Here is a 230,686-nt window from a genome sequence, read left to right as displayed (position 1 = left end):
TCGACTCCGGCGTCGACGGCGCGCACCCCGCGCTGCGCTCGGCGGCGCTGCGCCACGTCGCGCTGTGCAGCCGCGGAGCGGTGCACGAGGTCGCGCCGTGCGCGCCAGGAGACGTCAGCGGGCACGGGACGGCGTGCGCGGGCATCGTCCACCGCATGGCGCCCGGCGCCGAGATCACGAGCGTCCGCGCGCTCGGCGAGGACGGACGATGCTCCCGCGACGGGCTCATCGCGGCGCTGCGCTTCTGCGTGCGCGAGCGCTTCTCCGTGGTCAACCTGAGCCTCGGCATCGACATCCCAAAGAGCGCGCCGCTCCGCCCCGGCGACTACCGGTCCCTCGTCGAGCTCTACGAGGTCGCCGACGCGGCCTACACGGCAGAGGTCGTGCTCGTGGCCGCCGGCCCGAACGCGGCGGCGTTCCGCACCTACCCGGGGCGCTTCAAGTCGCTGATCGGCGTCGGTCGAGGGCCCTTCCAGGACCCGGAGGCGCTGCAGAGCGAGCTCACGCACGACCACGAGATCCTCGCGCCCGGCAACGAGGTGCTCGCGCCCGCGCCCGGCGGCGGCGAGCGGCGCTGGACCGGGACCTCGTTCGCGGCGCCCCACGTGACCGCGCACGTCGCACGGATCCGCGCCGCCCGGCCGGAGCTCTCGATCGAGGCGGTGAAGGCGGCGCTGCACGAGCTCGCGCGCGGGGCGGGAAGCGGGGCGGGGAGGAGCGCGGAGGAGGGCGCGACGGAGGTCGGCGCTGGCGCCGCGGCGGCGGAAGGCGGCGCCGCGCCCGGGCGCGCGGCCGCGGAGGCGCCGGAGGATGGCCGTGCGCCCGCTTGACCCGCTCGACGGCGTGTCGCCCCTCTCGCGGCTCCTCCAGAGCGCGTCGGGCGCCGAGGTTCGCGCCGAGCTCGATCGCATCGAGGCGCTCCTCGGGGAGGCCGGCGCTCCTGCGGCGGCGGAGGCCGGCGCTCCTGCGGCGGCGGAGGCCGGCGCTCCTGCGGCGGCGCCGGCCGCTCCGCCGCTTCCAGGAGGCCCGCTCCTCGCCGCGGCGCTCGGCTTCGGGCGGGGCGCGCTCGCGCTGCGCGAGGGCGCGCTGGACGCCGCGGTCCGGCTCCTCGACGGCGCCGCCGCGGCGTTCGATGCGCAAGGGGCGGCCGAGGCCCGGGACCTCGCCCGGTGCGAGGCGGTGCTCGCGCGCCTGCGCCGCGACGCGCGGTCGGCTTGCGCCTCCGCCGTCGCGGAGCTCAATGCCATCGCGGGTGCAGGCGATGGCGGTCGCCGCGCGGCGGTCGTGGCCGCCCATTACCGCGCCACGGCGGAGCGGATCGCCGGCGACGCGGCGGCCGCGCAGCGCACGCTGCTGTCGGCGCTGCGCGGATCGGAGCCGTTCCTCGACGAGCGGGCGCAGATCCTGAACTCGCTGGGGACGCTTTATGTGACCCTCGGCGCCCACGGGGCGGCCGAGGCGTTGCTGGAGCACGCGGCCGAGCTCCACCGCCGCCGGGGAGACGCCGTGGGCGAGGCGATCGCGTACGGTCAGCTCGGCGCGGCGGCGCTCGGCCTCGGCGCCCTCGAGCGCGCTCGCGCGGCGCTCCAGCGGCAAGAGTGGCTGTGCGCGCGCCTCGGCGATGCGTTCGGCCGCGCCCGCGCGCTCACGTTCCTCTCGGAGCTGGCGCTCGAGCTCGGACGCGCCGACGACGCTCTCGCGCTCGCGACCTCGGCCCGCGACGTCGCGGCGGGCGCCACGCCGCCGCTGCGGACCTGGATTGCCTATGCGGCGCGGGCGATGGGGCGCGCGCGGCGGGATCTTGGCGATCCCGGCGCCGCGGTGGCGCTCGAGGAGGCGGGGGCGCTGTTCCGGGAGCTCGGTCATCCGCTCGGGGAGGCGCTCGCCGCCTGGGACCGCGCCTCGGCCGAGGCGCTCGCGCCCGTGAGGTCCACAACCCCGGTCGCGCCGGTGCAGCCCGCAACCCCGGTCGACTGGTTCTCCGCCGCCTGGGCGCTCGGCTCGCTGGGGCTGCCGTCCCGCGTGGCGCAGCTCCTCCGCGAGCGGATGGAGATTGAGGAGGCCGCGCCCGCACCGCGGATGGCGAACGGCGGGCCGGCGTCGGATGGCGGGATCCGTGAGCGAGCTCTCGCCGCGGCGGCGCAGACTTCGCCGCACGTGGCCGTGCAGCGCGAAGTCGAGCTCGTCTACGACCGGCCGGATGACCTCACCGTGGTTGCCGCGCGCAGGACCGCGGCGCACCGCAACCTGGGTCGCCTCGCAGCGCTGACCCTCGCCCCGCCAGGTCTCGTCGTCGCCGCAATCGCAGCCTCGGGCCTTGGCGTCCGCGGCCTCGTGCTCCCGTCCGAGCGCGCGGCAGCCGCCTGCATCGCCCATCTGCCCGGGCTCGCTGTCTGGCTCTGGCCGTCCGCCATCGCGCCCGCCGCCATCGGCAGCGATCTCGCCGACCTGCGCACGGCGCTCGGCGAGCCGCTGCGCGCCGCGCTCGCGCTCGCGCCGGCCGGACGCGTGGTCTGCCCGCCCTTCGCGGGCGACGTCGGCGCCGAGCTCGAAGCCGTCGAGGTCGGCGCCCTGCTGGCATTGACAGAGTCGCTCGCACAGGGCGAGCTGCGTCTGGATGCACAGCTGGGCTGGAACGGGGAGGTCGGCGCGAGCGTTGAGGCCTTGGGGTTCGTCCTCACGCGCTGAGAGCGTCGGCAGCCACGCTCGCGCCGTGGAACGTGCGCATCCACCACGTCCCTATCGGGAAGACGACACTGCGTATACCGGCACGCCAGCGTTCGAGCGCCGCTCGGTATGACGCGCGAAATGCCCGTACGGCGTCACTGGCGCTTCTCCACGCATCACCCTGATTGCGGCCCACCGCGAACGTCGGATTGCGCTCGCGTAGTGCTTCCGTGCTCGTGGCCCGCTCGTAAGGGGAGACCTTGCTGGCTCGCTCGGCGCCCAGAGCGTGGAGTCCCTGCTGCTGCGCCTTGGCATGTGCCTGCGCTTCCTGTCGCTCGAGCTCGGCGGCGACATCGCGGCGAAATCCTTCCGCGCTGTCCTGCTCTATGGTTGGGGGCAGCGCGAGCGGGAGCGTGGTTTCCTCGGGCCACTGTGGGTTCTCCGGATCGAGGTATACCGAGGGCCGAACCGCGTGCAGGACGCCGCGGCCGAGCTCGCGCACGTCCACCTTGGCGCCCGGCCATTGGTGCGCATGCCGGACGAGGCCGGCGGCCACGGGGTTTGCGAGGACGTACGCGATCTTCTCTACCAATGCTGCGCGGGTCAGCAGCCGTACCGCGCTTGTGGGCTCGTGGTCCCACACCGGCCCTTCCCATGCGCGTATCACCTTCGTCCCGAGCGCGGCGATCCGATGGAAGAACTGCAGGAAGCGCGGCAGAACGCCATTGACGTCGGTCACGATGAGGTGAAGATGCGTTGACATCGCGCAGAGTGCATGGACCTCGATGCCGTAGCGGCGGCTCGAGACGGCGAGGGCGTAGACCAAGAGCTGGGTGATGGCTGCGTCTGGGCGGAGCAGGTGATGCCGGCGCAGGATGCGGCGGGTGATCAGGTAGGTGGCGCCGGGGATGATCGCGCGGGGCTGGCTCATGGCCGTCGCACATTAACAAATGCTGTGCCAGCGTTCTGGTGCCGGATTTTAAGAGATCGGCGTGCGTCGGGGGGTGGCGGCCGCCAGGTTCTCCGCCACTTGGGCCACCCCAACCTGGGTCGGTTTAGTTCGTCCCCAACCTGGGTCGGTTTAGTTCATCCCCAACGTGGGTCGGTTCATCCCCAACCTGGATCGGCTCAGTTCATTCCCAACGTGGGTCGGTTCATTCCACTTGGGTCGGGTCATTCCGGTTATCCCCCTCACCTTACTGCGATGCCCTGCGCGCCGCTCCCAGGCACCAACTCACCTGCCTCGCCTCGCGGGAGCAGGCTTCCGTCGCGGCTCACCTGGAATGCCGCGATCGTCCCGGTCCCGGCATTAAGGGTATACAGAAATCGCCCGTCGCGCGTCATCGTGAGGTCGATCGGCGCCGTTCCGGCGGGGAACGACGCCGACACGCCGCTGTCGAGCAGCGTCAGCGTGCCGCGCGCGTCGACCTGAAGCCCGGAGACCGTGTCGCTGCCCGTGTTGGCCGTGAAGACATACCGGCTCCCAGGCGCGCTGGCGATCCAGCAGGTCGCCCGTTGGAAGGTGTCGACCGTGTCGCTGATGACGGCGAGGCTGCCATCCGCGCGGATGCCGTACGAGGACACCGCGCTCGTGTCGCCGGTCGCCGGCACGCCGTCGCCGCCGACCTCCGCCACGATGAGGTGTCCGCGCCGGTCGAAGGCGAAATCGAACGGGACGAGACCTCTGGAGATCGTCGTGACCGGAGCGTCGCTGGGCAAGCCGCGGCCGCTCATAGGGAACACGTGGATCTGGTTCGACCCCTTGCCCGCCACCACCAGCACCTCCCCGTCGGGAGAGAACCCGATCTGACCCGGCGTCGCACCGAGCGACGGCGGAATCGTGCCGCCGAGCCCGAGATCGCGGATCGACCCCTTCATCGGGACAAGCTCGCCGCACGGCTCCACCTCGAAGCCGGCGATGTTGCCGTCGCCACCCACGTTGAGGACATAGAGCAGGTCGCCGTGCGACGCGACGCTGACCGGAAAGTCGCCGCCCGAGTCAACCACGTCGAGCAGCGTCAGGCCGTGCGGCCCCACCCGGAACATCGACACCTCGTTGCTGCCCGCGTTCACGGCGAACAGCAGCTTTCCGTCCTCGCTGAGGACGAGCGACCCCTGCGAGCCGAGCGGGTTGATCGGCCGGTTCGGCGCGCCGAGCCCCCCGGTCGCGTACGTGCCTGCGTACGCGAGCGAGCCGTCCGCGGCCCGGTCATACGCCACCACGGCATTGCCATCTCCGGCGTTGGTCATCACGAAGACTTGGCCGTGCCGGTGGACGCCGGCGCCGTGCGCCATGGCGTCGTCGGGCGCGCTCGCGGTGAAGATCCCCAAGCTCAGGGCCGTGATGCTCATCGTGCTGCGAAACATGAGAAAGCTCCTGGGAATGGCGCCGTGAACCCAGCGGCGCGGGCTTGTCGGTGGGTCGATCGTCGAGGCGCATCTCCGTCCTGACGACAGCGCAGGACGCGCCCCGAGCGCCCGGGGCGCGCGTCGCTGCGTGCTCCGTCGGGCGGGGTCATCCGCTGCTACGCGGACGCCCCTCCGCGGTTTCGCGGCTACCTCGACCGGCCCGCTCCGGCGCGCCTCTGCCCCTCACCCGGGCGACGCTCCGCCTGCGCGCGCGCCGCCCGCTGCGGCGTGGCCGACACGCGCTCGTGGCCCCGCCTCTTGCGGCGGCGGACGGACGACCGCTCCACCGTGGTTGAGGTCAGCGCTGTGGTTGGCCGCTCCACCGTGGTTGAGGTCAGCGCCGTGGTTGATCGCTCCACCGTGGTTGAGGTCAGCGCGGCCGCCCGGAGGTCAGCGCGGACGCCCGGAGGTCAGCGCGGCCGCCCGGAGGTCAGCGCGGCCGCCCGGAGGTCAGCGCGGCCGCCCGCCGTCGCTGCCGGAAGGCTGGATGCGCCGGACGGCCATCATGAGCAGGTAGCGGTCCGGAGCGCCGGGCAGGTACCGCTCCAGGTGGAGCTCCCCGGGTCGGAAGTCGAGCCCGTGCAGCAAGCGGAACACGCGGTGCGCGGCCTCCTCGTCCCGCGCGGTGCACTCCAGGGTCGCGAACACGGTCGGCGGTACGTCCTGGCGCCGCGCCCCCGGCGGCAGCCGCCGGCCAGGTCGGATCCGGAACCCGACCTCGCCATGAAGCTCACCGTCCTTGAGGTCGAGCGTGCGGACGTACCCGCTGGTCAGGACCGGAACGCGCCGGCGCGCCAGCTCCCGCTTGCGCGCCGCCACGTCCGCGCGAAAGGGCAGCGGGCCCTCCGGCGCTGTCGCCGGGAACCAGACCAGCACCGAGCGCTCCTTCCAGTGCTCGAGGTGCATCGGCAGCTGCGACGACGTCACCCCCCGCAGGTACTGATCCGCGATCTCGAGCGACAGCAGGCGGGCCGTCATCTCCTGCTGCCACGTCGCGAGCATCGTCTCCCGCGCCCGGCCGCTCAGGCGGAGGAACTCGCGGATCGCCGCGATGGGGATCCCCGCCGCCCGCAGGCTGCTGATGCAGCGGGCTTCCTCCACCTGCCCGGGCGCATAGGCGCGGTAGCCGTTCGCGCGCCGGCCGGCCGGCAGCAGGAGGCCCTTGCGCTCATAGAAGCGAAGCGCGCTCGGCGACAGGCCGCTGCGATCCGCGAACTGGGAAATCGTGAGCATGCGGCGGATTTCTCCTTGAGCTTCAACCTGGTTCAAGGTGCAGGGTTCGAGCGTCGCTTCCAAGGACTTCCAAGGAGAAGAGCCCATGAACGTTTCCGTCGTGACCCGGGACGAGCTCCGGCTGGCCGGCATCAAGGTGGTGGGCCGCCGCAGTGAGCTCAGCCACCGGGTGCCCCTTGCGTGGCTGGAGCTCGTCGACCGCCTCGACGCCGTCCCCCACCTGGTGGACCGGAGCGTGCTTTACGGCGCCTTCCCGGAGAGCGACCACCGGAAGGCGAGCCACGACGGCGTCTACACCTACTGGGTATGCGTCGAGGTGAGCGCCGGCGGGGCGCTCCCGGAGGGCGTGCTGCCGCTGGTGCTCCCGGCGCAGACCTACGCGGTCGCCCGGGTCGAGGGGACCGCGGAGGCCATCGAGGCGGCCTACCTGGGGTTGTCGCGCTGGATCGAGGCCCAGGGCAAGCGCGTCGACGCGCAGGCCTGGTGCCTCGAGCGGTACGACGAGCGGCGGCAGAAGGTGACGCCGCCCTACGAGCGGTTCGACTACGACGTATGGAAGCCGCTGCACGGATGACGCGCCGAAACCCACGCGTCACGCCGGTTGCGCGTCACGCGTTGCTCGATCGCGCAAGCGCCGGCATACCACGAGGCGCGCGTTCCTGTAGACCTTGGAGACGCGCGGCGTGGACGACCCGCGAGCGCGACGCGGCGATCGCGTGCGCTCGACGGCGCCCTCGCTCGGATCCAGGGCGAACGACGCTTCGGCGGGGCGTGGGCACCTGGCATCCCGGATGCTTGGACGTCCAGGAGACGATCTCGAACGACCCTCCATCCTCGAACGGGGCTCTCGCCATGTCCGCTCTGAACCCGCAGCGCACTGGAACCCTCGACGCACGCCGGCCCGCTCGCGCCTCCGAGCACGACGGAGCGGACTGCCTCCGGGACGAGTTCCTCACGCTCGCATCGCATGAGCTAAAGACGCCGCTGACCTCGCTCGCGCTGCAGGTGCAGCGGATGAAGCGCATGAGCGAGCGGCAGGCAGAGGACGCGTCGACGTGGGTCGCCTCGCTCGAGGTCGTCGGCCGCCAGGTCAACCGGCTCGCCCGGCTCTGCGACGACATGCTCCAGGCGATCTCGCTCCGAGCAGGCCAGCTCGCGCCCGAGCGCCAGAGCGTCGATCTCGTGGCGCTCGTCCGGGAGGTGGTCGCCGGGCTCCCGGTCGAGCTCCGCGCCTCGTCCGCCGCCATCTCGGTCGACGCGCCCGAGGGCGTCGTCGGCCTCTGGGACCGCGAGCAGATCGGGCGACTCGTGTTCCACCTGGTCAAGAACGCCATCACGTTCGGCGAAGACCGGCCGGTCTCCGTCGAGGTCAAGGCCTCTCCCGGCGGGGCGCAGCTCCTCGTCCGCGACCGTGGCACGGGCATCGCGGAGGAGGACCAGGAGCGCATCTTCGCGTGCTTCGAGCGCGCGGGCGACGTCGAGCACTTCGGTGGCCTCGGGCTCGGGCTCTACATCGCGCGCGAGATCGTGCACGCCCACGGCGGTCGCATCGGCGTCGAGAGCGCCGTGGGCCGAGGCTCGACGTTCGTCGTCGACCTCCCCCTCTAACCCCGCCCGAAGGCCAGCCGAGCGTCGCGCGCGCGAGCCGCGAGCGCCCGCCGCGCGGAACGCGCAGCGACGGGAGGCCCTGGGCGGCCGGCCCGACCGGCAGGCCGCCCAGGTCCCGCGCTACGGATCGCCGGGCGGCGCGTACCCGAGCCGCTTGATCCCGAGCGCCTTCAGCTTGTAGACGAGCGTGCGCAGCGGCATGCCGAGCGCGCGCGCCGCCTCCGTCTGGTTCCCGCCCGCCTTGCGCAGCGCCTGGACGATCAACTCGGCCTCGCAGCGCTGGAGCCGCGCCTTCAGGAAATCGGCGCCCGGCGGCGCGGACGTGAGCTCCTCGCCGTCGCACGGCAGGTCGCGGTCCACCGCCGGCGCGGCCGGGGGCGCCGCCCGCGCGCGCTCGGGCAGATCCTCCTCCGCGATCCACTCGCCCTCGGCGATGACCACCGCCCGCTCGATCGCGTTCCGCAGCTCCCGCGCGTTCCCCGGCCACGCGTATGCCCGGAGGCGCGCGACCGACCCGGCGTCGAAGCCGCGAATGGAGCGGCCGTTCGCCTGGTTCGCCTGATCGAGGAAGCGGCGCGCGAGCGGCTCGATGTCCTCCGGTCGCGCCCGGAGCGGGGGGATCGTCACCGTCATCGCGTTCAGGCGGTACAGGAGATCGCTGCGGAACGCGGCGGACGCGCACATGGCCTCGATGTCGCGGTGGGTCGCCGCGATCACGCGCGCGTCGACGTCGATCGGCTTGTTCGAGCCGACACGGGTCACCTGCCGGGTCTCCAGGACGCGCAGGAGCGCGGCCTGCGCCGAGGCCGGCAGCTCGCCGATCTCGTCGAGGAAGACCGTCCCCCCGTCCGCCGCCTCGAACACCCCCCGCTGCTGCTGCCACGCGCCCGTGAACGCGCCGCGCTCGTGGCCGAAGAGCGCGCTCTCGACGAGGTGCTGCGGGATCGCCCCGCAGTTGACGCACACCATCGGCTTCCCGCTCCGCGGGCCGCGGTCGTGGATCGCGCGCGCCACCACCTCCTTGCCCGTCCCCGTCTCCCCCAGCAAAAGCACCGGGATCGACGATCGCGAGACCCGCGTGACGATCTCGAAGACGCGCCGCATCGCGGGGCTCACGACGACGGGATCGGTGTTCGGGGCGCCCGCGTGGCTCTTCCACGCCCCGCCCGGCGCCGACCGCACGGGCTGATCCTCCGTCGCGCTGCGCACCGCGTTCCAGCATCGATAGAGCAGGTCCTCCGCCACGGTCCCCGCGTCGGGGAACATCGCGAAGCCCGAGAGCACGACCGGCGCCCCGTCCGCGCCCGGCGCGGCGAGCGCGCGCGCCACATCGAGCGCCGCGTCGGCCCCGGCCTCGGGGAGCAGCGCCGCCACCACGTCGGAGCTGTACAGGGCGATCCGGTCCACGGGGCGCAGCAGCGCCCGCACGCGCGGGAACAGGTGGCTCACGTGACCGCCCTGCTGGCGCGCGGGCCGGGCCATGACGATGGCGAAGCTCCGCCCGAAGAACCGCGCGCGCCTCACCTCCTCCTCGAGGGCGACGCGGAGCTGCTCGTGGCTCATCAGGCCCGGCAGCTCGCCCTCGGCCGCCGTGATCGAGCGGACGGCGACGACCACCTTGCCGAGGATCACCTCGTCACCCGGCTTCGCCTCGCCGCGCGCGACGCGCGCCCCGCCGAGCCAGGTGCCGTTGGTCGAGCGCAGATCCTCGATGAGGACGCTGTCGCCGGACACGGTGAAGCGGGCGTGCTCGCGCGAGAGGCTGACGTCGCGGATCTGGACCTGCGACGGCGGCGCGCGGCCGATGACGACCGACGCGCTCGGCCGCAGCACCACGCGCTCGGCGCCGTCGCGGTGATACACGAGCAGGGCCACGCGCCGGTCATCCTGCCTGACACGCTGGATCGCATCGATGAAGCTGCTCGACAGCGGCGTCGTTTCCATGCCGCTGTCCTCGCGAATCACTGACACTCTGTTAACCCCCCTCTCACACAAGATCTCGCCCCGGGGTCCGGCGCCGCGCCGCGCGCGTCCGCTATGCGCACCGGGCGGAGCCCGCCCGCCCGCGGGCAGGCGCTCGCTGACGCTGAATTGCGCACCGCCACGGGCGTCTCCCGCGCGCCGCGGCGCACCAGATGGTTCACCGGGATCGGGTGTTCATGTCGCTCGAGTCGCTCAAGTCGCGCTCAAGTCACACATCTTGCAATTCAAGCACCACCTGCGCGTCGAGCTCGCCGGTGACAACGACACCGTGTTCCTGAGCGGCGGAGCGCGAGCGCTCCATGCTCCGCGGCCGCCACGCTTCGGGCCGGTGCGGCTCCACGACGCGCCGGTCCGCCTCGGGTGGCTCGACCGGGCGAACCGGGAAGGGGACCTGAGCCCGGTGCCCCTCTGCGTCCAGGCCGCGCTCGGCCGAGGAGACCTCCCATGCGCGACGGCTATCGCATCCTCGACGCGGATCGTCATGTGACCGAGCCGCTCGATCTGTGGCAGACCCACCTCGAGCCGGAGCTCCGCGATCACGCGCCATACCTCGCGTACGTCGGCGAGGGCGAGCCCCTGGCCGACCGGGTAGCGTATCCCGGACCGGAGGGCCTGCTCGCGCTCCCTCCGCAGCCGATGGTGGACGGGCGGCCGATCCATCGCCCGATGAGCGCGCGGACGTGGCGCGCGGTCGCCTCGGCCAGCCGCCGGCGCGCAGGGCAGCTCGCGCGGCTCGGCCGCCTGGAGCTGCCCCAGACGCACATCGAGGACATGGACCGCGAGGGCATCGACGTGGCCTTCCTGTACCCGACCCTCGCGCTGATGCTCCTCGGCATGTCCCCGCTGGAGCCGGCGCTCGCGGGCGCCTTCGCGAGGGCGTACAATACCTGGCTGCGCGGCTTCTGCGATCACGAGCCCCGGCGCCTCCGGGGCGTCGCGCTGATGAGCCCCCACGATCCCGCGCAGATGGTGCCCGAGCTCGCGCGGGCGGCGGCGCTCGGGTTCCGCGCCGTCGTGCTCCGGCCGAACCCCGTCGCGGGCCGGACGCTGGGCGACCCCGCCTACGAGGCGTTCTGGGCCGAGTGCGAGCGGCGCTCCATCGCGGTCGCCGTCCACGAGGGCGCGCACGCCTGCCTGCCGGCGGCCGGCGCCGATCGCTTCCACAGCCGCTTCGCCCTGCACGCGTGCTCGCACCCGATGGAGCAGATGATGGCGCTGCTCGCGCTGATCGAGGGCGGCGTGCTCGAGCGCCACCCCCGCCTGCGGGTGGCCTTCCTCGAGGCCGGCTGCGGGTGGCTGCCCTACTGGCTCTATCGCCTCGACGAGATCGAGTTCCGCGGCCTGGCCGAGGAGGTCGCGCCGCACGTCCGCCGCGAGCCGTCCGCATATTTCCGCCGCCAGTGCTTCGTCGAGATCGAGCCGGACGAGCCGCTCCTGGAGCAGGCGATCCCGTGGCTCGGGGAGGGCAGCGCGATCTTCGGGACGGACTTCCCCCATATCGACCACGACGCGGGCATGGCGGAGCGCGCGCTCGCGCTCCGCGGCAGGCTCCCCGGCGATGCGCTCCGCAAGCTCCTGTGGGACAACGCCGCCCGCTTCTACGGGCTCGAGGGATGACTCAACAGATGAGGACCGAGAGCTGCGCGTCGCTCGCGAGCTCGGCCAGCGCGACGGGGCGATCGACCAGCTCCGGCGCCGGCGGGACATGGAGCGTGATGACGCCCGCCGACAGATCCCAGCCCTTGCGCTGCTCGCAAAAGCGCCACCCGGCGCCGCTCGGCGCGCCCGGCTCCCGCGCCTCGCGGACGGTGAGCTCGATCCCCGGCGGCAGCGCGTAGCCGCAACAGGCCATCAAGAACTCCCGCGGATCCCGCTTCAGCCAAGCGAGCTGCGCCGGATCTTCCCAGCTGAGCGCGACGGCGCGCAGCCACGCCGACTCCAGCTCCTGGAGCACGTCCTCCGCCGCGCCTCGCTCGCCTCCGGCACGCGCCTCGGCGGGTGCGCCGTCGAGCTGCGCGGGAGTGCTCTCGGTCTTCGACGTCCCAGGCGGGTATTGGGAGGGCTGACGGGAAAACATGGCTATCTCCATGGCGGACGCTTCTGGCACGCATGGCACATGGAGCCGCCGCCCCGCGCCGTCGAGCCCCCTGCGCGGGATTCGAGGGCGCTCGAGAGGGCGCGGCGGCAGCTCAACCGTCGAGCTCCTGGTGCAGCGCTCGCGCCTCCGCGAACTCGGGCAGATCGGCGCACTCGGCGGGCCAGTTGCCGCTCTCCCGGAGCAGGGCGCGCGCCTCGTCGCGCCGGCCCTGCCGCGCGAGGAGCCGACAGAGCGAGAGCGTCGAGCGCAGCTCGATCGTCCGCGCGCCCTGCTCGCGCGCGATCGCGATCGATTGCCGCAGGCAGCGCTCGCTCTCCTGCTCCGCGCCTCCGCCCAAAGCGCGGAGCGACAGCGCCTTCAGGCGGTAAAGCTCCGGGACGTAGTAGACGTCGCCCAGCTCCGCGGCGAGCAGCAAGCAGCCCGCGAGCCGCTCGATCGCGGCCTCGTGCTGCCCGCGCTCGGCCTCGAGCTCCGCCACGAGGGAGAGCCAGTAGGGCAATCCCATCTTCTGGCCGGTGTGCCGGATCGCGTCGACGTCCTGCCTCAGCTTCTCGAGGTCGCGCTGCGCCCAGGAGTGCAGCGCCCAGCAGAGCTCCTTGAACCAGAGGTGATGGCTCCTCGTCAGCTGCATGAGGGCGTCGGTCAGCGCGGCGACCTTCTCCCGCTGGCGGCCGTAGTGATGGACGCCGGCCAGGTGGAGCAGCGCCATCCCGAGGGTGTTCGGGTGGTCGAGCTCGCGCGCCCACGCCACCGCCGCCTCCCCTTGCGCGAACGCCTGCGCCGGGCAGCCCATCAGGTAGAGCAGCAGCGCGAGCGTGTACTGGCCGCAGGCCTTCGGATCGAAGCCGTACAGGGAGACGTGCTCCCGATCCGCGGGATCGTAGAGCTCGACGCCGCGCGCGAGGTGCGGGCGAGCCTCCGCGAGCTTTCCTTCGAAGAACAAGCAGTTCCCCAGCACCACCATGGACGCGGCCCGCTGGCGGGTGTCCTGCGATCGCGTCGCCATCCCGAGGATCCGCTCCGTCAGCGCGCGCGCCTCGCCGCGATGGCTCCGGAAGTTGTGGTACCAGAACATCGCCCACAGCGTCGGCGCGGTCATGGGGCTGTCCCCGAACGCGTCGATCAGCTCCTCGCAGCGCTTCACCGCCGCCTCGAGCTCCCGGGGCATGTACCCGAGGCGGTCGAGGAGCGCCATGATCAGCAGGCTGTTCAGCCGCAGCTCGGCGAGCGCGCGCTCCCGGTCGTCGGCGATGGCCGGGAGCCAGCCGAGCGCCTGCGTCACGTGGCCGATGGCCTCGGTGTCGTCGGCGTTCGCCGGCCGCTTCAGCGCGCGCTCCGCCGCGATCTCCGCGTAGGCGATCGCTTGCTGCTTCTGCTCGGCGGCGGCGTGGTGGTGCGCGAGCAGATCGGGCCGCGCCGCGACGAGCTCGGGGAAGCGCTCCTCCATCGCCCGGGCCACGCAGGCGTGCAGCCTCCGCCGGCTCCGCTTCGAGAGCGACTCGTAGGCCGCGTCCCGGATGAGCACGTGCTTGAACAGGTACGTCGGGTTGTTCAGCCGGCGCTTCCTGTGGATGAGGTCCGCGGCCATCAGCCGATCGAGATCCTCCTGCACGAGCTCGCCGTCGAGCGTGGTCACGGCGCTCAGCACCTCCAGGCTGAACTCCCGCCCGAGCACCGCGGCGACGCGGGCGGTCTCCTTCGCCCTGCCGAGCCGGTCGAGGCGCGCCATCAAGAGGGCTCGCAGCGTCGAGGGGATCGCCAGCTTCGAGATCGGCTCGGAGAGCGTGTAGTGGTCCCCCTCGTCGACGAGGGCCCCGGACTCGAGCACCATCCGCGTCAGCTCCTCGACGAAGAGGGGGACGCCGTCGGTCCGGTCGACCACCTGCTCCAGCAGCGGCTCGGGCAGCGAGCGGCCGCCGGCGAGCCGCGCGACCATGTGCTCGACGTGCTCTCGATCGAGGCGGCCGAGCTGGATCTGGAGCATGCCCGACGTCGTCCAGGGCGGCGAGAACTCCGGCCGCGCGGTGAGCAGCATCATGAGCCGCGCCGAGGGCACATCGACGATCAGCATGCCGAGCCACTCCAGGCTCGTCGGATCGGCCCAATGCAGGTCCTCGACCATGAACAGGACGGGCCGCTCCTCGGCCATGTCGAAGAGCATGGTCACGAGCGCGTTGAGCGTCCTCTCCTTCTGCCGCGGCGGCGGGTCCTGAGGCGCGGCGTAGCGCGCGTCGAGGGGGATCGACAGGAGCGCCGCGAACAGCGGCACCGTCTCCGCCAGGTCGAAGCCGCGGCGGGACAGGAGCGCCTCGAGCCGGGCGAGCCGGCGCCCCGGCGCCTCGTCCCGGCCCGGGTCGATCAGCCGCTCGAGCAGCTCGATGAGGGGGTGGAGCGCGCTGTTGCGCCGGTCGGGGGTGCAGCGGCACTCCAGGCAGCTGTGGCCGTCGCCGTGGAGCCGCCGCGCGAGCTCCCACGTGAGGCGGGATTTGCCGATCCCGGGCCCGCCGGTGACGAGGATGCTCTGCCCGATGCCCTGCCGGACCTGGCTCCAGCGCTGGAGCAGGAGCTCGAGCTCCTGGCTCCGGCCGATCAGCGGCTCCGTGTCGCGGCCCGTGGTGTCCTGGTCCTGCGTCGGGCGAGGGATCTCCTGCCCCATGCGGTAGATGGCGATCGGCCGGTCGGCGCCCGAGAGGTCGCGCGACGCCATCGGCTCGAACGTGAACCGGCTCCGGAGCAGCCTGAAGGCGTCGCCGCTCACCGCGATCGTGCCCGCGGCCGCGAGCGCGCTCAGCCGGGCCGCGATCCTCGGCGTCGTCCCGAGGTGCTGCGTGTAGCGCTGCGGCTGGCCGGCGACCACGAGGCCGGTGTGGAGCCCGATCCGGACCTCGAGCGCGAGGCCCCGCGTCGCCGTGAGGCGCGCGCTGCGCGCGCGGACGTCCTCCGCGATCTCCAGCGCCGCGCGCGCGGCGCGTCGGGCGTCGTCCTCCTGCGCGGACGGATAGCCGAAATACAGCAGGATCTGATCGCCCAGCGCGCCGGCGAAGCGCCCGCGGTGGCGACGGGCGATCTCGTCGCAGACGTCCTGTTGCTCGCCGAGCAGATCGTCGATCTCCTCGACGTCGGTGTCCTTCAGGCCCGGGCCCGAGGTCGTGAAGGCGCAGCAGACCACGGTGAGGGGCCGCCGCTCGGCGTCGAGGCACCCGGCGCCGCCGGCGCGCTCCCCGTCCAGGGGAGAGGGCGTGTCCTCCAGCCGGGGCGTCGCCGGCGAGGGCAGCGTGTCGGCCGCCGCGCGGCCGCTGGGCGTCGACCGGCCGTCGCGCGGGGGCCGGTCGAGCGGCGTCGTCGCGCTGTCGCCGTAGCCCCACCGGGCCTCGTCCGGCGCGCCGGGGTCCGGCTCCGGCGCCGCCTCCAGCCCTCGCGCGCGCGCCACGAAATCCTCGCGGCTCAGCCCCTCCACGTCGCAGACCTCGAGCTCGCGCAGCAGGCCGGAGGCGGTGGCGACGCGCTCGGCCACGTTCTTCAGGGTCGCGCGCCTGAGCAGGGTGCCGAGCGGGTGCCCGAGGAGCGCCGCGGGGATCGGGATCGGCTCGGAGCTGGCCTGTCGGAACAGCACCTCTTGCATCGATCTGCCGGCGATCGCTGGCCGCCCGGTGAGGCACTCCAGGAAGACGAGCCCCCAGGCGTACAGGTCCGATCGCACGCTCACCGGCTGTCCGAGGAGCTGCTCCGGCGCCGCGTAGGCGGGCGTGCAGAGGATCTCGTTGCTCGGGGTGAGCTTCGCGTCGATGCCCTCCATGGCGCCGGCGATGAGCGCGCCGATGCCGAAGTCGAGCACCAGCGCGTTGCGCCGCGCGCCGGTGGAGACGATCATGATGTTGCTGGGCTTGAGGTCGCGGTGGACGACGCTCTGCCCGTGGGCGCAGCCGAGCGCGTCGAGGACCTGGAGCATCAGGTGCCGCGCCTCGGGCGGCTCGAGGGAGGTCTCCTCGGCCAGCACCTCTGCCAGGTTCTTGCCGGGCACGAACTCGAAGATGGTGTAGAGCGTGCCCTCGTCCGTCTGGCCGGCGTCGATGAGCCGGACGATGTTGGGGTGATGGAGCTGCGCGCAGAACCGCGTCTCCTGGTGGAAGCGGGCGCTGCGCCGGGCGACGTCGGCGGGCTTGCCGCCCCGGGCCGGTCGCATCACCTTGATGGCCACCATCTGCCCGGTGGCGAGCTGGCGCCCTTTGTAGACGTCGGCGAACCCGCTCTCCCGCAGCGCGGAGACGATCTCGTAGCGCTCCTGGAACACGGCGCCCGGGGCGAAGGCGGTCGGGGTCATCGCCGCTCCCTCCGCCGGGCGGCGCCGCGAGCCCGGCCGAGCGGGCGCGCCCCGGGAGGCGCGGAGCGCGGCGCCGAGCGGCTCGCCTGGTCGATGAGGCGCTGGCGCACGGCGGCCGTCGACCCCGTCGTTGCGGCTGTCCCACGGCCGACCTCGCTGTTCACGGTAGCTCATATAAGGTGTGGACCCGTGGACGTCCGTCGATGGCCGTCCGGTTCCGGCGCGCCTCCTGAACAAACTCTGCATCTCGCCCGCGCCCGTCCGGCGCTTCGGCGCGGAGATCGCGAGCGGCGGCAGGCGGAGAGGCGGACCGGAGCGCGCGCGCAGCGCCGCTCGCCCGGCGGCGGTGGAGCTCGTCCGGCGCTGTCCGAGGTCGCTAGAATGTTCTGCTGGAGCTATCGACTCCACCGCTTCGATCAGCAGCGAATTGACCCCTGACGCCGCCGGTGAGAGGGCGATGGCGCCGGCTCCGCCGGCGACCCGTCGCGAGGTGCGCCGCGAGCGCCCCGCGGCCGGTGAGCGACGGCGCGAGGTTCCTTGAAGGAGTGCGAGACATGCTGAGGCAACTGGCGACGAACATCGTTTTGCTCGCGTTCGCGGCGGCTCTTCCGATCGCGTGCTCGGGATCGGGCGACGGCCCTGGGGCCGCCGGCGGCAGCGCCGTCGCGAGCGGGAGCGGCGACGCGGCGGCGTCCGTCGGGCAGACCTCGGCCAGCAGCGGCGCGGGCGGGGACGGCGGCGCGGGAGGCGGCGCGGACGGGGGCGGCGGCGCGGGCACGGGCACGGGCGGCGCGGGCACGGGCACGGGCGGCGCGGGCACGGGCGGCGCGGGCACGGGCGGCGCGGGCACGGGCGGCGCGGGCGGGGGCGAGGGCGGCGCTGGGGCCGGCTGCGTGGGGATGGGCGGGATCACCTACACGCTCGCGATGGCCCCCGCGCCGACCGCAGAGCAGCAGTCCGCGTATGCCATGATCACGAGCGCCATGGATGAGGCGCTGTCGCACTACAACTGTTACACGAGCATCGAGAAGCGCCTGTCGGTGTCCTACGTGCCCTCGGTCGCGACGGCCGACGGCAACGTCAACGGATCCATCCGGTTCGGCGCGCTCAGCTCCATGAACTACATCACCGCCATGCACGAGATCTCCCACACCCTGGGGGTCGGCAGCTTCGAGTTCGGGGCGATGGTGAGGGACGGCGTCTTCACGGGCGAGGCGGCGACGAGCCAGCTCAGGGCGATCACGGGGAACGAGAGCGACGCCGTGCACGCGGACAACCAGCATTTCTGGCCGTACGGTCTCAATTACACGAGCGAGGTCGAGACGACGGACGATCTCGTGAACCATTGCAAGATGGTGATCGCCATCCGCGAGGACATCGGCTACTGAGGCCCCCCGCGCCGCGGTCCGCGCGGCGCGGGGGCGCCTCGGCGCGCTGCGGCGCGCCGGCGCCGATTCACCGGAGGTACGCGGCCAGCCCGAGCCCCTGATCGCGGATGGCGTCGGCGACCACCCTGGCGATCCGCTCCGCGCCGGAGCGCGAGAAGTGCGTGTGATCATCGCAGAAGAACTCGCCGACGGGCCCTCCGGTCGTCGCGCTCACGTCTCCCCCGGGGACCGGGCAGAAGCCGAGCTCGTTGTAGAGCGCGACGCTGTGCTCGTGGAGATCGATCACCGGCGCGCCGTGCTCTTTGCCCGCCTCGTGGGTCGCGGTCACGTACTCCCCGCGCGTCCCCCGGGCCGTGCTGCCGCTGCAGGCGATCGCGCTCACGGGCGTCACGAACACGGGCTGCGCGCCCCGCTCCTGCGCGGCGCGAGCCATCATCCCGTAGCTGCTCTTGAAGGCGTCGAGCCCCACGTGCCGATCGCACGTGCGCGATCCGTCGTTGATGCCGAACTGGATGAATAGATAGTCGCCCGCCTTCATGCCGCCGAGCATCTGAACCCACCTGTCCTGCAGCACGGGCTCGCCGCTCGCGTCGCGCTCGAGCGCGCACTCTCCCGTGCTGTCCATGGTGCTCTGCACGTGGTAGAGCCACGTGCGCACGCTGCGGCCGCCGACCGCGCTGTTCACCACGGTGACCCGCTCGTCGAAGAGCGCCGCGATCTGGCCGCCCCAGCCCGCCGGGCAAGGGGTTTGCCCGTTGGCGACCGTGGAGTCGCCCGCGATCCAGATCGTGACGTCCTGCAGCGGCTCCATCCCGCCGGACCCGGCGCCGCCGCCTCCGGGGGCGCCGCCCGAGCCCCCCGCGCCGTCGGGCGCGCCGCCGCCGGTGCCGGCGCCGCCAGCAGCGCCCGACGACGCCGCCGTGCTCCCGGCGCCCGCGCTCGCGCTGCTCGCTCCCGGCGGCGGGCCGCCGCCCGCTCCCCCCGTCCCCGCGCCGGTGTCGCCGCCGGAGCCCTCCGCATCCGTGCAACAGGCCAGGGCGAGCAGCGCGACCCCCGACGCGCGGGCCACCCGCCGACGGGCGGCATATCGTAAGTCCAAGTGCATGAACATGCCTTCCTCCTGCATCCCTGTGTCCGGGACGCCCTCCAATCAATCACGGATGGGCGCTTTTTCCTCGGACCTGCCCACCGAGGCGCGCTCCGGGGGCGTCGTTGCCGCATTTTTGAAGCAATATCGGAATCGAGCCCGTGCGAGCGCCGGCGCTCCGCGGCCGCCCCTCGCAACGGACGAACGGTTGCGCTGCGGGGAGAGACGAGGTGAAGAGACGTGAACAGACATCGCGAGCACAAGGGTTCGTTCCCGACGCACGGCGGTGTACGGACGTAAACGGACGTAAACGGACGTGAACGGATGAAGTCGTTGGCGCTCCGAACGGAAATCCACTCTTCGCCACGAGCCGTAGACGGCAGTATTATGCCGTTGACTGACGCGGAATTTGTCACGTAGCTTTACGAAGAGGTGACGCTGGCCGAAGGGGGGGCGTCGCACGGGACAGCAGGAATCACCCAAGCGCGCTCTCGTACGCCAGCGACGCAGCGGTACGAGGCTCCGCCGCGCGATAGCCAGAGGAGACGGTAGTTGTGCCCATGTCTCTACGAGCTCATCGCACACTCTCGCAAGGGCAAGACGAGAGCGACGTCTATCTCGTCTCACGACGAAGGTATCGAGTGCTCGTCGTCGACGACGACGAGCGGGCGCTGCGCAGCATCGCCGCGGTCCTGTCGGCGGACGTGGACGTCGTGACCTGCTCGTCGGCAGAGCACGCGCTGAAGCTGCTCGAGGCGAGGCGGTTCCACCTCGTCTGCTCCGACTTCTTGATGCCTGGAATGAAGGGAGACGAGCTGCTCCGGCGGGTGTCGGACATGTCCGTGTACACGAGCTGTCTCCTCGTCACCGGGGCCGACGAGTACATCCGCTCCATGAGCGGCAGCCACAACTATGTCATCCTGAAGCCGTTCGACCCGGACCGCCTCATCGGGATCGTGCTGCAGCTCTCGCGCCTCGCCGAGATGAAGCGGTCGGTCCACTCGATGACCGACTCCCTCGGATCGTCGGGCCTGACGGGGGCGGCCGCCGGGGGCGAGATGGTCTCCTGCGAGGCTCCCGACGCCGGCTCGCCGCCGGACTCCGCGCCCGCGCCCCCCACCTCGAGGCTCGGCGCCCGCGCGGCGGCCGGGTCCACGGCGCGCGGGCCGGAGCTCACGAGGGCCGACCCCGCGGCGCCCGGCGCCCCGGGGCGCTCTTGCCGATGAGGTCGCGCGCGGCGGCGCGGGCGAAGGGACGAGGAGCCGTATGATCAGCTGGGATCCCCTGGGCGCAGCAGAGCAGGCCGCGGTCGCGGACGAGATCCTGTCCGTGCTGCGCCACGACCTGCGCAACCGCTTCGCCATCGTCCGCAACGCGTCGTTCTACATCAAACGAAAGGTCGCGGGAGACGCGGCCTACTCGGCGGATCCGAGGATCGCGGAGTTCTTCGGGATCATCGACGAGGAGGTGATCGCGGCGAGCGCGCGGCTCGACGAGTCGGTCGACGCCGCGCGGCTCTTCACCCGCCGGAGCGCGCGCGTGAGCGCGGCCGATTGCGTGCGGCGCGCGGCGGCGTGCGCGCGCATCGGCGCGTCCGGGGCCCGCGTCGAGCTCTCGGCCGAGGACGGCGACGTCGAGGCGGACCCGATCGAGCTCGCGGTCGCGGTGAGGTGCCTGATCGAGAACGCCGTGGAGTCGACGCCAGAGGACGGCGTGGTCACGGTGCAGGGCGCCGCGAGCGGCGCGCGGTACCTGATCCAGGTCACGGACGCCGGGGGCTCCACCGGCGAGGTGGACGGCGAGGCGCTCCTGCGCCCGTTCTACACGACGAAGCCGGGTCACTTCGGCCTGGGGTTGAACATCGCGAGGCGGGTCGCCCGGCGCTACCGCGGCGCGCTCGCCCTCGAGCCGCGGTCGCGCGGCACGTCGGCGGTCATCGACCTGCCGCTCGCCGCCCCGCCGGACGCCGGCGGCGCCGGCCCGGAGCCGGCGCCGTGAGCGCGGTTCGACCGCCCCGAGGGCGCCCGAGGCGCCCGCCGGCAGCACGGAACCCGGCGGCGGCGACCGGGGCGCGGCGCGCGCGCCCCGGCAGCGCGCTGGGCCTGCTCCTGGCTGCGTCGACGGCGGCCGCGCCGCCGGAGCTGGAGCGGGCCGAGGCCGCGGGGGAGCCGGCGCGGCCCCCGGTCGAGGAGCTGTTCCTCGGCGAGGCGCCGTTCCCGCAGGAGGCGCTCGAGCTGCAGGTCACGAGCGCGCCGGCGTGGGAGCGCGACGGGCGCCGGGTCCGCTTCGGCGTCCCGCTGCTGCTGGAGCTCGGCATCACCGATCGCCTCCAGGTCGGGGCCGAGCTCCCCCTCGAGCTCGTGCGCCACGACCGGGGGGCGACGGCCGGGCTCGGCGCCGTCCGCGCGGAGGCGATGGTCAACCTCGTCGACGGCGGGGCGCTCGGGCTCGCGCTGTCGGCGGGGCTCGAGGCCGCGCTCCCCGCCGGCGCGCGCGAGCTCGGCCCGACGGGCTACGCGCTGGAGCCGTTCGTGAGCCTCGACAAGGCGATCGGCGGCGTCCACGTGGCCCTCTCCGCCTCGGCGGAGGTCCGGCTGCCGGCCGCGCGGCGCGACGCCGCGGAGCTCAGCCCCGGCGTCGCGCTGGCCGTGATCCTGCCGGTCGGCCCCGTGGCGCCGACCGTGGAGCTCGCCGCCGAGCTCGACGAGGCCGCGTCGCTCGCCCTCGCGTCCGGCGTGCTCTGGCACCCGGCGCCCGGCCTGGAGCTCGGCGCCGCGCTCGAGCTCGGGCTCGCCGGGGAGACGCCCGACGTCGGGCTCCTGCTCCTCGTCACGCGGGAGATCGAGCTCGCCGGCGGCGGCGATGAACCCCTGGAGCACGGAAGCAGGAGCCGCTCCCCATGAGCATTCGAGCCAGACTGGCCTCCATCTTCGGCGTCGCGCTGGCAGCGGTCCTCGTCGCCGGGGGAGCGTTCTACTTCACCATCGCGGAGATGCTGATCTTCCAGCGGCGGGCCGAGGCGTCCTACGAGGATCTGACGCTGCACGTCACCCTCGCGAGCGACGCCAGCCGCTATATGAACGAGGCGGCGAAGGCCGCGCTCCGCGGCGGCGTCACCGCGGAGCTCGCGGACGCGGCCGAGGCCGCGGCGCGCGACCTGGCCGCCATCGAGGCGCTCAAGCGGCGGATGATCGCCGACGAGGAGATCAGCGAGAGCGACGAGGAGTCGACGGAGGAGCTCGGCCACGTCCGCTTCATGCGAGAGAGCCTCGATCACATCGTCGCGAGCACGGCGGGGATCGCCCGCGTCGCGGGCGACCGCGCGGGCGAGCGGCACGCGATGTTCGTGCGGCTCTCCGACGACGAGTACAAGGAGCGGTTCCTCCCGCACATCAACGCGGCGGTCCACGACGCGGAGCGGGACATCGCCAGGATCCTCGCCGACGAGCAACGCCTCCGCGCGCGGGTGGCGGCGATCGGGGCGGCGGCGATCGGCGGAGCGCTGGTCATCCTGGTCGCGCTGCTCGGGAGGCTCCTCCGCGCGATGGATCGCGGCTTCCACGCGCTGATCGAAGGCTCCCGGCGGATCGCGCACGGCGATCTCGAGCTGCGCCTCCCCGAGCTCGATGAGCACGAGTTCGGGCGCCTGAGCGCCGCGTTCAACCACATGGCGCAGAGCCTCCAGGCCGCCCAGGAGGTCAGGCTGCGCATGGAGAAGCTCGCGGCGGTCGGGCAGCTCGCGGCGAGCGTCGGGCACGACCTCCGGAACCCGCTCGGCGCCGTCCGCAACGCGAGCCATTACCTCGGTAAGCGCCTCTCCGCGACGGAGCTCGGCAGAGAGCCCCGCATCGCGCAGTTCCTCTCGATCATCGACAAGGAGCTCGCGGCGTGCAGCCGGATCATCGGCAACCTGCTCGACTTCGCGCGCGAGCGGCGGCCGCTGCTCTCGGCGTGCGCGCTCGGCCCCCTCGTCGACGACGCCATCTCGGTCGTGGAGGTCCCGCCGCACGTGCGCGTCGAGAACGACGTACCCGCCGCGTTCCCCGTCGTGGAGCTCGACCGGGACCAGTTCCGTCAGGTGCTCGTGAACCTGATCCAGAACGCGGCCGAGGCGATCCCGGCCGGGCGCGAGGGGCGCGTGCGGGTCGCCGCGGCGTGGGGGAGCGACGGGCTGACGCTCTCGGTCGCGGACAACGGGACGGGCATCCCCGCGGACATGCTCGCGCACATCTTCGAGCCGCTCTTCAGCACCAAGCTGAAGGGGACCGGCCTCGGCCTGGCGATCAGCGCCGGGATCGCCCGCCGGCACGGCGGCACGCTCGAGGCGACGAGCGAGCCCGGCGGCGGCGCGACTTTCGTCGTCCGGGTGCCGGCGCGCGAGGCCGCGACGGCCGCGGAGCCCGTCGCTGCGCCCTCCGGGGCGCAGGGCACATGACAGGGGGGGGTCGAGCCATGCAGGGGTCCATGCAGCAGGTCAAACGCGTGCTCGTGGTCGACGACGAGGAGGGGATGCGCATGACGCTCGCCGCCAACCTCGAGCTCGAGGGGTACGAGGTGGTGGAGGCGAGGGACGGCGCCCACGCGCTCGAGCTCGCGGAGCAGCAGGCGTTCACGCTCGTGCTCAGCGACGTCCGCATGCCCGGGCTCAACGGCGTCGAGACGTTCCGGGAGCTCAAGCGGATCCAGCCGGAGCTCACCGTCGTGCTGATGACCGCGTTCGCGCTCGAGCAGCTCATCGAGGAGGCGATCGCCGAGGGCGTCTACACCGTCATCTACAAGCCGTTCTCGATGGATCACCTGGCGCGCGTCGTCGCTCGCGCGGTCGACGCGCCGGACGTCCTCGTGGTGGACGACATCCCGAAGGTCGCCGACTCGATCGTCGCGGTGCTCCGGGCGGCGGGGCTGTCGGCCCACGCCGTCCACGACGGGCGGACCGCGGTCCAGCACGTCCTCGAGCGGCGCGTCGACGTCTGCGTGCTCGATCTCGTCATGCCCGATCAGGACGGCGTCGCGACGTGCGCGCAGATGCGGGGGCTGAAGAAGCGCGTCACGGTGATCGCCATGACCGGCCACTCGGTCCCGGAGATGATCGGCGCGATCATGAGCCAGGGCGGGTACACGTGCCTGCGCAAGCCGTTCGACGCGCGCGAGCTCATCCACACCATCGCCCGCGCCCGGGGCGACGCGGCGCCCGGGTGAGCCGCCGCGGCGCCGGCTGCCGGCCGGCGAGCGGCTCGCCGAGGTGCCGCCGTCGGCTCGGCTCGGCCCGGTCCCGCCCTGCGCTCACGCGACGCCCTTGCCGCGGCGGTCGCTCCACCCGAGCGACCGCTCCGGGCGCCTCGGCCCGGTCTCGCGGCTCCGCGCGAGGTGCTCGGCGAGGACCTCGGGGTCCTGCTCGCCGGCCTCGACCAGCCACTCGCCGGCGAGCTTGTGGCCGAGCTCCCGGTCGCGGTCGGTGAGCATCGCGTACGCCGCCTCCCGCAGGAGCGCGCCGCGGAAGGCGAGCTCCTCCTCGCCCGGGAACCGCGAGCTCGGCCGGCGCTCGAGGATCTCGCGATCGAGCAGCTCGGCCCACGCCGCGCGCTCGCTCGGCCCCTGCGCCGGCGCGCCGAGCAGCGCGCGCACGCCCCCCGCCCAGCAGACCTCCCCGAAGACGCTCGCCGCCCGCAGGAGCCGCCGCGCCTCGGGCCCGAGCGCGGCGATGCGCGCCTCCACGAGCCCCAGCGCCGCCTCCGGCGGCGCGCGGCGCCCCTCCGCCGCGGCCCGGATGAGCTCCTCGAGGCAGAACGCGTTGCCCGCGGCCCGCTGCGCGAGCGCGGAGGCCTCCTCGGGCGCGAGCGACGCGCCGAGCGCGCTCCGCACCAGCTGCTCGGCCGCCCGGGCGGGCAGCTCGCGCAGCCGGAGCTCCGAGAGCCCCCGCTCGGCCCAGAGCTGCGGGAAGAGCGCGTGGACCTCGGGCCGGGCGAAGGCGAGCACCGCGTAGGGCCGATCGCCGAGCTCCCGCAGCGCCCGGTCGAAGATCCCCACCGAGGGCGCGTCGCCCCCGTGGAGATCCTCGAGCACCACGAGCATGGGGCGCGCGCCCGTCACCGCCCGCGCGTAGTCGACGTACGCGCGCTGGATCTCCTCGGCCATCCGCGCCGGGTCGCGCCGCGCGGCCTCCAGCGCCGCCGGCGCCTCGTCCGGCGGGGCGAGGCCGAGCAGCTCGCCCAGGAACGCGGCGGCCCATCGCCCTTCCTCGCCCGCGAGCAGCGACCCGAGCGCCTGCGCGAGCCTGGCCCGCTGCGCGTCCGGCGCCTCGCCGGGGGCGATCCCGAGCGCGCTCCGCAGCGCGCCGGCGAGCAGCGCGAGCGCGGCGCCCCCGCCGAGGGCGTCGCCGCGGGCGACGCTCAGCGCCACGCCGGGGTGACGCTGGAGCAGCGCGTCGACGGCCTCGCGGCGCAGGCGCGATTTGCCCATGCCCGCCGCCGCGGTCACCAGCGCCGCCGCGGCGCGCCGCTCGGTGAAGCTGTCGCCGACGAGCTCGAGCAGCTGCTGCAGCTCCCGCTCGCGCCCGACGTAGGGGCTCGGCCCGCCGAGGAGCTGGCGCGCTCCCTCGCCGATCTCGCGCTCGGCCACGAGCCGCGCGAGCCCGCCCTCGGCCACGACCTCGAAGCGCGCGTCGAGCAGGGCCCGCGTCGCCGCGTCGACGAGGACGCCCTCGCGCCGGCCGTCCGCGCGGGCGGGCGCGGCGGCCGCGTCCAGCAGCGCGGCCGCCTGGTCCAGCGCCTCGCCGAACGGCGATCCCCTCATGGGCTCGCCCCGCGCCGTCACCAGCGCGACCGCCGCGCCGGGGAGCAGCGCGCGGACCTGCAGCGCGCAGCGCGCCGCGAGCGCCGCCTGGTCGGCCGCGCTGCCCGCGCTCGCCGCGACGGCCGCCACGATCCCGTCGCCGAGCTCGACCACCTGAGCGCCGAGCGTCAGGGCCGCGCGGCGCACCGCGGCGAGCGTGCCCGGCGGCGGCGCGTGCGCGTCCAGGGACTCGGTCGTCGCGGAGAACGAGGGCTGCGCGGACCGGACCGCGACCACCGAGGCGAGCCGCCTCTCCCGCATGGAGATCGCCGCGGGCGGGGGCAGGGCCGAGGGGGCGCTGCTCCCTTCCAGGGCGCCGAGCGCGTCGACGCAGCGCACCACGGCCGCGCCGTCCTCGGGTCGCTCCGACGGATCCTTGGCCAGCATCCTCGTGAGGAGCGCGTCGAGGGTCTCGGGCACCTCGGGCCGCAGCTCCCGCGCCCGCGGCGAGTCCTCGAGGAGCAGCTTCCACACGACCGACAGGTGCTGCCCGCGGAACGCCCGCTGCCCGGTGAGGCACTCGAACAGCACGCAGCCGAGCGCGAAGACGTCGGCGCGCCCGTCGAGCGCCTCCCGGTCGCCCCGCGCCTGCTCCGGGGCCATGTAGCCCAGCGTGCCCACCACCGCCGACGTCCCGGTCAGGCGCGACGTGGCGTCCGAGAGCAGCGCGATGCCGAAGTCGAGCAGCTTGACCCGATCGAGCGCGCCGTCGACCAGGAAGAGGTTGCTCGGCTTGATGTCGCGGTGCACGATCCCGCGGGCGTGCGCCGCGCCGAGCGCGTCCGCCACCCTCCGGGTGAGGGCGACGCTCTCGTCGACGCGCAGCTCCAGCCGCGACAGCCGATCCGCGAGGCTCTCGCCGGAGAGCCACTCCATCGCGAGGTACGGCTCCCCCGTCGGCGCCACGCCGTGCGTGACGTACCGCACGATGTGCGGGTGCGAGAGCCGGGACAGCGCCGCGGCCTCGCGGAGGAAGCGCGCCTCGGCGCGCGCGTCGAGCCGGCGCAGCAGCTTGACCGCGACGACCTCGCCGCTCGCGCGATCGAGGGCCCGGTAGACCGTGCCCATCCCTCCGGAGCCGGCGACCTCCGCCAGCTCGAAGCGGTCGTCGAGCAGCCTGCCGGGCAGCATGAGCGGGCAGGATGCACCCTCACCCGAGGGCCTGGCAAGGCGGAGCGGCGGCGCAATCGTGTCGTCGAGCCGGCGCCGCGCGCGCGGATGACTTCGTTATGTGTCCTTATCAAGGGTATCGCGGGCCGAGGGGCAGCAGGATCTCGCCAGAGCGCGCTGCTCGCCAGAGCGCGCTGGCGGCGCCTGCGCCGGCCCCGCGGAGGCACCGCGGGGCCGGCAGCGGCTGCTCCGGAGGCCGGCCGCGCAGGACGCCGGCGACATCATCGTTCCGGACAGCGGCCACGCGATCCACGTGAGCGCGGGCGACGTGAGCGCGGGCGACGTGACCACGGGAGCGCGCCTGTTCTACGAACGGACGTTCTCGCGGCCTCCGACCGAGAGATCTCACGCCGAGGCGCGGACGCACGTCGAGAGCGCATGGCGTCGGCATCGAGAGGCTCGTACCGGAAAGCCGTGCTTTCCCTTGCATGATGTCTGTTCCCGAATAGACTTTCTTGCCTGATCAACATCAGACCTCTGTCATTGGCGATCGACGTAGACGACGTAAACGACGCCAATCGCAGGATTTGCCGCCGCCGAGCGGACGGGGCGCCCTCGACGCGCGCTCGCCGTCGCGACCGGTGCGCGCGCGGGACGTCCGCGCTCGGCGTCGAGTGCTCTGTTGATCCTGGGGAGGGGGACCCTATGCGGTATCAGACACGAATCCTGTGCAGGAGGGCGGAGCTCGCCGAGCTCGCGGCCGTGTGGGAGCGCTGCCGTCGCGCGCGGGCGCGAGGGCAGCTGCATCATCGGCTGGAGCACATCGCCATCGAGGCAGAGGAGATGGCCCGGACGGGCTCGTCGCGGTGGGCGGGAGAGGGCATGATGGTCGCGGCCCTGTTCGACCCCGATGAGGGGACGCTGGTCGGCGCGGCGCCGTTCCTGCTCCAGGAGTGGACCTGGCGCTGCCGCCTTGGTTACCTGTCCGTGGGCGCGTTCCCGGTCCGGCGGGCGGTGCTCTGCGGGACCGACTGGCTCGGGCCGGACGACCCGGTCGAGCAGGCGGCGCTCCTCCAGGCGATCCTCTCCGCGGAGGTGCCTTACCAGATGATCTTCATCGAGGGATTGCCGGTCGCGTCCGATCTCCTGCGGCTCCTCCGGAGCTCCCCGCAGGTGCGCCGGGAGTTCTGGGTCGACACGCTGGCCGGGGTGACGCCGCGCCGGCTCGTCGATCTGCCGGGGAGCTTCGAGGCGTACCTCGCGAAGTTCAGCGGCCGCACGCGCCGGACGCTGAGGTACAAGGTGAAGCGCCTCCGGGGCGCCATGACCCACGGTTTGAGGCTCCAGCGCGTCACGCGGAAAGAAGAGCTGCCGCGCTTCCTCGAGCAGGCGGGGATCGTCGCGGCGCGGAGCTGGCAGGGCAGGTGCCTCGGGCAATCGGTGGACGAGCAGGCCACGCGGCGCAAGCTGGAGGCGCTCGCGGAGCGCGGCTGGCTGCGCGGTTATCTCCTCTCGGACGGCGACGCTCCCGTCGCCTTCGTGGTCGGGCTGCTGGACGAGGGCACCTATCATTACGAGCGCGTGGGCTACGATCCCGCGTGGGCGCCGTATCAGCCCGGCACCGTCCTGCTCCTCATGATCCTCGAGGACCTGTGCGCCGACGGCGTCCCGAGGACGCTCGATTTCGGCTATGGAGACAGCGAGTACAAGCGGCTGTTCTCCACGCGCTCCTACGACGAGCTGGGCGTCCGGCTGGTCCGCAAGTCGGCCTCCATGGTCGTCCCGTACGTCACGCACGCGGCCTGCTGGACCGGCGCTGCGCTGCTCAGGAAGGGACTCGATCGCTTCGCGCTGCGGGAGCAGGTGCGGCGGTTCCTTCGGGGAGAGCCGGCCCCGGCGGCGCAGGTCGAGGCGGAGGGCGCGGCGTGGGACGAGGCGGAGGCCGCGCACCCCGGCGGGGCCGCGCGCCCCGGCAGGACCGCGCGCCCGGGCGAGGCCGCCCGCGGCGGCGAGGCCGCGAGCTCCGCGCACGCCGCGGCCCCGTAGCGCGCCGGACGCCGCGGCGCCTCCCCAGGGCCTCTATCGCCCCGCCGTCACCCCGCGAGCCATGGCCAGCCGTCGAGTTTGACGCAATGCGTCGTCGGCGCTCTCGGCTCCTGGGGTACCGCCATGAGCGAAATCGCGGCGCCGATTGAACGTTCCGCGGGCGTCCGGGAACGGAGGTTCGTTCGGCGACGCAACGGCGGCCCCGCGGGGGGCGCCGGGGCGCGCCCACAAGGAGTCACCGATGACGCCCGTCTCCTCTGCCCCTCTGGCGCGGAGCTCTGCGCCGCGATCCGCCTTTCGCCGGCTCGTGAAGCCGCTCCTCGGTCTCATGGTCTTCGCGGCGCTCTTCCTCGCGCTCGCGTGGGCGCTGGACGACAGGCCTCGTACGGCGGCGGGGCCCCTCGCGGCGGTGGCCGCGAGCCCGCTCGGCCAGCTCTCCCGGTCCGCCGCCGATCGCGCGCTCCTCGTCGGCCGCGTCGAGGAGCGCCTCCCGGCCGGCTCGTACACCTATTTCGCCGTGCGCGCCGGCGAGGCCCTCACGTGGGCTGTCACGGTCGGCGACGCCCCGCCGCCCGGCACCCCGGTGCAGGTGCGGAGCATGGGACGCAGGACGAACTTCCATTCAAGCCGCCTCGCGCGGACGTTCCCCGAGCTCGTCTTCGGGGTCGTCTCGCGCGCCGACTGAGCCCCCGGGCAGCGCCCGAATCAGAAAGGACCCCGACCATGACCACGACGAAACGTACGTTGAACGAGACCCTCGATCGCTCCTCGCGCGCGCTGGCCGCCGCGGTCCTCGCGGCGCTCCTCTCGGGGTGTGGCTCCGACACCGGCGCGACGCCCTCCGACGCGCCCTCCGACGCGCCCCCCGCCGGGTGCACGGGCGGCGTGCTCGAGGCCGACCTGGAGGCCGACCCGCTGAGCGGGCCTGGCGTCGAGCCCGCGACCGGGGCGCTCCTGCCTCCCCCGGAGGGCTCGTCGTACACGGTCAGCGCGACATACGGGATGCCGAGGCCGGGAGAGGCCGTGATGGAGAAATACGTGCAGTACTTCGGCGCGATCCAGGCGCAGCTCGCGTCTCAGCCCGGCCTCGTGGCGATCCAGCTGGCGCAGTCGCCGTCCTGCGGCTCCGGGCGCACGCTGGCCGTCTGGTCGTCGACCGAGGCGATGTACGAGTTCGTCATGAGCCCCGCCCACCTGGCGGCGATGGACGCCGTGAACGAGCTGCTCCTGCCGAACTATGCGGTCACCCACTGGGAAGCCGCCGGGCCCGACGATGTGACGATGGCGGAGGGGGCCCTCCACATCCAGGCGACCGACGCCAGGACGCGATGAGCTGACGCCGCGTCGGTCGTGCCCGCTACGGTCCAGGGTCAGCGGGCGGGCGCGCTCGCCGCGCGCTGCGCGCCGAGGCGGCTCATCGCGAAGGCGAGCCCGCTCTGGAGCGTGCCCTGCGTGGTGATCCGGCTGAAGTCGATGTCGAGGCTCACCAGCGTCCTGGCGATGTCCGGGCCGACGCCCACCATGACGCTCCGACAGCCGAGCAGCTCCGCCGCCTGCACGGCGCGAATCAGGTGGCGCGCCACGGCGGTGTCGATCACCGGCACGCCGGTGATGTCGAGGATCACGAACTCCGCGCCTCGCTGCCCGATGGCGACCAGCATGCTCTCCAGCGCCTGGGCCGCGCGCCGGTCGTTGATCTCCCCGACCAGCGGCATCACCAGGATCCCCTGCCAGATCTGGATGACCGGCATCGCCATGCGATCGAGCAGCGTCGCCTGCGCGTCGATGATCGCGCGCTGCTCCCGGTTCTCCGCCGCCATCCGCTCGGCCTCCATGTGCCGCCGCTTCAGATCGGTGATGTCCGTGATGAGCCCGCAGAGGCCGACCACCTCGCCCTGCGCGTTCTTCATGGGGAACTTGCGGGTCCAGATCGTGCGCGTCACCCCGTCCGCGCCCGTGGCGTGCTCCTCGTTCTCGCTCGGCTCACCGGAGCTGAAGACGAGATCGTCGTAGCTCCAGAAGAGATCGGCCTGCTCCTTCGGCCAGTAATCCGGATCGCTCCGGCCGATCAGGTCCTCGTAGCGCTGCCCGATCAGCCGGCAGAAGCCCGGGTTGCACGCGATCCAGCGGTGTTGCCGATCCTTGACGAAGATGGGATCCGGGATGGTGTCGATGACGAGCTGGAGGAGCTCGAATGTCTTCCAGTCCGAGACGTCGAGGCAGGGGAGCGTGAACGCCATGCAGAAACGCCGATCTCCCCCCGGCCAGCCTCTCGTTATCGGCCATCGGGGATGGCTCCGCAAGGACAGAAGCCGCCAGGATCATGCGCCGAATGGCGAAGACGTGTTGGAGCACGCCATGACGGCGTGGACGTACTTCGTCTTTCTAGCCCACGCTACACATTTACGAGAAGGCTCGACGCGGCGCGAGCGCGGCAGGCGCGCGCGGCTCGAGCTCCCGCGCTCGCGTCGAGCGCGCGCAGGAGCCACGCCACGCCGCGCTCGCGTCGGAGGGGCCGAGCCGCGCCGCGCGCTCGCTCGCCGCCGCCGCCGCATCGAGCGCTCGCTCGCGAGCCGCGGCCCCGGGGCGGAGATCGCCCCGGCGCTGGCCGAGCTCGGCATCAGCGCGGCGCTCCACGGCGCCCTCTCGCGGGGGCGCTCGCGGGCAGCAAGCCGAAGGGCCGGGCGACGACCGCGCCCGCCTGCGAGCTCGTGTCGCGAGAACACAGAAATTTCTTCTCGCGGTGTCCTTGGCGATCTCTCTATCGCACCGTCGCAGAGCGCCTCCCGGAGAGCTCCTCGCGCGCTGTCGTCGGCGCTGTGGCGGACCTCGCACGTTTCGGATAGAAGCGTGATCAAACCTCGGAGGTCAGGGAATTCACCGGCGCCTCGCAGCAAGCCTTCGTGAACCACGGGCTCGCTGCAATTTTCGCCTTCATCGCTGCCGATCCAGTCGCTGTACGCTTCAGCCGATAGGGCGATGTTGGGCCATGCAGGTGTCGCTGACCATCGAGAGCTTCGAGTCCAACCCATCAGAACGCTGGGGCCCCGGGAGCCCCGTCCTGCATGAGAATCGTTGACATTCGCGCCACCACCGTCACCGTCCCCCTCGAGGCGCCCCTGCGCCACGCCAACGGCTGCCACTGGGGCCGCTTCGTGCGCACGCTCGTCGAGGTCGAGGCGGATAACGGGCTGATCGGCCTCGGCGAGATGGGCGGCGGCGGCGAGTCGGCCGAGGCCGTGTTCCGCGCCATGAAGGGTTACCTCGCGGGCCACGATCCGGCCCGCCTCGAGGAGATGCGGTTCAAGATCGCGAACCCGACGGCCTCCCTCTACAACAACCGCACCCAGATCCTCGCCGCGCTGGAGTTCGCCTGCCTGGACCTGCTCGGACAGGCCTACGGCGTTCCGGTCTACGACCTGCTCGGCGGCAAGCTGCAGGACGAGGTGCCCTTTGCGTCCTACCTCTTCTTCCGCTACCCGAACGCGGACGGCTCGGGCGAGGTCCGCACCCCGAAGCAGCTGGTCGAGGAGGCGAGGGCGCTGAAGAAGAAGCACGGGTTCACCTCGCACAAGCTCAAGGGCGGCGTGTTCCACCCGGATTACGAGCTCGAGTGCTACCGCGCGGTGGCCGACGCCTTCCCGGACGACCGCGTCCGCTTCGATCCGAACGCCGTTTGGTCGACGGAGCAGGGCATCCGCTTCGGTCAGGCGATCGAGGACCTGAACAACGACTACCTGGAAGATCCCGTCTTCGGCCTGCACGCGATGCGGCGCACCCGAGAGAAGGTGCGGATGCCGCTCGCGACGAACACCGTCGTCGTGAACTTCGAGCAGCTCGCCGCCAACGTGCTGGACACGGCGGTGGACGTCATCCTGCTCGACACGACGTTCTGGGGCGGCATCCGGCCGTGCGTGAAGGCGGCGGGCATCTGCGAGACCTTCGGCCTCGGCGTCGCCGTCCACTCCTCGGGCGAGCTCGGCGTGCAGCTCGCGACGATGCTCCACCTCGGCGCCGTCATCCCGAACCTCTCGTTCGCCGCCGACGCGCATTACCACCACCTGAAAGACGACGTGATCCGCGGAGGCCCGCTCCCCTACCAGAACGGCCGCATCCGCGTGCCCGACGGCCCCGGCCTTGGCGTCCGCCTCGATCGCGAGAAGGTCGCCCGCTACGCCGAGGAATACCGCCGCCTGGGCCCCTATCCCTACGACAAAGATCCCCTGCGCCCGGCCTGGTGCGCGACCGTGCCGAACGAGCGCTGGGCCGATCCAAAGGACGACCGGATCCCCGAGGTGCCGAGATGACCCTCGCCGAGCGCGTTGCCAAGGCGATCGACGCCGCGCCCATCATCGATCTCCACACCCACCTCTTCGCCCCCCAGTTCCAGGCGCTGAACCTCTGGGGCGTCGACGAGCTCCTGACGTATCACTATCTCGTCGCCGAGACCCTGCGCGCCGAGCCGAAGGTCACGCCCGAGGCGTTCTACGCGCGCGACAAGGAGGCGCAGGCCGACCTCGTGTGGGAGGCGCTCTTCGTCCGCCGATCGCCGCTGTCCGAGGCGACCGCGGGGGTCGCCACCGTGCTCGACGCGTTCGGCCTCGACCCCGCCGCGCCAGACCTGCGCGACGCGCGCGCCTTCTTCGCCGGCCGCAAGGCCGAGGATCACCTGGAGGACGTGCTGCGCCTCGCGGGGGTGAGCGCGCTCGCGATGACGAACGACCCGACCGACCCCGCGGAGCGCGCGATCTGGGAGGCGGGCGTCGAGCCCGATCCGCGGTTCTACACGGCGCTGCGCATCGACCGCCTCGTCTCCGCGAACGACCTCGCGGCCGAGCTCGACCGCTGGATCGCCCGCATGCGGCCGCGCTACCTCGCGATCTCCGTCAACGAGGTCGCGGCCCCGCCCCGGGCCGTGCTGGACGCGTGCCGCGCCCACGGCCTGCCGTTCGCGATGATGGTCGGCGTGCGGCGCGCGGTGAACCCCCGCCTCGGCGTGGCCGGCGACGGCGTGAGCACCGTCGACCTCACCCCGCTAGAGCGGCTCGCCGGCGACAACCCCGACGTCCGCTTTCTCGTCACGACGCTCGCGCGCGAGAACACGCACAGCCTCTGCGTCGTGGCGCGCAAGTTCGCCAACGTCCTCCCGTTCGGGTGCTGGTGGTTCATGAACAACCCGAGCCTCATCGAGGAGACGACCTCGATGCGCCTGGAGATGCTGGGGCCGACCTTCGTGCCGCAGCACTCCGACGCGCGCGTCCTGGATCAGCTGATCTACAAGTGGCGCCACTCGCGGCGGTCGATCGCCAATGCGCTTTCGCGACGCTATGGGGCGATGCCCGTCCCGCCGACCGACGCGCAGATCGAGCGCGACGCGCGCGCGCTCCTGGGCGGCATCGCCGGGGAATGGCTGGGAGCATGACCAAACTCTTCGACATCGCGGGCCGCAGGGCCGTCGTGGTCGGCGGCACCTCCGGCATCGGCCGGGCGATCGCCCTCGGCCTCGCCGAGGCGGGGGTCCACACCGTCGCCTCGGGCACCCGGGCCGATCGGGCCCGCGCGGTCTATGGCGAGATCTGCGAGCGGGGCGTCCGCTCGCTCGAGGCGACGTGCGACGTGAGCGACCGGGCGTCCCTCGACGCCCTGCGCGACGGCGTGGTCCAGGCGCTCGGCGGCGTCGACATCCTCGTCAACTGCGCCGGCAGGACGTTCCGCACGCCCACGGCCGAGGTCGGAGACGCCGAGTGGAACGGCCTGCTCGACACGAACGTCACAGGCATGCTCCGCGCCTGCCAGTCGTTTTATCACCCGCTGCGCGAGAGCGGCCGGGGCCGCATCGTCAACATCGCCTCGCTGTCGAGCTTCGTCGCCTTCCACGAGGTGGCGGCCTACGGCGCGTCGAAGGCGGCCGTGATGGCGCTCACCCGCAGCCTCGGCGCCGAGTGGGCGAAGCACGGCATCCGCACGAACGCCCTCGTGCCCGGCGTCTTCGTGACCGACCTCAACCGCGCGCTCCTCGACGGCACCCCGCGCGGGCGGGAGCTGCTCGCCCGCACGCCGCTCGGCCGCTTCGGCGAGACCCAGGAGCTGATCGGCGCGGCCCTCTTCCTCTGCTCTGACGCGGTGAGCTTCATCACCGGCACGAGCATCGCAGTCGACGGTGGCTTCTTGGCTTCGGGGGTGAACCAGTGACCGCTGCTTCTCCTGTGGTCCCGGCGAGCGGCGGCGTGATGACGCGCACCCGCTGGACCATCTGCGCGCTCCTCTTCTTCGCGACGACGATCAACTACCTCGATCGGCAGCTCTTCTCGCTGCTGGTCCCGTTCTTCGAGAACGAGCTGCGCCTCGGGCCGACGGACCTCGCGCTCATCAACGTGAGCTTCCTGCTCGCGTACGGCTTCGGCATGGTGTTCGTCGGGCGCTGGATCGACCGCGTCGGCACCGGCAAGGGGCTCAGCGCGACGTTCCTGGTCTGGAACATCGCCTCTGCGGCCCACGCCTTCGTCGGCAGCTTCGGCGGCTTCGCCGCGATCCGCTTCCTGCTCGGGGTCGGCGAGGCGGGCAACTTCCCGTCCGCCGTCCGCACCGTCGCGGAGTGGTTCCCCAAGAGGGAGAGGGCGCTCGCGACCGGCCTGTTCAACTGCGGCTCGAACGTGGGCGCCATCCTCGCCCCGCTCCTCGCGGTGCGCATCGCGGAGGCGTACGGCTGGCGCGCCTGCTTCCTCGTCCTCGGCGGGATCGGCGTCGTGTGGATCTTCTTCTGGATGCGCCTCTACCGGCGGCCGGAGGAGCACCCGAAGGTGTCGCCCGAGGAGCTCGCGCACATCCGCTCCGACGCGAAGGAGTCGACCGAGTCGCTCGGCGTCAGCGAGGTGTTCGGGATGCGGCCCGTCTACGCGGTCGCGATGGCGAAGTTCTTCACCGACGCGCCGTGGTGGTTCTACCTCACCTGGCTGCCGAAGTTCCTCGTCAGCGAGTTCAAGCTCACGCCGACGTTCATGGGCTACGCGATCCCGGTCGTGTTCATCGTGGCCGACGTCGGCGCGGTCGGCGGCGGCTGGCTCTCCTCGAAGCTCATCGCGAGCGGCCGCTCGGTCGGCGCGGCGCGGAAGCTCGCGATGCTCGCCTGCGCGCTCGCCGCGGTGCCCGTCATGGCGGTCGGGCAGCTCGTCGACGTCCCGAGCGTCGCCGGCATCCCGTCGGTGTACGTCGCGGTCGCGCTCATCTCGCTCGCCGCGGCGGCGCACCAGGGCTGGAGCAGCAACCTCTACACGCTGGTCTCGGACACCCTGCCTCGCCCGGCGATGGCGACGGTGGTCGGCATCAAGACCGCCTTTGGCGTCGTCGGCGGGGCGATCTTCCAGATCTTCGTGGGCCGGTCGCTCACGCTCACCGGCTCGTATGCGCTGCCGTTCCTGCTCGCGGGGAGCCTGTACCTCGTCGGGCTGCTCGTGCTGCACCTCCTCCTGCCGCGGGTCGAGCCGGTCACGCCCAAGCGGCGCGTGCCGCAGGCGGCGATCGTCGCCGGCGGCCTGGCGATGCTCGCCAGCATCGCGGGCCTGCAGCTCGCCCTCAACCGTCCTCCGTACGCCTCCGTCGACGACTACCGCGCGACGCGGGCCGGCCAGCTCGGCGCGACGGGCGCGCCGGTCGAAGGCCCCGCGGCGCACGTGGGCTGGATGGACGCGCGCTGGTACCTCTGGCCGACGGCCCAGGGGACCAAGGCCGAGCTCGTCAAGCTCGACCGCGACGGGCGGCCCATCGTCGAGTCGAAGGGCGCCGGCGCCAAGGGCTACATCGGCCCGTCCGCCACCGAGGTGCAGTCGACGCGCGCGCCGGGAGGCAGCCCGTGATCACCGCCCTCGGCCAGCCTCATCGCCTCTCCTCGGCCCCTGGGGCCCACCTCCTCGATTCGGGGCTTCCGTCACGCGGCCAGCCCTCCTATCGGTAAACCATGTCCATCACGCTCCGCGATCCTGCTGATTGCCGCTGGGACCTCGTCTCCCTCGGCGAAGTCATGCTGCGCCTCGATCCCGGCGACGGTCGGATCTCGACCGCCCGCGGCTTCCACGCCTGGGAGGGCGGCGGCGAGTACAACGTCGCGCGCGGCCTCCGCCGCTGCTTCCGGCTCAGGTCGGCGATCGTGACCGCCCTCGCGGACAACCCCGTCGGGCGGCTCATCGAGGACCTCATGCTGCAGGGCGGCGTGGACCTCTCGCACCTGCGCTGGGTGCCCCACGACGGCGTCGGGCGGACCGTGCGCAACGGCCTGAACTTCACCGAGCGGGGCTTCGGCATCCGGGGGGCGGTCGGCGTCTCGGACCGCGGCCACACCGCCGCGTCGCAGCTGAAGGCCGGCGACATCGACTGGGACGCGATCTTCGGCCGGGAGGGCGCGCGGTGGTTCCACACCGGCGGCATCTTCGCCGCGCTCTCCGAGACCACGCCGGGCGTGGCCAAGGAGGCGATGGAGTCGGCCCGGCGGCACGGGGTCGTCGTCTCTTACGATCTGAACTACCGCCCTTCGCTCTGGAAGTCGATCGGCGGCCAGGCCCGCGCGCGGGAGGTCAACCGCGCGCTCGCGCCGTACGTCGACGTGATGCTGGGCAACGAGGAGGACTTCACGGCGGCCCTCGGCTTCGAGGTCGAGGACCTCGACGAGGGGCACAAGAACCTCCACGTCGGCGCGTTCGAGGCGATGATCCAGCGCGTCATCGAGGCGTTCCCGAACATCCAGGCGGTCGCGACGACGCTGCGCGTGGCGACGTCGGCGACGCGCAACGACTGGAGCGCGGTGCTGTACCAGGGCGGCCGGCTCTACCAGGCGCCGGAGCGCAAGGATCTGGAGATCTACGACCGCGTGGGCGGCGGCGACTCGTTCGCCTCGGGCCTGATCTACGGCTTCCTCGAGGGCAAGGGGCCGCAGTGGGCGGTCGACTGCGGCGCGGCGCACGGGGCGCTCGCGATGACGACGCCCGGCGACACCACGATGGCGACCCTCGACGAGGTACTCAAGGCGATGAAGATGGGCACGGCCCGGGTGGATCGATGAACAAGCAAGACGTGCTGGGGTGGATCGGTCGCACGCGCGTCGTGCCTGTCGTGCGCGCGGGCTCGGCCGACGAGGCGCTCCAGGCGGTCGACGCCCTCCTCGAGGGAGGGATCGACGTCCTCGAGATCACGATGACCGTGCCCGGCGCGGTCGAGGTCGTGCGCGAGGTCGCGGCGCGCCACGGCGATCGGGCCCTGGTCGGCGCGGGCACCGTGCTCGACGCCCGCACCGCCGAGGCGTGCGTCGAGGCGGGGGCGCGCTTCGTCGTCAGCCCCGCGCTCGACGAGGCGACGGTGAAGGCGTGCCTCGCGATGAACGTCGTGAGCGCGCCCGGCGCGCTCACGCCGACCGAGGTCGTGGCGGCGCACCGGGCGGGCGGGGACGTCGTGAAGGTGTTCCCCTGCGACGCCCTGGGCGGGGCGTCGTATCTCAAGTCGCTCAAGGCGCCTCTGCCGCACATCCCGCTCATGCCCACCGGCGGCGCGACGCTGCAGAACCTGGGCGCGTTCCTCGCCGCGGGCGCGGTGGCCGTCGGCGTCGGCAGCAATCTCGTGGACCTCAAGCTCCTGCGCGAGGGGCGGCGCGAGGAGCTCGTCGCCCGCGCCCGCGCGTTCCGCGAAGCAGCCCGCCAGGCCTGAAGGGGCACAGGAAAACGTAAGCGCCGTTCGCCGCGTCGAGCTCTCCCGCGCTGCCGGGCAGAGATCGACGCGACGCCGGGCCGTGATCCGTCCGGTGTAGTTCAGAAAAAAAGTGCAATGAAATCAATGGCTTGCGGCGCCAGCGAGGATTCCCGGCGCCGTCGATAACCAGGGGCTTCGGACATGAACCAATCGAAGGTTGCGAACCTATTCGGTGCGTCGATTTTCTTCGTGGCGGCGGCCGCGCACGGCCAGGCGCCGCCGCGGGGCGCGGCGCCTCCTCCGGCTGCGCCTGCTCCGGCGGCTGCGCCCGCGGCGGCTGCGCCCGCTCCGGCGGCTGCGGCTGCTCCGGCGGCCGCGCCGGCGGCGACGCAAGCCCCCCAGGCGCCCGACGCCGGCATGACGCAGCTGCCGACCGGCACGCAGGCGCCGGCCACGCCGCCGCCGATGGCGGGCACCGGGCCTGCGGCCGCGGCCCCGCCGCCGGCCCCGCCGGCGGAGTCGGCCAAGCCGCCCGTGCCGGCCGCCGTTCCCGTGACCTCCAAGTTCAAGGCCACGGTTTACGGGATGGCGGAGTTCGACATCATGCACGACTCCACCCAGAGCTTCGGCGAGTCGGTGGGGGCCACGGTGATCCAGCGCGAGGACACCTATGCGGGCACGCACGGCCGCACGCATTTCACGACGCGGAACTCCAGGCTCGGCGTCAAGGTGAGCGCGCCCGAGTACGAGGGGATCAAGGCCACTGCCGTCCTGGAGCTCGACTTCTTCGGCAACCAGCCGCCCACCGTCTCGGAAGCATCGCTGGTGAGCAACGGCACCTTCCGCCTGCGGCAGGCGAATATCAAGGTGGAATCGGACTACGTCGACGTGGTGATTGGCCAGACCTATCACCTGTTCGGCTGGCAGCCGTTCTTCTTCCCGGCCACCACGTCGTTCTTCCCGGTGATGAACCAGGTCTTCGGCAGGATGCCGCAGCTGCGCGTCGGCCACACCTTCAAGTCGGACCCCGTGAACTTCGAGCTCGCGGCGGCCGCCGTGAAGCCGCCGCAGCGCGACTCCGAGATCCCGGACATCCAGGCGGGGCTCCGCTTCGGCGTCAACGGCTGGAAGGGGATTCACACGCTCGGCGCCGGAGGGATGTTGATCGACCCGCTGACCATCGGCGTCTCTGGGGCGCTCCGTCACTTCAAGGTGGCCGAGCACACCGCCGCTCCGATCTACTCGAGGTCGGCCACCGGCTACGGGATCTCGGTCGACGCGCTGATCCCGATCATCCCGGCCAGCGCGCTGGATGACCCCGGCAATGCGCTGACGTTGACCGGTTCGTTCTTCTCCGGCACGGGCATCGCGGACATGGTGGGCGTCGCGAACAACGTGCCGAACCCGCCGCTCCCGGACGGCGCGGCCTACACGCCGAACATCGACAACGGCCTCGCGGTGTACGACGCGAACGGGAACCTGAAGACCATCGGCTGGCGAGGGATGATGGTCGGGCTCCAGTACTATCTGCCCCCCTCGGGGCGCGTCTCCATCTCCGCCAACTACACCCAGGGCTGGTCGGACCGGATCACGGCGGAGAACGGCTACAGCGCCCTCCGCACGGCGTTCAGCGAGTCGCGCTACATCGACGGCAACCTGTTCGTCGACATCACGCCGGCCGTCCGGGCGGGCCTCTCGTTTCAGCGCTCGGAGCAGACCTTCGCCGACGACGTGACCGCGACCAACGAGCGCTTCAAGCTGTCGCTCTACAGCTTCTTCTGAGCGGCGCGCGGGCGCGTCTGGGGCGGCGCGAACGGTCTCCGTGCGCGGGCTTCATCGACGGCAGCTACGCTTACCACGGCAGCTTCCGCCCGCTCGGGCAGATGTCGCGCGACATCACGCTGTTCAAGGACGACGATACGACGGGCTCGCCGCGCGGCACAGCGGCAAGTGCCTCGACGTGGTCAGCGGCTCGACCGCCGACGGCGCGGCCGTGAAGCAGTACGCCTGCAACGGCGGCAGCAACCAGCAATGGGAGAGCAGGTGACGCAGCGCCGCGCGCCACGCAGCCGAGGCAGCGCGCCCCGCGCCCGCGCGGGGCACGGCCCTTCGCCGGCGGGCGCCATCCGCCCGCTCCGCCCATGGAGAAATCTCCTGTGGGAGGACAGGTCCCCTGCCGCGTCGGAGCGCTGCTCAGGGGTCTTCGAGCTGCGTTCCCCGCTCGATTCCTGAGTATGCTGGCCGCCGGGATGGCGGGCTCGCTCGCCGGCCACGCTGGCTGCGAGGGGCGCCGGCGGAGGCCGGAGGGGCGCCCGTCTCTGCAGGCGAAGGAGCGATGATGATGACGCCGAATCAAGCCGCCAAGGGATGTCCGGTGCTCCACCTCAAGCCGGACGCGCCGGGGTTCGACGCGGACCCGTACCCCGCATACACGGAGCTGCGCGAGGCCGCGCCGGTGTATTTCTGGCCGGACGCGAAGTCCTATGTGGTCAGCCGCTTCGACGACGTGGCGGCCGTGCTGCGCGATCCGCGCCTCGCGACAGATCCGGTGGCGGCCGGGCTGCCCGCGCCGGATGCGGCGCTGCCGGAGGCGATCCGCGGGCCGTTCCAGCGGTCGCTGTTCCGCCTCGCCCCCAGGGACCACGCGCGCGTCCGCCGGGCCGTGAGCCCCGCCTTCACCCCGCGCGCGTGCGACCGCCTGCGGCCGACGATCCAGCGCATCGTCGACGAGGCGCTCGCGCCCTTCGAGGGCAAGGGCGAGATCGAGATCGCGGAGTTCGCCGACCTCATCCCCCTGCGCGTCATCTCCGCGATGCTCGACATCCCGGGCGAGCACGAGAAGACCTTCCGGGACTTCGGCGAGGCGCTCATCAAGACCGTCGATCCGCGCCTCACCCCCGAGGCGTACGCGGCGGTCGTCGCCCCGGTGCCCGCGGGCATGGCGCTGCTCCGCGAGCTCATCGCCGAGCGGCGCAGCCGCCTCGGCGACGATCTGCTGAGCACGCTCCTCCGCGCCGAGGCCGAGGGGGACCGGCTGAGCGAGGACGAGATGCTCGGGCTCGTCGCCGCCATCATCGCCGCCGGCTCGGAGACCACGGTGCACTTCATCTGCTTCGGCGTCATGTCGCTGCTCTGCGTGCCCGAGCGCGCGGCCGCCGTGCGGGCCGAGCCCGCGCTCCTGCGCAGCGCGATGGAGGAGCTCCTGCGCTTCGACAATTTCGGCAAGGGAGGGATCGTGCGGTACTGCACGGAGGACGTCGAGATCGGCGGGGTGAGCATGGCCAGGGGGTCGACCATCGTCGCGATCCTGCCGGCGGCGCTGCGCGATCCTCGCGCCATCCCCGACGCGGATCGCTACGACCCGCGGCGGCAGCACGACGAGGTCCTGAGCTTCGGCCTCGGGCCGCACTACTGCCTGGGCGCGTCGCTCGCGCGGCTCGAGGGGGAGATCGCCGTCGGGACGTTGCTCCGCCGCACCGCGGACATGCGGGTCATCGGCGCGCCGACGTACGCGGGGCACCCGACCCTCCGCAAGCTCTCGTCGCTGCGCGTGGCGGTGACGCCCGCGGCGCCGTCCGAGGTGGCCCGATGAGCCGGATCGTCGTGGACCGGGAGCTCTGCGAGGCCAACCAGGCCTGCATGCGGGCCGCCCCGGAGGCCTTCCGCGTGGACGAGGAGGATCGGCTCCACATCCTCCTGACCGAGGTGGACCCGGCGCTGCGCCCGAAGATCGAGCGCGCGGTGCGGGCGTGCCCGAGGCGAGCGCTCGCGATCGTGGATTAGGGGGCAGATTTTCTGAAGGAGGCTCCCCTCCGGCGGCATTCAGCCTGGCAGCGTGACTCCTGGGCTCCTCCCGGAACATGGCTGACGAAGCGGAGCGGCCCTGCGCGGGCCGTTCCGTCGCGTTCGTCGCTGCTCACGCTGTCGTTTCGGACAACCCTTCTCCGATCGGAGGCTGCTTCCATGTTCATGTCACCCTCGACGGTCTCCTCGTCACGACGGACCGGAGCGTTGAAGCGGGTCCTGCAAGGGCTGACGCTGAGCTTGCTCTGCGCCGCCGGCAGCGCGCATGCCCAGAGCCACCCGTTCGGTAGCCACCATCAGGCCTACCATCCATCGACGCTGCGCGTGTCGGCCGGCCAGGCCGCGGCCGACAGCGCGACATCGAATTTCTACTGGCAGTGGAAGAGTCGCTATGTCGAGCCCGGCTGTCAGCCGGGCGAATACCGCGTCCGGGCCAGCACGGGCGACGGCGCTCACGTCGTGTCCGAGGGCCAGGGGTACGGCATGCTGATCGCCGCGATGATGGCCGGGCAAGACGTCCAGGCGCGGACGATCTTCGACGGCCTGCACCGCTACAACCGCCGTCACCCCAGCCAGAACAACCCCGACCTGATGGCGTGGGCGCAGGACTCCAGCTGCAGCGACATCCTCGACCACGACTCGGCCACGGACGGCGATCTCGACATCGCCTACGCGCTGCTGCTCGCGGACGAGCAATGGGGCTCCAGCGGCGCGATCGACTACGCGTCCGAGGCCACCCGCGTGCTCAACGCGATCGCGGCGAGCAACGTCAACCCGACCACGCGGCTCGTCAACCTCGGCGACTGGATCAAGTGGCCGGAGGACACGAAGTATTACTATGCCACGCGCAGCTCCGACTGGATGCTCGGCCATTTCCGCAGCTTCATCGGCCGCGCCGGCGCCGACTGGTCGCAGGTGCTGAGCGCGCACCAGACGCTGATCGAGACGATGCAGAATCGGTATGCCAGCTCGACCGGCCTGTTGCCCGACTTCATCATCAACACCCACGCGACGCCTCGCCCCGCCGACGCCAACTTCCTCGAGGCGCCGCACGACGGCAGCTACTCCTGGAACGCGGCCCGCGTGCCGTGGCGCCTCGGCATCGACGCCGCCATCAGCGGCGACACCCGCTCGCGCGACGCGGCCAGCAGGATCAGCCGCTGGATCCGCGGCAAGACCGGGGGGAATCCGAGCAACATCCGCGCCGGCTACACCCTCGCCGGCCGCGCGATCGAGCCCTACAACGATATGGTGTTCATGGCCCCGTTCGCGGTCGCGGCCACCACCGACTCCGGCGGTCAGGCGTGGCTGGACCGCCTGTGGAACGAGATCGTCTCCACCGCGCCCACCGAGGACTATTACGGCGACACGCTCAAGCTGCTGTCGATGCTGTGCGTCTCACGCAACTGGCTGACGCCGTGATCGAACGGAGCGCCGCGCCGGACAGGCCTGCGTCGGCGGCTGCGCCTCTTCTTTTTTCTAGCGCGGACCGATGAGTTTCGCGCGGCGGCCGGGTCTCATCTCCGGACGGCTTTGCCGCCCGCCCTGTTCCGGAGGCCATCATGTCCGCTGTCTCGTCCGTCGCTTCGCCAGTCCCCGCCGAGCTCTCCTCCCGCATCGCCGCGCGCGGGATCGACGTCCTCCTCCTCGCCGCCATGGACGTCGGTCTCGGCCAGCTGATCGGCTTCGGCTTCGACTGGTTGCTCCTCGGTTCCGCGCTCGTCCTCGCGTACTTCACCCTGCTCGACGCCGCGGCGGGCACGACGCCCGGCAAGCTCGCGCTGGGCCTGCGGGTCGTCGGCCCGGACGGCGGCCGGCCGTCGCTGAAGCAGGCGCTGCTCCGCGAGGCATTCACGATCGTCGGTTCGATCCCGCTCCTCGGGCCGCTGCTCGCGCTCGCCGCCTGGACGTGGATCGCCCTGACGATCCGCTCGAGCCCGCTCCGCCAGGGCAAGCACGACCTGCTCGCGGGCGGTACGCGGGTGGTGCGCGTCGGGGGAGGGGACCGTGGAGCTCGTCGAGACCGGTGAGGGCCATCCAGGACAGCGGCGCGCGGAGGAGTCGCTCGCGCTCGCCGTCGCCCTCCGCGAGCGCGGCTACCGCGGTCACATCGCCGTCGGCGGCCGCTTCGCGACCTCCGCGAGCCCGCGCCGCCGCCCGGGCGGCTAGCGTATTGTGGCGTATGCTGCCGTCATGAGCTGGAAAGAGAGCTGTCGCACCCGCCTCCGCGAGCACCTCGACGCGCGCGGCGATCTCGCCCCGCCGTGGGCGCGCTTCCCCGATTACGAGCGCCACACCCTCGGCTGGCGCATGGGCGCCGGGGAAGACTGGATGGGGATGTGGAGCGTCTTCCTCGAGCAGCTCGCCCCGGATCCCGAGACCCGCATCGCTTACCTGCGGCGCCACCCGCCCGCTCCAGTCAGCTGGGCAGATGTCGTTCACGAGGTCCTGTTCCCCGCGGAGCGGAGCGACGACGACAGCGACGAAGACGACAGCGACGAAGGCGACAGCGACGAGGACGATCCGACCGCGGCGGCCCAGCGCCGCTCGGCGCTCCTGGAGCAGGGCCTCATCGCGTCCGACGTCGCCTTCGCCACCTGGCTTGGCCAGCAGACAGGGGTGAGCTGGCCGTGGGCGCGTTGCCCGGCTCCCGAGGACGCGGCCCGCTACAACACCCGTGAGCTCTGGTTCTGGTCGCGGCAGGTCGCCGAGCTGCGGAGAGGCAGCGAATGGACGCCTCCCGGCGTGCCGGAGTCCTGGCGAGCGTGCGCACAGGCGCTCGAGACCGGGGACGTCGGCACGATCGAGCCCCGCCGCGGGCTCCTGTCGCTCGCCCGCCTGCTCTGCGCCGGGCAGGTGCAGGCGCCCTGGCAGCTCGGCCTGTCGCTCGCCGACTTCGCCGACTCCTTCGACGACGACATGGGCTATGTCGACGCGTTCCGCCTGTGGGGGATGTCGGCCTTCGACGATGCCCTCCAGCTCCGCCGCTACCTCGAGGCCACGCGCATGCCGCCGGGCTGGCGGGACTGGGTCGCGGAGCAATTCCCCGTCGCGTGAGCCGCCGGCGGCGCGCGCTGCCCGCGCGGCAGCGCGGATGAGCCGACCAAATCGACATCCGCGCCCTCGGCACGCATGCCACCCTGCGCGAGGCCCTCAAGTCCTGCATGAGGAGCCTCGCCTCGGGGACGCGCGCGGCGCGTTGACCGGCGAGGCAGCGCAGGATGCGACCGGAGCGTGGCAATCCGACCTGGGTCGCGGCAATGCGGTGAAGGTCCGGCGCCCGCGCTCGAGCATCCCGCGACGCGTCCTTGACGTGCGCCGTCCCCGTGTTAGTTAGGCAAACTAATCGATGTGCTGTGCCTGCTCAGGGGTCTCCGGCGCTCGCCGACCCCGCGGAGCAGGGGAGCACGGCGCGCAGCGGATCTGCAGCCGGTCTCTGGGCCGGCCGGTCGGAAGAGCGGCAGATCACGCCGGAGGACCCGGGCCTCGACGCGCGTCGAGGCCCGCTATCGCTCGTCAGGGCGGCGAGGCGTTGGACGTGCCGGTGAGCTTCGCCTTCGCCAGGTTGTTCGCCTCGAGCTTTGTCTCCGCGTCCTTGACCGCGGCCGTGCCCGTGCCCGCGATCGTTATCGAGTCCTCCGCGAGCGCGTAGATCGTGAACTCGTAGGTGTCGGTGTTGGCGCTCCCGCCGCCGAAATTCGGGCAAGGCCCGAGGTAGTTGCTGTTCTGCTTGGCGCCGATCGACGCCGCGTCCTTGAACTCCTCGGGCAGCGAGGTGACGTTGGCCGGGATGTTGTAGATCACCCAGTGATAGCCGTTCATGTTGGGCGGCGTCTTGTGCGCCAGGGTGACGTCGATGAAGGTGATGGCGTAGCTCTTCGTGCCCGGAGGCCCAGCGGTCCAGTTGAGCTCCGGCAGGAGGCTGCCGTTGAAGCCGGCCGCCGCGCAGGTGTACTTGTCGGCGAACTCGTCGCCTTCCTCGTGGTTGGGGCTCGTGATCGCGAATTCAGCGGAGGACGCGCCGCCGCCGCCGTCGTTCGCGCCGCCCGCGTCGCCGCCGCCGCCGCCGTCGCCCGCGCCGCCCGCGCCGCCGGTGCCCGTCGTCGCCGCCGTGGTCGTGGAGCTCGCCGAGGTCGTGCTGCTGGTGCTGCCGGGGCCGCTCGTGGTCCCGGTGCTCGTCGCGGAGCCCCCGCCGTCGCCCGACGGCCCGGTGTCATCGTCGGAGCAGTTCAGTGTTGCGAGCGGTACGCTTGTGAGGATGAGAATTCCAAGGCTACGAATGAGCCTATCCGTGATGGTTCGCATGGGCGGGATGATGTCACGTTCAGGTTTCGCTCGCGATGGCAGTCGCTTCGCTCTGTGAAAAAAAGAATCTCAATTCAGTGGGACATTTCCCGGGACTTCGTCCGGTGTCGACACGCTTTATCTCTACAGCTCCGCCGCACACGTCCGGTGTCGACACGCTTTATCTCTACAGCTCCGGCGCACACGCTTTGTGTCGACACGCTTCATCTCTACAGCTCCGCCGCACGCGTCCGGCGTCGGAGGAGATTTGCAGGGATGGCCGCCGTCGCCGAGCGCGGTCCCTTCCTCGCAGTCTCAGAGGGCGACGAACCGGTCGCGGCAGATCAGCGGCCGGTACAGCGGCGCGATCAGGCTGGCCCCGGCCGCGCGCCGCAGCGCCGCGGGCGTCATGCCGGCGTACCGGCGCACGGCGCGGCACAGGTGGCTCTGATCGGCGAACCCGGCGTCGGCGCTCAGCGCGGCCCAGGACAGGCCCTCGTCGAAATGCTCCAGCGCGCGCTGGAAGCGCCGGATGCCCTTCATCTCGCGCAGCGTCACCCCGTGGTGGCGCTGCAGCAGCCGCTCCGACTGGCGCAGCGAGACGCCGAGCGCGCGGGCGAGGCCAGCCGCGTCCCGATCGACGAGCCCCGCGTCGCGCAGCGCGGGGGCCGGCGCTGCCGCGCGCGGCGGCAGCGCGGCCGCCCAGCGCCGCACCGAGAGCAGGCGGCCGTGCGGCGTGCCCTCGCGCCGCACGGCCGAGAGCAGCCCCGCCACCCGGGCCGCGCCGATCGCGTCGCGCAGATCGATGCGGCGGTCGACGAGGCGCCCGGCGTCGAGGCCGAACCACGCCGGGATCACCCACGCCTCGAGCAGGACGATCACGGCGTGCAGCTCGGCCGGCAGCCGGTAGCCGAACGGCCGCGTCGCGACCCCGGACAGCCAGACCGCGCCGCCCGCCCGGTCGTCGCGCTCGCTCTGGATCTCGCCGACCAGGCCGATGCTCAGGACCGCGTGCAGCGACGGCAGCGCGCGCGGCGCCGGCGGCCCCCACGACGCGACGCTCCCCGCCACGTCGACGAGCCCGGTGATCCCGGGCTGGCCGGCGCCGGGCGCGGCGTGCGCGAGGAGCGGCGACGCGCGGCGTTCGCGGGCGGCGGTGGCGAGCCTCGATGTCGACATCGTTCAATACGCGCCGGCCGCCGGTGATCACCTTGCGCCGGCGCCGCGGACGTCGGCGCCGATCGTGAGGAGCGAAGCGCATGAAGGCAATCGGAATCCATCGCCACGGCGACGCCTCGCAGCTCGTGCCGCTGGAGCTGCCCGACCCGGCGCCGGGGCCGCATCAGGTGCGGGTGCGGGTGATCGCGTCGTCGATCAACCCGGCGGACGTGCGGGCGCGCTCGCCGTCGCCCGGGCCGCGCCGCATCGAGCGGCAGCTCCCGCTGGTGCTCGGCTACGACGTCTCCGGCGTGGTCGACGCGGTCGGCCCCGGCGTCGAGGGGTTCGCGGTCGGCGACGAGGTGTTCGGCTCGCCCAGCCTGTTCGGGCAGGGCGCGAACGCCGAGCTGGCCGTGATCGACAGCCGCACCATCGCCCGCAAGCCGCCGGCCCTGTCGCACGAGGAGGCCGCGTGCCTGTCGCTCGCCGGCGTCACGGCCTGGGAATGCCTCGCCCGCGCGCAGCCCGCGGCCGGCGCCACGGTGCTGATCACCGCGGGCGCCGGCGGGGTGGGGCACCTGATGCTCCAGCTCGCCCGGCACCTCGGGCTGCGCGCCGTGGCGACCGCCAGCCGGCCCGCGTCGACGGCGCTGTGCCGCGAGCTCGGCGCCGCGGTCGTGCTCGATCACGCCACGCAGGACGTCGGGCAGGCCTGCCGGGACCTGACCGGCGGGGCGGGCGTCGCGGCGGCGTTCGACAACGCCGGCGGCAGCGCGCTGGATCAGGCGCTCGACGCGGTGGCCCCGATGGGCACCGTGGTGAGCATCGTGCCGACGCCGGCGCCGGTCGCGGATCGGCTCTTCATGAAGGCGGCGTCGCTCGTCTATCACGTGATGGGGGCCGCCTCGCTGTGGCGGCTCGACCCGCACGCGCAGGGCCGCGCGCTGGCCGCGGTCGCGGCGCTGGCGGCGCAAGGCCACGTCCGGCCCGTCGTCAGCGCGACCTACCCGGTGCGCGACCTCGCGCAGGCCCACCGCGCCATCGAGTCGGCGCGCACCGTCGGAAAGATCGCGATCCGCGTGGAAGACGGCTTCTGAGCCGCGGGGCCCTTGCCTTTGCCCCGCTACGCCGGCTCAGTTCGGAGGCGGGATGAAGACGCCCGGACAGGGCTCGTCGCCGAAGACCCTGACGCCGAGCCGATACATCGTGATCTTCGGGTTGGGCGCCCAGTTCCAGCTGGCTCCGGCGTACGAGTAGTCGTTCGCCTCATTGAAATCCTGCCAGCTGGACGCGTGGAACGCGACGCGGAACTGCTCTGTGGTGCCCGAGGGCGCCAGCGTGATCTCCGGGATCACCACATCGACGTAGTGGGTCGCGTTCGCGCACCCGCCGCCGGGCACCTCATGGAAGGTCATCGCCGGCGTGGTCGAGCAGCCCCAGCACTCCGCCGCGAGCGTGCCAGGCGGCTCCTTGGTGAAATAATACCGCACCGTCGTATTCCAGAGGAAGAGGCTGTCGGTCCCGGTATTGCGCACCTGGATCCCCGGCGTCACCCAGTTCGGCTGCGGCGTGTGCTCGTCGTACAGCACCTCCAGCCGGCAGTCCGCCGGGCAGGACGAGGTGCTCTCGCCGGTGCTGCAGACGCCGTCGCCGCAGGAGCAATCGGCCGCGCACGAGGACGGGCTCTCGAGCGGGCCGCACGCGCCGTCGCCGCAGGAGCACACGTCGGACACCGTCATTTCGCACATGGCCTGGACCGCCAGGTGGGCGTAGGTCACGTCCTCGCCGCGGCATCCGTCGTCTGCGCACTGCTTCGGGCGCACGCAGCCGGCGCCGTTCGGGTCGGGCTCGAAATCCGCCGCGCCGCGCACCAGGATGCCCACGAGCTCGTGCGTGGCGAGATCGAACACGCCCGAGCCCGAGTTGCCCACGAACGTGTCCAGGTTCGCGACGAAGAACTCGGGGTCGCTCGCATCGCGGATGTTGGCGCCGTCGGCCAGCTTGAGCGGCAGTCCGCGGGGGAAGCCGTGCACGATGAGGTCGGTCTCCTCGTCCAGCGGCGCGCTCGACGCGCGCACGTCCGCGGGCTGCCGCCCCACCACCGGCCGGTCCAGGCGCACGACCGTGTAGTCCGCTCCGCTCGGGTCCCGGTACCACGTGATGAAGTCCACGCAGCGGTAGAGGTCGTCGCTGGTGATCTGGTTGAGCTGGCCGGTGGACGGGTTGATGGCGTAATCGAAGACGAAGCGGCTGTCGGCGCAGTTGTTGATGCAATGCCCGGCCGTCAGCACCAGGTCGTCGTCGATCAGCGTGCCGCTGCAGTCGGCGAGCGCCGGCTGGGTGGCGAAGCGCTCGTCGGGGCACACGTCGTCGCGCCCGATCCAGTCGGGCCCGGCGATCTGGATGTCGTTCGGGTCCGAGGCGTCGACCGCCGAGGTGGGGACCAGGGCCACGGTGAAATCCAGCACGCGCTGCGCCCACACGGGATCCGAGTACGTGAACGGCTCCTCCCGGTCGTCGTCGCCGTAGATGACCTCGGAGCGGATCTCCCCTGTGGCCTCGTCATCGACCGGCGTCCCGCAAGCCACGCCGGTCCCGGCGAACACGAGACCCGTGCAAGCGATCAATCGAAATATCTTCATGGCAAACTCCCGAGTTTCAATGCAAGGACATCGAATGCGCTGCGAGGCGCCCTCCGCGGCCGTGCCGCGAGGGCGCTCCTCGGCAGCGCGCGTCGACCCGAGGCGCAAGGAAGCGAGTCGAGCCGCCGCGCGAGCCCGCGAGGAGGGCGGCGCGGCGCGGGGATCAACTAGCGATCTCGAACGGCTGCATCAACGCTCGATCCGGCCCCGAGCACGAATCTGACATCTTACGGATACTGACGCGCTCAAGCTTCGTAAGACACGAGAGCTGGTCAGCGTCGGACTCTAGTTTCCCCGGCGGCGCGGTCCCAATGGATATGCGGCATGGGCCTCATGCACACCGTGCATCGGGTTTGCCCTCACGCCGGCGTGGCCAACGTCGTCCCCGCGGAGATCCCCGGACTCGCTACGTACGGTTCCGGGCGTCGAGGAGCCGCGCCGCCTGCGACAGGAGGTAGCTCTGCTCCGGGAGGTTCGTCGTGCGGCCGGCCGCCCTCCGGTAGTGCGCTATCGCCGCCTCGTGATCCCCGGCCCGCTCCAGGAGGTGCGCGCGGGCGGCGTCGAGGCGGTGATGGCCCGCGAGGCGCGGGTCGGCGTCGAGCGATCCCAGCAGCTCGAGCCCCGCCTCGGGGCCGCGCACCATGGCCGTCGCGATCGCGCGGCTGAGCGCCGCCATGGGGTTGTCGGACATCCCGAGGAGCAGGTCGTACAGCGCCAGGATCTGCGGCCAGTCCGTGTCCTCGGCGCGCGCCGCCTCGTCGTGCACCGCCGCGATAGCGGCCTGCACCTGGTAAACGCCGATCGAGCCCCGGGACAGCGCCGCGGTCACGAGCGCGACGCCCTCGGCGATGGCGCCCTGATCCCACAGGCTCCGATCCTGGTCGGCGAGCGGGATCAGCTGGCCCTCGGGCCCGGTCCGCGCCGCGCGCCGCGCGTCGGTCAGGAGCATCAGCGCGAGCAGGCCCGCGACCTCGCCGTCGTCCGGCAGGAGCGCGTGCACGGCGCGCGTCAGGCGGATCGCCTCGCTCGACAGATCGTCGCGGTGCAGCGCGGGGCCGGAGCTCGTCGTGTAGCCCTCGTTGAAGATCAGGTAGAGCACGTGCAGCACGGCGCCGAGCCGCGCCGAGCGCTCCTCCGACGTGGCCTCCGACGTGGCCTCCGACGTGCGCGGCGCGGGCATCTGGAACGGCACGCCGGACGCCTTGATCGTCTGCTTGGCGCGGCTGATCCGCTGCGCCATGGTCGCCTCGGGGACCAGGAACGCCCTGGCGATCTCGCCCGTCGTCAGGCCGCCGACGGCGCGCAGGGTCAGCGCGATCGCGGAGGACGGCGACAGCGCGGGGTGGCAGCACATGAAGAGCAGGGTGAGCGTGTCGTCCTGCTCCACCGCCTCGTCGCTGTCGGCGGCGAGGACGATCTGCTGCTCCGGCGGCACGAGGCTGACCACGAACGCCTCGCGGCGCCGGCGGGCGGCCTCGCTGCGGACGTGATCGGTGATGCGCCGCGACGCCACCTGGATCAGCCAGGCGCGCGGCTCGTCGGGCACGCCGTCCCGCGGCCACTGGGTGGCCGCCGCGACGAGCGCCTCCTGGACCGCGTCCTCGGCGGCGCCGAAGTCGCGGAATCGACGGAGGACGGCGCCGAGCACCTGCGGCGCGAGGTCGCGCAGCAGGCGCTCGGCCCCGGTGTCCCGCGGCCGTGAGGTCAAGGCAGCTCTTGGGGGGGCGGCGCGCTCATCACCTCTCGCACCTCGATCGCCAGGTTGAGCGGCGCGCCGCCGGGGCCGGGCGCGGCGGACGCCTGGGCGGCGAGCTCGTAGGCGCGCTCGGGGCTGTCGACGTCCACGATCCAGTACCCGGCGAGGAACTCCTTGGTCTCCGGGAACACACCGTCGGTGATGGGCTTGCCGTCCTTGCCGGCGCGCACGAGCCTGGCCTGCTCCGGCCCCGCCAGGCCCTCGGCCGCCACGAGCTCCCCCGACGCGCTGAGCTGCTGGTGGAAGCGCTTCATGAAGGCGATGTGCGCCTGGAAGTCCTTCTGAGGCCAGCTGGCGACCTGGTAGGGACCGCCGTGCGGGGTGTGCATCATCATGATGTATTTCATGGCCGACTCCTTCTCATCGCGGGCGCCCCGGGGATCGGGGCGCGTTCATGGGGAGGTCGGAGCCGAGGGCGGGGTCTCGACATCCCGGGCGACGATAGCGAAGAATTTTTTGGACCGACACGGGGTCTAAAGTGGGTAAGTGTAGGTGTCGTGCGTGGCGGCGGGCTTCGTCGGCGGCGCTCGCCGCGCCATCAAGAGCATCATCGCTCCCTCGCTGGCCGATCACGTCCTCCGCGAGGCGGTGCGGTTCTCCGACGAGGTGAGGCGCGCCGGGTGAGGCCCCGCGGCCCTCCACCCGCCGGCTGCCCTCGACGAGCGAGCATGGACAGCCCGCTCAGACGCGAAGAAGGGCGACAGCGCGCCGCCTCGCCCGGCCGGGTGGACATCCGATGAGGCCCGCACAAGATGTCGCGCGGGCATAAGGCGGTGCGCGACTCCGATCGTTCATCGTCTGCAGCGGATTCAACGCGGAGGGGGGGACCATGGGGTCGACGAGAAGAATTCAGGCAATCCTCGCATTCGGCGTGCTGGCGGCCTTCGCTGGCGCGACGCGCGCGGCCAGCGCAGAGGAAGCGGCGTCGGGCGGAGCCGCTGGGGATGGTCAGCCTCGGGCTGCTGAGGAGACGGACTCCGAGACCATCGACAGCTCCAGGCAGTCCTTCCCGTGGTCGTGGTATTGCAGGCAGAGGTGCCAGCGTGCGCTTAGTTTCTGCGTGGCGTACCGGCTTGCTCCGCCGTACGCGTGCTATCAGCGTTACTGGAGGTGCTTGGCGAGCTGTCGTCCCTGGCCGGGGCCGTTCTCCGGCAGATAGCCTCGCTGCGGGGGAGCAGGGCCGGCGCGCTCGGCCTGCCCGGCGTGCGGCGTCTGTACAGCGACGACCGGCCGAGGTTACCCTGCGCAGGCCCGGCGGTCGTCGATCGCTGGGCGCGGCGTCGAGGCCGCATGCGAGGTAGCCATGGAACTGACGTTGATCGACGAGGGCGGTGTGAAGTTCGTGGAAGGCGTGCCGGACCAGGCCTTCATGTCGAGCGACCGCGACGTCAATTGCCTGCTAGAGGCCTGTTTCTCGGACGGCGTGCGGTGCGCCCTCCTCTACGCGGCGAACCTGCCGGCCGCCTTCTTCGACCTGAGCTCGCGGGAGGCCGGCGAGATCCTGCAGAAGCTGAGGAATTACTGGGTCCGGCTCGCGGTCGTGTGTCCCCCGGGGGGGCCGGGCTTCAGCAGCCGTTTCGGTGAGATGCTGGCCGAGGAGCGCCGCGGCGCGTATTTCGGTGTGTTCGAGACGCGCGACGCCGCCGTCGAATGGATCCGCCGGACGTCGGATGCAGAGCAGGCCTGACGCGCGGCGATGATCCGGGCGGGCGTCGCGCGCGCGCCAGCCCGCAACCTGGCTCAGCGCTGCTGCAGCTGCGCGACAAGGTCCTCGAGGCGATCGTAGCTGAGGGCCGCGCCGTGCTCCATGCCGGACGCGATGACCGCGTCGCGCACTTCCTTCGACGGATAGCGCGTCGTGGTCGTGACGCGCGTCTTGCCGCCCTCGTCGGTGAGCACCGATGTCACCAGCGAGACGGTGTCCGGATACATCTCGAAGATCTCGGTGTACACGAGCCGGCTCGGCGGCGTGATCTCCTTGTACTCGCCGTGGAAGGCGGCCTCGCCGTGGGGGTGGCGGTTCACGAAGCGCCACGCGCCGCCCGGGCGAAGGTCGATCTCACAGACGGGCACCGAGTAGCCCGTGCCCAGGCAGCCCCACCACCGCTTCACGTGCTCGGGCTTCGTCATCGCCTCGAACACGAGGTGCCTCGGCGCATTGAACAGGCGTGTCATGAGGATCTCCTGTTCCGACGGCGTCGTGACCTGGAAGCTGTCCTTGTTTGCTGCGCTGGTTGCGACCATGGCTCTTCTCCTCCTGCGCTGTCCGTCCCTGAACGTGGTGCTCCGCAGATGGGCCGGCACCTATATTAAACCGAAAGGTTAATTAACCTTTCGGTTAATTACATCGCCGTTCCCTGCTTGTCAAGGCGGGACGCCAGGAGCGGCGCGCCCGGGGCCGAGGGGCCGATGGGGGCGCGGGTGGCCGCTGCCTCCCTGGATGCGCGGGCGGCTGCTGCCTACCTCAGCGGCGCGGGCGGCCGCCGCCTACCGCGATGCGCGCGGGGAGGGCGCGCCGCGCTCCTCCTCCTCCTCCGCGGTTGCGCTCTCCCCCGCCTCCAGGAGCGCCCGGGCCGCGCGCTCCGCCTCCGGCGCCGTCAGGCCTTGCGCCGCGCCGGCCCGCGCCACCGCCCGCCGGAACCTCGCCCGGGCGTTCGTGTGCTCCACGCTGATGAGCACGAGGCTCAGGATCGCCAGCCCGGCGCTGGCGCCCGGGCTCGGTACCGACCACGCCAGGCACCCGATCGCCACCGTCAGCAGCACGCTGCACAGCACCATCGACTCGCCCAGCGCGCGCGACCCGTCCGCCATGGCCTGCGCCAGCGCCCGCGCCGCCGCCGGCTGGACCTCCTCGCCGCCCTCGCGGCCGTCCTCCAGGGCCGCGCCCGCGTCCGGCTCGCTCGACATCGACCCGCTCCCCGCCGGCGGCAACGCAGCCGCCCCGGCGACCAGACCCCCCGCGCCGGGGCGGCCCTCCGCTCCCGCGTTCATCCTCGTGCTCGGGCCCCACGTCGACATGCTCCACTCCCTGCTCCGACGCGCGGAGCGCCTCTGACCTTCGTCCGTGGCTCGGTCCACCGCTCCAGGCCGGGCGCGCGGCGCCGAGCCGCCCGCGCGCCCCGCCGCCCCGCGCTCACGACGCGCCTGCCGGCGCCTCCGGCCGGAGCAGCGGCGGCGCCGGCTGCTGCCGTCGCGCCGCGAACACGCTCGCCCTGGCCGCGGGCTCGTCCAGCGACTCCAGCGCCTCGGCCACGGTCGAGAACACCCGGCCGCCGGTGAACGCCTGGAGGAGCCCCGCCTCCTGCAGCCGCTCCGCCACGCGATCCGAGGCCCGCGACAGGAGCGCCCGCGTCCCCTGCTCGCGCAGCCGCCCGAGCAACGCCCGGAACGCCTCGATGCCCGTGCAGTCGATGAGCGGCACCCCCGCGAGATCGAACACGAGGTGCCGCGGCAGCGGCCCCCCTTCGGCCAGCGACCTGATCTCCGTGTGCGACGCGAAGAAGATCGGCCCCTCCACCCGCACCACCGCGACGGGCGGCGTCGGCCCGAGCGACCGGCGCGCCGGCAGCTCGAGCAGCCGCGGCATCTCCGCCGGCTCGTCGGCCGCCGTCACCAGCGACACGTCCACCCGCCGCTGCATGTGGGCGAAGTGCACCAGCGACAGCACCAGGCCCATCAGCACCCCGCCGACGAAATCGGTCACGACGATCGACGCGGCCGTCGCCACGAACACGAACGCCTCGAACCGCGAGACACGCCACATGAGCCGCACCTGCTGCCAGTTGATCAGCCGGTAGCCGACCACGAGCAGGATGCCGGCGAGCCCCGAGAGCGGCAGCCGCTCCACGAACGGCCGCGCCAGGTACAGGAGCCCGAGCAGCGTCACCGACTGCGTGAGCGCCGCGAGCCGCGTCGTCGCCCCGCACTGGAGCGCCGCCGACGACCGCACGATCGCGCCCGCGACCGGCATCCCGCCGATCATCGAGCTCGCCATGTTGGCCACCCCCTGCGCCATCAGCTCCTGCTCGCTCGAGTGGCGCTTCGCGTTGCTCTGCGCGTCGATCGCCACCGCCGACAGCAGCGAGTCGATCGACGCGAGCAGCGCCAGCGCGATCGCCTCGGGCAGGATCGCGATGAGCTCGAGGCGGTCGAACGCCGGCAGCGAGGGCGCGGGGAACGACGCCGAGATCGGCCCGACCGACGCCGTGCCGATGCCGAGCGCGCTCACGGCGAGGACCGCCGCCCCGAGGCCGATGAGCCCGCCAGGGAGCCGCCGGTGCAGCTTCGGCAAGAGCACCGTCGCCGCGACGACCAGCGCGCCGAGGCCGACGGCGAACGGATCGACGTGCGCGAGCCAGCCCGTCCCCGGCAGCGAGGACGCGAGCCGCATCTCCGCCGGCAGGCCCAAGAGCCGCGGGAGCTGCGAGTTGAAGACCAGGAGCCCCACCGCGGCCATGAAGCCGCCGATCACCGAGACGGGGATCATGTGGATGAGCCGACCCACCCGCGCGACGCCCATGAGCACCTGGAGGACGCCGCACAGGAACGTCGCGCATAAGAGCCCGTGCGGCCCGTGCCGCTGCAAGATCTCGAAGGTCAGCGGCACCAGCGCCACCTCGGGCCCCGTGACCTGCAGCCGAGATCCGCCGAAGAGCGCCGCGATCACGCCGGTCACCGCGCCCGTGATGAGCCCGGCGCTCGCGGGTAATCCGCACGCCAGCGCGAGCGCGAGGTTCAGCGGCAGCGCCACGAAGGCCACGGTCAGCCCGCTCAGCAGGTTGTCCGCGAGGCTCCTGGGAGCGACCATTTCCTTCCAGGAGGTCACCGTGTCTGCCCACATCGAACGCCAGAAGTTCGGCTGGGCCGTCGTTGTCAGAGTAGACGAGGGGGTCATGGCGCGCCGCAATTCACGCGATGTGCCAGGCCCGCGCCTCGCTCGGATCCCGCGTCCCCGCGCGCTGCCGCCGTCCGGCGTCTGGATCCGCCGACACCCGCTTGGGGGGCCCGACCGACGGTGTCGGCGGTCTCCCACAGGGAAGCGCCTGACGTCTCGCGTGTTCGAAAAATTGTGGAATGTCGGCGGCTCGTGCGTTCGATGACGCGCGAGATCATAGTCGGGGTCTCGCATGCGCCTCCTGACCCGACTCGTGCTGTCTCACACCGCTCCGGTGCTCGTGATGCTGGTCGCCCTCGGCATGGTCCTCGGGTCGCTCGCCAAGATCACCTCGTCGCTGCAGAACCTCTTGAGCGACGAGACCGAGGAGCTCCGGCGCGAGGCGGCGCTCCACCACGCCGCCTGGGCGATGGGGCTCGCGATGCGGCGCGGCCAGGAGGCGTGCTCGCGCGGCGCGCCGTGGGACGAGGTCGCCCCGATCCTCCGCACGCGCATCGCCGCGCTGAAGGCGGAGATCGGCGACCCCGCCTTGCTCCCGTCGGACCCGATGCTCCCGTCGATCGACGGCCACCTCCAGCTCGCGCAGCGCGCCCTCGACGGGGGCACGTGCGGCCACCTCACCGACCCCGACGTCCAGCACGAGCGCGTGCGCCTCGACGAGCAGCTCACGGACGCGTGGGTCCTGCGCATCGGCGAGCTCCAGGCCCGCGTCCGCTCCAAGGAGGAGGACGCCCGCGGCGCCAGCGCCTCGGCGCTCTCGAACGGCCTCGCCATCGCCATCGCCGCCTGCGTCGTCGCCGCGCTCCTCGCGCACCGGATCGCGCGCACCGTCACCGAGCCGCTCGCGGCCATCGCCACGCAGGCGCAGCGCCTCGGCAAGGGCCAGTTCGACGCGGCCGCCGAGGTGCGCGGCCCCGCCGAGGTGCGCGACCTCGCCCTGGAGATCGAGACGATGCGCAGGCGCCTCGCCGAGATCGAGACGCTCAAGCAGGGCTTCCTCGCCTCCGTCTCCCACGAGCTGCGCACCCCGCTCACGAAGATCCGCGAGGCGATCTCCCTGCTCGAGGACGGCGTCGGCGGGGGCGCGCTGAGCGAGCGTCAGACCCGCATCCTCCACATCGCCCGCGTCGCCTGCGAGCGCGAGATCCGCATGGTGACCACCCTGCTCGACCTCTCCCGCCTCAGCGCCGGCTCCCCCATCCGCCTCCAGGACGGCTCCTCCATCGACGATCTGATCCGCAGCGCCGTGCGCGACGAGGAGGCGGAGGCGCGCGAGCGCGGCGTCACCATCGAGGTCGAGACGCCGGGCGACGTCCCCCCGTGCAGCCTCGACGTGGCCCTGGTCGAGCGCGCCGTCGCGAACCTGGTGCGCAACGCCGCCTCCGTCTCCAGGCCCGGCCAGCAGGTGCTCGTGCGGCGCGAGCTGGTCGAGGACACGAGGGGCGGCCGGTCCGGCCGGCGGGTGATGATCAGCGTCACCGATCAGGGCCCCGGCGTCCCCGGGGAGATCCGGCAGTCGCTCTTCGAGGAGTTCAAGACGCAGCCGGTCGCGAACTCCCCGAAGCGCGTCGGCATCGGCCTCGGCCTGGCCCTCTCCCGCAAGATCGCCCGCGCCCACGGCGGCGATCTGGAGCTCGACGATCACGCCGCGAGCGCCGCCGCCGGCGCGGCCCAGGGCGACCGCGCCGCGGGGGCCACCTTCCGCCTCTGGCTGCCGCTCTCGACCGAGCGATCTTCCGAGCAAGCCGCCGCTGCGCTACACCCCCTTCCCGCGGTTCCATGAGCCCTGCCCGAAAGCCCCACGTGGTCATCGTCGACGACGAGCCGCACCTCTGCGAGCTGCTCGCCTTCCGCCTCGAGCACCACGGCTACCGGGTCACCACGGAGCTGACCGGCGCCGGGGGCATCGCCGCCCTCTCCCGCGAGCCCGTCGACGCGATGATCGTCGATCTCCGCCTCGACGACTGCGACGGGCTCGACGTGCTCAGCGAGGTGCAGAAGCGCTCCCCCGACGTGCCCGTGGTCATCCTCACGGCCCACGGCACCATCGAGATCGCCGTCGAGGCGATGAGGCGGGGCGCGTACGGCTTCCTCACGAAGCCGTTCCACGACCTCGATCTGCTCCAGAAGCTCGCGCACGCGGTCGAGAGCAGCTCGCTCCGCCGCGAGGTCGCCGGCCTGCGCCGCATCATCGGCGCCCAGAGCGACGAGCTGCGCCTGCTCGGGACGAGCGACCGCATCGCCGCCGTCCGCGAGATCATCTCCCGCGTCGCCCCCACCGACGCCACCGTCCTCCTGCTCGGCGAGTCCGGCACCGGCAAGGAGCTCGCGGCGCGCTCGCTCCACGGCCTCTCGCAGCGCCGCGGCAAGCCGTTCGTCGCGGTCAACTGCAGCGCCCTGCCGGCCGAGCTCCTGGAGAGCGAGCTGTTCGGCTACGTGCGCGGCGCGTTCACCGGCGCCACGCGCGACAAGGAGGGCCTCTTCGCCTCCGCCAACGGGGGCACCCTCCTGCTCGACGAGATCGGCGACGCCCCTCCCGCGGTCCAGGTGAAGCTCCTCCGCGTGCTGCAGGAGCGCCGCATCACCCGCGTCGGCTCGCTGAACGAGGAAGAGGTCGACGTCCGCGTCGTCGCCGCGACCAACCGCGATCTCCTCACCGAGGTCCGCGACGGCCGCTTCCGCGAGGATCTCTTCTATCGCCTGCACGTCGTCCCCATCGTCATGCCCCCGCTCCGCGAGCGGGTGGAGGACATCCCCCTGCTCTGCGAGGTGTTCCTCTCCCGCGCTGCCGCCCGCCACGGCCTCTCCGAGCCAAAGCTCTCCCCCGAGGCCCTGCGCGTGCTCCTCGCGCACCCCTGGCCCGGCAACGTCCGCGAGCTCGCCAACGTCATGGAAGGCGCCGTCCTGCTCTGCCGCGGCGAGCGCCTGCAGCCGCAGGACCTCAGCACGCTGCTCGTCCCCCCCGCCCGCAAGCTGGACGGCTGGTCGAGCGGCGCGGAGCCCGAGGACGCCGAGCCGCCGGGCATCCCGGACGCCGCGGGCGAGGTCCTGTCGGTGGCCTTCGGCGATCCCGGCTCGGCGCTCCCGTCGCTCAAGGAGGCGCGCGACACGTTCGAGCGCGCCTACCTCGTCGAGGTGCTCCGCCGCGCCAACGGCAACGTCAGCGCGGCCGCGAAGCTCTCCGGCAGGAACCGGACGGACTTCTACGACCTCCTCCGCAAGCACGGTCTCTCCTCCGCCAGCTTCAAGGAGTGACGCCGCGCGCGGGCGCGGCGCGCGGCGCCCGGCAGCGCCGCTATCGGGGCGTGTCGTCGCCGGCGGGGTGATCGATGAGGTAACGCCAGGTCCCGTCGAGCTGCTTTCGCACGGCTTCTTTGACGTCCATACGTGACCTCCAGCGCGACAGAGCCTCTGACGAACTCATCCGTTGAAGCGCGCTCGAGCCGCGCAGCGCGGGGCGCCGGAGGCCGCCGGGCCATGGGGGTGTGGTACAAAGCGAACGGTCGCCATGACGGGACAGCGCGCGAGCCACCTCGATCGCGGACGGGAGCGGAGGCCGGCATGAGCCGGGGTGAGGCGGCGAGCGCCGGAGACGGGCTGAACCCGGCCGGCGCCGCGCTCTCGGGCGGCGGGGAGATGGGGGCGCTCATCCGCTCGATCGACTGGTCGCGGACGGCGCTCGGCCCCGTCGAGGCGTGGCCCCAGTCGCTGCGCACCGCGCTCTCCATCCTGCTCTCGTCCGAGCACCCCATGTTCCTCTGGTGGGGCCGCGAGCTGATCCAGTTCTACAACGACGGCTATCGCCCCATCCTCGGCTCCAAGAAGCACCCGGCCGCCATGGGCCAAGCGGGGCGCGCGTGCTGGATGGAGATCTGGGACGTCATCGAGCCGATGATCGAGAAGGTCTTCGCAGGAGGGGCCACGTACCTCTGGGACGGCCTGCTCATCCTCGATCGGAATGGCTTCCTCGAAGAGTGCTATTTCAACTACGGCTACAGCCCCATCCGGGACGAGAGAGGCGCTGTCGCAGGCGTCTTCGTGGCGTGCTCCGAGAGCACCGGGCACATCCTCGGGCAGCGCCGGCTGAAGCTCCTCGCGACGCTCGGGGCGAGGGTGGCCGACGCCAAGAACGTCGAGGATGCCTGTCGCGTCATGATGGGCACCGTGGCGGAGGCCGGGCGCGACCTGCCGTTCGCGCTGCTCTATCTCGCCGACGAGGGCGGCGCGCAGGCCCGCCTCGCGGCGACCGCCGGGCTCGACCCGGGCCACGCCGCCGCGCCGGCGGCGGCGAGCCTCGACGCCGCGGCCTCCGGCGCGGTGTGGCCGCTGCATCGCGCGCTGCGTGAGGAAGCGGAGGTGGATCTCGCCGAGCTGCCCGCGGGCGTCGGCCCCCTCCCGGGAGGGCCGTGGCCGGACGCGGCGCGCCGGGCGGTGGTGCTGCCGCTCCCCCGCGCCGGCGCCGGCGGGCGGCCGGCCGGGTTCCTCGTCGCCGGCGTCAGCCCCCGGCTCGTGCTGGACGACGACTACCGCGCCTTCCTGCGGCTCGTGGCCGGCCACTGCGCGACGGCGATCCAGAGCGCCCGGGCCAGCGAGGGGGAGCAGCGCCGGCTGCAGGCGCTCGCCGAGCTCGACCGCGCGAAGACGGCCTTCTTCGGCAACGTCAGCCACGAGTTCCGGACGCCGCTGACGCTGATCCTCGGGCCGGTGGAGGACGGCCTCGCGGACGCCGAGCAGCCTTTGCCTCCCCGGCAGCGCGAGCGCCTCGCGATCGTGCACCGCAACAGCCTCCGGCTCCTCCGGCTCGTCAACACGCTGCTCGACTTCTCGCGCATCGAGGCGGGCCGCATCCAGGCGAGCTACCAGCCGACCGATCTCGGCTCCTTCACCGCGGACCTGGCGAGCTCGTTCCGCTCGCTCCTGGAGCGGGCCGGCCTCTCCCTCACGGTGGACTGCCCGCCGCTCGCCGAGCCGGCCTACGTCGACCGGGAGCTCTGGGAGAAGATCGTGCTCAACCTCGTCTCGAACGCCTTCAAGTTCACCTTCACGGGGGGCGTCCGGGTCTCGCTGGAGGCGGCCGGCGGGCGGGCCGTCCTGTCGGTCGCGGACACCGGCACCGGCATCCCGGAGGCCGAGCTGCCGCACGTGTTCGAGCGGTTCCACCGCGTCGAGGGGGCCAGGGGCCGCAGCTACGAGGGCAGCGGCATCGGCCTCGCCCTGGTGCAGGAGCTGGCGAAGCTCCACGGCGGCGCCGTGGCCGTGGAGAGCCGCCTGGGCGAGGGCAGCCGCTTCACGGTGTCCATCCCGCTCGGCAAGGCGCACCTGCCCGAGGACCGCGTCGCGCCGGCCTCGGCGCCGGTCGCGGGGGGGCGGGACGCCGCGCCCTTCCTCGACGAGGCCGCGCAGTGGCTCCGCGGCGAGCAGGCGCCGGCGTCCCGGCCGGCGGGCGAGGGGCCGGCCGGGCGGCTGCCGGGGCGCATCCTCGTCGCCGACGACAACGCGGACATGCGCGAGTACGCGCTGCGGCTGCTCGTGGCGGAGGGGTGGACGGTGGAGGCCGTGGCCGACGGTCGAGCCGCCCTGGAGCGCGCCCGCGCCCACCCGCCGGATCTCGTGCTCACCGACGTGATGATGCCGCGGCTCGACGGCTTCGGCCTGCTCAGGGCGCTGCGCGCCGACGATCGCACCCGCGGCGTCGCCGTGGTGATGCTCTCCGCGCGCGCGGGCGAGGAGGCGCGCGTCGACAGCCTCGAGGCCGGCGCCGACGACTTCCTCGTGAAGCCGTTCTCCGCGAAGGAGCTCCTCGCGCGGGTCCGCATCCACGTGGAGCTCGCGCGCCGCCGGCGCGAGGCCGAGGGGCAGCGCCAGTACCTGAACGACCTCTTCATGCAGGCCCCGGGGCCCATCGCCATCCTCCGCGGGCCGGAGCACGTCTTCGAGGTGGTCAACCCGCTCTACCAGCAGCTCGTCGGCGGTCGAGCGCTCGTGGGCGAGCCCATCCGGGCCGCCCTGCCCGAGCTCGAGGGACAGGGCATCTGGGAGCTCCTCGACGCGGTGGTCCGCACCGGCGAGCCCATCGTCGGCAAGGAGCTCCCGGTGCGGCTCGACCGCCGGGGCGACGGCACGACGGAGGAGGTGTTCTTCAACTTCGTCTACCAGCCGATGCGCGATCGCGACGGGGCGATCGAGGGCGTCTTCGTGTTCGCGTTCGACGTGACCGACCAGGTGCGCGCCCGGAGGCGCGTGGAGGCGCTCGTCGAGGCGCTGAAGCTCGCCGATCAGCGCAAGGACGAGTTCCTCGCGATGCTCGCGCACGAGCTCCGGAACCCGATGGCCTCGATCAGCCTGTCGCTGACGCTGCTCGACGACGCGGACGGCGACGGGCCCGCGTCGGCGCGCTACCGGGAGATCGCGCGGCGGCAGATGGGCCACCTCGTGCGGCTGGTGGACGATCTGCTCGACGTGTCGCGCATCACGCGGGGCACGGTGGAGCTGCGCCTCGAGGACGTCGATCTCGCGGCGGTGGTGCAGAGCGCCGCCGCCGCGGTGAGGCCGGCCGTCGAGGCCCGGCGCCATGACGTGTCGCTGTCGGTGGGGCCCGGGGACTTCGGCATGCGGGCCGACGCGACGCGGCTGGAGCAGGTGGTGACGAACCTCCTGACCAACGCCGCGAAGTACACCCCGCCGGGGGGCTCGATCTCGGTGCGCCTCACGCGCGAGGCGGCGGTCGGCGCGCCCGAGGCCGTGCTGCGGGTGCGCGACACGGGCCGCGGCATCCCGGCGGCGATGCTCGAGAAGGTGTTCGATCTGTTCACGCAGGTCGACCAGACCATCGACCGGAGCACGGGCGGGCTGGGGCTCGGGCTCACGCTGGTGCGGCGGCTCCTGGAGCTGCACGGCGGCAGCGTGGCCGCGGCGAGCGCCGGGCCGGGCCAGGGCAGCGAGTTCACGGTGCGCCTGCCGCTCGGCCCGCGGGCGGCGCCGCAGCCTGCCTCGAGCGCCGGGCCGCCCGTGCCGCGCGAGGGGCCGCCGCTCGCGCCGCGCGACGAGCCGCCGCCGCCTCCGGCGCAGCGCGCCGAGGCGCCCGAGGCGGCGGCCGGCCGGCGCCGGGTGCTCGTCGTGGAGGACGCGGAGGACGTGCGCCGGGTGATGCGGGCGTACATCGAGGCGCTGGGGCACGAGGTGACGGTGGCGGTGGACGGGCTGGAGGGTGTGAAGAAGCTTCTGGACCTGCGCCCCGAGGTGGCCTTCGTGGACATCGGCTTGCCCGGCATCGACGGTTACGAGGTCGCGCGCCGGGCGCGGGCCGCGCCGGGCGGCGACGCGCTCTACCTGGTGGCGCTCTCGGGCTATGGCGGGCCCGACGATCAGGCCAGGTCCAGGCGGGCCGGCTTCGACCTGCACCTGACCAAGCCCGTGGTCGGCGCCACGCTGCAGGACGTGCTCACCGCGCTGCGCACGTAGCCGCGCGGCGCGCGTGACGCGAGCGGAGCCCCCGGGCCGAGCCGCCATCGCCTGGAGGCTTGACGGTCCGGGCCCCAGATTGTATAACTAAATGGTTTTTATACCAAGGAGTTATGCAATGACCCCATCCGAGCGCCTCGACGCAACGTTCGCTGCGCTCGCCGATCCGACACGGCGAGCGATCCTCGCGCGCCTCGCGTCCGGCGAGGCGTCGGTGACCGAGCTGGCGAAGCCGTTCGCGATGAGCCAGCCCGCGATCTCCAAGCACCTCAAGGTGCTGGAGCGCGCGGGTCTGATCTCGCGCGGCCGCGATGCGCAGCGCAGGCCTTGCCGGATCGAGGCCAAGCCGCTCGAGGACGCCAGCGGCTGGCTCGACAACTACAAGCGCTTCTGGGAGGGCAGCTACGAGCGCCTCGACGACCTGCTGGAGGAGCTGAAGGAACGGGAGGGCAAGGGGGAGCGCCCGAAGCGCTAGGGCAGAGGGGGGACGAGCCCGCGTCGCGCTCAGGCGCGCGCCGGGCCCTCCTGGCCGCGGCACCTCGCGCGCGCGCGCTCGAGCGCCGGCCGTGCGGCGATTCGCTCCTGGTAGGCGGCGAGCTCGTCGGGCAGCGCCTTGCCGAGCGCGCCGCGAACGATCCCGATCGCGGTGCTCACCGAGATGTCGGCGAGCGTGAGGCGCTCCCCGGCGAGGAACGGCCTGTCGCCGAGCAGGTCGGCCGCGAAGCGCAGGGCCCGCTCGACGTTCGCCTCGTGCGCGACGACCGACCAGTTGCGCTTGTCCGCCTCCGGCGCGCCGAAATGCGCCGTCAGCAGGGCGTTGACGCCCGCCCCGATCGCAGCCTCGCCGAACACGGTCATCTGCAGCACGCGCGCGAGCGCCGGATCGTCCTTGTCGGGCAAGAGGGGCGTGGGCCCGTATTTCTGCGCCAGGTAAAGCATCATCGCGACGGACTCGTGGATCGCCACGCCGCCCTCGTCCTCGAGGAACGGCACGTTGCCGAGCGGGTGCAGCGCGCGATAGGCCTCGCTCGGCGGGTACGAGACCGTCTCGACCTCGTAGGGCAAACCCATCTCCTCGCACTGCCACATCACCCGCAGACCGCGGGCCCCGCGCGCGAAGTTGTAGACCTTGATCATCGGCGGCCTCCTGGATCGCGACTCAGGGATTCGAGGGGCGGGCTGGCCGTGGTTCGGCCCGGGGCATGGAGGCGGGGAGGCGGGGAGAACGGACGATGATCTCCCCACCTCCCCGCCCTCATGGGGCTCTTCCAGGCGGCGCGCCCGCGCCCCGCCGGCTACGGCTGGATCGCCTTGGGATCCATCCACATGACCTCCCAGTGGTGGCCATCCGGATCGTAGAAGCTCCATCCGTACATGAAGCCGTGATCCTGCGGATCCATCGCGTGCGACCCGCCCGCCGCGACCGCCTTCTTCACCATGTCGTCGACCTCGGCCCGGCTGCTGCACGAGAGCGCGAAGAGCCCTTCGGTGTGCGTGCTCGTGCTGCAGATCTCCTTCTTCATGAACGTCTTGAAGAACGACTCCACGAGGAGCATGACATAGGCCTCCTCGCTGACGACCATGCAGGCGGCCTTCTCGTCCGTGAACTGCGGGTTGAACTCGAACCCGAGCTTGCTGAAGAACTCCATCGATCGCTTCAGGTCGCGGACGGACAGGTTGACGAAGAGCTTGCGGGGGTTCTTTGTGGTCATGGCTCGCTTCTCCTTTTACCGTGATGGACTCTCGTGAAACGTGAAGCTCATCGGCCCTGCGACGACGGGCTCGCGGTCAGCGCGCGCACGCGGCGGTCGCGCAGCCAGAGCCCCGCCCAGAGGAACGCGGCGACGTAGATGGGGAAGAGCGTGTGGCTGAAGAGCGGGTTCTCGACCCGCACGTGGATCGCGATCGCGCCGCCCAGGTAGCCGGTCCACAGGATCGCGCCGAGCACCGCGGTGCGCGGGATCAGGTAGGCCACGAGGCAAACGAGCTGGAGGTAGCCGAGGGTGGGGACGAGGTGCGCCGGGAACCCGAGCTCGGCGGTCGACGCCTCCGCGGGGAACAGCTTCAGCACCTTCACCGCGGCGTCGAACGTCAGGAACAGCGTGGCCAGCCCGCTCAGGACGCGGCCCGCCCACACGGCTCGCCTGGACGGCGCCGCGTCGGGCGCCGCCGCGCGGGCCGGCGCCTTGGCCTGGGGCCGGGTCACGAGATCCTGGTCACGATGATCGATGCTGGCGATGGTGACGGTCATGGGTGCCTCCGTGTTGGATTCACCCCCGTAGACCCCCGGCCCCGTCAGGACTCATCGGTCGCTCAGAAAAAAATCGTCGCCCCGTCGCTGGCCGGGCGCCCGTGGCCAGGCCGGGAGGGCGCCGCGGTTAGGCAGGCAGGGCGCCCGCGGCTACGCCGGTAGATCGAGCGGCAGGCCGAACCGCGGGAAGAGCGTCTCGGTGTCGAGGAAGGACGTCATGCTGACGATGCGGTCCCCCGCGACGTCGAGGACGATGAGCGCCCAGGCCCGATGGCCGCCCTCCGGCGCCGGGCGATACTGCGCGAACGCGGGCGAGCCGCTCGCCGCCGTCGGTATCAGCCGCGACCCGCGGCAGCCCGCTCCCGGGCCGAGGAACCAGGCGCGGATCGACTCGTGGCCGCGGAGCCACAGGGTGAACGGCGGCATCGACAGGGTCGCGTCCTGGTGCAGCAGCGCCGTGAGCGCGTCGACGTCGTACCGCTCGAAGGCGTTGACGTAGCGGTCGAGCAGCGCGGACTGCGGCTCCGGCAGCGAGGGGCGCGCGTCGCCGAGATCGCGGCTCGCGAGCGTCGCCCGCGCGCGCTGGAGCGCGCTGTTGATCGCGGCGACCGAGGTGTTGAGGCTGTCGGCGACCTCCGCGGCGGACCAGCCGAGCACCTCCGTGAGCAGCAGCGCGGCGCGCTGCTTCGGCGGCAGGTGCTGGAGCGCCGCGACGAACGCGAGGCGGATGCTCTGGCGGAGCATCGCCCGCTCCGCGGCGTCGATGTCCGCCGGCAGGGCGTGCGCGTCGGGGACGGGCTCCAGCCAGTGGGTGCGCGGGCGCGTCTCGAGCGTGTCGTCCACGGTGCCGACCGGGCCTTCCTCGATGGGGCGCGCCCGGCGCGCGCGGTCGGCCCGCAGGTCGATGCAGACGTTCGTCGCGATGCGGTACAGCCAGGTGCGCAGCGACGAGCGCCCGTCGAACTTATCGAGGCTCCGCCAGGCGCGCACCATCGTCTCCTGGACGGCGTCGTCGGCGTCGACCACCGAACCCAGCATCCGGTAGCAGTGTCCGGTGAGCGCCGCGCGGTGTTCTTCGAGTTGAGCTACACTCTCCGACATCGGCCGGACCGTATCATCGGCTCTCCGGCGGGTCCACGGTCAACCGTGCTCGGCGCGGAGCATTCGTGTCTCGGGTGTGGGCCAAAGGACGCTCTCGAGCCAGCCCCGGAACACCCTCGCTGCGTGCAACCGCGCTGGATCGCCGGAGCCCGCAGGCGAACGCGACGACGGCGCTCCAAAAAGCGACGGAAGATGGCAATCGCTGCCTCGTCGAGGGAATGATGGTTCCGGCGTCTCGCGGTTTCGGCGATCCTGCGATCGATGAGCATCGACCGCGCCGTGCTGGAGCAGCTCGATCGGGTCGGCGGCCGCCTGGCGGAGGGCAAGGCCCTCAAGCTGCTCGAGGACATCGCCTGGCCGCGGGAGGTGGAGGAGCGCTTCTTCGCCGCCGGCGAGGACCGCCTCCCCGAGGTCGAGTACCGCGTCGATCGCGACGGGCTCGCGCGGCGCGTCGCCGAGCTGCGCGAGCTCCTCGCCTCCATCGACGGGGACGCGCCGGCGCTCGACTGGCTGCGGGACAACGTCCGCGCGCAGATCCAGGCCGCGGAGCTGCTCGAGGCCGCGGGCACGGCCGCGTTCTCCGCGCGGTCGCAGGAGCTCTACGGCGGCGCGCGCTCGCGGTTCTTCGGCAGCTCGCTCAGGAACATCGACCTCGCCGAGCACCTCACCGAGCGCCTGCGCGTCCACGGCTGGGACGAGGCCAGCGATCCCGAGGAGGAGCCGCTCGATGCAGGCGCGCTCCGGGACATGCTCGCCGCCCGCGTGGCCGGCCGGGCGCCGCGGCTCGACCTCGAGATCACCGTCGACCCGCGCATCACGGCCAAGGTGGTCGCCGGCATGAGCCGGGTCCGCATCCGGCCGGAGGCGACCTTCGCGGCCTGGGAGGCCGAGGGGCTGTGGCACCACGAGGTCGAGACGCACGCGCTCACCGCGCACAACGGCGCGGCGCAGCCGCGGTGCGCGTTCCTGCGCTCGGGCGGCCCCCGCACCACGCGCACGCAGGAGGGGCTCGCGATCTTCGCCGAGCTCTACAGCCGCTCGCTCTCCATCGGCCGCCTCACCCGGCTCGCCGAGCGGGTGCGGCTCGTGGACATGGCCGAGCAGGGCGCGAGCTTCCTCGATCTCTACCGCCACCTGCGCGAGCGCGGCGCCGAGCGCCGCGACGCCTACTTCGACGCCCAGCGCGTGTGCCGCGGCGGGCTCGTCGAGGGCGGCGCGCCGTTCACCAAGGACGCCTGCTACCTGGCCGGGCTGCTCGAGGTCTACGCCTTCCTGGCCGCGGTCCTTCGCGGCGGGCTGCGCGACGAGGTGGAGCTGCTCGTGTGCGGCCGGATCGCGCTCGACGACATCGCGGTGCTGGCGGAGCTGCGCGCCGCCGGCGTGCTGGAGCGGCCGCGCTACCTCCCGGGCTGGCTGCGCGCCTGGCAGACGCTGCTGCCGTACTTCGCGTTCACGTCGTTCATGGACGGCATCGACCTCGGCCCGGTGGAGCGGCACTTCCAGGAGCTGCTCCGCGTGGCCGCCGACGCGCGGCCGGCCGGGGAGGGGGGGCGGCGCCGCGGCCGGCCGCGCGAGGCGTGAGCGGCGAGCCGGCGCGCGGACCGCCGGCGCGCCTGTTTCCTGCGGAGCGAAGGTCTCGTGCTCTCGGACGCCCGCGCCTTGACCCGGCCCTGTCGAGGGGCGACGCTGCGCGCATGGAGCAGGTCCACCTCCGCATCGCGCGCCCGCGCGCGGCTGCGGCGCGCCGTCGTGTCGTCGCGTGGGCGCTGGGCCTGGCTGCCGCGGCGCCCGCGCTCTCCGTGGCCGCGGAGCCGCCCGCGCCTCCCGCGGCGGCCGCGCCTTCCGTGACCGCGGAGCCGCCCGCGCCTCCCGCGGCGGCCGCGCCTTCCGTGGCCGCGGAGCCGCCCGCGCCTCCCGCGGCGGCGGCGCCTTCCGTGGCCGCGGAGCCGCCCGCGCCGCCCGCGGCGCCCGCCTCGACCCCGGCGCCGGCGCCCGCTGTCGCGCCGGCCGTGGCGGGGGTCCCGCCCGGGGCCACGTGGGAGGAGACCGCCGCCGCGCACGAGGCGCGCATCGCGGCGCTGGAGGGCCAGGCCCGCCGCGTCCACGAGATCGGCTCCGCGGACGAGCGGCGCGCCGAGCAGCGCCGGATCGAGCTGGAGCTCGCGGCGGCGAGGGCGGCGTTCCGCGACTTCGAGGAGCGGACGACGGAGTGGAACAGCCCGGTCATGGTGATCTCGGGGCTCGTCCTCACGACCCTGGGCGGCGCCGCCATCCTCAGCGGCGCCGTGCTGGTCTTCGCGAGCCACGACGACAGCAGCGCCGCGCGCGCCGAGGCGTCCGAGGTGGCGATCGCCACCGCGCTCGGCGGCGTGGCCGGGGTCGCCGTCGGCTTGCCGCTCTACGTGTTCGGCAAGCGGCGGGTGCGGCGAGACGACGCGCCGAGCGCGCCCGCCGTCGCGCGGCTCCTCGTCGGTCCGGGCGCCGTGGCCGCGTCGCCCGGCGCAGGCCCCCTGAGCGCGGGGCTGCGCGTCGCGTTCTGAGCGCCGGGCGCCATCACCACCCGCCGGAGCGCTCCCGCACCGCCTCGATCGCCGTCCCCCGGCCACGACATGGTACCGCGCGCGCTGCGCGGCGGTCGCGCAAGCGTGGTTGGGCAGGATCCGCAGCGGCGTGCCATGCGCTCGAGGTTGCGGTCGAGGCGCGCGCGATCGAGCACGAGCGCCGGTGTCTCCAGCTCAGCGATATCCATCGTCGATGTCCGCGGCGTGGGGCCGCGAGCCGACGCGAGGCTCGCAGCAGGACAGCCCTCCTCCACAAAAAGTGCTGGGCAAGATCGAGGTCGAGTGCTAGTGTCCCTCTCGACGCGTAGCCCGCGTCCACCATGCGCATCTCTCGCTGAAACCACCGCTCCGTTGCGCGGACCCTCAGGGGCCTACTCAGGGTAGTAGCTACTCGGCGTAGGAAGAGATGAACGCCTGTTGCCCAGGTAGGCACGGCGTCCCACCCTGTGTTGTCGCGCATGAGCAGCCACGACAGCGGCCCGCGGTTCCCCGCGCGAGCTCGCGTCGTGTGTGCGCTGGACGGAGCGGGGGCGACGAGCGGACGAGCCCGAGGCGCTGGAGGTCGATGGCCGGGAGATTCGTGATCTCCTGGCGATCGTCCCGCGCTCGCTGGCCGCGCGCTCGAAGCACCGAGCCGTCGTGGCGCGACGGGCCGAATCGTCATCTCTCCTGACGTCGAGACGCTGAGTCGTCTCGACGGGGAGCGTGCGGCGAGGCGGACCGTCCCGTCCCGACGAACGGCGGAGTTGCGTCGAGAGAGCGCCGGTCGAGCGAGCAGGGAGAGGCCCAGAGAGCCAGCGTCCCTCGCGGGTTCGATCCGTCCTGAGTCCGGGGTCGCACGATGAATGGAGGGTGTATGAGAGCCGGTTCTTCGAAGGTTTCTTTCAGCCTGGGTGCTCTTCCCGATGTGTTGATGACCGATTCCATGGAGGATTCTATGCAGCGACGCGCGCATCTCCCCGTCTCCGATCTCGCGCTGGGCTCGGCCAAGTCGCCCGACCAGCGCCCGGCTCAGCGAGGGCAGCTCCCCGCGCAGAAGCCCGCGCACCGGGATCCCCGCCCGCCGCGCGCGCTCCCCAACCTGGATCGCTCCCGGCCGGCGGTGAACATCCCGCAGCGCCGCCGCATGGGCGTGCGGTAGAGCCCGCGACGGCTCCCCGCCGGAGCGCGGGCCCGGGCGGCGGCCCGGCCCCGCGCTCCGGCGGCGCGGGGTGCGGAAGCCCGTGATTCCCGCGATTGCGCGCCCTCCGGCGGCGCCCTCCCGGCTGCGATCGCGATTGGGCCGGGGCGCAGGCTGCGGTAAGACCTCGCCACCCGCGCGGCCTCGCAGCCGAGCCCCGCCGGGGCCCGACCATGATCCACGCCGAACCGTTCGAAGCCCGCCTCGTCGCCGCCCGGCCCCTCAGCCCTTTCGTGCGCGAGCTCTCGTTCGAGCGCGCCGACGGGAGGTCGTTTCTGTTCGAGGCGGGCCAGTGGGTCAACCTCGTCCTCCCGCTCCCGGGCGGCGAGGTGAAGCGCGCCTACTCCATCGCATCCGCGCCCGACGGCTCGCCCCGCTTCGATCTCGCGGTCACGCTCGTGCAGGGCGGGGCGGGCTCGGAGCACCTGCACCGGCTCGAGCCCGGCGCCACGCTCCGCGCCATCGGCCCGCACGGGCTCTTCACCCGCGATCCCGGGGATTCCGCGCCCTCCTTGTTCGTCGCGACCGGCACCGGCATCACGCCGCTCCGGAGCATGCTGCGCGCCTCCCTGCGCGCGGGGCTGGCCGCGCCGCACCTGTGGATCCTGTTCGGCGCGCGCTTCGAGGAGGACGTCATCTACCGCGACGAGCTCGATGCGCTCGCGCGCGGATCCGACCGGATCCGCTACGAGATCACGCTCTCGCGCGGCGGCCCGTCGTGGGCCGGCCGCCGCGGCTACGTGCAGGCGCACGTGCCCGAGCTCTACCGGGAGCTCGCGGAGAAGAGCGGCGATCCGGCGCCGCACGTCTTCATCTGCGGCCTCGATCGGATGGTCTCGTCCGTTCGCGAGCTCGCCCGCGGCGAGCTCGCCGTCCCCCGCAAGCACGTCCACGTCGAGCGCTACGACTGAGCCCCCGGCCTCGCCGCGATCGAGGCGCCCGCCTCTCCGCGATCTCCGCGGCGGCGCCGCCGGCGTCCTCCACGACCTGGGCGCCGGCCTCTCCTCTCCTCTCCACGGCGCGCGCGCCGGCGGAGCCGCCGGGCTCTGGCGGATGCGCGGATGCGATCGCGGATCGCCGCCGCGCGGGCGCGGCGCGCCTTGAGCGGCACCCGGGGGACGACGTAGGATGCCGGCCCCGCGGGAGGTTCCTGCGGGGTCTGTTCTGCAGGTGACCACGTGACGATCAAGAAGACGTTCCGCTCCATCGATCCCGCGACGCTCCCGAAGCACTTCGACTCGCCCGTCGCCGAGCTGCGCCTGGCCGACGTGTGGGAGGCCGACGGGACGTACCGATACGACCCGTCGCGCCCCCGCGAGGAGACCTTCGTCGTCGACACCCCGCCGCCGACCGCCTCGGGCTCGCTGCACATCGGCCACGTCTTCAGCTACACGCACACGGACGTCGTCGTCCGCCAGCGCCGGATGCGCGGCTTCAACATCTTCTACCCGATGGGCTGGGACGACAACGGCCTGCCCACCGAGCGGCGCGTGCAGAACTACTTCCACGTCCGCACGGACGTGCGCACGCCGTACGAGCGCGGCCTGACCTTGCCGCAGGCCTCGCCGGAGACGATCAAGAAGGAGCCGCCGCGCATCGTGTCGCGGCCCAACTTCATCGAGCTCTGCCACAAGGTCACGCGCGAGGACGAGCAGGTCTTCAAGGCGCTCTTCCGCCGGGTGGGCCTCTCGGTGGACTGGCGGAACGAGTACACCACCATCGATGATCACTGCCGCAGGACGGCGCAGCTGTCGTTCCTGGATCTCCACGAGAAGGGCCACCTCTACTCGGTCTTCGCGCCGACGATGTGGGACGTCGATTTCCAGACCGCGGTCGCCCAGGCGGAGGTCGAGGATCGCCCGCAATCGGGCGCGTTCCACGACGTCGCGTTCGCGGTGGAGGGGACGGCCGAGGAGCTCGTCATCGCCACGACGCGCCCGGAGCTGCTCGCGGCCTGCGTCGGCGTCACGGCGCACCCGGAGGACCCGCGGTATCAGCACCTCTTCGGCAAGACGGCGCTCACCCCGATCTTCCGCGCGCCGGTGCCGATCTTCCCGAGCCCGCTCGTGGATCGCGAGAAGGGCACGGGCATCCTGATGGTCTGTACCTTCGGCGACGCGACCGACGTGATCTGGTGGCGGGAGCAGAAGCTCCCGCTCCGGCAGATGCTCGGCAAGAACGGCCGTGTCCTGCCGGTGACGTTCGGCGAGGGCGCGTGGGAGAGCCGCGACCCGGCCGCGGCCAACGCCGCGTATGCGCCGCTCCAGGGCAGGGGGGCGAAGCAGGCGCGCGCGGCGGTGGTCGAGCTGCTCCGCCGCGAGGAGCACGCGGCGGCGCCCGGCCGGGGGCCGGCGCTGCGGGGCGAGCCGAGGCCGATCGAGCGCGCGGTGAAGTTCTACGAGCGGGGCGACCAGCCGCTCGAGTTCGTGCCCACGCGGCAGTGGTTCGTCCGGCTCGCCGACAAGAAGGCCGAGCTCCTCGAGTACGGCGACAAGATCAAGTGGCACCCGGATTTCATGCGCCTCCGGTACCGCAACTGGACCGAGGGGCTCCAGGGCGACTGGTGCATCAGCCGCCAGCGGTATTTCGGCGTGCAGTTCCCGGTCTGGTATCCGCTCGACGCCGAGGGCAACCCGGATCACAGCCGGCCGCTGCTCGCGACGCGCGAGATGCTCCCGGTCGACCCGACGGTCGACGTGCCGCCCGGGTACGAGGCGTCGCAGCGGGACCAGCCCGGCGGCTTCACCGCCGAGTCCGACGTCTTCGACACGTGGTTCACGAGCTCGCTCACGCCGCAGATCAGCTCTCACTGGGGGGACGATCCGGCGCGTCACGCGCGGCTCTTCCCGGCCGATCTGCGGCCGCAGGCCCACGACATCATCAGGACGTGGGCGTTCTACACGATCGCGAAGGCGATGCTGCACGAGTCGTCGGTCCCGTGGCACCACGTCGCGATCTCCGGGTGGATCCTCGATCCGGATCGCAAGAAGATGTCGAAGAGCAAGGGCAACGTCGTCACGCCGATGCACCTGCTCGACACGTATTCTTCGGACGCGGTCCGCTACTGGTCGGCGAGCGCGCGGCTCGGCACGGACACGGCGTTCGACGAGAAGGTGCTGAAGATCGGCAAGCGGCTCGTCACGAAGATCTGGAATGCGAGCAAGTACGTGCTCAGCCAGTCGGCGGAGGTCCACCCGATCTCCGAGGAGCTCGACCGGGCGCTCTTGCACAAGCTGTCGGCGGTGGTGGAGGACGCGACGCGCTCGTTCGACGAGCACGAGTTCGCGGCGGCGCTCGAGCGGACCGAGGATTTCTTCTGGCGCTGGTTCACCGACGCCTACCTGGAGCTCGCGAAGGCGCGGGCGCGCGGCGAGGGCGGCGCCGGGGAGGCGGCGCGCGGCTCGGCGGTGGCGGCGCTGCGGCTCGGGCTGTCGGTGCTGCTGCGGCTGTTCGCGCCGGTCCTGCCGTACATCACCGACGAGGTCTGGCGCTGGGTGTACGCGGAGGAGACGGGCGAGGCCTCGATCCACCGGGCGAAGTGGCCTTCGGCGGCGGATTTCGCGGAGGTCGCGGCGCCTTCGGACCCGGGGCTCCTGGATCTGGCGGCGGCGGCGATGGCGGCGGTCAACAAGCGCAAGAGCGAGCTCGGCGCGAGCGTGGGGCGCGTCGTGACCGACCTCGCGCTCGGGGCGAACGCCGCGACGCTGGCGCGGCTGAAGCCGGCGCTGGGGGACGTGCTCACGGCGGTGCGCGCGGGCGCGCACGCGCTCGTGGAGCGGCCGGAGCTCGCGGATGGCGAGGTCGAGGTCGTGCGCTGCGAGCTGGAGGCGGCGGCGGCGGCAGCCGGGGCGGGGGGCGCGGCGGCCTCGGAGGAGTAGAGAGCCTGTCCGAGGTGGCCCGGCCCTCGTGGAGGGAGCTCGCCGCGCGGGGCGGGCACGGGCTGAACTCGCCTGAGACGTCCTGTGCCCGTCGCGCTGCGCGCGCCGGACACAGGACGTAAAATGGGCTCAGACACCAGCCCGTGCCCGCCCCGCGCGGCGAGCTCCCTCCACGAGGGCCTACGGGTTGGATCGCGGGGGAGGAGCTTCCGCGAGCCGAGCGCGGGACGGTCAGTGCGCTGTGGCGGCGGTGTCCGCTCACCGCCCGCGTCAGGGCACAGCTGTCGGCCATCCGGACATGGGGGGCGGCCATCCGGACATGGGGGGCGGTCATCCGGACATGGGGGGCGGTCATCTGGACATCCCCGGCGGCCATCTGGACCGGGGGGCGGCCATCTGGACATCCACGCGCGGGGGCCCGCGGCTCGCGCGGAGTACATTGGAACCGCCATGCGCGCAGCGGACGTGATCGAGGATCGTTTCGAGATCGAGCAGCTCGCCGTCTCCGGCGGGATGGGGGACGTCTACCGCGCGCGCGACCGGGTGTCCGAGCAGGCGGTCGCGCTCAAGGTCTTGCAGAGCGCGAGCGCCAACGACCTGCGCCGGTTCGCGCGGGAGGCGGAGGCGCTCGTGACGCTGCGGCTGCCGGGCGTGGTGCAGTACGTCGCGCACGGGGTGACCGGCGCAGGGCAGCCGTATCTGGCCATGGAGTGGCTCGACGGCGTGACCCTGGAGGAGCGGCTCGCCGGGGCGCCGCTCACGCTCGCCGAGAGCGTGGCGCTGGCCGCGCGCGTGGCCACGACGCTCGGCGCGATCCACCGGCTCGGCGTCGTTCACCGCGACCTCAAGCCGAGCAACCTGATGCTCGTGGGCGGCGCGGTCGAGCGCGTCACGCTGCTCGACTTCGGCATCGCGCGCCACCTCCGGCTCGCGCCGATCCTCACGTCGCCCGGGGCCGTGCTCGGCACGCCCGGGTACATGGCGCCCGAGCAGGTGCGCGGCGACGCGCCGGTCGACGCCCGGGCCGACGTGTTCGCGCTCGGGTGCGTGCTGTTCCAGTGCCTCGCGGGGCGCCCGCCGTTCCTCGGCAACAGCGCGCTCGCGCTCCTGATGCGGGTCGTCCTGGAAGAGCCGCCGCGGCTCGGGGAGCTCCGCGACGGTATCCCGGAGCCGCTCGAGCGCCTGGTGGCGCGGATGCTGGCGAAGAACGCGGGAGAGCGGCCGCGCGACGGCGCCGCCGCCGCGGCGGAGCTCGCCGCCATGGCCGGCGAGGGGCTCTCGATCGGGGCGAGCGCGGTCGCGGCGCCGGTCGCGCCGGGCGAGGCGATCACGACGGCCGAGCGCAAGGTGATGTGCGTCATCCTGGCCGAAGACGGCGGCGCCGAGGCCGGCGCCACGCTCACCGACGCCGACGGCGCCGCGGGGGCCGAGGCGCTGCGGGACATCGCGGCGCGCCACGGCGGGCGCCTCGATCGGCTGCAAGCGCGCTGGTGGCTCGTCGCGCTGTCCGGCGCCGAGTCGCCCACGGATCTCGCCGCGCGGGCGGTCCACTGCGCGCTCGCGCTCCGGAAGGTGCTCGGCGCCGTGCCCATGTCCGTCGCGACCGGGTTGACCGAGGTCGAGGGCAAGCTGCCGGTCGGCGAGCTGATCGATCGGGTCGCGCAGCTCATCGCCGGGCGCGATGGCCCTCCGCCCGGGGAGATCCGGCTCGATGACGCGACCGCCAGCCTGATCGCGAGCCGCTTCGAGACGGTACGGGGGCCCGGCGGGTGCTGGCTTCGCGGCCCGAAGGAGGAGCCGGACACCATCCCGCGGCTCCTCGGCAAGCCGACGCCCTGCGTGGGGCGCGAGCGCGAGCTCTCGCAGCTCGCGACCGAGTGGCGCCATTGCGTGGACGAGCCCTCCGCGAACGCGGTGGTGGTGATGGGCGCGCCTGGCCTCGGCAAGTCGCGCCTCGCCTGGGAGTTCCTCCGCACGCTCAAGGAGCAGCGCGAGGGCGCCGCGATCTGGATCGGCAGGGCCGACCCGATGGCGGCCGGCTCGCCCTTCGGCCTCGTCGCCCAGGCGCTCCGCCGCGCCATGGGCATCCTCGACGGCGAGGCGCTGGAGGTGCGGCGGAGCAAGGTGCTCGACCGGGTGGGGCAGCTCGACACGCTCGGGGCGAGGGGCCTGCACGTCGCGGCGTTCCTCGGCGAGCTGGTGGGGGCGCCGTTCCCCGACGAGGGGGATGTGCAGCTGCAGGCGGCGCGCCAGAACCCGGTGCTGATGGGCGACCGCATCCGCGAGGCGTTCGAGGATTTCGTGAAGGCCGAGTGCCAGCGGCAGCCGGTGCTGCTGGTGCTGGAGGACTTGCACTGGGGCGACCTGCCGACGGTGCGGCTGATCGACGCGGCGCTGCAGCACGCGAGGGACCTGCCGCTGCTGGTGCTGGCGCTGGCGCGCCCCGAGGTGGACGAGCTGTTCCCCGAGCTCTGGCGGCATCGGATCGGGCTGCAGCTGCGCCTCTCGCCGCTGCCGCGTCGCGCGGGCGAGCGGCTCGTGCGCGAGGTGCTCGGCGACGGCGTGAGCGGGGCGCAGGTGGACGAGCTGCTGGCGCGGGCCGAGGGCAACGCGTTCGTGCTGGAGGAGCAGATCCGGGCGGTGGCCGAGGGCCGTGGCGAGGGCATGCCGGAGACGGTGCTCGCGATGGTGCAGGCGCGGCTGGAGGCGCTGGATGTCGAGGAGCGGCGGGTGCTGCGCGCGGCGAGCGTGTTCGGCGAGACGTCGTGGCGAGGGGCGATGGCGGCGCTGGTGGGCGGGGCGCAGGTCGAGCAGCCGCTCGCGGAGCTCTCGCGGCGCGAGCTGCTGGTGCGTCGGCCCGAGGCGCGGATCGCGGGCGAGGAGGAGTACCAGTTCCGGCACGCGCTGGTGCGCGAGGCGGCGTACGGCATGCTCACGGAGCGCGACCGCCGCGTCGGCCACGGCCTCGCGGGCGACTGGCTGGCCCGGGCCGGCGGCGCGGACGCGATGGTGCTGGCCGAGCACTTCGAGATCGGCGGGGTGCCGGCGCGGGCGGCGGAGGCGTACCTGCGCGCGGCCGAGGAGGCGCTGCGCGGCGGCGATCTCGACGCGGCGATCGCGCGGGCCGATCGGGGCATCGGGTGCGGCGCGACCGGGGAGACCGCCGGCAGATTCCGCCAGATCCAGGCGGAGGCCCATGTGTGGCGAGGCGATCTCGCGCTCGCCGCGGAGCGGGGGAGCGAGGCGGGGGGCCTGGTGGAGCGCGGCTCGGCCGCGTGGTTCTCGGCCATTACCCAGGTCGTGCTGGCCTCGTCCAAGCTGGGCCGGCCTGATGAGGTCGAGCGCTGGACGGCCATCGCGGCGGATACCGCCGCTCGGGGCGACGACACGGCCGTCAGGCTCATCTGCCTTGCCGAGTGTGCGATCGCGCTGCTGCTCAACGGACGTTACGCGGCGGGCGGTGCGCTGGTCGAGGCCGTCGAGCGCGCGCTGGCGAGCGTCGAGGCAGGAGGCCTCGAGGTGGTCGCCACGCGGCTTCACTTGGCGCGGTCCTACCATGCGATCTGCACCGGCGATCTGGGCGCCGGCGTGGACCGCATGAAAGCCGCGATACTCGCCTTCGAGATGGCCGGGGATCGACGCAATGCCTGTGGTGAACGCGGAAACCTCGGATCCGTCTATGCAGAGCTCGGCGACTTCGAAACGGCCGAATCGACATTGCGCGAAGTCTTGGAGGAGTCCGACCGGCTGCAGCTGCAGGAGCTGAAGCTCTCGGCGGAGTCGAATCTCGCCCGTGTCCTGGCGTGCCGTGGTCGACTCGCCGACGGGCGGGCGCTCGCCGAGGCGGCGGTCACGTCGAGCCGGGGAGCGGGGATGGTGCGCACGGAGCTCTTCGCTCGCTGCTACCTCGCGAAGATCGTCCTCGGCCTGGGGGACCTCGAGGCCGCCGAGCGCGAGGCGCGCTCCGCCATCGCGCTCTTGGAGAGCGCCCCGACGCTCGGCGTGCAGGCCATCGCTGTGCTGGTGCGCGCGCTCCTCGGGCTCGGGCGTACGGACGAGGCGATGCGGGCTGCCGCCGAGGCGAGCGCGCAGCTCTCGGAGTTCGGCACCCTGGAAGAGGGCGAGCCGTTCGTCCGCCTGACGTACGCCGAGGCGCTCGCCGCGAGCGGCCGGCGCGCCGAGGCGAGCGCCGCCATCGCGTCGGCCAGGGACGCGCTGCTCGCGCGCGCCGAGAAGCTCAGCGACCCGACCTGGCGCGAGCGCTTCCTCCGCGACGTTCCGGACAACGCCCGCACGCTCGAGCTCGCGCGGCAGTGGCTCGGCGGCTGAGCGGCGCGTAGGTGCTAACGTATCGACCTCGTCGTACGCTCGCCGGCGCTGGTGATGTCGAGCTCCTGCAATGTCGTCACCAAACCGCTGTCATTGGCGGGTGAGGCCGAGGCCCGGCAGAAAGCGCCCCACCTTCGCGCAGTAGGCGGCGTAGGCCTCGCCGTGGGCGCGGAGCAGGTAGGGCTCCTCGACCGCGCGGACCTGCAGCTCGATCGCGGTGACCAGCGCCACGAACGAGGCGAGCGCAGCGGCGTTCGGGAGGATGAGCGCCATCCCGAGCGCGGCCAGCATCATGAAGCTGAAGATGGGGTTCCGCACTACGGCGAACGGCCCTCGGGTCACGAGGCTCGTGCGCTCCGCCTCGCTCACGCCGATGCGCCACGACGCCCCCATCGCCCCCTGGGACCACAAGGTGCCGAGGATCCCTGCGAGGGTCGCGACGGCCCCGAGCCCGACGACGACGAGGCCAGGCTCGGCGAGCGGCCCGATCCAGCCGGCGAGCTCCGCGACCGGGGCGGCCAGGCCGAGGAGCATCGCGACCGCGAAGAGCACGCCGCCGAGCCAGGGCAGCGATCCCGGGGGCCCCGAGATGCCGCGGAACCCCGTCGATCCGGTCGCGCGGCGCTGGCGGAGCGACCGCCATCCGAAGGCGAGCGCCATGTAGACGGCGTACAGAACAAGGGCGAACCAGGGACGACTCATCTCCATCTCCCGTCTTGCCGTTCAACCGGGTTGGCGGCGACGACGCCCTCGGCGACGTTCCAGCCGACCGTCAGGTACCCGAGCCGAAGCGCTCGCTCCACGTGCTCCGGGCGTCCTCGCTCCTCCTCCGTATCCGAGGAACAGCTCGTGCAAGGGTCGCAGCTCGCCTCCTCGATCCTCTCCATCATCTCCATCGCGGGCCTCCACCTCGCAAGGATCGACGGGCAGCCCCCTCCAACCTTACGCGAAGGCTGCGAGCTGAGCCGAGGCGGCTGGTGGAGGCCCTCGCGCGTCTCGCTGTGCCGCAAAATTTTCTGGGAGGGTTGAGAGAAGAGCCCGCCGGGAGCAGAATCGGAGGTGTCCATGGACCCCGACAAGCTGACCCGAGCGGCCCAGGCGGTGCGCGAAGCCCTGGCCGCTCGGCGCGGCGAGCTGCTGGAGAGCGTGAGACGCAGGGCCAGAGCAGGCGTCGACGCCGAGGAAGTTCTCCAGCGCGCGCTCGAGCGGGCGCTTGTCCGGAGCGACCAGGTGCGCGACCCGGCCCGAGCCGCGGCGTGGGTGGGGCGGGTCGTGCGCAATGTCCTCCTCGACGAGCTGCGCAAGAAGCACGGCGTGGCGCTCTCGGTCGATGAGCTCGAGCTTCCCTCCATCGAGGAGGACGGCGTCGACTGCTGGTGCGTGCTCGTCCAGGCCGAACGATTGAAGCCCGAGTACGCGCTCATCTTGAAGCGCGTCATCGTCGACGGTGTCGCGGTCACGGAGGTCGCGGCCGAGCTCGGTGTCACGCCGGGCAACGCGATGGTGCGGCTGCACCGCGCCCGCAAGGCGTTGAGGGATCGTCTCAAGGAACACTGCGGGACGACGTCGGCGCGGTCCTGCTCGGAGTGCGGCTGTGACGAGCGAGGCTGCTGCCCGCAGGCTCCGTAGCTGGCAGGACGGACAGCGGAGCATCGGCCGCGCGAGCGGGTGTCGCTGCTGGATGGCCGAGATGATAAGGCGCGGCGCCGAGGAGCGGCTCGCCGTGCTGGCGCCAGAAGGAGAGAAATGCGTCGAGGAGGCGATCGGCGTCGAGGCGGCCGTCCGGCGTGAGCCAGGTCGCCGGGATCCGAGGTAGCGAGTCGCGCACGCCGCTCGCGAGCTGGCGCACGATGATCTCGCGGTAGATGGGATTGGCGATGACGAGGCCGCCCTCCGCTGCGCGGCGCACGAGGCCCAGATCGACGGCGAATCGCCGGTCGTCTTCGGGCACGTCGCCGAGGGTGCCGCCGGCGAGCATGGGCTCGATCACGGCGCGGATCCGCGGCTCGCGCAGCCGCTCTACCAGGCTGTCGAGGTGCGTGTCCTGCCGCTCGATCAGGATCTCCTTGGCGCGATCGACGTCCGCGGCGGTGATGGGCTGCGCGCGATCCTTGACCAGGACATCGACGAGCTGGCGGGCGAGCGCGTTCACGAGCCACGGCTGGCCCTGGGTGAGCTCGAAGGCGCGATCCACGGCGCTCGAGTGAAAGCCCTGGCCCGTCTCGGCCGTGTGCTGGGCAACCAGGGCGGCGACCTCGTCGCGGGTGAAGTTGCGCAGCGTGAGCGATTCGACCTTGATGTTGAACGGGCTCGATGTGCTGAGTCGGTCGCCGCCGCCGGAGGCGACCTTGTAGTCGCGCACGTCGCGAAGGCCGATGAGCGCGAGCGCGTGCGGGAAGCCGTGCGGGCGGCCTGGATAGCCGCTCCGGAGCTGGCGCAGGACGGAGATGAGCGTGATGTCCCGCAGGGCGTCGATCTCGTCGAGGAAGACGACGAGCGGCCGCGGCGCGGCCTGTGCCCAGGCGCGCAGGGCGGCCCCGATGCGCTGCCCGGGGGGCGCGTCCGGGAAGGGCGGCGGCTGGAGCTCGGCCGGTAGCTGCGAGCCGGCGAGGCCGCGCCACTCGCTCAGCATCGCGAGCTCCGCAGCACCGGGGTCGTCCGGAAATGGGGCGCCGACCTCTGCCGATACGAGGAGCGCCACGTAGCGCCCTTCGCGCGTGAGCGCCTGGGCGAGAGTCAGCAGCGAGGTCGTCTTCCCGATCTGCCGCGGCGCGTGCAGAACGAAATAGGCTTTGCGGTCGATGAGGTCGCGTACGCCAGGCAGCCGCTCTTCGGGCGGAAGCATGTAGTGATCGGCCGGATTGCAGGGGCCTGCCGTGTTGAACCAGCGGGGCATCGCAGCGCGAGTCTAGAGAGCGGAGCGCGAGGTGGCCAGCGCGCCCTGGTGGTGGCGTTCGCCCGTCGTTCGCGAACCTGGACATCCGGGTACCAGAACGCGTCGAGGTCGCCGGCCTCCCCGGAAGCCCGGGCACCAGAACGCGATGTGGTCACCGGCGCCCCCGGACACCCGGGTACCAGAACGCGTCGTGGTCGCCGGCGTCCCCGGACGCCCGGGCACCAGAACGCGATGTGGTCGCCGGCGTCCCCGGACACCCGGGCACCAGAACGCGTTGTGGTCGCCGGCAACCCCGGATGCCCGGGCACCAGAACGCGTCGTGGTCGCCGGCGTCCCCGGACGCCCGGCACCAGAACGCGATGTGGTCGCCGGCGTCCCCGGACGCCCGGCACCAGAACGCGTTGTGGTCGACCCAGGAGCCAGGATCCCGAAATCGCCCAGCTTTTTTATGCTGACGTGATCTGGATCACGAATCTGCCGGCCGCGCCACCCCCGCGCCGCGCGCGGGCCCGCCCTGCGAGCCCCGCCCTCGCGCCCGCCCTCACTTCGTGGCGAGCTTCGTCAGGTCGAGCATTTCGTCCACGTCCGGCACCACCACCAGGTCGCACCGGCGGTTCTTCTGCTTGCCGGCCGGCGTGGTGTTGTCCGCCACGGGGTCCGTGTCCGCGAACCCGGCCGCGCTCCAGTGCCGCGTCGGCAGCCGGCCCTCCTTGCCGATGAGGAACAGCAGCACGGACCGCGCCCGCATCAGCGAGAGCCCCCAGTTGTCGAAGAACGGGCCGTTCTTGTACGGCTGGCTGTCCGTGTGCCCCGCGACCTGGTAGTCGCGATCGACCAGCGACTTGTCGCCCCGGATGACGTCCGCGATCTTCTTCAGGATCTCCTGGCCCTCCTTGCTCAGGGTGTCCTTGCCCGAGTCGAACAGCACGTCCCCGGGCAGCGAGATGACCATCCGGTTCCGGCGGACCCGGACCTCCAGGCCGAGCTTGGTCAGCTCCTCGAGCTTCTTCCGGAGCAGGTCGAACCGCGCCTGGATCGCCTCCAGCTGCTTCGCGCGCGCCTTGTACTCCGCCAGCGCCTTCTCGCGGTCCTCCAGCGTCGAGCTCATCTTCGAGATGTCGGCGCCCTGGTCCGCGAGCTTCTTCTCGAGCTCCTCGACGCGCTGCTTCGCGTCGGCGAGCTCCTTCTCGAGGTCCGCCTCCCGCTTCTGGCTCCGGTTCTGGAGGTCGTTGTACTTGGCGAGCTGCGCCTTCCACTCCTGCTCGGAGTGGCCGCAGCCCGCGGCGAACAGCGACGACAGCACGAGGGGTAGTGCAATGAGTGTCCGGTTCATCAGCGCTTTCTCCATGGCTCCGTCCCGCGGAGCGGGATGCCGCGGGCGGGAGCGTCGCTCAGCTCGGCCGAGAGATCCAGAGGAGAGGACGGCGAGATCCGCCCGTCCACGCGGCCCTCTGCCGCAGGACAGGGGCGATCAGGGCTTCGGCGGCGGAGGCGCGAGCGGCAGCGGCGCCGCCGGCGACGGCGCTGCCCGAGGCGCCGCGGCCCCAGGCGGAGCAGCCGCAGGCGGCGCCGCCGGCCCCGCGGCGGGCGACGCTGTCGGCGCTGCCGGCGGCGCTGCCGGCGCCGTCGCCGCCGGATCCCCGGGCGCCTGCTGCGGCTTCTTCACCGAGTGCACGATGACGAACTCGACGCGCCGGTTCTTCTGGCGGCCCTTGGCGGTCTTGTTGTCGTCGATCGGCTTGTCCGGGCCGTAGCCCCGCGCCACGAGCCGCGCCGGGGCGACGCCCTTGCTCGCGAGGTAAGCGACCACCGCCTCGGCGCGCCGCTGCGACAGCGACCGGTTCATGTCCGCCGGCCCGGCGTCGTCCGTGTGGCCAGCGACCTCCACCTTGAAAATTTCCGGGTGGAGGCTCAGCGCCGACACCACGGCGTCGAGCACCGCGAAGCTCTGCGCGCCCTGGATCTTGTCGTTGTTGAGCGCGAACTCGACCCGCTGGAGGATCTTGATGTCCTCGTCGCCGACCTGCACCAGGCTCGCGCCGCGGTCCGGGCAGCCGTCCAGATCCTCGAAGCCGTTCAGGTTCTCCGGCTGCTTCGGGCACCGGTCCTTCTCGTCCGGGATCCCGTCCCCGTCGCTGTCGGGGAGCTCGTCGGGGCAGCCGTCCTCGTCCTTGAAGCCGTTCTTCACCTCGGGCTGGTCGACGCACTCGTCCTGCTGGTCGAGCACGCCGTCGCGGTCGTTGTCCGGGTCGGGGCAGCCGTCCTCGTCCTCGAACCCGTCGGTGTCCTCGGGCGCGTCGACGCACTTGTCGACCCGGTCCGGCACGCCGTCCTCGTCCTTGTCGGGGCAGCCGTAATGCTCGGGCAAGAGCACCCGGCCCGCCTGATCCGGGCACTTGTCCTGCGCGTCGGGGACCCGATCCTTGTCGCGATCCGCCACCTCGTCGGGGCAGCCGTCCTTGTCGTCGAGCCCGTTGACGACCTCCGGCTTCGTCGGGCAGCGGTCGCTCTCGTCCGGGATGCCGTCCCCGTCGCCGTCGTCCTCGGGGCAGCCGTCCTCGTCGGCGATCCCGTCCAGGTCCTCGGGCAGCGCGGGGCACCGGTCCGCCGCATCGCCGACGCCGTCGGCGTCCCCGTCGCCGGGCTCGTGCACGAAGAGGATCCCCGCGATGCCGCGCGCCACGGGCACGCCGATGCCCTCGACCACGCCCGCGCCGCCGCCGACCGTGAACACGAGGCCGAGGTCGCGCGGGGCGATCTGGAGCGCGCCGTCGACCTCGAGCGAGTTCGTCCCGCCCTGCGCGCTGAACTGGGTCGCGCCGTACCCCTCGGCGAGCACGCGGAGCATCGGCGCGATCTGGTAGCCGAGCCCCCCGCCGTACCGGAGCTCGACCGGGCCGACCTCGGTCGAGGCGATCCGCGCCGCCTCGGGGAGCAGCTTGCCGCGCAGGTTAAGCCCGAACGACAGCGGCCCCGCGCTGCCGTCCACGATGAGGCGCAGCCCCGCGGTCACCGGCGACGAGCTGCCGAGGTAGCTCCCCTCGCTGGTCGCGTGCCCGAGCGGGAAGCTCACGTCGGCCGCGGCGCCGAGCACCAGCGGATCGCGCGGCCCGCCGAAGAACCGCACCTTGGCCTCGAGCGTCGGGTCGCCCGCGCCGAACGCCTTCAGCCCCTCCGCGGCCGCCGCGCCGGTGGCGGCGTCGACCCCCTGGCCGCTCACGTAGGCGACCGGGAAGCGCAGGCCGGCCTGGAGCCACGACGTCGGCGTGATCGAGGCCAGCACGTTCCAGGTCAGCATGTCCGAGATGACCGGCAGCTCCCGGTGGTCCCGGGCGTCCGGGGAGGAGCAGTCGGTCGCCGAGACGCAGCTCTCGAGGACGAACGGCTCCCGGGCGTAGTCGAACATCAGGCCGGCCGTGACCCCGAGCGACGCCTCCATCCGGGCGCCCTCGACGCTCAGGTAGTTCTTCGACCCCGGCGCCGGCTCGAACCGCTGCACCGAGAACTCCCCCTCGCGGACCGCCCCCTGCGCGCGCGCCACGCCCGAGGCGAGCCCCACCCCAGCGCCCACGATCGACAGCAGACACAGCGCTCGCAGCGTTCTCATCTATCCCCTTTCAGGCATCTTCCCGGTCGGTGAGCCTCCGGCAGCGCACGGCCGTTCCAGGATGGACGTTCGCTGGGACGGAGGCGCTCCGCGCGGACCGGTGAGGCGAGTACGGCAGCCGGCGCGCGCGGCGGCATCCAACGCAACGCGGTGGATCTTCCCGGATCATGCGCAGAATTCCAAGAGGGCTCAAAGAAGCCGCTGCTTGCGGTCGGGGACGGCGGGACGGGCGCGGTCGGGGCGCGCCGGTCGGGGACGGCGGGACGGGCGCGGTCGGGGGGCCGCGGGACGGCGCCGGGCGCGCGCGCAGCGGGGCGCCGGCTCGGGGGGCTCCGGGGGCGGTTCCGGGGGGCGGGCGGGTTCCAGGGGTCGGGGCCGAGCGGCGCCTTGACCACACAAGCCGGGCATGAGACATCGGCGCCCGGCCTCCGGGCCGCCGAGAGCTCGGAACATCAACCTCATCCTGCGCGCGGGGCCAAACGCGCGAACGAATTAAGCAGATGCCCATCTCGTCGCGGTCTCCGGGAACGTCGTGCAGCCCTGGCACCCCTCGCCGTCGCCTCCGGTCGGGCCTCGCGCTCGCGCTCGTGCTGGGCGCGTCCTCCGCGTCCGCCCAGCCGGCGCGCCGGCCGGCCCAGCCGCCGGCGGCGCAGCCGCCCGCCGGGCAGGCCGGCGCTCCTGCTCCGCAGCCCGGCGCGGCACCCGCCCAGCCCGGCGCGGCCACCGCGGCCCCGGCGCAGCCCGGCGCGGCCACCGCGCCGCCGGCGCAGCCGGGCGCGGCGAAGCCCGGCGCGGCCACCGCGCCGCCGGCGCAGCCGGGCGCGGCGCAGCCCGGGGCGACCCCGGCGCAACCCGGCGCGGCGCCGGTCGGCGGCAGCGACGTGGAGGCGCTCGAGCCCCCGGCGCCGACGCGCGAGCCGCTCATGCCGCCGGCCGACGACACGGCCGCGCCGGCCGCGCCCCAGCCGGCCAGGCCGGCCGCCTCGGAGGGGCCCTCGGCGGCCGCCGAGGGGACGGAGCGGAAGGCGACCCAGGGGGAGATCGGCGCCCGCCCCAGCGAGGTGTACGCCGAGGACTGGTGGGCCCACGCGCGGCCGACGTTCGAGTTCCACGGCTATTACCGGCTCCGGTGGGAGCTCTTCAACAGCTTCGCCCTCGGCCGCGCCGACGCGCGCAACGCGGCGCTCTGGCCCCAGCCGGCCGACAACTCCTACGACGCGACCCACGCGGTCAACCTCTGCGACCCGAGCGAGACCACGAGCGGCGGCTCGCGCGATTTCCACTGGTGCAAGAGCGACACCCAGGCCGGCGCGAACATGCGCTTCCGGCTGAACCCCGAGCTGCACATCAGCGACAACCTGCGGATCCTCTCCCAGGTCGATCTCCTCGACAACGTCGTGCTCGGCTCGACCCCGGAGGGGTACGCGAACCAGCCGGGCGCCGGCGGCGGCTACCAGGTCGCCCGCCGGGGCGGGTACTCGCCGCTCGGGGCCTTCTCCAGCACCCAGTGGGCGCCGAGCGCCGGCATCAACTCGACCCGGGACTCGATCTCCGTCAAGCGGATCTGGGGCGAGTACATGACCCCCGTGGGCCTCCTGCGCTTCGGCCGGATGCCGAACCACTGGGGCCTCGGCATGGTGGCGAACAGCGGCGATGGGCACGACTCCGACTACCAGTCGACCGTCGATCGGCTGATGTTCGTCACGGGGATCAAGAAATACGACCTCTACTTCGCCGGCGCGTGGGACTGGGCCAACGAGGGCGCGACGAGCGCCTCCCTCCAGGAGCTCGAGGGCCAGCCCTACGATCTCGCCCAGTCCGATGACGTCGATCAGTACGTGTTCGTCGCCGTCCGCCGCAAGAACCCGGAGCTCCAGAAGCTCGATCTCGCCCGCGGCAACATGGTCGTGAACGGCGGCGTCTACTTCGCGTACCGGAAGCAGACCCTGGCGAACGACGAGAACGTCGACTCCGAGCACCCCGACCGGTCCGCGCCGCTCGGCGCGACCGCGGACACCGTCGCGAGCGGGTACGTGCACCGGGGAGCGGAGATGGTCATCCCCGACGTGTGGTTCCAGCTCCTCTACAAGAAGTTCCGCTTCGAGCTCGAGGCGGCGATGATCTACGGCTCCCTCGACCTGCGCGGGCAGAGCGAGGCCGATTACGCGAACGTCCTCTCGCCGAAGGACACGGGCTGGGGCATCCGGCAGTTCGGGATCGCGACCCAGGCCGAGCTCACCGAGATGGAAGGCCGCCTGCGGCTGCATTTCGGCTTCGGCTACGCGACCGGCGACGACGACGTGCCCTCCCTCAAGCCCGTCGGCACCAACACCGGGGCCATGGACCCCCAGAACTCGACCGATCGCACCTACTCGACCTTCCGTTTCCACCCGGATTACCGCGTCGACCAGATCCTGTTCAGGAACATCCTGTCTCGGGTCCAGGGGGCCTATTACTTCCGTCCCGGCGTGGACTGGGACTTCGCTCGTGACAAGAACGGCCAGCGCGCCGGCCTGGGCGCCGCGGCCATCTGGAGCCGCGCCTCGGAGTTCGTGCAGGCGCCCGGGAACGCCAGGGACCTCGGCATCGAGCTGAACGGACAGCTGTACTTCCAGTCGAAGGACGGGACGCTCAACGACGATCCCGACAAGATGGGCGGATTCTACACGGCGGTGCAGTACGGCGTGCTGTTCCCGCTCAGCGGGCTCGGCCAGCTCAAGGGCGAAAAGAACCTCCAGCCGATCGACCTCGAGACCGCACAGACGGTGCGCTGGTATCTCGGTATCCTCTTCTGAGCTGGTCAGCCGATTTCTGAGCTGGTCAGCCGATCCAGGGGCAGTCGTGGCAGTGTGTCTGGAAATAAGCGCTCCGGGCGGTACACCGGAGCGCTCCGGCGCGTGACGACGACGTCTGCCGGGCTCGTCACGCCTCCTGCATGAGCCATCGCGGGCCAAAGGGGCCTTGATCTCGCGACCGTCCTGGCCAAGGATAAGACCGTCTGGACGCCAGGCGCGTCGCGAGATTTCCGTGGTTCACCGAGGAGAGCGGGTGGCGAGGGCCGCCGATCTCCGGAGGGACGTGATGGTTCGTCGTCTCTTCATTGCGATGTTCTTGGCGACTTCGATGGTTTTCGGCTCGACGTCCCTGTCGAGCGCGCAGGACGCCGACACCTCCGCTTTCCGCGACATCGCCGTCGGCAAGGACTACCGGCTGAGGGTCGCGGCGGCGCTGGCGCTCGGCCGATCGAAGAGCCCGGGCGCGCGGCCCGCCCTCGAGAAGGCGCTCAGGGATCCGCACCCGGCGGTGCGCGCCTCGGCCGCGGCTGCGCTCGGCGCGCTCGGCAACCCCGCGGCGGTCCCGGCGCTCAAGGCGGCGCTCACCGTCGAGTCCACCCCGAGCCAGAAGCGCCCGATCCAGGCCGCCATCGAGCGGCTCTCCAAGTTGTCCGCGAAGGCGCGCTTCCTGGTCAGCCTGGGCAAGTTCGAGAACCGCTCGGGCGTGAAGGACGCGATGCTCGGGTCGCTCCTCAAGCAGCAGACGCGCAACCGGGTGATGCAGTTCGCCGACATCGAGATCGTGGCCGACGGCACGGACGTGGCGGCGGAGGGCAAGAGCCGCAAGCTGCCGGCGTTCACGCTGGACGGCTCGGTCACGCACCTGAGCAAGCGCCACGGGGCCGACGGCATCGGGTATTCGGCCAAGGTCGAGTTCGTGATCCGCGAGATGCCGAGCCAGACGCTGAAGGGCTCGATGACCGGCTCGGCCCAGGCGGTCGCCGAGGCGCGGCGCGCCCGCGGCGGGCGGGAGCTCGCCCAGCTGCAGAACGACGCCGTCGCGGGCGCGATCGAGAGCGCGCTGCAGCGGGCGCCCCTCGCCCTCGAGGCCGCCTCGGGCAGCAGCGTCGTCCCCTCCGGCCGCTGACCCGGCGCGCCGCGGGCGCTCGACCGGCGCGCCGCGGGCGCTCGACCGGCGCGCCGCGGGCGCTCGACCGGCCGGCGCCCGCGCCGGCGGGGGTCGACTCGGGCCTCCCCGGTCCGCGCGCGGCCGCCGCGGCGGCGGCCGGGCTCGCCCCCTCGAGCGGGCGGATGCCGCTCTCCGGTCGTGCTAGACCGCGCCTCCTCCTATGCCCATCGCAACGCCTGCCAGCTCCGATCTGATCCGACGCACGTTCCTCGAGTTCTTCGCCCAGCGCGGGCACGAGGTCGTCCCGAGCGCGCCGCTCCTGCCGCAGAACGATCCGACGCTGATGTTCGTGAACGCGGGTATGGTGCCGTTCAAGGACGTCTTCACAGGCAAGGACAAGCGCCCCTACCAGCGCGCCGCCTCGAGCCAGAAGTGCATCCGGATCAGCGGCAAGCACAACGACCTTGAGAACGTCGGCGTGACCGCGCGCCATCAGACGTTCTTCGAGATGCTCGGCAACTTCAGCTTTGGCGACTACTTCAAGGAAGACGCGATCGCCTTCGCGTGGGAGCTCCTGACCAAGGTTTACGAGGTCTCCCCGTCGCGGCTCGTGGTCACCATCTACAACGGCGAGGGGGGCTTCCCGGCCGACGACGAGGCCGCGGCGATCTGGCGCAAGGTCACCGGCTTCGGCGACGACCGGATCCTCCGGCTGGGCCTCGCCGACAACTTCTGGACGATGGGCGACGTCGGCCCGTGCGGCCCCTGCTCGGAGATCCACTTCTTCCACGGGAACGAGCCCGACGTCTCGCGCTTCGGCGAGGAGCCGCGCATCGACGGCACGGGCTGGACCGAGATCTGGAACAACGTGTTCATGCAGTACGAGCGCGTCGAGAAGGACGGCCCGCTCGTGCCGCTGCCGGCGCCGAGCATCGACACCGGCATGGGCCTGGAGCGGATCGCGAGCGTGCTCCAGGGCGCGACGTCGAACTACGACACCGACCTGCTCCGGGGGCTCGTCGACAAGGCCGCGGAGCTCAGCGGCAAGCCGTACACCGGCGGGAGCGCCGACGACGACGTGTCGATGCGGGTCATCGCCGATCACGCGCGGACGACCGCGTTCCTGATCGCCGAGGGCGTGATGCCCGAGCGGCAGCGGCGCGAGTACGTGCTCCGCCGGGTGATGCGTCGGGCGATCCGCCACGGGCACCGGCTCGGGATCGACCGGCCGTTCTTGCACGAGGTCGCGCTCGAGGTGGTGCGCCGGATGGGCGAGACGTACCCGGAGCTCCGCGATCGGCGCGAGCTGATCGCCCGCGTCACCGAGGACGAGGAGATCCGCTTCCGCTCCACGCTGAAGCGCGGGATGAAGATCCTGGACGAGCGCTTCGACGAGATGCGCTCGTCGGGCGAGAAGACGCTCCCGGCCGCCGCGGCGGCCGATCTCTACACCACCTACGGATTCCCGCTGGATCTGACGCAGGTCATCTGCGCCGAGTCGAACTTCGACGTCGACGTCCAGGGGGCCGAGGCGGTCATCCACGGCGCCGCCGAGGCGGACGGCCCGATCGATCCGAACGCCGCCGTGGACGCCGCGCACCGCGAGGCGCGCGGGAAGCTCGCGCAGCCGGTCGTCTTCACGGGCTACGAGCGCGAGGAGGGCGACAGCGAGGTCGTCGCGATCATCCGGGTGGAGGTGCAGGGCGAGGGCGACCGGGCGCGCAAGGCGCGGACGCTGGTGGAGCGCGCGGAGGCGGGGGAGGCGGTCGAGATCGTCGTCCGCGAGACGCCGTTCTACGCCGAGTCGGGCGGCCAGGTCGGCGACAGCGGCGAGCTCACGGCGGACGGGGCGCGCGTGGAGGTGAGGGACGCGCAGAAGCCGGTCGCGGGGCTCGTCGTGCACGAGGGCGTGGTGCGCGAGGGGGCGATCGCGGTGGGCCAGCGCGTGCACCTCGAGGTGGACCACGCGGCGCGGTCGGCGACGCGCCGCAACCACTCGGCCACGCACGTGCTGCACTGGGCGCTGCGCAAGGTGCTCGGGGAGCACGCGCAGCAGAAGGGCTCGCGGGTCGGCCCGGACATCCTCCGCTTCGACTTCACGCACAACCGGCCCCTCACCCGCGAGGAGATCGCGCGGATCGAGGACCTCGTGAACGAGAAGGTCCTCACGAACGCGAAGGTGACGACCGAGATCCTGCCGATGGACGAGGCGCGGCGGCGGGGCGCGATGGCGATCTTCGAGGAGAAATACGGCGACACCGTGCGGATGCTCACGATGACGCCCGAGGTGGTGGAGCTCTGCGGCGGCACGCACGCGCGCGCGCTCGGCGACATCGGGCTGTTCAAGATCACGGGCGAGGGCGGCGTGGCCGCGGGCGTGCGCCGGATCCTCGCGTCGACGGGGCTGAACGCGCTCGCGTACGCGCGGGGCGTCGAGGCCGAGCTGGCGCGGGCGCGGCAGGTCGCGAAGGCGCAGGGCGGCGATCTGGCCGAGAAGATCGGGAAGATCGTGGCGCACGAGCGGGAGCTCGAGAAGAAGGTCGCGGACCTCGAGCGGCGGATCCTGGAGGGCGGCGCCGGCCCCGCGCAGGGCGGCGGCGGCGGCGGCGGCATCGACGCGATGCTGGAGGACGCGCGGGAGATCGGCGGGATCAAGGTGCTCGCGCGCCGGGTGCCGGACGGCACCAACCCGGGCGCGCTGCGCGACCTGGCGGAGAAGCTGCGCGACAAGCTCGGCGATCGCGCGGCGGTGCTGCTCGGCGCGGCGGTGGGCGACAAGGCGCAGCTCGCCGTGATGCTCTCCAAGTCGGCGACCGAGCGGCTCAAGGCCGGGGAGCTGATCAAGCCGATCGCCCGCATCGTGGGCGGCTCCGGCGGCGGCCGGCCCGACATGGCGCAGGCCGGCGGGACCGACGTCGCGCAGCTCGATGCGGCGATCGCGGCGACGTACGTCGAGGTCGAGCGGGCGCTCGCGTCGTAGCGCGCGGCGCCGCGCGAGGAGCCCCCGCCGGCGTCCTCGCGAGGTCGGCGAGGGGAGGGCGGCGCGCCCGGGGAGGGGGCGCGCCGCCGCGATCAGGAGTCACGCCATTTGGTGCGGGCGAGCGGGAGCAGCGTCGTGGCTTTCCCGCGCTTGCCGTGGCGCGTCGGCAGGCGCACGGGCTCGCCCGGCGCGGCCGCCCGCGGCCGCCCGCCGCGGGCGTGGGCGCCGATGGTCGCGCGCACGATCGGCGGCAGGAACACGGACTCCAGGTCCACGCGCGCGAGCGCGGCCGCGACCGTGGCGATGCGATCGGGCAGCGACGCATTGGCGTCGACCAGGATGACCCGGCGGCCGAGCACGGTGCAGAGCCCGCCCCGCGGATTGCGCGCGTCCGACAGGTGCGGATCGAACGCCTCCATCCGGACGGCGATGCCGACCCGGTTGGCCGCCAGGGTGAGCTCATCGAGAAGCCGCGAAAGCTCCACCCACGCAGCGTAACCCCCTTATCCGGGAGATGGCAAAGCGCAAAAGCGATGTTGTCGCCGCTCCGTTGTCGGCGCGCCGCGCCGGCGGCCCGGTGTCGTCGCCGCGCCGCGCCGCGGCGCGCTCCGGCGAGGCGCGGCGGCGGCGCCCTGGCCGGGAGGGATCTCCCGCTCTCGGCGCGCCCTCATTCCCGTCTTCGGCCCGTCTTCGGCCCGTCTTCGGCCCGTCTTCGGCCCGTCTTCGGCGCGCCCCTGCTCTCGCGCTGGCCGGGGGGCGCGCCACGTCCAATCGCGTTCTCCATCATCGCAGCTCGCGCCGCGGCCGCGCGGAGCCGCCGCGCCCCGCGATGAGCGTTTAGCCCATCTCCCGCCTCGCATATCCCGTGCTCCGGACTGGCCGACAGCCGCTCACGGGCGACATCGATGCTCGCGCGGGGCCCGCGCGCCGCCGCGGCCGGCGCGCGGATCGCGCCGGCCGCGCTCTCGCCCGCGCCGCACGCCCGCTTTCGCGCGGCAGCTCCGGGCTTCGCGCCGGCCGCGCCCCGGTTCTAGCCCCAGAGGTCGTCCAGCGGCTTATCTTGAGCCAGATCGCGCGGCCCGTTGACCGCGGTGCTCGAGCATGCTACGAGCAGGCCGTTCCGCGCGTCGTGGTCGAGTGGGAGCGAATGTGCGTTTCCCGGCTGCGGTGGGGTATCCCGCGCGCTTCGTCAGCCACTGTGGACGGGGCGGCCGCGATGGGGACGACGAGGGCGCCCGCCGGGCGGCGCGCCCCGAAGGGCGAACAAAATGACGTTCACGGATGCAGCCGCCGAGGTGCTTCGCCTCATCGGTAGACCGCTTCACTATAAAGAGATCACCGATATCGCGATCGAGAAGAACCTCCTTAGCCACGTTGGCAAGAGCCCAGAGGTCACGATGGGCGCCCGCCTGGCGGCGACGCTGAAGAAGGACACGGCGGACAACCCCCTGGTGCGGGTGAAGCCGGGCGTCTTCGCGCTGCGCGAGTGGGACGAGAAGACGATCAAGTCCGGGCTCGACGGCAAGAAGGGGAAGCGCGGCGGGAAGCCCGAGGCGGCCAAGGCGCGCAAGGACGAGGAGCAGCCGACCCTGTTCGAGGCGGCCGCGGACGACGAGGCGGCGGAAGAGAGCGATTCGGGGGCTCTCGCGGCGGAGCCCGAGACGGAGGCCGAGGCGGCCGACGTCGAGGCCGAGCCCGCGGGCGAGGCGGCGCAGGCCGCGCCCGCGCTCGACGACGAGGCGGACGACGACGAGGCGCTCGTCGCCGCGCCCGCCGCGCCCGCCGCGGCCGGCTTGAACGGGGTGGAGATCCCGGCAGCGCGCGAGCCCGTGCCGCCGCCGGCGCCCTCGTCCCCGCGGGCCGCCGGCGCGTACCTCGACGAGGAAGACGGCGAGCTCGAGGACGCCGAGCCGCCGGGCCCGGACGAGGCGATGCGGGCCGAGGCCGTCGCCGGCGCCGCGGAGCTCTTCGACGAGGAGGACGACGACGATCAGCCGATCCTCGGCGGTGAGGACCGCGCGACCCCCGGCTCGTCGGGCGAGCAGGGCGAGGGCCGCCGCCGCCGCCGCCGTCGCCGCCGCGGCCGCGGGACCGCGGAGGCCAGCACGAGCTCCGGCGGGCTGCCTTCGTACGTCGCGACGCCGGTGTTCGAGGCGCGCCGCGAGAACGGCCGCGAGCCGCCGCGCTCCGACCGGACCGAGCGCTCCGACCGGACCGAGCGCTCCGACCGGACCGAGCGCTTCGACCGCCCCGAGCGCGTCGAGCGCGTCGAGCGCGCCGAGGGCTTCGGCGCCGAGCCGGTCTACCGCGGCCCCCAGGTGATCGAGCTCACGGGCGGCGAGGGGCACGCGCTCGACGACCTGGCCGGCCGCGATCTGGCCGACGCCGTCGCGGGCATCCTCTCGACCTTCGATCGGAACGCGGGCGCGGTGTCGCTCCGTCAGATCGCGGAGACGGCGCAGCGCCGGGGCCGGCTCGCCGGGGACGTGCAGCTCGTGCAGTCCCAGGTCGCGGCCGCCGTGCGCGCCGACAATGCCCGCCGCACCGCCGCGGGGCAGCGGCCCCGCTTCCGCTTCGCCGGCGGCCGGATCGCGCTGACCGACTGGCTGCTCCCGGGCGACCTGGCGCGGCTGGAGCAGGAGGCGCTCGCCGCCGTGGAGCGCTACCGCGACGCCGCGCGGCGCGCCTTCGCGCGCAAGATCTCGGAGCTCCCGGGCCACGCCTTCGTCGAGATCTGTGTCCTCGCGCTCGAGCGCATCGGCCTCGGCCAGCTGCGCGCGGTGCGCCGCGCCGGGGCGCCGGGCGGCGAGAGCCACTTCTCCGGGGCGCTCCGCACGGCGGGCGACGAGATCAAGCTGGCGCTGGTCATCCGGCGGGACGGCCGCGAGGTCGGCCGCGAGCGGGTCACCGAGCTGCGCGGCTCGCTCCACCACTACGGCCCCGCGACCGCCGGCTGGATCCTGACCGCCGGTCAGATGCTCTCCGGCGCGCGCGAGGAGGCCGCGATCCCGGGGACCGCGCCCATCTCCCTCTTCGACGGGCTCGCGGTGGCGCGCCTCTGCGAGGACAACGACGTCGCCGTCCTCCGCGCCCGCCTGCCGATCGCGATCCCCGACGTCGATCTGCTCGAGGCGCTCCGGGCGTCCTGATCTCGGCCGCGCGCGTCCGGCCGGGGCTCGCTCCGGCCGGGCGCGCGGCGCCCCCTCTTCGGCCCCCTCGGCCTCATCGCCTTCGGCCGGCCCCCCGTCCTCCACCAGGGCGCTTCCGGCGCCCGTCCTGCATCAAGGCGCCTCCCTCGCCGCTTCCGCGGTTGACGGGCTCCGCGATCCTTGTCAGCGTCCGCGCCCATGCGCCATCGCGCGATCGCCTGGGCCGCGACCCTCGCCGTGCTCGTGACCGGCTGTGCCGCCGTGGCTCCGCCGCCATCCCGGTTCCCGACCGCCGACGCGGCGCTCGACCGGATGAAGGACACCTATGCCTGCGTGAACGGCGTCCAGGGCACCGCCAAGATCGACCACTTCTCGCGCCAGGGGAGGATCCGCGGTGACGTGTACATCCTGGCGGTCAATCCCGATCGGGTCCGCTTCGATGTGGTGAGCCCCTTCGGCGCGACGCTCTACACGCTCACGTCGAATGGCACCCTGTTCCAGATGCTCGATGTCGGGGAGAAGCAGCTTTTGCATGGGCCCGCGAGCGCGTGCAACCTGGCGCGGCTCACCCAGGTGCCCATCCCCGGGCACGCGCTCGTCGCGCTCCTCCGCGGCGAGGCGCCGGTGCTCGTCCACGAGCCGCACGGCGCCTCGATCGCCTGGGACGGCGACGGCTTCTACCGTGTGCTGATCCAGAGCACCCGCGATGCGGTCGAGGAGATCCACCTCGAGCCGCGCCCGGACGACTGGCGCCTGCCGTGGAGCCAGCAGCGCTTGCGCGTCCGGGAGGTCCGGGTCGCGCAGCGGGGGATGGACCTCTATCGCGCCGAGCTCAGCAATCACGGGGTCATCCGCACCGCGCCGCCGCGCGTCGACCCGGAGGGGATCGACGAGCCGATCCCGCCGAGCGGCGGCGCCTGCGAGGCCGAGATCCCCCGCTCGATCCGCATGCGGGTGCCCAACACGGAGGACGACGTCATCTTTCAATACAAGGAGGCGAAGTGGAATCCGCCCCTCCTCTCTGGGGCGTTCACCCAGCCGATCCCCGGCGGCGTCGTCCGCCGTTATGTCGACTGCCAGGACTGAGTCCGCGCGCTCAGGCGATCCCTGAGGGAGCCCAAGGGCGAACTGCGCACGTCGCGGCGGCGCCGGCCGCCGACCTGCTGCGCTCGCCAGACGGCGTGGACGCCGCTCGCTCGAACGTCTAGATCTGCCCAATCCACCTCGCCTCGGCGGGAGGAGTCGGCGATGGACGTCGAGCCCGGAACGATCGTCGGCGAAAAGTACCGCCTGGAGAGGCCGCTCTCGCGCGGGGGGATGGGCTCCGTGTGGGCGGCGCGGCACGTCCAGCTGGGCGCGCCGGTGGCGATCAAGTTCATGGACCCGGAGCACGCGGCCTCGCCCGAGTTCCGCGCGCGCTTCTACCGCGAGGCGCGCACGGCGGCGAACCTCGAGAGCCCGCACGTGGTGAGCGTGCAGGACTACGGGATCCAGGGGAGCGTCCCGTACCTCGTCATGGAGCTGCTCCGGGGCGAGGACCTCAGCCGCCGCCTGAGGCGGGTCCGCCGCATCCCCCTCGCGGACGCGGCGCGCATCGCCATCCAGACCGGCAAGGCGCTGCGCCGCGCGCACGAGTCCGGGCTCGTCCACCGCGACCTCAAGCCTGGCAACCTGTTCCTCGCGCGCGTCGATGACGAGGAGGACATCGTCAAGGTCCTCGACTTCGGCATCGCCAAGCAGCTCACGGGCAAGCTCCTCAGCGACGAGACCACGAAGACCGGCGAGCTCCTGGGCTCGCCGTTCTACATGAGCCCGGAGCAGGCGCGCGGCGACAAGGACCTCGACGCGCGCAGCGATCTCTGGTCGCTCGGGGTCATCCTCTTCCGCGCGGTCACGGGCAAGCTCCCGTTCGAGGGCGACGTGCTCGGCGCGGTGCTGTCGCGGATCCTCGTCGAGCCGATCCCGCTGGCGACGCGGCTCGCGAGCGATCTGCCCGCCGAGCTCGACGGGTTCTTCCTGCGCGCGCTCTCGCGCGAGAGGACCCAGCGGTTCCAGTCGGCGCAGGAGATGGTGCACGCCTTCGCGGCCGCGGCGGGCGATCTCGGCGTCCCGCTGCCCGCGCCCTCCGTGCCGCAGCCCCCGCCGGCCGCGTCGCGCACGGGGACGCTGCTCGGGCTGTCGCCGGCCGGCGCCGCAGAGCTCTCGGGGCCCGGCGACGTCGGCGCGCTCTCGTGGTCCGAGGCGTCCGAGGATCAGGGCACGGCACGGCGGGAGGACGCGCTCACGCCGCTGCCCGATCCGTCTCGGCCCGGCACGCTCACGGCCGCCGCGGCCGGGGAGGTCCGCGACGCCCGCAGGCCGAGCGCGAGCGCGACGCGGCGCTGGCTGCTGGCGTGCGGCGCGCTCTTCGTGCTCAGCGGGACGGCCGCGGTCACGGCGCTGCGCCCCGTCGGCCAGGAGGGCGCTGGCCCCGTCGCCGCGCCGGTCGAGCCCGCGCTGGTCGAGCCCGCGCCGGCGATCACGGCCCCGCCGGTGGAGGTCGCCCGCGCGTCGACGCCGGTGGCGGATCGCCTGCTCGTCCCCGAGAGCGCGCCGGCCGCGGACACGGCGCCGCCCTCGACGGCGCCCTCGGGCACGGCGGAGCCAGCGGCGTCCACGGCGAGGAAGGACCCGCCGGCGCGCTCGGCGCCGCGCCGGGCCCCGCACCGGGCGCGCGAGATCGTCGACCCCTGGCAGCGACGGTAGCCGCCGCCCGCGCCCGCGGCGCCGAGCGTCCGCGGCCGGCTGCGCGCGAGGGCGCGGTCCGGCCGTCGGAGGCGCCGGTCACGCGAGCGCGTCGCGGAGGCGGCGCGGCACGTCGGTGATCAGCCCGTCGACGCCGAGCGCCGCGAGGTCCCGCGCTTCCCGCGGGTCGTTCACGGTCCACACGTTGATCACGCGCCCCTGCCGCTTCAGCAGCGCGATGCGCTCGGGCGACGCGATCGTCCGCTCGATGTGCGCGGCGAGCGCCCCGAGCGCCGGGGCGAGGCGCACGGCCGTGTCGTGGTAGCGGCTCCGGTGCACGAGGAGCGCGCGCGGGACGGCCGGCGCCATGACCCCGAAGGAGGCCAGCATGACCGGATCGAACGACGAGACGAGCACCGCGTGGCGGGGATCCCAGGCGCGCAGGAGGCGCGCGGTCGCGAGCACGACGGCGGCGCGGTCGGGCACGTCCCGCTTCATCTCGATGTTGACCGAGAGCCGCCGCCCGCGCGCGAACGCGAGCACCTCGGAGGCGAGCGGCACCCGGCCGCCGCCGAGGTCGACCTGCCGGAGCTCGTCCCAGCGGAGCGCCGCGGCGACGCGCGGGTCCGCGCCGTGGGTCACCCGCTCGAGGTCCGGGTCGTGCAGCGCCACGAGCTCGCCCGACCCGCACACCCGCACGTCGAGCTCGACGCCGTCGGCGCCCTGCGCGGCCGCCTCCTCGAAGGCGGCGAGGGTGTTCTCGGCGGGGGCGCCCTCGCCGCGCACGCCCCGGTGCCCGAAGAGGAGCGGCGCGCAAGGCCCGAGCGCGCCGGCCCCGCCCCGCGGCGCCGCCTGCCCCGGCGCGCGCGCGCTCCGGCGGAAGCGCTGCTCGGCCCAGGTCACCGCGCGGGCTCCTCGTCGAGCTCCTCCGCGATGGTGCGGGCCGCCTCGCGCGCGCGGTCGAGCGCGGAGAGCGGGAAGGACGCCGCGCCGACGGCCGGGTGCCCGCCCCCGTCGTAGCGCCGGCAGATCGGGGCGATGTCGCGATCGCGCGCGACGCCGCACCACGGGTTGTAGCCGACCGAGAGCTTGTAGTGCTGCTTCTGCCGGGAGAGCGTGACCGAGTACACGCAGTCCGGGTACATCGCGTACGTCATGAACTTGCCGACCGCCTCGAGCGGCGCGTCGGAGAGGTCGACCAGCACGACGCGGCCGAGCTTCCGCGCGCCGCGCTCGATGCGCGCGACGAAGGTCTGCCGCGAGAGGGAGAGCGGGCGCCAGAGCTCCTGGATGTCGGGCGCGCACGCCACCTCGCTCACGGGCCGCTCGACGAGCCGGGGCACGACGGAGGCGAGGAAGGGCCCGTCGCCGTGGTGCTCGACCACCGAGGCGAGCTGCATGATCGGCTCCTCGCGGCTCACGGCGGCCTCGGCCGAGGGGAAGCGCGCGGTGTCGATGAGGTCGGCCCAACGGATGAGCTCATCGACGCCGGACATCTCGACGCCGAAGTGATCGCGGCTGACGTCCGCGATGAGCTTCGTGCACGAGCCATAGGCGGCGTCGTAGAAGACGTGCGGCGCGTCGCCCGAGGCCGTGGAGCGCGACGCGCCGGCGAGCGCCGCGTCGCGCTCGTCGTCCGAGCCGAACCCGGTGACGTGGTGGTCGAAGTACCACGTCAGCTTCTTCGTCGGCGTGTACCGGAAGTCGAGGATCGCGTTCTCGTCGCCGTCGAGCCACGAGGGCGGGATCATCGTCATGCCCGGGCCGTACCCGCAGGAGCGGTACCGGAGCGCGAGCGGCTCGCCGTGGCGGAGCGCCTGCATCAAGCGGGTGAACAGCGCCGCGCTCGCCATGCCGTCGAAGCAGTGGCCGTGCGTCGCGACGACGATGTCCCTGGGCTTCATCGGGCGAGGGGGTAGCACGCCTCACGGCCGGCCGCTCGCGGACCGAGCATCGCGCGGCGGTTCTGATAGGCTCCGCGCCGTGCGGCGTGCCCTCGTTCTCCTCGCACTGCATCCGTTCAGGCCGGCGCGCCGCTTGGCCGCGGCGCTGCTCGCCGCGTCGGGCTGCGGCGCCGGCGCCGCAGCGCCGCGCGCCGAGGTGCTGCAGCCGAGCCCTCCGCCCGCGCCTGCTCCCGCGCCCACGCGCGAGGTGCGGAACCCGCCGCCGCCGAGCGATGCACCCGAGCCGGACCCGGAGGCGGCGCGCCTGTTCCTGAGCCGCGTCGGGCAGCAGCGGCCCGCGGCGAGCGCGCCGGCGCCGCGCGTGACCGCGCTCGCGCTCGCCAACACCGCGCGCGGCGAGGCGAGGGGGATGACGCCGCTCGGCGACGTCGTGTCGCTCGCGATCGGGGAGGGGGAGAGCAGCGCGATCCCGGTGCGCGTTTCGCCGGGGGAGTGCGCGGTGTTCATCGCGCAGGGCGGGCTCGGCGTGATCGAGGTCGATCTCTTCGTCACGAAGGGCGCGCCGCCGTCGCTCGAGATCGTCGGACAGGACGCGGACAGCGGGCCGATCGCGGTGATCGGCGGCCGGGGCGCGTGCTTCACCTCGCCCGGAGGCGCGCCGTTCGCCGGGCGCCTGCACGCGCAGGTGCGGCGCGGCGCGGGCGTCGTGCTCGTGCAGGGCTACCGGGGCCCGCGCCCGGCCGCGCCCCCCGGCGCCGGGCCGCCCGGCGCGACCCCGCCCGACACGGCGCCGCCGACCGGCGCGCCGCCCGGCGCGCCGCCCGGCGCCGCGCCCCGGTAGCGCCGCGGCGACCCGGGCGCGCGGGGCGCGCTCCGCATTTTGCGCAACTCGGCCCGGGCGCCGGTCGACACGCCGCGTATGGCGTCGATCGAGATCCAGCCCGCAGATCCCTCCTACCCCGCGCCGCTCTGGGCCCTCGTGACCGAGACCGAGGCCGCGCCGCCGACGCTCTACCTGCGCGGCGCGCTCCCGTCGCGCCCCGGCATCGCGATCGTCGGGACGCGCGCCGCGAGCGACGACGCGCTCCGGTTCACCCGCGCGCTCGCCGCGTCGCTCGGCGAGGCGGGGTACTCGATCTGGTCGGGCGGCGCGCGCGGCGTCGACGCGGCCGCGCACGAGGGCGCGCTCGCGGCGCGCGCGCCGACCGTGGTCGTCAGCGGCGGCGGCCACGCGCGCCCGTACCCGCGGGAGCACGCGCCGCTCTTCGATCGCATCCTCGCCGCGGGCGGCGCGCTGCTCGCGCGCGTCCCCGACGACACGCCGCCGCTGCCGGGGCTGTTCCTCCAGCGCAACGCCGTGCTCGCCGCGCTCACCCTCGCGACCGTCGTGGTCGAGGCGGGCATCGAGAGCGGCGCCCGCTCCGCCGCCGCCGCGGCTCGCCGCCTCGGGCGCCACCTCTGCGTCGTCCCCCACGCCCCGTGGAGCCCGCGCGGCGTCGGCTGCGCGCTGGAGCTCGTCGCCGGCGCGCGCCCCGTCACGCGCGCGGCCGACGTGATCGACGTCCTCGGCGGGCCGGCGCCGCCGCCCCGCCGGCGGGCGCGGCGGTCGCCTCGCAACAGCCCGCCCGCCGCCGGCACCCTGCCGCTGCCGGACGCGGCCGTCGCCGCGCCGGCGAGCGCTCCGCCCGAGGAAACCGCGCAGATCCCGGCGATGAGCGCGGTCGAGCGCGCAGTTTTCGATGCCCTGGACGCCTGCCCGGCGCACGTGGATGAGGTCTGCGAGAGGACGGGGCTTCCGCCCAGGCGCGCCGTGGAGGCACTCTTGACGTTGACGCTCCAGGCCGTAGTAGTAGAGGGGCCCGCCGGGTTGTTTCGGCGGGCTCTTCGTTGAAGGGGCGCGCCGGCTCACCCTGCCCAGTGCGGTTTCGGGTGGCCGCCTCCTCGCGGGGGGGCCTCCCTCGCACCGAAGGTCGCCCTTCAATCCTCCCACAAGCCCCGATCTCGTTGCTCAGAAGGTGGTGATGGCCAAGACGCTCGTCATCGTGGAGTCGCCGGCGAAGGCGAAGACCATCAAGAAGTATCTCGGCAACGGGTACGAGGTGTTCGCCTCGAAGGGGCACGTCAAGGATCTGCCCAAGAAGCAGAACGCCGTCGACGTGCAGAACGACTTCGCCGAGACCTACGAGGTCATCGAGGGCAAGGAGAAGGTCCTGGAGGAGCTCAAGTCCGCCGCGAAGAAGGCGGACGAGGTCCTCCTGGCGACCGACCCCGATCGCGAGGGCGAGGCGATCGCGTTCCACATCTCGGAGGAGATCAAGAACCCGAAGCTCAAGGTGGCGCGGGTGGAGTTCCACGAGATCACGAAGAAGGGGGTCGACCACGGCGTCCACAACCCCCGCAAGCTCGACGAGAACCTCTACGACGCCCAGCGGGCGCGGCGGGTGCTCGATCGCATCGTCGGCTACGACGTCTCGGCGCTCGTGTGGTCGAAGCTCGCGTTCGGCCTGTCGGCCGGGCGGGTGCAGTCGGTCGCGCTGCGGCTCATCGTCGACCGCGAGCGCGAGGTCGAGGCGTTCGTCCCGGAGGAGTACTGGAACATCGCGGTCGGCCTCACCGCGGCGAGCCCGCCGCAGCGCGCGCCGTTCGTCGCGAAGCTCGCCTCCGCCGACGGCAAGAAGCTCGAGGTGACGAACGGCGAGGTCGCCGCGAAGGTGCGCGCCGACCTCGAGACCGCCCGCTACCGGGTGGCGAAGGTCACGCGGCGCGAGCAGAAGCGCAACCCGCCCGCGCCGTACACGACGTCGAAGCTCCAGCAGGACGCGACGAACTACCTGCACTTCGGCGCCAAGCGGACGATGCAGATCGCCCAGGCGCTCTACGAGGGCATCGACCTCAAGCGCGACGGCGGCCCGGTCGGCCTCATCACGTACATGCGTACCGACTCGACGCGCGTGAGCGACGACGCGGTCGCCGAGGTACGCGGCGTGGTCGCGAAGCGGTACGGCAAGGAGTTCGTCCCCGAGCGCCCGAACGTCTTCAAGTCGAAGAAGAACGCGCAGGACGCGCACGAGGCGATCCGGCCGACGAGCGTCGAGATCCACCCGGACTCGATCAAGAAGTACCTCAAGGACGAGCAGTACAAGCTGTACAAGCTGATCTGGAACCGCTTCGTCGCCTCGCAGATGAACCCGGCGGTGTACGACCGCACGACGGTCGAGATCGACGTCGCGCCGACGGTCGACGGGCCCGCGCACCGGAGCTACCTCGCGCGGGCGAGCGGGCGGATCCTGAAGTTCGCCGGCTGGCTGCAGGTGACGGAGGGCCAGCAGGAGTTCGCCGGCGAGGAAGAGAGCGCCGGCGGCGCGGCGGACGGCGGCGGCGGCGCGGCGGCGCCCGCCGAGGCGAGCGCCGCCGAGGCGGAGCGGGCGGCGCCGGGGCCCTCGGCCGAGGAGGACTCGGAGGCGCTCCTGCCCGACATGAAGGAGGGCGAGGCGCTCGCCGTGGCGCCGCCGGGGGTCGTCACCGACCAGAAGTTCACGCAGCCGCCGCCCCGCTACAACGAGGGCTCGCTGGTGCGCGAGCTGGAGAAGCGCGGCATCGGCCGCCCGTCGACGTACGCCGAGATCATCAGCAAGGTGCAGCAGCGCGCGTACGTGGAGAAGCGGGAGGGCGGCGCGTTCCAGCCGACGCTCCTCGGGAAGTTCGTGGTCGACGGCCTCGTCCGGTCGAACCTCGACATCATGGATCCGAACTTCACCGCGCAGATGGAGGAGGAGCTCGACGCGGTCGGCGCCGGCAACCTGAAGCGCGAGCAGCTGCTCAAGCGCTTCTACAAGAAGTTCCGGGAGCAGCTCGACAAGTCGAAGAAGCTCGCGCCGTGGAAGCCCGAGGCGGAGAAGACCGACATCGTCTGCGACGAGTGTGGGTCGATGATGCTCAAGAAGTGGGGCAAGAACGGCTGGTTCTTGAGCTGCGAGCGCTACCCGAAGTGCAAGGCCACCCGCGACCTGTCCGACGCGCGGGGGAGCGCCGCCGTCCGCGAGACCGACATCTCGTGCGACAAGTGCGGGAAGCCGATGATCATCAAGACGGGGCGCTTCGGCGACTTCCTGTCGTGCACCGGGTACCCGGCCTGCAAGAACACGCGCCCGGTGCCGCTCGGCGTCGCGTGCCCGAGCTGCGGCGGCGATCTCATCGAGATCCGGCCGCGCAAGAAGGGCGGGCGCACCTTCTACGGCTGCTCGAACTGGAACGCCGAGCAGAAGTGCGACTTCAAGCTCTGGCAGAAGCCGGTGCCGGTCCCGTGCCCCCAGTGCGGCGCGAAGTTCGTCACCCGCACCGCCGGCAAGAAGGCGATGCTCGTCTGCGCGACGAAGGACTGCGGGTTCAAGCAGGAGATCGTCGAGGGCGAGGGGGAGGACGGCGCCGCGGACGGGTCCGCCCCCCTCGACGCCGCGGCGGTCGTCGCGAGCGCCGCGCCGGCGCCGGACGACCAGCCCGAGCCGCCGACGCCCGCGCCGGCCGACCGGTCCGAGGCCGCGCCCAAGGGGGCCGGCGCGCCGAAGGGGGAAGCCGAAAAGCCCGCGCGGGCCGTGCGCGCCCGGCGCACGGCGAGCTAAGAAGGCCGCGAGACCTCCCACCCTGGTGAGCTACATGAACGGAGCGGAGAACCCGCGCGACGATGTCGTCGTCGTCGGAGGCGGCCTGGCCGGTTGCGAGGCGGCGTACCAGCTCGCCCAGCGCGGGCTGCGCGTGCGCCTCGTCGAGATGAAACCGCACAAGCGCACGCCCGCGCAGACGAGCGATCGGATGGGCGAGCTCGTGTGCTCCAACTCGCTGCGCGGCGCGGCGCTGAGCAACGCGGTGGGGCTGCTCAAGGAAGAGCTCCGTCGCGTGGGCTCGCTCGCCCTGCGGTGCGCCGACGAGACCTCGGTGCCGGCCGGCGGCGCGCTGGCGGTCGACCGCGAGCGGTTCGCCGAGGCGATGACGCGGGCGATCGAGGCCCATCCCCGCATCGCCGTGGAGCGGCGGGAGGTGACGGAGATCCCGGCCGAGCGCCCGGTGATCCTCGCGACCGGCCCGCTCACGTCCGACGCCCTCGCGGCGAGCCTCGCCGCGGCCGTGGGCGCCGAGCACCTCGCCTACTACGACGCGATCGCGCCGATCGTCAGCGCCGACTCGATCGACTGGTCGCGCGTGTGGAAGCAGTCGCGCTACGGCAAGGGCGGCGCGGTCCGGGGCGAGCGCGCCGCGCCGCAGGAGCGCGCCGCGCCGCAGGAGGGCGCCGCGCGACCCGAGCCGACCGCGCCGCCGCCGGAGGACGCGGCCGAGCGCCGCGACGACGCCGAGGCCGGCGACGAGGCGTACGTGAACTGCCCCTTCGACGAGGCGCAGTACAAGGCGTTCGTCCGGGCCCTGGTCGAGTCGGAGAAGGTGGAGGCCCGCGACTTCGAGGAGGTGCGCTACTTCGAGGGGTGCCTGCCGTGCGAGGTGATGGCCGCGCGCGGGGAGCAGACGCTCGCGTTCGGGCCGATGAAGCCGGTCGGGCTCACCGATCCGCGCACCGGCAGGCGGCCGTACGCGGTGCTCCAGCTGCGCCCGGAGGACGAGGCGGCGACGGCGTACAACCTGGTCGGCTTCCAGACGCGCATGAAGTACGCCGAGCAGCTGCGGGTGTTCCGGATGGTGCCCGGCCTCGAGGAGGCCGAGTTCCTCCGCATGGGCTCCGTGCACCGGAACACCTTCGTGGACGCGCCGGCGCTCCTCGGCCCGGCGATGGAGCTGCGCGCGCTGCCAGGCGTGCACCTCGCCGGCCAGATCTCGGGCGTGGAGGGCTACGTGGAGAGCGCCGCGGCCGGGTTCGTGTGCGCGATGCTCCTCGCGCAGCGGCTGCGGAACGAGCCGCTCCGGCCCCCGCCGCCCACGACGGCGCTCGGCGGCATCCTCACGCACCTCGGGCGGAAGCAGCCGTCGTATCAGCCGTCGAACATCACCTGGGCGCACATCGCGCCGCTCGATCCCGCGCACGGCAAGCTGCGCAAGCGCGCCCGCTACGAGGCGATGGCCGAGCGCGCCCTCCGCGACCTCGACGCGTGGTGGGCAGCGGGCTGACGGGCGGCCTCGGCGGGTCGTGGACGCGCGCGTCGCGCGCGTCCAGGCGAGCCCTTGGGAAGGCTGTAACCCTGGAAGAACCTTGAGGTTTCTCCCTGCCTGCCCGGCTCCCTGCGCGCGCTGACGCCGGGCCCGCGGCGCGGGTGCCGCCGGCGCCGCCCCAATCGTGCGCGGGCTGCCTGCCGCGCGCGGGCTTGGGTAGCCTGGCGGTGGTGCGCCGCGCGCCGACCGCGCGCTCCGGGAGCCCGCCCCGCGCGGACCCGCGCCCATGGAGGTACCCGATGAAACTTCGCTTGCTCGCGCTCCTCGCGCTCGCCGTTCCTGCCGCGACGCTCCTCTCGCCGCGCGAGGCGCTCGCCTGCGGCGGGTGCTTCGCCCCGCCGACCGAGACCACGGTCGTCAACGCGCACCGGATGGTCCTCTCCGTATCGCCCGTCCAGTCGGTGCTCTGGGATCAGATCCAGTACTCCGGCGATCCGAGGGAGTTCGCCTGGGTGCTCCCGGTGAAGCCGGGAGCGACGATCGAGGTCGGCTCGGACGCGTGGTTCGAGACGCTCGACGCGGCCACGTCGGTCCGCATCACGGCGCCCAACTCCTTTTGCGCCTCGAGCGGGGGCGGCTGCGGCACGCTGTCCGCCAGCGACTCGGAGGGCGGCGTGGCAGGGGCGTTCGGCAACGACCAGGTCACGGTCCTCCACCGCGGCACCGTCGGCCCGTACGAGACCGTGACGCTCACGACCGACACGCCCGGCGCGCTGAACACGTGGCTGGAGAGGAACGGCTTCGGCGTCGACGAATCGACGCAGCCGGTCATCGACGCCTACGTCGCGGAGCAGTTCGATTTCATCGCCCTCAAGCTCCAGCCCGGCAAGGACGTGAAGGAGATGAAGCCGGTGCGGGTCGTCATGCCGGGGGCGAGCGCCACGCTGCCGCTCCGGATGGTGGCCGCCGGCACGGGCGCGAACGTCGCGATCACCCTCTTCACCATCAGCGAGGCGCGGCTCGCCCCGGAGGGGTTCGCGGCCGCGGCGGTCCCCGTCGACCTCCTCGCGTGGGACTTCGCCTCGCAGGACTCGAACTACGGCGAGCTCCGCGAGAAGGCGCTCGCGGCGCAGGACGGCGGCCGCGCGTTCCTCACGCCCTACGCGCAGCAGGGCTCGCTGTTCTCGCCGGTGTCGAGCTCCGCGGCGCCGTTCGGCGTGCAGTACACGACGAGCGGCTCGACCACCCCGGTCGACACGATCGCCGCGGCGTTCGCCCAGCAGGGGCTCGCGAACGGCGAGACCCAGGACGCCGACTGCGCCGTGCGCTTCGCCGAGATCGCGACGGAGAGCCGCGCCGTGGCGAGCCCCTGCCCGGCCGGCGTCCCGCTCTCCGACCCGAGCTGCGGCGAGGTCGCCTCGGGCCAGATCGACGCGCGCGAGCTCGCGTGCGGGCCGCTCGACGACCTCGCGGTCGCGATGATCGGCCTGCACCCGAGGGACGTCTGGCTCACGCGCCTCGAGGCGAACCTGCCGCGCGCGGCGCTCGACACCGACCTCGTCCTGAGCCCCGCGAAGCAGGAGCGGGTCGACAACTGGATGCGCGCCCGCCTGAGCGTCCACGCCGAGGTGCTCTGCGGCGCGGCGCTCCCGCTCGTCGACGGCGACCGCGCCTCGCGGACGCGGGGGCAGGGCACGCTCGTGGGCATGACGCTCGGCGCCCTCGCCCTCGCGGCGGCGATCGCCCGCCGCGGCGCGCGCCGCTTCGCGTCCCGCCCGGCCTGACCGGCGCTCACGCGTCCACGTCCCGCGCCCTCGCCCGCGCGACGGAGTGCTGGGCTGCGCCCGAGAGACCGCTTGCCCCGGCGGCGCTGTGGCGCCGTGGCCGCGCGTGGCAAGCTGCCACGTCGCGCGCCTCCCTCCGCGAGCATCCCTGCGCGATCGCGACTTCGCGAGGTGGCACACGGGCTGCTTGAGCCGTTGTGGTGAGGGCGTGCGGGCCACTGCGGCAATCGAGCTGCAGCCGCCCCGCGTCGGGACTCGACATGACCTGCTCGGTGCTGACTTTTCCAGGCTCCAGGGCGAACTCCAGGACCAGCCACGCGGTGCCGGACAGGGGGCGCGCGCTCCACGCGACGCGCCTCCTGCCGGGGATGACGGTGGTGCTCGAGTCGCTCCTCGACGACATCGCGCGCGCCCGGGAGCGGATCTGGATCTCGACGTACATCTACCGCAACGATCGGATGGGCCACCGCTTCGCCGACGCGTTCGCGGACGCCGTGCGGCGCGGCGTCGACGTGCGGCTCCTCTACGACGCGCTCGGCAGCCACGCGACGCCGGCGCAGTTCTTCGAGGACATGCGGGCTCGCGGCGTCCGCGCGCGCGCGTACCGGCCGCTCGGCACGGTGCTGCGCCGGGGCGTCCTGTTCCCGCGGGAGCACTCGCGCATCGTGGTGATCGACGGCGCGGGGTACGTCGGCGGCGCGGCGTGGGCCGACGAGTGGCTGCCGCGCGATCAGGGCGGCGACGGCTGGCACGAGGTCTGTAGCCGGGTGGTGGGGCCCTGCGTGGGCGACATGGAGCGGGCGTTCGAGTGCCGCTGGATGCTCGCCAACGAGGCCGACGGGCGCTCGTTCGACTACTGGACCGGCGGCGTCTATGACGACGTGGAGTTCATCACCGACGCGCCCAGCCCGCCGGCGATCATCTACGAGCGCCACGTGGAGCGGGTGCGCTCGGCGCGGCGGCGCGTGTGGATCGAGAACGCGTATTTCTGCCCGCCCCGCGGGCTGGAGCGCGAGCTCATCGCCGCCGCGCGCCGCGGGATCGACGTGAAGATCATCGTGCCGCGCAACTCCGATCTGCCGGCCATCCGCAACGCGAGCCTCGCGCGGTACAGGTGGTGGCTGGAGAACGGGCTCCAGATCCACGAGTTCCTGCCGTCGATGCTGCACTCGAAGTTCGCGGTGATCGACGACGACTGGGCGACCGTGGGGACCTTCAACGTGAACCCGACGAGCCTGCGGTGGGTGAGCGAGGCGAACCTCATCGTCAAGCAGCCCGGCTTCGTGAGGGACGCGGCGAACCTGTTCGAGCGGGACCTCGATCGGAGCGAGGAAGTGTGCCTCAACAACCTGCCCAAGCTGGGAGCGCTCGCGCGGATGCGAAACGCGCTGTGGAGCCTGGGGCTCGACCTGCTGGAGCCAGGGTACGCGTCGGGGAGAGGGCGCGGGGCGCTCCCCGAGCCGGAGCGGGAGGGGGGATTCCTGCCGGCTATCGGGGTCTAGGGTGCGGGGGGCTGGAGCGGGCGCGGTGAGGGAGGTGGTGCCGAGCCGCCCGGCCCCCGTGGAGGGGGCTCGTCGCGCGGGGCGGCGACGGGTCGAACTCGCCTGAGACGTCCTGTGCCCGGCGTGCGGAGCACGCCGGACACAGGACGTCAATTGGGCTCAAACATCGACCCGTCGCCGCCCCGCGCGACGAGCCCCCTCCACGGGGGCCTACCGCTATATGATGGGATCGGGCGATCTCCGAGCGCCAGGGCGATTGGCCAGTACGGCAATCCTGATCAGGAAGCCGTCAGGCAACCAAGAGAAATGAAGTTGGTGTTGGTCGCAGCGCTTGATCTTGGTCCCCTGGCCGCCCCGTGAGGCCGAGCCGCTACGGCGCGGTTGGAGCGGTCGGGGGCTCCTCGGCCGCGCCGGCGTCGGCAGCCGGCGGGGGCGGCTCGGCCGCAGGCGGGGTAGGGGCGGGCTCCTGAATGGCCGCACCCGCATCCTCGTAGACCTCGACGGCAGGCGCCGAGGCGTCGGCCGCCGGCGGGCAAGCCGACCCCCCGCCTTCAGGACCACCAGCGCAGGCCGCAGACGCGGGCTCCGGCGACGCGCCCGACCGGGGCGCGTGCGCAAGGAGCTGCGGCGCCTCCACGCCCGCGTCGGACACGGGAAGATCCGGGAGCGGCGCGCTCGCGGTGGGCGCCGGCGACGTGGTGGCAGCAGCGGCCGGCGCTGGCGCGGGGGGAGCCGGCTTCGGAGCCCGCGTCGGGCGCGGGGCCACAGGCTCGGCCACGGGCGCCGGGGGCGCCACGACGCCGCGGGCGATGCTGGCCGTGAGGGAGCTCGCCTCGGCCGCAGGGCGCATCGACGGCGACGGCTCGGCGGCCGGCGCCGGAGGCTCGGCCAGAGACGCCGGCGCCGTCGGCGTCAGCTGGACCGCAGGGCCCGTCGCGACCGGCGCCACGCTCCACGCCGCCGCGCCCGCCATGAGGACGAAACCCGCCGCCGCGACGCGGCGGAACGGGAAGCGATCCCGCAACGAGGGACGCTGTGACGGGGACACCACCACCGGCGGATTCACCATCGCGGTCGCCTCGGACCACGCGCGCTCGCCGCTCTCCTCCAGCGACCCGCGCCGCACCACCACCGGGGCGCGGCGGCTCGTCTCGTCAGGCGCCCGCCGCGCGGACGCCATGGGGAGCTGCAGCTCCAGCGCGTCGTCGGAGCGCCGCGAGTGCAGCGTCGGCGCAGCGCTCACCACCATCGGCCGCGGCGACGGCGCGGGGACCTGGCTCGTCCGCTCGTCCAGCCACTGCGCGCGGAGCGACGCGCCGCACAGGTCCTCCGAGACGCCCCGCGAGAGGAGCCACGTCGCGAGCGCGACGCCGAGCTCGCGCATGCTCCCCCAGCGATCCGCCGGGTCCTTGCGCAACCCGCGCTCGATGATCGACCACAGCGCCGGATCCGTGCCGCACCGCTCGACGAGCGACTGCACCGGATCCTGGATGACCGCCCGCAGCGTCCCGAACCCCTGCTCGCCGGCATAGGGCGTCTCGCCCGCGATCGACTCGTACAGCATCGTGCAGAACGCCCAGATGTCCGCGCGATGATCGAGCTGGCCCTGCCCGAGCGCCTGCTCGGGCGGCATGTACTGCGGTGTCCCGATCACCGCCGCGCCCGTCGAGCCGGACTGCGGTTCGGTCCACGTCACCTTCGCGATCCCGAAATCGACGACCTTCGGCTGGATCCTGCCGTCGGCCTGCTCGGCGAGCATCACGTTGTCCGGCTTGAGATCCCGGTGGACGACGCCGCGCTCATGGGCGGCGTGCATCGCGCTCGCGACCGGCAGCAAGACCGCGATCGCCGCCTCGGGCAAGAGCCGCTGCTCGCGGCAGAGCATGTCCCGGAGGGCCTCGCCCTCCAGGAGCTCCATCACGATGTACGGCGTGCCGCCCGCGGTCTTGCCGAGATCGAAGACGCGCACGATGCCCGGATGGCTGAGCTTCGCCGCCGCCCGCGCCTCGCGCAGCAGGCGCTCCGCGATCGCAGGAGAGCGCATCTCCGGGCGCAGCACCTTGATGGCCACGTTGGCCTCGAGCGCCGTGTTCGCAGCGACCCAGACAGAGCCCATCGCCCCCTCTCCCGCCTTGCGGAGGAGCTGGTACTTGTCGCCCACCACCGTGCCAACCTCGAAGCGTTCCCCTAAGGTGTGCTCGAAACCCTGGGTCAAGTTGCTCGACATGCGCTCTCCTGCCGCCTGCTCCGGCCATCCGCCGCCCACGACGCCACGCTTCGCCACGAATCCGATTCTGGAGCATCGCTCGTGCCAGGCGCTCCTCTCGGGGAGCGCCTGAAATCCCGAACGAGCGCGTCGGCGGCAGCGCGCCTCAGCGAGGCAAGTTGCCACGCGCCGGGCACCACGCGCGCGCTCGCCCCGCGAGCCGCCTAGATGAAGCTGTCGTACGGACGTCGCTGCGCGCTCTCGCTCCGGACGTCCTCGGCGCCCGAATACTCGAGGATCATTTCCAGAATCTCCGCGTCTCGCTCCGAGGTCGCGTGAACGCCCACGAGGACCGCGCCTTGCCGCAGGCCGCTCTCGTACACGTGCGCGCGGTGCTCGGGGACGCCAGCGCCGACGAGCCCGCCGGCCGCGCTGTCCGCGCCCGCCAGCGCGGACTCCAGGGGGCCCGCCACCACGAGCCCGAGGCCAGGGAACATCGCGCTCGCGCCGGCCGCCGCGAACGCCGCGAATGCCGCCCCCACCGCCGCGCCGACGCCGCCGCCCGCCGCCGCCCGCGAGCCGGTTCCGCTCTCGACGCGCTCTCCGCGCGCATCGTCGCTCATGACAAGGCTGATGGCGTCGCGCTTGTATCCACAGCTCATGACGCGCTCAACCGCCCTCTCGGCGTCGAGCCGTGTCCTCACAAGACCGGTCACCAGCTTTGCCCTCACCGACAGCTCCTTTCCCGAAGAACGTCCTCGACCCGGGCGCGTCCCCTCTCTGTATTCTGGAATCCCACACGGTACAGCAGGCGCCGTGCCAACGAAGGATGCCGCAAATGCACGCTCTCCTACGCTGTCGGCTGTGGACGGTCGACGCCTGAGCCCGCGGAGGGACGCCACACTGAGGCGTCGTTGCAGCGAAGACGAACCGCCGCGTGCGCTCGGACACATCCGCGCCGCGCGGCGGCGAGCCGGGGAGAGCGAGCTCAGCGATGCAGCCAGATGCGGAGCAGCGCGAGCAGCTGCTCCGTATCGACCGGCTTGGAGATGTAGTCGGTCGCGCCGGCCTCGAGGCATTTCTCGCGATCGCCCTTCATCGCTCTGGCCGTGACGGCGATGATCGGGAGCGTCTGGAAGGCGGGCCGCTGCCGGATCGCGCGCATCGTGTCGTATCCGTCCATCTCCGGCATCATGATGTCCATGAGCACGACATCGATGCCGCTCGTCCTCTCCAGACGGTCGATGGCGGCCTTGCCCGTATCGGCGGCGAGCGTGGTCATCCCCTGGCTCTCGAGGACGGTCTTCAGCGCATAGATGTTGCGGAAATCGTCGTCGACGATCAGCGCGCACTTGCCGGAGAGCGCGGCGGCCGACTCGTGGAGCTGCTCGACCACGAGCCGCTTCGCCTCCGGCAGATCCGAGAGCCGGCGGTGCAGCGCGAGCGTGACCTCGTCGAGCAGGCGCTCCCTCGACTGGACGTGCTTCACCGGGAGCCGCTGCGCGAGGCGGCCGAGCTGCACCTCGTCGTCCCCGGCGACGTCGGCCGGCGTGTACACGATGGCCGACAGATCGGCGAAGCGCCCGGCCCGATCGAGGTGCTCGATGAGCTCGAGGCCGGGCATGTCGGGCAGGCGCAGCCCGAGCACGACCGCCTCGTACGGCTCGCGCTCGAGCGCCGCGAGCGCGGCCTCGCCGGTCGCCACGCTGGCGACCGTGACCCCCTCGTCCCGGAGCAGCTCGACCACGGGATCGCCCGACGCCGCGTCCGGCTCGACGACGAGCAGCCGGCGCCGCGGCGAGCTGACCAGCCCGTCGAGCCGCGCGAAGGCCTCGTCGAGCGCCGTCCTGCTGCTGAGCGGCTTGTTGAGGAGCCCCACCGCGCCCATCCGCCGCGCGCGGCTCCGCTCCTCCTCCGTCTCCGTCGTGATCACCTCGACCGGGATGTGCCGCGACGACAGATCGCGCTTGAGGCAGTCGAGCACGCGCCAGCCGTCCATGTCGGGCAGGTTGATGTCCAGCGTGATCGCCGCGGGCTTGAGCTCGCGCACCAGCGAGAGCCCCGTCGCGCCGCGGACGGCGACGACCGCCTTGAAGCCGTGCTCCCGCGCGACGTCCACGAGGAAGCGGGCGAACACGGTGTCGTTCTCCACGATCACGATCGCGCGGTCGCCGGGGCGGACGCTCTCGCTGTCGTCGATGACCTGCGTGTCCGGGCTCACGGCCATGCGATCCGACGGCCGGCTGCTGTGGACGGTGTCCTCGATGACGGGCGGCGTGTCGAGGACGTGCGCCGGCTGCCGGCGCACCGTCCGCACGGGCCGGTAGGTGCGCGGCAGGTAGAGCGTGAACGTGCTGCCGCGGCCCGGCGCGCTCACCAGCGCGAGGTCGCCGCCGAGCATCCGCGCGATCTCCCGGCTGATCGCGAGCCCGAGCCCGGTGCCCCCGTACTTGCGGCTCGTGCTCCCGTCGGCCTGCTGGAACGCCTCGAAGATGATCTGCTGTTTGTCCGGCGCGATCCCGATGCCCGTGTCGTGGACGGAGAGGGCGATCACCGAGTCGGCCCGGCTGAGCACATCGTTCTCACGGTTCCAGCCGTCGCGGGCCACTGTCACCTCCAGGACCACCTTGCCGCGCTCGGTGAACTTGAAGGCGTTGGAGAGCAGGTTCTTGAGCACCTGCTGGAGCCGCTTCGCGTCGGTGAGCATCGAGGACGGCAGCGCCGGCGAGAACGAGAGCTCGAACTCGAGCTTCTTGGACTCGGCGACGTGCCGGAACGTACGTTGTACGTAGTCCGAGAGGTCCTTGAAGGCGATCTCGCCGACGTCGACGACGACGGTGCCGGACTCGATCTTGGAGAGGTCGAGGATGTCGTTGATGAGCGCCAGGAGATCGGTCCCCGACGCGTGGATCGTCTTCGCGAACTCGACCTGCCGCGGGGTGAGGTTCTGGTCGTTGTTCCTGGAGAGCTGGTCCGAGAGGATGAGCAGGCTGTTCAGCGGGGTCCTGAGCTCATGGGACATGTTGGCCATGAACTCCGACTTGTATTTCGACGTGAGGGCGAGCTGCCGCGCCTTCTCTTCGAGGGCCTGGCGGGCCTGCTCGACCTCGTGGTTCTTCCGCTCGACCTCGACGTTCTGCTCGGCCAGGAGGCGCGCCTTCTCGCCGAGCGCGGCGTTCGTCTCCTGGAGCTCCTCCTGCTGGCTCTGGAGCTCGCGCGCCAGCGACTGGGACTGCTTGAGCAGGTCCTCGGTGCGCATGTTCGCCTCGATCGTGTTGAGCACGATGCCGATCGACTCGGTGAGCTGATCGAGGAACGCCTGGTGGGTCGGGCTGAAGCGCTCGAGCGACGCGAGCTCGATGACGGCCTTCACCTGCCCCTCGAAGAGCACGGGCATCACGATGATGTTGACCGGGGGCGACTCGCCGAGGCCGCTCGTGATCGTGATGTAGTCGGGCGGCGCGTTGACGAGGAGGATCTTCTCCTTCTCGAGCGCGCACTGGCCGACGAGGCCCTCGCCGAGCTTGAACTGGTTGTCGACGTGCTTGCGCTCCTTGAACGCGTAGCTCGCGAGCAGCTTGAGGACGGGCTCCTCCCGGGAGGCGTCCATGATGTAGAAGACGCCCTGCTGCGCCGTGACCACCGGGGCGAGCTCGGACAGGATGAGGCGGCCGACGGTGAGGAGATCCTTCTGCCCCTGGAGCATGCGCGAGAACTTGGCGAGGTTGGTCTTGAGCCAGTCCTGCTCGCTGTTCTTCAGCGTCGTGTCCTTGAGGTTCCGGATCATCTCATTGATGTTGTCCTTCAGCGCCGCGACCTCGCCCTGAGCCTCGACCTTGATCGACCGGGTGAGGTCGCCCTTGGTCACGGCGGTGGCCACCTCGGCGATCGCGCGGACCTGCGTCGTGAGGTTCGCCGCGAGCTGGTTCACGTTGTCGGTGAGGTCCTTCCACGTGCCGGCCGCGCCGGGCACGCTCGCCTGGCCGCCGAGCTTGCCCTCGACCCCGACCTCGCGCGCCACCGTGGTCACCTGATCCGCGAACGTCGCGAGCGTCTCGATCATGCCGTTGATCGTGTCCGCGAGCGCGGCGATTTCGCCCTTCGCGTCGACGATCAGCTTGCGCTTGAGATCGCCGTTGGCGACCGCGGTCACGACCTTCGCGATGCCGCGCACCTGGTTCGTCAGGTTGCCGGCCATCGAGTTCACGTTGTCGGTGAGGTCCTTCCAGGTGCCTGCGACGCCGCGGACGTCGGCCTGGCCGCCGAGCTTTCCCTCGGTGCCGACCTCGCGCGCGACGCGCGTGACCTCGGAGGCGAAGGAGTTGAGCTGATCGACCATCGTGTTGATGGTGTTCTTGAGCTCGAGGATCTCGCCCTTGACGTCGACGGTGATCTTCTTGGACAGATCGCCGTTGGCGACGGCGGTGGTGACGGCGGCGATGTTGCGCACCTGGGCGGTGAGGTTGCCGGCCATCGAGTTGACGGAGTCGGTGAGGTCCTTCCAGGTGCCTGCGACGCCGCGGACGTCGGCCTGGCCGCCGAGCTTGCCCTCGGTGCCGACCTCGCGCGCGACGCGCGTCACCTCGGAGGCGAACGAGCGGAGCTGATCGACCATCGTGTTGATGGTGTCCTTGAGCTCCAGGATCTCGCCGCGGACGTCGACGGTGATCTTCTTGGACAGGTCGCCGTTGGCGACGGCGGTGGTGACGGCGGCGATGTTGCGCACCTGGGCGGTGAGGTTGCCGGCCATCGAGTTGACGGAGTCGGTGAGGTCCTTCCAGGTGCCGGCGACGCCGGTCACCTCTGCCTGGCCGCCGAGCTTTCCCTCGGTGCCGACCTCGCGCGCGACGCGCGTCACCTGCGCCGCGAAGGCGCTCAGCTGGTCGACCATCGTGTTGATGGTGTTCTTGAGCTCGAGGATCTCGCCCTTGACGTCGACGGTGATCTTCTTCGAGAGATCGCCCGTGGCGACGGCGGTGGTGACGGCGGCGATGTTGCGCACCTGGGCGGTGAGGTTGCCGGCCATCGAGTTGACGGAGTCGGTGAGGTCCTTCCAGGTGCCTGCGACGCCGCGGACGTCGGCCTGGCCGCCGAGCTTGCCCTCGGTGCCGACCTCGCGCGCGACGCGCGTGACCTCGGAGGCGAAGGAGTTGAGCTGATCGACCATCGTGTTGATGGTGTTCTTGAGCTCGAGGATCTCGCCCTTGACGTCGACGGTGATCTTCTTCGAGAGATCGCCGTTGGCGACGGCGGTGGTGACGGTCGCGATGTTGCGCACCTGGGCGGTGAGGTTGCCGGCCATCGAGTTGACGGAGTCGGTGAGGTCCTTCCAGGTGCCTGCGACGCCGCGGACGTCGGCCTGGCCGCCGAGCTTTCCCTCGGTGCCGACCTCGCGCGCGACGCGCGTGACCTCGGAGGCGAAGGAGTTGAGCTGATCGACCATCGTGTTGATGGTGTCCTTGAGCTCGAGGATCTCGCCCTTGACGTCGACGGTGATCTTCTTCGAGAGATCGCCGTTGGCGACGGCGGTGGTGACGGTCGCGATGTTGCGCACCTGGGCCGTGAGGTTCGACGCCATCGAGTTGACGGAGTCGGTGAGGTCCTTCCAGGTGCCTGCGACGCCGCGGACGTCGGCCTGGCCGCCGAGCTTGCCCTCGGTGCCGACCTCGCGCGCGACGCGCGTGACCTCGGCCGCGAGGGAGCTCAGCTGATCGACCATCGTGTTGATGGTGTCCTTGAGCTCGAGGATCTCGCCCTTGACGTCGACGGTGATCTTCTTCGAGAGATCCCCCTTCGCGACGGCGGTGGTGACGGCGGCGATGTTGCGCACCTGGGCGGTGAGGTTGCCGGCCATCGAGTTGACGGAGTCGGTGAGGTCCTTCCAGGTGCCTGCGACGCCGCGGACGTCGGCCTGGCCGCCGAGCTTGCCCTCGGTGCCGACCTCGCGCGCGACGCGCGTCACCTCGGAGGCGAACGAGCGGAGCTGATCGACCATCGTGTTGATGGTGTCCTTGAGCTCGAGGATCTCGCCCTTGACGTCGACGGTGATCTTCTTCGAGAGATCGCCGTTGGCGACGGCGGTGGTGACGGTCGCGATGTTGCGCACCTGGGCCGTGAGGTTCGACGCCATCGAGTTGACGGAGTCGGTGAGGTCCTTCCAGGTGCCTGCGACGCCGCGGACGTCGGCCTGGCCGCCGAGCTTGCCCTCGGTGCCGACCTCGCGGGCGACGCGCGTGACCTCGGACGCGAAGGAGCCCAGCTGCTCGACCATCGTGTTGACGGTCTTGGCCGTCCGGAGGAACTCGCCGTCGAGCGGCCTGCCGTCGACCTCGAGGGCCATCGTCTGCGAGAGATCGCCCTTGGCGACGGCCCCGATGACGCGCGCCGTCTCGGCGGTGGGGTGGACGAGATCGCCGATCAGCGCGTTGATGCACGCGACCTCCTCGGCCCACGCGCCGTTCACCTCGCCGATGAAGGCGCGCTGCGAGAGCTTGCCTTCCTTGCCCACGACGCGGCTCAGGCGGTGGAGCTCCTTCGCCATCTTCTCGTTGAGCTCGACGACCTCGTTGAAGGTGTCGGCGATCTTCCCGTCGAGCCCCAGCCAGTCGACGGGCAGCCGCACCGAGAAATCGCCCTTCTTGAGGCTCATCAGCGAGCTCAGCAGCGTCCGCCCGTCGAGCCCGCTGCGCTCGCTGGGCGCCGCGGCGCGGGGGCTCTCCGCCGCGGGGGCCTTTCTCGCGCGCGGGGCGCCGTGCGACCCCTCGCTGGACGCGCCCTTCTTGCTCTTGCCATTGCCAGCCTTCGCTCTGCGGGCCTTGTCGAGGTCGCTACGCTGCTCCATGCCGCTGTTCTCCTGGCCCTGCATTGCAGTCTGGGCCGATCGGTGAAGGGAAACGAGGGCGCGCCCCGGGCGCGGAGGGGATTCGGGGCGCCGAGAGCGGTGGGATCAGGCGCCCCGGCGCGCCGCTCGGGGGCCGGGGCACCACCGCGAGGCGGCGAGAGGGCGAGAGGAGGACTGGCCCTCTCGTCAGGTGGGCGGGATCGTCGGCCGCCTCGGGCTTCCGCTGGGCGCCGCGCGCCGCCCGGAGGGCGGGGCTGTCGCTGCCCGACCGCGAAGATTCCGTCGGGTCCCATCGGGTTCAGGCTTCGAGGCACGGTGGCCATGTGCGCCTGCGCCACCGCGCAGGAGCATGGGTTCGTATACTACGCAGGCGCGCAGCCGGGCAAGCATCGCGCCGCGCTCGCCGCGCGCTTCTCGGGTCGCTTCTCGTGGGATTCCGTGGCGGGTCGCGGGCGATGTGGCGAGGGGCGATGCGGCCAGGGCGAGGAGGGAGGCGGGGAGGTGCGTTGCGTGCAGGCGCGGCTGTTGCGTGCAGGCGCGGCTGTTGCGTGCAGACGCGGCTGTTGCGCGCCGGTGCGGGCATTGTGCGCTGTGCGGGTCGCGGGCGTTGCGCGCTGGTGCCGGTCGCGGGTGTTGCGCGCTGGTGCGGGGGTCGGTCGAGGGGCTCCCTCAGGCCACGTCGGCCTTGGGAGGCCGGCGTCTCGGCAGGAGAGCGCTGGGCTGCTTCCGTGGCGTGACGATGCAGTAGCGCCCAGCCTCTCCCATCCGCTCGTGGATGCCCGATTCCAGGATCTCTCGCGCTGGCCTCAGCGGCGGCAGCCATCGCGACACGTTCGCGAGGCACGAGGTGCGCTCGGGGAACGGGGAGTGACGGGGCCGCGGCCGCTCCGTCGCGCCGTCGTGCGGCCGCTCCGTCGCGGCGTCTTGCGGCCGTTCCGACGCGTCACAGGCGCGCTCCGGGGCGGCGTCGTAAGCTCGCTCCGGGGCGGCGTCGTGGGCCCGCTCCGCGGCAGGGTCGTGGGCCCGCTCCGTGGCGTCATAGGGCCGGTCCGAGAGCGATCGGTACACCCGCTCCGAGAGCGATCCGTGGGGCGGCCGCTCCGAGGGCGCGCCGTGGGGCGGCCGCTCCGAGATCGGGCCGTGGGGCGGCCGCTCCGAGGGCGCGCCGTGAGGCCCCTCGATGGTGGCGGCGCTCTGCGCAGGGAGCGTGCCGGACGATGCGCGCCGCTTCGCGGTCGTCGCGGCGATCCGGAGCCGGAGATCCTCGACGTGCCTCGCGAGCCGCTCCGTCTCCTCGGTGAGCCGCGTGAAATCATCGACCTGGCTTCTGCGCTCTGACATAAACGAGTCCTTTGCCGCGTTTCTTCAGCCGATCTCGATTCTTTGGCCAGCTCAGGTGCACACCGCATGCCGCGCGAGCGCGGGCCCCTTGAACGGACGCCAAAGAACGACGTAGAGCTGCGGTGTAGCGATTTGTCGCATCGTGGCAACGCTGCCTCCACCGTGCAATCGCGATCTCGGCGGCTCGCGCGGAGCGTGCCGGACATCCCGCGGGAAATGTGGGGAACGGACTCGGCGGCACGCCCTGTGCCGTGCGACGCCGCACACAAGATGGATGAGCCCGTCGCGCCTCGCGGCCTCACGGCCTGATCTCGTCGCGCTCGCGGGGCGCGGCGGGGTATTCCGTGCCCCGGGGGGCCTGGCCTGATGGCGCGCGGCGCTGGTTGAAGGAGCAGACCCATGCAGAACTCGAACTTTGAATCGCTCGGCGCCCGGCTGGGCCTCCCGGCGGACGGCATATGGCAGTGGGTGATCGTCGCGGCGAGCGTTCCGGTCGGCTTCGCGCTCGCTCGGCTGGCAGTGGGCCTGTTCCGGCGCGCCGGCTCGATCGTCGTGCGACGGACGGCGACGCCATGGGACGAAAGAACGCTCGACGCGGCAATTGGCCCCGTGACGCTTTGTCTCGGGATCGTCCTGACGGCCGGCCTCGCCAAGATGACGCGGCTCGGCCAGGAGCTCGTGGTCGATCTGCGATCGCTGCTCTCGGCGCTGTTCATCGGCGGCGTGGCGTGGCTGCTCATGCGCCTCGTCGGGATCCTCACCGAGGTGCTGGACGCGCGCGCCCTGCGGCACCTCGAGGAGGGGAGCGAGTCGTCCCGCGGGCTGCGCACGCAGGCCCGCGTGCTCGAGCGGGTCGCGCGGGTGGTCATCGTGATCGTCGCGGGCGCGCTCGTGCTCCTGAACTTCGAGGCGGTGAGGAACGTCGGCGTGTCGCTCCTGGCCTCGGCCGGCATCGCGGGCGTCGTGCTCGGCCTGGCGGCGCAGAAGCCGGTGGGCGCGATCCTGTCGGGCCTCCACATCCTGTTCACCCGGCCGATCGATCTCGGCGACAAGGTCGTGGTGGACGGTGAGTTCGGGACGATCGAGGAGATCCGGCTGACCCACGTGGTCATGAAGATCTGGGACGAGCGGCGGCTCATCGTCCCCACCGCGCGGCTCCTCGACCAGTCGTTCCAGAACTGGACGAAGCACGGCTCGGAGAAGCTGGGCACCGTCGAGCTCTACGTGGATTACCGCACGCCGGTGGACGCCGTGCGGCGGCGCTTCGAGTCCATCCTCCCGAACAGCGAGCTCTGGGACAAGCGGGTAAAGGCCGTCCAGGTCACGAAGGTGACAGAGCGAACGATCGAGGTGCGTTTTCTCGTCTCTGCCCGCGATGCTGGGCAGCTGTTCGATCTGAGGTGCTGGGTTCGCGAGGAGATGCTCCGGTGGGTCCAGGAGCTCGAGGAGGGGATGTACCTGCCGCAGGAGCGCTTCTCGCGAGCGGCTCCGGTCGCCGAGGCGGCCGAGCGGCGTGATCCGGCCTCGGGTCGCGCGCGGCGGGCTGGAGCGGTCGACGGGGTGGCCGATGTGAAGCTGTGACGGTGCGCGCCCGCCACGTAGCGGAACGCCACACCGCGACGCCGAGGCTGGGGCGATGGACGTCGGCGCGCTCTTCCGGCGCGTCACGGTCGCGTGAGCGTCCCGCCTCGTTCCTGTCGACTCGATGACACGTTCGAAGCGCGGAACAGGCCTCCACGCCTGTCCGCGCGCTCCGTCGCGCGCCGGGGCCCGCCCGCTGCGCCGGGGTCGTGCCGCTCGCCGTCAGGCGCAGGAAAGCGGCATGTGCTTTGCAGCGAACATAGAAAGATCCGTCAATTGGCCCGTCAGCCGTCGACCGCGCGACGAGGTTTCGCCAGGCCCCTGGGGGGAATGGGGGCATGGCAGGTCGTAACTGCCCCGCCCGCTCTGTGCAGCTGCCTGCGCGGGAGTCCAGGAGCAACGCGCCATGAATTGGGTCATCAGGATCACGCGGGTTGGCGGAATCGATGTTGTTGCGCACGCGGCGTTCGGCCTGCTCATCCCGATCGGGGCGCTCCAGTGGGGGGCGCGGCACGGCGGGAGCGGCGCGCTCTTCGGCTGCGCGCTGGGGGCGGCGCTGCTCGGGTGCGTGGCGCTGCAGGCGCTCGTCCACGGGGTCGTGGCGCGGCAGCTCGGCATGCGGGTGAGCGAGGTGCTGCTCTCGCCGATCGGGGCGATCGCGAGGCGCTCGCGGCCGGACGCGGGGTGGGCGCAGGGCGGGGCGCTCGGCCTGGCGGCGAACTTCGCGCTGGCCGTGCTCGTCTTCCTGGCGGCCGGGGCCCAGCACGGGGCGGGGGAGCTCCGGTGGGCGTCCGTGCTCCAGGCCGTCGAGGCGCCGTCGCGCGAGACGGCGGTCGTGTGGATCGCCAGCGCGAACCTCGGGATCGCGATGCTCGGGCTCTTGCCCGCGCTGCCGCTCGAGGGGGGGCGGGTGCTGCGCGAGACGCTGTCGCCGCTCACCGGCACCTGGCTCGCGACGTCGCTGGCGGCGACGCTCGGGCAGGCGATGGCGGGCGTGCTGTTCTTCATCGCCCTGATCGGCGGCCAGCTCTTCATCGCGCTGCTGTCGGCGCTGCTGTTCCTCGGGGCGCGGCGGGAGTGGAGCGCGGCGCAGGCGGTAAGGGCGCCTGTCGCGTCGTCCGAGGCGCGTCGGCTCGAGGGCCGGGCGGTCCAGCTGTGGCCCGGCGAGCTCGTGGGCGATGCGGCGCGGCGCATCCTGGCGAGCCAGGAGCCCGATTTCCCGGTGGTCTACGAGGATCGGGTGATCGGGATCGTGACGCGCACGGACGTGATGCGCGCGCTGGCGGCCGGCGAGGAGGGGGCGTTCATCGCGTGGATCATGCGCTGCGACGTGCCGCGGGTGGCGGCGGACGTGTCGCTCGACGAGGTGGGGCGGAAGATGGTCGAGAAGAACACGCCGGTGGTCGCGGTGTTCGACGGGGAGAGCTACCTGGGGCTCGTGAAGCACTCGGATATCGCGGGGGCGCTCACGCGGGGGCGCGGGGGGAGGCTCGGGAGGATCCGGCTGGCGGCGGCGCAGGCGGGGTAGGCGAGAGAGGCTCTGCCGGGCTGAACGGCCCCCGGAGGGGGTGTTTGTGGTGCGGCCCGGCGCGGGGGCCCCGCCGAACTCGCCCGGGATGTTGCCTCTCCGGCGCTTGCGCCGGAGAGGCAACATCCCGGGCTCAGACATCGGCCCATCCCCCGCGCCGGGCCGCACCACAAACACCCCCTCCGGGGGCCTGGGGGTGATCCAATCGGCCCATCCCCCGCGCCGGGCCGGCGTCGGGCGATCGAAAACGCCCCGCCCACCGGAGACGGGGGGCGGGGCGTCGGGGATTGTCCCTGAGAGGCGGAGCCTCAATCGTTTCGCACGAAATTGAGCTTGAAGGAGACCACGAGCACCAGCGCGTCCTGACTGATACGCCGCTTGCCCCAGGCGACCCCGATGTGCAGCCCCTCGATCGGCTCGAGGTTGGAGGGGAGACCTACGGTGTGCGTGAGCGTCTTCGTGAAGTTCCACTCAGGCTTCTTGTTCGCAAGCGCCGAGTTGACGGCCCTCATGATGGTGTGGTCGATGATCGAGGGGATGCCGCGGATGTCGGCCTCCTCGAGCTCGACGTTGAACGCGAGGACGTTCCCCTTGTTCCTCTCGATGATCTCCGGGGTGATCATCACCCGGAGCTCGTCGAGCTTGATGGTGGGGTTCACGCCAACGATGGACCACTTCAGCTCCGCGGGACAGGTGACGCGCAGGCCCATGTCCTCGACCAAGGTGATCTCGGTCGCCTTGCCGAGGTAGAGCCAGCGGTCGGTCTTCTCATCGTCGTCCAGGTGAATTTTCACAGGGAGGAACTCGCCCAAGACCTGGGCGAGATCCTCCCGCGTGATGATGGCTTCGAGCCACACGGCCGGCGCCTCAGCTCAGGTGGTGACCGCTCTCGCCGCCCTGGGCTCGCCCGCCCTCCATGCCGTAATGCGAGTTCCCGGTCTCGGACGAGACCGCGCCCTTCACCGCGTCGACCGCGCCGCCGACCTTGTCCTGGACCTTGCGCTCGGCCTGCTCGACCCCGCGCGTCGCCTGGCGCTTGAGGCCGTCGAGGCGGTTCAGGATGTCACGGCGCAGCGCCTCGCCGGACGTCGGCGAGAGCAGCATGGCCACGCCCGCGCCCACCGCGACGCCGGCGCCGAAGAACGCGAGCGTCGTGAGCGGGCTCCGCTTGCGCGCGAGGCCGACCCAGCCGAGCACGTCGTCGAAGCCGAGCGCCCCGACGGTCGCGGCGATCCCGGCGACCGCCTTCGCGACGTCGAACGCCGTCGTCTTGGCCGTCGTCGCCGCGACGCCCGCCCCGGCAGCCGCCGACTCGTACACACCCTTCGCAGTCCCCACCGCGTCATTCAGTCTCGTCATGGCTCTTGTCTCCTTGTGACGGACATGACGTCCGCCGGTTCGTGAAGGGGATGCATTGCAGGCCCCGGACCAACCAGCAGACCGCGCTGTACGGCCCGCCTGTCCCCGCAGCCGCACCCCCTCACCGTGACGCCTCCGTGACGAAATGCCACATCTGTCGTGCCGCGCCTCGCGCGCCCACACCCCCAGTCCACGCCGCCGGCGAGCCCGCGCGCAGGCCGCCGCGCCGCCGCGGCAGCCCGCCGCACCGTCGCAAACGGAAGATGGTCTATCGGGAAACATGACAGGAAGGCAGATGCCCCCCGCCCCGCCCTGTTTCACGCCCGCCGAGCGGGGCACGCCCGCACAGGAGACGGGCCCAGATCGGCGTTTTCGGCGCACAGGCGTACTCTTGTACGCCGAGCACCGAAAACGTCGAGATGGGCCCGTATCCGCAGCGGGCGCGCCCCGCTCACCGGGGGGAGTGGGGGACGCCGGTGAGCACGACGTCGACCCGGCGGTCGTAGCCGTAGGAGTACATCGGCTGATTTCCGACCGCCTCGGACGCGCCCGTCGCGCGCACCGAGACGCGGTCCGCAGGGATGCCCTCCTGCACGAGGATCTCCTTCACCCGCGCAGCGCGACGAAGCGAGAGATCCTGATTGTAGGCCTGCGTACCCCGCGGATCGGCCCGGCCGACGAGCTCTATCCTCAGGTCCTTGAGGTTGGAGGTGAGCAGGCAGTCGACGATGGCGCGGAGCTCCAGGTGATCCTGGGGCAGCGGCTCGGCCGAGTCGAAGGCGAAGTTCGTCTTGGGCAGCCGGCAGACATCGGCGATGTCTTCGCCGAGGGTGAGCCGGATGAACCGATCTTCGCCCTCCCGCAGATCGGGCCACTCGACCTTGTAGACCCCATCGGGGCCCGGGTTGGGCAACCTCGGCTCGGCGCGCGCCTGCTCCACAGGCGGGGCCGCGGCGCACGCGGAGAGCAGCGAGATCGCAAGCGCGCCCAGGCAGAGCCTGGGCAGGTGGAACACCGACGGCATGGAGACCCTCCTTTCGAGGTCGCGGCCCGAGAGGCAACGACACGGCGCCGAAGAAGGAGCGGTGCCTTCCCCGTCCCGCCATCCCCGGCGCGCATCGCCTCGAGCCGCCTGTTGTACCGCGGTGGGTAGTTCAAACTCCGTGCCGGACCGGAAGCCACGCCGCGCGGCCGAGAGGCGCTCCCTCGGGCCGCGCGCGGCGCCGCGTCACGCGCGGGCCGCGGGACCCGGCCGGATCAGCCGGGCGAGGAGGGCTCCCTGGCCTCGAGCTTCGGCCAGGTGAACCGGAAGGTGGCGCCGGCGCCGACGGCGGACTCGACCCACGCGCGAGCGCCCTTGCTCTGGACGATCTTCTGCACGACCGACAGGCCGATGCCCGTGCCCTCGACCTTGTCGCGCGCCTTCAGCGTCTGGAAGATGCCCCAGATCCGGTCGTGGTACTCGGGCGCGATGCCCGACCCGTTGTCCGAGACCGAGAACTCCCAGAACGGGCCGGCGTCCCGCGCGCCGATCCGGACCTCCGGATCGGCGCGGCCCGCGTGCTTCAGCGCGTTGCTGATGAGGTTCAGGAACGTCTGCTGGAGCGGCGCGCGCTCGGTGACCAGGACGGGCATGTCGGGGGCGATCTCCACCCGCGTCTCGGGCGGCGGCGCGAGCAGCTCGACGATCTCCCGGAGGAGCTTGCCGACGTCGATCGCCTCGGGCTTCTCCCGGACGCGGCCCGCCCGCGAGTAGCTCAGGATGCCGTCGATGAGGTTCTCGAGCCGGTGGACGCGCCCGCGGAGCAGATCGAGCTGCTTCCGGCTCTCCGACGTCATCTTGTCGTTCAGGTCCTCCTCGATCCACTGCGAGAGGTTGGCGATGCCGCGGAGCGGCGCCTTGAGGTCGTGGCTCGTGACGTACGCGAACTGATCGAGCTCCTTGTTGCTGCGCTCCAGCGCCTGCACGAGCCGCTGCCGCTCCTCCTCGGCGCGCTTCTGATCGTCGATGTCCGTGTACGTGCCGAACCACCGGACGATGCGGCCCGACCCGTCGCGCGCCGCGACCGCCCGGCCGATGAACCAGCGGTAGACCCCGTCGGCGCGCCGGAGCCGGCACTGGCTCTCGTACGGCTCGCCCGTGCGCAGCGCCTGCCGCCACGTCTCGATCGCCCGCTCGTGCTCCTCGGGGTGGATGATCCGGCTCCAGCCCTCGCCCCCCGTGTCCTCGGCGGTCAGCCCGGTGTAGTCGTACCAGCGCTGGTTGAAGTACTCGTGGTGGCCGTCAGGGCGGTTGGTCCACACGAGCTGCGGCATCGTCTCGGCGAGCAGCCGGAACTGCGCCTCGCTGTGCTTCAGCTCCTCCGCGAGCGTCTCGACCTCCTTGCGCACCGTGACCTCGCGCTCGAACAGCAGCGCGTTGTCGACGCTGAGCGCGGCGCGCCGGGCGAGCTCCTCGGCGAACTGCACGTCAGCCTTCGTGTAGCGCCGGCCCGACTCCGCGTGGGCGAGCGTGATCGCGCCGAGGACGCGCCCGCGCGCCGCCAGCGGCACGACCAGGTACGACCGGAGGCCGAGCTCGCGCGCCATCCGGAGGTGCTCCTCGTCCCGCGCGTTCTCGACGAGCAGCGCGTCCGAGATGTCGGAGGACCACTCGGTCTCGCCGGTCCGGAGCACCTTCGGCACCCCGCGGCTCGCCGCGGGATCGACGGGGTACTTCTCCTCGATCTGCTGGACGAGCGTCACCTTCTCGGGGTCGGTGTGCTGGACGGCGACGCGCTGGATGACGCCGTCCTGCGCCTGGATGTCCACCGCGCACCAGTCGGCGAGGAGGGGGACGGCGAGCCGGGCGAGCTGCCCGAGCGTCTCGCGGAAATCGAGCGAGGACGAGAGGATCTCGCCCGCGCCCGCGAGGAGGCTGACGTTGGCCTCGGCGCGCTTGCGCTCGCTGATGTCGAGCACGTAGGTGAGGTTGCGCTTCTGCGTCTCGATGCGGGCGGAGCCGACGAGGACCGCCACGCGCTTGCCGTCCTTGCGGATGTACTCCTTCTCGAACTGCTTCGTGGCGCCGCGGAGGCTCAGCTCGTTCACCGCGTCGTGGTGCACGTGCTCGTACTCCGGCGGGGAGAGCTGCTGCCAGGTGAGCAAGCCCGCCTTGATGTCCTCGCGGGTGTAGCCGACCATCGAGAGGAAGCAGTCGTTCGCCTCGAGGACGCGCCCTTCGTAGTCGCTGAAGAGCAGGCCCATCATGCTGGTGTCCATGATGCGCCGGAACACCTCGTCGCTCGCCTGGCGCTCCAGCTCGCGGAGCGCCGCCTCCTGCCGCTTGATCTGCTCGGCCCTGCGGTGCAGCTCGACGAAGACGGCCACCTTGGCGCGGAGGATGTCGGGATTGAACGGCTTGACGACATAATCGACCGCGCCCTCGCGGTAGCCGCGATACAGTCGATCCTCGTCCTCCGGCAGACCCGAGATGAAGATAATCGGCGTGTGCCTCGCCCGATCGAGCCCCCTCACGCGGGCGGCCGTCTCGAAGCCGTCGATCCCCCGCATCTTCACGTCCATGAGGATCAGCGCGAACTCCTCGCGGCTCAGGTGCTCGAGCGCCTCCTCGCCGGATTGCGCGGTGACGAGCCGCTGGCGCAGCGGATCGAGCACGGCCTCGAGGGCGAGGAGGTTGGGGCGGTGATCGTCGACGAGCAGAATGCTCGCGACGGGCTCGGACGGCGTCGCGGGAAGGGGGGCGCCAGGCTGGAGAGGGGCCTTCATCTCGTAAGGGCTCTGCCCTGGCCTTCGGTCGGGCATAACGATGACGGTTAACGGCGCGCGGACCGTCTGGCAAGGGAAAGCGGCGCTCGCACGGCCGCGGCGGAGGGTCGAACGTTGGTTCACCGGCCGCGCGGTCGGTCGCTGGCCGCGGCGCTGCGCTGCACGGGGCCGGGCGCCTCGGGGGCCGGGCGCCTCGTGCGTCGTGTCTCGTGCCTCGTGCCTCGTGCCTCGTACGACTTGCACCACGTTGTGGCGATCCGTCACGCGCGGCGAGCGGAGCGGACAGCGCCGCGGGCGCCGCGCCGCGGCGGCGGGCCGCGCGTGGCTGGCATGGGGCCTGCTGGATGCTTCGCCGAGGGAGCACCTATGCGATTCGGACTCAAGCTGGCTTCGTTCGCCTTCGCGCTCGCGGGCGCGCTGGCGAGCACGCCGTCGCCGGCGAACGCGGCCGACGGGGCGGGGCTCTTCGCGCTCCCGCCGAGCCGGCCCGACGCGTCGGCGCGCGCCGCGATGCCGGCGCCGGAGCCGCCCGCGACGTCTCGAGGGACGTTCGTGGCGCTGGTCGAGCGAACGATGCTGGCCGCCTTCGCGCCGCCGCCGGCGGAGATGCGCGTCGCGCCGCTCGTGAGCCAAGGCGGCGGCGGCGGGCTCCGCCTCGTGCTGCCCGTGTGCGAGGACGGCTGTTCGCGCTACGCGACCCGCGGGGTCCTCCTCGTCACGCCGAGGACGCCCGACTCGCCGATGGCCTGGCTCGCCGCGGTGAGCAACCGCGGCGCGCGCTCGCCCGAGGGGCCGCCCGGCCTCGCGGCCCTGCGCGAAGAGGCGCGCAGCGCCCGCGCGAAGGTGCCTCAGGAAGAGGAGAGCGCGCTGCCCGAGTAGGCGCGAATGCGGAAGATGCGGCGAGCGCGCGGCGGCGGGAAGCACGCCTGTCGCCCGCGGCCGCCGAGCTGGCTTGAGCGAGAGGAGCCGAGTCGGCGGAGCACGGATGTCGCGCGACGGTGGAAGACGGGGCACCACCTTTCGGGAGAACGGAGTCGGCGCGCTCGGCGGCTCACGGCGAGACGGGGGCAGACATGACCGCGTCGTGCAAGGCGCGGAACATCGCTGCGAGCTTTTCCGGCTGGTAGCTGGCGTTGAGCCCGCTCGGGTTCGGCAGCACCCAGATCCTCGTCGCGTCGAGCGTCTCCCGCTGCGGGCCGGGCGCGGCGTGGGGCCTGCCGAACGCGCTCCGGTAGGCGCCGATCCCGAGCACGGCGAGGAAGCGGGGGCGGTAGCGCCGCACCTTGGCCGCCAGCCGCTCTCCGCCGGCGGCGAGCTCGTCGGCGGAGAGCTCATCGGCCGATGCGGTCGCTCGCTCGACCACGTTGGTGATCCCGTAACCGAGCTTCAGCAGCTCGCGCTCCTCGAACGGAGAGAGCACGCGATCGGTGAACCCGCCGGCGTGCAGCGCCGGCCAGAACCGGTTGCCCGGTCGGGCGAAGTTGTGCCCGACGGCGGCCGTATAGAGGCCCGGGTTGATGCCGCAGAAGAGGACGTGGAGGCCGGGGGCGATGACGTCCGGCACCGTCTTGCCGGCGGCGGCGAGGATCTCTTCGCGGGTGGGCCTTCGGGGTCGGCGAGGGGTGGACACGGGCTTTCGGGGCGAGCGCGGGGCGCGGCGGGGCGCAGCTTACGACGGCGGCGCGAGGGGAGAGCGCGGCTGTCGGCTGGAGGAGATGAATCGGCTCTGGACGGGGGCGGTACAGCGGATACCGTCGTGCTTTCCCCGATGCTGGCGCGCTCGCTCGGTCTGCTCACGGCGCTGCTCGCGGCCGCCTGCGCGCGCGCGCCCGAGCCGGCCCCCGCGCGCGGCGCTGCGGGGGCCGCTCGGCCGGCGTACGGCGCGCGCGCTGCGGACGCAGGTGTGTCGCGCGTGTCGGGCGCGCCGGGCGCGTGGGGCGCCTTTGTCGCGGCCGGCGTCGCGCCCCGCTACGTCCAGGGGCTCGCGGACGTGTTCCGCGTGACGCACGGCGGGCCGGACGCGGCCGTCGTGGATCGCGTCGTCGCGGCGGGCGCGCGGCTCGAGCTCGGCGGGGACGGGCGCGTCGTCGCGGCGGCGTGGGAGCCCGATCTGTGGGCGTCCGGCGATCCCGTCGTCGGGTCGCTCGCGATCACGCCCCACCTCGGCGGGGGCTTCCTCCACTGGACCCGGCGCAGGGCGTTCCGGTCGCGCGGCTTCACGGGGCCGCTCGCGGAGGTGCCGCTCGGCGGCGGCGCCCGCGCGGTGCGGGGCGCCAGGAACGGCCTGGGCGGCGTCGTCATCTTCACGGAGCAGGGGCCGCGCGTGCTCCCGCCGGGCGAGGACCGCGGCCGGGCGCTCGAGGCGCCGGCGATCCACGATCTCGCCGCGCTCGACGCGGCGCGCGCGGTGCGCCTCGACGTCTTCGGCCGCGCGGCCACGACCGCGGACGGCGGCAGGACGTGGGTCGACGCCGGCCGGCGGATCGGGCTCGGCGCGCGCGGCCTCGGCGCCGCGCCGGACGCGCTGTGGCTCGGCACGGCGCTCGGGCGCGTGGCCGTGCTGCCGGACGGCTCGCTCGGCCGGCCCGACGGCGACCTCCGCGCGACGCTGGCGGCCGGCGCGTTCCAGCTGCTCTTCGCGGGCGGCCGGGCCGGTGAGCGCGAGGCGCTGGCCCTCGAGGAGCGCGCGCCGCTCGCGCCGCTCGAGGCGGCCGTCTCGGCCGGCGCGCTCCTGCCCGACGGGACCGCGCTCGGGGTGTTCGAGGGCGGGGTCGCGCGGATCGACGCGCGCACGGGGGCGACGCGCGAGCGGCTCGCCGGCTGGCTCCCGGACGGGCTGGACTGCGCGCCGATGCGCGCGGAGGACGGGCTGCTCTTCCTGTGCGCGTGGGACGACTACGAGGGCTACGGCAGCTACGTGCTGCGCTCGGAGCGCGGCGAGGCGCCGCTCGTCGAGCGCGCCTTCAGCGACGAGGGGTTCTTCGTGGCCGACGACGGCGGCGCGGTCGGCTATGTCGGCGGCTGCGCGGCGTCGCCGCGGCTCGTGAGCGACGAGGAGCGCGATCGCCGCTACGGCGAGGTCGTGGTCCACCCGCGGATCTGCGTGCGGCGCGGCCCGGGCGCCTGGGTGGAGCGCGCGATCGAGCTCGGCGAGGCGGAGTCGCTGGTCGGCTGGGCGCCGCGCCGGGACGGGAGCGCGGTCGCGCTGCTGCAGGGCGAGGGCGGCGCGCTGCCGGCGCCGGTCGGCGCGCGGCTCTGGCGCGACGAGGGGGGCGCGCGGGTCGTGCAGCTCGGGGCGCGCCCCCCCGGCTGGTACTGGACGCCGCCCCCGCGCGACGGGGCGCGGGTGCTCGTCGACCGGCGCTTCCGCGCGCGCGACGACGGCGGGGTCGACGGGTGGCTGTCGTCGATCGAGTGGCCCGATCCCGTGGGGCAGGCGAGCCTCGGCGTCACGATCGCGGCGGACGGGGCGATCTCGCCGCGCGCCTTGCCGCCGGAGCCGGCGGGGATGGTGGTGACCGGCGATCACGGCGTGCTCGTCACGCGCGGCGGGGAGCTCCACGAGACGCTCGATCACGGCCGGACGTGGCGCGCCGCGGGGCGCTCGCCGGTGACGCCGTCGTCGTTCCAGGGCGCCTGCTCCGCGCTCGGCTGCGCGCTGGTCGGCGGGGTGCGGCTCGGCTGGGGCGCGGGCGAGCCGTCGCCGGCCGTCGCCGCCGCGCCGGGGTCCGGATGCGGGGGAGCGGAGGCGGGCGGGGCGGGCGCGGGGGCGTGCCCGGACGGCGGCCAGCCGCAGGGGGCGGCGGGGCTGCCGGTGCTGTCGTGCGCGCCGGTCGGCCTGCCGGCGCCGCTCCCGGGCGCGGCGTCCGCGGCGGGATCGGAGCGATGGACCGTGGCGACGCCGTACGGCGACACGCTGGAGATCGTCGCCGACGCGCCGGAGCCCGAGCGCGCTGCGCCGCCGGCCGACGACGCGCCGCCGCCGCCGCTGTCCGAGGAGGCGCCGCCGGAGGGCGCGGCGCCGGGGAAGGGCGGCGCGGCGCCGGGGAAGGGCGGCGCGGCGCCGGGGAAGGGCGGCGCGACGCCGGGGCGAGGCCGCCCCAGGGCCGCGGCGCTCCGGACGCACAGCGTTGTGGTTCGCCTGCCGTTCGATCTGCGCGCCGAGGCGCTGCGGCTGGACGCGACCGCGCTCGCGCCGAGCGGCAGGCGCGGCGCGCAGCGGGCCGCCGCGGTGCCGCTGCTCGCGCCGGGCGGCGAGGCCGCGCTGCTCGTCGTCGCCGAGGCGGGCGAGCTGCTGCTCGGCCCCGAGGGCGCGCGGGCGTTCCCCGCGCTCGAGCCGCGCCGGAGCCCCGTGGACGGGTCCGCGGGGCGGGCCCCCGGTCTCCTGCTCGGCCCGGGCCGCACCCTCGTGCTCGGCGAGCACCGGCGCCGCGCGGCCATCGAGGAGCATGGGCCGGAGCCCCGGCAGCCCGCGCGCATCGTGGGGCTCGATCGCGAGGAGCTGCGGGGCCGGCCGATGGCGCTCGCCCGGCGCGACGACGGGGAGGCCGGCGTGCTGGTGCTCGACGGCCCCGCGCCCGAGACCGCGGGGGCCGCGGCGCTCGATCGCCTGGCCGGGACGGCGGGCGAGGTGGACGCGCTGGCGCCCTGGTCGACGCTGACCGCCGCGAGCGACGCGCGCTGCCGCGCCATGCGGGGCGCGTGGCGCGCGCTCGTGACGCTCGATCCGGAGCGCGCGCTGCGCCTCGATCGGCGAGCGCTGCCCGCGATCGCGCTCGGCGATCAGGGCATCGCGGCGGTGCGCTGGGGGCGCGAGCGCGTGTGTCTGGAGGCGCTGCACCTCGCGGTCGCCGACTCGAGGCGGCGGGGCGAGGCGGCGGCGGACGCGGCGCTGATCGCGCGGTGGACGGCGCCGCGGGGGCAGGGGGGCGGGGCGGGGGGCGGCGAAGGGGTGCTGCGGACCGCGTCGACGATGCAGCGGCTCTCGTGCGCCGCGGGCGCCAGGTCGGGCGACGAGTGACGCCGCGCGCCCTCGGGCGGCTCTCGCTCCTCGCCGCGCCGGCGCTCGCGGCCTGCGGCGCGGCCGAGCCGGCGCCCGCGCCGCCCGGCGCGCCGGAGCCTCCGCGCCGCGCCCCCGCCGTCGTCGCGCTCGGCCCTGCCCGGTACGTCGCGCAGGCGGCGCAGGGCCTCGTCGAGCGCGCGGTCGTCGACGGCGAGGAGATCGACAGGGCCGTGGTGAGCGGGCGGCGCGTCGAGCTGCACGGCCTCGAGCGGATCGAGCCGCTCGGCGCCGGCGGCCCGGAGCTCGCCGGCGGCGCGGCGTTCCCGGCCTGGGCGCAGGCCGGGCCGCGCTACGTGTTCTGGAGCGGCGGCGACATCTACACGGCGACCACCTTCGCCGGGGAGCTCCAGAAGCGCGCGACCTTGCCGGGCGGCGTCGCCGGCGTGTTCCCGTGGCTCGACGGCGTCGGCCTGATCACGTCGGCCGGGAGCTTCGCCGTCCAGGGCGCGACCGGCGCGCTGCGGCCGCTCGGCTTGCCGTCGCTCGTCGCGGCCGTGGCGTCGAGCGACCGCCGCGCGCTCGGCCTGACCGTCTTCGGGCGCGCGCTCCTCACGCTGGACGCGGGCGCCTCCTACCGCGACGTCACCGCGGAGATCGGCGGCGCGATCGCGCTCGAGGTCCGCGGGGAGGAGATCGTCGCCTCGCTCCGCGGCGGCCTCGAGCGCGCCGTCGACGCGGGCGGGCGCCTCGGCGCGCCCCGCGCCCCGCGCGCGCGGCCGCCGGCCGACGTCGACGCCTACGCCGCGTGGCTCCCCGGCGCCGCCTTCGATCGGCTCGCGGACGCCGTCGCCGCGGGCCTGCCGCTCGACGACGGCGGCGCCGTGATCGCCGCGGACGGCGCCGTCGGCCGCATCGATCTCGCGACCGGCCGCGCGTCGTCCGTCGCGCCGCTCCCGCCCGGCAGCGGCGCGTGCGCGCCGTTCCGCGCGAGCGACGCGCTGCTCGCCGTCTGCGCCGGCCCGGATCGCGCGAGCGTCGTGGACCTATCGAGCGACGCGCGCGGCCCGCGCGCGCTCCGGCTGGAGCGCGCGTTCGAGCTCCGGCCCGAGCCGGAGCGGGAGGCCGGCCGCTTCGTCGGCGTCGACGGCGAGGCGCTCGGCTACCTCGGGCCGTGCGAGGGGCTGCCGAGGCCGCGGCTCGATCTCCGCGCGATCGCGCCCGCGGCGTTCGCCGGCGGCGCGGCGCCCGAGAGCGCGGTGCTCTGCGTGCGGCGCGGGCCGGGCGTCTGGGTCGAGCACCGCCTCGATCCGGCGGACGCGACCGACGTCATCGCCTGGATCCCGCGCGGCGGCGGGGGCGCGGTCGCCCTTGTCGCGCGCCCCGGCGCGTTCCTGCCGGACGGCGAGCGCGTCGAGGTGCGCGGCGCGCTGCGCGTCGTGCGGTTCGCGCGCAGCGAGCCGCCGCTCCACCTGCCCTCGTACGGCGACGGGCGGCCCGGGCTGCTCTCGCGCGCGCTCGCCGCGCAGGCGGACGGCGCCATCGAGGGCTGGCTCCCCGCGCAGGGCGCGGTCGGCCTCGCGCCGATCGCGATCGACGCCGCCGGCCGGCTGCGCCGCCTCCCGCTGCCGGCGCGCGCGAGCTCGCTCGAGGCGTCGGGCCCGTTCGCGCTCGTCGAGACGGAGGACGGCGGGCTCTTCGAGACGATCGATCGGGGAAGGCGGTGGACGCCGGTGGCGCCGCCGCCGGGCGGCGCGGCGGCGCGGCTCTCGGGCTGCTCCGCGGTGGGGTGCCGCCTCGGCCCGTTCCTCCGGCTCGGGTGGGCGTCGGCCGCGAGGGGCGGCGGGGCGCGCGCGGCGTCGCCGTCCGACGCGGCCGCGGCGGAGCCGTCCCCGCGGCGCGAGCGCGACAGGCCGCCGCGGCCGCCGGCCCCGCCGCCCCTCGCGCGGCTCGCGTGCCGCTTCGCCGGGCCGATCGCCGCCGCGCGCGTGCCGGAGTCGCACGGGTTCGGCGCGGTGGCCGCGCCGCGCCTGCGCACGGCGAGCCCGCTGCGGCTCGGCACCCTCGGGGTGCTGACGCTGCCGCCCGTCGGCGGCGCGCTGCCCGCGGCCCTCGCCGACGCGGAGCTCGCCTGGATCGCCCCGCTCGATCTGCGCGCCGAGATCCGCCGCGCGAGCGTGCCGGTCGCGGGCGCCGAGCTGTCCCAGCTCGCGTACCGGCCCTACGAGGCGCAGGTCGGGCTCGCGATCGATCGCGACGGCCGCGTGGCGCCGATCGCGGTCGGCCCGAAGGAGGCGTGCCTCGCCGGCCTGCTGGACGCCGCGCGCGTGACGCGGCCGATCGGCGGCTGCGCCCCGCAGCCCTCGATCGGCGTCGATCTCGGCGATCGCGCGGTGTTCCTGAGCCCCCGGTACGACGGCCTCGCGGTGAGCGCGGTCGACCTGCGCGGGGAGGCCGGGGCGGCGCGCGGCGCGCCGGCGAGCGCGCGGCCGTCGTCCGGGAGCGGGGCGCTGCGGGAGCTTTACGTGCAGCGCGCCGCGCCGATGACGGGGCCGCAGGCGAGCTTCGCCTTCGGCGCGGGCGCGCGCGGGGGCGCGCCGGTCGCGGTGGCGGTCGCCGGCGACGGCGGCGCGGTGCTCTCGCCGGTCGATCCGGAGCTCGGCGAGCTGGGCCCCGAGGAGGCGCTCGCGCCGCTCGGCGAGCTCGCCGCGGGCAGCGCGCCGTCGTGCGCCCCGCGCCGCGGGGAGGCGCGCGTGATCCTGCCGTTCGACACGGAGATCGGCCTCGCGCCCGGCGCGCTGCCGGGGGTCGCCGAGGCCGGGACGGCGGGCGTCGCGGTGATCCGGTGGTCGCGCGATCGCGCGTGCCTCGACGCTGTGGAGCTCAACGTGCGGGACGAGCGCTACGAGGCCGACCTCGGCTTCTACGAGCCGCCCGGCGTCGTGAAGAAGCTGGTCGCGCGCTTCGCGGGGCCGCGGCCCGCGGCCCGGCTCGGCGATCGCGGCGAGCCGGCGCGGGAAGCTGGCGGCGGCACGCTCGTGCTCGTCCAGCCCGGCCAGGAGGTGCGGCAGCCGGTGCAGTGCACGGCGGTCGTGAGGGGGCGCTGAGGCGATCGTGCGCCGAGGCGGGCGCGCGGCGCTCGGCGGAGCAGCGCCTTGGCGAGAGCGCAGGGCGGTGGTCTCGGCAGGACGGTGACCTTCGCGAGAGCGCAGGGCGGTGGTCTCGGCAGGACGGTGACCTTCGCGAGAGCGCAGGGCGGTGGTCTCGGCAGGACGGTGACCTTCGCGAGAGCGCAGGGCGGTGGTCTCGGCAGGACGGTGACCTTCGCGAGAGCGCAGGGCGGTGGTCTCGGCAGGACGGTGACCTTCGCGAGAGCGCAGGGCGGTGGTCTCGGCAGGATGGTGGACCTCTGCGGGAACGCAGGCGGGCGGTCTCGGCAGGATGGTGGACCTCTGCGAGACCGCAGGGCGGCACCCGACGGCGCTCGAACCGTTCGACCACGACCCCACTGCCGTGTACGTTTCGACCGCCCACCCGATGCGCCGCGCGACCGCCGCCGCCGCGATGCCCTCCCGCGCAGGCGTCCTCCTCGGGCTCGCCCTCGCCGCTGCCTGCAGCGCCGCCCCCGAGCGCCCTCCGCCGCCCGCCGGGCCCCAGGCCGCCGCGCCCTCGGACGTGCCGCCGCTCTCTCCGGCGCGCTACGTCCTCACCGAGGCCATCGGGGTCCTCTTCGACGCCGCCGCGTCCGGCGATGGCGCCCCCGCGCCCGGCCCGCAGCCGGCGCTCCACGAAGGGATCCGCGTGCGCCTCGACGGCGGCGTCGTGCTCGCCGCCGCGCCCGCGTCCGAGCCGCTCCGCGGGTTCCGGTCGATCCCGGCGCGCCTCGGGGGCGGGTTCGTCCTGTGGTCCGAGGGCCGCGTCTACCGCGCCAGCGACTTCCTCGGCGCGCTCGCGCCCATCGCCGACGTCGGCGCCCCCGGCGGCGCGCGGCCGTACCTCGACGCGATCCTCCTGCGCAGCGACCGCGGCCTCCTCGAGATCGACCCGTCCTCGCTAGCACTCCGGCGCTTCGGCGCCGCGGGCGCGGTCGACGCGGTGGCCGCCGACGCGCGGCGCGCGGCGCGCCTCGACCTGTTCGGCCGCGCCTCGGTCACGCTCGACGGCGGCGCCACCTGGATCGACGTCCTCGAGACCCACGGCCTCGCCACGACGCTCCTCCAGGAAGGCGGCGGGGAGGTCGCGCTGCTCGGCCCCTCGGGCAGCCCCGCGCTCCGCGTGACCGCCGCCGGCCTCGTGCGCGCCGCGCCCGCGCCGCCGCGCGACGGCCCGAGCCCCTCGCTCCACCTCCCGTCGGCGCGGGACCCGTTGCCCGGCGCCTCCTCGAGCCGCGGGCTCGCCCCGGAGGCGCTCGCGCTGGCCGCGGCGACCGGCGCCCTCCTCCCCGGCGGCAGGCTGCTCGTCGCCCGCGACGGCGGCCTCGCCGTGCTCGCCGCGGCGACCGCCCAGCCCATCGCCGACGCGGAGATCGACGGCCTCGACCCGCGCTACGCGCGCTGCCAGCCGTTCCGGGCGGGCGAGGACGTCCTGCTCGCGTGCGCGCACGAGGCGGCCCACGTGCTCCGGCTCGAGACGACGCTCTCCGCGCCCCGCCTGGAGGCCACGTTTCCGCCCCGCGGCCGCGACCCCGATCCGATCGCGACCTCCCGGGGGGCGTTCCTCGGCGACGACCGCGGCCGCCTCGCCTTCGCCGGCCGGTGCGGCAGCGCGCCTCCCGGGCTGCACGACTTCCAGGAGAGCCCGGACGGCGCCGCCTCGCCGGACGGCGAGCGGTCGCCCTGGCCTTCCGCGCCGTCGGGCGAGCCGCGCTCCGAGACGGCGCGCCCCTCGCGCGGCGGGCCCGCCGAGGACCGCATCGCGCGCGTCTGTGTGCGCACCGGCGGCGGCCGCTGGGTCGAGCGCCGGCTCGAGGGCGAGGACGCCGCGCGCCTCTACCGCTGGGTCGCCGGCGAGCGCGGGACCGTGACCGCCCTCGTGCTGGAGGCGCCGCCCGTCGCGCGCGACCGCGAGCGCCCGCCCGAGGGCGTCCGCGTGATCCGCGTGCGCGAGCGCGACCCGGCGCTCGCCGGCGGCGCCTTCCCGGCGCTCGCCGACCCCGCCTCGCCGCGCCTCGTCGACACCGACTTCTGGGAGGACGACGACGGCGCCGTGCGCGGCTGGCTCCACCTGGCCGACGCCGCCTCGCCGGCCGACGCCGCCTCGCCGGCCGGCGCGGCGCCGCCGGACGGGGACGCGCCCGCCGCACGCCAGCTCTCGACCCGCCGCGGCGGCCGCATCGCCGGCCTGCGCATCGACCCGCGCGGCGGCGTCACCGTCCATCCCCTCCCGGCCGCCGTCGCGCACGTCGTCGCCGGCGGCCGGTTCGCGCTCGCCGCCACCGGCGACGACCCGCCGGCCTACTTCGAGTCGACCGACGGCGGCCGCTCGTGGCGCCCCGTGGAGGGCCCGCCCGCTCGCCAGATCGAGCCTCCGCTCGACGACGGCGCCCCCTTCGCCTGCTCGCCGATCGGCTGCGCCATGGGTGAGCACGGCCTCGTCCGCCTCGGCTGGGGCGGCCCCCCGCCGCCGCCGCGCAGCGCGCCGCCGCCCTACGCCCCCGCGGCGAGCCCCGCGCCCCGGACCGCGCCTCCGCCGCTCGTCTCCTGCCGCCTCGACGACGACCCCCCCACGTTCCCGCCCCCCGTCGCGCTCCCGGCGCCTCGCCCCCCGGAGCGCCCGACCGCGGGCCGCGCCGGCCGGATCGCGCTCGCAGCGCCGGGCGCCCCCGCGGCGGCCCGGCTCCTCGGCGGCGCGCCCCCGGTCGTCTCGCTGTGGACCGCCGCGTCCTCCCCCCTGGGCGCGCTCCGCGACGGCGTCTTCACCGCCAGCGTGCTCCCGCCGTTCGCGGGCACGGCCGCGCCCCGCCGCGTCTCCCTCCAGGGCCGCTCGCTCGCCACGGCGACCGGCGAGGCCGTCCCCGTGCTGCTCGCGCCGGACGCCAAGGCGCCCGCGGATCTCTTGCTCCTCTTCGACGCGAACGAGCCGCACGGACGGCGCGCCCTCCGCGTGCCCGCGGGCGCCGCGCCCCCCGCGCTGTTGCCGTTCGATCACGCCGGCGCGATCGCCGCCGCGGCCGAGCTGCCGGGCGGCGGCCTGCTCGCCTTCGACGCCGGCAAGCGGAGCCTCCTCCTGGTCACGCGGCAGGCCACCCTCGCCGTCGCCGGGCTCGCGCCCGTCCCCGACGTCGCCGGCGCCCGGCTCACCCTCGGCCGGCGGCTCGACGCCCCCGGCTTCGCGCTCGTCGGCTACGCCGTCGCCTCGGGGGAGGTCGTCGCCGCGCCGCTCGACGTCGCCCGGGGCGAGGTCGGCCCCGCCGAGCCGCTCGGGTCCCTCGCGTCCCTCGCCGAGATCGGCGCCGGCGGCTGCGGCGGCGCTCGGCCGTCGCACCGGTTCATCGCCGAGCTGCCGGTCACCCTGCGGGTGGCGTCGAGGAGCGGCGCGCCGCTCCTCGAGGAGGACGCCCCCGCGGCCGCGCTGCTCGCCGGCGGCCGCGGCGCGCTGTGCCTCGAGGCGATCGAGATCCGCGCCGCGGCCCGGGGCGCGCAGGATCTCGGCGCGGTCTTCGGGCCCGGCGGGGCCGCGGCGCTCCGCGGGGGCGAGCGGCTCCGCTGCGAGCTCCTGCCGGACCGGCCCTGAGGCGCGTCCCGGAAACTGCGCTCCGCCGTGCCTACGTGCTAGGGTCGGCCCATGCCCGCCCTTCGATCCTTGGCCCTGCCGATCGCGGTGGCTGCGTCGATGCTCGGCCAGCTGGCCTCTTGCTCCGAGCGGCCCACCAACTTCCCCGACCGCGACGGCGTCATCGCCGCCCAGGCGGAGTGGTGCGCCGCGCTCGCCAAGCTCCAGCGCGCCGGCGCGTCCTGGGAGCACCTCAACGCGTGCAAGGCCGCCTACCCGACCTCCTCGCCCACCTATCTCCGCGCGATGACGAGCTGCTTCTCGCGGCGTATGGAGGCCGCCACCGAGAGCTCGCCCGACCGCAGCCAGATCATCCTCGAGTGCAACGACGAGATCGCCGTCAAGATCAACCCGGACGAGCCCACGGCGAAGCCCGTCGTCGACGCCCGCTGCGCGCGCATGTCCCGGTGCGAGAAGATCCCGGTCCCCGACTGCAATGCCGCGTTCAGTAAGCTCGAGGCGGCCCAGCGCGCGATGTTCACCACGATCTACAACGCCTCCGGCCGCTACGAGATCATCGACTGCCTCGAGAACGCGAGCTGCACCGACAACGAGGAGGCGGGCCGCCAGGCCTGTTACAAGCCCACCTCCGACGCGCTGCTCTGGTTCCCGGACTGAGCCCGCGCTCCCCGGCGGACGCCGCGCCCCCTCGGGCGCCGCGCGTCGGCGCGGCGCCCGGCCCGCCGTGAGGCCCCGCGCCCGCGCGCATGCCCGCTCGTCCGCGCCTCGTCTCCACGAAATCCCTGGTAGCGTGCTGCGCATGCGAACCGCCCGACCTCGAACCGGTCCTCTGTCTCAGCTCGGCGCGCGACGTCAGCGCGCCGAGCGTCCTCACGCTCGCCCTGCCCACGCGCGCCCCGGAGCGGCGTCCCGCCTCGCCGGAGGCGGCCGCCGGCTCCTGCTCGCGCGCGTCGTCGCCGCCGCGCTCGCCCTGATCGGCGCGTGGCTGCCCGCGACCGCGGCGCACGCGGCGGGCACCGCCACCATCGCCGATCGCTCCCCCAAGGAGGACGACGGCCGCTGGAAGCTCAAGATGACGATCAACTACGGAGGGACGCCGCACCTCTCGCACATCCCGATGCTGTTCTCGTTCACGCCGACGGTGCACTACGAGCGCGCGCTCACCGACCAGTCGCCCGAGAAGCCGATCCTGAACCGCATCCCGCTCCAGAACCAGCAGTCGATCAACGAGAGCATGGACGTCGGCTTCTCCGACGGCAGCGGCAAGGTCTTCTCGATCACCAAGTTCGACTTCGTCCTGCGGCGCGATCGCGGCTTCGAGGCCGGCGAGTACGAGCTCGTGATCAAGCGCGCGAGCGACGGCGTGCAGGTCGGGCAGAAGCAGAAGATCACCCTGCAGGGCGAGAACGCGATCATCGATCGCCGCGCGATCGTCTTCACCGGCGAGAAGAAGAAGAAGGACAAGGCGGCGGACAAGCCCGACGCCGAGAAGGGCGGCGAGGCCGAGAAGGCGCAGGGATCCGAGGGCGAGCCCGCGTCCGAGCCCGCGGAGGCCGAGGCGCCGTCCGATGCCGAGCTCCCGCCCGACGAGGCGCCGCCGCCGGTGGAGCCGAGGCAGGGCGGCTGCGGCTGCCGGCTGTCCCCCGAGGAGGCCGCGACGCCCCTCGCCCTGCCGCTCGTCGCCCTGGGCGCGGCGGCCGCACTCGCTCGACGGATCCGCGCGCGCCGCGAGCGTCGCGGCTAGCGCCGCTCGCCGCGCCGGCGCACGCCGCAATCGGGCGCGGCGCGCGCGGCGCCCGCGCCCGCAGCCAGTGCGGACGGGTGCTCTGCGAGGCGCCTCTGTGCTGGACGGCGCGCGCAGGCTCGCGCGGCGCCCGCCCAGCGTGATCGCGCTTGCAGGGACCACCCGAGCCCGCCGACAATCCCCCGCCGACGCCGACTGCCCGCGACTCCCTCGCGGGCCTCGCCGTCCCCAATCCAATCGATGAGCTCCCTAGTCCCTGCCCACCAGCACCCTCTGCTGTACGCGATCTTCGTGCGCGTCTGGCTCCATGAGCTCTCGCGCGCCGCCAAGGCCAGGGTGACGCTCGCCAGCGTGCCCGACGCGGCGCTCGACCGGCTCGCCGCGCTCGGCGTCGACTACGTGTACCTGATGGGCGTCTGGACGCTCGGTCAGGAGGGCCAGCGCCTCTCGCTCGCGCACCCCGACCTGCGCGCCGAGTACGACCGCGTGCTGCCGGACTGGACCGACGCCGACGTGGTCGGCTCCCCGTTCGCCGTCGCGCGGTACGAGGTGAACCCCGCGGTCGGCGGCGACGCCGCGCTCGCGGATCTGCGCCGGCGCCTGGCGGCGCGCGGCATCGGGATCATCCTCGACTACGTCCCGAACCACGTCGCGCGCGACCACCACTGGGTGAAGGAGAAGCCGGAGTGCTTCATCCACGGCGACGACGGCGCCCCGCTCAGCGGGCGCGACCCCTACATCCCGCCGTGGCCCGACACGGCCCAGCTCGACTACCGCCTCGCCGCGACGCGCGCCGCGTCCACCGAGGCGCTCCGCAGCGTCGCGTCGCGCTGCGACGGCGTCCGCTGCGACATGGCCATGCTGGTGCTCGACGACGTCTTCCGGCACACGTGGTCCAAGCGGCCGCCCACGGAGCGAAAGGCCGAGGCCACCGGCGAGTTCTGGGCCGAGGCCATCGACGCCGTCCGCCGCGACCACCCGAGCTTCATCTTCATCGGCGAGGCGTTCTGGGACCTCGAGTGGCGCCTGCAGATGCTCGGGTTCGACTACACCTTCGACAAGAGCCTTTACGATCGGCTGAGCCACGCCTCGGCGTCCTCGGTCCGCGGCCACCTCGCGGCCACGCCCGACTACCAGCGCCGGAGCGTCCGCTTCATCGAGCACCACGACGAGCCGCGCATCGCGGCCGTGCTCCCGCCGGACCGGCGCCGGGCCGCGGAGTTCATCGCGGCGACGGTGCCCGGCATGCGGTTCATCCACCACGGCCAGCTCGAGGGGCGGACGGTGCGCGCCTCGCTGCACCTCGCCCGCGCCCCGGAGGAGCCGGTCGACCAGGCGTGCCTCGCCTTCCACGAGCGGCTGCTCGGCGCGGTGCGCCGCCCCATCCTGCGCACCGGCAGCTTCGCCACGCTCACCCCGCGCGGCGCGGGCGCCGACGCGTTCGTCGCCTACCGGTGGGAGCCGCTCCCGGCCTGCGGCGCGCCCCGCAGCGCGGCGCCCCTCGTGGCGGTGGTCAACTTCGCCCCGTCGCGCGGCGGCTGCCGCATCCCGCTCGACGTCGCCGGCGTCGCCGGCCGCAAGGTCCTGCTCGTCGACCTCATGACCGGCAACGAGCACCCGCGCGACGGCGACGAGCTCGTCGATCCGTCGCGCGGCCTCGGCGTCGAGCTCCCCGCCTACGGCGTCCACCTCTTCGAGATCCGGCGCTGAGCGGCCGGCGCGCCCGGTCGGCCCGCGCCTGGAGGTCCCCATGTCGAATGCCGGCGCCGGCGCGCCCTTCCGCCTCGTCACGATCCCCTTCAGCCACTACTGCGAGAAGGCGCGGTGGGCGCTCGACCGCGCCGGCGTCCCGTACCGCGAGGACGCCTACCTCCCGCTCGCCCACGCGCTCCCGGCGCTGCGCGCCGGCGGGCGCCGATCCGTGCCGGTGCTCGTCACGCGGGCCGGCGCGGTCTCTGACTCCACCGACATCCTGCGCTACGCCGACGCGTTCGTCCCGTCGGAGCACGCGCTCTTCTCCGGCGAGCCCGGCGCGCGCCGCGCCGACATCGAGGCGCTCGAGGAGCGCTTCGATCGCGAGCTCGGCCCCGCCGTGCGCCGCGTCGCGTACTTTCACGCCCTGCCCGACGAGGAGGCGATGTACTCCCTGATGAGCGGGGCGTTCCGCTCGCTCGAGGGCGCCGGCGCCGCGCCGCCCTCGTGGCTCGGGCGCGGCGCCTTCCGCGCCTACTTCCCGGTCGCGCGGGCGGTCATGAGGCGCTCGATGCGGATCGACGCCGCCGGCGCCGAGCGCTCGCGGGGCAAGATCCGCGCGGTCTTCGACGCGGTGAACGAGCGGCTGCGCGACGGGCGCCCGTTCCTCGCCGGCGATCGGTTCTCGGCCGCCGATCTCGCGTTCGCCGCGCTCGCCGCGCCGCTGATCGCGCCCGAGCACCACCCGGTGCCCTTCGCGCTCGGCGGGCTGCCGGCCGTCCTCCGCGAGCTCATCGAGGCGCTCCGCGCCGAGCCGGCCGGCGCCTTCGTCCAGCGCCTGTACCGCGAGCAGCGGCACCGGAAGGCCGGCCCCCCCGCCGGCGGATGACGCTCGCCGCGCGCCCACGGTCGCCGCGCGCTCAGCCGCGCGCCGGCACGCTCGCGAGCAGGTCCCGCACCGCCGGCCCTGCCTTCAGCGGCTCGCGGCGCGCGCCGAAGTGCCGCGCGTGATCCCGGATCACCCCGATCGCCGCGTCCGGGGCGAGGCCGTGCCGGGCGCGCAGCCACGCCGCCAGCACGACGCCCGCGCGGCCCGCGCCGGACGCGCAGTGCACAACGATGGGCGCGCCGCCGGCCTCCGCGCGCCGCAGCGCGGCGAGCGCCTGCTCCAGGGCGTCGGGCGAGGGGATCGCCCCGCCCTCGAGCGGCACGTGCGTCACCCGGAGGAACTCGCGCTGGTAGCGGCCGAGGAGCGGGACCCGATGGAGCGCCAGCTCCCCCTCGTCGAGCAGGCAGAGCACCTCGCGCATGCCGTGCCGCGCCATGAAGCCGAGCCACGCCTCGACGGGGGCGTCGCTCGGATCGGGCTGCTGCGCGGCGTCCGTCGGCGCGACCACGGACGAGCGGATCCCGGAGGCCGACCAGAGCGCCATCCCGAAGCCGGGGCGCTCCGCGCCGTGCACGATCCGGTCGAGCGGCGACGCGGGCGCGAAGTTGAAGGGGGCCGACGTCGACTGCTCGCGCCCGCTCCGGTAGAAGAGCTCGAACTCCTCGACGGACGCCTCGAGCTCGGGGTCGTCGATCGAGCCGGGCCGCGCGCGCCGCACCTCGTGGATGGCCTCGGTCGGCGACCGGCCCAGCGACACGAGGCGGCAGGCGAGCACCACGCCGGTGCGCCCGATGCCGCCCTCGCCGTGCACGACGGCGGGCCGCGGCGCCCGTTCGAGGAACGCCACGGCGCGCAGGAGGTCGACGCCCGGGATGCGCGTGAAGTCCGCGAGCGGGCAGTGCAGGTGGACGAGCGAGCCGAGCGCGTGCGGCGAAGGCGCCCGCCGCGAGAGCGACACCATGCTGCGGAAGCCGAGCTCCACGAGCTCCTCGACCGCGCGCGGCGCGTGGGGGTACGCCATGCCGGCGAGCTCGCCGGGCAGGACGAACGAGAAATTCTCGAGCTCACTCATGGCCGCCGCCCGGTGCGCACACGGTCGTGACCTGCGCCGCGCGGTGGGGCATCCGCCCGCGCCGGCCCGGGAGGTCGCGGCGCCCCGCGCCCCTCGCCTCGTCGCGGATCGGCGCGGCGGGGCGCTGCGCCGGGCCGCCGCCCCTCGGTTCCGCGCTCGGTCCGCGGGCGGGCGGGGCGGCGGGGGCGGCGAGGCCGAGGATTGCCGGGAGCGGGGGCCTGGGCGCGAGAGCATTCCTCATGGTGGGTCCGCATTGTAACGGCACTTCACGGCCGCTTGGCAGCCGTCACGGCGAGCGCGGTTCGTCCTGGTCGCGGGGGCCGAGCCGCGGGGCCGAGCCACGACGATCGCACGTCGCTCCTGGTTCCCTCGGCACGGTCCGGCGTGTATGAAGGGCGCGTGGTCCGCTACGCCCTTGCCCGGACGGCGATCCTGCGCCCCCTGATGCTCGTCGCGCTCGGGCTCGGGTCGGGGTGCAGCGGCGCCGCGTCGCCGGCGTCCGCGCCGGCGGCCCCCGGCGGGGAGGCGCCCGCGGCGGCGCCCGAGGCCCCCCGGCCCCAGGCCGCCCTCCCGCCGGAGGCGCCGCCCAGCGTGGCCGAGGCGCAGGCCTTCCTGGCCGGCGTCGACCGGGACCTGCGCCGGCTGCGGCTCCAGGCAGCGCGCGCGGGGTGGATCAACCAGACCTTCATCACGGACGACACCGACGCGCTCTCCGCCTCCGCCGAGGAGGCGAGCATGGAGTACCTCAACCGGACGATGAAGGCGGCGAGGCGCTTCGACGGCCTCGCGCTGCCCGCGGATCTCGCCCGGCAGCTGACGCTCCTCAAGATCTCGACCGCCCTGCCGGCGCCGAGCGACCCGGCCGAGCGCGCGGAGCTGGCCGCGCTCTCGGTCGAGATGACGAGCCTTTACGGCAAGGGCAAGTACTGCCCGAAGGGCAAGCCGGGGCGCGCCGCGGCTGCGGGGGCCGCGCCGGCGGGGGCTGCGGCTGCGGGGGCCGCGGCGGCGGGGGCCGCGCCGGCGGGCGCGCCGGCGCCGAAATGCCTCGCCCTCGACGAGCTCTCGAACATCCTGAAGACGAGCCGCAAATGGGACGAGCTGCTCGACGCGTGGGCGGGCTGGCACGCGATCGCCCCGCCGCTCCGGCCGATGTTCGAGCGCTACGTCGCCCTCGGCAACAAGGGGGCCGCCGAGATCGGCTTCCCGGACGTCGGCGCGCTCTGGCGGGCCGGGTACGACATGCCCCCCGAGGCGTTCGAGGCCGACACCGAGCGGCTCTGGGGCAAGCTGAAGCCGCTCTACGACGAGCTGCACTGCTACGTGCGCGCGAGGCTGCGCGCGATCCACGGCAAGGACAGGATCGGCGACAAGGCCCCGATCCCGGCGCACCTGCTCGGCAACATGTGGGCGCAGGAGTGGTCGAACGTCTATGCGCTCATGGAGCCGTACAAGGGCCAGCCGTCGCTCGACGTGACGCGCAAGATCAAGGCGAAGAAGCTCGACGAGAAGCAGATGGTCTCGCTCGGCGAGCGGTTCTTCACCTCGCTCGGGCTCGACCCGCTGCCGGCGACGTTCTGGGAGCGATCGCTCCTCAAGAAGCCCGTCGATCACGAGGTCGTCTGCCACGCGAGCGCGTGGGACGTGGGCGACCGGGACGATCTCCGCATCAAGATGTGCGTCGAGCCGACCGAGGAGGATCTCATCACGATCCACCACGAGCTCGGGCACATCTATTACTTCCACCAGTATTACAAGCTCCCGATCCTGTTCCAGTCGGGCGCCAACGAGGGCTTCCACGAGGGGATCGGGGATACGATCGCGCTCTCCGTGACGCCGAGCTACCTGAAGACGCTGGGGCTCATCGACCGGGTGCCCGAGGACGACAAGGGCCTCATCAATTTCCTCTTCAAGAAGGCGCTCGACAAGATCGCGTTCCTGCCGTTCGGCAAGCTCATCGACCAGTGGCGGTGGGACGTCTTTTCGGGCAGGACGAAGCCGGCCGACTACAACAAGGCGTGGTGGGCGCTCCGGCTCAAGTACCAGGGCGTCGCGCCGCCCGTGCCGCGCAGCGAGGCCGACTTCGACCCGGGGGCGAAGTACCACGTGCCGGCGAACGTCCCGTACACGCGGTATTTCCTCGCGCACATCTACCAGTTCCAGTTCCACCGCGCGCTCTGCAAGGCGGCCGGGCACACGGGGCCGCTCCATACGTGCTCGATCCACGGCAGCGCGGCCGCGGGCGAGAAGCTGCGCGCCATGCTGTCGCTCGGCGCGAGCCGGCCGTGGCAGGAGGCGATGAAGGCGATGACGGGGGAGACCGAGGCCGATCCGAGCGCGATGCTGGAGTACTTCGAGCCGCTCCGGAGGTGGCTCAAGGAGCAGAACAAGGGTGAAGTCTGTGGGTGGTAATCGAGCGTAGGTGAGCTGTGCGCGTCTTCGTCGCCGTTGATCCGGGAGCCGAGCTCCTCGCCAAGGTCGGAGAGCTCCTCAGGGAGATCTCGCCCCGGGCTCCGTCCGCCAAGTGGGTGGAGCCTGCCGGGCTGCATATCACGCTCGCCTTCATGGGCGAGATCGGAGAGGAGCGCCTGCCGCTCGTCATCGCGGCGGCCGGGAGCGTGGCCGCCTTCCACAGGCCGCTCACGCTGCGCATCGAGAAGGGCGGCGCGTTCGGCACGCGGCGCCGCCCGCGCGTGCTCTGGCTCGGCGTGGGCGGCGCGGTCGGCGCGCTCACCGCGATCCACCGCGATCTCGAGCAGACGCTCTCGCTCTCGACGGGCTACGTGCCGGAGGACCGGCCGTTCGAGCCGCACCTCACGCTCGCCCGCTCGCGCGATCCGCGCGGCGATCCGGCGCTCGACGCGTGCGCTCAGGCCGTCGGCAACGTCGACTTCGGCGAGACGCGCGTCGAGGAGATCATCGTCTACCAGAGCGAGATGACCCCGAAGGGCGCGCGCTACACCGCGCTCGCGCGGGTGCCGCTGGAGGGGATCGGGGCCGCCGATCCGAGGCGGTAGCTCCGCGCGCCGCGTCGCCCACGCTGGGCGGGCCCCGGGTGGCCAGGCCGGGTAATCCGTCGATGGGCGCCCGGCGCGCCCGCTCGGCGTGACCGGCGACGACAGCCGCGCGTCGTCGCCCGGCGGATCGACCGAGCCATCGGCTCGTCCCCTCAGCGCCGCCGCGGCGCGGGCCCGGGGAGGAGCCCGAGCCGCACCGCTTCCTTGTAGGCGAACGAGCGGCTCAGCCCGAGCAGCCGGCCGGCCACCGCGGCGTTGCCGCTGGCCGCCTGGAACGCGCGCGCGAACGCCTCGCGGCGCGCCCGCTCCAGCGTCTCGGCCAGCGTCTCCACGCGCCGCGGCGGCGACGGATCCGGGAGCGGCTGCGGCGGCCCAATGGCCTCCGCCTGGGGCGCAGAGGAGCGCGCGTCCGCCCCGGGATCGAGGTCCTCGAGGCGGAGGACGAGCGACCTGCCGGCCGCGCCTTCGCCCGCGACCATCCGGCGCAGCACCGCGCGCTCGACCGCGTGCTTCAGCTCGCGGACGTTCCCCGGCCAGGCGCGCTGCGCGAGCGCGTGCAGCGCCGCGTCGGTGAAGTCTACCCTCCTCGCGCCGAGCTCGGCCGCGAGCCCCGCGGCGAAGCGCTCGCAGAGCGCCGGGATGTCCTCGCGGCGCTCGCGCAGGGGGGGCACGCAGATGGGGTAGACCCAGAGCCGGTGGAACAGGTCGGCGCGGAAGCGCCCCTCCTCGACCTCCCGCCGGAGATCGCGGTTCGTCGCCGCCACGACCCGCGCCTCGACGCGGTGCGCCCGGTCGTCGCCGACCGGCTGGATCTCCCCCTCCTGCAGCACGCGGAGCAGCTGCGCCTGCGCCGCCAGCGGGAGCTCGCCGACCTCGTCGAGGAAGACCGTCCCGCCGCGCGCCGCCTCGAACCGGCCGGCGCGCGCCGCCGTCGCGCCGGTGAAGGCGCCCTTCTTGTGGCCGAAGAGCTCCGACTCGACGAGCTGCGCCGGGATGGCGGCGCAGTTGACGACCACGAGCGGCCGGCTCGCCCGCGGCGATCGCTCGTGCAGCGCGCGGGCGACGAGCTCCTTCCCCACGCCCGTCTCGCCCGTGACGAGCACCGGCACCGAGAGCGGGGCGAGCACCGCGATCTCGCGCTCGATCCGCTGCATCCCGGCCGAGCGGCCGGGCACCGCCGGGGCGCCGGGGGCGGGGGCGAGCAGGCGGCGCGTCTCCGGGGCAGGCGAAGGTCCGGCGTCGAGCCGCAGCGCCGCGGCGCAGAGCCCGGCGAACACCCGCGCGTCCTCGTCGCGCAGGTCGCGGAGGCCGTGGGGGTCGCAGGCGTCGAGCGTGAGCAGCCCGGCGAGCCGGTCCTGCACGCGGAGCGGCACGGCCATGCAGGCGTGGATCGGGTGGATCGCCCCGGCGTTGCCGAGCAGCCAGCCGCTGTACGGGTCGGGCTCGCTCGGATCGAGGAACCGGATCGGCCCCGCCGCGAGCGTCGCCCTGCGGAGCCGCGGGTGCTCCGCCGGCCGGAAGCAGAGCCCCCGGGCCGCCGGCGAGAGCCCGATCTGCGCGGCCACGGTGACGGCGCCGTCGTCTGCGGCCGTGAGCACCGAGAGCGCGTCCGCCGCCGTCACGCGCGCGAGCTCGCGCAGGATCCGCTGCAGCGCCTCGTCGCGGGCGGGCGCTTCGGACAGGCTGAGCACGGCGTCGAGCAGGGGCACGCGGGTTCCTCGGGGAGACGGGGCCTGCGGCGGTTTCCTGCCGGAAACCACCGCAGGAGACAGCGTAACCACCGCAGGAAACACCGCAGGGTCGGCCGGCGCAAGCGCGCAGCCGGGGCGGCGCGCGATCGGGCGGGCGATCGATGACCGCGCGGCCGCGCGCGGCCGCGGACCGGGTTTCCCAGAGGAGACCGCCGCAGGTCGCCCGGCGCGTCGATCCCGCGGAAATCCGGCGGGATCGACGCGACTGGCCGGCGAGGCGCCTCTGGCACGGCCCGTGCGAGGACTGCGAGCCGACGGGCGATCAGGCGGTGAATCCCGTGAGCTTCACGTGAGCTGACGCGGTGAAGCGGGCTGACGCGAGCTCACGCGAGCTGATCGCGGCGTGATGATCGAAGACGGCGCGCGCGCGGCGCAGCGCCCGGCTGGGAGGAATGTCATGGGACTGAACGTTGGCTTGCTGCGGGAGAGCTTCGAGCTCGTGCTCCAGAGGGAGCCCAACCTCACGCACCGTTTCTACGGGATCCTGTTCTCGCGCTACCCGCAGGTGCGGCCGCTCTTCGGGCGCAACAGCCGGGAGCACCAGGAGAAGATGCTCGCGGAGGCGCTCGTCGCGGTCATGGACCGGCTGGAGGACGCGTCCTGGCTCGAGGAGAAGCTCATGGCGATGGGGGCCAAGCACGTCGACTACGGCGTCACGGACGAGATGTACCCCTGGGTCGCCGACGCGCTGATCACCGCCATGTCCGAGGTCGCGGGCACGGACTGGACCCCGGCGCACAAGCAGTCGTGGTCTGACGCGCTCGGCGCGATCGCCTCGCTCATGCAGCGCGGGGCGAGGGAGTACGGCGCCGGCCGGCCCGACGCAGCGCGCGCCGGGAGCCAGGCCGAAGGCGGCGTCACTCCCCCATCGCCTTGACGACGACGCGCTTGCGCCGCTTGCCGTCGAACTCCGCGTAGAAGATCTGCTGCCACGGCCCGAGATCGAGCTTGCCCGCGGTGATCGGCACGATCACCTGGTGGTGCACGAGGATCGATTTGAGGTGGGCGTCGCCGTTGTCCTCGCCGGTCCTGTGGTGTTTGTAGTCGGGCCCCTCGGGCGCGAGCTGCTGGAGCCAGGTCCAGATGTCCTCCCAGAGGCCGGGCTCGTGGTCGTTCACGAACACGCCGGCGGTGATGTGCATGGCGCTCACGAGGACCATGCCCTCCAGGATGCCGCTCGCGGCGACGACGGCCGCGACGCGGTCGGTGACGTTGATGAGCTCGCGCTTGGCCTTCGTCTCGAAGTAGAAATATTCGGTCTTCGACTTCATGGCTCCTCCCGCGCGCGCGTCACCGGGCGTGACGGAGCGCGCCATCAACGATCGCGCGGCCACGCGGCCACACGGCCGCGCCGCCCGCCCTCGCGGGCGCGCGCCGGCTCCGCGGCTCCATAGCCCACCTGCCGGCCCGGCGCGAACCGCGTGCGGGCCCCGAGCCGCGGGGCTACGCTCGAGCGCCGTGAAGGCCGCGCGGCGACGGTTGATCCTCGACATCGTGGCGACCGACGCCACCTTCGAGCGCACGGAGATCCGCGGCCAGGCGGCGTGGGTGGGCAAGTGCATCCATTGCCTGTCGCACGTCGTCGTCGGCCTCGACGGCGAGCCGATCCAGCGCGCGACGATCGAGCACATCGTCCCGCGCACGCACGGCGGGACGGACGCGCTCGACAACCTGGCGCTCGCGTGCGGCCGGTGCAACGCGCTGAAGGGGATGCGGCTCGACGTGCGGCGCCGCGACGACCCGAAGCTCGTCGCGATCATCGAGCGGCTCCGGGAGCGTAAGGCGAGCCGCCTCCGCGGCGCCGGGACGTAGCGCGACGCCGCGGCGCCGGGGGCGGGGCGCTCGGCGCGCTGCGCTCAGGGGTAGAGGCGCTCGACGCGCCAGCCGTCGCCGTCGCGGAGGTAGAGCACGCGGTCGTGCAGGCGGCTCTCCTGGCCGCGCCAGAACTCGATCCGCTCCGGCACCAGGCGGTAGCCGCCCCAGAACGGCGGCCGGGGCACCGGCCCTCCCTCGAAGCGGGCCTCGATCTCGCGCACCCGATCGATGAGCGCGTCGCGCGAGGGCAGCGGCGCGCTCTGCCGAGACGCCCAGGCGCCGATCTGGCTGCCCCGCGGGCGGGTCTCGAAGTAGGCGTCCGACTCCGCGTCGCTGATCCGCTCGATGCGGCCCTCGACGCGGACCTGCTCGGCCGCCTTGGCCCAGTGGATACACAGCGCGGCGAACGGGTTCGCCGTGATCTCCATCGACTTGCGGCTCTCGTAGTTGGTGAAGAACACGAACCCGCGATCGTCGATGCCCTTCAGCAGCACCATCCGCGCCGACGGGCGCCCGGACGCGTCCGCCGTGGCCAGCGTCATGGCCGTCGCGTCGGTCGGTTCGGTGGTTTGCCGCTGCTCGAGGAGCTCGCGCGCGAGGACGAAGGGATCGGTCGGCTCGTTCGTCATGGTGAAACTGCGGCATGCATATACAGGCAGCGAGCGCGCGTGGCGAACCCGAACGGCCGGTTCCGCCGCGCGGACGCGCCGTCTCGAGCGCGGGCGCCGCGCGCGGGGGCGAGCCGCTGCCGGCGCGGCGACGAGGGCGCGGCGGCTTCCCTTTCCAGGAAGGCCCGCGTTGTCGCGCACTCGGCGTTTTGATACTAGCGAAGAGCCAGAGCGAGGGCGTGCATGGTCGCACCGGTCAATGTGGGGGACGTCCTCGCGGACAAATACGAGGTCGAGCGCGTCCTCGGCGAGGGCGGGATGGGCGTGGTGGTGGCCGCCCGCCATCGCCTGCTCGGCGAGCGGGTGGCCATCAAGTTCCTGCTGCCCCAGGCCCGCGAGCGCGCCGATCTCGTGGCCCGCTTCCTGCGCGAGGGGCAGGCCGCGGCGCGCATCCGGAGCGAGCACGTGACGCGCGTGTTCGACGTCGGCACGCTCGCGCAGGGCGAGCCCTACCTCGTGATGGAGTACCTCGAGGGGACCGACCTCAAGGCCCTCCTGCGCGATCGCGGCCCGCTCTCGGTCGAGCTCGCGTGCGACTACCTGCTGCAGGCGTGCGAGGCGCTCGCGGAGGCGCACGCGCTCGGCATCATCCATCGGGACCTGAAGCCGGGCAACCTGTTCCTCAGCCGGCGGGCCGACGGCAGCCCGCTCATCAAGGTCATCGACTTCGGCATCTCCAAGATGGCGCTCGCCGCGGAGCCCGCCGCGCCCAAGGCGCGCGACATGACCGAGAGCTCGGCGATGCTGGGCTCGCCGCTCTACATGGCGCCCGAGCAGATGGTCTCCTCGAAGAGCGTCGACGCGCGCGCCGACGTCTGGTCGATGGGCGCGATCCTCTACCAGCTGCTCACGGGCGCCATGCCCTTCGGGGGCGACTCCGTGATGCAGATCTACGATCGCATCCTGGAGGGGCCGCCGCGGCTCCACGGGCAGCGTGCCGACGTGCCCGAGCGCCTCGAGCGCGCGGTGCAGCGCTGCCTCCAGCGCAACCCCGCCGATCGGTTCGGCAACATCGCCGAGCTCGCCGCCGAGCTGGCCCCGTTCGCGCCGCCGCACGCGCAGCACCTCGCCGAGCGAGCCGCGCGCGTGCTGCGGGTCCGCCTCGACGCGATCGGGGAGGGGGGCGCCGCGGGGGGCCGCGAGCTCGGGCGGCGCCCGCTCTCCACCGCGCCCGGGCCCGCCAGCGCGCCGCCGCAGCCCGGCGGCAGCTCCGGCGGCCGGGGCGTGCCGGCCGGCTCGGCGTGGGGCGCGCCCACGGCGCTCCTGACGGACGGCGCGGCCACGGATCGCTCCTGGGGGGGTACGCGCGCCTCGCCGGGCGGCGGCCGCGCCGGGGCGCGCACCCTCGGCATCGCGGCGGCCATCGCCGCGGCGCTCCTGGGCGGCGCGGGGCTCGCATGGTTGTTCGCGCTCCGCTCGCCCGCGCCGGACGCCGCGCCGACGTCCTCGTCGGCGCCGGAGGCATCGTCGCCGCGCGATACGGCGGAGCCCGCGACGGAGCCCGCGGCCGGCAGGCTCGCCGAGCTCCCCGACGGCGGCGCCGCGCTGCAGCCGGGGGCGAGCGCGACCGTGACCGTCAGCGCCATCGGGACGGCGCGGCCGGCGGCGAGCGGGTCCGCTGCGCCGAAGCCGAGCGCATCGGCGAAGGCGGCGCGGCCGCCCGGGCGGCCTTCGCCGCCGCCGCGGCCCACGCCGTCCCGGCCGGATGATCTGTTTTCCGATCCGCGATGACATCGCGTGCGCCCAGGAGAGGTCCCGTATTGCTCTGCCATCGTCGTCCCCCGAGCACCTGTCCCGAGGCCGGCTGCGGTGCGGCGGCCTCCAGCGCGCCGCGGACCGGGGGCGCGCGCCTCCGAGCGCTCGCGCTCCTGTCGGCGCTCTCTGCGCTCACGCCGGCCGTGCGCGCCGCGGAGCCCACCCGGGAGGAGCGCGCCGCCGCGGTCGCGCTGTTCGACGAGGGGCGCGCGCTGATGGCGGCGGGCAAGCACGCCGAGGCCTGCCCGAAATTCGCCGACAGCCACCAGATCGACCCGGGCATCGGTACCCTGTTCAACCTCTCCGATTGCTACGAGCGCATCGGCCGGATCGCGACGGCGTGGATCGGCTTCCGCGACGTCGCGGCCGCGGCGCTGTCGGCCGGGCAGACGGAGCGCGAGCGGGTGGCGCGGGGCCGGGCCGCCGCGCTCGAGCCGCGCCTCTCGCGCCTGCAGATCGTGGTGCCGAAGGAGGCGGCGATCTCCGGGCTCTCGCTCACGCGGGACGGCGTCGCCGTGGGGCAGGCGCTCTGGGGGACGGCGGTGCCGCTCGACCCTGGCGAGCATCGGGTCGCGGCCGTGGCGCCCGGGCGCACGCCGTGGGAGACGAAGATCGTGATCGACAAACCGGGCGTGGTGAGCGTCACCGTGCCCGCGCTCGAGCGCGCGCCGGAGCCGGAGCCCGCCGCGCGCTCGAGCGCCGCGCCGGGCGCGACCGCCGCGCCGCCGCCGGCCCGTCCGCCGGCGGACACGCCGCCTCCGCCGCAGGGCGGGAGCATCCGCGAGCCGATCGGCATGGTGGGGGTCGGGCTCGGCGTGGTCGGGCTCGGCGTCGGCACGGCGCTCGGCTTCGTGGCCAAGTCGACCTTCGACGAGTCCATCGAGGGCGGCCACTGCGACGAGGAGGGCCGCTGCATCGATCGGACGGGGCTCGATCTCCGCGACGATGCGGTCAGGATGGGCAACATCGGGACGGTGGTGTTCATCGCGGGGGCGGTGCTCGCGGCCGGCGGGGCGGTCCTCTGGATCACCGCGCCCTCTGCGCCCGACGCCGCGACGGCGTCCGGGGGCGGGCGCGGGCGCACGGGCGGCGCTCCCGTTCGCGCGCGCGTCGGCCTGGGCCCTGGCAGCGCGTGGATCTCGGGATCGTTCTGAGCGGCGCGCGGCACGAGCAAAGGTGGCAGATTCGTAATTGTCTGTCTCCATGCCGAGCTCCGACGACGGAGAGCCGTAGTGGCCCACGACGGCCGGTGAGCCCGGGCGGCGGCCCTCGCCGGCGGGATCCGTGCATGCGGTGATCAGACGGGCGGTGGGCGGGAATATAGCCCTGGTTTCGACCAGAAACGGATTCACGCGTACCGCTCTGCTTCAAATGTCTGCCTTGGAGAGATGGCTATCGCGCCGCCGGAGTGCCGCGGCCTGCCAGGCGAGTTCCGCCTGAACGGCGGATTGACTCCATGTGCGGCGCCATGTCGTTCGATACCGATCGATCGGTACGACCCTCCGTCTCATCATCGCCGGCGGCGACCCGCCGAGCGGGCTTATCGGCGGTCTCCGGTCCTGCGGGCGATGACCGCTGGGACTACAGGCCACGCATTTCAGGCCACGCTCTTTCGCCCGGGCAGTAGATCATGAGTGCGCCACGGCGCCCCTCATGTAGAATGCGCCCCATGAAAAAACAGCGTACGACCTTGGCTTTATGGATGGCTTTGACGCTGGGTGGCAGCGCGTGTCTCGCGCTGGGCACCGGCGCATGCAGCGATGACGGGGAGACGGGCTCCAGCGGCGCGACCTCCGGCCCGGGGGGGAGCCAGGGCTCCACCGGGACGACGGGAACAGGGGCTGGGAGCGGGACGGGGGCCGGAACGGCGACGGGGACGTCGAGCGGCTCCGGTGGCGCCGGAGGCGGCACATCGGCGAGCGGGGCCACCACCACGGGAACGGGCGGCTCGGGCGGCGACGAGCCGCCGACGTGCGACGCCAGCGCGGCTCCCGATGTCGGGAAGCTGGCGCTCGCTCCCGTCGTCACCGGCGTGGACAAGCTGACGTATGCCGCGCAGCCGAAGGGCTCGAACGACTGGTATCTCGTGCAGCAGACCGGTCAGATCCGCGTGTTCTCGGGCGGCGCGCTGCGCCCGGGGGTCTTCCTCGACGTGAGCAGCGAGATCCGGCTCCAGAGCGGTGCCTTCGACGACGAGCGCGGGCTCATCAGCATCGCGTTCCCGCCCGACTACGCGACGAGCGGCAAATTCTACATCATGATGACGCCGACCACGGGCACGAACATGAACCGCGATACGGTGCTCGAGTTCAAGCGCTCCGCCGGCGATCCTTACGTGGCCGATCCGACGCCCACGAAGACGATCCTGCGGCTCGACAGCTCGCAGGTGAACCACAACGGCGGCCATGTCGTGTTCGGGCCTGACGGCATGCTCTACGTCGGCACGGGCGACGGAGGCGGGTCCTGCAACAACGACAAGCAGGGGGCACCGCAGGATCCGAGCTCGCCGTTCGGCAAGATCCTGCGCCTCGACCCGAACGCTCCCGAGCCGTACGCCGCGGCCGGCAATCCCTTCCCGGGCGACGGCGCGCGGACGTGGCATTATGGCCTGCGCAATCCGTATCGCTTCGGCTTCGATCGCGCGACGGGCGACCTCTTCATCGGCGACGTCGGCCAGGATTCGTACGAGGAGGTCGACTACGTCCCCGCGGGCGTGTCGGGGCTGAACTTCGGCTGGGCGAAGTTCGAGGGCGACCACGAGGATACCTGCCGCGGGCGCACCCTGCGCGAGGGCTCGACGCACACGCGGCCCATCGTCGACATGGACCGGAGGGCGAGCGCGACGGGGCCGTTCCGCGATTACAAGTCGGTCATCGGCGGCTTCGTCTACCGGGGCACCGAGGTGCCTCAGCTCAAGGGCGTGTACCTGTTCGGCGACTACACCGGAGGGCGCATGGGCGCGCTCGTCCAGTGCGGGGACAAGACGTCGCCCCTCACGCTCATCCTCAAGAACCCCGATCCGAACACGCCCAACGCTCCGGCGTTCACGCGTCAGGGCGGGCTGCCGACCTTCGAGGGGCTCACCGCGATCGTCGAGGACAACGCCGGCGAGCTCTATTTCGTGGCGAACCGCAACAGCCTGGTGAAGATCGTCCCCGGGACGTGAGCGAGCCGGATCACGGCGCGGGCGCCGGATGACCGGCGCCTCGCGTCGTGCCCTGCCTCCGGCGCGCGCCCGCCTCGCGCGCGTCTCCCGGCGCGCGCCCATGCGCGCCCGCTGCGCCACCCTCACGGCAATCCACCATCGCCGCAGCGCCCGTCGTGCCGCGTCCGCTCGCTGCCGGCGGAGCGCCCCCTACCGAGCGCCCACCGGATGTGCTTCGCTTGCGCCGCTCATTCAGGAGGCTCCCCATGAAGAATGTCTTGACCGTGCTTGTGGCGCTCGGCGCCGTGTGTCTCGTCGGCTGCGAGGACAAGCCCCAGCAGGCGACGCCCGAACCGCCGAAGGGCGCGACCACGACCGAGGCGGCGAACCCCGCGCCCAAGGCGGCCGAGCCCGCGAAGGCGGCGCCGGCCGAGAGCGCCAAGCCGGCGAGCACCGGCGGCTGGTGATCCGCGCGGGGGCTCGGCCCGCTGCCCCGTGGCGCCGACCCATGGCCGCGCGCGCGCTCGCGCTCTCGCTCGGCCTCGCCGCCGCGGCCTGCGACGGCCGCCCCGCGCCGCCGGCCCCCGGCGGCGGCACCGATCCGCTCGATCCGCTGCGGCGCTTCGAGGCGGCCCGTCGCGCCGCGACCGACTTCTCCCGCCTGCCCAGCTCCGACCGGCTGCTCGGGCCCGATCCGAGCGCGCTCCGCCCCGTGGATCCGCTGGGCCGCCCCGCGGCGCCGGGCGCGCCCGCGCTGCTCTCGCCGCTCCGCGGCCGCGACGCGCTCGTCCTGCTCGACGCGTCGCTGCGCGAGCTCTCCCGCGCCCCCGCGCCGGCCTCGCCGACGGGGGTCGCGGTCATGCCCTCCGGCGAGGTCTTCGCGAGCGGCGAGGCGTCGCCCGCGCTCTTCCGCTACGTCGTGCGCGGCGCCTCGCTCGATCCCGCGGGGCGCATCGAGCTCGCGGGCCTCCACGGCGTCCGCGACGTCGCCGCCGGCCCCGAGGGGGTCCTCTACGCGCTCGACGAGCGCGCCGGCGCGCTCCTCACGCTGCGCCCCGGCCCTCTCCGCGCGGACGGGCGCATCGAGGTCGAGCGCTGGGACGAGCCGATCGGCGCCGGCCCGTTCCGCGTCGTCCGGCTCGCGCGCCACCTCATCGTCGACTGCCTCCTCGACCACACGCTCGTCGTGCTCCCGGTCGGCGCGGACGGCCGCCCGCTCCCGGGCGGCGCGGCGCGCATCCGCCACGACGGCCCCATCTGGAGCTTCGACGCGCTCGAGACGGACGACGCCGGAGGCGGGCTCCTGCTCGCCGCAGGCGGGGTCGAGGATCGCCCGCTCGACCGGACCGGCGGCTCGTTCGGCTACATCGACTCGTTCGTCTTCCTCTACCGCGTCGCCACCGGCGCCCGGTCCGAGGCGGCGCTGCTCTCGGCCGTGAACGTCTCGGAGCACGGCGTCCTCACCCCGAAGGCGATCGCGCTCTCGGCGCTCCCGTCCGGCGTGCGCGTGGTCGCGACCGGCTACGGCGGCGACCGCCGGGCCGAGCTCGTCTTCCGCGCCACGGACACCGGCCTCTCGGCCGCGCCGGAGGTGTCCACGCGCCCGCTCGCCCCCGGCGTCGCCGCCATGGCCGCGCTCGGCGGCGGCGCCTTCGCCTACGCGAACCCCCTGCTCGACGCGTGGCTGCTCGACGCGGGCGGCGAGGGCGCCGCGGTCGCGAAGCGGCCGGTCCCGGACGGCGGCGAGGACGCCCGCGCCGAGGAGCTCCGCCTCGGGGAGGCGCTCTTCTTCACGTCGCTGATGGCGCCGTGGAACAGGGCCGACGGCCCGCTCAGCCGGTTCACCTGCGAGACGTGCCACTTCGAGGGCTACGTCGACGGCCGCACGCACCACACGGGCCGCGGCGACGTGCGCGCCACGACAAAGCCGCTGCTCGGCCTGTTCAACAACCGCCCCCACTTCTCCCGGGCCCTCGATCCGGATCTCACCACGATGGCGGACAACGAGTTCCGCGTCGCCGGCGCGCTGAGCGGCCACGACCCGTGGTTCTCCCTCTCCGCCGCCGACGCCCCGTGGCTCGCCGAGCTCGGGCTGGCCGACGCCGCGCGCGCCGGGCTGCCCCCCGAGGCGCTCCGCCGCGCGCTCATGAGCTTCCTCATGGCGTTCTCGCACCGCGCGAACCCCGCGGCCCTCGGCCGCGCGAGCTTCACCCCGCTCGAGCGCGACGGCGCCCGGGTGTTCCGGGACCGCTGCGCGCGCTGCCACGCGCCCGTGCTCCGCAGCGACGATCCCGGCTCCGCGGTGCCGTTCGAGCGCTGGGAGGAGCTCGTGCTCGCGCCCGAGGGGGCGATCGTGTGGGGCCGCGCCGGGTACGAGAAGACCGGCGTCGTGCCGTATGTGCACGAGGACGGCGCGCGGGTGCCGTCGCTGCGGCGGCTCTACAAGAAGCGGCCGTACTTCACGAACGGCTCCGCGAAGAGCCTGCGGCAGGTGCTCGAGCGGGCGCGCTTCCACGACGGGGGCGGCCGCGCCGACGCGCCGAGCGGCGCCGCGGCCGCCGCGCCGGGCGCCTTCTTCCACGACGGCGCCCCCGCGGGCGAGGGCCTCACCGCGCTGGATCCCGGGGCGATCGAGGCGCTGCTCGCCTTCCTCGACCTGCTCTGATCGCGGCGCGCTGCCCTGACCGCGCCGCAGCGCGTCTGTCCGCCTTTTTCTCGGCCGGTCGAGCCCCGGGCCCGCCCGCGCGGATCCCGCAGCATCGCCGCGCGATCCGCGGTAAATAGGCGAGATGCGACTTCACCCCACGTTCCCCCGCCCGTCGGCGGCGGCCATCGACAAGGCGCGCCGGCTCCTCGAGCGCGCGCTCGGCCCCTCCAAGGTCATCACGTCGGCCGAGGGGTGCGCCGCTTACGCGGGGGACGAGTCGGATCAGCCGCCGGTGAGCCCGGACGCGGTCGTGCTCGCCTCCTCGCCGGCCGACATCGAGAAGGCGGTGCGGGCGGCGAGCGAGGCCGAGGTGCCGGTCGTGCCGCGCGCCGCCGGCAGCGGCAAGTCGGGCGGCGCGGTGCCCGTGGCGGGCGGCATCGTCATCGCCACGATCGGCATGAACTCCATCAAGGAGATCAGCCGCGAGGAGCAGGTCGCGGTCGTCGAGCCGGGCGTCATCCTCGCCGACCTGCACGCGGCCGTGGAGGCCGAGGGGCTCTTCTACCCGCCCGACCCGAACTCGCTCAAGATGTGCGCGCTCGGCGGCAACATCGCCGAGAACGCCGGCGGCCCGCGCGCCTTCAAGTACGGCGTCACGCGCGAGTACGTGCTCGGGCTCGAGGCGATCCTCGTCGACGGCACGCGCCTGCGCACCGGCCGGCGCACGGTGAAGGGCGTGACGGGCTACGACGTCACCGCGCTGCTCGTCGGCAGCGAGGGCACGCTGGCGATCACGACGGAGGCGACGCTCCGGCTCATCGCGAAGCCCCCGTCGGTCATGACGCTGCTCTGCCTGTTCCCGGACGTGCGCGCGAGCGGGCGCGCCGTGAGCGCCCTCGTCGCCGCCGGCGTCGTGCCGCGCTGCCTCGAGCTGCTCGACCGCCCGACGCTCGACGCGGTCCGGGCGCGCGGCGTCGGGGTCGACGAGCGCGCGGGCGCGATGCTGATCATCGAGGTCGACGGCGAGCCCGCGGACTGCGAGGTCCAGACCGAGCGGGTGGGGCAGGTCTGCATGGACGCCGGGGCGCTCGACGTGCTCGTCGCGCAGGACAAGGCGCAGCGCGATCGGCTTTGGGAGGCGCGCCGCCAGCTCTCGCCCACGACGCGCGCCATGGCGCGCCACAAGATCTCGGAGGACGTCGTGGTCCCGCGCGACAAGATCCCGGCGCTGCTCGATGAGGTCGCGGAGATCTCGGCGGCGACCGGCGTCCGCATGCTGACGTACGGCCACGCCGGCGACGGCAACCTCCACGTCAACCTGCTCTGGAACGATCCGGAGCTCGTCCCCCAGGTCGAGACGGCGCTGTCGCGCCTGTTCCGCGCGGTGATCGGCATGCGCGGCACGCTGAGCGGCGAGCACGGCATCGGGACGTCGAAGGCCGAGTTCCTCGCGCTCGAGCAGTCGCCGGAGCTCATCGCCATCGAGCGCAGGATCAAGGCGGTGTTCGACCCGAAGGGCCTGCTCAACCCGCACAAGATCTTCCCGCGGCGCGCGCTCACCGCCGCCGAGCGGGGCGAGCGCGACGGCGGGGCCGAGCGCGCGCCGGGCTTCCCGACCCGCGTCGCGGCGCCGTCGCACGGGGCGTGCTGAGCCGATGCGGGTCCTCGGCATCGATCCCGGGTCGCGCCACCTCGGCTGGGGCCTGCTCGTCCGGCACGGCACGCGCGTCGAGCACGTCGCGCACGGCGTCATCGACATCGACACGAGCGGGACGTTCGCCGGTCGGCTGGTGGAGATCGACGACGAGCTCGGGAAGGTGATCGCCTCGCACGCGCCCGACGCGGCGGCGGTGGAGAGCCTGTTCTTCGCGAAGGACGCGCAGAGCGCGGCGAAGCTCGGCCACGCGCGCGGCGTCGTGCTGCTCCGGCTGGCGCGCGCCGGCGTGCCGATCTCGGAGTACCCGCCGGCGCTGGTGAAGCGGACCATCGTCGGCCGCGGCGCGGCCGAGAAGGCGCAGGTGGCGCAGGTGATGACCGCGGTCCTGCGGCTCGCCGCGCCCCCGCGGCCGGACGCGGCCGACGCGCTGGCGATCGCGATGACCCACCTCAGCGCCGCGGGCTTCGCGGCCGCGCTGGCGGCGTCCGGCGCGCCCGCCCCGTCCCGGGCCCGGCCGCGGCGGGCGCGGCTCGGTTGAGCGCTGCCCGGCCGCGCGCGGCGGCTGGGCTCGACGCGGCCCCGCTGGGCGCGACCCGGGCGGTCCGGGCGCGCACACCGTGTGCTATGGAGCCTGCATCGGACGCGCCCGCGCCGCGTCCAAAGTGGAAAGTTGCGGCGCGCCCCGGCTTCGGCGAGGGCGGCGGTCGCCGGGGGGACCGGCGGTGATCACCGGTGCCCCTGTCTCACGAAGCGCGGAGGCGACACGCCTCTGGACATCAAAGGAGATCGGGAAGGATGACGCGAACCTCACTTTACCGCCTGGCCGCCGCGTGCCTCATCGGGCTGGCGGCGCCCGTCACGGTCGTGCTCGCGACCGCCGGCGAGTCTCAGGCCGCGGGCCCCACCGCCGAAGAGCTCGGCAGGCGCGTCCAGCAGTTCTACGACTCCACCAAGACCTTCAAGGCGAGCTTCACGCAGACCTACACGATCAAGGTCCAGGACGTGAAGAAGGTCTCCACCGGCAAGGTGACCTTCGAGAAGCCCGGCAAGATGAGCTGGATCTACGACGCGCCGAACGGCAACCGCGTCGTCTCCGACGGCGAGACGATCAAGGTCTACGAGAAGGACAACGAGCAGATGTTCGAGACGCCGGTGAAGGGCTCCCAGTACCCGGCGGCGCTCGCGTTCCTGATGGGCAAGGGCCAGCTCACCAAGGATTTCTCGCTCCGCCTGCTCGACCCGGCGCAGATGAAGTTCGAGGGCGGCTATGTCCTCGAGGGGACGCCGAAGGAGGCGACCCCGGCCTATCAGAAGATGCTCCTCTACGTGGACGGGCAGACCAACCAGGTGCGCCGCGTGCTGATCCTCGACGCGCAGGGCAACCGGAACCGGTTCGACTTCGCGTCGCCGGTCGTCAACCAGCCTGTCGCCAAGAACGAGTTCAATTTCACGCCCCCTCCCGGCACGCGCATCGTCCGCCCCTGACGCCATCCTGGCGCGCGGCGGCTGCCGCCGCCGCGTCACCTCCGTCGACAGCTCGTGGAAGCGGAGCGTCACGGCGCCCGCGCTGCTCGCCGAGCGCGCCGCGCCGGACGCCGCAGGGAGGTATGCCCGGCGCGTCCCGGCGTGGTAGAAATATCGTGTGATGCTTCGATCCGGCGGGTGTGAACGACAGCTCCGAGACTGCCGTTGCCCGCCGCGGATCGTCGCCGCTTCTGGCGGCTCCATGCGTGCGGTGGGGGTCCGTCTCGGCTGAGCGGTCACCCGCTGTCACGAGGATTTCGCGAGAGCGCTCGAGCCATGGACAACGCCCACGGACACCGTCCCGATTTCCGCGGCCTGCCGCAGCAACCCCGGCCGGCGGAGCGCCCGAACGAGCACGCCCAGCCCGGCGGCGGGCAGGTTCGCCCGGGGTATCCGGCGCAGGGCGCGGGGCAGCACTCCCCGGGGCAGCCGCCGCACTGGCCGCAGGGGCACGGGTCGGCGCCGCAGGGGCATGGGCAGGCGCCGCAGGGGCACGGGTCGGCGCCGCAGGGGCATGGGCAGGCGCCGCAGGGGCATGGGCAGGCGCCGCAGGGGCATGGGCAAGCGCCGCAGGGCTACGGGTCGGCGCCGCAGGGCTACGGTCAGGCGCCGCAGGGGCATGGGCAGGCGCCGCAAGGCTACGGGTCGGCGCCGCAGGGCTACGGGTCGGCGCCGCAGGGCTACGGTCAGGCGCCGCAGGGCTACGGGCAAGCGCCGCAGGGCTACTGGCCCCCGGCCCGTGCGCCGATGCCTGCGCACGGCCCCGGTCCGCAGCACGGCGTTCCCTCGCCACACGGCCCCGCGCACCCTGCGCCCGCGCATCCCCACGCTGGCTACCCTGCGGTCATGCGGGCGGCGCGAAGGCCCGACCCGGACCGGCGGCGGCGCATCGCCGGGCTGTGGCTCTGGGCCAACGGCATCATCGCGGGCGCGGTCCTCAACGTGATCTTCACGCTCTTCGGCGTGATCGAGTCCGGGGGGAGCATGCTCGGCGCCATGGTCGTCGGAGCGCTCTTCGCGTTCCCGCCGCTCGTCCTCTACCTCTTCGTCCCGATGGTCATCGATCGGTACGATCCGGAGCCGTGGTGGTGCCTGCTGATGGCGTTCCTGTGGGGCGCGCTCGCGGCGACCGGCTTCTCGATCCTGATCAACACCGGCGTCCACGTCGGCGTCTCCAGCAGCTTCGGCGAGCCGATGGGCGAGCTCGTCAGCGCGTCGGTCAGCGCCCCGTTCGCGGAGGAGCTCTTCAAGGGGCTCGGCGTGTTCGGCTTCTTCTACTTCCTGCGCCGCGAATTCGACGGCATCGTCGACGGCATCATCTACGCCACGTTCTGCGCGCTCGGCTTCGCCGCGGTGGAGAACGTGCTGTACTACGCGCGCGCCTCGATGCAGGGCAGCGACGTGCTCGCCGGCACCTTCGTCCTGCGCGGCGTGTTCACGCCCTGGCTCCACCCGCTGTTCACGTCGATGACCGGGATCGGCTTCGGCCTCGCCCGGGAGTCGTCGAAGACCTGGGTGCGCGTCGCGGCCCCGATCGGCGGCTACCTGCTCGGCGTCGCGCTGCACGCGGTGTGGAACTTCCTCCCGACCGCGCTGGGTCGCGCGATGGGGGATCTCTTCATGCCGTGGCTGCTGCTCTGGCTGTGCTTCGTCGCGTCGTTCTTCGGGATCATCGTGGCGCTCGTCATCCGCAAGGGCTGGGTGATCCGGGATCATCTGCGCGACGAGGTCGCGCTCGGCATGCTCACCCAGGACGAGCTCGAGCTCGTCTGCTCGCCGATCGGGCGGCTCCGGTGCACCCTCGGCTGGCGCGGGGCCACCGGGCGGAGCTTCATCCGCGCCGGCGCGCGGCTCGCGCTCAGCAAGTGGCACACGGCGCGCGCGCTGGAGGGCCGCAACCGGACGCTCAGCGCCGACTTCATCGGCCCGCTCCGGCTCGAGATCGCCCAGCTCCGGCAAGAGCTCCTCGCTCGAGCTCCGCGTTAGAGAGCGGCGGCTTGCGGTCAGCTCTGGGGGCCGTTCGGCTCGTCGGCTGCGCTCGGAAGCGCGGTGGCCTGGGCGGCTCGGTCCTCGCGGCGCTGCACGGGCTTCGCGGGGATGCCGACGACCGTCGTGTTCGGCGCGACGTCGTGCACGACCACGGCGTTGGCGCCGATCCGGGCGCCGTCGCCCACCGTGACGCCGCCGACGATCTTCGCCCCGGCGCCGATGAAGAGATCGCTCCCGAGCACCGGCGTCTGCCGCCGATCGGCGCCGATCGTCACCTGGTGCTCGATGAGCACGTTCGAGCCGCCGCGGACGTTGCCGTTGATGACGACGCCGTTCGAGTGGATCAGCACGAACCCCGGCCCGAAGTCCGCGCCGCGCCCGATGACACAGCCACCGGCGAGGTTGGTCGCCTTGTTCAACAGCATCTCGACCACGGGCATCCGGTGCGCCCGCGCGGCCTGCGTGAACCGGTAGAGGACCATCGCCGCCGTGCCGTCCGTCGCCAGCGTCTTCAGGAGCGTCGGCCATGGATCGCCGCCGTAGCACCATGTCGCCTTCTTGCGCACGTCGGCAGCGATGAGTCGCAAAGTCCGCAGCATCCCCGCGAGACTAGCGCATCTCGCCCCGCCGGTGCGACCTTTCGCCGCGCGTCCGCGTAGCCGCGCGCCCACGTAGCCGCGCGCATGGCCGCTCGCCCCTTCACGGCGAACCGCGGCGCATTCTCTCCGGAGAAAGAGGCGCACCGCGCTGTTGCCATCCGGTCATCTGCCCGTCACATCGCTCGGGTACACGCGCTCTTCAGCATGGCGCGGATTTTGGTCATCGAGGACGAGCCGGCGCTCCAGAAGGTGCTCGATTACAACCTCAGGCAAGCCGGGCATGAGGTGCTCCTCTCGGGACAGGGCGGTGAGGGGGTCCGGCTGGCCTTGGACCAGCGGCCGGATCTCGTCTTGCTCGATCTCATGTTGCCCGACATCTCGGGCACCGAGGTGTGCCGCGCTCTCCAGCAGAGCGAGGGCACCCAGCAGATCCCCGTGATGATCGTCTCGGCGCGCGGGGACGAGGTCGACCGCATCGTCGGCTTCGAGCTCGGCGCCGTCGATTACGTCGTCAAGCCGTTCAGCGTGCGAGAGCTCATGCTGCGCGTGCAGGCCGTGCTCCGCCGCGCGAAGTCCTCCGGGGACGGGGAGCGGAGCATCGAGTTCGGGTGCCTCCGGATCGACGAGGGCGCTCATCGCGTGTGGGTCGATCGCGAGGAGGTCGAGCTGACGCTCCTCGAGTTCAAGCTCCTCGTCGCGCTGTACGAGGCGCGCGAGCGCGTGCAGACGCGCACCGCGCTGCTCGACGGCGTCTGGGGCATCGACGTGAGCATCACGACGAGGACCGTGGACACCCACGTCAAGCGGCTGCGCGACAAGCTGCGCCGCGCCGGCGATTACATCCAGACCGTCCGCGGCATCGGCTATCGATTCGCTTCCTCGCCCGACGTGCCCGAGAGCCGCAGCGCCTGATCGCGATATCGGGAAATACCCGGCAATCGTTGCCACCACGTCATTCTGGCGTAACGAAAAGTGCGTACCGTGTGCGTGTTGGTTCACAGCGTGGACCAACCCATTGAAGCCGGTTGCGCTTGCCTGAGCTCAGGTGGAGCTCTGGCTTTTTCACCAGCTGGCGCCTGGAGCCTCGATGCACCTGGAGACGTGGAATGCGGGGGAGGTCGATCCCGACCGAGCGAAGCGGCTCGCGATCGGGTATGCGGCAGGGCTCCTGCTCTTCGCGGGCATTGCGCTCCTCGCCGCCCGCCTGAGCGGCGCGATTCAACCTCCTCCGCCCGAGGAGGAGGTCGTCGACGTCAAGCTCGCCACCCGGGTCCCCGAGGCGCCGCCTCCCGCGCCGGCGCCGGCGCCCCCACCACCGGCGGCGGAGGCCCCGGCGCCTCGTCCCGCGGCGCCCAGGCGCTCGGCGCTGGTCGCGCCGACCGCGGTGCCGAAGGAGGCGCCGCCCGAGGCCGACCCGAGCGAGGCGAAGGCGAGCGACGAAGACACCTACGGAGAGCCGGGCGGCGCGCCGGGCGGCGTGCCCGGCGGGGTCCCCGGCGGCACGGGGACGGCCGCCGTGACGGCAGCGCCGCCTCCGCCGCCACCGCCTCCGCCGCCACCGCCGCCGCCGAGGGGGCCGATTCACCTGCCCGAGAACGCGACGCCGCCGGTCGCGCTCTCCTGTCCGCCGCCGGTCCCGCCTGAAGCTGCGCTGAGCGCGGGGGTGGAAGCGACCGTGGCCGTCCGGTTCGTGGTCACCGAGACGGGCGAGGTCACGAATATCTCCATCGTCCGTGGCCACCCCCTCTTCAACGACGCGGTCCTCGCGGCGATGAAGACGTGTCGCTACAAGCCGGCGATCTCCGAGGGGAAGCCGGTGTCCGTCTGGAGGACGATTCCATTCCGCTTCAAGGCGAAGCGGTGATTTCCAGCGCACGGCCGCGGAGGCGGCCTCTCGCGAGAGGAACGAAGGAGTAGAGTCATGATGCAGTTCGATCTCGGGCACATCTGGGCGAGCATGGGCCTCCTGAGCAAGCTCGTCGCGTTCGCCCTCGTGCTCATGGCGCTGGCGAGCGTCGCCGTCGTGGTCGAGCGGCTCATCGCCCTCGCCCGTCAGGCGTCCGAGACCCGGCGCTTCGCGACCGAGGCGCGGCCGGTGATGGAGGCGTGGGACACCGCGCGGCTCGTGCAGATCGCCGGCCAGTACGAGCGATCGGCGCTCGCCCGGATCGTCGCGGCGGCGGTGCGCCGGTTCCAGCGCGCCCTCGACGCCGGCGAGGGCGGCGTGCCCCCGGTGGAGCTCGCGCGCCGCGAGGTGTCCCGGCGCCGCGAGGCGATCTCGGCCGATCTGCGCCGCGGCCTGTCGGTGCTCGCCACGGTCGGCTCGGTGGCCCCCTTCGTCGGGCTGCTCGGCACGGTCATCGGCATCATCACCGCCTTCCAGACCATCGCGTCGACCGGCTCGGGCGGCCTCGGCGCCGTGAGCGCCGGCATCGCCGAGGCGCTCATCGTCACCGCCCTCGGGCTCGGGGTCGCCATCCCGGCGGTGCTTTGCTTCAACTACCTCACCACCCGCATCGCCGCGGTGGAGCTCGCGCTCGAGCGCAGCGCGGGTGAGCTCATCGACGAGATGGAGAACGAGCATGGGCGTTCGAGTGGAGAGCAAGCGTTCGAGTCGGCAGCAGCCTGAGCCGGAGATCAACGTCACGCCGCTCGTCGACGTGGTGCTCGTGCTCCTCATCATCTTCATGGTCATCGCCCCCCAGATGGAGCACGGCGAGCGGGTCGAGCTCCCGGCGGTCTTTCAGCCGGATCCGAAGTCGAAATCGAAGCTCGATCCCATCTACGTGACGATCACCGGCGCCGGCACCGTGTTCCTGGAGAAGGAGGCCGTCGCCGATCTCCCGTCGCTCGGCGAGCGGCTGCGGGCCATCCGCGCCGCGGAGCCGGAGCGCCGGGTGGTCATCAAGGGCGACTCCTCCGCGAAGTACGGCCGCGTGCGGGAGACCTTCGCGCTGTGCCAGGAGGTCGGCTTCGCCGGCATCTCGCTGCAGGTGAGCCAGCGGGGCGGCGGGGCCTCCCCGGCGCCGGAGGAGGGATAGCCCCGTGGGGATGAGCGTTCCGCAGGGCGGCGCCAGGAAGGGCGGCGTCGCGCCGAGCATGAACGTGACGCCGCTCGTCGACGTGGTGCTCGTGCTCCTCATCATCTTCATGGTCGTCACGCCGCTGCTCGCGAAGCAGCTCTGGCTGAACCTGCCGAAGAAGGACGACACAGCGAAGCTCTCGCCGCCCCCCGACGACGCCACGAGGCCCGTGGTGCTCACGGTGGATGAGCGCGGCGTCATCCGCATCAACCAGGCCGAGGTGCAGCGCGGCGAGCTGAAGGAGCGGCTCGCCCGCATCTTCGCGGCGCGCTCGGACGACGTGCTGTACTTCGACGCAGAGGACGAGGCCGCCTACGCGGTCGCGGTGGAGGCCATGGACGCCGCGCGCATGGGCGGGGCGAAGACGATCGCCGTCCTGACAGAGAAGACCGGGCGCTGAGCCGGCGCGGCGCGCGGCCCCGAGGCGGCGTCGAGGAGGCGCCCGCGGGGCCGACGCCCGACGGCGCGCGCGCGGCGCGGTGCATCGAGAGGGCGGCGGGCAGCGGGCTCTTCCGCCCTCCTCATCGACGGGGCGCGGGTGCGCCCGGACATCGGATCGGAACGCGCGCCCGAGCTCGGGGCGTGAAGGGACAGGTGCATGATTCGCAGGAGGATCTCGGGGGTAGTCGCAGCGCTCGTGGCGCCGCTTTGCTGGGGGGCCACGGCCCTCGCCCAGGGCGATCCGGGAGCGGCGGCGCCGCCGCCGGAAGGCGCCGGAACCCCGGCCGGCGCCGCGCCGGCCGAGGGCGCCGCAGGGCTCGACGAGCCGAGCCCGTCGCGCCCGCCGCCGGCAGGGAAGGGCGTCGTGTGGGGCGTCGTCACGGACTCCGCCACGAAGGAGCCGGTCTTCGATGCCCAGGTGTCCGTCGTCGGGACGAAGCTCAAGGTCATCGCGGATCTCGACGGCCGCTACCGCCTGGAGCTCCCGCCGGGGAGCTACCAGCTGCGGGTCTGGTACGAGGCGTACAAGCCTCAGCGCGTGCAGGACGTGCGCGTGACCGCCGGGCAGGTGAGCCAGGTCGACGTCGGCCTGGAGCCGGATCAGCAGGTCGAGGACGTCGTCGAGGTCGAGTTCGAGCCGGAGCGGGCGAGCGTCGCGGCGCAGCTGCTCATCCGGAAGAACGCGGCCCACGTGGGCGACGCCGTCGGCGCGAAGGAGATCGCGAAGACGCCCGATCGCAACGCCGCGGAGGCCGCGAAGCGCATCGTCGGCGCGACCGTGGTGGACGGCAGGTACGTGTACGTGCGCGGCCTGGGCGATCGCTATACGAACGCTCTGCTGAACGGCGCGCCGCTCCCGAGCCCCGAGCCCGACCGGCAGGCCGTCCCGCTCGATCTCTTCCCGTCGCTGGTCCTCAGCGACATCACCGTCGTCAAGACGTTCACGCCGGATGTCCCCGGCGATTTCGTCGGCGGTTCGGTCCAGATCAACACGCGCGAGCTCCCGACCAAGTTCCTCCTCCAGGCATCGCTGTCGGTTGCGGCGAACACCCACAGCACATTTCGAGATCGCCTGACCTACTCCGGGTCGAGCACCGACTGGCTCGGGATCGACGATGGCACGCGCGCGTTGCCCGACGAGCTCCCCGAGTCGAAGGTCGCCCGCGGGATCCGCCGGCCGGACGGCACGCTGATCACGAGAGACGACATCGCGGCCTATGGGAGGGCGATCAACTCGTCGATGGCGACCCACCGGTCGTTCACGCCGCCGAACGGGAGCGGCAGCGTCGTCGTCGGCGACACCCTGAAGCTCGGCGGCGAGCAGCGCCTCGGCTACCTCGCCACGCTGAGCTATGGCCGGAAGTTCACCCCGCGCGCCGACGAGATCAGCCGTACCTTCGCGTTCGATCGCAGGAGCGAGAGCGGCCTGAGGCAGCTCAACGAGTCGACCACCGACAGCATCCGCGATCAGGTGTCCTGGGGCAGCTTCGCCAGCGTCACCTACACGCCCCATCGGGATCACAAGGTGATGCTTACCGGGCTCCACAGCCGCTCATCGGACGACGTGGCGCTTCAGTCGAGGGAGCTCATCGAGGAGAGCGGCGGGGCGGTGTATCGCGACACGCTGCAGCGCTTCGTCTCCCGGGCGCTCACCCTCGGCCAGCTCTCGGGGGAGCATCGCATCGCGCAGCTCGGGAACGGGACGCTCGACTGGAAGGCGTGGGTCTCCCGCGCGACCTCGGACGAGCCCGACTCGAGGGAGAACGTCTACGCCAGGGACGACACGAGCGGCGCGTGGTCGTGGGACGACGGCACGCTGAGCGGCTCGCACGTCTTCATCGAGCTGGCGGACACGAACTACGGCGGGCAGCTCTCCTACGCGCTGCCGCTCATCCGTGGAGACGCCCCGACCCGCCTGAAGCTGGGCGGTTTGCTCAACCTTCGACAGCGTGAGTTCGACGCGCGCCGGTTCCGGTTCAAGGCGCTCCGGCTCGACGACACGACGGTGCTGCGACAGGAGCCGGGCCCGCTGTTCTCGGACGAGAGCATCGGCACCATCTTCGAGCTGGAGGAGACCACGCGCGATACGGACGACTACACGGCCAGCACCGATCTCTACGCGGGATACGTGATGACCGATACCCACATCACGCGGTGGCTCCGGGTGATCCTCGGCGCCCGGGTCGAGGCCGCCATGCTGTCGATGGATGTCCCGGGTAATCCCGAGAAGAACGTCGACAGCGACGACGTGGATCTCTTGCCGGCGGCCAGCTTCGTGGTCAAGACGACCCCGAAATCGAACCTGAGGCTCAGCGTGACGAAGACGCTCGCGAGGCCCCAGCTCATCGAGCTCAGCCCTGCGCTCTCCCAGCCGGGATACAGCGCGAGGGAAGTGGAAGGCAATCCAGACCTCAAGCGGACGAGCGTGGTGAACAGCGATGTGCGCTTCGAGCTCTTTCCGACGGCCGGTGAGGTGGTGGCGGCCAGCCTCTTTTACAAGCACTTCGAGGACCCCATCGAGGAGATCATCAAACCCAGCGGCGGCAAGGGAAGGCTGAGCTGGACGAACGGGGACAGCGGCTATGCCGCGGGCCTCGAGCTCGAGATCAGGAAGGGCCTGGGCTTCGTCAGCCCGCTCCTGGCAGACGTCACGGCGCTCGGCAACTTTACGCTCGTGACCTCGGAGGTCGAGATCAACCCCGAGCCGGAGGAGGGAGGGGTCGCGATCCAGAGCTCGGCGACGCACCCGCTCCAGGGGCAATCCCCCTTCGTCGTCAACTTGGGGCTCGACTACAGCGCCGAGGCGACCGGCACGAGCGCCCGGCTCCTCTACAACGTGTTCGGCGCCCGGCTCAGGACGGTGGGGAAGAACATGCCGGACGAATACGAGCAGCCGCGGCACCAGATCGATCTCACGGTCGCGCAGCGCTTCGGCGAGCACGTCGAGCTGAAGCTGGCCGGCGAGAACCTCATCAATGCTCCCGTCCGCGTCACGCAAGGTAAAGAGAGCGCCGAGGACAACGTCGTGCTCGAGTACAAAGCTGGCACGACCGTGACCTTGAGTGCGGCACTGACCTATTGACCGTATGCCATGGAATCGTCACGTGACGATCTCCACGATGTCGCCAGTGCGGACCATCTTCCTCCAGGAGGTAGAATACTATTATGAGGACTTTGAGAGCTGCCTTGGTTTGCGCGTCGGCGCTCGCCGTCGCGATGGTCGCCGCTTGCGGCGATGACGAAGAGACGAACCCGACCAGCACGTCGACGACGAGCGGCACCGGTGGCAACGGCGGCGACGGGGGCGGCGGCGACGGCGGCGGCGGCAAGGGCGGCGGCGGCAACGGTCCTGACTGCGCCGACCCGGTGGAGGTCGCCGATCCGATCGAAGCCGACACGACGTGGAGCGCCGACAACTGCTACCTCATGAAGGGCACCATCTTCGTCGAGGAAGGCGCCACCCTCACCATCGACCCTGGCACGACGATCATGGGCGACAAGGAGAGCCTCGCGACGCTCGTCGTGAGGCCCGGCGCGATGATCAACGCCAAGGGCACCGCCGACAAGCCCATCGTGTTCACGAGCCAGAGCCCGAAGGGCGAGCGCTCCGCGGGCGACTGGGGCGGCGTCATGCTGCTCGGCAACGCCCCCATCAACGTCCCCGGCGGCAAGGCGGAGGTCGAGGGCATCGTCGGCGTCGAGTACGGCGGCGATGTGGAGGACGACAACAGCGGTGTCCTCGAGTACGTCCGCATCGAGTTCAGCGGGATCCTGCTCTCTCAGGACAACGAGGTGAACGGCCTCACGCTGGCCGGCGTGGGCTCCAAGACGACGGTCAACCACGTGATGGTGCACCACACGCTCGACGACTGCTTCGAGTTCTTCGGCGGCACCGTCAACGCGAGCCACCTCATCTGCGCGCAGAACGGCGACGACGGCTTCGACTGGGACCTCGGCTACGTCGGGAAGCTCCAGTTCCTCGCGCTCCAGCAGGATCCCACGGTCGCCGACGAGACGAACGGCTTCGAGGGCGACAACGACGCAGATGGGTCCGAGAACGCTCCCGTCAGCGAGCCGACGATCTACAACGTGACCCTGTGCGGCAAGAACAAGGACGTCGACAAGCAGCAGTACGGCATGCTGCTCCGCCGCGGGACCAAGGCCCATATCTTCAACACGATCGTGACCGGCTTCGAGGCGGGCGTGGATCTCAGGAACGACGGGACCGAGGTGGACCTCGCGAGCTCGATCTTCTTCGGCAACGTCAAGGCGAACATCGCCTATGACGAGACCGACGCCGACAAGAGCACCGAGTCGACGCTCGACGACGATGATGACGGCGGCGTGGACGAGGTGGCGTGGTTCGAGGGCGAGACGACCAACAGCGCCGAGGATCCGGAGCTCGCCGACTGCTTCGCTGCGACGCCGGACTTCCGCCCGGCGGCCACGCTCACCGAGAACGCGGCGACCCCGCCCGACGACGGCTTCTTCGACGCCGAGGCGACCTATATCGGCGCCTTCAAGGCCGATGACACCTGGGCGACGGGCGCCTGGGTCTCGTTCGACGTCGAGTGAGGCCCCGCCGTTCACGCGGAGTGACGGTCGCTCCGGGCGGACGAGATCCGCTTCTCTCGAAATGACGAAGGCCGGCTCATCCGCCGGCCTTTATCGTCGCGAGCGTCTCGGCTCCGCCGCAGGCGCTCAGCGCACGCGCGGCGTGAACCCGGACACACTGCTCCGGTGCTCGCTGCATACGCCTCGCGCGTCCGGGTTGTCCTTGAATGACACCCTCCCGCACACCTCGCAGATGCAGAGGTGTGCGCGATAGAACTCGCGGTCGAGCAGGATGTCGGCAGCGAGCAAACTGAGCACAATGTCGCCGAGGAAGTCGATCTCGCGCGGCGAGGCGACCCAGACGGGACGGCCGCCCACCGCGGCCCGGCGGACCCTGCCCCCGTAGATCGCCGCGTTCAGGAACCGATCGTCGGTGACGGGCGCGATGAGGCCCCGCAGCGCCGTGATGACGCGCCCGCGGGCCTTGTGGATCAGCTCCTCCAGGTTGCTGCCGCCGTCGGCGCGCGGGTCGAGCATGACGGGCGTCGCGCCGGGCTCGCGCACGATCTGAGGGCGCTTCATCAGGCCCGGGGTCACGAGGTGATCCACGAACCAGTCCTGGAGGTCCTTGGGCGTCCACTCGGAGGCCGGCCACTCCAGGAACTCGAGCGCGCCGCGGAGGCCGCTGATGCTCTGGAGGCCGGGATGGGTCGGGAAGCTCGGCAGGGTGCGGGCTGTGTGCAGACGCCGGGGTGAGCGGCGGCCCGCTTCGTCGATCGTGCGGCCGGAACCCATGTTCACCTCGAGGGCGGTCCCCCGGTCCCGATGGATGCGAGCTCTTGCAGAGGCCACCATACCGACCAGACAAGCACAACTCGTGCCGAGCCTGGCGAACGGGACGACGTTGATTTCCCAGGAGTTCTGCCCAGCTAGCTCGAAGCGATCGATGGGATGGCCGGCCACTGGCCGGCCAGGTTCTTGAACAGGTAAGATAGATCCTGATGGACCACTCCACCGTCCGCGTCTCGGTCCCGCCTGAGCCCTCGGTCGCCGAGCCCGTTCCCGGGATCGTCCTGATTTTCTCGGGGGATCAGCCGCGATGCGCGCCGATCCCGCTCGATCGCGGCGCCGTGGTGCTGGGTCGCGGGGGCGTGGCCGGCGTGCCCCTCGTGGACGACTCGCTCATGTCGCGGCGACACGCGCGCATCGCGTACGACGGGGCCGCGTGGACCGTGGAGGACCTCGGCAGCACCAACGGGACGTCGGTGAACGGCGAGCCCATCCGCGGCGAGGTGCGGAGGGACGCGATCCAGGTCGTCGGCGCGGGGACGTCGGTGTTCCTCGCGCTCGCGGACATCCGGAGCTTCGCGCGCGGCGCGGTGCGCATCGAGAAGGAGAGCGTCCTCGGGCCCAGGCTGCAGCTGGTCTACGACACCATCGTCCGCGCCGCGGCCGCGGGCGACAGCCTGCTCGTGACGGGCGAGAGCGGCACGGGCAAGGAGCTCGCGGCGCGCGCCTACCACGAGGCGGGGCCGCAGGCGCGCGGCCCGTTCGTGGCCGTCAACTGCGCGGCCATCCCGGAGGGCCTGGCCGAGCGGCTCCTCTTCGGCGCCCGGCGCGGCGCCTACTCCGGCGCGACGCACGACACCGAGGGCTACGTGCAGGCCGCGCACGGGGGCACGCTCTTCCTCGATGAGGTCGCCGAGCTCGACGCGGCGGTCCAGGCGAAGCTGCTCCGGACGATCGACACCCGGCAGGTGCTCGAGCTCGGCGCGGTCGCGCCTCGCCCGGTGCAGATTCGGATCTGCGCCGCGACGCACGACCTGCGCGCGCGGGTCGCGCAGGGCCGCTTCCGGGACGATCTCTATTACCGCATCGGTCGGCCCGAGGTCCGGCTCCCGCCGCTCCGGGAGCGCCTCGAGGAGATTCCCTGGCTGCTCACGCAATGCGCGACGGCGGTGGGCGCGGTTTTCGGCAAGGTGCCGCCGGCGATTCACCATTCGATGATCATCGCGTGCGCGATGCGCCGCTGGCCAGGGAACCTGCGCGAGTTCGTCGGGGAGGCGCGGCGCGCCGTGACGCGCGCGCTCGACGAGGGGCGGCGCACGGTCGAGGCCAAGGATCTCGATCCGCTCGCGGGCGTCGGCCTGGGCCCGGAGACGACGGATTCGCACGCCCGTCAGACAGGGAGCGACGTCCGGCCGGGCCCCTCGCGCCCGAGCCAGGCGCCGCCCGAAGATGAGATCGCCGAGGCGCTTCGCCTCGAGCGAGGCAATGTGTCTCGCGCCGCCAACAGGCTCGGCGTGCACAGGAATCGAATCCGACGCTGGCTCGAGAAGAATGGCGTGGATCGCTCCCACTTCGCCGAGGGGAGCGAGCTGTCCGATAACGACTGAGCCGCTCGCCGTGCGCTGTATGCACAAGTACAAGAGTACGTCAATGGCGGCATTTCATCCCAGGGGAGCGCTTGCCCGCCGCGCTCCCGTGTCGCTGCCGGCGTCGGTCCGGGCGTAGGCGGCTGAGGCCGATAGGGCGGTCGTTCCATACATCGCCTCCACCAAGCGCTCTGGCCTTCAGGGCGATTGCGGGCCGAAGCGCCGCTCTCCTCAAGGAAGCAGGCCCGGCAGGTCGAGGAGCCCGGTCGTCGCAGGGTTGCCTCCATCCGGTGACGGAGCGCGGCTCGATCGACCGAGGGCCCATGTATAGGGACTTTACAGACCTGCTTATGCAGGCTGTAATGTAGTGTGTAAGCCCCGTCTCCCAGCGAGGTGCTGTCACGACCACGGTCAAGTCAACGAGTCCGGCGCGCGCGGCGCGCCAGGTCGGAGGGCGCGATGCGCTCTAAAGAGAGCAGCGGTGAGGTGTGCCGAGTCCTGCGCCCGCGCACCGCGGCGGCGCCGCAGCGCGCGCGCGGCGCGTCCTGCGACGGCGCTGCGCGTCTTGCGACGGCGCTGCGCGGCTGGCAGTCCGCTCGCGGCCCGCGGCGGGTGGGGACTCCCCCTGCGGGGCGGCGGCGGTCGTCTCGTACGGTGCCTACGAAAGCCTACGTCTGCCGCCGGAAGGTGGGTTCGGACGTCCGGGAGGGGGCGCGATGCACAATCATGATCTTGGACTTGACCGGACGAGCGGCTTCATCGATGTACAGAGAGTTGTCTGTCGGGCCCTCGTGCGAGCTCAGGTCCCGTCGCGTCATGGGCGGGCGCTGCGCTTCGCGGCGTTGCCGCGGGCGCGCGGCTGCCGAGCGCCTGTCCCCGGCTCGCCGTCGGGCCCTCCCGCAGCGACATCAGCAAACATTGAACCCCCCGGCTCCTGCGAGGTAGTCGACGTCATGCGTTCGCGCTTGAAATCGTCCCATCGTGGAGAGCCCAGCCAGGACGGCGGGCTGCCTGGTTGAACAGCCCAGGACACCATGAACGCGATCCGTAGACACGCATCGGCCGAAGAGGCGTCTGTCAGCCTACGAGAGCACATCGAGGGGCCCTCCAGCGCGGCCGCGTCCGGCCCGGGGCTCGGACAGCAGCCGAGCTCGGGCACCCGGCAGACCCACTCGCGCCGCCGCCCGTTCCTGAGCCGCCTCCTCTCGGCGGGCGAGGCGATCGACGCAGGGGACCACGAGCGCGCGAGGGCCCTCGTGGAGGGCATCCTGCGGGCGGAGCCCGATACCGGTGACGCTTCGGAGCGCATTTCAGGCGTGTTCGGCCGGGCGTTGCTCGCCCGCCTGGACGGAGATCGCTCCGGCGACGGCAACCTCTACCTGCGCAGCGCCGGACCGCGGGACATGCTCGCGGCGTTTCAGCTGCTCGTGCACGCGACGCCGCTCATCCGCTTCGGATACCTCAGCGCCAACGCGGCGATCGTCGAGGCGTTCCAGCACGAGGAGGAGATCCACGTCATCGACATCGGCGTCGGGGGCGGTACGCAGTGGCCGTTCCTGCTACACCGGCTGGCGACGCGGCCCGGCGGCCCGCCGCGCGTCCGGCTGACCGGCATCGACCTACCGTGTCGGGGCCCGGATCCCGAGCAGCGGCTGCGCTGGGCGGGCGCGTTCATCGGGGGATGGGCGGAGCGGCTGAAGGTCCCGTTCGAGTTCCACGGGGTCGCGTCCTCGGTGGAGCGCGTCGACTGGAGCCGTATTGCGTCCCGCTCGGCGGCGCCCATCGCCGTCAATGCGGCGTTCGCATTGCACCACGTACCCGACGCCTCGGTGCACCCCACCGCGAACCGCGACACCATTCTCACGAGGATCCGCGCGCTGTCGCCGCGCGTGCTGACGCTCGTCGAGCCGGACGTGGAGCACAACGCGCTCCCGTTCCTCCCGCGCCTGTCCGAGGCGATCGGCCATTATTATGCGGTCTTCCAGGCGCTCGAGGCGCTGCTCCCGCCGCACATCGCCGCGCGCGAGACGATCGAACAGGTCTTCTTCGGACAGGAGGTGATGAACGTGGTGGTGGGCGAGGGGGCCGCGCGGGTCGAGCGGCACGAGCGCCGCGGCGCCTGGCAGCGCCGGCTCCGCATGAACGGCTTCGAGCCGCTGCGCGTCTCGCCGCACGAGTCGATGGTCCGCGGAGGGCTGCGCCTCAACACGGGGTTCGACGTGCGGGCGGACGAGCCGGCGCTCTTGCTCATGCGCAACGGGGTGTCGATCGTGGCCGCGTCGGCGTGGCGGCCGCGGCAGGTGCCGCCGCCGTCGCGGTTCATCTCCGGGCTGTTCCGCCGGACCGGCTGAGCGCTGCCTTGCCAGGGGCGCCTGCGACGCGGGCGGCCCCTCGCCTCAACGCCCCAGCCCGGCGAGCGCCGCCCAGAGCGTCAGCGCGCCGATCGCGAGGCTCGCGAGGACGAGCCACAGCGCGCGGCGGCCGCGCGGCGCGAGGGCCCGGAGCTCGCTCGCGAGCTCCGGGAGGAAGCCGAGGCAGCGGCCGGCCCTGGGCCGTACGCCGCGAGGGGGCAGGGGGCTCAGCCCATGGCGTCGGACCATATCGAACAGCACGGAGCCGCGCTCCTGGGCGCGCGCGAGGCGCTCCAGCATCTCGCGACGGCAATGAAGGCAGAACGTCGACGCATCCTCCTCGACGTCGTCGAGGCCGAGCTCCCGCAGCTTCTGCTGCTCCCAGCTCTCCCTGGCTTGGCGGGCCTCGTCCGAATCGTCCGTCGGGCGGTCGTGATGGTGTGGGCTGTCCTTGGCGCTCATCGATGCTCCTGATCCCTGCCGCAACCTGCGACTCCTACGAGGATCTATTCCAGTCAGCCGCGGGGATTTCTCAGGCGTCGTGCTCGGGGGAGCCACCGCAGCCCGGCCGACAGCGCCGAGCTGGCGCCGTTCACGAGAGGCGCGCGCTCCGGTCTCCGGTCTCCGGTCTCCGGTCTCCGGTCTCCGGTCTCCTCATTTACGGATGCTCTGGGAATTTCGTTTCGAAATATCGAGGATCTCCGAGCCTGATCCCGGGGTGTCTCGGGGCGCGTCGTTGCAGAGCGATCTGTGGCCGCAGGCGCGCACCTCGGGAGTCGGGGAAATCGTCGAATCGCAGCAGCGCCCGGCTGGACGCGCGGCGCACGGCGAGGTCGGGCCCGCGCCGGAGGCATCGCGGCCGATCGAGCGAATCCCCGAGTCACCCCGCCGTCGCGGACGAGCACCACCGGCGCGGGCGGCCCCCCTGGGCAGACGGACCGCGGCTTCACGGGCAGGGGATGCAGGCGGACGGCGTACCCGGTGAGAGGTGAGCCCCGTACCAGGTTGGGCGGAGGCGGGGGGAGAGTTTTTTTGAAGGTGTAGAAATGTAGTATGATGCAAGCGTCGCTGGGCTCGGGACCGAGCTCAGCGGGTCACGAGCACCTTGAGGGCGCCTGGCGCAGCCGCGGCCCGCAGCGCCTCCTCGGCGCGCTCCAGCGGGAGGCGAGCCGACACGAGCGAGCGCACGTCGACGGTCCGGGCCTCCAGGGCGCGCAGCGCGGGCTCGAACAGCCCGCAGCGCGAGCCGACCACGGTGATCTCGTGGATGACGAGCTCCGCCAGGTGGACGCTGGAGAGCCCGGCGACGGTGCTCTTCAGCACGAGCGTTCCGCGCGGCCGGGTCGCGCGGACCGCCCTCATGAACCCCTCGGCGGTGCCGGTGGCCTCGACCACGAGCTCGGCCGGCTCGCCGGCCCAGGCGCCCTGAGGAGGCGCGGCGCCTCCGGCGGCGTCGGCCGAGGCCAGCGCGGCCGGGCGCACGAGCTCGGTCGCGATGCCCCGCGCGCGCAGCAGGGCGAGCTTCTCCTCGTGCTTGCCGACCGCGAGGACGCGGGCGCCGGCCTGGTGCAGCACCTGGGCGATGAGCAGGCCGAGCTTCCCGTCGCCGAACACGAGCGCCGAGGTGCCCGGCGCCACGCGCACCTGCTCCAGGATCTCGAACGCCGCCGCGAGCGGCTCGGTGAACACCGCCTCCTCGTCGTCCACCCGGTCATCCACGGCGTGGAGGTTCGCCACGGGCACCGCGACGCGCTCCGCCAGCGCGCCGTCGGCGCCGGCGATGCCCATCACCGTGCGCGCCGGGCAGTGCCGTCCCAGCCCGCGCGCGCACGCGCTGCAGCGGCCGCACGCGAAGTTGATCTCCCCGACCACGCGACGGCCGCGCCACGCGGCGGGCCCCTCCGCGACCTCCCCGACGAACTCGTGGCCGAGCGTGCCGCGGAAGTCCATGTAACCTTTGGTGATTTCGAGATCCGTGTTGCAGATCCCCGCGCACCGCACCTCGACCACGGCCATGCCGGCCGCGATCGAGGGCGGGGCGCGGTCGGTGACGCGCGCCGCCGTGCCGTCCCAGACCAGCGCTCGCACGGACGAGCCTAGCCTGCCGCGAGCGCCAGCCGGCGCTTCGCCGGCTGCATCAGGTACGCGTCGACCGCCTCGGCGGCCTTGCGCCCCTCCGCGATCGCCCACACGACGAGGCTCTGGCCGCGCGACATGTCGCCGGCGGCGAAGACGCCCTCCACGCTCGTGCGCCCGCCCGGAGCCTTCACGTTGCCGCGCTGGTCCATCGCGACGCCGAGTTGCTCGAGCAGCCCCTCGCGCTCGGAGCCGACGAAGCCCATCGCGAGCAGGACGAGCTCGCACGGGATCTCGAACTCGCTCCCCGGGACGGGCACGAACTTCCCGCCTTCCAGGCTCACCCGCGCCGCCTTGAGGGCGCGGACGTTCCCGTGCTCGTCGCCGACGAACCCGGTGGTCGACACCGACCAGTCGCGCTCGCCGCCCTCCTCGTGCGAGGACGACGTGCGGAGGATGAGCGGCCACGCGGGCCACGGGTTCGTGAGCGAGCGCTGCTCGGGCGGACGGGGGAGGAGCTCGAGCTGCGTCACGTGCGCCGCGCGGTGGCGATGGCTCGTGCCGAGGCAGTCCGAGCCGGTGTCGCCGCCGCCGATGACGACCACGCGCTTGCCCGTCGCGAGGATCGCCTCGCTGTCGGGGATCACGTCGCCGGCGACCCGCTTGTTCTGCTGCGTCAGGAAATCCATGGCGAAGTGGATGCCCTTGAGCTCCCGGCCCGGGACCGGCAGGTCGCGCGGCCGGCGCGCCCCGCCGCAGAGCACGATGGCGTCGTACTGCTCGCGCAGCGCGTCGCCGGTGACGTCGACGCCGCAGTGGACGCCGGTGCGGAAGGTCACCCCCTCGGCCTGCATCTGCTCCATGCGGCGGTCGATGAGGTGCTTCTCCATCTTGAAGTCGGGGATGCCGTAACGGAGCAGGCCGCCGATGCGATCGTCGCGCTCGAAGACCGTCACGTCGTGCCCCTTGCGCGCGAGCTGCTGCGCGGCCGCGAGGCCGGCCGGGCCCGACCCGATCACCGCGACCCTCTTGCCCGTGCGCTGCTTCGCGATGACCGGCGCGACCAGGTTCCGCTCGAAGGCGCGATCGGCGACGCCGCGCTCGACGTTCTTGATCGTGACCGGCTTGCCCTCGATGTTCAGCACGCACGACGCCTCGCACGGCGCCGGGCACACGCGGCCGGTGAACTCGGGGAAGTTGTTCGTCGCGTCGAGCGCCGCGATCGCCTCGGGGAGGCGCTCGCGGAACATGTGATCGTTCCAGTCGGGGATCAGGTTCCCGAGCGGACACCCGTCGTGGCAGAACGGGATGCCGCAGTCCATGCACCGCGCCGCCTGATCGCGCAGCTCGGCGTCAGGGATCGGGAGCTCGAACTCCTGCCAGTCGTTCAATCGCTCGGAGACGGGCCGCTTCTTGATGTCGACCCGCTGGATCTCGAGGAAGCCTCGTACCTTACCCATGGGCGGCCGACCTCTCTCCCGTGCTCGCGGGACCCGCGTTGGCGGGGATGTAACGTCCAGTGGAAACGTAGGGGGTGGAGGGTGAAAGCAGGGACACGATCCCGCTCGACGCGTCGGCCCCGTTCGTCGCGGGCGACGCCGCGGCCTCGAGGGCGCGCCGGTACTCGCTCGGGACGACCTTCACGAACTTCGGCAGGACGGCCTGCCAGGAGTCGAGCAGCTCGGTCGCCTTCCGGCTGCCCGTGCGCCGCACGTGCTCCTCGAGCAGCGCCCGCACCGACTCGGCGTCGGCCGCGGTCATCGTCTCGAGCTGCACCATCTCCTTGTTGCAGCGCGCCTCGAAGAGGGCGTCCTCGTCGAAGACGTAGGCGAGCCCGCCGCTCATGCCGGCGCCGAAGTTGCGGCCGGTCGTGCCGAGGATGATCACGGTGCCGCCCGTCATGTACTCGCAGCCGTGGTCGCCCACGCCCTCGACGACGGTGGTGGCCCCGCTGTTCCTGACCGCGAAGCGCTCGCCGGCGCGGCCGTTGAAGAACGCGCGGCCGCTCGTGGCGCCGTAGAGCACGACGTTGCCGACGATGACCTGGTCGTCCGGCTTGAACGGCGCCACGCTCGGCGGGCGCACCGCCACGACGCCGCCCGACAGGCCCTTGCCGACGTAGTCGTTCGCGTCGCCCTCGAGCTCGAGCGTCATGCCCTGCGAGGCGAAGGCGCCGAAGCTCTGGCCGGCGCTGCCGGCGCACTTCACGACGATGCTGTCCTCGGGCAGCCCGGCGCTGCCGTGGCGGCGCGCGATCTCGCCGCTCAGCATGGCGCCGATCGTCCGGTCCGAGTTCCGCACGCGCGTCTCGATGACGACGGGCGGCCCGCCGTCGATCGCGGCGCGCGCCTGCTCGATGAGCTTGAGGTCGAGCACCCGGTCGAGCTTGTGGTCCTGCGGCTCGACGCAGTGGTTCGGGCTCGTGAGGGCCTCCTTCGGGCGGTAGAGCACCTCGGAGCAGTCGATCTTCCTCGCCTTCGCGTGGAGCCCGGTGCGCCGCTGCACGATGCAGTCCGAGCGCCCGACCATCTCGGTCAGGGTGCGGAAGCCCAGGCTCGCCATGATCTGCCGGAGCTCCTCCGCCACGTAGAAGAAGAAGTTGATGACGTGCTCCGGCGCCCCCGTGAACTTCTTCCGGAGCTCCGGGTCCTGCGTGGCGATGCCCACCGGACAGGTGTTGAGGTGGCACTTGCGCATCATGATGCAGCCCGCCGCGACGAGCGGCGCCGTGGAGAAGCCGAACTCCTCGGCGCCGAGCAAGGCGGCGAACGCCACGTCCCGGCCGGTCATCAGCTTGCCGTCGGTCTGCACGATGGCGCGGCCGCGGAGCCCGTTCATCACGAGCACCTGGTGCGCCTCGGCCAGCCCGAGCTCCCACGGCACGCCCGCGTGGTGGATCGACGTGAGCGGGGAGGCGCCGGTGCCGCCCGAGTCGCCGCTGATCAGCACCACGTCGGCGTGCGCCTTCACCACGCCCGCGGCGATGGTGCCGACGCCCGCCTCGGCGACGAGCTTCACGCTGATGCGCGCCTTCGAGTTGATGTTCTTCAGGTCGAAGATGAGCTGCGCGAGATCCTCGATCGAGTAGATGTCGTGGTGCGGCGGCGGCGAGATCAGCGTCACGCCTGGGGTCGAGTGCCGCACCTTCGCGATCACCGCGTCGACCTTGTGGCCCGGGAGCTGGCCGCCCTCGCCGGGCTTGGCCCCCTGCGCCATCTTGATCTGCAGCTCGTCGGCGTTGACGAGGTACTCGGCCGTGACGCCGAACCGCCCCGACGCGACCTGCTTCACCGAGCTCCGCTTCGAGTCGCCGTTCGCCAGCCGGATGAAGCGCGCCGGGTCCTCGCCGCCCTCGCCGGTGTTCGACCGCGCGCCGATGCGGTTCATCGCGACGGCGAGGGTCTCGTGCGCCTCCTTCGAGATGCTCCCGAAGGACATGGCGCCCGTGGCGAAGCGCCTGACGAGCGAGGCGGCGGGCTCGACCTCCTCGATCGGCACCGGCGGGCCCGCGGGCCTGAAGTCCCACAGCCCGCGGAGCGACATCGGGTGCTCCTGCTGCTCGTTGATGATCGCGGAGTACTCGGCGTAGCTCTTCGCGTCGTCGAGGCGGACCGCCCGCTGGAGCGTCGAGATCGACTGCGGCGTCCAGAGGTGCCGCTCGCCGAACACGCGGAAGTGGTGGTGGCCGCCGACGTCGAGGTGCGTCCGCGCCCGCTCGCCGTACGCCGCCTGGTGGCGCGCGAGCGCCTCCTCCGCGATCTCGCGCAGCCCGACGCCGCGGACGCGCGACGCCGTGCCGGTGAAGTACGCGTCGATGACGATCTGGTCGATGCCGATGGCCTCGAAGATCTGCGCGCCCTGGTAGCTGGACAGCGCGCTGATCCCCATCTTCGACATGATCTTCAGGATGCCCTTCTTGAGCGCCTTCACGTACCGCGAGCTCGCCGCGGACGGCGACAGGTCGGGGCCGAGGGTCTTGTCGCGGCACATCGACGCGATCGACTCGAACGCGAGGTACGGGTTCACCGCGCCGGCGCCGTAGCCGATGAGCAGCGCCATGTGGCCGACCTCGCGCGCCTCGCCGGTCTCCACGATGATGCCGGCGCGCGTGCGCGTCCCCTCGTTGATGAGGTGGTGGTGCACGGCGCCCATGGCGAGCAGGCTCGGGATGGGGGCGAGCGTCTCGTCGATGCCGCGGTCGCTGAGGATGAGGATGCTCGCCCCGTCGGCGATCGCGCGGCTCGCGTCCTTGCAGAGCTTCGCGAGCGCGCTGCGCAGGTTGTCCTCCGGGTCGCCGTCGACCGCGAAGTACATGGGCAGCGTGGCCGCGCGGAAGTCGGGGAAGACGTTCTTGCGCAGCTTCGACAGGTCGTCCTGCGTGAGGATCGGGTGCGGCAGCTCGAGCATCCGACACTGGCGGGGCGTCTCCTCGAGGAGGTTGCCCTCGCCGCCGACGCAGCTCACGAGCGACATCACGATCTCCTCGCGGAGCGGGTCGACCGGCGGGTTCGTGACCTGCGCGAACAGCTGCTTGAAGTAGCGGAAGAGCAGCTGGGGCTTCTCGGAGAGGACGGCGAGCGGGATGTCGATGCCCATCGAGCCCACCGGCTCCTCGCCGAGGGTCGCCATCGAGGCGAGGATCATCCGCTGGTCCTCGTCGGTGTAGCCGAACGCCTGCTGCAGGGTCCGCAGATCCGCGTGCGGGATGGTGTAGAGGCTCGGCACGTCCTCGAGGGCGCGCAGGTCGATCTTGTTCTCGGCGACCCACGCCGCGTACGGCTTCTGGGTCGCGACGCGGCGCTTGATCTCGTCGTCGCTGACGACGCGGCCCTCGCTCGTGTCGACGAGGAACATCTTGCCCGGCTGGAGGCGCCCCTTCTGGATCACGCGCGCCGGCTCGATGTCGAGCACGCCGAACTCGCTTGCGAGCACGACGAGCCCGTCGCTCGTCACGACGTACTTCGCCGGGCGCAGCCCGTTGCGGTCGAGCGTCGCGCCGATCAGCCGTCCGTCCGTGAAGCACAGCGCCGCGGGGCCGTCCCAGGGCTCGATGAGGCAGCCGTGGTACTCGTAGAACGCCTTCTTCTCGGCCGACATGTCCGGGTCGAGCGCCCAGGCCTCGGGCACGAGCATCATCATCACGTGCGGCAGCGATCGGCCGCTCGCGAGCAGGAAGTCGACCACGTTGTCGAGCGCGGCCGAGTCGGACCCGCCCAGGCGGATGATCGGCTTGAAGTCCTCGATCGCGTTCGCGAACACATCGCTCTTGAGCAGCGCCTCGCGCGCCGACATCCACGCGGTGTTGCCGCGGAGCGTGTTGATCTCGCCGTTGTGCGCGATGACCCGGTACGGGTGCGCGCGCTCCCACGTGGGGAAGGTGTTCGTCGAGAAGCGCGAGTGCACCATCGCGAGCCGCGACACGGTGCGCTTGTCGGACAGATCGGGGTAGAACGCCGCGACCTGCTCCGCGAGCATCAGGCCCTTGTAGACGACCGTCCGCGACGAACAGGACGCGAGGTAGAAGTCATCCGCGTGGGCGGTGCGGCCGGCGCGCTTGCGGATCGCATAGAGGACCTGCTCGAAGGACTGGCGAGGCGCGACCCTGCCGATGAACAGCTGGCGGATCGCGGGGCGCGAGTCGCGCGCGACCGGGCCGATCGCCCCGTCGTCGATGGGGACGTCGCGCCAGCCGAGGACGCGCTGGCCGTGGTGCACGACCGCCGCCTCGAGGATCGCCTCGCACTGGCGGCGCCGGGACGGGCTCTGCGAGAAGAACGCCGTCGCGACCGCGTAGTCGCCGGGAGCAGGCAGCTCGATGCCCAGGGAAGCTAGGGAGGCGGCGTACAGCTCGTGCGGGATCTGGAGGAGGATGCCCGCGCCGTCGCCGGTGCAGGGATCGCAGCCCGCGGCGCCGCGATGGGTTAGATTTTCGAGGATCTCGAGCGCTTGGCAAACGACCTCGTGCGTCGCTTCACGGCGGAGCGTGGCGACGAATCCGAGACCGCATGCGTCGTGTTCGAAAGCCGGATCGTAAAGACCTTGTCGTTGGGGCAGAGGCATGGTGCTGACTTCACACGCGCGTAGCACATGTTGCACAAGGATTGGAGCCCTAGTTAATGCGGCGCGCCAGCTCACCCGGAACCGGGCGCAAAACCCGGGGGGAGCGGCCCCCCTCTCCCCGGGCCGGATGGGCCGCGGGGGGGCGGCGCGCGGCAGTGGACGCCCGTCGCCGCCCGTGGTGAAGGTGGGGATGGCGGGCCCGCTGGCCCGGCCGCCGGTGATGTGTCATTAGCATGAAGCTCTTCGCACTCAGTGATCTCCACGTCGGCTATGCGGAGAACCGCTCGGCCCTCGAGCGCATCACGCCGCGCCCGAACGACTGGCTGATCCTCGCTGGCGACCTCGGGGAGACGGAGCAGCACCTGCTCTACGTGCTCGACACGCTGGGCCCCCGGTTCGCGCAGCTCGTGTGGGCGCCGGGCAACCACGAGCTCTATACGATGCCGAGTGAGCGGGGCGGGCCGCGCGGCCGGGCCCGCTACGATCGGCTGGTCGAGCTTTGCCGGAGCCGCGGGGTGATTACGCCCGAGGACCCGTACGTGCTTTGGGAGGGCGAGGGCGGGCCCCACGTGCTGGCGCCGATGTTCCTGCTCTACGACTACAGCTTCCGGCCGGCCGGCGTGGCCGAGCTCGACGCGGTGGCGTGGGCGATGGAGAGCGGCGTCCTCTGCAGCGACGAGGAGCTGCTCGACCCGGCCCCGTACGCGAGCCGGCCTGAGTGGTGCCGGGCCCGCCTCGCCGAGACCGAGGCCCGACTCGCCGCGATCGAGGCGCACCCCACGGTGCTCATCAACCACTTCCCGCTGCGCGAAGAGCTCGTGCGCCTGCGGTACATCCCGCGCTTCTCGATCTGGTGCGGGACGCGGCGCACGCACGACTGGCACACGCGCTTTCGCGCGCGGGTGGTGGTCTCAGGCCACCTCCACATCCCCCGCACCGACTGGATCGATGGTGTTCGTTTCGAGGAGGTTTCGTTCGGCTACCCGCGCCAGCGGCCCATCGGCCTCACCGCCGACAGCTGCCTTCGGGAGATCCTGCCGGGGCCCGCGGCCGCGGCGCCGCTGCCAGGGGTGACGTAGATGCTCGAGATCCGCCCCGGCGCCGCGCACCTCTGGTACGTCTTCTCCGAGCCGGTCCGCGACGAGGCGCTCCTCGCGGCGTACCACCGGCTGATGGCGCCGGACGAGGCGGCGCAGCAGGCGCGCTTCCTGTTCGCCGACAACCGGCACGAGTACCTGCTCACCCGCGCGCTCGTGCGCACGGTCCTCTCGAAGTACGCCGACGTCGCGCCCGAGGCGTGGACGTTTGTCCGGAACGAATTTGGCCGGCCGCAGATCGCGGGGCCGCCGGGGGGGCCGCCGCTGCGGTTCAACCTGTCGAACACGCGGGGGCTCATCGCCTGCCTGGTCGCGCTGGACCGCGACGTGGGGGTCGACGTCGAGGACACCGAGCGCTCGAGCAGCGCCGTGGACATCGCCGACCGCTTCTTCTCGCCCGCCGAGGTGCGCGCGCTGCGCGCGCTGCCGCCGGAGAGGCAGCGCGCGCGCTTCTTCGAGTACTGGACGCTCAAGGAGTCGTACATCAAGGCGCGCGGGATGGGGCTCGCGATCCCGCTCGACCAGTTCTCGTTCCACCTGGACGACGGACCGGCGATCGGCATCTCGTTCGATCCGCGGCTCGGCGACGATCGCTCGGCCTGGCAATTCGCGCTCTACCAGCCCTCGGCGCGGCACACGATGGCCGCCGCCATCCGCACGGGGGGCGCGCCTCCGCTGTCGATCGAGCTCCGGGAGACGGTGCCGCTCCGCGACGGATGAGCAGCGGCCGAGGCCGCTGACCGGCGCCCGTGCCGCCCGCGCGACGCCGTCAGTCCGGCCGCGCGATCGAGAGCTCGACGTTGCGCCACGACGGCTCGCCGCTGCCGTCGCTGCCGAAGCCGGAGGTGACGTCCACGACGGCGCGGCGGCGCCCCTCGGCGGCGACCGGGTCGCCGTCGACGGCGTAGTCGAGGGCGACCCCTCGGATGGCGACGGAGCCGTTGTCCTCGTCCCAGATCTCGATGACGCGGACCTGGTGGGGGTAGTCGGCGAGCGCGGAGGTCTCGAGCTCCCAGTAGGCGTGCCCGCCGCTCGGCGTCACCGGGGTCACCCGGTGCACGTGCGTGTGGCCCGCGAGGTGGAGGAGCACGTTGTCGTAGCCGCCGACGAGCGACTGCCACGCCTCGACGGTGAGCGCGCCGGGCACGGCGGGGGTGCCCGTCGCGGCGAAGGAGCCGTCCCCGAGCAGGCGCGACGCGTGGTGGGACGCGAGGACGACCCACCTGCGATCGCGCCGCGCGCGGTCGAGGGCCGGGCGGATGAACCGGTCGACGTCGTCCTGGAGGATCACGCCGCCCGGGCCGCCGGTCTCGGCGGCGGTGTCGAGCACGAGGACGCGCACGGGCGTGTCCTTCACGTCGAACTCGTAGAACGCCTTCCCGTACGCCTGCGCGTCGGGCCCGATCCCGTGCCCGTCGCCCGCGGCCGCCACCTGATCCATCAGCGCGGTGCGGCTCAGGAGTGCCCTCCGCGGATCGGGGACGACCTCGCCGGTGACCACCGGACCGCCGGGGCGCGACCAGTCGCGCGTCCCGCCGTCCGCGACGCTCCCCATCGCGATGGCGGCGCGGGTGTCGACCGGGAAGTTCCCCTGGTGCAGGACGTCGTGGTTGCCGGTCACCCAGCGCCACGGCACGAGCAGCCCCTCGGCGACGAACGGATCCTTGGGATCGTTGTCCGGCCCCTGGACGGGATCGTCGTCGTCGCCCGAGTCGCACTCGACGCGCTCGGCGCCGTCGAGGATGGCCGTGAACCACGCGATCTCGTTGGTCTGCGCGCTGTCGGCGTTGTCGCCGCCGAGCAGGACGAAGTCGAGCGGCGTGCTCCGGTGGAGCGCGTTGATGGTGCGGACGGCGGCGTTGAGGATCCGGCACTCGTGCCCTTCCTGCGGGCGGAAGGCCGAGCCGATGGCGGGCGAGTCGAAGATCGCGAGCCGCGCGGGCGACTCGTCGTCGGCGAGCTGGGTGTCGGCGAGGTGCACGAACCGCGTGAGCAGCTTCGGCCGCGGGCCGCGCGGCGGCGGAGGCGCGCCGTCGAGCGTCGCCGGCGCGAGCGGCAGCCCCGGCCCGATCTCGAGCTCGCCGTAGCCCTCCGCGAGCATCTGCTCGATCTGCGCCGGCACCGCGGGGTTCCTCGCCGGCGGATCGGCGACCGCGGCGCGCGGCACGAGGGTTCGCTCGGTCGTCAGCGGCGGCGCGTCGGCGAGCGCCGGCAGCGGCGTCGGCGCAGGCGTGGGCGCGGGATCGACGGACTCCTCCGCCGCGCAGGCCGCCACGAGCGCGAGGGACAGGACCGCCGCGGGGCCACCTCGGCGCGCGCGCGCGCCGAGCGATCGGACGAGCTCCGCCGTTGCCGTGCTCCCTGCTCGTGTCTGGCTCATCGCTTCCTTACATGACAAGACAGCAGCACCTGATCAAGAAATGTTCATTCGAGCGGTAGCGATCGTGTCGTCGGTCGTCATCAGGCAATGAAAATAGACTTTCCGGAATGCGGGTTAACCATCCCACGTGACACCGGCGGCGCCGCGCGGCGTCACGTTGATGCGCACGGGCGGGCTGAACCATGGTAGGGCGGAGCCGCGGCCAGCGCGCCGGCGGCTGCTAGGATGCGGCGCGTCCGGGCTCCGGGCGCTCCTCTCGAGGTCATCACATGGTCCTTTCGCGATTTGTGGGCTTCGTGCTCGCGGCGGTGGCGCTGGCGGGCTGCGGTGAGCCCGATCCCATCATCGAGACCCATTACGGTCCTTACGAGGGGGACGCCTATCCGGATCGGCGCCCGAAGATCACGGTTCCGGAGGGGGGCATGGGCGTGGTGACCGACAGCCGCTCCGACACGCTCTCCCTCATCTCGCTCGCGACGGGGGAGCGGTTCGGCGTATACCCCGTGGGCCGCGATCCGGTGACGATCGACGGGCCTCACCATGTCGTCGTGGACGCTCCGGGAAACGCGGTCTATGTCGCGCTGTCGTACCCTGTCCTCGCCGGCACGATCGGCCCCCACGCGACCCACGGCTCGAGCGCGATGGCCGGCTATGTCCAGAAGCTCGCGCTCGACGACATGCGCGTCCTCGGGCAGGTGCGCGTCGAGCCCAACCCGGGCGACATCGTGATCTCCGAGGATGGCGGCCGCGTGGTCGTCTCTCATTACGATCTCAAGCGTGCGATCGACAACCCCCAGGACATCGAGGCGGCGCGCTCGTCCCTGGCCGTGATCGATCCCGACGCGATCTCGCTGACGGGCTCGGCCCAGCCGGTGCTCATCCCGACCTGCATCACCGCGCACGGGATCGCCCTCTCGCGCCCGGACGGCGCCCGCGCCTACGTCGCCTGCGAGGGCGAGGACGCCCTCGCGGTCGTCGACCTGACCGACCCCGGCGCCGAGGTGAAGCGCGTGCCCGTGGGGCCGGTCCCTGCCAAGTGGGACCCGTCCTACGGTCCCTATGCCGCGGTCATGTCCCCGGATCAGAAGACCATCGCCGTGAGCAACACCCGCAGCCGGGATGTGCGCTTCTTCGACGTCGCGTCGGAGTCGTTCCGGGAGCCCCAATCGATCGTGACGCTGCAGGGCGCGCCGTACTTCGTCGCGTGGACCCCCGACGGGAGCCGCCTCTACGTGCCGACCCAGGCGCCCGACGCGATCGCGCTCATCGACGTGGCGAACGGCAACGCCGAGCTCGCCTACCGCGATCTCACCGGGGTCTGCGAGAAGCCGCACGTCGTGGATTACGACGGGGGAGACGGGCTCTTCCTCGTCTGCGAGGGCGATCAGACCGAGACCCCCGGCCGGGTGCTCCGGCTCGATCCCGAGACGCTGGAGACGCGCAGCGACGCCGAGGTGGGCCTCTTTCCCGACGCGTTCGCGCGCGTCGCGGCGGAGGCCCCGTGAGGCCGCGCTCCCTCGCCCTCGCCGCGCTCGCCTGCGCGGCGCTCGCCTGCGGCTGTGCGGGCGATCCGGAGACGAAGATCGTCGACGCGACGGCCGTGGAGCACGGCGCGGCGCTCTTCCGGGACCCCTCGGTCGCGGAGACGCGCTTCAATCGTTATTCATGCTCGACGTGCCATGAAGCGATCGCCGGCGAGGCGGGGGACGCCATGCTCCCCGGCGCCCCGCTCGCGGGCGCCGTGGATCGCCCGCATTACTGGGGTGGCCAGGAGGTCGATCTCCTCGGCGCGATCAACCATTGCCTCTATTACTTCATGACCAAGGACCTGCCCTGGGCCGCGGACGACCCCGCTGCGCGGGCCATGTACGCCTACCTGGAGTCGCTCCCCAGCGACGGCGACGCGGCCGAGGCCGTCCCGTTCACGCCGGTCTACGGGCTGAGGGAGCCGCCGCCCGGCGATCCGGGGAAGGGCGCGCTCATCCACGATCGCGCCTGCGCCTCGTGCCACGGGCGCGCTCGTTCGGGGGAAGGGCGGCTCGTCGAGCGGGCGCCGGCGCTGCCCGATCAGACCCTCGAGGAGCACCCGCTCGGCGAGTACACCGAGCGCGAGCGGCGGCTGGTCTTCGTCGAGAAGGTCCGCCACGGGGGCTTCATCGGCTACGGCGGGCAGATGCCGCCCTTCTCGCTCGAGGTCCTGTCCGACGAGCAGTTCGGCGATCTCCTCTCGTTCTACGCGCTGCCCTGACGCCGCCCGTGAAGCGCGCCGAGAAAGCCGAGAGGATCGCCGAGATCCTCGATCGATTGTACCCGCAGCCGGCCATTCCGCTGGTCCACGAGGACCCGTATTCGCTGCTCGTCGCGGTGATGCTCAGCGCGCAGACCACGGACAAGATGGTCAACGCGGTGATGCCGGCGCTCCTCGCGCGCGCCCGGACGCCCGCCGAGATGGCGGCCGTGCCGACCGAGGAGATCGCCGAGCTCATCCGGAGGATCGGGTTCGCGCCCACGAAGGCGAGGCACCTGAAGGCGCTGAGCGAGCGGATCGCGGCCGAGCACGGCGGCGTCGTCCCCGCCTCGTTCGAGGCCCTGGAGGCCCTGCCGGGGGTCGGTCACAAGACCGCCTCGGTGGTCATGGCGCAGGCCTTCGGTCACCCCGCCTTCCCGGTCGACACCCACATTCACCGGCTCGCGTCTCGCTGGGGGCTGTCGTCCGGAAAGAACGTCGTCGAGACGGAGCGCGACCTCAAGCGCACGTTCCCGCCCGAGCAGTGGAACAAGCTCCACCTGCAGATCATCTACTTCGGCCGCGAGCACTGCCCGGCGCTGCGCCACGACATGTCCGGCTGCCCGATCTGCAGCTGGGCCGCGCGCCGGCGTTGAGGCGGAGCGCTCGCCGCTCGGTCATCGGCATCGGCGTCGGCGTCGGTCGGCCCGGCTCAGCGGCGAACCCAGCGCGCCCAGGGAGGCGGCAGGCTATCCGGAGCGCCAGCGGCCGTCAAGCAGGGCGCATCGCTCCCGCGGCGGCTGAATGCGGCTGCGGGGGCGTGCGGCGCGCCGCGTCGCGCCGTCGGGTTTCGGGCGCGGCCGCGTGCGGTTCCCGGTCGCCGCGGGCGTGCGGTTCGAGTAAGGCAGCTCTGTGGCAAAGATGGGATTTGAGATCATCGGGACGGGGCACTACGTGCCCGGCGAACCTGTCACCAACGACGACCTCGCGCGGGTGATCACGACCTCCGACGAGTGGATTTACCAGCGCTCCGGCATCCGCCAGCGACATTATGCGCCCGACGGAGTCGGCGTGAGCGATCTGGCGTGCGAGGCGGCGAAGCGCGCCATCGAGTCCGCGCGAATCTCACCGTCGGAGATTGATTACATCCTCTTTGCCACGATGACGCCGGACTACATATTTCCCGGCTCCGGGGCGCTGCTCGGCGCGAAGCTGGGCATCCCCGGCGTCCCTGCGCTCGATATCCGGCAGCAGTGCGCCGCGATGCTGTTCGGCCTCCAGACGATCGACGGGCTCATCCAGACCGGGGCCGCCAAGACCATCCTGTTCGTGGGCGCCGAGGCGCACGCCGGCTTCATGCCCTGGGAGGACTGGGGAGCGCTCGACCCGAAGAACGGCCGTTCCGCCACGCCGGAGGCGCGGGCGCGCGCCGACCGCCACCGGAACCTCGCGGTCCTGTTCGGGGACGGGTCGGGCGCGCTCGTCCTTCGCGCGACCGACCGCGACGCGGGCCTGCGCGGCAACAAGATCTGTTCCGACGGGCGCTTCGCCGAGCTCCTCTACGTCCCCGGGGGCGGCTTCCGCGCGCGGCCGTACTGGAAGCAGAGCTCGTTCGAGGACGACGCCCACATCCCTCGCATGGACGGCCGCGAGCTCTTCAAGTTCGCGGTGACGAAGCTCCCGGCGACCGCGCGGGAGCTCTGCGCCTCGCAGGGCGTCTCGATCGAGCAGATCGACGTGTTCCTGGCGCACCAGGCGAACGGCCGCATCAACGAGCACATCCGCAAGGACCTCGGCGTGCCGGTCGAGAAGCTCCCGAGCAACATCGACCGATTCGGCAACACGAGCGGGGCCACCGTGCCCATCCTCATCGACGAGGAGATGCGCGCCGGCAGGGTGAAGAAGGGGCAGCTCGCCATGGTGCTCGCGCTCGGGACCGGCGTCCACTGGGGCTGCGCGCTCTGGAAGCTCTGAGCTGAGCGGCTGTACATAAATCGCCGGCCCGGCGCCCTGCTGGGCCTGGCATCGTTCTCGCTTCGCCTGCGGGCCGGCGGCGGGGGGCGCCGGTCTGAACCGTCAGATCCCGCCGGATCCTCTGGATCCAGCGCGCCTAGGCCGCCTGAGCAGGGAAGGAGCGCGGCGGGGGTGCACAGCGCGAATCAGCTGGTGCGGTCCGTGTACGACCGGATCGCGGAGCGGTACGACGACCGATGGGGGCGCCACATGAGGGAGCCTCAGGATCGGCTCACGGCGGGGCTCGGGCTCGTTCCTGGCGCGCGGTGCGCCGACCTCGGGTGCGGCACGGGGATCGAGACCGTGGAGATGCTCCGGCGGGTCGCGCCCGGCGAGGTCGTGGGCGTCGACTGCTCCGAGGAGATGCTCCGGGCCGCCCGGGCCCGCGCCCGGGCCGCCGGGCTCGCGCTCTCGACGAGGCGCGCCGAGGCCGAGCTCTTCATCCGCCGCGCGGAGGCGTCGAGCTTCGATGTCGTCACGCTGCGCTTCTGTCTCGCCTACCTGGACTGGCGGTCAGCGCTGCCGTGCCTCGGGCCGATGGTCCGGCCCGGCGGCCGCGCGGGGATCCTGACGAACCTCTCGAGCAGCACCCCGCAGGCCTATGCGGTCTATTGCCGGATGGTCGACGAGCTCAACCTGGGACGGGTGGCGCTGCCGGTCCCGGACAGCCCCGGGCAGGTCAGCGAGGCGCTCCAGCGCGGCGGGCTCCGCACCGTGGAGGCGTGGACCCACCGGTTCCGGCTGTGGTTCGGCTCCGGGGCGCAGGTGGCGAGCTGGCTGCAGGAGAGCGGGTTCGTGACCCACGCCGCCCTGCGGGAGTTCCCTCCGGAGGTGCTGCAGCCGCTCTGCGACGAGTTCGCGGCCCGCCTGGAGGCCTACCGGGAGCCCGACGGCATCCCGCTCGACTTCGAGCTCGCCGGTGTCATCGCGGTCCGGCGATAGCGCCGCTGCGCGGCCGGGGCGCCGGGCGCACTGTCGGGCTCGGCGCGCGGACCTTGTCGGATTTTCGACCGAGCGCGCCGTGGCGCGTTGCACACGGCGTTGTCTTTGTTACGTTTGAATCACCGCCTGCGGCGATCCCCGCGTCGGCAGCGCGGTCCACCTGGCGCCGTCGCCGGCAGGAAAGCCACGTTCACGGCTCGGCTGCACCGGCTCCCCTCCGGCGAGCGTCCGTCGAAAGAAGCGCGAAGGGGCCGCGAAAGCGGCCAACGAGCAGCCATCGAACGCGGAGCGGGGGACCGGGAACGAGCAGCGAACAAACGGCGATCGCGGCGGCCGCGCGGCGCTCGAGCAGCGCGCGGGTGCGCGGGTGCGCGCGTGCAGGAATGCGCGGAGCACGCGTGAGCGCATGTGCTCGGATGTCGTTTCGCATCTCTCTCGACCACACGGCTCCAGGTTTTTCACTTCACCGGGCCCGCTGCGTCTGTTGCTCCGATGACGAAAACGCAAACTCTTCGTATTGACTTGGACGCACAATTAATGAATTTTGCATACTGAGGTGGGTGTGATCGGAGAACAGGGAGCGTCGATCCTCAGAGACACGCCGACCCAGCTTGGGCTCGGCCGATATCGTCCGATTGCGAAGCTCGGCCGCGGGGGGATGGCGGACGTCTTCCTCGCCATGGCTCACGGGCCGGCCTCCGTGAACAAGCTGGTCGTCGTCAAACGCCTCCGCAGCTTCGCGGACGAGGAGGATCGCCAGGTCCTCATGTTCATGGACGAGGCCAAGCTCTCGGCGCGCATGAACCACCCGAACGTCGTCCAGACCTACGAGGTCGGCAGCGACCAGGAAGGGTACTTCATCGTCATGGAGTACCTGGAGGGCCAGCCGCTCAAGCGCGTCATGAAGGCGGCCATGGATCGGGCGTCCGGCACCGGCGGGCTGGTGCGCGGCACGTGGATCCGGATCGTCGCCGATGTGCTGCGCGGCCTTCATTACGCGCACGAGCTCTGCGATTTCGATGGCAAGCCGCTCGGGATCGTGCATCGCGACGTCTCCCCGCACAACATCTTCATCACGTACGACGGCGCGGTGAAGCTCGTCGATTTCGGCGTGGCCAAGGCCGCCGTCAACTCCTCCAACACGGAGAGCGGGACCTTCAAGGGCAAGCTCACCTATATGGCGCCCGAGCAGGTCACGGCGGGCAAGACGGTGGATCGCCGGGCGGACATCTTCGCGGTGGGCGTCGTGTTCTGGGAGCTCCTCGCCGGGCGGCGGCTGTTCGAGGGCGATCAGATCACCGTGATGCATCAGCTCCTCTTGGGGAAGATTCCGCGCCTCTCGACGGTCGTGCCGGGGATCCCGATCGCGCTCGACCAGATCGCCGCGAAGGCCCTTGAGCGCGACCCGTCGAAGCGCTTCGCGACGGCGCAGGAGATGTGCGACGTGCTCGAGAGCTACCTGCAGTGGTCGGGCGAGGACGTGCGCGGGGAGTTCCTCGGCGCCTGCATGCGGGGCATCTTCGCGGAGAGCAGGGCCAGCATCCGCCAGCAGATCAAGGCGCAGATCGAGCGGGTGACGAGCTCGATGATGATCAGCGAGGGCTCGGGCCAGGTGACGCTGAGCGGAATCGGCCTCTCGGCGGGTCCGTCGAGCTCTCGCTCGGGCGGCAGGCTCCCCTACGTCGGCGAGCCCAGCAACTCGGGCATCGAGCGGGGCTCGAGTATGGAGCGGGGCTCGGGCATCGAGCGGGGCTCGGGGTTGGAGCGGGGCTCGGGCATCGAGCGAGGCTCGGGCGTCGAGCGGCCCAGGACCCCGGTGAGCGACTCGGTCAGCCTGCGCGCGACGACGACGGTGCCCTCGTCGCCCTCGAGGCGCGGCTACCTGCTCGGAGCGTCCGGGCTCGCCGTGCTGGCCGCGGTGGCCGGGGGCGCGCTGCTCGTCGCGAGCAAGCGCGCGCCCGCGGTCGAGCCTCCCGTGGCCGCCGCCGCTGCGCGCGGCGCGGAGGCCGTGGAGGCCGTCGAGAAGAAGCCGGACGAGGCCCCCAAGGTGAGCGTGGTGATCGCGAGCGACCCGCCCGACGCCACGGTGAGCTGGAAGGGGAACACGCTCGGCAAGACGCCGCTCAAGACCGAGCTGCCCGTGGGCACGCAAGTCGTGGTGGTGTCCCGGTCCGGCAGCTTCGACGAGACGATCATGCTGACGCTCACCCCGAACGAGTCGGTCGAGCGCTCCGTCAAGCTGCGGCCCACGAACTGAACGGTCGAGTCCAGGCGGCGTCCACGGCCGAGAGCACCCGTGGGGCGAAGATGGGTAGGGCGTCGCCGAGCCAAGGAGAAGAGAGAAGAGAAAAGGAACCACCGAGGCACCGAGGGCACAGAGGAGAGAGAAATTGCCTTTCTCTCTCCTCCCTCTGCGCCCTCTGTGCCTCGGTGGTTCAAATTCTTCCCCCCTCGGCGTGCCCGGCGCTCATGGCAGCTGGAGCGCCGAGGTCACGGCGATGATCCGTAGTGGATCTGGGAGATCACCTTGGTGACGCCCTTGGCTTCCATGGCCTCCTTCACCGCCTCGGTCGCCTCCTTCACGCTGGCGACCTTGCCTTGCAGCGTGACCACCCCGTTGTGCACCGTCACGCTCAGCTTCTTCACCGTTTCGTGGTCGCTGTCCGCGAGCTTGCCGCCCACCGCGTTGCGGAGCGCCTCATCGGCCTGCCGCTCGCCCGAGCCCTTCGACTCCTTGGTGGCGACGACCGAGCCGTCGCGGTTGAAGCTGACCTGGTAATCGTTGTCCTTCGCCTCCTGCGTCCACGTGTCGCGCGTGCTCGCGACGGCGCCTCCAGCCTGACCCTTGTCTCTGGCACCGCCGGTATGGCCTTGCGTCTCGCGGCCTTGCGTCTGCCCCTTCGCCTCGCGGCCCTGCGTCTCTCGACCTTGCGTCTGGCCCTGCGCTTCTCGACCTTGCGTCTGCCCCTGCGCCTCTCGACCTTGCGTCTGCCCCTGCGCCTCTCGGCCCTGCGTCTGGCCCTGCGCCTCTCGACCTTGCATCTGGCCCTGCGCCTCTCGGCCCTGCGGTGCGCCCTGGTCTCTGGGAGCCGGCGTCGGCGCCGCCTGCTCGCGCGCGCTTGCGCTCCGGTCGCCCTTCAGCGCGCCGGTCTGCTCGCCGACCCGGTTCATCTGCTCGTTGGCCTCGCGGCCCACCTCGCGCCCTTGCTCGGCCAGCTGCTCGGCCTTGTTGCCCACGCGCTCGGCCTGCTCGCGCGCCTCCCGGCCGAGCTCCTGGCCCTCCCGGGCGAGCTGCTCGGCCTTGTTGCCCACGCGCTCGGCCTGCTCGCGCGCCTCCTGGCCGGGCTTCTGGTTCTGGCCTTCAGGCGGAGCGTTCCTGTCGCCCGTGCTCCGGTCCCCCGGCTCGCGGACCGCTCCCTCCGCTCTCTCGCTCTCGCTCCTGCAGGCGGTGCCGACGAGGGCGAGCGCAAGGACGGTTGCGCCGGAGAACCAGCGCATTCTGCTCATCGTGCAGCGATAGCTCATGGTGCCTCTCCGGCCGCACACCCAGGCAGGCGCCGTGCCATGAACGCGGTCGATCCCGGCCGCTCGGGAACAACCGCGCGGCGCGCGTGTCGGGACCGCCATGCCGAGATCTTCCCTGGCCACCGCAGAGCGGCGGCGCCGGACGCTGGACGAGCGCTCCGGCCCGACCCATCGTAGGCTCGAGATCGTGAGCGCGGCGCCGCCGGAACCCGTCCTGCCAGACGCCTCGCCCGGTCAGCGCGCCGCGCCCGACCTCCTCTCCCACCGGCCGGCGCTCCGGGTCGACGCGCGGGCCGTCAAGGAGTCGCTGGCGTTCGCCTTCGCGGGCGGCGCGCCCGCGGGGGCGCTCGACCGGCACGTCGAGTCGGCGTCGCTGCCCGCGTCGACCTGGGACCCGGCCCGCTTCGCGCAGCACGTCTTCCTGCAGGAGCTCATCGTGGGCTGCCTGCACTTCACGACCGAGGGGCGCACGCGCATCCCGAGCCCAGCGCTGCTCGGCCGCGCCCTCTCCCAGCCGCCGAGCGACCGCGACACGGTCGAGCTCCGGCGCGAGATCTTCCGGGAGCTCACCGGCTCGGAGGCGCTGCGCCGCGACCTCGCGCGCGCCTACGCGGCGCTGCGCCGCTGGGTGAGCCAGCTGGAGACGATCTCCATCTCCCGCCGGGAGGGCAGCCGCCGCCGGCTGGACATCCTCGTCGCCGCGAAGGAGGCGTTCGACGCGCTCGCCGACGGGTTCGCGGGCGCCCGCTCCGGCCTCGCGCGGCTCCCGGCGTTCGGCGCGGCCGTGCGCGAGACCGAGGCGTACCGCCGCCTCGCGGACCTGCTCGCGTACGACGAGGGGCTCGCGACGCTCGAGGTCCGGATCCGCGTCGGCGCCGACGGCCACGTCCGCGATCTCCGCGCCCTGTCGATCCGCGAGAACAGCGAGAACCGCTTCTATCAGTCGCCGATCGGGCGCGTGGTCACGAAGCTCGTGATGCTGTGGCGCGGATATCGATTCAGCGACGACGAGGTGCTCGCCCGCTACGTCAACGGCGTGTTCGACGGCATCGAGGACGATCTCGTCGCGCTCGTCCAGCTGCTCGGAGATCTCGAGTTCTACCTCGCCGGCCTCGCGCTGCGCGAGCGCGCCCGCGCGGCCGGGCTCGCCGTCTGCCTGCCGGAGCTCGCCTGGACCAGCGGCGCGCGCGACGAGGCCCCCGGGCGCGCGCTCAGGGGGCTCTTCAACCCGCTCCTGCTCGCGACCTCGGCGAGCATCGTCGCGTGCGACATCGCGACCGAGCACCACGACGCCACCGTCATCGTGACCGGGCCGAACTCGGGGGGAAAGACGCGGCTGCTCGAGGCGCTCTCGCTCGCCCAGATGCTCGGTCAGGCGGGCTTCTTCGTGCCGGCCGCGGAGGCCCGCCTGTCGCCGTGCCACGGGCTCTTCGTGTCGCTGATCGAGCAGGCGCAGGCCGACCAGAGCGAGGGCCGCCTCGGGATGGAGCTCCTGCGCATCCGGTCGCTCTTCGAGGCGATGCAGGTCGGCGACATGGTGGTGCTCGACGAGCTCTGCTCCGGCACGAACCCGTCGGAGGGCGAGGAGATCTTCCAGCTCGTGATCTCGCTCCTCGCGGAGCTCCGCCCCCAGGCCTTCATCACGACGCACTTCCTGGAGCTCGCGGCGCGGCTCGAGCGGGAGCGGCCCGTCGATCGGCTCGTGTTCCTGCAGGTCGAGCTCGACGCGCAGCAGTGGCCGACGTACCAGTTCGTGGACGGGGTCGCCCGGACGTCGCTCGCGCATCGGACCGCGGCGCGGCTCGGCGTCACGCGCGAGGAGCTCGTCGCGCTCGTCGAGCGGAGCAAGCGCGCGCACCGCCGCCGCGGTGTCGAGCCCGCCTGAGCGCGCGCGGGCCGGTGGAAAGGCGCGCTCGCCGGGGGCGGAAAAATCTGGTTGTATGCGCCGCCATGGAATATCGACCTCTTGGCAGGACGGGTCTCCGCATCTCCTCGGTGAGCTTCGGCGCCTGGGCGATCGGGGGCACCTGGGGCGACGTCGACGACAAGGAGTCGGTCGCAGCGCTGCACCGGGCCGTCGATCGCGGCGTGAACTTCTTCGACACCGCGGACGTGTACGGCGACGGCCGGAGCGAGCGGCTGCTCGCGCGCCTGCGGCGGGAGCGGCGCGAGGAGATCGTCATCGCGACGAAGGCGGGCCGGCGGCTGAGCCCGCACACGGCGGACAGCTACAACGAGGGGAACCTCACGGCGTTCATCGAGCGCAGCCTGAAGAACCTCGAGACGGACGCGCTCGACCTCGTCCAGCTGCACTGCCCGCCGACGGACGTCTACTATCGACCCGAGGTGTTCGACGCCCTCGATCGGCTGGTGAAGGCGGGCAAGATCCGCTTCTACGGGGTCAGCGTCGAGCGGGTGGAAGAGGCGCTCAAGGCGATCGACTATCCCGGCGTCCAGTCGGTGCAGATCATCTACAACGTGCTCCGGCAGCGCCCGGCCGACCTCTTCTTCCCCGAGGCGAAGCGCCGTCAGGTCGGGATCCTGGCGCGGCTGCCGCTCTCCTCGGGGCTGCTCACCGGCAAGATGAGCGCCGCGACGACGTTCGCGGCCGACGATCACCGCAACTTCAACCGCGAGGGCGCCGCGTTCGACAAGGGCGAGACGTTCTCCGGGGTCGACTTCGACCTCGGCCTCGAGGTGGTCGAGGAGCTCCGCCCGCTCGTGCCCGCCGGCGTGAGCATGGGCGCGTGGACGATGCGGTGGATCCTCATGCAGGACGCGGTGACGTGCGTGATCCCCGGGGCGAAGCGGCCCGATCAGGTCGACCAGAACGCGAGCGCGGCGGACCTGCCCGCCCTACCGCCGGAGACGATGGCGAAGATCCGCGAGATCTACGATCGCCGGCTGCGGGCGGCGGTTCACCACCGCTGGTAGGCCCTCGGCGAGGAGCGCCGCGGCCGACGGCGCCGCGGCGCGGCTCCGCCCGCTGGCCGTGCGGCCCGTGTCGGCCGGAAGATCTGGGGCAGGTCAGGGGCAGGTCAGAGGATGCGCGGCAGGAGCCACCCGGCGAAGGAGACCAGGGCGGCCGTGCCGAAGAGCGGGCCGAGGCCCCGGATCTCGAAGTCGTCGATGAGCTTGTCCGTCGCCCAGAGCAGCACGGAGTTCACGACGAGGCCGAAGAAGAGGTAGGCCAGGCCGAGCGTGAGGATGGCGGCGGGCAGGAGCGCCACGGCGACCAGGAACTTCACCAGCCATCCGAGGAGGAGGTTCAGCAGCGTGAACACGGCGGCGACGACGAGCGCCGTCTGGGTCCTGCGAATCCGCACGCCGGGCATGAGCTTCGCGCCGATGAGGACCGCGATGCCCGCGGCGAGCGCCTGGATGATGAGCGTCTTCATGACCACCTCCCTGGGCCGGCACCGCTCGCGGCGGGCCGGCGTTCGCCCGTTCTTGGTGACCCAGGTGTGGACCGAGCGCAACCCCGCCCGGTACAGGAGGGGGGCTCGCCCGGACACTTCTTCACGTTTCACGTGAGCAGCTTCAGGTGAGCAGCTCCGGGTGAGCAGCCGGGCAGCTCCGGCGGCCAGGCGGCGCGCGCCCGCGCAGCGCGCGGCGAAGGGCGAGGAAGCGCGCCTCCTCGCCCGGTCACTCCTTCGGCTTGTCGCCGCCGAGCAGCTCGCCGATGGCGGGGGCGCCGCCCGGGCCGAGGGCCTGGGTGCTCTCGATGAGGTGGATCAAGAGCTGGCGATTGTCCGTCACCGAGAGGTTCTGGAGCTCGAGCGCGCCGATGCGGTCCTCCGGGGTGAAATAGGCCTCTTCGACCTTCTCCATCGAGAGCTTGTGCGGCGCATACGCCATGTAATCGGCGCGCGTGTTCAGGATGCTGTAGTCGTCGCCGCGGCGCAGCTCGAGCGTCACCTCGCCGGTCACGCCGGGCGCGATCCAGCGCGAGAGCGCGTCCTTCAGCATCATGGCCTCGGGGTCGTACCACTTGCCCTCGTAGAGCAGGCGCCCGAGGCGACGGCCCTGGGTGAAGTACACGTCCAGGGTGTTCTCGTTGTGGATGGCGGACAGGAGCCGCTCGTAGACGGCGTGGAGCAGGGCCATGCCCGGCGCCTCGTAGATGCCGCGGCTCTTCGCGTCGATCACTCGGTTCTCGATCTGATCGCTCATGCCGAGCCCGTGGCGCCCGCCGATCCGGTTGCACTCGACGAACAGCTCGAACAGCGAGCCGTAGCGCTTGCCGTTGATCGTCGTCGGGACGCCGCGCTCGAACCCGAGGGTGACCGTCTCGGCCTCGATGGCGACCTCCGGCCGGAAGGAGGCGACGCCCATGATGGGCTGGACGATCTTGATCCCGGTGTTCAGGTGCTCGAGATCCTTCGCCTCGTGCGTCGCGCCGAGCACGTTGGCGTCGGTGCTGTACGCCTTCTCCGTCCCCATGCGGTAGGGCAGGCCGTGGCGCTCGAGGTACTCGCTCATCTCCTTGCGCCCGCCGAGCTCTCCCACGAACTTCGGGTCGAGCCAGGGCTTGTAGATCTTGAGCGAGGGGTCGACGAAGATGCCGTAGCGATAGAACCGCTGGATGTCGTTGCCCTTGTGCGTGCTGCCGTCGCCGAAGACATGGACATCGTCGTCGCGCATGGCGCGCACGATCGCGGTCGTGGTCACCGCGCGGCCGAGCGGCGTGGTGTTGAAGTATTTCTTGCCGCCCGTCGAGAGGTGGAAGGCGCCGCACTGGATGGCCAGGATGCCCTCGCGGACGAGCGCGTCGCGACAGTCCACCAGCTTGGCGGAGACGGCGCCGTGCTGCAGGGCGATCGGCGGGATGTCGCCGGGGGAGTCCTCGTCCGGCTGCGCCAGGTCGGCGGTGTACGCGTGCACCTTGAGCCCGTTGCGCGAGAGCCACGCCACCGCGCACCGCGTGTCGAGCCCGCCCGAGAACGCGATGCCGAGGTGGGTGCCGGCCGGGGGAAGTGAACGGAAGATCCTACTCATGGCAGCGCAGCATAGTCGCAACGCGCGCGGGCGCGCGAGCGGAGATCGTGGGGCGGCGGCGCGCTCGGCCGCTGCCGGGCGGCGCGCCGTCGGCGGCCGAACGCGCCGCCCGGGAGGCCGCGCCGAGCGGCCCGACGTCCTCTGGAATCGGGGAGAGCTCGGGCGGCGAGGTACTAGGATGGTGGGCGCCGCGTCACGCGAGCCCTTGTCTTCTCCGATTCTCCGATGAGGTACACGCCCATGCCGAAGCTTTCGTACGTCGAGATCGCCCGGATCGAGGAGCGCCGGCTGGCGCTCGGCACCTCCTCCGTGGTCGCCTGCGCCGAGCCCATCGCGGGCGGGTGGATGGCCTTCGATGGAGACGGCTCCTGGGGCAACTTCGCCGCGGGGCTCGGGCTCGATGGGCCCATCTCCGACGAGGACCTCGATCGCCTCGTGGCGTTCTACGCGGCGCGCGGCATGGAGCCGCAGATCCAGGTCTGCCCCTTCGCGCACGAGTCGCTGGTGCGCGGCCTCGCCGAGCGCGGGTTCGTGCTGCGCGAGTTCGAGAACGTGCTCGCGCGCGAGATCGCGCCGGACGAGGATCTCCGCGCGCTGGTGCCGCACGACGGCCCCGCGGGGCTCGAGATCGTGCGCGTCGATCCGCGCGACGAGGCGCAGGTCCGGGCGTTCATCGAGGTGTCGACGAGCGGTTTCAGGGCCGAGGACGAGCCGATCACGCCGGCGCTCTTCGAGATCACCCGCCGTGTCGTCGCGCAGCCCGGCTGCGACTCGTACCTGGCGCTCGTGAACGGCGAGCCCGCCGGCGGCGGCAGCGTGGAGATCGCCGGCGACGGCGCCGCGCTCTTCGGCGCCTCGGTGCTCCCCCGGTTCCGCGAGCGCGGCATTCAGCAGCGGCTCATCGTCCGCCGCCTGGAGCGGGTGCGCGAGCGGGGTCGCCTTCTGGCGTGCATCAGCGCGAGCCCGGGTATCCCCACGGAGCGCAACGCCCTGCGGCTCGGGTTCTTCATGGCATACAGCAAGGGTGTCTTTGTGCAGCGAAGGGGAAACTCGCGATCCCCGACCTGAGCTTTCCCTGGCGCCGCAAGACTGTCCTCGCGGCTCGCCGATTTTGCAGGTGTGCAGCGCTGCAATTGCAGAAGCGCAACGATCGCCCCGGACAACCCTGCGAAATGCCCGACTACGACGGAATGACGCCATGGCACGCTCGGTGCACTAAGGCAGCCCAGCGTCGCTGGCGTGGCCTTTCCCCCCCCCCGAGGCCCCGGCGGCGCTTTTTCATTTTGTGGTTTGAATCGGTTCAGCAGAACCGCGAGAGGGAGTGCGCCGCGCGGCTCACTCCCTCTCGCGGGGCGGGCGATCCGGGATCCCCAGCCGCCGCCTTACCGCTTTACCGCTTCAACCTCGCGCCCCCGACGCAGCTCGGCCACCGCGTTGCGCACGAGCCGCAGCCCCACGTTGTCGTCCTGCGAGAGGATCGACTCGGGGTGGAACTGCACCGCGGCCATCGGCAGCTCGGCGTGCTCGATCGCCATCACGACCCCGTCCTCGGTCTCCGCCGTGATTTTCAGGGAGGAGGGGAGCGCGTCGCGCAGCGCGTGGAGCGAATGGTAGCGCCCCGCGTGGAACTCGCGCGGGAGCCCCTCGAAGATGCGCCCGCCCAGCACGCGCACCTTCGAGGCCTTGCCGTGCATCGGGTAGTCGAGCACGCCGAGCTTGCCGCCGAAGTGCTCGACCATCCCCTGCAGGCCCAGGCAGACGCCGAACACGGGCAGCCGCCGCTCGAGCAGCGCCGAGAGCGTCCCCGAGAGGTTGAAATCGCTCGGCGTTCCAGGGCCCGGCGAGAGCACCACCAGATCGGGCGCGTAGGCGTCGAGCTCCTCGTGCGGGAAGCCGGCGCGCAGCGTCACCACCTCGGCGCCCGTCTGCCGGAGGTAGTTGGCCAGCGTGTGCACGAACGAGTCCTGGTGATCGACGAGCAGCACCTTGAGGCCGCCCCCCGGCACCGGGTTGATCGCCGCCGGCGCCGCCGCGGGCACCCCGCGCGGCCTCCGGATCGCGTCGATGAGCGCCGACGCCTTCACGTGGGTCTCGCGCTCCTCCTCGTCGGGATCCGAGTCGTAGAGCAGCGTCGCGCCCGCCCGGACCTGCGCGACGCCCTCCTTGATCCGGATCGTGCGCAGCGTCAGCCCCGTGTTCATGCTGCCGTCGAAGCCGACGATCCCGACCGCGGCCCCGTACCACGCGCGCGGGGAGCGCTCGTGATCCTCGATGAACTGCATGGCCCAGGCCTTCGGCGCCCCCGTGACCGTGACCGACCACGTGTGCGCCAGGAACGCGTCGAGCGCGTCGAACCCGTCGCGCAGCCGCCCCTCGACGTGATCGACCGTGTGGATCAGCCGCGAGTACATCTCGATCTGCCGGCGGCCGATCACGCGCACGCTCCCCGGCACGCAGATGCGGGACTTGTCGTTGCGATCGACGTCCGTGCACATCGTGAGCTCCGACTCGTCCTTCGCGGACGCGAGCAGGCGCGCGATCTGCGCCGCGTCGGCGATCGGGTCGCTGCCGCGCGGGATGGTGCCCGAGATGGGGCACGTCTCGACGCGGTTGCCCTCGACGCGGACGTACATCTCCGGCGAGGCGCCGACCAGGTACTCGGCCTCGCCGAGGTTCATCAAGAAGCCGTAGGGCGCGGGGTTGCGCTCGCGCAGGCGGTAAAACAGCTCGGTGGGCGCGGCCGGGCACGGCTCGTAGAACGTCTGGCCGGGGACCACCTCGAAGAGATCGCCCCGCTTGAACGACTCCCGCGCGACCCGCACCAGCGCGGCGTACTCGCCCGGCGCATACTCGTTCGGCGGCGCGCTGTGCGCGCCCACGTAAGCCCGCGTCGCGCCGTCGCGCGGCAGCCCCTCGGTCGAGCGATCGCCGAACTTGAGCTCGTAGCGCGTGCGCGTCGCCCGCTCGCGGCGGTGGTCGACGGCGACGATCTCGTCGGGGAGGTAGAGGACGAGATCCCGCTGATCCGCCGGGCGCTCGAGGCGGAGCCGGATGGGCTCGAACTGGAAGGCGAGATCGTACGCGAACGCGCCGTAGAGCCCGAAGAGCGGATCGCCCGGGACCCCGAAGAGCTCGATCATCCGCCGCAGCACCGAGAAGATGGACGGCTGCCGGCTGCGCAGCTCCTCCGGCACCCGCTCGCCCGCCGGCCGGACCGCGCCGACCACCTCGTCCGCGCGGCGCTCGACGGCCTCGATGGGGTCGTAGCCCCGGAGGGACTCCTCGATGGCCGGCAGGAGCACGCGCCCGCGCTCGTTCAGCGCGGTGAACCGGAAGTCCCGGCCGCGGGAGACGAGCACGAGCGGGGGATCGATGAAGCCGATGTCCCAGCGCGTGTACCGGCCCGGAACCTCGTAGCTCGACGCCAGGATCACGCCGAGGTGGCTGTCGAGCGCCTCGACGATCGGCTGGATCGCGCCGTCGACGGCGAGGTCCTCGACTTCCCGTCGGACTGCGACGCCCCTCCGCGTAATGTTGCTCTCTCGTTTCACGACCACGTCTCCTTCTACGCGGCGAGTATACGCGGTGCGGCATGGGCGCCGCACCCGCTTCTTCGCCGCGCGCACGGGTTCGTCGGGTACGTCATCAGCGTGTCGCGTGCGCGCACGGCGCGGGCGCTCGGCCGGCGTCCGCGACGCGCTCCGCGAGGTAGACGGCGCGGAGCAGGGGGAAGCTCTTGACGAGGACCTCCTCGTACTCCGCCTCCGGGCTCGACTCCGCGACCACCGCGCCGCCGCTGCCGAAGCTGACCCCCTCGGCGTCGGCGACGAGGGTCCGGATGGCGATGTTCATGTCCATCGGGCCCTCGTAGGCGAGGTACCCGATCGAGCCCGTGTACACGCCCCGCGCGCGCCGCTCCAGGGCGTCGATGATCGCGATCGTCCGGTGCTTCGGCGCCCCGGTGATCGAGCCGCCCGGGAAGCACGCCTCGAGCGCGTCGAGGGCGCCGCGGCCCTCGCGCAGCGCGCCCGTGACCACCGAGGAGAGCTGGAGCAGGGTCGCGTGCTCCGTGATCCGCAGGAGCTCCTCGACCTCGATCGAGCCCATGGCGCACACCCGGCTGAGGTCGTTGCGGACCAGGTCGATGATCATGAGGAGCTCGGAGCGGTCCTTGTCGCTTGTCGCGAGATCGCGGCGCAGGGCCAGCGTCTCCTCCTCGGTGGCGCCCTTCGGCCGCGTCCCCTTGATCGGCTCGCTGCGCGCGCGCCGCGCCCGGTCCACCGAGAGGAACCGCTCCGGCGAGGACGACAGCACCGCGCCGTCCGGCAGCCGGAGGTAGGCCGAGAACGGCGCGGGGTTCGTGCGGCGCAGGACGCGGTAGAGGGCGAACGGGTCCACCGAGGTCCGCACGCGGAATTCGTTCGTGAGGCACACCTCGTACGTCTCGCCCTCGCGGATCTCGCCGAGGATCGCCTCGACGGCGTCGAGGTGCTCCCTGCGCGAGAGGCGCGGCGCGTGCGCGACGCGATCGGCGAAGCCCTCCGGGACGGGCGGCATGGCGAGCGCCGGGAGGGCCGGGAGGCCCTGGAGGCGCGCCGCGATCTCGTCGAGCCATGCTTCCGGCGAGGGCGGCGAGGGCGGCGAGGGCGGCGGAGGCTCGTCCGCGACGATCGCGCACGCGTACACCGCGCGCTCGACGTGATCGAAGGCGAGGAGCCGCCGCGCGATCATCATCGCGCTGTCCGGGAGCGCGCGGCGCGGGTGGGCGGACGCGCCGAAGCCGAGGTGCTCCTTGAGCTCGTAGCCGAGGTAGCCCACGAGGCCGCCGGTGAAGTGGAAGGGCAGGCCGCTCGGCTCGAGCGACATGGACGCGAGCTCCCGCCGGAGCGCCGCGAACGGGCTCCCCTCGGACATGGCCGGGGTGAGGAGCCCCCCGGGGCCGCCGGCGCTCCACCGCGTCACGGCGGCGCCGTGGCTCTCGATGGCCTCGGTCGCGCTCCCCATGAACGAGAAGCGCCCGTCTCGGCCGGGCGCGCTCGAGTCGAGCCAGAACGCGTACGGCGCCGCGGCGAAGAGCCCGGCGAAGGCCCGCTCGGGGTCGACCCAGGGGAGCCGGAGGTGCCGCACGCGGCCGCGCTCCCGCGCGCCCCCCGGCGCGGAAGGCGCGCGCGCGCCCGCGCCCGGAGCCCTCCGGCCGCGGGCTGCCTCCAGGGCGATGTCTCGGAAATTGCTGAGGATCTTCTTGCCGTGCTCGGTGCCGATCGACTCGGGGTGGAACTGCACGCCGTAGAGCGGACGATCCTTGATCTTGAGGGCCATGATGAGCCCGTCGCCGCGCGTCCGGGCGGTCACCTCGATCTCGGGCGGGAGCGCGTCGTCGCCGACGATCAACGAGTGGTAGCGCACCACCTTGAACGGGCTGGGCACGCCCTCGAACAGCCCGGTGCCGTCGTGCTCGACCTCCGAGACCTTGCCGTGCATGACGCGCGGCGCGTGCTGGACGCGCCCGCCGAAGCGCGCCGCGAGCCCCTGGTGGCCGAGGCAGACGCCGAGGATCGGCGTGTCGGCGAGCGCCTCGATCACATCCATGCAGACGCCGAAATCGGCCCGCCGCTCGGGGCGGCCGGGGCCGGGCGAGAGGACGATGCCGTCCACCTCCAGGTCCCTGATCTCGGCGAGCGAGAGGCTGTCGTTCCTGACGACGATCGGCTTCTCGCCGTTCACCTCCCAGAGGTACTGCCCGAGGATGTGGGTGTACGAGTCGTAGTTGTCGATGAGGAGTGTCTTCACGGCGAAGCTCCCCTCCGGGCCCGCGCGGCGGCTGCAAGCGCGGCCCGGCCGGCGCGGCGGCGCTCGGCGCGGGTGAGGCGCCCGGGCGGCGGCCCTGGCGTCAAGGGCGGATGATGGCGGCGAGCATGGCCTGGAGCTTGAGCTGCGTCTCGACCAGCTCGGCCTCCGGGCTCGAGCCGGCGACGACCCCGACGCCCGCGACCATGCGGGCGCGCGCGCCGTCGACGGTCGCGCTCCGGATACCGATGAACCAGTCGCCGTCGCCGCGGGCGTCGACCCAGCCCACGAGCCCCGCGTAGAGCCCGCGCCGGATGCCCTCGTGCGCGCTGAGCCAGGCCTCCGCCGCGTCGCGCGGGGTGCCGCACACGGCGGGCGTCGGGTGCAGCCGCGCGGCGAGCGTGAGCGCGTCCGGCGCCGTCTCCTTGAGGTGGCCGTGGATCGGGGTGCCGAGGTGCATCACGTTGCGGAGGCTCAGGATCGACGGCTCGCTCGGGACGTCGAGCGACGCGCACTCCGGCGCGAGCGCCGCGGCCACGGCCTCCACCACGAAGCGGTGCTCGCGCTGGTCCTTCGCCGACTTCCGGAGGACCTCGGAAAACCGGCGATCGGCGTCGACGTCGGCCGAGACCGCGTACGTGCCGGCGAGCGGGTGCGAGGAGACGGCGCGGCCGCGCCGCGAGAGCAGGAGCTCCGGGCTCGCGCCGAGGAAGCCGTCGACGTGGAAGATCGCGCACGAGGGGTAGAGCGCGGTGAGGCGGCGCAGGACCTCCTCGACGACGATGGGCCGGTTCGCCTCGACGTCGACCGCGCGCGCCACCACGACCTTGGAGAGGTCCCCGTGCTGGATGTCGGCCACCGCGCGCGCGATGCGCCCGCACCACTCTTCGTGCGGGAGCGCCGATTTGAGCGTGAAGCTGTCGGGCGAGCGCCGGTGGCTCTCGGCCCGCTCCAGGTGCGGCGGGGGGGCTGTGCCCTCACCGACGGTGGTGACCCACGCGGTCCCGTCGGGCGCCACGCCGACGACCTGGGCCGGCACGACGAGCGCCGCCGGCTCGGTCCGGTCGAACGGCAGGGCGCCGAGCGCCACCGGGCCGCAGCCCGGGCGGCCCACGGCGTCGGAGGCGGCGATCGACGAGAGCGCCTCCTGGATCCACGCGACGCCGCCCTCGATGCCGTGCGGCAGCTCCAGGCGGGCGGCGACCCCGTGGGCGATCAGCTGCGCGCTGGGGTGCATCCAGACGCGCGCGCCGTCTCCCGCGAGCGACGAGATGCCGCCGGGCATCCTCGCGAGCGTGTCAGCGTCGAGCCGGACGGTGCGGGCGACGAGCCGTGCCGAGAGGCGGGGGGCATCGGCCAGAGAGGAGAGCGTGAGGGGGGTCATGCACAGCGGTGCGCAGGTCGGTTCGGGCTCGTCCTGCCCGGCAGGACCAGCCTGGGACCGGCAGGCCGAGAGCCCGCGGCTCCATGCCGGATCGCGAGCGCCGGCCGCGCAGCATCGGCTCTACCGCCTCCGGAAGGGCTCCGCAAGCGCAAAGCAGCCCGCGCCGAGGGCGCGAGGGCGCGGCGTTCGGCCGCTGAAATGGCGCTTTCGGACGCGCGCCCCGCTTCGCGCAAACGATGCGCGCTCGCCTCGCGAGGCGCTGCGCACCTCGCCCCGCGTCTCATCTCCGACTGTCGCGCTCGCCAAACGCCTTGTCGCGGCCGCGCCTCCCGCCGTCAGCACAGAGAGCGGTGCTCCGTCCTCTGTGTGATCCGAGGGCGCTCGCGTGCGGCGCCTCCGGAGCGACGCATGAGATCCCTTGCCCCGGAGCGCGCAATTGTTCGATGCTTCCGCAGGCTTCACCTTCGCGGCGCTCGGGAGCGGCGTGTCTCGATAGCTCCGAGGCCCCGGGCATGTCGAAATTCTTCACGACTGAGCTCAGAAAGGATCCTGCGATGGACCTCACCCGGCCACATGACCCCCGCGCGTGGCGAGCCACAGCGCTCCTCCTCTTCGTCGTCGGGCTGTGCGCCTGTCGCGGCGACAAAAGCCCGCCTGCCGGCGAGAGCCGCCCTCCCGCCGCCGCCACGACCGCGGCCGCGGTCGCCGAGGCGCCGGGCGACACGGCGATCAAGGCGCAGCCCCCCGCGGTGCCGAACGCCGCCGAGGCGAAGAAGCACGCCGGCAGCAAGCTCAAGTATTACAGCGAGCCGCTGGGGGTGGGCGCCGAGCTCGACAAGGTGATGGTCAAGCAGTTCCAGCAGGACACCGGCATCGAGGTGACCATCATCCCGAGGCCCAAGGACGCGACCGAGACCTACGCTGTCTACCAGCGCCTCTTCCAGGCGCAGTCCGGGGACGTGGACGTCATGATGCTCGACGTCATCTGGCCGGGCGCCTTCGCGCAGAACCTCGTCGACCTGAACGAGAAGCTCGGCGAGGCCGCCAAGCAGCACATCGAGAGCATCGTGCGGAACAACACGGTGGGCGGCAAGCTCGTGGCGATGCCGTGGTTCACCGACTTCGGGCTGCTCTATTATCGCACCGATCTGCTGGAGAAATACGGCTACAAGAAGCCGCCGGAGACGTGGGACGAGCTCGAGCAGATGGCGAAGAAGATCCAGGACGGCGAGCGCGCGAGCAACCCGAACTTCCTCGGCTTCGTCTGGCAGGGCAAGGCCTACGAGGGGCTGACCTGCAACGCGCTGGAGTGGATCGCCTCGCACGGCGGCGGCGCGATCATCGAGGACGGCAAGATCACCGTGAACAACCCGGGCGCCCAGAAGGCGCTCGCGCGGGCCAAGGGCTGGGTGGGCTCTATCTCCTCCGCCGGCGTGACGAGCTACGAGGAGGAGGACGCCCGCAACACGTTCCAGGGCGGCCACGCCGCCTTCATGCGCAACTGGCCTTATGCGTACGCGGCCGGCAACGCCGACAAGTCGCCGATCAAGGGCAAGTTCGAGGCGGGCCCGCTGCCGCACGAGCCCGGCCAGAAGAGCTCGGGCACGGTCGGCGGGTGGCAGCTCGCCGTCTCGAAGTTCTCGCCGAACAAGGACGCGGCCATCGAGTTCGTCCGCTACATGACGAGCCCCGAGGCGCAGAAGTTCCGCGCGACCGCGGGCTCGTTCATCCCGACCATCCCGTCGGTGCAGCAGGACCCGGACGTGGTGAAGTCGCTGCCCTTCCTGGCGAACGCGAAGGACATCGCGCTCGTGCCGCGCCCCTCGAACAGCACCGGCGCCCGGTACAACGAGGCGTCGATCGCGTTCTTCCAGGGGGTGAGCCAGGTCCTCCAGGGCAAGGCGCCGAAGGAGGTGCTCGGGCAGGTGGAGCAGCGCCTGACGCGCGCGCTCCGCTGACCCGGCCCCGTCGCGTCGCCCGGGCTTCGACGCCGCGAGCCGCGCGGCGTCGAAGCTCGAGATCTCCCGGCCACACCACCTCGCGAGAACGGATCATCCCATGAGCACGCCGGAGAACAGAGAGGCCACGACCGCGGCGCCCCGCGCGGACAGCGCATCGTTCGAGGCGCGGCGACAGCGGCGCGCCTGGTTGTTCCTGCTGCCGACGCTCGTGGTCGTCGCCTTCATCGCCCTCTATCCCCTGGCCCAGACGTTCTACCTGAGCTTCACGAACGCGCGCCTCGGCACGGGGGAGCCGGCCACGCTCGTCGGGGCGCAGAACTACGTCGACCTCGTGCAGGACAGCTACTTCCACGACGCGGTCCTGCTCACGGTCTTCTTCACGGTCGTCACCGTGCTGAGCGAGCTCGCCCTCGGGCTCGGCATCGCGCTCCTCGTCAACTCCCAGTTCAAGGGGCGCTCCGCGGTGCGCGCGGCCATGCTCATCCCCTGGGCCATACCGACGGTCATCTCCGCCCAGATGTGGAAGTGGATGTACAACGACGTCTACGGCGTCTTCAACGATCTCCTCGTCAACCGGCTCGGCGTCCTCCCTCGCAACGTCGCCTTCGTCGCCGATCCCGACGTGTCCTTCTGGGCGGTCGCCATCATCGACATCTGGAAGACGACGCCGTTCATGGCGCTCCTCCTGCTCGCCGGGCTGCAGCTCATCCCGAGCGATCTCTACGAGGCCGCGCGGGTCGACGGCGCGACGCCGCTCCAGCAGTTCACCCGGATCACCCTGCCGCTCCTCAAGCCCTCGATGCTGGTCGCGCTCATCTTCCGCACGCTCGACGCGCTCCGGGTGTTCGACGTCTTCTTCGTCATGTTCGGCAACCGGCCGGACATGCAGACCATGGCGACGTACGCCCAGCAGACGCTGGTCAGCGTCTCGAACATCGGCTACGGCTCGGCGATCTCGGTCGCCCTCTTCCTGATCATCGCCGTGTTCATCCTGATCTATCTCGCGGTGTTCCGCACCGAGGAGGCGTGAGATGAACGGTCCTTCAGGTCCTTCGCTTGGCTCCGGGGTGCAGCGCTCGCCGGCGCAGCACGCCTTGCGGGCCCTGTTCTACCTGCTCGTCGCCGCGGTCGTCGTGTTCACCGTCTTCCCGTTCGTCTGGGCGTTCGTCTCCTCCATCAAGCCCGACGACGAGCTCTTCACGACCCCGGTCCGCTACTGGCCCGGGCGCCCGACGCTCGAGAACTACCGCCTCGTGCTGGACAACGGCGAGTTCCAGACGGCGCTCCTGAACAGCGTGATCGTCGCCGTCTCGGTCACGGCCCTCTCGCTCGCCGTCGGCTCGCTGGCCGCCTACGCGCTCGGGAGGTTCCGGTTCCGCGGGCGCAGCGCCGTGCTCTACGTCGTCCTGGCGATGACCATCTTCCCGCAGATCGCCGTCCTCGGCGCCCTGTTCGAGATGATCAACTTCTTCAAGCTCTACAACCAGCTGCCGGCGCTGGTCCTGACGTACCTCATCTTCACGCTCCCCTTCACGGTCTGGGTGCTCACCGGCTTCTTGAAGGCGATCCCGCGCGAGATCGAGGAGGCGGCCTACGTCGACGGCGCGACGCCGTGGCAGGTGTTCACCAGGATCATGCTGCCGCTGTCGGTCCCCGGGATGGCGACGACCGGCATCCTCGCCTTCATCGCCGCCTGGAACGAGTTCCTGTTCGCGCTCTCGTTCACCCAGACGCCGGACAAGCGCACGGTGACCTACGCCATCCAGGCGTTCTCGACGACGACCAGCGGGCTCTACGAGATCCCGTGGGGGCAGACCATGGCGGCGTCGATCGTCGTGACCGTGCCGCTGGTCGTGCTGACGCTGGTCTTCCAGCGCCGGATCCTCGCGGGGCTCACGGCGGGCGCGGTGAAGGGCTGACGGGGCGGCGCGCGGCGCGGGCGCCGGCTCACGCGCGCCCCCACGGGAAGCGGAGCCAGCGAGGCCCGTAGACGGCGCCGAGATCGCGCAGCCCCGAGAGCAGCACGCCGGCGGCCATGAGCGGCAGGATCACGCGGAGGGCGAGCGGCGCGTCCCAGCGGGAAAAACCGGTGGGCGCGAGCGACCAGCGCCGGAGCTCGGGGAGCAGGTGCGCGAGGGCGGCGCCGTAGACGATGCCCATCACGGCGTGCATCGCCCGCTCTCCCGGATAGACGCCGCCGAGCGGCCGCCGGACCGCGTCCTCGACGATGAAGTCGCGGAGCGTGATCGCGATCTCCGCGAGCAGGAGCGCCGCGAGCGCCCACGCGGCGAGCCCCTCCCAGCGCACGAAGGGCAGGGAGGCGAAGAGCACCGCGTACACGAGATCGCGGGCGCCGTGCAGCACGAGCTCGGGCGCGGTGCCGGGCACGCCGCCGGGCAGGCGGGCGCGCCACTCGTGGTAGTAGAGCGTGTCGAACGCGCCGAGCGCGCCCTGCACGGCGAGGAGCACGAGCGCCGTGATCACGCGGCGCCCTCCGGCGGAGGCGCGCCCGGCGCGACGGCGCGCGCGGAGGGCGCCGCGCCTCGCTCCTCGCCCGCCACGCGGCCCTCGTACGCGACGAGCAGCCCGGCGACCGGCGCGAAGATCCGCACGTCGACGCGGACCTCGTCGCGCGAGGGCTCGGCCCGCCCCTCGACCCGCGGGGCGAGCCACCGGGGCAGCGGCAGCCCGAAGCCGCGGAGCCCGAACGTCGACCGCGCCTGCTCGAACACGAGCGCGCCGCCCTCGGCCCGGAGCCGGAACCAGCACTGGATCGGGCCGAGCGCCTCCACCAGCAGATCCCCCGAGCGCCACTGCGACGAGCAGAGCAGGCGGCCGCCGAAGGCGCGGATCCACCGCTCGCCGTCGCCCGAGCGCTCGACGGCGAGCGTCACGAGGACGTCCTCCGCCGCCGCGGGCATGCGCAGCAGGGCGGCGAGCAGGCGCGCCGCGAGCCCGCGGCCGCGGCGCACGCGGAAGCGGCCGCGGGCGCGCGCGCCGCCGCCGTGGAGCGCCTGGACCGGCGGCGCGAGCGCGGCCCACGCGGAGCCGAGGAGGGCAGGGTAGAGGGCAGGCATCGGGGCACCGCGCGCCGCGATCGAGCGGGAGCGCGAGGGCGCCTCGCGCGAGCCATCGCCCGTCCGGCGCGACCTCTCGTCAGCCGTCCTCGGGGAGCATCTCGCGCGGCAGCGCGGGGCTCCTCGGGGCGACGACCGCGTCGGCCAGGTCGCGGATCTTGACGAGGAGCGCGCTCTCCGCGTCGCCCTCCGTCTCCTCGCAGAGCGACCGGATCTGCCAGAGCAGCTTGCGCGTGCGCCGCAGCTCGAACACGAGCCACCGTGTCTCCGGCCGCGCCTCCAGCGGGTGGCGCTCCAGGGCGACCTCGATCTCGCGGATGCGCTCCTCGATCTGCTCGCCGGTCGGAAAGATGCGGCCGTTCCCGTGACAGTCCTTGCACAGGAAGGGGCCGGCGTCGGTGTTGATCTCGCCTTCGCCGTAGCAGCTCGTGCACGTAACCAGATCGTAGGAGTTCATGGGGCGCCACTCTATCCGATCCTGCGCGCGCGGTGCTCGCGGCCCGCGCCGATCCTGCGCGCGCGGCGCTCGCGGCCCGCGCCGCCGGTCCCCTCGATCGCGCGGCGTGTCGTCGAGCGCGGGAGCGGCGGCGACGCCCTCCTCGGACGCGCGCGGCGCCGCGAGCGCCGCTGCATTCGTGCTTCGTCGCGCCAGCCTGGCCGGGGCGGATCGGGCGTCCGTGGCCGTTCGAGATCGCGACGCGTCCGGCCCAAGGCGATCGCGGCCGGCGCGTCCTAATTCCGCTTACGCCGTTCCTTGCGGTAATGGGAGCCTCCGTGACCTGCCCTCATCCTTCGCGCCGGGGTGCGCTGTGCGCCGTCCTGGCCCTGTGCGCCGTCTCCCTCGGCTCGTCGCGCGTCGCCTCGGGGGCCCCGCCGCTCCCTCGGCTCGCCGTCCACCGGGCGCCCTCGGCCGCCGACTGCCCGGATGCGGCGTCGCTCGCCGCCGCGGTCGAACGCGTGATGAACCGGCGCGCCGTCGAGCCTGCGAGCGAGGGCGGTCCGCCGGCAGGCCCGGGCGGCGCTCCCGCGGGGGCCGACGACGCCGCCGCAGGTCCGGGCGGCCTTCCGGCAGGCGCGGGCAGCGCGCCGGCAGCCGTCGGTGATGCCCCCGCAGGCGCCGGCGTTCCCAGCGGCGCCGGCGCCCCCGCCGCTCCGGCGATCGCCGGCGTTGCCCCCGAGTTCGAGGTGCATTTCCTCCGCACCGATGCCACCTACACCGCCGTCCTCCAGGCGGGAGGCCGCGCCCGGCAGCTCTCGTCCGAGCCGGGCGCGACCTGCGACGAGCTCGTCGAGGCGGTGGCGCTGACCGTCGCCATCCTGCTCGACAGCCAGCCGGCGCCTCCTCCCGCGCCGCCCCCGGCCGCGCCCGCCCCGGTCGCCGTCCCGCCGCCGCGCCCTCCGCCTCAGGCGCCGCGCGGGGACGTCGCGCTGGAGCTCGGCGCCGCGGGGACCGTGGGCATGCTCGATCCGCTCCGACCGGCCGCGATGGCCGACGTCTTCCTGCGGCGCAGCGCCTGGTCCGCCGGGCTCGGCGCGGTGTGGCTGCCGCGTCAGGACATCGAGATCGCCCCGGGCGCCGTCTCCGTCGGGCTCGTCGCCGCGACCGCGCGCGGCTGCGCGACGCTCCTCGGCGAGCTCGACGCCTTCCGGCTCTCGGCCTGCGCCGTGTCGCTGCTCGGCGCCGTCCACGGCGCAGGCAAGGGGTTCGACCCCGACCGCGAGGCCGCCGCACCCTGGTTCGCCGTCGGCGCCTCGGCCCTCGCGGAAGGGCCCCTCTTCGGCACGCGCGCGCTCGGGTGGGCCGCGCGCGCCACGCTCCTCGCGCCGGTCGTGCGGACGCGCGTCACGATCGAGCGCCGCGCCGGCGCCGAGGTGGGCGCCGCCGTGACCGAGGACCCCGCGCTCGATCCGTCGCCGGTGGGGTTGCTCGTCGGCCTGAGCGCCCGCGTGTCGATTTTCTGATGGCGAGGCAGGAGACCCTCCACAGACGGGGTGAGCATGGCGAAGAGCGGCAGGACAGAATGACCTTCGGAGAGGTCTATGCGCAGCATTTCCGGTTCGTCTGGCGCTCGCTGCGACGCCTCGGCGTGCCCGAGAGCGACGCCGCCGACGCGGTTCAGGACGTCTTCCTCGTCGTCCATCGGCGGTTGCCCGAGTTCGAGAACCGCTCAAAAATTACAACTTGGCTTTACAGTATTTGCTTCCACGTCGCCCGCGACCGGCGCAAGCTCGCGCACATGAGGCGGCGCGCTCACGATGACGAGCCGCTGCTCGACTGCGCGGACGACCGGGCCGACGTGGGCGCGGAGGCGGAGCGGCGCCAGGCGATCGCGCTCCTGGAGATCATCCTCGACGAGCTGCCCCTCGAGCAACGCGCCGTGTTCACGCTCTTCGAGCTCGACGGCATGGGCGGAGAAGAGGTCGCCGAGCTGCTCGACGTCCCGCTGGGGACCGTCTACTCGCGCCTCCGCCTCGCGCGCGACGCGTTCCGCCGCGCGGTCGTGCGCCTGAACGCGCGCGACCAGTTCCGCGTGGGCGGGGCCGCGCCCACGAAATCGCAGCCCGTGCTGAAGGCGGCGGCCGTCGACCCGGGGCTCCCGGCCCTGGATGGGGGCCCGGCGCCGCCAGGGCCTTCCTCGATCGTCGTCCCCCTGCCGGGGGTCGAGCGGCGATCCCTCTGGAAGCGCGCGGGAGGAGAGCGATGAGCGATCCCGTGCGCTGGCTCGACGCGGAGGTGAGCGCGCTCGATACGGAGCGCGATCTCCTCCGTGCAGCTCCGCCCGTGGACCCGCCCGACGGCGCGCAGGAGCGGGTGTGGGCCGCGATGGCCGCGCAGCTCGGCCTCGCCGGGGCGGCCTCGCTCGGCGGGATCCAGGGCGCCGGCGGAGGAGCGCTCTCCGCGAACGCGGGCGGCGCGGCGAGCGCTGCCGCGAACGCGGGCGGCGCGGCGAGCGCTGCCGCGAACGCGGGCGGCGCGGCGAGCGCTGCCGCGAACGCGGGCGGCGCGGCGAGCGCTGCCGCGAGCGGCGCGGGCAAGGTCGCCGCCGCCGCGTCCGCGGGCAAGGTGGCGTCGGCCGCAGGCGTCGGCGCGGTGGGCGCTGCGGGCGGCGTCGGCGCTGCCGGCACCGCCGGCGCGGCGGCAGCGGTCGCCGCCGCGGGCGCCGCGGGCGCTGCGGGCATCGTGAAGTCGATGCTCCTCGGCGCCGCCTGCGGGGGCCTGTTCCTCGCCGGCTATGCCGCCGTGGCCCCGCCGAGCGCGGCGCCGCCGGCTCAGGTCGTCGAGGTCGCGCCGGCCGTCGCGCCGGAGGCGGCGCCGCTGGCGCAAAAGCCGGCGGCGTACGCCGAGGCGGCGCAGCCGGCCGCAGCGCCTGCGCCGGCCGAGATGGCGCAGCCGATGGCGGCGCCTGCGCCGACCGATGCGGCGCGGCCGGCCGCAGCGCCCGCGCCGGCCGAGGCGGCGCGGCCGGAGGCGGACCGGTCGATCGCGCCGGCCAGGCCCCGTACGGCCGCGCCGCCCGCGAGGCCGGACGCGCCGCGGCGGGAGCGCGTCGCCAGCGCGCCGCCCGCGGACGGCGCCGAGGCCGCCGAGGCAGCGCCCGCGGAGGCGGAAGGCTCGCCCGCGCCCGAGGCGGAAGGCGCGCCCGCGCCGGAAGCCGCAGGCGCCGCCCTCGCGGACGGCGCGGCCAGCCCGGCGGCCTCGCGAGAGAGCCGGCTGCGCGAGGAGCTGACGCTCCTCGCCGACGCGCGCGCGGCGCTCCGGCGCGGCGACGCCGCCGGCGCGCTGCTGATCGCCGAGCAGGCGCGGCTCCGCTTCCCGGGCGGCGCGCTGGCCCAGGAGCGAGAGGCGCTCACCATCGAGGCGCTCTGGCACAGCGGCCAGCGCGCGGCCGCGGCGCAGCGCGCATCGGCGTTCCTCCGCGCCTACCCCTCCAGCCCCCACGTCTCCCGCCTCCACTCCTTCACCCAATAGAGGGGGGCGATTCCGCTTCGGATACGGGCCCATCTCGACGTTTTCGGTGCTCGGCGTACTGGAGTACGCCTGTGCGCCGAAAACGCCGATATGGGCCCGTCTCCTGTGCGGAATAGCCCCCCTCTGGATGCGCTGTTCGGGAGGAGGGGAGAGGGGCGGCAGCGCGAGAGCGGGGGCATAGAGGGCGCGGGGGCGTGCGTGCTTAGAGTGTCGGCGATTTGAATTCTTGGATCGTGAGGAGCGATTCTCGCGGAGGGGACGACGTCTCGGGCGCGGGTGGGGGAGGGCAGGGGAGGGCGCCGGAGGTTTGTTGAAGGGGAGATACTTTTTGAAATGGGGAGCGGGGCGAGCGTCCCTTCACGCTCTGTCACAGCAGGCTTTCGGCGGCGGCTCTCGAGGCCGCTCATGGAGGAGCCATGTCATCGAGGCTATTGAGGACCGTATCGCCCTTTGTCGTCGTGAGCGCCGTGTCGCTCGCCGCATGTCAGGTGGAGATCTCGCTCGGAGCGGCGAGCACCAGCTCGTCGTCGAGCTCGGGAATCGGCGGCAGCGGCGGAGGCGGCGTCGGCGGGGGCGACGTCGCCGCCGGCTCTGTCAGCGTCGCCACCAGCACCAGCTCGGGCATGCCAGGCTTCGATTGGCCGGAGTTCACGCCGGACAAGGTCGACCTCCTGTTCGTGATCGACAACTCCGGATCGATGGCGGACAAGCAGCAGATCCTGCGCCTGGCGACCGCCGACCTCGTGTCCAACATCGTCAACCCGATCTGCGTGAACCCGAGCGGCGTGCCGGTGGGCGTCTCCGAGCAGCCCGCGACAGGGTTCGACGCGTGCCCGGCTGGCACCTCGCGCGTGCGCAACCCGGTGCACGACATGCACATCGGCGTCATCAGCAGCAGCCTCGGCGGCCACGGGTCGGGCGCCTGCCCCGCGACGACGTCGCCCTCGAACGTCGATATGGCCCACCTCCTCGCGCGCTCCAACGAGGCGAGCTCAACGAACGATCTGCCCACCTACCAGGACAAGGGCTTCCTCGTGTGGGATCCGGCCGGAGCCCACGATCCGGCAGGAGACTCCGATATCCCGACGCTCTACAGCAAGCTCAGCGCCATCGTGGACGGGGTCGGGCAAGCGGGGTGCGGCTTCGAGGCGCCGCTGGAGAGCATGTACCGCTTCCTCGCCGATCCCGAGCCCTACGAGCGGATCGAGCTCCAGGGCGATTTCGGTACGCCGGTAGGCGTCGATGAGACGCTCCTGACGCAACGGCGGAACTTCCTCCGGCCGGACTCGCTCCTGCTCATCGTGATGCTCTCCGACGAGAACGATTGCTCGATCAGGGACGAAGGCAGGAACTACCTCGTCGCCGAGACCAGAAATGGCTTCAGGCTCTGGCGGCCGCGGAGCGAGTGCGCCACCGACCCGAACAGCCCGTGCTGCAGGTCCTGCAGCCAGAACCAGGACGGGTGCCCCTTGGACACGGCCTGCACCGGCTCCGACGGGTTCCCCGCCAGGCTCTCCGCGGCCGAGGATCCGGTGAACTCCCGGTGCTGGGACCAGAAGCGCCGCTTCGGGTTCGACTTCCTCTACCCGATCGAGCGGTACACCAACGCGCTCTCGTCGCCATACGTGACCACGCGGGCCGGAGACCTCGTGCCGAACCCGATCTTCACCCACCCCGACGACGGCAACATCCGGACCCGCGGGCCGCAGCACGTCATCTTCACCGGCATCGTCGGGGTGCCATGGCAGGACCTCGCGCGCCAGAACGCCCTCGGGGCCCCCGACCTCGATGCGGGCCTCGACGAGCAAGGCAATCCGGTCGGCGGGCTCAAGAGCGCCGCCGAGCTCGGCTCCCCGGTGGCCGGCAGCTCCTACAACGTCTGGGACCTCGTCATCGGCAATCCAGTGAACAACGTCCAGCCCGCGGACCCGTTCATGATCGAGTCGATGGCGCCGCGCTCGGGCGCGAACCCGATCACCGGCGATGCGATCGTCCCGCCGTACGCCACGGGGTGGAACGCGATCAACGGCCGCGAGTACACGATCCCGGTGGGGAGCACCGGCGACCTCCAGTACGCTTGCATCTTCGACGTCGAGGAGCGCAGCTGCGAAGGAAACGCCCAGAGCTGCGACTGCAGGGATGTCCAGGGCCAGGTCATCGACAACCCGCTGTGCGCGCCGCAGGAGGGGAACGACCCGGCGGAGGCCAGCGCGCGGACGACGACGCAGGTCAAGGCCAAGGCCTACCCCGGCATCCGCGAGCTGCGGGTGCTCAAGAGCCTCGGGGATCAGGCGATCGCGGGCTCGATCTGCCCGGCGCAGACGAACGATCCCGACAGCGAGCAGGGGGATTTCGGCTACACGCCGGTCATCCGGGCGGTGCTCGAGCGGCTCGACGCGTCGCTCTGACCGCGGCAACGGCCGCGACCGCGTCTCGTGACCCACGCCCGGACGGCGCGCCTCCTGCGCGCGCCGCCCGGGCGCGCCACCCATGCCCCCCAAGGGAAGGGCCTCCGCCCACGAGGCCCCGAGATCCTCCCGTCAAGGCGTTGGCACAACTGCCACACAGCAAGACATCCCGATCGCGGTGATCGCGCTCGATGCCGGGAGCTCCGCGCGAAATTCAGCGCTTTCCACTGGCACCGAAGCTGCCTCAGGGCGGGCGCATGGCGGGACGCGGCCCCTCGAACGACGCGCTGCTCGAGAGCGCAGACCGCAGCCGCGCTGCAGGTGGCGCGGACGATCGCACCGGGGACGTCATCGTCGGCAGCGCCCGTGCGAGAGGCTCGCGGCGCGGCCGCCGCTCTGGTGGCCGCGCCGGATTTCGGACAAGCACAACGCGGAGGTTCTGATGCGCCACATAGGACTGGGGCTCTTGCTGATCGTGATCGGGCTCGTGGGCTGCGACCCAGGGGGAGACGGCGGCGACACCGGAGGAACGACGGACCCGCCCGGCGCTCAGGCGTGCGGCGGGTTCCTCGGGACGGGCTGTCCCGACGGGCTCGAGTGCGTCGATGATCCGGCCGACGACTGCGACCCGGAGCACGGCGGGGCGGATTGCCCCGGCGTGTGCGTCGAGCCGAAGCCGACGGCGCCGGCGTGCGGCGGCTTCGCGGGGCTACCGTGCCCCGACGGGCTCGTGTGCGTCGACGACCCGAGCGACGACTGCGACCCGGAGCACGGCGGGGCGGACTGCGGCGGCATCTGCGTGGAGCCGAAGCCGACGCCGGCGTGCGGCGGCTTCGCCGGGCTGGACTGCCCCGACGGGCTCGTGTGCATCGACGACCCGTCGGACGGCTGCGACCCGGAGCACGGCGGGGCGGATTGCGGCGGCATCTGCGTGGTGCCCGAGCCCAAGCCGGTGGCGTGCGGCGGCATCACGGCGCGCCCGTGCCCCGAGGGGCTCGTGTGCATCGACGACCCGGGCGACGACTGCGATCCGGCGATCGGCGCGGACTGCGGCGGCATCTGCGTGGAGAGGTGAGCCGGCCCGCGCGGGGCGCGCCGCCGTCACGAGGCGCGCGCCCCGCGCCGGATCGCGCTCAGTACCTGTGCTTCCAGAGCAGGTCGAGGGTCGTCGCCGGGCTCTCGCCCGTCGCCATCCCGGCCCGCAACGACCAGTCCCGGCGGAACCGCCACTCGAGGCTCACCTCGGTGCGGGCCCGGGCGGCGGCGGGGCTGCTCGGCGAACCGGCCCCCTGCCCCTCCCCCCCCGTGGGCCCCGCCTCGTAGCTCGCGCTCGCGGTCACCTGCTGCCCGAGCTGATAGCCCACCGTGGTCTTCAGCGCGCCCTGATCGGTCGTGTCCAGCTGCGTCTCGAAATTCTGGAGCGGGCCGATGCTCTGCAAGATCAGGTTGATCTGCGCCGACGCGAGCCCCGTGCCCGCGGCGGCCGCGACCCCGCCGGCCGCGTTGCTGCCGCCGCCGGAGCCGGGCTCCGCGGTGGACGTGCCGCCCGCCAGCGTCCCTTCCGCGTACTGCTTGCCGAGCAGGAGCTCCGCGATCACCTCGTTCTCCGGGCGCGGGGGCTCCGAGCGGAACGTGATCTTCTCCTCGGTGATCGGGTTGAGCTTCCCCTCGTAGTCGATGTAGATGCGGGTCCCCTCCGGCGTGTCGTGGAACGCCGTCACGTTCAGGTACGGGTTTGACGGATCCCCCTGCAGCGCGACGACGCCCGGCTCGATCTCGAACTCCTTGCCGATCACCTCGAGCTTGCCCGAGAGGATCTTCACGTTGCCCTCGATCTGGGTCTCGCCCGCGACCTTGATCCGGATCGGGTGCTCCGGATCCCCGGACAGCGAGGCCTGCACCATGTCGCCCTCGACGCCGATCCTGCCGAGGCGCACATCCATGACGAGCGGCGTGCCGCCCGCGCGCTTCTTCGCCCCCTCGGTCGGCTCGGCCGGCGCCCGCCGCGCTTCGTATTCCTCCCGGCTGAGCGGCGCCGACGTGACGATGTCCTCGTTCTCGCCGAGCGGCTGCACGCTCCGCCCGATCGTGGGCGGCAGCGTCAGGTTGAGCGTGGGCACGTCGACGCGGACGGCGATCTGCTCGTCCCGGCTCTCCGCCGCGACCACCACCCGGCCGCGCGCGTCGCCCATGGGGACGCCCTCCAGCGCGATCGGGAGGTCCCGGCCCTCCGGGATCTCGAGCTCGGCGCGGGCGCTCCGGAACGCGAACCCCTCCATCTGGAGGGTCGCCTTGCCGCGGACCAGGCCGCTGCCGGCCTCGGCGCGGATGTCGTCGATGCGCAGCTCGCCGGAGGGGCTCGCCGTGACGCGGAACGAGGCGTTCTCGAACGGCTGGCCGATCGTGGCCACGTGGACCAGGCCATCGGTGAGCCGCATCTGGCCCGAGAAGCCCGCCTGCGCGCCGAGCCCGAGCCGCACCTCGCCGTCGAGCGTGCCGTCGAGCCGGTTCACCGAGCCCTGGACGAACGGCTCCAGCGCCGCCAGGCGGAAGCGATCGACCGCGAGCGACACCTCGGCGTTCTTGTCGTCCGTGAGCGTCGGGATCGCGTTCGCCTCCCACCTCACGGGCGCCTCCGCCTTGGCCTCGAGCCGGCCGCCGTCGCGCCCCACGAGGCGCACGTTCGCCACCGCCGCGGTGCGCCCGGCGTCGCCCGGCGGCGCGATGTCGAGCGACACCTCGGCCGTCTCGTACCGCACGTCGGGGCCCAGCGAGAGGCCCGGAAACTGGAGGCGCGCCTCGACCTCGGGGGCGGCCTCGAACAGGCCCCGCACGGCGACCTCGCCGCGCGCCTGACCGCCGATCTGCATGTCGGCGAGGACCGGGATCTCCGCGAGCGGCAGGTCCGCGATCTTCGCCTCGAGGCTCCCCTTGCTGAGGAGCGGACCGCCCCCTGCGCCGCCCAGCAAGGCGCCGGCGTTCGCGCCGACCTTCGCCTTCGCCGTCATGTACGTGCGCGCGCCGCGGAACGCGTACGCGTCGAGCGCGGCTTCGCGCCCGTCGTAGACGAGCAGCGTGTCGAGCCGGAGCTTGCCGAGCGGCGAGCGGTCCCCGGTGCCGCCCACGTTCGTGGCGGTCGCGCGGGTCACGAGCCGGGGATCGGCCATCGTCCCCGCGAAGTACACGTCGAGGCCCGCGGAGCCGGAGAGCACCGGGGTCCTCTTCCCGAAGGCGGCCAGCTCGGCGAGATCGTTGAGCCGGCGGCGCGGCACGCTGAGGTGCGCCGCGACCGGCATCCGCGGGAGCGCCGCGACCGGATCCGAGAGGAGCGCAGGGAGATCGGCGTCGAACGCGGCCGAGAGCTCCGCCACGAGCTGGCGATCGAACACCGACATCGTGACGCGCGCGTCGCCCGTCTTCGCGTCGAGATCGCCGGCGATCCGCGCGTCGAGCTTCCTCGACACCCACGCCGGCGCGCCCGTCGTCTCGTCGATGGGGCCCGCCGCGCGCAGGCCCTCGGTGCGGATCAGGAGGTCCCGCACCGACGGGAGCCGCTCTCCCGCCTCGCGCGCCACCGCGAGGCGCGCGGTGAGCCGGCCCGCGAGCTCGCTCAGGGCGACCGGGACCGGCGACGCCTGGGCCAGGCACCCGAGCTGCCACGCGTCGGCGTCCATGCGCGCCGAGCCGGTGACCGTCTCCCAGGTGCGCCCCGAGAGCAGCGGCCCGCGCAGCGCCTTCGCGTCCCCGTCGATCAGCACCCGCGCGATCGCGCCCTCGCACACCGGGGGCGGCGGCGTCTTCGGCCGCCTCGCCAGGTCGCCGACCGTGGCCGACGGCTCGCCCGGCGTCGCGCCCTGGCGCAGCGCCTCCCGCGAGCGGGCCGGCGGGGGCTCGGGCGGCGCGATCAGCCGGACCAGGCCGTCGGCCTTCAGCGCCTCGCCCTCGACGCGCGCGGTCATGTTCATCGACAGCCGCGGCGCCACGCCCGGGATGGAGCCGTCCTCGAGCTCGATGAGCGCGTGCCCCGCGCGGCGCTTGCCCCGGCCGTGCATCGACACGTCGACGTTGGCGAGGCCCCCGACCCCGAGCGGCACCCCGGCGATCTCGGCGATGCGCTCGAGGTCGATCGCGGTGCCGCGGAGGTCGCCCTCGACCTCGCTCCCGACGAGCGACAGGTCCCCCTCGAGCTCGCCCACGCCGTCGCCGCGCAGCTCGAGCCCGCGGAGGGCGATCCCGCGGTCCCACGCGACGCGCGCCGCCCGCGCGGTCATCTGGTCCTCGCCGCGCGCCACCTCCACGCGGATCCGCCGCGCCTCGCTCCGCTCGATGTCGAGATCGGCCGAGGCCGCGATCCGGCGCTCCGCGCTGGCCAGCGACGCGCGCACGCGCGGCGCGGTGACGGGCCCCGCCACGCTCGCCGCGACGCTGCTGAACGCGTACTGCTGCGCCCGGAGATCCGCGCCCCGGAGCGTGCCCTCGATCGTGAGCTCGTCGAGCGGACCTCTGGCCTTGGCCCGGACCTCGCCGCGCCCGAGCCGCAGATCCGACCCGACGCGGAGCCCGGCCACGCGCACGGTCGCCTTGGCGTCGAGCTCGTCGTTCTTGAGCGCGCCCTCGACGTGCAGCGCGGCGCTGCCGTGGATGCCGCTCGGGACGTGCTGCACGGCGCCGAGGGACGGGATCTCGCTCTGCGCCTCGAACTGGATCTCCCCTTCCTTGGAGAGGGCGACGGTGGCCTCGATGGGCGCGCCGGGCTCGTGGATCGTCGCGGCGGCGCGCAGCGCGCCGCGCTCGAAGGTCGCGCGCGCCTCGGTCGCCGGCACGCGCTGCCCCACGACGAGGAACGGCTCCGTCTTCGCCTCGGCGACCACGCGCGGGCCGCCCTCGTCGTCGAGGTGGATCTCCCCGCGGGCCTCCGCGCTCACCCGCGCGGCCGGGGCCGCCCCGGCGAAGGCGCGCGGGTCGAGCTCGGCGATCCGGATCTCGGCCGTGATCCGCTTCGGATCGAGCGCGTCCAGCCGGGCGCGGGCGGTGATCTCGCCGGTCACCGCGTCGTCGGTGACGAGCGGATCGAGGACCGCGACCCGCGCCGTCACGGCGAGGTCCGAGAGCGCTCCGTCCGCCGTGACCAGGACCGAGATCGGCCGCGCCAGCGGCGCGCTCGGGTCGATCGCGAGGACCGCCTCGGGCGTCACGCGCGGCGACGCGACCCGCGCCGAGAGGCGCTCGTCCTTCAGCGTCCCCTCGGCCGTGAGCGGGATCGCGCCGACGCTCCCTTCGAGCTTCGCGGTGAGCGCCATGGGCGCGTCCGTGGGGACGTCGACGTCCCCGGAGACACGGGTCACCTCGATCGGGACCGGCAGGAGCCGCCGCTCGGCGATGCGCACGCGCTCGAGCGCGTACCGGCTCCGGTCCGCGACGACGATGCCGCCGGCGAGGTCCTCGATGGTCGCGTCGATCGGGCGCTCGGGGGCGACCGTGCCGTGGACCGAGGCGCGATCGAGGACGACGCGCGAGAGCTCGAGGCGGAGCGGCCGCCCCTCCTCGGCGGGCGGCTCCTCGGACGGCTTCGGCGTGAACGCCTCGGCGAGGGTGAGCGCGCCCTGCTCGTCCTGCTCGAGCAGGACGTCCGCGTCGGCGACGCGGACGAGCGGGATCGTGATGGCGAGGTCGCCGTCGCCGAGCAGGAGCTCTCTCACGATCGAGAGCGCGTTGAACTCGGCGTGGACGCCGCCGACGCGCAGGAGCTCGGTCCCGCTGGGGTGGCGCACCGTCACCGCGGAGACGTCGGTCGCGAAGAGGCCGAGGCGGTCGATCCGCGCGATCTCGATCTGCCCCTCCAGGCTCGAGCGCAGGACGTCGTTGACGAGCTGCCGTGTCAGGTTGCGCGCCCCGGCGGTGTTCAGGTGAACGACCGCGCCGACCCCCACCGCCGCGACGAAGACGCCCCCCAGGCCGATCACGCTGGCCGTCACGGAGGCCGCGCGGGCGAGCGCCCGGCGGAAGCGGCCCTGCCGGTGCGGGGCGGCTGCGCTGGGCACGGGAGGATGGGTGGGCGGTTCGGACATGGGGATCAGCTAGGGATGGACCGCGGGACCGCAGCTCTGGGAGGCCGACGAACCGACAAATCCGGGGAGACCCGACGGCCTCATGCAGATCTCCCCGAGATCGCGACGGCCGTCCAGCCGGTGGCGGGCGAGGCGCGTCTCTGCCGTGCGCGCGCCCGCCGTCTGCTGGACGGCGGGCGCCTGCGGCCTGCTGCGGCCCGTCCTACGCGCGCGGGAAGTCGTGGCGCGGGACCTCGTAGGGCGACGGGTCGGGGATCTCGGGCGTGGGCGTGGGCACCGGCACCTCGGGCTGATGCGTCCTCGGCCCCGGATCCCCGCCGGGCCACTCCGTCCCGGGGAGCTGGATCTCGCGGTCCGGCGAGGTGTGGCCAGGCGAGCCTGGGTTCTCCGGCTTCTCGCCGGGAGGGCTCACCATCGGCTGCGGCACGCCGGGCCGGACGGGCTCACCGTTCAGCTCTCCGTTTGATTGCTGCGACGCGTTCTTCATGGCTCCACCTTTCCTTGGATCACGCCGGGACGCGGCGGATCACGACGGGACGCGGCGCCCCAGCGCGAGCGAGATGACGGCGAGCACCAGGAACGCGACGAACAGGATCTTCGCGATGGACGCGGCGCTCGCGGCGATACCGCCGAACCCGAAGATGGCAGCGATGATCGCGATGATGAAGAAGGTGACAGTCCAGCCGAGCATGATGTCCTCCAAGGGGTCTCAGGGGGTCGATCCGTTGTCTTCGTGGGGACGACCTCAACGTGGTTCTGTTTGCAGCTGATTGCAGCCCCCGTGCCGATGGGCGGCAGCGACCGGTCCGAGGCGTGTTTTCGCGGCCTCTGCGCGCGCGCGGCGGCGTGGCGTCGAGCTCGGCGCCGCCGCTTCCGTCCGGGGGCAGGCGCGGCTGCCTCTGCCGTGGGGCATGATGCCCCGACCGTGACACCTGTGCGGGCGCGGTCCGGGCGCGCGCCGCGCCGCGCAGCTCCGCGCCGGCCGCGCTGCACGGAGGCTCCACACGGATCCCCCGCAACTTCCCGGATCGGGCGACTCGGGACGAGCTATAACGACCCGGCCATGCCGAAATCCAAGGTTGCTGTGATCCGCACGTCCCCTGCGACGGTGCTCTCGGACTACCACCGGCTGATGAACTTGGCCGGTTACCAGGATGTGATCGCCAAGGACGCCGACACGGCGCTCAAGGTGAACATCTCGTGGCACTTCTTCTACCCGAGCTCGTCCACGACGCCCTGGCAGCTGGAGGGCGTCATCCGGGCGATGACGAAGGACGGGTACTCGAAGGACCTGATCCA

General features: G+C 73.0%; 168 protein-coding genes and 1 pseudogene (2 of these 169 running past the window's edge). 107 read left to right on the top strand and 62 right to left on the bottom strand.

What is annotated here, in order from left to right; genetic code table 11:
• Both NQZ70_RS32850 and NQZ70_RS32845 read left to right on the top strand, forming a co-directional pair.
• Positions 1 to 830 carry the 3' portion of a S8 family serine peptidase gene (locus NQZ70_RS32850; RefSeq protein WP_129577759.1) on the top strand. Its footprint begins 97 nt before the window's first position, so only the last 830 of its 927 coding nucleotides appear in the window; its start codon lies beyond the left edge, outside the window; it ends in the stop codon at positions 828 to 830.
• Positions 817 to 2,688 carry a hypothetical protein gene (locus tag NQZ70_RS32845; RefSeq protein WP_129577758.1) on the top strand — a complete coding sequence of 624 codons (1,872 nt, stop codon included), beginning with the start codon at positions 817 to 819 and terminating at the stop codon, positions 2,686 to 2,688. The genes NQZ70_RS32850 and NQZ70_RS32845 overlap by 14 nt, the downstream gene beginning before the upstream one ends.
• On the opposite strand, the gene NQZ70_RS32840 is transcribed toward NQZ70_RS32845, so the two are convergent.
• From NQZ70_RS32840 to NQZ70_RS32830, 3 genes are all read right to left on the bottom strand, one after another.
• Positions 2,678 to 3,598: a transposase gene (locus NQZ70_RS32840; protein ID WP_129577757.1), complete on the bottom strand. Its 921-nt coding sequence runs from the start codon at positions 3,596 to 3,598 to the stop codon at positions 2,678 to 2,680. The genes NQZ70_RS32845 and NQZ70_RS32840 overlap by 11 nt on opposite strands.
• Before the next feature lie 260 nt (positions 3,599 to 3,858).
• Positions 3,859 to 5,034, bottom strand: coding sequence for a beta-propeller fold lactonase family protein (locus NQZ70_RS32835; RefSeq protein ID WP_129577756.1), 1,176 nt, complete (start codon positions 5,032 to 5,034; stop codon positions 3,859 to 3,861).
• Between the two features lie 492 nt (positions 5,035 to 5,526).
• On the bottom strand, positions 5,527 to 6,309 hold the full coding sequence (locus NQZ70_RS32830) for a MerR family transcriptional regulator (RefSeq protein WP_129577755.1): 783 nt from the start codon (positions 6,307 to 6,309) through the stop codon (positions 5,527 to 5,529).
• An 85-nt stretch (positions 6,310 to 6,394) separates the two neighbouring features.
• Between NQZ70_RS32830 and NQZ70_RS32825 the strand changes: the two genes are divergently transcribed.
• Positions 6,395 to 6,883 (top strand): GyrI-like domain-containing protein, encoded by a 489-nt coding sequence (locus NQZ70_RS32825; protein WP_129577754.1) that lies wholly within the window; start codon positions 6,395 to 6,397, stop codon positions 6,881 to 6,883.
• A gap of 278 nt (positions 6,884 to 7,161) precedes the next feature.
• Positions 7,162 to 7,917, top strand: coding sequence for a sensor histidine kinase KdpD (locus NQZ70_RS32820; protein WP_237244252.1), 756 nt, complete (start codon positions 7,162 to 7,164; stop codon positions 7,915 to 7,917).
• Positions 7,918 to 8,037: 120 nt separating this feature from the next.
• Here NQZ70_RS32820 and NQZ70_RS32815 read toward each other — a convergent pair whose 3' ends face one another.
• The gene (locus tag NQZ70_RS32815; RefSeq protein ID WP_129577752.1) at positions 8,038 to 9,861 is read right to left on the bottom strand and encodes a sigma 54-interacting transcriptional regulator; all 1,824 of its coding nucleotides are present in this window, start codon (positions 9,859 to 9,861) and stop codon (positions 8,038 to 8,040) included.
• Positions 9,862 to 10,117: 256 nt separating this feature from the next.
• Between NQZ70_RS32815 and NQZ70_RS32810 the strand changes: the two genes are divergently transcribed.
• Together NQZ70_RS32810 and NQZ70_RS32805 are read left to right on the top strand one after the other, a co-directional pair.
• Positions 10,118 to 10,387, top strand: coding sequence for a hypothetical protein (locus NQZ70_RS32810; RefSeq protein ID WP_129577751.1), 270 nt, complete (start codon positions 10,118 to 10,120; stop codon positions 10,385 to 10,387).
• Positions 10,345 to 11,517, top strand: a complete 1,173-nt coding sequence (locus NQZ70_RS32805; protein ID WP_129577750.1) for an amidohydrolase family protein — start codon at positions 10,345 to 10,347, stop codon at positions 11,515 to 11,517. The genes NQZ70_RS32810 and NQZ70_RS32805 overlap by 43 nt, the downstream gene beginning before the upstream one ends.
• A 1-nt stretch (position 11,518) precedes the next feature.
• Here NQZ70_RS32805 and NQZ70_RS32800 read toward each other — a convergent pair whose 3' ends face one another.
• Together NQZ70_RS32800 and NQZ70_RS32795 are read right to left on the bottom strand one after the other, a co-directional pair.
• The gene (locus NQZ70_RS32800; RefSeq protein ID WP_129577749.1) at positions 11,519 to 11,977 is read right to left on the bottom strand and encodes a BMA_0021/BMA_0022 family TOMM bacteriocin; all 459 of its coding nucleotides are present in this window, start codon (positions 11,975 to 11,977) and stop codon (positions 11,519 to 11,521) included.
• A gap of 112 nt (positions 11,978 to 12,089) precedes the next feature.
• Positions 12,090 to 16,319, bottom strand: coding sequence for a TOMM system kinase/cyclase fusion protein (locus tag NQZ70_RS32795; RefSeq protein ID WP_129577748.1), 4,230 nt, complete (start codon positions 16,317 to 16,319; stop codon positions 12,090 to 12,092).
• 554 nt (positions 16,320 to 16,873) lie between these two features.
• On the opposite strand from NQZ70_RS32795, the gene NQZ70_RS32790 reads away from it, so the two are divergent.
• Positions 16,874 to 17,707 (top strand): hypothetical protein, encoded by an 834-nt coding sequence (locus tag NQZ70_RS32790; protein WP_272826130.1) that lies wholly within the window; start codon positions 16,874 to 16,876, stop codon positions 17,705 to 17,707.
• Between the two features lie 67 nt (positions 17,708 to 17,774).
• Here the strand turns inward: NQZ70_RS32790 and NQZ70_RS32785 are convergent, their stop codons facing one another.
• Entirely contained in the window at positions 17,775 to 18,812 is a 1,038-nt protein-coding gene (locus NQZ70_RS32785; protein WP_272826129.1) for a GDSL-type esterase/lipase family protein, read from the bottom strand.
• Positions 18,813 to 19,435: 623 nt separating this feature from the next.
• Between NQZ70_RS32785 and NQZ70_RS32780 the strand changes: the two genes are divergently transcribed.
• From NQZ70_RS32780 to NQZ70_RS32760, 5 genes are read left to right on the top strand one after another with little or no spacing between them, the layout of a single operon-like run.
• Complete coding sequence (locus NQZ70_RS32780; RefSeq protein WP_129577745.1) at positions 19,436 to 20,020, top strand: response regulator; 585 nt, start codon at positions 19,436 to 19,438, stop codon at positions 20,018 to 20,020.
• Positions 20,021 to 20,060: 40 nt separating this feature from the next.
• On the top strand, positions 20,061 to 20,792 hold the full coding sequence (locus tag NQZ70_RS32775) for a sensor histidine kinase KdpD (RefSeq protein ID WP_129577744.1): 732 nt from the start codon (positions 20,061 to 20,063) through the stop codon (positions 20,790 to 20,792).
• Positions 20,789 to 21,697 (top strand): hypothetical protein, encoded by a 909-nt coding sequence (locus NQZ70_RS32770; protein WP_129577743.1) that lies wholly within the window; start codon positions 20,789 to 20,791, stop codon positions 21,695 to 21,697. The genes NQZ70_RS32775 and NQZ70_RS32770 overlap by 4 nt, the downstream gene beginning before the upstream one ends.
• On the top strand, positions 21,694 to 23,229 hold the full coding sequence (locus NQZ70_RS32765) for a sensor histidine kinase (protein ID WP_129577742.1): 1,536 nt from the start codon (positions 21,694 to 21,696) through the stop codon (positions 23,227 to 23,229). The genes NQZ70_RS32770 and NQZ70_RS32765 overlap by 4 nt, the downstream gene beginning before the upstream one ends.
• 29 nt (positions 23,230 to 23,258) lie before the next feature.
• Positions 23,259 to 23,993 (top strand): response regulator, encoded by a 735-nt coding sequence (locus tag NQZ70_RS32760; RefSeq protein ID WP_129577741.1) that lies wholly within the window; start codon positions 23,259 to 23,261, stop codon positions 23,991 to 23,993.
• Positions 23,994 to 24,077: 84 nt separating this feature from the next.
• Here NQZ70_RS32760 and NQZ70_RS32755 read toward each other — a convergent pair whose 3' ends face one another.
• Positions 24,078 to 26,756, bottom strand: a complete 2,679-nt coding sequence (locus NQZ70_RS32755) for a serine/threonine-protein kinase PknK (protein WP_129577740.1) — start codon at positions 26,754 to 26,756, stop codon at positions 24,078 to 24,080.
• A gap of 684 nt (positions 26,757 to 27,440) precedes the next feature.
• Between NQZ70_RS32755 and NQZ70_RS32750 the strand changes: the two genes are divergently transcribed.
• From NQZ70_RS32750 to NQZ70_RS32740, 3 genes are all read left to right on the top strand, one after another.
• Positions 27,441 to 28,781, top strand: coding sequence for a GNAT family N-acetyltransferase (locus NQZ70_RS32750; RefSeq protein WP_129577739.1), 1,341 nt, complete (start codon positions 27,441 to 27,443; stop codon positions 28,779 to 28,781).
• 241 nt (positions 28,782 to 29,022) lie between these two features.
• On the top strand, positions 29,023 to 29,466 hold the full coding sequence (locus tag NQZ70_RS32745; protein WP_129577738.1) for a hypothetical protein: 444 nt from the start codon (positions 29,023 to 29,025) through the stop codon (positions 29,464 to 29,466).
• A gap of 38 nt (positions 29,467 to 29,504) precedes the next feature.
• Positions 29,505 to 30,113, top strand: coding sequence for an antibiotic biosynthesis monooxygenase (locus NQZ70_RS32740; RefSeq protein WP_165374289.1), 609 nt, complete (start codon positions 29,505 to 29,507; stop codon positions 30,111 to 30,113).
• A gap of 38 nt (positions 30,114 to 30,151) precedes the next feature.
• Here the strand turns inward: NQZ70_RS32740 and NQZ70_RS32735 are convergent, their stop codons facing one another.
• Positions 30,152 to 31,021, bottom strand: coding sequence for a PAS domain-containing protein (locus NQZ70_RS32735; RefSeq protein ID WP_129577737.1), 870 nt, complete (start codon positions 31,019 to 31,021; stop codon positions 30,152 to 30,154).
• A gap of 825 nt (positions 31,022 to 31,846) precedes the next feature.
• On the opposite strand from NQZ70_RS32735, the gene NQZ70_RS32730 reads away from it, so the two are divergent.
• The 14 genes and pseudogenes from NQZ70_RS32730 (at position 31,847) to NQZ70_RS32665 (ending at position 45,314) form a co-directional block, all read left to right on the top strand.
• A complete protein-coding gene (locus NQZ70_RS32730) occupies positions 31,847 to 33,088 on the top strand; it encodes an enolase C-terminal domain-like protein (protein WP_129577736.1) in 1,242 nt (413 codons plus the stop codon).
• Positions 33,085 to 34,203: a hypothetical protein gene (locus tag NQZ70_RS32725; protein ID WP_129577735.1), complete on the top strand. Its 1,119-nt coding sequence runs from the start codon at positions 33,085 to 33,087 to the stop codon at positions 34,201 to 34,203. The genes NQZ70_RS32730 and NQZ70_RS32725 overlap by 4 nt, the downstream gene beginning before the upstream one ends.
• Positions 34,200 to 34,973: an SDR family NAD(P)-dependent oxidoreductase gene (locus NQZ70_RS32720; protein WP_129577734.1), complete on the top strand. Its 774-nt coding sequence runs from the start codon at positions 34,200 to 34,202 to the stop codon at positions 34,971 to 34,973. The genes NQZ70_RS32725 and NQZ70_RS32720 overlap by 4 nt, the downstream gene beginning before the upstream one ends.
• A 38-nt stretch (positions 34,974 to 35,011) precedes the next feature.
• Entirely contained in the window at positions 35,012 to 36,634 is a 1,623-nt protein-coding gene (locus tag NQZ70_RS32715) for an MFS transporter (RefSeq protein WP_129581715.1), read from the top strand.
• 101 nt (positions 36,635 to 36,735) lie between these two features.
• Positions 36,736 to 37,833, top strand: a complete 1,098-nt coding sequence (locus NQZ70_RS32710) for a sugar kinase (RefSeq protein WP_129577733.1) — start codon at positions 36,736 to 36,738, stop codon at positions 37,831 to 37,833.
• Complete coding sequence (locus tag NQZ70_RS32705) at positions 37,830 to 38,471, top strand: bifunctional 4-hydroxy-2-oxoglutarate aldolase/2-dehydro-3-deoxy-phosphogluconate aldolase (protein ID WP_129577732.1); 642 nt, start codon at positions 37,830 to 37,832, stop codon at positions 38,469 to 38,471. The genes NQZ70_RS32710 and NQZ70_RS32705 overlap by 4 nt, the downstream gene beginning before the upstream one ends.
• 183 nt (positions 38,472 to 38,654) lie before the next feature.
• Positions 38,655 to 40,235: a porin gene (locus NQZ70_RS32700; protein WP_129577731.1), complete on the top strand. Its 1,581-nt coding sequence runs from the start codon at positions 38,655 to 38,657 to the stop codon at positions 40,233 to 40,235.
• Between the two features lie 145 nt (positions 40,236 to 40,380).
• A pseudogene (locus NQZ70_RS53525) lies at positions 40,381 to 40,500 on the top strand (RICIN domain-containing protein); the annotation flags it as partial.
• 294 nt (positions 40,501 to 40,794) lie between these two features.
• A complete protein-coding gene (locus NQZ70_RS32690) occupies positions 40,795 to 42,045 on the top strand; it encodes a cytochrome P450 (RefSeq protein WP_165374288.1) in 1,251 nt (416 codons plus the stop codon).
• Positions 42,042 to 42,236 (top strand): ferredoxin, encoded by a 195-nt coding sequence (locus NQZ70_RS32685; RefSeq protein WP_129577729.1) that lies wholly within the window; start codon positions 42,042 to 42,044, stop codon positions 42,234 to 42,236. Before NQZ70_RS32690 ends, NQZ70_RS32685 begins: the two co-directional genes overlap by 4 nt.
• Before the next feature lie 180 nt (positions 42,237 to 42,416).
• Positions 42,417 to 43,679 carry a glycosyl hydrolase family 8 gene (locus tag NQZ70_RS32680; RefSeq protein WP_237244250.1) on the top strand — a complete coding sequence of 421 codons (1,263 nt, stop codon included), beginning with the start codon at positions 42,417 to 42,419 and terminating at the stop codon, positions 43,677 to 43,679.
• A gap of 140 nt (positions 43,680 to 43,819) precedes the next feature.
• A complete protein-coding gene (locus NQZ70_RS32675) occupies positions 43,820 to 44,287 on the top strand; it encodes an RDD family protein (protein WP_129577728.1) in 468 nt (155 codons plus the stop codon).
• Complete coding sequence (locus tag NQZ70_RS32670) at positions 44,265 to 44,426, top strand: hypothetical protein (protein ID WP_165374287.1); 162 nt, start codon at positions 44,265 to 44,267, stop codon at positions 44,424 to 44,426. Before NQZ70_RS32675 ends, NQZ70_RS32670 begins: the two co-directional genes overlap by 23 nt.
• Before the next feature lie 24 nt (positions 44,427 to 44,450).
• A complete protein-coding gene (locus NQZ70_RS32665; protein WP_129577727.1) occupies positions 44,451 to 45,314 on the top strand; it encodes a hypothetical protein in 864 nt (287 codons plus the stop codon).
• Between the two features lie 459 nt (positions 45,315 to 45,773).
• On the opposite strand, the gene NQZ70_RS32660 is transcribed toward NQZ70_RS32665, so the two are convergent.
• Both NQZ70_RS32660 and NQZ70_RS32655 read right to left on the bottom strand, forming a co-directional pair.
• On the bottom strand, positions 45,774 to 46,562 hold the full coding sequence (locus NQZ70_RS32660; RefSeq protein ID WP_129577726.1) for a YbhB/YbcL family Raf kinase inhibitor-like protein: 789 nt from the start codon (positions 46,560 to 46,562) through the stop codon (positions 45,774 to 45,776).
• Between the two features lie 294 nt (positions 46,563 to 46,856).
• Entirely contained in the window at positions 46,857 to 47,720 is an 864-nt protein-coding gene (locus NQZ70_RS32655) for a helix-turn-helix domain-containing protein (RefSeq protein ID WP_129577725.1), read from the bottom strand.
• An 80-nt stretch (positions 47,721 to 47,800) separates the two neighbouring features.
• Between NQZ70_RS32655 and NQZ70_RS32650 the strand changes: the two genes are divergently transcribed.
• The gene (locus NQZ70_RS32650) at positions 47,801 to 48,796 is read left to right on the top strand and encodes an NADP-dependent oxidoreductase (protein ID WP_129577724.1); all 996 of its coding nucleotides are present in this window, start codon (positions 47,801 to 47,803) and stop codon (positions 48,794 to 48,796) included.
• Positions 48,797 to 48,832: 36 nt separating this feature from the next.
• Here the strand turns inward: NQZ70_RS32650 and NQZ70_RS32645 are convergent, their stop codons facing one another.
• From NQZ70_RS32645 to NQZ70_RS32635, 3 genes are all read right to left on the bottom strand, one after another.
• Entirely contained in the window at positions 48,833 to 50,326 is a 1,494-nt protein-coding gene (locus NQZ70_RS32645; RefSeq protein WP_207217547.1) for a trypsin-like peptidase domain-containing protein, read from the bottom strand.
• A 421-nt stretch (positions 50,327 to 50,747) separates the two neighbouring features.
• Positions 50,748 to 52,049, bottom strand: a complete 1,302-nt coding sequence (locus NQZ70_RS32640) for an RNA polymerase sigma factor (RefSeq protein WP_129577722.1) — start codon at positions 52,047 to 52,049, stop codon at positions 50,748 to 50,750.
• Positions 52,046 to 52,444 (bottom strand): YciI family protein, encoded by a 399-nt coding sequence (locus NQZ70_RS32635; protein WP_129577721.1) that lies wholly within the window; start codon positions 52,442 to 52,444, stop codon positions 52,046 to 52,048. The genes NQZ70_RS32640 and NQZ70_RS32635 overlap by 4 nt, the downstream gene beginning before the upstream one ends.
• A gap of 154 nt (positions 52,445 to 52,598) precedes the next feature.
• Between NQZ70_RS32635 and NQZ70_RS32630 the strand changes: the two genes are divergently transcribed.
• Both NQZ70_RS32630 and NQZ70_RS32625 read left to right on the top strand, forming a co-directional pair.
• A complete protein-coding gene (locus NQZ70_RS32630) occupies positions 52,599 to 52,721 on the top strand; it encodes a DUF2935 domain-containing protein (RefSeq protein ID WP_237244249.1) in 123 nt (40 codons plus the stop codon).
• Between the two features lie 691 nt (positions 52,722 to 53,412).
• Positions 53,413 to 53,784, top strand: a complete 372-nt coding sequence (locus tag NQZ70_RS32625) for a DUF4180 domain-containing protein (RefSeq protein WP_129577720.1) — start codon at positions 53,413 to 53,415, stop codon at positions 53,782 to 53,784.
• Positions 53,785 to 53,837: 53 nt separating this feature from the next.
• Here NQZ70_RS32625 and NQZ70_RS32620 read toward each other — a convergent pair whose 3' ends face one another.
• The 3 genes from NQZ70_RS32620 to NQZ70_RS32610 all read right to left on the bottom strand — a co-directional run bounded on the left by NQZ70_RS32620 (position 53,838) and on the right by NQZ70_RS32610 (position 56,922).
• On the bottom strand, positions 53,838 to 54,341 hold the full coding sequence (locus tag NQZ70_RS32620; RefSeq protein ID WP_129577719.1) for an SRPBCC family protein: 504 nt from the start codon (positions 54,339 to 54,341) through the stop codon (positions 53,838 to 53,840).
• 243 nt (positions 54,342 to 54,584) lie between these two features.
• Positions 54,585 to 55,115 (bottom strand): hypothetical protein, encoded by a 531-nt coding sequence (locus NQZ70_RS32615; RefSeq protein WP_129577718.1) that lies wholly within the window; start codon positions 55,113 to 55,115, stop codon positions 54,585 to 54,587.
• A gap of 115 nt (positions 55,116 to 55,230) precedes the next feature.
• Positions 55,231 to 56,922, bottom strand: coding sequence for a SulP family inorganic anion transporter (locus NQZ70_RS32610; protein ID WP_207217546.1), 1,692 nt, complete (start codon positions 56,920 to 56,922; stop codon positions 55,231 to 55,233).
• Between the two features lie 301 nt (positions 56,923 to 57,223).
• Here NQZ70_RS32610 and NQZ70_RS32605 point away from each other — a divergent pair, with 301 nt between their 5' ends.
• The 4 genes from NQZ70_RS32605 to NQZ70_RS32590 all read left to right on the top strand — a co-directional run bounded on the left by NQZ70_RS32605 (position 57,224) and on the right by NQZ70_RS32590 (position 64,927).
• Positions 57,224 to 58,774, top strand: coding sequence for a HAMP domain-containing sensor histidine kinase (locus NQZ70_RS32605; protein WP_129577716.1), 1,551 nt, complete (start codon positions 57,224 to 57,226; stop codon positions 58,772 to 58,774).
• On the top strand, positions 58,771 to 60,246 hold the full coding sequence (locus tag NQZ70_RS32600; protein WP_129577715.1) for a sigma-54 dependent transcriptional regulator: 1,476 nt from the start codon (positions 58,771 to 58,773) through the stop codon (positions 60,244 to 60,246). The genes NQZ70_RS32605 and NQZ70_RS32600 overlap by 4 nt, the downstream gene beginning before the upstream one ends.
• Before the next feature lie 306 nt (positions 60,247 to 60,552).
• Positions 60,553 to 64,452, top strand: coding sequence for an ATP-binding protein (locus NQZ70_RS32595; protein ID WP_129577714.1), 3,900 nt, complete (start codon positions 60,553 to 60,555; stop codon positions 64,450 to 64,452).
• A gap of 118 nt (positions 64,453 to 64,570) precedes the next feature.
• On the top strand, positions 64,571 to 64,927 hold the full coding sequence (locus NQZ70_RS32590) for a helix-turn-helix transcriptional regulator (RefSeq protein ID WP_129577713.1): 357 nt from the start codon (positions 64,571 to 64,573) through the stop codon (positions 64,925 to 64,927).
• Positions 64,928 to 64,956: 29 nt separating this feature from the next.
• Here the strand turns inward: NQZ70_RS32590 and NQZ70_RS32585 are convergent, their stop codons facing one another.
• The 4 genes from NQZ70_RS32585 to NQZ70_RS32570 all read right to left on the bottom strand — a co-directional run bounded on the left by NQZ70_RS32585 (position 64,957) and on the right by NQZ70_RS32570 (position 67,804).
• The gene (locus NQZ70_RS32585) at positions 64,957 to 65,589 is read right to left on the bottom strand and encodes a glutathione S-transferase family protein (protein WP_129577712.1); all 633 of its coding nucleotides are present in this window, start codon (positions 65,587 to 65,589) and stop codon (positions 64,957 to 64,959) included.
• Between the two features lie 158 nt (positions 65,590 to 65,747).
• Positions 65,748 to 66,164, bottom strand: coding sequence for a VOC family protein (locus NQZ70_RS32580; protein ID WP_129577711.1), 417 nt, complete (start codon positions 66,162 to 66,164; stop codon positions 65,748 to 65,750).
• A gap of 47 nt (positions 66,165 to 66,211) precedes the next feature.
• Entirely contained in the window at positions 66,212 to 66,703 is a 492-nt protein-coding gene (locus tag NQZ70_RS32575) for a DoxX family protein (RefSeq protein ID WP_129577710.1), read from the bottom strand.
• A 150-nt stretch (positions 66,704 to 66,853) separates the two neighbouring features.
• Positions 66,854 to 67,804 carry a sigma-70 family RNA polymerase sigma factor gene (locus tag NQZ70_RS32570; protein ID WP_129577709.1) on the bottom strand — a complete coding sequence of 317 codons (951 nt, stop codon included), beginning with the start codon at positions 67,802 to 67,804 and terminating at the stop codon, positions 66,854 to 66,856.
• A 261-nt stretch (positions 67,805 to 68,065) separates the two neighbouring features.
• Between NQZ70_RS32570 and NQZ70_RS32565 the strand changes: the two genes are divergently transcribed.
• The 6 genes from NQZ70_RS32565 (at position 68,066) to NQZ70_RS32540 (ending at position 79,752) form a co-directional block, all read left to right on the top strand.
• Positions 68,066 to 69,385 carry a flavohemoglobin expression-modulating QEGLA motif protein gene (locus NQZ70_RS32565; RefSeq protein WP_272826117.1) on the top strand — a complete coding sequence of 440 codons (1,320 nt, stop codon included), beginning with the start codon at positions 68,066 to 68,068 and terminating at the stop codon, positions 69,383 to 69,385.
• Positions 69,386 to 69,498: 113 nt separating this feature from the next.
• Positions 69,499 to 70,344, top strand: a complete 846-nt coding sequence (locus tag NQZ70_RS32560; protein WP_129577708.1) for a hypothetical protein — start codon at positions 69,499 to 69,501, stop codon at positions 70,342 to 70,344.
• A 958-nt stretch (positions 70,345 to 71,302) separates the two neighbouring features.
• Positions 71,303 to 71,506 carry a hypothetical protein gene (locus tag NQZ70_RS32555; RefSeq protein WP_129577707.1) on the top strand — a complete coding sequence of 68 codons (204 nt, stop codon included), beginning with the start codon at positions 71,303 to 71,305 and terminating at the stop codon, positions 71,504 to 71,506.
• A 212-nt stretch (positions 71,507 to 71,718) separates the two neighbouring features.
• A complete protein-coding gene (locus NQZ70_RS32550) occupies positions 71,719 to 72,456 on the top strand; it encodes a ferredoxin--NADP reductase (RefSeq protein WP_129577706.1) in 738 nt (245 codons plus the stop codon).
• 267 nt (positions 72,457 to 72,723) lie between these two features.
• Positions 72,724 to 75,423 (top strand): valine--tRNA ligase, encoded by a 2,700-nt coding sequence (valS, locus tag NQZ70_RS32545; protein WP_129577705.1) that lies wholly within the window; start codon positions 72,724 to 72,726, stop codon positions 75,421 to 75,423.
• Between the two features lie 450 nt (positions 75,424 to 75,873).
• Positions 75,874 to 79,752, top strand: coding sequence for a serine/threonine-protein kinase (locus NQZ70_RS32540; RefSeq protein ID WP_129577704.1), 3,879 nt, complete (start codon positions 75,874 to 75,876; stop codon positions 79,750 to 79,752).
• Between the two features lie 90 nt (positions 79,753 to 79,842).
• On the opposite strand, the gene NQZ70_RS32535 is transcribed toward NQZ70_RS32540, so the two are convergent.
• Together NQZ70_RS32535 and NQZ70_RS32530 are read right to left on the bottom strand one after the other, a co-directional pair.
• Positions 79,843 to 80,460: an isoprenylcysteine carboxylmethyltransferase family protein gene (locus NQZ70_RS32535; RefSeq protein ID WP_129577703.1), complete on the bottom strand. Its 618-nt coding sequence runs from the start codon at positions 80,458 to 80,460 to the stop codon at positions 79,843 to 79,845.
• On the bottom strand, positions 80,451 to 80,648 hold the full coding sequence (locus NQZ70_RS32530) for a hypothetical protein (protein WP_129577702.1): 198 nt from the start codon (positions 80,646 to 80,648) through the stop codon (positions 80,451 to 80,453). The genes NQZ70_RS32535 and NQZ70_RS32530 overlap by 10 nt, the downstream gene beginning before the upstream one ends.
• A 169-nt stretch (positions 80,649 to 80,817) precedes the next feature.
• Between NQZ70_RS32530 and NQZ70_RS32525 the strand changes: the two genes are divergently transcribed.
• Complete coding sequence (locus tag NQZ70_RS32525) at positions 80,818 to 81,381, top strand: RNA polymerase sigma factor (RefSeq protein ID WP_129577701.1); 564 nt, start codon at positions 80,818 to 80,820, stop codon at positions 81,379 to 81,381.
• On the opposite strand, the gene NQZ70_RS32520 is transcribed toward NQZ70_RS32525, so the two are convergent.
• The 3 genes from NQZ70_RS32520 to NQZ70_RS32510 form a co-directional block, all read right to left on the bottom strand.
• Entirely contained in the window at positions 81,296 to 82,648 is a 1,353-nt protein-coding gene (locus tag NQZ70_RS32520) for an ATP-binding protein (RefSeq protein ID WP_237244247.1), read from the bottom strand. The two genes, NQZ70_RS32525 and NQZ70_RS32520, sit on opposite strands and share 86 nt — an antisense overlap.
• Positions 82,649 to 83,189: 541 nt before the next feature.
• Complete coding sequence (locus tag NQZ70_RS32515; protein WP_129577700.1) at positions 83,190 to 83,981, bottom strand: OmpA family protein; 792 nt, start codon at positions 83,979 to 83,981, stop codon at positions 83,190 to 83,192.
• Positions 83,982 to 84,119: 138 nt separating this feature from the next.
• A complete protein-coding gene (locus NQZ70_RS32510; protein WP_129577699.1) occupies positions 84,120 to 86,255 on the bottom strand; it encodes an OmpA family protein in 2,136 nt (711 codons plus the stop codon).
• Positions 86,256 to 86,755: 500 nt separating this feature from the next.
• Here NQZ70_RS32510 and NQZ70_RS32505 point away from each other — a divergent pair, with 500 nt between their 5' ends.
• From NQZ70_RS32505 to alaS, 3 genes are all read left to right on the top strand, one after another.
• A complete protein-coding gene (locus NQZ70_RS32505; protein ID WP_129577698.1) occupies positions 86,756 to 89,050 on the top strand; it encodes a TIGR04551 family protein in 2,295 nt (764 codons plus the stop codon).
• A gap of 328 nt (positions 89,051 to 89,378) precedes the next feature.
• On the top strand, positions 89,379 to 90,176 hold the full coding sequence (locus NQZ70_RS32500) for a HEAT repeat domain-containing protein (RefSeq protein ID WP_129577697.1): 798 nt from the start codon (positions 89,379 to 89,381) through the stop codon (positions 90,174 to 90,176).
• A 208-nt stretch (positions 90,177 to 90,384) separates the two neighbouring features.
• A complete protein-coding gene (gene alaS / locus NQZ70_RS32495) occupies positions 90,385 to 93,138 on the top strand; it encodes an alanine--tRNA ligase (RefSeq protein ID WP_165374678.1) in 2,754 nt (917 codons plus the stop codon).
• Between the two features lie 92 nt (positions 93,139 to 93,230).
• Here alaS and NQZ70_RS32490 read toward each other — a convergent pair whose 3' ends face one another.
• Positions 93,231 to 93,623 carry a hypothetical protein gene (locus tag NQZ70_RS32490; RefSeq protein WP_129577695.1) on the bottom strand — a complete coding sequence of 131 codons (393 nt, stop codon included), beginning with the start codon at positions 93,621 to 93,623 and terminating at the stop codon, positions 93,231 to 93,233.
• A 783-nt stretch (positions 93,624 to 94,406) separates the two neighbouring features.
• Between NQZ70_RS32490 and NQZ70_RS32485 the strand changes: the two genes are divergently transcribed.
• From NQZ70_RS32485 to NQZ70_RS32475, 3 genes are all read left to right on the top strand, one after another.
• The gene (locus NQZ70_RS32485) at positions 94,407 to 96,287 is read left to right on the top strand and encodes an HTH domain-containing protein (RefSeq protein ID WP_129577694.1); all 1,881 of its coding nucleotides are present in this window, start codon (positions 94,407 to 94,409) and stop codon (positions 96,285 to 96,287) included.
• A gap of 198 nt (positions 96,288 to 96,485) precedes the next feature.
• Complete coding sequence (locus NQZ70_RS32480; protein ID WP_129577693.1) at positions 96,486 to 97,373, top strand: hypothetical protein; 888 nt, start codon at positions 96,486 to 96,488, stop codon at positions 97,371 to 97,373.
• Positions 97,374 to 97,535: 162 nt separating this feature from the next.
• Positions 97,536 to 99,032: a serine/threonine-protein kinase gene (locus NQZ70_RS32475; RefSeq protein ID WP_129577692.1), complete on the top strand. Its 1,497-nt coding sequence runs from the start codon at positions 97,536 to 97,538 to the stop codon at positions 99,030 to 99,032.
• A 78-nt stretch (positions 99,033 to 99,110) separates the two neighbouring features.
• On the opposite strand, the gene NQZ70_RS32470 is transcribed toward NQZ70_RS32475, so the two are convergent.
• Together NQZ70_RS32470 and NQZ70_RS32465 are read right to left on the bottom strand one after the other, a co-directional pair.
• The gene (locus NQZ70_RS32470; RefSeq protein ID WP_129577691.1) at positions 99,111 to 99,914 is read right to left on the bottom strand and encodes a glycerophosphodiester phosphodiesterase family protein; all 804 of its coding nucleotides are present in this window, start codon (positions 99,912 to 99,914) and stop codon (positions 99,111 to 99,113) included.
• Positions 99,911 to 100,915, bottom strand: a complete 1,005-nt coding sequence (locus NQZ70_RS32465) for a hypothetical protein (RefSeq protein ID WP_129577690.1) — start codon at positions 100,913 to 100,915, stop codon at positions 99,911 to 99,913. The genes NQZ70_RS32470 and NQZ70_RS32465 overlap by 4 nt, the downstream gene beginning before the upstream one ends.
• A gap of 79 nt (positions 100,916 to 100,994) precedes the next feature.
• Between NQZ70_RS32465 and NQZ70_RS32460 the strand changes: the two genes are divergently transcribed.
• From NQZ70_RS32460 to NQZ70_RS32435, 6 genes are all read left to right on the top strand, one after another.
• Entirely contained in the window at positions 100,995 to 101,756 is a 762-nt protein-coding gene (locus NQZ70_RS32460; protein ID WP_272826115.1) for a hypothetical protein, read from the top strand.
• Between the two features lie 78 nt (positions 101,757 to 101,834).
• On the top strand, positions 101,835 to 102,806 hold the full coding sequence (locus NQZ70_RS32455; RefSeq protein WP_129577688.1) for a DNA-processing protein DprA: 972 nt from the start codon (positions 101,835 to 101,837) through the stop codon (positions 102,804 to 102,806).
• Positions 102,807 to 102,936: 130 nt separating this feature from the next.
• On the top strand, positions 102,937 to 105,534 hold the full coding sequence (gene topA / locus NQZ70_RS32450) for a type I DNA topoisomerase (RefSeq protein WP_129577687.1): 2,598 nt from the start codon (positions 102,937 to 102,939) through the stop codon (positions 105,532 to 105,534).
• 34 nt (positions 105,535 to 105,568) lie between these two features.
• The gene (gene trmFO, locus NQZ70_RS32445; protein ID WP_129577686.1) at positions 105,569 to 107,026 is read left to right on the top strand and encodes a methylenetetrahydrofolate--tRNA-(uracil(54)-C(5))-methyltransferase (FADH(2)-oxidizing) TrmFO; all 1,458 of its coding nucleotides are present in this window, start codon (positions 105,569 to 105,571) and stop codon (positions 107,024 to 107,026) included.
• Between the two features lie 281 nt (positions 107,027 to 107,307).
• Positions 107,308 to 108,792, top strand: coding sequence for a DUF2330 domain-containing protein (locus NQZ70_RS32440; RefSeq protein WP_129577685.1), 1,485 nt, complete (start codon positions 107,308 to 107,310; stop codon positions 108,790 to 108,792).
• Positions 108,793 to 109,064: 272 nt separating this feature from the next.
• Positions 109,065 to 110,294 (top strand): phosphatidylserine/phosphatidylglycerophosphate/cardiolipin synthase family protein, encoded by a 1,230-nt coding sequence (locus tag NQZ70_RS32435; protein ID WP_237244246.1) that lies wholly within the window; start codon positions 109,065 to 109,067, stop codon positions 110,292 to 110,294.
• Positions 110,295 to 110,664: 370 nt separating this feature from the next.
• Here the strand turns inward: NQZ70_RS32435 and NQZ70_RS32430 are convergent, their stop codons facing one another.
• From NQZ70_RS32430 to NQZ70_RS32415, 4 genes are all read right to left on the bottom strand, one after another.
• Positions 110,665 to 112,521, bottom strand: coding sequence for a serine/threonine-protein kinase (locus NQZ70_RS32430; protein WP_129577684.1), 1,857 nt, complete (start codon positions 112,519 to 112,521; stop codon positions 110,665 to 110,667).
• A gap of 203 nt (positions 112,522 to 112,724) precedes the next feature.
• Positions 112,725 to 113,162, bottom strand: a complete 438-nt coding sequence (locus tag NQZ70_RS32425; RefSeq protein WP_129577683.1) for a hypothetical protein — start codon at positions 113,160 to 113,162, stop codon at positions 112,725 to 112,727.
• Positions 113,163 to 113,488: 326 nt separating this feature from the next.
• Complete coding sequence (locus tag NQZ70_RS32420) at positions 113,489 to 119,341, bottom strand: HAMP domain-containing protein (protein WP_237244244.1); 5,853 nt, start codon at positions 119,339 to 119,341, stop codon at positions 113,489 to 113,491.
• Positions 119,342 to 120,010: 669 nt separating this feature from the next.
• Complete coding sequence (locus tag NQZ70_RS32415) at positions 120,011 to 120,682, bottom strand: hypothetical protein (RefSeq protein WP_129577682.1); 672 nt, start codon at positions 120,680 to 120,682, stop codon at positions 120,011 to 120,013.
• Between the two features lie 399 nt (positions 120,683 to 121,081).
• Between NQZ70_RS32415 and NQZ70_RS32410 the strand changes: the two genes are divergently transcribed.
• Both NQZ70_RS32410 and NQZ70_RS32405 read left to right on the top strand, forming a co-directional pair.
• Entirely contained in the window at positions 121,082 to 122,263 is a 1,182-nt protein-coding gene (locus tag NQZ70_RS32410; protein ID WP_129577681.1) for a mechanosensitive ion channel family protein, read from the top strand.
• A 406-nt stretch (positions 122,264 to 122,669) separates the two neighbouring features.
• Positions 122,670 to 123,791, top strand: coding sequence for a CBS domain-containing protein (locus tag NQZ70_RS32405; RefSeq protein ID WP_129577680.1), 1,122 nt, complete (start codon positions 122,670 to 122,672; stop codon positions 123,789 to 123,791).
• A 308-nt stretch (positions 123,792 to 124,099) separates the two neighbouring features.
• On the opposite strand, the gene NQZ70_RS32400 is transcribed toward NQZ70_RS32405, so the two are convergent.
• The 4 genes from NQZ70_RS32400 to NQZ70_RS32385 all read right to left on the bottom strand — a co-directional run bounded on the left by NQZ70_RS32400 (position 124,100) and on the right by NQZ70_RS32385 (position 128,918).
• The gene (locus NQZ70_RS32400) at positions 124,100 to 124,648 is read right to left on the bottom strand and encodes a hypothetical protein (protein WP_129577679.1); all 549 of its coding nucleotides are present in this window, start codon (positions 124,646 to 124,648) and stop codon (positions 124,100 to 124,102) included.
• Positions 124,649 to 124,658: 10 nt separating this feature from the next.
• Positions 124,659 to 125,150, bottom strand: coding sequence for a YtxH domain-containing protein (locus NQZ70_RS32395; protein ID WP_129577678.1), 492 nt, complete (start codon positions 125,148 to 125,150; stop codon positions 124,659 to 124,661).
• A 451-nt stretch (positions 125,151 to 125,601) separates the two neighbouring features.
• The gene (locus tag NQZ70_RS32390; RefSeq protein ID WP_129577677.1) at positions 125,602 to 126,174 is read right to left on the bottom strand and encodes an OmpA family protein; all 573 of its coding nucleotides are present in this window, start codon (positions 126,172 to 126,174) and stop codon (positions 125,602 to 125,604) included.
• 233 nt (positions 126,175 to 126,407) lie between these two features.
• A complete protein-coding gene (locus tag NQZ70_RS32385; protein WP_129577676.1) occupies positions 126,408 to 128,918 on the bottom strand; it encodes a PAS domain S-box protein in 2,511 nt (836 codons plus the stop codon).
• A gap of 366 nt (positions 128,919 to 129,284) precedes the next feature.
• Here NQZ70_RS32385 and NQZ70_RS32380 point away from each other — a divergent pair, with 366 nt between their 5' ends.
• Positions 129,285 to 129,797, top strand: coding sequence for a hypothetical protein (locus NQZ70_RS32380; protein ID WP_129577675.1), 513 nt, complete (start codon positions 129,285 to 129,287; stop codon positions 129,795 to 129,797).
• Positions 129,798 to 129,969: 172 nt separating this feature from the next.
• Here NQZ70_RS32380 and mug read toward each other — a convergent pair whose 3' ends face one another.
• On the bottom strand, positions 129,970 to 130,482 hold the full coding sequence (gene mug / locus NQZ70_RS32375; protein ID WP_129581711.1) for a G/U mismatch-specific DNA glycosylase: 513 nt from the start codon (positions 130,480 to 130,482) through the stop codon (positions 129,970 to 129,972).
• Between the two features lie 192 nt (positions 130,483 to 130,674).
• On the opposite strand from mug, the gene NQZ70_RS32370 reads away from it, so the two are divergent.
• From NQZ70_RS32370 to NQZ70_RS32340, 7 genes are all read left to right on the top strand, one after another.
• Positions 130,675 to 133,938: a hypothetical protein gene (locus NQZ70_RS32370; RefSeq protein WP_129577674.1), complete on the top strand. Its 3,264-nt coding sequence runs from the start codon at positions 130,675 to 130,677 to the stop codon at positions 133,936 to 133,938.
• Complete coding sequence (locus tag NQZ70_RS32365) at positions 133,935 to 137,024, top strand: hypothetical protein (RefSeq protein WP_129577673.1); 3,090 nt, start codon at positions 133,935 to 133,937, stop codon at positions 137,022 to 137,024. Before NQZ70_RS32370 ends, NQZ70_RS32365 begins: the two co-directional genes overlap by 4 nt.
• Positions 137,025 to 137,358: 334 nt before the next feature.
• Positions 137,359 to 140,649, top strand: coding sequence for a hypothetical protein (locus NQZ70_RS32360; protein ID WP_207217544.1), 3,291 nt, complete (start codon positions 137,359 to 137,361; stop codon positions 140,647 to 140,649).
• A gap of 51 nt (positions 140,650 to 140,700) precedes the next feature.
• Positions 140,701 to 141,306: a hypothetical protein gene (locus NQZ70_RS32355; RefSeq protein ID WP_129577671.1), complete on the top strand. Its 606-nt coding sequence runs from the start codon at positions 140,701 to 140,703 to the stop codon at positions 141,304 to 141,306.
• A gap of 142 nt (positions 141,307 to 141,448) precedes the next feature.
• Positions 141,449 to 142,393 carry a hypothetical protein gene (locus NQZ70_RS32350; RefSeq protein WP_129577670.1) on the top strand — a complete coding sequence of 315 codons (945 nt, stop codon included), beginning with the start codon at positions 141,449 to 141,451 and terminating at the stop codon, positions 142,391 to 142,393.
• A gap of 240 nt (positions 142,394 to 142,633) precedes the next feature.
• The gene (locus NQZ70_RS32345; protein WP_129577669.1) at positions 142,634 to 144,103 is read left to right on the top strand and encodes an alpha-amylase family glycosyl hydrolase; all 1,470 of its coding nucleotides are present in this window, start codon (positions 142,634 to 142,636) and stop codon (positions 144,101 to 144,103) included.
• A gap of 40 nt (positions 144,104 to 144,143) precedes the next feature.
• A complete protein-coding gene (locus NQZ70_RS32340) occupies positions 144,144 to 144,974 on the top strand; it encodes a glutathione S-transferase family protein (RefSeq protein WP_129577668.1) in 831 nt (276 codons plus the stop codon).
• Positions 144,975 to 145,005: 31 nt separating this feature from the next.
• On the opposite strand, the gene NQZ70_RS32335 is transcribed toward NQZ70_RS32340, so the two are convergent.
• Positions 145,006 to 146,046, bottom strand: coding sequence for a dual specificity protein phosphatase family protein (locus NQZ70_RS32335; RefSeq protein WP_129577667.1), 1,041 nt, complete (start codon positions 146,044 to 146,046; stop codon positions 145,006 to 145,008).
• 444 nt (positions 146,047 to 146,490) lie between these two features.
• Between NQZ70_RS32335 and NQZ70_RS32330 the strand changes: the two genes are divergently transcribed.
• Together NQZ70_RS32330 and thpR are read left to right on the top strand one after the other, a co-directional pair.
• Positions 146,491 to 148,455 (top strand): M2 family metallopeptidase, encoded by a 1,965-nt coding sequence (locus NQZ70_RS32330; RefSeq protein WP_272829147.1) that lies wholly within the window; start codon positions 146,491 to 146,493, stop codon positions 148,453 to 148,455.
• Positions 148,456 to 148,472: 17 nt separating this feature from the next.
• The gene (gene thpR / locus NQZ70_RS32325) at positions 148,473 to 149,060 is read left to right on the top strand and encodes an RNA 2',3'-cyclic phosphodiesterase (RefSeq protein ID WP_129577666.1); all 588 of its coding nucleotides are present in this window, start codon (positions 148,473 to 148,475) and stop codon (positions 149,058 to 149,060) included.
• 152 nt (positions 149,061 to 149,212) lie between these two features.
• Here thpR and norR read toward each other — a convergent pair whose 3' ends face one another.
• Complete coding sequence (norR, locus tag NQZ70_RS32320; protein ID WP_129577665.1) at positions 149,213 to 150,769, bottom strand: nitric oxide reductase transcriptional regulator NorR; 1,557 nt, start codon at positions 150,767 to 150,769, stop codon at positions 149,213 to 149,215.
• A 439-nt stretch (positions 150,770 to 151,208) separates the two neighbouring features.
• Between norR and NQZ70_RS32315 the strand changes: the two genes are divergently transcribed.
• Positions 151,209 to 151,688 carry a globin domain-containing protein gene (locus NQZ70_RS32315; RefSeq protein WP_207217543.1) on the top strand — a complete coding sequence of 160 codons (480 nt, stop codon included), beginning with the start codon at positions 151,209 to 151,211 and terminating at the stop codon, positions 151,686 to 151,688.
• Here the strand turns inward: NQZ70_RS32315 and NQZ70_RS32310 are convergent.
• Positions 151,669 to 152,082 carry a secondary thiamine-phosphate synthase enzyme YjbQ gene (locus tag NQZ70_RS32310; protein WP_129577664.1) on the bottom strand — a complete coding sequence of 138 codons (414 nt, stop codon included), beginning with the start codon at positions 152,080 to 152,082 and terminating at the stop codon, positions 151,669 to 151,671. The genes NQZ70_RS32315 and NQZ70_RS32310 overlap by 20 nt on opposite strands.
• A gap of 187 nt (positions 152,083 to 152,269) precedes the next feature.
• Here NQZ70_RS32310 and NQZ70_RS32305 point away from each other — a divergent pair, with 187 nt between their 5' ends.
• Positions 152,270 to 152,623, top strand: a complete 354-nt coding sequence (locus NQZ70_RS32305) for an HNH endonuclease (RefSeq protein ID WP_129577663.1) — start codon at positions 152,270 to 152,272, stop codon at positions 152,621 to 152,623.
• Positions 152,624 to 152,667: 44 nt separating this feature from the next.
• On the opposite strand, the gene pdxH is transcribed toward NQZ70_RS32305, so the two are convergent.
• Positions 152,668 to 153,255, bottom strand: a complete 588-nt coding sequence (pdxH, locus tag NQZ70_RS32300; protein WP_129577662.1) for a pyridoxamine 5'-phosphate oxidase — start codon at positions 153,253 to 153,255, stop codon at positions 152,668 to 152,670.
• A gap of 222 nt (positions 153,256 to 153,477) precedes the next feature.
• Here pdxH and NQZ70_RS32295 point away from each other — a divergent pair, with 222 nt between their 5' ends.
• The 9 genes from NQZ70_RS32295 to NQZ70_RS32255 all read left to right on the top strand — a co-directional run bounded on the left by NQZ70_RS32295 (position 153,478) and on the right by NQZ70_RS32255 (position 166,008).
• The gene (locus NQZ70_RS32295) at positions 153,478 to 155,025 is read left to right on the top strand and encodes a serine/threonine-protein kinase (protein ID WP_129577661.1); all 1,548 of its coding nucleotides are present in this window, start codon (positions 153,478 to 153,480) and stop codon (positions 155,023 to 155,025) included.
• A 29-nt stretch (positions 155,026 to 155,054) separates the two neighbouring features.
• Positions 155,055 to 156,203, top strand: a complete 1,149-nt coding sequence (locus tag NQZ70_RS32290) for a hypothetical protein (protein WP_129577660.1) — start codon at positions 155,055 to 155,057, stop codon at positions 156,201 to 156,203.
• Positions 156,204 to 156,751: 548 nt separating this feature from the next.
• On the top strand, positions 156,752 to 158,215 hold the full coding sequence (locus NQZ70_RS32285) for a sorbosone dehydrogenase family protein (RefSeq protein WP_237244243.1): 1,464 nt from the start codon (positions 156,752 to 156,754) through the stop codon (positions 158,213 to 158,215).
• 245 nt (positions 158,216 to 158,460) lie between these two features.
• On the top strand, positions 158,461 to 158,661 hold the full coding sequence (locus tag NQZ70_RS32280; protein WP_129577659.1) for a hypothetical protein: 201 nt from the start codon (positions 158,461 to 158,463) through the stop codon (positions 158,659 to 158,661).
• Between the two features lie 41 nt (positions 158,662 to 158,702).
• On the top strand, positions 158,703 to 160,859 hold the full coding sequence (locus NQZ70_RS32275) for a hypothetical protein (protein ID WP_129577658.1): 2,157 nt from the start codon (positions 158,703 to 158,705) through the stop codon (positions 160,857 to 160,859).
• A 124-nt stretch (positions 160,860 to 160,983) separates the two neighbouring features.
• The gene (locus tag NQZ70_RS32270; protein WP_129577657.1) at positions 160,984 to 162,492 is read left to right on the top strand and encodes an FAD-binding oxidoreductase; all 1,509 of its coding nucleotides are present in this window, start codon (positions 160,984 to 160,986) and stop codon (positions 162,490 to 162,492) included.
• Positions 162,493 to 162,496: 4 nt separating this feature from the next.
• Positions 162,497 to 163,036, top strand: a complete 540-nt coding sequence (ruvC, locus tag NQZ70_RS32265; RefSeq protein ID WP_129577656.1) for a crossover junction endodeoxyribonuclease RuvC — start codon at positions 162,497 to 162,499, stop codon at positions 163,034 to 163,036.
• 257 nt (positions 163,037 to 163,293) lie between these two features.
• Positions 163,294 to 163,983 (top strand): outer membrane lipoprotein carrier protein LolA, encoded by a 690-nt coding sequence (locus NQZ70_RS32260; protein WP_129577655.1) that lies wholly within the window; start codon positions 163,294 to 163,296, stop codon positions 163,981 to 163,983.
• A 315-nt stretch (positions 163,984 to 164,298) separates the two neighbouring features.
• Positions 164,299 to 166,008, top strand: coding sequence for a PrsW family intramembrane metalloprotease (locus NQZ70_RS32255; protein ID WP_237244242.1), 1,710 nt, complete (start codon positions 164,299 to 164,301; stop codon positions 166,006 to 166,008).
• Between the two features lie 17 nt (positions 166,009 to 166,025).
• Here the strand turns inward: NQZ70_RS32255 and NQZ70_RS32250 are convergent, their stop codons facing one another.
• A complete protein-coding gene (locus tag NQZ70_RS32250) occupies positions 166,026 to 166,598 on the bottom strand; it encodes a serine O-acetyltransferase (RefSeq protein WP_237244241.1) in 573 nt (190 codons plus the stop codon).
• A gap of 216 nt (positions 166,599 to 166,814) precedes the next feature.
• Here NQZ70_RS32250 and NQZ70_RS32245 point away from each other — a divergent pair, with 216 nt between their 5' ends.
• The 7 genes from NQZ70_RS32245 (at position 166,815) to NQZ70_RS32215 (ending at position 174,709) form a co-directional block, all read left to right on the top strand.
• The gene (locus NQZ70_RS32245) at positions 166,815 to 167,522 is read left to right on the top strand and encodes a response regulator (RefSeq protein ID WP_129577653.1); all 708 of its coding nucleotides are present in this window, start codon (positions 166,815 to 166,817) and stop codon (positions 167,520 to 167,522) included.
• Between the two features lie 175 nt (positions 167,523 to 167,697).
• Entirely contained in the window at positions 167,698 to 168,474 is a 777-nt protein-coding gene (locus tag NQZ70_RS32240) for an energy transducer TonB (protein WP_129577652.1), read from the top strand.
• A gap of 57 nt (positions 168,475 to 168,531) precedes the next feature.
• Positions 168,532 to 169,239 carry a MotA/TolQ/ExbB proton channel family protein gene (locus NQZ70_RS32235; RefSeq protein WP_129577651.1) on the top strand — a complete coding sequence of 236 codons (708 nt, stop codon included), beginning with the start codon at positions 168,532 to 168,534 and terminating at the stop codon, positions 169,237 to 169,239.
• Complete coding sequence (locus tag NQZ70_RS32230; protein WP_237244240.1) at positions 169,205 to 169,651, top strand: biopolymer transporter ExbD; 447 nt, start codon at positions 169,205 to 169,207, stop codon at positions 169,649 to 169,651. Before NQZ70_RS32235 ends, NQZ70_RS32230 begins: the two co-directional genes overlap by 35 nt.
• Positions 169,652 to 169,655: 4 nt before the next feature.
• A complete protein-coding gene (locus NQZ70_RS32225; RefSeq protein ID WP_408022402.1) occupies positions 169,656 to 170,093 on the top strand; it encodes an ExbD/TolR family protein in 438 nt (145 codons plus the stop codon).
• Positions 170,094 to 170,291: 198 nt separating this feature from the next.
• A complete protein-coding gene (locus NQZ70_RS32220) occupies positions 170,292 to 173,216 on the top strand; it encodes a TonB-dependent receptor (protein ID WP_129577649.1) in 2,925 nt (974 codons plus the stop codon).
• 83 nt (positions 173,217 to 173,299) lie between these two features.
• A complete protein-coding gene (locus tag NQZ70_RS32215) occupies positions 173,300 to 174,709 on the top strand; it encodes a T9SS C-terminal target domain-containing protein (protein ID WP_165374282.1) in 1,410 nt (469 codons plus the stop codon).
• 126 nt (positions 174,710 to 174,835) lie between these two features.
• Here NQZ70_RS32215 and NQZ70_RS32210 read toward each other — a convergent pair whose 3' ends face one another.
• Positions 174,836 to 175,651: a hypothetical protein gene (locus tag NQZ70_RS32210; RefSeq protein WP_237244239.1), complete on the bottom strand. Its 816-nt coding sequence runs from the start codon at positions 175,649 to 175,651 to the stop codon at positions 174,836 to 174,838.
• Positions 175,652 to 175,689: 38 nt separating this feature from the next.
• Here NQZ70_RS32210 and NQZ70_RS32205 point away from each other — a divergent pair, with 38 nt between their 5' ends.
• Both NQZ70_RS32205 and NQZ70_RS32200 read left to right on the top strand, forming a co-directional pair.
• Positions 175,690 to 177,084 (top strand): sigma 54-interacting transcriptional regulator, encoded by a 1,395-nt coding sequence (locus NQZ70_RS32205; RefSeq protein WP_129577647.1) that lies wholly within the window; start codon positions 175,690 to 175,692, stop codon positions 177,082 to 177,084.
• 1,013 nt (positions 177,085 to 178,097) lie between these two features.
• The gene (locus NQZ70_RS32200; protein ID WP_129577646.1) at positions 178,098 to 179,414 is read left to right on the top strand and encodes a GRAS family protein; all 1,317 of its coding nucleotides are present in this window, start codon (positions 178,098 to 178,100) and stop codon (positions 179,412 to 179,414) included.
• A 45-nt stretch (positions 179,415 to 179,459) separates the two neighbouring features.
• On the opposite strand, the gene NQZ70_RS32195 is transcribed toward NQZ70_RS32200, so the two are convergent.
• The 4 genes from NQZ70_RS32195 to gltB form a co-directional block, all read right to left on the bottom strand.
• Complete coding sequence (locus tag NQZ70_RS32195; protein WP_129577645.1) at positions 179,460 to 179,876, bottom strand: hypothetical protein; 417 nt, start codon at positions 179,874 to 179,876, stop codon at positions 179,460 to 179,462.
• A 624-nt stretch (positions 179,877 to 180,500) separates the two neighbouring features.
• Positions 180,501 to 181,502: an alcohol dehydrogenase catalytic domain-containing protein gene (locus NQZ70_RS32190; protein WP_129577644.1), complete on the bottom strand. Its 1,002-nt coding sequence runs from the start codon at positions 181,500 to 181,502 to the stop codon at positions 180,501 to 180,503.
• Positions 181,503 to 181,510: 8 nt separating this feature from the next.
• A complete protein-coding gene (locus NQZ70_RS32185; RefSeq protein ID WP_129577643.1) occupies positions 181,511 to 182,950 on the bottom strand; it encodes a glutamate synthase subunit beta in 1,440 nt (479 codons plus the stop codon).
• Complete coding sequence (gene gltB / locus NQZ70_RS32180) at positions 182,943 to 187,550, bottom strand: glutamate synthase large subunit (RefSeq protein ID WP_129577642.1); 4,608 nt, start codon at positions 187,548 to 187,550, stop codon at positions 182,943 to 182,945. Before gltB ends, NQZ70_RS32185 begins: the two co-directional genes overlap by 8 nt.
• A 233-nt stretch (positions 187,551 to 187,783) precedes the next feature.
• Here gltB and NQZ70_RS32175 point away from each other — a divergent pair, with 233 nt between their 5' ends.
• Together NQZ70_RS32175 and NQZ70_RS32170 are read left to right on the top strand one after the other, a co-directional pair.
• On the top strand, positions 187,784 to 188,629 hold the full coding sequence (locus tag NQZ70_RS32175) for a metallophosphoesterase (RefSeq protein ID WP_129577641.1): 846 nt from the start codon (positions 187,784 to 187,786) through the stop codon (positions 188,627 to 188,629).
• On the top strand, positions 188,630 to 189,367 hold the full coding sequence (locus NQZ70_RS32170; RefSeq protein ID WP_129577640.1) for a 4'-phosphopantetheinyl transferase superfamily protein: 738 nt from the start codon (positions 188,630 to 188,632) through the stop codon (positions 189,365 to 189,367).
• 49 nt (positions 189,368 to 189,416) lie between these two features.
• Here the strand turns inward: NQZ70_RS32170 and NQZ70_RS32165 are convergent, their stop codons facing one another.
• Complete coding sequence (locus NQZ70_RS32165) at positions 189,417 to 191,027, bottom strand: metallophosphoesterase (RefSeq protein WP_129577639.1); 1,611 nt, start codon at positions 191,025 to 191,027, stop codon at positions 189,417 to 189,419.
• 269 nt (positions 191,028 to 191,296) lie between these two features.
• On the opposite strand from NQZ70_RS32165, the gene NQZ70_RS32160 reads away from it, so the two are divergent.
• The 6 genes from NQZ70_RS32160 (at position 191,297) to NQZ70_RS32135 (ending at position 198,466) form a co-directional block, all read left to right on the top strand.
• Positions 191,297 to 192,532: a YncE family protein gene (locus tag NQZ70_RS32160; RefSeq protein ID WP_165374281.1), complete on the top strand. Its 1,236-nt coding sequence runs from the start codon at positions 191,297 to 191,299 to the stop codon at positions 192,530 to 192,532.
• Positions 192,529 to 193,275, top strand: coding sequence for a c-type cytochrome (locus tag NQZ70_RS32155; RefSeq protein WP_129577638.1), 747 nt, complete (start codon positions 192,529 to 192,531; stop codon positions 193,273 to 193,275). Before NQZ70_RS32160 ends, NQZ70_RS32155 begins: the two co-directional genes overlap by 4 nt.
• Positions 193,276 to 193,283: 8 nt before the next feature.
• Positions 193,284 to 193,910, top strand: a complete 627-nt coding sequence (nth, locus tag NQZ70_RS32150) for an endonuclease III (protein WP_129577637.1) — start codon at positions 193,284 to 193,286, stop codon at positions 193,908 to 193,910.
• A gap of 265 nt (positions 193,911 to 194,175) precedes the next feature.
• Positions 194,176 to 195,228: a 3-oxoacyl-ACP synthase III family protein gene (locus tag NQZ70_RS32145; protein ID WP_129577636.1), complete on the top strand. Its 1,053-nt coding sequence runs from the start codon at positions 194,176 to 194,178 to the stop codon at positions 195,226 to 195,228.
• Between the two features lie 171 nt (positions 195,229 to 195,399).
• A complete protein-coding gene (locus NQZ70_RS32140) occupies positions 195,400 to 196,209 on the top strand; it encodes a methyltransferase domain-containing protein (protein WP_165374280.1) in 810 nt (269 codons plus the stop codon).
• Between the two features lie 658 nt (positions 196,210 to 196,867).
• Positions 196,868 to 198,466, top strand: a complete 1,599-nt coding sequence (locus tag NQZ70_RS32135) for a serine/threonine-protein kinase (RefSeq protein ID WP_237244238.1) — start codon at positions 196,868 to 196,870, stop codon at positions 198,464 to 198,466.
• A gap of 233 nt (positions 198,467 to 198,699) precedes the next feature.
• Here NQZ70_RS32135 and NQZ70_RS32130 read toward each other — a convergent pair whose 3' ends face one another.
• Positions 198,700 to 199,734: a BON domain-containing protein gene (locus NQZ70_RS32130; RefSeq protein ID WP_165374279.1), complete on the bottom strand. Its 1,035-nt coding sequence runs from the start codon at positions 199,732 to 199,734 to the stop codon at positions 198,700 to 198,702.
• Positions 199,735 to 199,834: 100 nt separating this feature from the next.
• Here NQZ70_RS32130 and NQZ70_RS32125 point away from each other — a divergent pair, with 100 nt between their 5' ends.
• Entirely contained in the window at positions 199,835 to 201,619 is a 1,785-nt protein-coding gene (locus tag NQZ70_RS32125) for a MutS-related protein (protein WP_237244237.1), read from the top strand.
• Between the two features lie 65 nt (positions 201,620 to 201,684).
• Positions 201,685 to 202,668, top strand: coding sequence for an aldo/keto reductase (locus NQZ70_RS32120; protein WP_129577633.1), 984 nt, complete (start codon positions 201,685 to 201,687; stop codon positions 202,666 to 202,668).
• 104 nt (positions 202,669 to 202,772) lie between these two features.
• On the opposite strand, the gene NQZ70_RS32115 is transcribed toward NQZ70_RS32120, so the two are convergent.
• Positions 202,773 to 203,264 carry a phage holin family protein gene (locus NQZ70_RS32115; RefSeq protein WP_237244236.1) on the bottom strand — a complete coding sequence of 164 codons (492 nt, stop codon included), beginning with the start codon at positions 203,262 to 203,264 and terminating at the stop codon, positions 202,773 to 202,775.
• A 115-nt stretch (positions 203,265 to 203,379) separates the two neighbouring features.
• Positions 203,380 to 204,732: an argininosuccinate synthase gene (gene argG / locus NQZ70_RS32110; RefSeq protein ID WP_129577632.1), complete on the bottom strand. Its 1,353-nt coding sequence runs from the start codon at positions 204,730 to 204,732 to the stop codon at positions 203,380 to 203,382.
• A 240-nt stretch (positions 204,733 to 204,972) separates the two neighbouring features.
• Here argG and NQZ70_RS32105 point away from each other — a divergent pair, with 240 nt between their 5' ends.
• Positions 204,973 to 205,800 (top strand): hypothetical protein, encoded by an 828-nt coding sequence (locus NQZ70_RS32105; protein WP_129577631.1) that lies wholly within the window; start codon positions 204,973 to 204,975, stop codon positions 205,798 to 205,800.
• Positions 205,801 to 206,114: 314 nt separating this feature from the next.
• Here the strand turns inward: NQZ70_RS32105 and NQZ70_RS32100 are convergent, their stop codons facing one another.
• The 3 genes from NQZ70_RS32100 to NQZ70_RS32090 form a co-directional block, all read right to left on the bottom strand.
• Positions 206,115 to 208,289: an anthranilate synthase component I gene (locus tag NQZ70_RS32100; protein ID WP_129577630.1), complete on the bottom strand. Its 2,175-nt coding sequence runs from the start codon at positions 208,287 to 208,289 to the stop codon at positions 206,115 to 206,117.
• An 88-nt stretch (positions 208,290 to 208,377) separates the two neighbouring features.
• Entirely contained in the window at positions 208,378 to 210,522 is a 2,145-nt protein-coding gene (locus tag NQZ70_RS32095; RefSeq protein WP_129577629.1) for a chorismate-binding protein, read from the bottom strand.
• 100 nt (positions 210,523 to 210,622) lie between these two features.
• Positions 210,623 to 211,903, bottom strand: a complete 1,281-nt coding sequence (locus NQZ70_RS32090; RefSeq protein WP_129577628.1) for an isochorismate synthase MenF — start codon at positions 211,901 to 211,903, stop codon at positions 210,623 to 210,625.
• 554 nt (positions 211,904 to 212,457) lie between these two features.
• On the opposite strand from NQZ70_RS32090, the gene NQZ70_RS32085 reads away from it, so the two are divergent.
• The 3 genes from NQZ70_RS32085 (at position 212,458) to NQZ70_RS32075 (ending at position 215,783) form a co-directional block, all read left to right on the top strand.
• On the top strand, positions 212,458 to 213,861 hold the full coding sequence (locus tag NQZ70_RS32085; RefSeq protein WP_129577627.1) for an ABC transporter substrate-binding protein: 1,404 nt from the start codon (positions 212,458 to 212,460) through the stop codon (positions 213,859 to 213,861).
• A gap of 100 nt (positions 213,862 to 213,961) precedes the next feature.
• Positions 213,962 to 214,894, top strand: coding sequence for a carbohydrate ABC transporter permease (locus NQZ70_RS32080; protein WP_129577626.1), 933 nt, complete (start codon positions 213,962 to 213,964; stop codon positions 214,892 to 214,894).
• Position 214,895: 1 nt separating this feature from the next.
• Positions 214,896 to 215,783 carry a carbohydrate ABC transporter permease gene (locus NQZ70_RS32075; RefSeq protein WP_237244234.1) on the top strand — a complete coding sequence of 296 codons (888 nt, stop codon included), beginning with the start codon at positions 214,896 to 214,898 and terminating at the stop codon, positions 215,781 to 215,783.
• A gap of 28 nt (positions 215,784 to 215,811) precedes the next feature.
• Here the strand turns inward: NQZ70_RS32075 and NQZ70_RS32070 are convergent, their stop codons facing one another.
• The 3 genes from NQZ70_RS32070 to NQZ70_RS32060 form a co-directional block, all read right to left on the bottom strand.
• Positions 215,812 to 216,348 (bottom strand): hypothetical protein, encoded by a 537-nt coding sequence (locus NQZ70_RS32070; RefSeq protein ID WP_129577625.1) that lies wholly within the window; start codon positions 216,346 to 216,348, stop codon positions 215,812 to 215,814.
• A complete protein-coding gene (locus NQZ70_RS32065) occupies positions 216,345 to 216,941 on the bottom strand; it encodes a DUF4166 domain-containing protein (protein ID WP_129577624.1) in 597 nt (198 codons plus the stop codon). Before NQZ70_RS32065 ends, NQZ70_RS32070 begins: the two co-directional genes overlap by 4 nt.
• Before the next feature lie 79 nt (positions 216,942 to 217,020).
• On the bottom strand, positions 217,021 to 217,398 hold the full coding sequence (locus NQZ70_RS32060; RefSeq protein ID WP_129577623.1) for a hypothetical protein: 378 nt from the start codon (positions 217,396 to 217,398) through the stop codon (positions 217,021 to 217,023).
• A gap of 317 nt (positions 217,399 to 217,715) precedes the next feature.
• Between NQZ70_RS32060 and NQZ70_RS32055 the strand changes: the two genes are divergently transcribed.
• The 3 genes from NQZ70_RS32055 to NQZ70_RS32045 are packed head-to-tail and all read left to right on the top strand — an operon-like array spanning position 217,716 to position 220,911.
• Complete coding sequence (locus NQZ70_RS32055) at positions 217,716 to 218,903, top strand: hypothetical protein (protein ID WP_129577622.1); 1,188 nt, start codon at positions 217,716 to 217,718, stop codon at positions 218,901 to 218,903.
• A gap of 59 nt (positions 218,904 to 218,962) precedes the next feature.
• Entirely contained in the window at positions 218,963 to 219,646 is a 684-nt protein-coding gene (locus tag NQZ70_RS32050) for an RNA polymerase sigma factor (RefSeq protein ID WP_129577621.1), read from the top strand.
• Entirely contained in the window at positions 219,643 to 220,911 is a 1,269-nt protein-coding gene (locus NQZ70_RS32045) for a hypothetical protein (protein WP_129577620.1), read from the top strand. Before NQZ70_RS32050 ends, NQZ70_RS32045 begins: the two co-directional genes overlap by 4 nt.
• A 484-nt stretch (positions 220,912 to 221,395) precedes the next feature.
• On the opposite strand, the gene NQZ70_RS32040 is transcribed toward NQZ70_RS32045, so the two are convergent.
• A complete protein-coding gene (locus tag NQZ70_RS32040) occupies positions 221,396 to 221,536 on the bottom strand; it encodes a hypothetical protein (RefSeq protein WP_237244233.1) in 141 nt (46 codons plus the stop codon).
• Between NQZ70_RS32040 and NQZ70_RS32035 the strand changes: the two genes are divergently transcribed.
• On the top strand, positions 221,535 to 223,319 hold the full coding sequence (locus NQZ70_RS32035; RefSeq protein WP_237244232.1) for a hypothetical protein: 1,785 nt from the start codon (positions 221,535 to 221,537) through the stop codon (positions 223,317 to 223,319). The two genes, NQZ70_RS32040 and NQZ70_RS32035, sit on opposite strands and share 2 nt — an antisense overlap.
• A gap of 442 nt (positions 223,320 to 223,761) precedes the next feature.
• Complete coding sequence (locus NQZ70_RS32030; RefSeq protein ID WP_129577619.1) at positions 223,762 to 224,394, top strand: hypothetical protein; 633 nt, start codon at positions 223,762 to 223,764, stop codon at positions 224,392 to 224,394.
• Between the two features lie 58 nt (positions 224,395 to 224,452).
• Here NQZ70_RS32030 and NQZ70_RS32025 read toward each other — a convergent pair whose 3' ends face one another.
• From NQZ70_RS32025 to NQZ70_RS32015, 3 genes are all read right to left on the bottom strand, one after another.
• Positions 224,453 to 229,387 (bottom strand): translocation/assembly module TamB domain-containing protein, encoded by a 4,935-nt coding sequence (locus NQZ70_RS32025; RefSeq protein WP_237244231.1) that lies wholly within the window; start codon positions 229,385 to 229,387, stop codon positions 224,453 to 224,455.
• Between the two features lie 202 nt (positions 229,388 to 229,589).
• Positions 229,590 to 229,874 carry a cell wall protein gene (locus NQZ70_RS32020; protein WP_129577618.1) on the bottom strand — a complete coding sequence of 95 codons (285 nt, stop codon included), beginning with the start codon at positions 229,872 to 229,874 and terminating at the stop codon, positions 229,590 to 229,592.
• Positions 229,875 to 229,913: 39 nt separating this feature from the next.
• Entirely contained in the window at positions 229,914 to 230,078 is a 165-nt protein-coding gene (locus NQZ70_RS32015) for a DUF1328 family protein (protein ID WP_044988936.1), read from the bottom strand.
• A gap of 372 nt (positions 230,079 to 230,450) precedes the next feature.
• On the opposite strand from NQZ70_RS32015, the gene NQZ70_RS32010 reads away from it, so the two are divergent.
• Positions 230,451 to 230,686, top strand: partial view of a DUF362 domain-containing protein gene (locus NQZ70_RS32010; protein ID WP_129577617.1) — the beginning only. 1,072 nt of this gene lie beyond the right edge of the window; the window shows 236 of its 1,308 coding nt (coding positions 1–236); the start codon lies at positions 230,451 to 230,453; its stop codon lies beyond the right edge, outside the window.

This window comes from Sorangium sp. So ce836, from assembly GCF_028553905.1.
Taxonomy (GTDB): Bacteria; Myxococcota_A; Polyangia; order Polyangiales; family Polyangiaceae; genus Sorangium; species Sorangium cellulosum_D.
Note: the sequence above shows the minus strand (reverse complement) of the source record. Positions and strands in the feature narration are given on the sequence as shown.

What these genes read in the sequence shown, in the direction of transcription:
- NQZ70_RS32840 (WP_129577757.1), bottom strand. Translation starts at nt 3,598, where the DNA reads ATGAGCCAGCCCCGCGCGATCATCCCCGGCGCCACCTACCTGATCACC.
- NQZ70_RS32835 (WP_129577756.1), bottom strand. Translation starts at nt 5,034, where the DNA reads ATGTTTCGCAGCACGATGAGCATCACGGCCCTGAGCTTGGGGATCTTC.
- NQZ70_RS32830 (WP_129577755.1), bottom strand. Translation starts at nt 6,309, where the DNA reads ATGCTCACGATTTCCCAGTTCGCGGATCGCAGCGGCCTGTCGCCGAGC.
- NQZ70_RS32825 (WP_129577754.1), top strand. Translation starts at nt 6,395, where the DNA reads ATGAACGTTTCCGTCGTGACCCGGGACGAGCTCCGGCTGGCCGGCATC.
- NQZ70_RS32820 (WP_237244252.1), top strand. Translation starts at nt 7,162, where the DNA reads ATGTCCGCTCTGAACCCGCAGCGCACTGGAACCCTCGACGCACGCCGG.
- NQZ70_RS32815 (WP_129577752.1), bottom strand. Translation starts at nt 9,861, where the DNA reads ATGGAAACGACGCCGCTGTCGAGCAGCTTCATCGATGCGATCCAGCGT.
- NQZ70_RS32805 (WP_129577750.1), top strand. Translation starts at nt 10,345, where the DNA reads ATGCGCGACGGCTATCGCATCCTCGACGCGGATCGTCATGTGACCGAG.
- NQZ70_RS32800 (WP_129577749.1), bottom strand. Translation starts at nt 11,977, where the DNA reads ATGTTTTCCCGTCAGCCCTCCCAATACCCGCCTGGGACGTCGAAGACC.
- NQZ70_RS32795 (WP_129577748.1), bottom strand. Translation starts at nt 16,319, where the DNA reads ATGACCCCGACCGCCTTCGCCCCGGGCGCCGTGTTCCAGGAGCGCTAC.
- NQZ70_RS32790 (WP_272826130.1), top strand. Translation starts at nt 16,874, where the DNA reads ATGCTGAGGCAACTGGCGACGAACATCGTTTTGCTCGCGTTCGCGGCG.
- NQZ70_RS32785 (WP_272826129.1), bottom strand. Translation starts at nt 18,812, where the DNA reads ATGCACTTGGACTTACGATATGCCGCCCGTCGGCGGGTGGCCCGCGCG.
- NQZ70_RS32775 (WP_129577744.1), top strand. Translation starts at nt 20,061, where the DNA reads ATGATCAGCTGGGATCCCCTGGGCGCAGCAGAGCAGGCCGCGGTCGCG.
- NQZ70_RS32765 (WP_129577742.1), top strand. Translation starts at nt 21,694, where the DNA reads ATGAGCATTCGAGCCAGACTGGCCTCCATCTTCGGCGTCGCGCTGGCA.
- NQZ70_RS32760 (WP_129577741.1), top strand. Translation starts at nt 23,259, where the DNA reads ATGCAGCAGGTCAAACGCGTGCTCGTGGTCGACGACGAGGAGGGGATG.
- NQZ70_RS32755 (WP_129577740.1), bottom strand. Translation starts at nt 26,756, where the DNA reads ATGCTGCCCGGCAGGCTGCTCGACGACCGCTTCGAGCTGGCGGAGGTC.
- NQZ70_RS32750 (WP_129577739.1), top strand. Translation starts at nt 27,441, where the DNA reads ATGCGGTATCAGACACGAATCCTGTGCAGGAGGGCGGAGCTCGCCGAG.
- NQZ70_RS32745 (WP_129577738.1), top strand. Translation starts at nt 29,023, where the DNA reads ATGACGCCCGTCTCCTCTGCCCCTCTGGCGCGGAGCTCTGCGCCGCGA.
- NQZ70_RS32740 (WP_165374289.1), top strand. Translation starts at nt 29,505, where the DNA reads ATGACCACGACGAAACGTACGTTGAACGAGACCCTCGATCGCTCCTCG.
- NQZ70_RS32735 (WP_129577737.1), bottom strand. Translation starts at nt 31,021, where the DNA reads ATGGCGTTCACGCTCCCCTGCCTCGACGTCTCGGACTGGAAGACATTC.
- NQZ70_RS32730 (WP_129577736.1), top strand. Translation starts at nt 31,847, where the DNA reads ATGAGAATCGTTGACATTCGCGCCACCACCGTCACCGTCCCCCTCGAG.
- NQZ70_RS32725 (WP_129577735.1), top strand. Translation starts at nt 33,085, where the DNA reads ATGACCCTCGCCGAGCGCGTTGCCAAGGCGATCGACGCCGCGCCCATC.
- NQZ70_RS32720 (WP_129577734.1), top strand. Translation starts at nt 34,200, where the DNA reads ATGACCAAACTCTTCGACATCGCGGGCCGCAGGGCCGTCGTGGTCGGC.
- NQZ70_RS32715 (WP_129581715.1), top strand. Translation starts at nt 35,012, where the DNA reads ATGACGCGCACCCGCTGGACCATCTGCGCGCTCCTCTTCTTCGCGACG.
- NQZ70_RS32710 (WP_129577733.1), top strand. Translation starts at nt 36,736, where the DNA reads ATGTCCATCACGCTCCGCGATCCTGCTGATTGCCGCTGGGACCTCGTC.
- NQZ70_RS32705 (WP_129577732.1), top strand. Translation starts at nt 37,830, where the DNA reads ATGAACAAGCAAGACGTGCTGGGGTGGATCGGTCGCACGCGCGTCGTG.
- NQZ70_RS32700 (WP_129577731.1), top strand. Translation starts at nt 38,655, where the DNA reads ATGAACCAATCGAAGGTTGCGAACCTATTCGGTGCGTCGATTTTCTTC.
- NQZ70_RS32690 (WP_165374288.1), top strand. Translation starts at nt 40,795, where the DNA reads ATGACGCCGAATCAAGCCGCCAAGGGATGTCCGGTGCTCCACCTCAAG.
- NQZ70_RS32685 (WP_129577729.1), top strand. Translation starts at nt 42,042, where the DNA reads ATGAGCCGGATCGTCGTGGACCGGGAGCTCTGCGAGGCCAACCAGGCC.
- NQZ70_RS32680 (WP_237244250.1), top strand. Translation starts at nt 42,417, where the DNA reads ATGTTCATGTCACCCTCGACGGTCTCCTCGTCACGACGGACCGGAGCG.
- NQZ70_RS32675 (WP_129577728.1), top strand. Translation starts at nt 43,820, where the DNA reads ATGTCCGCTGTCTCGTCCGTCGCTTCGCCAGTCCCCGCCGAGCTCTCC.
- NQZ70_RS32665 (WP_129577727.1), top strand. Translation starts at nt 44,451, where the DNA reads ATGAGCTGGAAAGAGAGCTGTCGCACCCGCCTCCGCGAGCACCTCGAC.
- NQZ70_RS32660 (WP_129577726.1), bottom strand. Translation starts at nt 46,562, where the DNA reads ATGCGAACCATCACGGATAGGCTCATTCGTAGCCTTGGAATTCTCATC.
- NQZ70_RS32655 (WP_129577725.1), bottom strand. Translation starts at nt 47,720, where the DNA reads ATGTCGACATCGAGGCTCGCCACCGCCGCCCGCGAACGCCGCGCGTCG.
- NQZ70_RS32650 (WP_129577724.1), top strand. Translation starts at nt 47,801, where the DNA reads ATGAAGGCAATCGGAATCCATCGCCACGGCGACGCCTCGCAGCTCGTG.
- NQZ70_RS32635 (WP_129577721.1), bottom strand. Translation starts at nt 52,444, where the DNA reads ATGAAATACATCATGATGATGCACACCCCGCACGGCGGTCCCTACCAG.
- NQZ70_RS32620 (WP_129577719.1), bottom strand. Translation starts at nt 54,341, where the DNA reads ATGGTCGCAACCAGCGCAGCAAACAAGGACAGCTTCCAGGTCACGACG.
- NQZ70_RS32615 (WP_129577718.1), bottom strand. Translation starts at nt 55,115, where the DNA reads ATGTCGACGTGGGGCCCGAGCACGAGGATGAACGCGGGAGCGGAGGGC.
- NQZ70_RS32605 (WP_129577716.1), top strand. Translation starts at nt 57,224, where the DNA reads ATGCGCCTCCTGACCCGACTCGTGCTGTCTCACACCGCTCCGGTGCTC.
- NQZ70_RS32600 (WP_129577715.1), top strand. Translation starts at nt 58,771, where the DNA reads ATGAGCCCTGCCCGAAAGCCCCACGTGGTCATCGTCGACGACGAGCCG.
- NQZ70_RS32595 (WP_129577714.1), top strand. Translation starts at nt 60,553, where the DNA reads ATGAGCCGGGGTGAGGCGGCGAGCGCCGGAGACGGGCTGAACCCGGCC.
- NQZ70_RS32590 (WP_129577713.1), top strand. Translation starts at nt 64,571, where the DNA reads ATGACCCCATCCGAGCGCCTCGACGCAACGTTCGCTGCGCTCGCCGAT.
- NQZ70_RS32585 (WP_129577712.1), bottom strand. Translation starts at nt 65,589, where the DNA reads ATGATCAAGGTCTACAACTTCGCGCGCGGGGCCCGCGGTCTGCGGGTG.
- NQZ70_RS32580 (WP_129577711.1), bottom strand. Translation starts at nt 66,164, where the DNA reads ATGACCACAAAGAACCCCCGCAAGCTCTTCGTCAACCTGTCCGTCCGC.
- NQZ70_RS32575 (WP_129577710.1), bottom strand. Translation starts at nt 66,703, where the DNA reads ATGACCGTCACCATCGCCAGCATCGATCATCGTGACCAGGATCTCGTG.
- NQZ70_RS32570 (WP_129577709.1), bottom strand. Translation starts at nt 67,804, where the DNA reads ATGTCGGAGAGTGTAGCTCAACTCGAAGAACACCGCGCGGCGCTCACC.
- NQZ70_RS32565 (WP_272826117.1), top strand. Translation starts at nt 68,066, where the DNA reads ATGAGCATCGACCGCGCCGTGCTGGAGCAGCTCGATCGGGTCGGCGGC.
- NQZ70_RS32560 (WP_129577708.1), top strand. Translation starts at nt 69,499, where the DNA reads ATGGAGCAGGTCCACCTCCGCATCGCGCGCCCGCGCGCGGCTGCGGCG.
- NQZ70_RS32555 (WP_129577707.1), top strand. Translation starts at nt 71,303, where the DNA reads ATGCAGCGACGCGCGCATCTCCCCGTCTCCGATCTCGCGCTGGGCTCG.
- NQZ70_RS32550 (WP_129577706.1), top strand. Translation starts at nt 71,719, where the DNA reads ATGATCCACGCCGAACCGTTCGAAGCCCGCCTCGTCGCCGCCCGGCCC.
- NQZ70_RS32540 (WP_129577704.1), top strand. Translation starts at nt 75,874, where the DNA reads ATGCGCGCAGCGGACGTGATCGAGGATCGTTTCGAGATCGAGCAGCTC.
- NQZ70_RS32535 (WP_129577703.1), bottom strand. Translation starts at nt 80,460, where the DNA reads ATGGAGATGAGTCGTCCCTGGTTCGCCCTTGTTCTGTACGCCGTCTAC.
- NQZ70_RS32530 (WP_129577702.1), bottom strand. Translation starts at nt 80,648, where the DNA reads ATGGAGATGATGGAGAGGATCGAGGAGGCGAGCTGCGACCCTTGCACG.
- NQZ70_RS32525 (WP_129577701.1), top strand. Translation starts at nt 80,818, where the DNA reads ATGGACCCCGACAAGCTGACCCGAGCGGCCCAGGCGGTGCGCGAAGCC.
- NQZ70_RS32520 (WP_237244247.1), bottom strand. Translation starts at nt 82,648, where the DNA reads ATGCCCCGCTGGTTCAACACGGCAGGCCCCTGCAATCCGGCCGATCAC.
- NQZ70_RS32515 (WP_129577700.1), bottom strand. Translation starts at nt 83,981, where the DNA reads ATGAACCGGACACTCATTGCACTACCCCTCGTGCTGTCGTCGCTGTTC.
- NQZ70_RS32510 (WP_129577699.1), bottom strand. Translation starts at nt 86,255, where the DNA reads ATGAGAACGCTGCGAGCGCTGTGTCTGCTGTCGATCGTGGGCGCTGGG.
- NQZ70_RS32505 (WP_129577698.1), top strand. Translation starts at nt 86,756, where the DNA reads ATGCCCATCTCGTCGCGGTCTCCGGGAACGTCGTGCAGCCCTGGCACC.
- NQZ70_RS32500 (WP_129577697.1), top strand. Translation starts at nt 89,379, where the DNA reads ATGGTTTTCGGCTCGACGTCCCTGTCGAGCGCGCAGGACGCCGACACC.
- NQZ70_RS32485 (WP_129577694.1), top strand. Translation starts at nt 94,407, where the DNA reads ATGACGTTCACGGATGCAGCCGCCGAGGTGCTTCGCCTCATCGGTAGA.
- NQZ70_RS32480 (WP_129577693.1), top strand. Translation starts at nt 96,486, where the DNA reads ATGCGCCATCGCGCGATCGCCTGGGCCGCGACCCTCGCCGTGCTCGTG.
- NQZ70_RS32475 (WP_129577692.1), top strand. Translation starts at nt 97,536, where the DNA reads ATGGACGTCGAGCCCGGAACGATCGTCGGCGAAAAGTACCGCCTGGAG.
- NQZ70_RS32465 (WP_129577690.1), bottom strand. Translation starts at nt 100,915, where the DNA reads ATGAAGCCCAGGGACATCGTCGTCGCGACGCACGGCCACTGCTTCGAC.
- NQZ70_RS32455 (WP_129577688.1), top strand. Translation starts at nt 101,835, where the DNA reads ATGGCGTCGATCGAGATCCAGCCCGCAGATCCCTCCTACCCCGCGCCG.
- topA (WP_129577687.1), top strand. Translation starts at nt 102,937, where the DNA reads ATGGCCAAGACGCTCGTCATCGTGGAGTCGCCGGCGAAGGCGAAGACC.
- trmFO (WP_129577686.1), top strand. Translation starts at nt 105,569, where the DNA reads ATGAACGGAGCGGAGAACCCGCGCGACGATGTCGTCGTCGTCGGAGGC.
- NQZ70_RS32440 (WP_129577685.1), top strand. Translation starts at nt 107,308, where the DNA reads ATGAAACTTCGCTTGCTCGCGCTCCTCGCGCTCGCCGTTCCTGCCGCG.
- NQZ70_RS32430 (WP_129577684.1), bottom strand. Translation starts at nt 112,521, where the DNA reads ATGTCGAGCAACTTGACCCAGGGTTTCGAGCACACCTTAGGGGAACGC.
- NQZ70_RS32425 (WP_129577683.1), bottom strand. Translation starts at nt 113,162, where the DNA reads ATGAGCTGTGGATACAAGCGCGACGCCATCAGCCTTGTCATGAGCGAC.
- NQZ70_RS32420 (WP_237244244.1), bottom strand. Translation starts at nt 119,341, where the DNA reads ATGGAGCAGCGTAGCGACCTCGACAAGGCCCGCAGAGCGAAGGCTGGC.
- NQZ70_RS32415 (WP_129577682.1), bottom strand. Translation starts at nt 120,682, where the DNA reads ATGTCAGAGCGCAGAAGCCAGGTCGATGATTTCACGCGGCTCACCGAG.
- NQZ70_RS32410 (WP_129577681.1), top strand. Translation starts at nt 121,082, where the DNA reads ATGCAGAACTCGAACTTTGAATCGCTCGGCGCCCGGCTGGGCCTCCCG.
- NQZ70_RS32405 (WP_129577680.1), top strand. Translation starts at nt 122,670, where the DNA reads ATGAATTGGGTCATCAGGATCACGCGGGTTGGCGGAATCGATGTTGTT.
- NQZ70_RS32395 (WP_129577678.1), bottom strand. Translation starts at nt 125,150, where the DNA reads ATGACGAGACTGAATGACGCGGTGGGGACTGCGAAGGGTGTGTACGAG.
- NQZ70_RS32390 (WP_129577677.1), bottom strand. Translation starts at nt 126,174, where the DNA reads ATGCCGTCGGTGTTCCACCTGCCCAGGCTCTGCCTGGGCGCGCTTGCG.
- NQZ70_RS32385 (WP_129577676.1), bottom strand. Translation starts at nt 128,918, where the DNA reads ATGAAGGCCCCTCTCCAGCCTGGCGCCCCCCTTCCCGCGACGCCGTCC.
- NQZ70_RS32380 (WP_129577675.1), top strand. Translation starts at nt 129,285, where the DNA reads ATGCGATTCGGACTCAAGCTGGCTTCGTTCGCCTTCGCGCTCGCGGGC.
- NQZ70_RS32360 (WP_207217544.1), top strand. Translation starts at nt 137,359, where the DNA reads ATGGTGGACCTCTGCGAGACCGCAGGGCGGCACCCGACGGCGCTCGAA.
- NQZ70_RS32355 (WP_129577671.1), top strand. Translation starts at nt 140,701, where the DNA reads ATGCCCGCCCTTCGATCCTTGGCCCTGCCGATCGCGGTGGCTGCGTCG.
- NQZ70_RS32350 (WP_129577670.1), top strand. Translation starts at nt 141,449, where the DNA reads ATGCGAACCGCCCGACCTCGAACCGGTCCTCTGTCTCAGCTCGGCGCG.
- NQZ70_RS32345 (WP_129577669.1), top strand. Translation starts at nt 142,634, where the DNA reads ATGAGCTCCCTAGTCCCTGCCCACCAGCACCCTCTGCTGTACGCGATC.
- NQZ70_RS32340 (WP_129577668.1), top strand. Translation starts at nt 144,144, where the DNA reads ATGTCGAATGCCGGCGCCGGCGCGCCCTTCCGCCTCGTCACGATCCCC.
- NQZ70_RS32335 (WP_129577667.1), bottom strand. Translation starts at nt 146,046, where the DNA reads ATGAGTGAGCTCGAGAATTTCTCGTTCGTCCTGCCCGGCGAGCTCGCC.
- NQZ70_RS32330 (WP_272829147.1), top strand. Translation starts at nt 146,491, where the DNA reads ATGCTCGTCGCGCTCGGGCTCGGGTCGGGGTGCAGCGGCGCCGCGTCG.
- NQZ70_RS32315 (WP_207217543.1), top strand. Translation starts at nt 151,209, where the DNA reads ATGGGACTGAACGTTGGCTTGCTGCGGGAGAGCTTCGAGCTCGTGCTC.
- NQZ70_RS32310 (WP_129577664.1), bottom strand. Translation starts at nt 152,082, where the DNA reads ATGAAGTCGAAGACCGAATATTTCTACTTCGAGACGAAGGCCAAGCGC.
- pdxH (WP_129577662.1), bottom strand. Translation starts at nt 153,255, where the DNA reads ATGACGAACGAGCCGACCGATCCCTTCGTCCTCGCGCGCGAGCTCCTC.
- NQZ70_RS32295 (WP_129577661.1), top strand. Translation starts at nt 153,478, where the DNA reads ATGGTCGCACCGGTCAATGTGGGGGACGTCCTCGCGGACAAATACGAG.
- NQZ70_RS32285 (WP_237244243.1), top strand. Translation starts at nt 156,752, where the DNA reads ATGGCTTTGACGCTGGGTGGCAGCGCGTGTCTCGCGCTGGGCACCGGC.
- NQZ70_RS32280 (WP_129577659.1), top strand. Translation starts at nt 158,461, where the DNA reads ATGAAGAATGTCTTGACCGTGCTTGTGGCGCTCGGCGCCGTGTGTCTC.
- NQZ70_RS32275 (WP_129577658.1), top strand. Translation starts at nt 158,703, where the DNA reads ATGGCCGCGCGCGCGCTCGCGCTCTCGCTCGGCCTCGCCGCCGCGGCC.
- NQZ70_RS32270 (WP_129577657.1), top strand. Translation starts at nt 160,984, where the DNA reads ATGCGACTTCACCCCACGTTCCCCCGCCCGTCGGCGGCGGCCATCGAC.
- ruvC (WP_129577656.1), top strand. Translation starts at nt 162,497, where the DNA reads ATGCGGGTCCTCGGCATCGATCCCGGGTCGCGCCACCTCGGCTGGGGC.
- NQZ70_RS32260 (WP_129577655.1), top strand. Translation starts at nt 163,294, where the DNA reads ATGACGCGAACCTCACTTTACCGCCTGGCCGCCGCGTGCCTCATCGGG.
- NQZ70_RS32255 (WP_237244242.1), top strand. Translation starts at nt 164,299, where the DNA reads ATGGACAACGCCCACGGACACCGTCCCGATTTCCGCGGCCTGCCGCAG.
- NQZ70_RS32245 (WP_129577653.1), top strand. Translation starts at nt 166,815, where the DNA reads ATGGCGCGGATTTTGGTCATCGAGGACGAGCCGGCGCTCCAGAAGGTG.
- NQZ70_RS32240 (WP_129577652.1), top strand. Translation starts at nt 167,698, where the DNA reads ATGCACCTGGAGACGTGGAATGCGGGGGAGGTCGATCCCGACCGAGCG.
- NQZ70_RS32235 (WP_129577651.1), top strand. Translation starts at nt 168,532, where the DNA reads ATGATGCAGTTCGATCTCGGGCACATCTGGGCGAGCATGGGCCTCCTG.
- NQZ70_RS32220 (WP_129577649.1), top strand. Translation starts at nt 170,292, where the DNA reads ATGATTCGCAGGAGGATCTCGGGGGTAGTCGCAGCGCTCGTGGCGCCG.
- NQZ70_RS32215 (WP_165374282.1), top strand. Translation starts at nt 173,300, where the DNA reads ATGAGGACTTTGAGAGCTGCCTTGGTTTGCGCGTCGGCGCTCGCCGTC.
- NQZ70_RS32205 (WP_129577647.1), top strand. Translation starts at nt 175,690, where the DNA reads ATGGACCACTCCACCGTCCGCGTCTCGGTCCCGCCTGAGCCCTCGGTC.
- NQZ70_RS32200 (WP_129577646.1), top strand. Translation starts at nt 178,098, where the DNA reads ATGAACGCGATCCGTAGACACGCATCGGCCGAAGAGGCGTCTGTCAGC.
- NQZ70_RS32195 (WP_129577645.1), bottom strand. Translation starts at nt 179,876, where the DNA reads ATGAGCGCCAAGGACAGCCCACACCATCACGACCGCCCGACGGACGAT.
- NQZ70_RS32185 (WP_129577643.1), bottom strand. Translation starts at nt 182,950, where the DNA reads ATGGGTAAGGTACGAGGCTTCCTCGAGATCCAGCGGGTCGACATCAAG.
- gltB (WP_129577642.1), bottom strand. Translation starts at nt 187,550, where the DNA reads ATGCCTCTGCCCCAACGACAAGGTCTTTACGATCCGGCTTTCGAACAC.
- NQZ70_RS32175 (WP_129577641.1), top strand. Translation starts at nt 187,784, where the DNA reads ATGAAGCTCTTCGCACTCAGTGATCTCCACGTCGGCTATGCGGAGAAC.
- NQZ70_RS32170 (WP_129577640.1), top strand. Translation starts at nt 188,630, where the DNA reads ATGCTCGAGATCCGCCCCGGCGCCGCGCACCTCTGGTACGTCTTCTCC.
- NQZ70_RS32165 (WP_129577639.1), bottom strand. Translation starts at nt 191,027, where the DNA reads ATGAGCCAGACACGAGCAGGGAGCACGGCAACGGCGGAGCTCGTCCGA.
- NQZ70_RS32160 (WP_165374281.1), top strand. Translation starts at nt 191,297, where the DNA reads ATGGTCCTTTCGCGATTTGTGGGCTTCGTGCTCGCGGCGGTGGCGCTG.
- NQZ70_RS32145 (WP_129577636.1), top strand. Translation starts at nt 194,176, where the DNA reads ATGGGATTTGAGATCATCGGGACGGGGCACTACGTGCCCGGCGAACCT.
- NQZ70_RS32135 (WP_237244238.1), top strand. Translation starts at nt 196,868, where the DNA reads ATGGCGGACGTCTTCCTCGCCATGGCTCACGGGCCGGCCTCCGTGAAC.
- NQZ70_RS32130 (WP_165374279.1), bottom strand. Translation starts at nt 199,734, where the DNA reads ATGAGCTATCGCTGCACGATGAGCAGAATGCGCTGGTTCTCCGGCGCA.
- NQZ70_RS32125 (WP_237244237.1), top strand. Translation starts at nt 199,835, where the DNA reads ATGCCGAGATCTTCCCTGGCCACCGCAGAGCGGCGGCGCCGGACGCTG.
- NQZ70_RS32120 (WP_129577633.1), top strand. Translation starts at nt 201,685, where the DNA reads ATGGAATATCGACCTCTTGGCAGGACGGGTCTCCGCATCTCCTCGGTG.
- argG (WP_129577632.1), bottom strand. Translation starts at nt 204,732, where the DNA reads ATGAGTAGGATCTTCCGTTCACTTCCCCCGGCCGGCACCCACCTCGGC.
- NQZ70_RS32105 (WP_129577631.1), top strand. Translation starts at nt 204,973, where the DNA reads ATGCCGAAGCTTTCGTACGTCGAGATCGCCCGGATCGAGGAGCGCCGG.
- NQZ70_RS32090 (WP_129577628.1), bottom strand. Translation starts at nt 211,903, where the DNA reads ATGACCCCCCTCACGCTCTCCTCTCTGGCCGATGCCCCCCGCCTCTCG.
- NQZ70_RS32085 (WP_129577627.1), top strand. Translation starts at nt 212,458, where the DNA reads ATGGACCTCACCCGGCCACATGACCCCCGCGCGTGGCGAGCCACAGCG.
- NQZ70_RS32080 (WP_129577626.1), top strand. Translation starts at nt 213,962, where the DNA reads ATGAGCACGCCGGAGAACAGAGAGGCCACGACCGCGGCGCCCCGCGCG.
- NQZ70_RS32075 (WP_237244234.1), top strand. Translation starts at nt 214,896, where the DNA reads ATGAACGGTCCTTCAGGTCCTTCGCTTGGCTCCGGGGTGCAGCGCTCG.
- NQZ70_RS32065 (WP_129577624.1), bottom strand. Translation starts at nt 216,941, where the DNA reads ATGCCTGCCCTCTACCCTGCCCTCCTCGGCTCCGCGTGGGCCGCGCTC.
- NQZ70_RS32060 (WP_129577623.1), bottom strand. Translation starts at nt 217,398, where the DNA reads ATGAACTCCTACGATCTGGTTACGTGCACGAGCTGCTACGGCGAAGGC.
- NQZ70_RS32050 (WP_129577621.1), top strand. Translation starts at nt 218,963, where the DNA reads ATGACCTTCGGAGAGGTCTATGCGCAGCATTTCCGGTTCGTCTGGCGC.
- NQZ70_RS32045 (WP_129577620.1), top strand. Translation starts at nt 219,643, where the DNA reads ATGAGCGATCCCGTGCGCTGGCTCGACGCGGAGGTGAGCGCGCTCGAT.
- NQZ70_RS32035 (WP_237244232.1), top strand. Translation starts at nt 221,535, where the DNA reads ATGCCAGGCTTCGATTGGCCGGAGTTCACGCCGGACAAGGTCGACCTC.
- NQZ70_RS32040 (WP_237244233.1), bottom strand. Translation starts at nt 221,536, where the DNA reads ATGCCCGAGCTGGTGCTGGTGGCGACGCTGACAGAGCCGGCGGCGACG.
- NQZ70_RS32030 (WP_129577619.1), top strand. Translation starts at nt 223,762, where the DNA reads ATGCGCCACATAGGACTGGGGCTCTTGCTGATCGTGATCGGGCTCGTG.
- NQZ70_RS32025 (WP_237244231.1), bottom strand. Translation starts at nt 229,387, where the DNA reads ATGTCCGAACCGCCCACCCATCCTCCCGTGCCCAGCGCAGCCGCCCCG.
- NQZ70_RS32020 (WP_129577618.1), bottom strand. Translation starts at nt 229,874, where the DNA reads ATGAAGAACGCGTCGCAGCAATCAAACGGAGAGCTGAACGGTGAGCCC.
- NQZ70_RS32015 (WP_044988936.1), bottom strand. Translation starts at nt 230,078, where the DNA reads ATGCTCGGCTGGACTGTCACCTTCTTCATCATCGCGATCATCGCTGCC.